Raw genomic sequence first — 230,686 nt, forward strand, 5'->3', positions numbered from 1 at the left:
CTCGACTCTGCGGAGGAGACGGGTCGCGATCTCCTCGAAGAGCTTGCGGCGCGCGAGGCGCCGAGCGGTCGGTTCACCGACCTCGGCGAGCCTGACTACTCCCAGACGATCTCCCAGTCCTGGGCGGTCCTCGCCCTGAGCCAGGCCGGCGAGGTACCGTCGACCGCTGTCGACTTCCTCGCGGACCAGCAGTGCTCGGGCGAGGGATACCCCGCCGCGCTCACGGACGAGCCCACCGGGACCTGCGACGCAGACCCCGATGCGACAGGCTTTGCCGTCTCCGCGCTCGTCTCGGCCGGTGTACCGGCCGACGACCCTCGGGTCGCGGGTGCGGTCGACTGGCTGACCGAGGCTGCCCAGACCGACGACGACGGACAGTTCTGGTTCTCTGCGGAACCAGCCGAGGCGAGCGTCAACAGCACGGCTGTCGCCGCTGTCGCGCTGCGCGACGCCGGTGAGGACGACACGCAGGCGCTCGCGTGGCTCGAGGCCCAGATGGTGGTCTCGGGCGACGATGCCGGATCGTTCACGGTCGCTGACGTCCCGGATGCCCGCGCGACCTCCCAGGCTCTCGTCGCTCTCGCCGGGACTGGCTTGGCCGGTCTGCTCGGATAGGTCGCCCTCGTGCTGGCAGCCGTCGTCGGGACCGTCCTCGTTGCGGGGACGGTCTCCGGTGCTCCGAAGCTCGGGACGCAGGTTCCCGAGGCGACCACGGCGACCGCGTGCCAGGGGGTCGTCGTCGTCGTCGACCCGGGGGCGCTGCCCGCCGATGGAGACAGCCTGCAGGACGGTCTCGTCGCGTGCGCGCTCCGCGACCCCTCAGCACCTGGCACCGACGGCCTCGACGTGCTGCGCGACGCGGGAGTCCAGGTCGAGGGCACCGCTCAGTGGGGCGCCGCGTTCGTCTGCCGGGTCGAGGGCCGCCCGGCATCGTCCGAGACGATCCTCGTGCCCGACGTCGGGGCGCTCCAAGAGACGTGCGACCGCACACCGTCGGCGCTCGCCTACTGGACGCTCTGGACCGCTGCGCCCGGCGGCGCGTGGACGTACGCGCAGACCGGTGCCGGAGACATGGATCTGGTCCCCGGGGCCGCGCTCGGCCTCGTCTTCGCGGTGGGGGAGGACGGCCCCGAGCCTCCGTCGTTGTCGGCCGGAGCCGCGCGGACGGGGACCGCGACCGACGGGTGGACGTGGCGGGCCTCGTCGGCCGACGACGCGACCAGCAGCGGGAGCGAGGACGCCGAGGGACGACGCTCGAGGACCTCGGCCGACACGGTGCTGCCTGTCGTCGGAGCGACGCTCGTCGTCGTGCTGGTGCTGGCGAGCCTCGCGCTCGCCAGGAGACGACGTTGATCAGGCGGCGGCGATGAGGCTGCGCACCGACAGACGACCGGTGCATCCCGGAGCCTGGTGGGTCTGGGCGCTCGCGACGGCGACGGCCGCCACCCTGACGACGAACATCCTCGTGCTCGCGCTCTTTCTCGCGGCGACCGGCCTCGTGGTCGCGTCCTGCGCGACCTCCGACGGGGTGCGCCGGTACGCGCTCTACGTGTGGGTCGCTGCCGCTGTCGTGGTGATCCGTGTCGTGTTCCGCTGCGTGTTCCCCGACAGAGGCGGCACACCGCTCCTCGTGCTGCCGACGGTGAGCATCGGCCCGATCGACCTCTTCGGCACCCTCACCACGCAGGCGCTGGTGAGCGCCGTGAGCGGCGGACTCCAGCTCGCGACCGTCATCCTCGCGGTCGGGGCCGCGCACACGCTCGCCGACGTGCTCCAGCTCCTCAAGCACGCGCCGCCCTCCCTCGCCGGTCTCTCGACGGCCCTCGTCATCGCCGTCTCGGTCTTTCCCGAGCTCGCGCGCAGCACGCAGGACGTCCGCAGGGCAGCCCGCCTGCGCGGCGGCCGGTCCGGGCTCCGTGGCGTCGTCGTGCCGGTCCTCGAAGCCACCATGGAACGGTCGGTCGCGCTCGCGGCAGCGATGGAGGCGCGCGGTCTCGGGGCGGCACGTCCCGCGCCCGGTCTCGTGCACGGGGCCAAGCGCCTGCGGGCAGCGGCCCAGCCGGTCTTCGTGCTCGGAGCGATCCTGTGCGTCGCGTTCGCCGCATACGGTCTGCTCGACGACGCGTGGCCCGGCTGGCTCGCTCCGGCGCTCGCGGGCTGTGCGGTCGCGTGCGCGCTCGGGGCGTCGCTCGTCGACCGGACGGCCCGACGGACGGTCTATCGACCGGACCGCTGGGGAGCCGGGTCGACGCTCACGGCTGTGAGCGGGCTCGTCGGGGCATTCGTCGTCATCGTGCTCACCACGCCGCAGGTCCGGCTCCCTGCGCTCGACGGCTGGCCGTCGTTGAGCGTCGCTGCGCTGCTGGGTCCGCTCGTCGTCGCCGTCCCTGGCGCCCTGACATCGAGGAGGTCCGCATGATCGAGCTGAGGTCGTTCGGGTTCTCCTACGACGGCTCGCCGCCGCTGTTCGCAGGTGTCGACCTCGTGGTCGGTGCCGGCGAGCTGGCGCTCGTCGTCGGCCCGACCGGCACGGGCAAGTCGACGCTCTTGCAGTCGATGAACGGTCTTGTCCCACGCTTTACCGGGGGGCGGGTCACCGGCGAGGTCTTCGTCGACGGTCGATCGACACGTGAGGTCGAGCCCCGAGATCTCGCGGGCGCCGTCGGGTACGTCGGCCAGAACCCGACCCTCGGCTTCGTCACTGCGCACGTGGAGTCCGAGCTCGCCTTCGGGATGGAGCAGCAGGGCGTCGACCCGCGGACCATGCGGCGGCGGGTCGAGGAGACTCTCGACCTCGTCGGGATCGCGGGGCTGCGGCACCGGAGGCTCGAGACGCTCTCCCTCGGCGAGCAGCAGCGCGTCGCCATCGGTGCGGTGCTCACCGGTGCACCCCGGGCGCTGCTCCTCGACGAGCCCACCTCGGCGCTCGACCCGGTCGGTGCCGAAGAGGTGCTCGCCACGATCGGTCGCCTCGTGCACGACCTCGGGCTGACGGTCGTCCTGGCCGAGCACCGCCTCGAACGGGTCGTCCAGCTGGCGGACACCGTCGTCCTGCTCATCGGTGACGGGGGAGTGCGGACCGGGCCGCCCCAGGAGATCCTCCCCGGCACGACGGTCGCCCCGCCGATCGTCCGCCTCGCTGTCGCCGCCGGGTGGGACCCGGTGCCGCTCACGGTCCGCGACGCCCGTCGTCGTGCCCGGGACGTCGTGCCGACGCTCGCGGCGCCGCCGCACGCCGCTCCCCGGACGGCGCGGTCGGGCGAGCACGTGCTCGTCGCACGCCAGGTGAGCGTGCGGTACGAGGCAGACCGCGCGGTCGACCGGGTCGACCTCACGCTGGACGCTGGCGAGATCACTGCGCTCATGGGGCGCAACGGCTCCGGGAAGTCGTCTCTCCTGTGGACCCTGCAGGGCACCGGCCGGCGCGACGGCGGCACCGTCGACGTCCAGGGGCTGGACCCGCACGGGCTGCCGCCGGCACGCGCCCGTGCGCTCGTCGGTCTCGTCCCGCAGGACGTCTCGGCGATGCTCTACCTCGAGACGGTCGCCGAGGAGTGCACGGCTTCGGACACGGACGCTCACCGGGCCCCGGGGACGACGCAGTCGATCCTCGACTCCATCGTCTCCGGCGGCGACCTCCCGCCAGCCGTCCACCCGGGGACCCACCCGCGAGACCTCTCCGAGGGACAGCGGCTCGCACTCGTGCTCGCGATCGTGCTGGCCACCGAACCGCCGGTCCTCCTCCTCGACGAACCGACCCGCGGGCTCGACCACGACGCCAAGAGCCGCCTGGTGACAGCACTGCGTGCGATCGCCGACCGGGGCGCGGCCGTCCTCGTCGCGACCCACGACGTCGAGCTCGCAGCCGACCTCGCCGACCGCGTCGTGCTCATCACGCAGGGCGAGATCGTCGCCGACGGCGATGCGCGACCGATGCTCACCGGATCGCCCAGCTTTGCCCCGCAGATCGCGAAGATCCTCTCCCCAGGCCCTTGGATGCGCATGGACGACGTCGTCTTCACGGATCGCTCGTGACGGCTCGGCCACAGGCGCCGGTCCTCGACGCAGGACGGACCCGAGGTCCGCGGGCAGCGTCGGCCCTGCTCCTCACGGTCGCGAGCGTCCTCGGCCTCGCGATGTTCTGCTGGCCCCTCGTCGCGAGCGTCCTGCCGCGCTCCAGCGGACAGAGCGCGCCCTGGCTCGTGCTCGTGCTCCTGCCGGTGCTCCTCGTGCTCGTGCTCGCGCAGCTCGGCTCGGACGGGCTTGATGCGCGCAGCCTTGCGATGCTCGGCGTGCTCTGCGCCGTCAACGCCGCGCTGCGGCTCGTGAGTGCTGGAGCTGGCGGGATCGAGCTCGTCTTCTTCCTGCTCGTCCTCGCCGGCTACGTGTTCGGTCCGACGTTCGGCTTCCTCCTCGGCGCCCTGTCGCTCTTCGCGTCCGCGCTGCTCACCGCCGGGGTCGGCCCATGGCTCCCGTTCCAGATGTTTGCCGCCGGGTGGATCGGCCTCGGTGCAGGCGCGCTCGGGAACCTTCTCGCAGGGCGGGTCCGGCCCCGTGGTCGCCGCGAACTCGCTGCGCTCGCCGTCTACGCGGTCGTCGTCGCCTATGTGTTCGGTGCGCTCATGAACCTGTGGTTCTGGCCGTTCGCGCTCGGCGGCGACACGAGGATCTCCTACGTGCCCGGGGGAGGGCTCGCCGAGAACCTCCGCCGGTTCGTCACGTTCACGCTCGTCACGTCGCTCCCGTGGGACACCGTGCGTGCCGTGACGAACGTCGTGGCGGTCGTGGTTCTCGGACGCCCGGTCCTGGGGACGCTGAGACGTGCCCGTCGCCGCGGGAGCTTCGGCTAGACCGAGAAGTACTTCGCCTCCGGGTGGTGGAACACGAAGGCGTCCGTGGACTGCTCAGGGTGGAGCTGGAGCTCGTCGGAGAGCTCCACTCCCACGCGCTCGGGCCGCAAGAGCTCGACGACCTTGCGCCGGTCCTCCATGTCGGGGCACGCCGGGTAGCCCAAGGAGTACCGGGCGCCGCGGTAGGCGACCTTGAACATCCCCTCGAGGTCTGCGGGATCCTCGGCGGCGTACCCGAGCTCCTCACGCATGCGGGAGTGCCAGAACTCCGCGAGCGACTCTGTCAGCTGCACAGACAACCCGTGGAGCTCCATGTACTCGCGGTACTTGTCGGCAGCGAAGAGCTTCGCGGTGTGCTCGTTCACGGTGGCACCCACCGTGACGAGCTGGAAGCCGACCACGTCGATCTCGCCCGAGTCCTTCGGACGGACGAAGTCCGCCAGGCACAGGTGCCGGTCGCGTCGCTGCCGGGGGAACGTGAAGCGCAGGCGCTCGGTCCCCGGTGTGCCGCCCGAACCGCCGTCGGGACCTTCGTGGTGGAGGATCACCACGTCGTTGCCCTCGGACACCGCGGGGAAGTACCCGTAGACGACTGCGGGGTCGAACATCTCGTCCGTCTTGATGCGGTCGAGCCACTCCCGCAGACGGGGACGGCCCTCTGTCTCGACGAGCTGCTCGTAGGACGCGCCGTCGTCTGCACGGGACGGCTTGAGACCCCACTGACCCATGAACGTCGCACGCTCGTCGAGGAACGCCGCGTAGTCGGCCAGGCGGACGCCCTTGACGATGCGCGTTCCCCAGAAGGGCGGGGTCGGTACCGGGTTGTCGGCGGCGACGTCCGAGCGGGCAGGAAGGTCCTCGTCCGGGGTCTGGGTCACCGTGACCAGTGCGTGCCGTCGCTTCTTGAGCGGGGGCAGACCGACCGCGTCCCGCGCCTCGCCGCGGGCGATCCGCACGAGGGGCTCCATGAGGCGCAGTCCTTCGAAGGCGTCCTTGGCGTACCGCACCTCGCCGTCGTAGAGGCTCACGAGGTCGTCCTCGACGTACGTCCGGGTGAGCGCTGCGCCGCCGAGCAGGACGGGATACTTCCCGGACAGTCCCCGGGAGGCGAGCTCGAGAAGGTTCTCCTTCATGACGACCGTCGACTTCACGAGCAGCCCGCTCATGCCGATGACGTCCGCGCTGTGCTCCTCGGCAGCGTCGATCATCGCGGCGATCGTCTGCTTGATGCCGATGTTCACGACCGTGAACCCGTTGTTCGTGAGGATGATGTCGACGAGGTTCTTGCCGATGTCGTGGACGTCACCGCGGACGGTGGCGAGGACGATGGTGCCCTTGCCGGCCTCGTCGGACTTCTCCATGGACGGTTCGAGGTGGGCGACGGCGGTCTTCATCGCCTCGGCGGACTGGAGCACGAACGGCAGCTGCATCTCGCCCTTGCCGAAGAGCTCGCCGACGATCTTCATGCCCTCGAGCAGGTGGTTGTTGATGATGTCGAGGGCCTTCATGCCTTCGGAGAGCGCGAGGTCGAGGTCGTCGTGCAGCCCTTTGAGCTCCCCGTCGACGATGCGTCGTTCGAGCCGTGCTCCGAGGGGGAGCGCGGCGAGCTCCGCGGCACGCACGTCCTTGAGCGCTGCGGTGTCGACGCCGGCGAAGAGGTCGAGCAGGTGCGCCAGGGGGTCGTATGTCATGGCCCCGTCGGCGTCGAACTCTCGCTTGTCCCACACGAGGTCCAGGGCTGCCTGGCGCTGCTCGTCGGGGATCTTCGCGAGCGGCACGATCTTGGCAGCGTGCACGATCGCCGAGTCGAGGCCTGCTTGCACGGCCTCGTGGAGGAAGACCGAGTTGAGCACGACGCGGGCCGCCGGGTTGAGGCCGAACGAGACGTTCGAGACGCCCAAGGTCGTGTGGACCCCGGGGTAGCGGGCCTTGAGGTCGCGGATCGCGGTGATCGTCTCGATGGCGTCTCGGCGGGTCTCTTCCTGGCCGGTCGCGATGGGGAACGTCAGCGTGTCGACGACGATGTCCTCGACGGACATGCCCCAGGTGCCGACGAGGTCGTCGATGAGCCGCGACGCGATCGCGACCTTGGCGTCGGCCGTGCGGGCCTGTCCGTCCTCGTCGATGGTCAGCGCGATGACGGCCGCGCCGTGCTCCTTGACGAGCGGCATGATCCGCCCGTAGCGCGACGTCGGACCGTCGCCGTCCTCGAAGTTCACCGAGTTCACCACGGCGCGGCCGCCGATGAGCTCGAGCCCCGCCTGGATGACGGGGGGCTCCGTCGAGTCGATGACGAGCGGCAGCGTCGACGCGCTCGCGAGCCGCGAGACGACAGACCGGATGTCCGCGACCCCGTCCCGACCGACGTAGTCGATGCACACGTCCAGCAGGTGTGCGCCGTCGCGCGTCTGGCCGCGGGCGATCTGGACGCACTCCTCCCAGCTCTCCGCGAGCATCGCGTCACGGAAAGCCTTCGAGCCGTTGGCGTTGGTGCGCTCTCCGATCGCGAGGAACGACGCGTCCTGGTCGAAGTCGACGTGCGTGTAGAGGCTCGCGACGCCGTGCTCGGGCTCGGGCGCTCGCGCGACGACCGGGCGCGCACCGACGCGCTCGACGACCTCGCGCAGGTGCTCGGGCGTCGTGCCGCAGCACCCGCCGACGAGCCCGAGACCGAACTCGCGGGCGAACTGCTCGTGAGCCAGCCCGAGCTCGACCGGTGTGAGCGGGTAGTGGGCACCGTTCGCGCCGAGCACCGGGAGCCCGGCGTTGGGCATGCACGTCACGGGCACGCTCGAGTGCTTGGACAGATGACGCAGGTGCTCGCTCATCTCTGCGGGACCGGTCGCGCAGTTGAGACCGATCGCATCGATGCCGAGGGCTGTCAGGGTCGTGAGCGCAGCCCCGATCTCCGAACCCATGAGCATGGTGCCGGTGGCCTCCACGGTCACCTGGACGAAGATCGGTACCTCGACACCCAGATCGGCCATCGCCTGCTTGGCGCCGTTGATCGCGGCCTTGGCCTGCAGCAGGTCTTGGCACGTCTCGATGAGGATCGCGTCGGCGCCGCCCGTGACGAGCCCGCTGGCCTGGAGAGCGAACGTGCCCTTGAGGTGGGCATAGGTCGTGTGGCCCAGGCTCGGGAGCTTGGTCCCGGGGCCCATGGACCCCAGGACCCAGCGTGGCCGGTCCGGCGTCGAGAACTTCTCGGCGCTGCGGCGTGCGATCCGGGCGCCAGCCTCGGCGAGCTCGACGATCCGGTCGTCGATCCCGTAGTCGCCGAGGTTCGACCAGTTCGCTCCGAAGGTGTTCGTCTCGACGCAGTCGACACCGACAGCGAAGTAGGCGTCGTGGACGGCCTCGACGGCGTCGGGGCGCGTGACGTTGAGGATCTCGTTGCACCCCTCGAGCCCGTCGAAGTCCGCGAGCGTGAGGTCGTGCGCCTGGAGCATCGTGCCCATCGCGCCGTCGGCGACGACGACCCGGCTGGCGATGGCAGACTTCAGCGCGGCGGCGCGAGGAGTGAGCATGGCGTCAGTCTAGAGAGACCTGTCCACGCCGACCGCTCGCGACCGCCAGGTGGGCGGCGCGGTCAGCCGATCGCGAAGACCGGCGCCGGCAGCGCCACCCCAGACGCGTCCCGACGCGGGTCGGGCTCGGGCAGCTCGACGGGCTGCCCCGCGGACCCGGTCGCGTGCGGCGGCGCCACACCGACCCACGCGAGCACGAGGGTGTCCTCGCCGCGCAGGAAGCGCTGGGTGCGCACACCACCGGTCGCACGCCCCTTGGCCGGATAGAGGTCGAAGGGCGTCGTCTTCACGCTGCCCGTCTCGGTGCCCGGCAACGCGTCCGAGGCTCCGGCGATCGTCACGACCGCGCTCGCCGGGCCGTCGGCAGCGATGCCACCGAAGTGCACCACCTTCTGACCCGGAGCGAGCCGGATCCCGGCCATCCCGGCAGCTGTCCTGCCCTGGGGGCGGACCGCGCTCGCGGAGAACCGCAGCAGGGACGAGTCCGAGCTGACGAAGACGAGCTCGTCGGCATCTGCGACAGGCGTTGCACCGACCACGGTGTCACCGTCCTTGAGCGCGATGACCTCCCAGGCGTCACGGTTGGGCGCGTCGCCTGGGGCGAGCCGCTTGACGACGCCGTTCGCGGTGCCGATCGCGAGCGTCGGCGTGTCGTCGGCGAGCGAGACCAGGCTCACGACCTCTTCGCCGGGCTCGAGGGTGCAGACCTCGGCGATCGGCACACCGCCCGAGAGGCTCGGGGCGCCTTGCGTCGGGGGCAGCGAGGGCAGGTCGAGGACGGACATCTTGACGATCCGGCCGCGCGTGGTGAGCACACCGAGCTCGGCGCGGGCCGAGGTCGGCACGGTCGCGACGAGCACGTCGTGCGCGTGACGCTGGTCGTCACGGACGGGTGCCTCGGCGCCGCTCGAGCGCGCGAGAAGGCCTGTCGCGGAGAGCATCGCCCAGCACGGGGAGTCCTCCACCTCGAGCGGCACGGCCGTGCCGCGCACGCTCACGGTGCCGACCGCACCGCTCACGCCGGCGCCGGCCGAGTCGAGCAGGATGGTGCGACGAGGCGTGCCGTACACCTTCGCGACGTCGGCCATCTCCTGGCTCGTGAGACGGCGCAGTCGTGACTCGTCAGCGAGGATCGCCTGCAGGTCGGCGATCTCCTCAGCGAGGGAGGTCTGCTCCTTCTCGAGCTCGATCCGCGAGAACTTGGTCAGGCGGCGTAGCTGGAGCTCGAGGATGTACTCGGCCTGGAGCTCGGAGAGCTCGAAGACCTCGCGCAGCCGTGCACGGGCCGTCGCTGTGTCGTCGGAGGCGCGGATGACCTGGATGACCTCGTCGATGTCGACGATCGCGAGGAGCATGCCCTCGACGAGGTGGAGGCGAGCAAGACGCTTGTCCAGACGGAACCTGGAGCGGCGGCGGACCACGTCGATCCGGTGAGCGACCCACACGGTGAGCATCTCGCGCAGGCCGAGCGTGCGCGGCTGGCCGTCGACGAGGGCCACGTTGTTCATGCCGAAGGAGTCCTCCATCGGGGTGAACCGGTAGAGCTGCTCGAGGACCGCCTCCGGGTTGAAGCCCGTCTTGATCTCGATGACGAGCCGCAGACCATGGGAGCGGTCGGTCAGGTCGGTGACCGCCGTGATCCCGGAGAGCTTCTTCGCCTGGACGCCCTCCTTGATCTTCTCGATGACCTTCTCGGGGCCGACGAGGTACGGCAGCTCGGTGACGACGATGCCCTTGCGCTTCGGCGTGACGTTCTCGATGCGGGTGGTCGCTCGCGTCTTGAAGGAGCCGCGGCCGGTGCGGTAGGCGTCGCGGATGCCGTCGAGGCCGATGATCTTCCCGCCCGTGGGCAGGTCGGGGCCGGGGACGAACCGCATGAGGTCCTCGAGCGTCGCGTCTGGTTTGGCGACGAGGTGACGCGCAGCAGCGATGACCTCGATGAGGTTGTGCGGCGCGAGGTTGGTCGCCATGCCGACCGCGATGCCCGACGCCCCGTTGACGAGCAGGTTGGGGATCGCAGACGGCAGGACCTCCGGCTGCATGAGCCTGTTGTCATAGTTCGGCACGAAGTCGACGACGTTCTCGTCGAGGCCCGTCGTCATGAGCATGGCCGAGGGCGCGAGCCGGGCCTCCGTGTACCGGGGCGCTGCCGGGCCGTCGTCCAGCGAACCGAAGTTTCCGTGCCCGTCGACCATCGGCAGCCGCAGCGAGAACGACTGCGCGAGGCGCACCAGCGCGTCGTAGATCGCCGTGTCCCCGTGGGGGTGCAGCTTCCCCATGACCTCGCCGACGACGCGGGACGACTTGACGTGCGCGCGGTCGGGTCGCAGGCCCATGTCCGCCATCTGATAGAGGATCCGTCGCTGGACAGGCTTGAGCCCGTCACGCGCGTCGGGAAGGGCACGGGCGTAGATGACGGAGTACGCGTACTCGAGGAACGAGCCCTCCATCTCTGTCGCCACGTCGATGTCGATGATGTTCTCGACGACGTCCGTCGGTGCGATCAGCTGATCGCCGGCCGGCTTGCGTGCCATGGGGTACGACTCCTGGGTATGTCGAGGGGAGCGGGCAAAGGTCCGTTGTGCGTCTATTCTCGCCCTCACCTCGGGCGGGACGTGACGTGCGCGCCACAGTGTGACACGAGGCGGCTGACACGAGGTCGCCCGGGCGTGCCGAACGACACGGGTCCGCACGACGTCCACGCCGCCCGAGGGCCCGAGGCATAGCCTGGGGGACGTGAGCACGGAAGAGGACGTCATCGGGGAGCCCGGTCCGAGCGGGGAGATCTCTGTCGCCGCGCCGTACCCGGTCGAGTGGGAGGCGGACGTCGTCCTGCGCGACGGCACCACCGCACACGTGCGCCCGATCCGGCCCGAGGACCGTGACGCGCTGCAGCGCTTCCACCGTGGACAGTCCGAACGCTCGACCTACCTGCGGTTCTTCGTCGCGATGGAGCAGCTCTCCGCACGCGACCTCACACGCTTCACGGTCCTCGACCACCGTGACCGTGTCGCGCTCGTCGGGGTGACGTCGACCCCTGACGGTGACGACGAGATCATCGGGGTCGCACGCTTCGACCGGATCGGTCCTGGCGAGGCCGAGGTCGCCTTCAACGTCAGCGACTCCTACCAGGGCCGGGGCGTCGGCTCGGTCCTGCTCGAGCACGTCGCCGCGGCAGCCCGCGAGGTCGGCATCCAGCGGTTCACCGCCGAGGTGCTCCCGCAGAACGGGAAGATGATCGCCGTGTTCCGCGAGGCGGGCTACGACATGAGCCAGCACGTCGACGACGGCATCGTCACGGTGAGCATGCACCTCGACCCCACGGACCGTTCACGCCAGGTCATGGCCGACCGGGAGCACCGCGCCGAGGCACGGAGCATGCACGGTCTGTTCTCGCCGCGGTCCGTCGTCCTCGTCGCGTCCGTCCGGGGGACCGCCGACGCGCACGAGGCCCGGCTCGCTGTCCGCGCGCTCGCGGGAGGCCTCGAGGTCACTGGCGGTGCCCAGCTCCAGGTCGTCGGCCTCACTGCCGTGGCCGTCCGTGACGCGCTCGACACCCACGGCACCCTCGACACCTTCGACCGCTACGACACGCTCGACGAGGTCCCTGGGCCCATCGACCTCGCCGTCGTCACGGTCCGCGCGCAGGACTCGGTCACGGCCGTCCGTGAGCTCGCGCGCCTCGGGGTGCGTGGCGTCGTGGTCCTCGGGTCCGGGTACGCCGAGACCGGCGACGAGGGCCTCGCCCTGCAGCGTGAGCTCGTGCGCACCGCTCACGCCGCCGGGATGCGGATCGTCGGGCCAGGCTCGTACGGCCTCTTCGCCGCGCGCTCCGACGGCTCGTTCAACGCGTCGCTCGCCGACCGCAGGCCTCTGGGCGGTGTCGTCGGGCTCTTCTGCCAGTCCGCGCCGATCGCGGTGACGATCCTCGCCACCGTCCGCAGACGAGGGCTCGGCCTCTCGTCGTTCCTCTCGGCAGGCAACCGGGCCGACGTCTCGGGCAACGACCTCATGCAGTTCTGGCACGACGACGACGCGACGTCGGTGGTCGGCCTCTATCTCGAGTCCATCGGCAACCCCCGCAAGTTCTCCCGCATCGCCCGGCGGCTCGGCCAGGTCAAGCCCGTCATCGTCGTGACGGCCGGACGCTCAGGGCACATCGTGCCGCCCGGGCACGCCGTGCGCACCACGCGAGCCCCTCGCCGGACCCTCGAAGAGGTGTTCCGCCAGTCCGGGGTGATCCATGCGGAGAACACCCACCAGATGATCGACATCATCCAGCTCCTCGCGCACCAGCCGCTGCCCTCTGGCCGGCGGGTGGGGATCGTCGCCAGCTCTGCGCCCCTCGCCGCGATCGTCGCCGAGGCGGCAGGCGCTGCGGGCATGGTCGTCACCGGGGCAGCCGGCATCGTCGCCGAGGACGCCGCCGACGAGGAGATCGTGCGCACGGTGGACGACGTCTACGCAGACGGTGCGTGCGACGTCGTCGTCGCGGTCCACGTGCCCGTCCTCGGGGACCACGACGAGCGGTTCTCGCGCGCCGTGGCGACCGCGGCCGCACGCACCAGCCGGCCGACGGTGGTGAGCATCCTCGGTCTCCACGGGTTCGTCCCCGAGCTGAGCACCGTCGCACCGGACGGCGCGGTCGTCAACGTGCCCGCCTACTCGACGGCGGAGGACGCGGTCTTGGCCCTCGGAGCCGTCGTCATGTACGCGGCGTGGCGCTCGCGGGACCACGGTCGTGGGCTGGTGTACCCCGACGTCGACGTGGCGGGAGCCCGCGCCCTCGTCGAGAAGCACGGGGACGGCGAGGTCGAGACGGACGTCGCACGCGACCTCTTGCGCTGCTACGGCATCGAGACCTGGCCTTCCGTGCCGGTCGCCGACGCCGACGCCGCTGTCGCCGCCGCGAACGAGCTCGGCTGGCCGGTCGTCCTCAAGAGCACCGCAGAGTCGTTGCGGCACCGCGCCGACCTCGGAGGCGTCCGGCTCGACCTCGCCGACGAGAAAGAGCTGCGGACGGCGTTCGACCAGATGCGCCTGTCGCTCGCTGAGCACCTGCCCGCAGCGCTGCGAACCTCGGCGACCCCGCTCGAGGTCCAACGGATGGCACCCGCCGGGGTGGCGTGCGTGGTGCGGTCGACAGAGGACGTCCTCTACGGTCCGGTGGTGTCGTTCGGCCTCTCTGGCGACGCCGTCGACCTGCTCGGCGACGTCAGCTACGGCGTCCCGCCGCTGACGACCACCGATGTCGCCCAGATGGTCCGCTCCGTGCGCGCTGCGCCGCGGCTCTTCGGCTACAAAGGGCTCCCGGCAGCCGATGCGGCAGCGATCGAGGACCTCATCGGCAGGGTCTCCCAGATGGCAGACGACCTCCCGGAGCTCCGTTCGCTCGAGCTCTACCCCGTGGTCGTCGCCGAGCACGGCGGGGCCGTGCTCTCTGCCCGGCTCACGCTCGGGGCGGCCAACCGCAAGGACGGGCTGCGCCGCACTCTTCCGGACTGAGGCCGACGTCTCGGTGCCGACGGCGAAACGCCTGGCACCGCCCGACTAGGATGGACGGGTGCCATCTCCTACCCTTGATCACCGCGCAGACCTCCGCCGCCAGCTCGACCGCGCCGGGTACTACCCCGAGCTCGTCGCTGACGTCATCGACGTCGCGCTCGCAGACGAGCCTGTCGAGGCGCACCTCGTCCACGTGGAGACCACCTTTGCCACGTCGGAGGTCCGGCGCCACGTGACGGTGCTCGTGCTCACGGCGTCACGCCTCGTGCTCGCGCACGTCGACGACCACGCCGGCGAAGACGACACCGACGACGACGACGTCGTCCACGCCCACGAGCACACCCACGCGGGCTCCAGCGCCGCCGCCACGACCGAGGCCGTGCCGCTCTCCCAGGTGAAGTCCGTGGTCCTGACGCACATGGTCAACGCACCCGAGAAGCACACCGCCGGTGATCCGCCCGCCGAGCTGACCCTCGCGATCGGCTGGGGCGCCGTCTCGCGCATCGACCTCGAGCCTGCGCAGTGCGGTGACCCCCAGTGCGAAGGCGACCACGGTCTGACCGGATCGATGGCCAACGACGACGTCCTCGTCCGGATCAGCGCTCAGGCCGAGGGACAGGACGCTGTCCGCGCCGCAGTGTCCTTCGCCCGGGCGCTGTCCGCGGCGACGGGATACGGCGCTCGCGGCGGATCTCGGTGAGCTCGTCCGGGACGGCAGCCGGCGTCGCCGACCAGATCGCCCGCCATGGCTTCGTCGCCCCGGACTACACCGGCCGGAGCCTCGCGGCCGTCCTGCCCGCCGCTGCGGGCGCTCTGCAGACGCCTGAACCGACCGGCGACTTCGAGCGCGCACGTCGCCTGCTCGGCCTGGACACCGCCGACCGGGTCTGCGTCGTCCTCGTCGACGGGCTCGGCTTCGAGAACCTGCGCGAGCGCAGCGGTCACGCGCCGTTCCTGCGCTCTCTCCTCGACGAGGACGCCCAGCTGACCTGCGGCTTCCCCTCGACCACCGCTGCCTCCATCGGGATCCTCGGAACCGGGTCGTGCCCAGGACGCACCGGGATGCTCGGTTACACCGTCCGTGAGCCGAGCACCGGGGGACTGGCCAACCTCGTCTCCTGGGAGGGGGCCACGGAGCCGACGACCATGCAGCGCGAGGAGACCGTCTTCGAGCGGATGAGCGCAGCAGGACGGTCGGTCACCTCGGTCGGCCCCTCCCGCTTCGCCCAGTCAGGCCTGACCCAGGCGGCGCTGAGGGGCGGGTTCCATCGCGGCGCCGAGTCGCTCGCGGACCGCGTGGACGTCACCGCCTACGAGCTCATGGCACCAGGTCTCGTCTACCTCTACTGGGGTGACGTGGACAAGATCGGCCACCACCACGGCTCCGAGTCGCGAGCATGGGGCGACGAGCTGGAACGGACCGACCGCGAGCTCGCACGGCTCGCCCGGGTGCTTCCTCGTGGGACGCAGATCATCGTCACGGCCGACCACGGCATGATCGACGTCGACCGCGCCCGCCGGTGGGACGTCGCCGCGACCCAGGGCCTCGCAGAAGGGGTCAAGCTCGTCGCGGGAGAGCCACGAGCCGTCCACGTGCACGCGCGCAAGCCCGAGGGCGTCGCAGGCATCGTCGACCGCTGGCGCGACGTGCTCGGGGATGGTGCGCTCGTCGCCCCGAAGGACGAGATCATCGAGGCGGGACTCCTCGGACCAGTGAGCGACCATGTGTACCCGTACATCGGCGACGTCGTCGTCGCTGTCACCGGGCGCGGCACGATCGTCGACTCACGGACCCAGACGGCACGGTCTCTCGACCTCGTGGGCGTGCACGGTTCGCTCACACCGCGTGAGATGCGGGTCCCGTTCCTCACGCTCACGGTCTGACCGGTCCTGTCTGACCGGTCCCTTCTGGTCGGCGGTGGCCCCCGCGCCGCGACCTGGTCTCTGCTACTCGGGCTTCGCTCCGAAGACGATCTCGTCCCAGCTCGGTACCTTCGACCGAGCGCGACGCGGCGTACGGTTCTTGACCGATACCCGGTCGACCGTCTCCACCTCAGGGGGCTGCGAGCCGGCAGCAGAGCTGCTAGCACCCGCCGTGTCCGAGGCTGCCGCATGCACGTCCGGCTGCTCGCCGTCAGGCGTCGGAGCAGCGGAGCGGTCCGGACCCACAGCGGTGCTCGGACCGTCGGCCGCTGACGTGGTCGAGGCAGGGGCCGGGAAGACCCGGGCAGAGCGCAGCGACCCGGTCTCCGGGGGATGCGCACCGGGTGCGTCGCCCACCGGGCGCGGACCTGGTCGACCGAGGTCGAAGACCGTCGGAGGACCGAAGCCTTCGAACTCCACGTCGTCGTCCTCGTCGTTGAGGTCGACCTGCTGGCGCACGCCTCGGCGTCCGCGCAGGTCGTCGAGCAAGGACGTCGTCTCGTCGAGAGCGCTCGCAGCAAGCTCGTCGGGCGTCAGCGCCTCGGACGCACCGTCGCTCGTGCGATGCCCGTCGACGGCGTCCAGGACCGGACGGATCGATCCGTTCGCCTCCACGTCGAAGACCGTGCTGCGCACTGAAGCGAGGTGGCGGCGGGGGATGGGTTCGTCGACGATCTCGGTCTCAGAGAGCCACCTGGCCTCGTCCTCGAGCGCGTGGAGCATGTGTGCGGAGTGGTCGAAGGTCCACCGCGCGAGGCGGGCCTGGCCTCCCACCTCGAAACCGACCGAGACGATCCAGCCGTGCCCGTCCGGGCGGGCCGCGTCCCACGTCAACGCCGTCGTGTCGACACCTCTGGCCGCAAGACGGTCCGTCACGAGGTCACCCAGGGGCGGCGAGCTGTTGTCCCGGCCCACGCGCGTCGCTGCCGCCTGCTGAGCGATGAACTCGCGCTCGGCGAGCACAGGTCCCTCGTACCGGCGCACCTGCTCGATCGTGATGCCGGCACTCGTCGCGATCTCCTGCGCCGTCATCCCTGCCCGGACCCTCGCCTGGATCTCCCGTGGCGGCAAGAACCCTGCAGACGTCGACTTCAGATGCTCTAGCTGCGGTCGGTCCCGACGCACCGCAGCACGCAGCGCATCCGTGATCGGCAATCTGTACTGCGCGCCTCCGGGGCCCGCGAGAAGGAGATGCTCCCCGTCGTCGTGCAGGTCGACGAGCCGTAGCTCTCCTGCGCTCACCTCAACCATTAGTCCTCCCATGGCACTGCCTCGACGCTCAGCCTGCCACCTTTGTCGCTCACAGTGGCGGACGTGCACCGGTGCGCCGTCTCATCGGCACGGTACCTCTCCAACCAGGACCGCCGAGACCGCGGGGATCGGGCAGGATGGGCGCATGAACTCTGAGCAGATCGTGCCGACCGACATCCCTGACGCTGCGCTCCTCGCCGAGCTCCGGTCTCTTGCTGAGCGGGTCGCGCGCGCCGCGGGAGACCTCGTCCGCGAGGGACGTCCTGACCGGGTCGAGGTCGCGGCCACCAAGTCGTCGCCCGTCGACGTGGTCACTCAGATGGATGCCGACTCCGAGGCGCTCTTGCGACGACTCATCCTCGCCGAACGGCCAGGCGACGCCATCCTCGGCGAAGAAGGAGGCCATGTCGCCGGAGCCAGCGGGCTCACCTGGGTGATCGACCCCATCGACGGGACGGTCAACTACCTCTACGGCATCCCCGCCTACGCGATCTCCGTGGCAGTGGTCGCGGGGACGCCGGACCCGGACCGCTGGGTCGCGCTCGCCGGGTGCGTCCTGCACGTCGTGGACGGCCGGACGTGGACGGCGGCGCTCGGAGCGGGAGCGACCCTCGACGGCCGTGCACTGCACGTCAACGACGCCAAACCGCTCTCTCAGAGCCTCGTCGGGACGGGCTTCGGGTACGAGAGCGAGCGACGTGCCGCGCAAGCGCTCGTCCTCACGCACGTGCTGCCGAAGGTGCGCGACATCCGTCGGATCGGGTCCGCAGCGATCGACCTGTGCATGGTTGCCGACGGGAGCCTCGACCTCGTCTACGAGCGCGGGCTCAACCCGTGGGACATGGCCGCAGGCGGCCTGATCGTCACCGAGGCCGGTGGCGCGCTGACGGGACTCCGTGGACGCCGCGCAGGGCCGGACATGACGGTGGCGGGCGCGTCCTCGTCAGCAGCAGAGCTCGCGAGCCTGCTGGCCGGGCTGGACGCTGACAACGGCGCCTGACCGGGCGTGTCGCGGGGATGTTTCGAGGATGTGACCACCGTGTTTATCACCCGGTGACAGATGTCACCCGCACCCGGGTGTGCGGGCCGCTGATAAATGGTGCACAATCCCATCGCGACCTGGGAACAATCCGCGTCGTTCGAGCATTGACTGCGTACGCGTCCCCAACGACGACGCCACCGGCTCTCAGCCGGTGGACCACTACACCTGTAAACGGAGTGTGAGCCCCCACATGGCAACCGACTACGACGCCCCGCGCAAGACTGAGGAGGACCTCAGCGAGGACTCTCTCGAAGAGCTCAAGGCGCGTCGGTCCGACAAGAGCTCCGGGGTCGTGGACGAAGACGAGACGGAAGCCGCAGAAGGATTCGAGCTGCCCGGCGCGGACCTGTCTGGCGAAGAGCTCTCGGTCCGCGTGCTCCCGCGTCAGGCTGACGAGTTCACCTGTGCGAGCTGCTTCCTCGTCCACCATCGCAGCCAGCTGGCGAGCGAGAAGAATGGCCGCCAGATCTGCTCGGAGTGCGCTGGCTGAGGTACGACGTCCACGCGCCCTCGCGGCTGCGTCCGTGTGCGATCAGCCGCGCACGGAGAGCGCAGCCGCCAGGTCGCCTGCCCGCCTGCTGGACACGATCCAGTATGGCGTCGGGTCTGCCGGGTCGAGGACCTCGACCCGGATCCCGCCTCCGGCCCACGTGCGCAGGCACGCAAAGGCTCGCGGGTCCCACGGCGGGCCCATCTGCTCCCGGACGCCGTCCCGGTCGAGAACGCGGACCTCTCCGAGAAGCCGCAGCGGGATGCAGGCCGCTCCGGCACGCAGGTCCGCCCCGACGACCTCGACCACCGGTGACGTGACCCAGGCGGCGACGAGCCCGGCCACGAGGACGCCCGCCCCGACGACGACCGCCACGGTGGTGCCGGCAACGCTCGCCGCGACCCCGACGACCCCCGCGAGGACCACCAGCCCGAACCAGCCACCCACGCTCGGTACGAGGCGCTCTCGGAACGTCGGTGTCGGCGCAGACCGGCTCTGGTCGGACGGACTAGCGGCAGGGCGGGGGGACGACGGGGCATCGGTCATGAACCCATGATGCCAGGGCGAATCGGGCTGCCAGGGCGAATCGGGCTGCCAGGGCTGCGAGGGCCGCTAGAGTCTCCTAGCGTGACCACGCGCTCTCCAGAAGTTCTCATCACCCGGCTCGACCCCGAGGTGCCGCTCCCCGCCTACGCGCACCCGGGCGACGCAGGTGCGGACCTCGTGACCACCGTGGGCGTCGTGCTCGCTCCGTTCGAGCGACGCACCGTTCCCACGGGCATCGCGATCGCGCTCCCTGACGGCTACGTAGCGTTCGTCCATCCACGCTCCGGCCTGGCTGCACGGCACGGTCTGACGATCCTCAACGCACCCGGGACCGTCGACGCGGGCTACCGCGGCGAGATCAGCGTGACGCTCTACAACTCCGACCCTCACGAGCCGATCGTCCTCGTCCGCGGCGACCGCATCGCCCAGCTCGTCGTCCAAGAGGTCGCGCACGCTCGCTTCGTCGAGGCAGAACGCCTTCCCGGGTCCGCGCGCGGCACGGGCGGCTTCGGTTCCAGCGGTGGGTGGGCCGGTTCGCCCGGAGCGCAAGAGTAGGGTCCCGCACTCAGATCGGCTTAGTGTTGTCACGAGACGATCACGAAGCGTCTACTGTGGTCCCGCTCGGCGGATCGCGCTTGGCGCACACTTGAAGGAGACAAACCCGTGGCTCTGTTTCGACGCAGTCCCAAGGCAGCGGCTGCAGACGGTCCCGACGCGAGCGACGCAGCCGTCGACACGGCTCCCGCCTCGCACCAGGGCCCGTGGGACGTCTCTGAGGTGCCCGAGCGCGGTGCGCGGATCGACCTCGGCTCGCTCTGGGTTCCTGGTGTCCAGGGCATGGAGGTGCGCATGGAGGTCGACGAGAAGACCCAGCGCGTGACAGGCGTCGGTATCGCGCTCAACGGGTCGGCTCTCCAGATCCAGGCCTTTGCCGCACCACGTCGTGAGGGCATCTGGGACGAGATCCGGGCCGAGATCGCGGAGTCTGTCGTCAAGCAGGGCGGCTCGGTCGACGACGTCCCTGGGACGTTCGGTCGTGAGCTTCTCGCCCGCCTTCCCGCGCGGACCCCGGACGGGCGCACAGGCCACCGACCAGCACGGTTCATCGGGTTCGACGGCCCTCGGTGGTTCTTGCGCGGTGTCGTCAGCGGCCGGGCAGCGATCGACGTGGAGGCGGCCCTCGAGCTCGAGGCCGTCTTCGGTGGGACGGTCGTCCTCCGCGGTGACGATGCCCGGCCCCCGCGTGACCTCCTCGCGCTCGCTCTTCCCGGTGGAGCCGCCCCTGCCGCCACGACCCCCAGCGAGCCGACGCTCGACCCGTTGACACGTGGTCCAGAGATCACCGAGATCCACTGATGAACATCAAGACCGCCATGCACTCCATGCTTGCGTCGCAAGAGGAGATCGCTGCGGACGAGGAGCGTTCGGACTCCTCGGCACAGGTGGGCTGCACCTCTGTCGCGACTGCTGGGAACCGCGAACGCGTGGTCGTCTCCGGAGTCGTTCGGTCCGTGATCCTGCGCCCGCGTCAGGGCGTCCCCGCGCTCGAGGCAGAGCTGTTCGACGGCTCGGCCAGCGTCGACCTCGTCTGGCTCGGTCGTCGTCGTATCGCGGGCATCGAGCCTGGTCGTCGGATCCGTGCTGAGGGTCTCGTGTGCTTGATGGGCGGTCGCCCGATGATCTACAACCCGCGGTACGAGCTGCGCGCTCGGCCGGGAGAGTGAGCCGTTCGATGGAGTCCCCAGAGTCCACCGAGGAGGTTCCCGCGACAGACGCAGCGCCGGCCACCGGGCTGCGCTCGCTCACGGAGGACGAGTTCTCTGTCCTGAGCTCCGTCGGGGGTGTCCGCGGCGTGGTCGAGTCCATGGCTCCAGGACTCGTCTTCGTGGTGGTGTTCGTCGTGACGAGGGAGCTCAGCCCTGCGCTCGTCGCGTCGATGTCTATCGCCGTCCTCGCCGTCATCGCGCGGCTCCTCCAGCGCACCCCGCTGACGCAGGCGTTCGGAGGGCTCCTGGGCGTCGCGATCGGTGTCTTCTGGGCGTGGAAGTCAGGTGAGGCGAGCGACTACTTCGTCGTGGGCCTGTGGACTAACGTCGTGTACCTCGTGGTCCTGCTCGTGACCACCGTGCTGCGGTGGCCCGTCGTCGGTCTGGTCATCGAGGGCTTGCGGGCAGGGTTCGGGAGCCCCACGACCCAGGAGCCCGCGACGAGCGAGCCGGAGGCGGAGACCGCCCCCGCTCCGGTGTGGTCGACCGCGTGGCGCCGCGACCTGCCCCTCATGCGCCGCTACATGCTCGCGACCTGGCTGTGGGTGGGCCTGTTCGCGGTCCGTCTCGTGGTCCAGGTCCCGCTCTACGTCATGCACCAGGTGGGCTGGCTGGGGACTGCGCGGCTGGTGATGGGGATCCCGTTGTGGGGTCTGGTGCTGTGGGGGACGTGGGTCCTGGTGCGCCGACCAGCATCGCCTGCAGCGCCAGCTCAGACGCTTCCGGCCCCGCGACGATGAGCAGCTCGTCGCCGACCTCGAGGGTGTCGTCGGCGCTGGGCGCGATCGGCAGGGTGCCGCGGACGATCGCCGCGAGCACGGTGTCCGTGGGCCAGACGATCTGACCGACCCGGTGCCCGGTGAGGGGGGAGTCCTCCGGGAGAGTGATCTCGAGGATCCCAGCACCGGACTGGTGGAACGTGAAGATCTTCACGAGGTCGCCGATCGAGACGGCCTCTTCGACCATCGCGGTCATGATCCGCGGCGTCGAGACAGCGACGTCGACGCCCCACGACTCGTCGAACATCCACTCGTTCTTGGGGTTGTTCACCCGGGCGACCGTCCGTGGGACGCCGTACTCCGTCTTGGCCAGCAGCGAGATGACGAGGTTCGCCTTGTCGTCACCGGTGGCGGCGACGATGACGTCGCACTCGTCGACCTTGGCCTCGGTGAGGGTCGGGAGCTCGCACGCGTCGGCGAGCAACCAGTCGGCGTCGGGGACCTGGGCGACGCGCATAGCGGTCGGCTGCCGGTCGATGAGCGTGACGTCGTGGTCGTTCGCGAGCAGCTCACGAGCGATGGACCGACCGACCGAGCCGGCTCCGGCGATGACGACGCGCATCAGTTCTCCAGCTTGGGTGCGTGGGTCAAGACACGTTCCATCGTCGGAGCGTCGTCCGTGTGGACGAGCACGTGGAGGATGTCGTTCTCTTGAAGGATCGTGTCTGGGCTCACGATGAGCCCGTCGCCGTAACGCGTGACGAACGCGCTCTTCGCGCCGGTAGCCTCGTCGATGGTGCGGATAGAGCGCCCGTACCATCCGGCGTGGATGTCGACCTGGCACAGCCGGATCTGTCCGGAGGGGTCACGGTACTCGTCGGTCGCCCCCATCGGCAGCATCCGGCGCAAGACCTGGTCTGCGGTCCAGCGCACGGTCGCGACGGTGGAGATGCCCAGCCGCTGGTAGATCTCGGCCCGGCGAGGGTCGTAGATCCGTGCGACGACGTTCTCGACGCCGAAGGTCTCGCGGACGACCCGGGCCGCGACGATGTTCGAGTTGTCACCGTCGGAGACCGCGGCGAACGCGTAGGCTTCCTCGATCCCGGCATGCCCGAGGGTGTCGCGGTCGAATCCGAGCCCCGTGACCTTCTTCCCACCAAAATCGGGTGAAAGTCGACGGAACGCCTCGGCGTTCTGGTCGATGATCGCTATCGAGTGGCCGTAGTTCTCGAGCGACTGGGCGAGCGTCGCTCCGACCCGCCCGCATCCCATGATGACGAAGTGCACAGTCGGGAACGCTATACCAGGTTCGTCTCCAGGTATATCCGACAGGTCCCTGGACAAGCCTCGCTGAGAACTTCACCGCCACGTGAGGCTCGGAAGCGCACAAGTAGGCCTAGCATTGCTCAACGTGCCGGAAATCGTCGATGCCACCAAGCGCCTGCTGCTCGGCCGTCCGGTCCGTAGCGACCGCCTGGGCCACACCCTCTTGCCGAAGAGGATCGCTCTGCCGATCTTCGCCTCGGACGCTCTGTCGTCGGTGGCGTACGCGCCCGACGAGATCCTCCTGACGCTCGCGGTCGCAGGCTTCACCGCGACAGCGATCTCCCCGTGGGTCGGCCTCGTCGTCGTCGTCGTCCTCCTCACGGTGGTTGCCTCTTACCGGCAGAACGTCCACGCGTACCCGTCGGGCGGTGGCGACTACGAGGTCGCGACGAAGAACCTCGGCCCGAGCGCGGGGGTCGGTGTCGCGAGCGCACTCATGGTCGACTACGTCCTCACCGTCGCTGTCTCGATCTCGTCCGGCGCCCAGTACGCGGCGAGCGCGATCCCGGCCCTGCGGGACCACGAGGCGCTGTTCGCGGTCGGTCTTGTCATGATGCTCACGCTCGCGAACCTGCGCGGGGTCAAGGAGTCAGGGCGCCTGTTCGCGATCCCTGTGTACCTGTTCATGTTCGCGATCGGAGTGACGGCGGTCGTCGGGTTCTTCCGCTACGCCGCCGGGAACTTGCCTCTGGCGGAGAGCTCGGGGTTCGAGCTCATCGCACAGCCGAGCTTCGATCAGGGGCTCACGGGTGCAGCCGGGGCCTTCCTCATCGCCCGGGCCTTCGCGTCTGGCTGTGCTGCGCTCACAGGTGTCGAGGCGATCAGCAACGGTGTGCCAGCGTTCCAGAAGCCGAAGTCGCGCAACGCGGCGACGACCCTCGCGCTCCTCGGACTCATCTCCGCCGCGATGATCCTCACCATCCTCTTCCTGGCTCGTGTCACGCAGGTGCACTATGCCGAGATCCCTCACGAGCAGCTGACCGACGGTGGGGTAGCGCTGCCGGTGGACTACGTCCAGCACCCGGTGATCGGGCAGCTCGCCGAGGCGATCTTCCGGGGCTTCCCCCCGGCGTTCTACGCCGTCTCCCTGGTGACGGGCATCATCCTCATCCTCGCCGCGAACACGGCGTTCAACGGCTTCCCTGTGCTCGGGTCGATCCTCGCGAAGGACGGATACCTGCCGCGCCAGCTCCACACCCGTGGCGACCGTCTCGCCTTCTCGAACGGGATCCTCACGCTCGCCGCAGGTGCGATCGTCCTCATCTGGGCGTTCGACGCGCAGGTCACGCGCCTCATCCAGCTCTACATCGTGGGCGTGTTCGTGTCGTTCACCCTGTCGCAGCTCGGGATGGTGCGGCACTGGACCGAGCGGCTGCGCACGGAGACCGACCCGTCGGCCCGCCGGCAGATGCTGCGCTCCCGCGTCGTCAACGGCTTCGGCCTCGCGATGACCGGTACCGTGCTCGTCATCGTCCTCGTGACGAAGTTCACCCACGGTGCGTGGATCGCCATCCTCGCGATGGCGGTCGTGTTCGTGCTGATGAAGTCGATCCGCAAGCACTACGACACCGTCTCCCGCGAGCTCGAGCTGAGCGACGAGCCAGGAGCCGACCGTGCGCTGCCGAGCAGGGTCCACGCGATCGTGCTCGTGTCCAAGCTGCACAAGCCGACTCTCCGTGCCGTCGCCTACGCTCGGGCGTCGCGGCCGAGCACCATCGAGGCAGTGACGGTCGGTGTCGATCCCGAGGACGTGGCGCGTCTGACCGCCCGCTGGGAGAAGCTCGACCTGCCGGTCCCGCTGCGGATCCTCGACTCGCCCTTCCGGGAGATCACGCGGCCGATCCTCGGCTACGTCCGGTCGATCCGTCGAGAGAGTCCTCGTGACCTGGTCGTCGTGTACATCCCGGAGTATGTCGTGGGTCACTGGTGGGAGCAGCTCCTGCACAACCAGAGTGCTCTGCGTCTCAAGGGTCGCCTGCTCTTCACCCCGGGCGTCGTCGTCGCGTCTGTCCCGTGGCAGCTGGCGTCGTCCGCCGGGCAGACCGGTCTGGAGGGCACGGCGTACGTGGCCAAGAAGCTGCCGCGAGGCTACTGAGGCGCGGCATCCGCGCAACATGCGCCCGGTCGCGCGGTCGTGGGCGACGGGTTGCGCCGTGGCGCAGGGGATACTGGGACCGTGCCTACCAACTCTGACGCTCTGACCGCCGACCCCGCCGACCCTCGCGAGCCCGCTGCGCCCGCCGAGCTCGTCGAGCTCGAGATCGGGTCGATCGCCCATGGTGGACACTGTGTCGCTCGCCACGAGGGGCGCGTGATCTTCGTCCGGCACACGCTCCCGGGGGAACGGGTCATGGCGCGCTTGACGGACTCTGGCGAGACGTCGAAGTTCTGGCGCGCTGACGCGATCGAGATCCTCGAGCCGTCCCCCGACCGCGTGCGCTCCGCATGGCCGCAGGCTGGTGCTGACGGTGTGGGCGGTGGCGAGCTTGCGCACGTCGCGCTCGAGGCGCAGCGTCGCTGGAAGGCCGGCGTCGTCGAGGAACAGCTCCGCAGGATCGCTCACCTCGATCGCGAGGTCGTCGTCGAGGCGGCTCCGGGGGACGGCGCGCTCGGTGGCCTGGGCTGGCGCACGCGCATCGATCTCGTCGCGGACGAGAACGGCCGCGCAGGGATGCGCAAGTTCCGCTCGCACGACATCGTGCCGCTCGCCACGATGCCGCTCGCGACGCCTGAGGTGCTTGCTGCCGCGGCGGCCGAGAAGGTCTTCGCGCGCCGCTGGCACGCGGGAGCGCGCATCGAGATCATCGCTCCGGCGAACGGTACGGACGCGATCGTTCTCGTCGACGACGCGGTCGTGCGCAGCGGGCACGTCGACAACCGTCCGAACGCGCGCCGCTCGGTCACGGAGACGGCGACGGTCGACGGCGTGGAGCACAGCTATCGCGTCGCGGCAGACGGGTTCTGGCAGGTGCACCGCGAGGCGCCCTCGCTCCTTGCCCAGGTCGTGCTCGACGCAGCCCGGGGCGGGTCGGGAGATCTCACAGACGCCACCGTCCTCGACCTCTACTCGGGTGCAGGCCTGTTCACCGTGCCTCTCGCTCACGCGGTAGGGGTGGTTGGACGCGTCATCGCCATCGAGGGCGACGAGCGGGCGGCGAAGGATGCCCGGCGCAACGCGCACGACCTCGAGCAGGTCGAGATCCATCACGGGGCCGTGGAGCGGGTGCTGCGCACTGCAGGGCACGGTGCGATCGGTGGGGCAGACGTCGTCGTGCTCGACCCGCCTCGCACCGGTGCCGGAAAGCGGACGATCGCCGAGATCGTGACGCTCTCTCCGGCGCGGATCGTGTATGTCGCCTGCGATCCTGCGGCGCTCGCACGAGACATCGCCTACCTCGCGGAGTCGGGGTACAGCCTCGAGAGCCTGCGCGCGTTCGACCTGTTCCCGACGACGCACCACGTCGAGTGCGTGGCGGTCCTCACGCGCTGACCGAGGTCGGTGCGGGGGACAAAGGTCTCCCAAAGTATCTTGACGTCAAGATATGTGCGCTATGATTATCCGAGAAGGCAAGGCCAGCGAGCGCACCGTACCGCTGGCCTCGCCGGCCGCCCGGCGTAGGCTGGGCGGCGGTCCGTGCACGAGAGTGCCGACCGGGGAGACGGGCACGTCAGCACGTCTCCGGTGGTCGTCACCAGACTCATCACCACAGAAGGAGCGTTCGTGAGCAGCGTCGACACGTTCGGGTCGAAGGGAACTCTCGAGGTAGCAGACGCCTCGTACGAGATCTACCGACTCTCAGCAGTACCAGGCGCCGAGCGCCTCCCGTTCAGCCTCAAGATCCTCGCCGAGAACCTCCTGCGCACGGAGGACGGTGCCAACATCACCGCGGACCACGTCCGCGCCGTCGCAGGTTGGGACCCCGCAGCGGAGCCCGACACCGAGATCCAGTTCACGCCAGGCCGCGTGATCATGCAGGACTTCACCGGTGTTCCGTGCATCGTCGACCTCGCCACCATGCGTGAGGCCGTCGCCGAGCTCGGTGGCGACCCCACGCGGATCAACCCGCTGGCTCCCGCCGAGATGGTCATCGACCACTCCGTGCAGATCGACGTCGCCGGCCGCGCGGACGCGTTCCAGCGCAACGTCGACCTCGAGTACATCCGCAACCGTGAGCGCTACCAGTTCCTGCGCTGGGGCCAGACGGCGTTCGACGACTTCAAGGTCGTCCCGCCGGGCACCGGCATCGTGCACCAGGTGAACATCGAGTACCTCGCGCGCGTCATCATGACGCGCGAGGTGGGCGGTAACCTGCGCGCCTACCCCGACACGTGCGTCGGCACCGACTCGCACACGACGATGGTCAACGGCCTCGGCGTGCTCGGCTGGGGCGTCGGTGGCATCGAGGCCGAGGCCGCCATGCTCGGACAGCCCGTCTCGATGCTCATCCCGCGCGTCGTCGGCTTCAAGCTCACGGGCGAGATCCCCTCGGGCGTCACCGCGACCGACGTGGTGCTCACCATCACGCAGCAGCTGCGCCAGCACGGCGTCGTCGGCAAGTTCGTCGAGTTCTACGGGGAAGGCGTCGCAGCGGTCCCGCTCGCGAACCGCGCCACGATCGGCAACATGAGCCCTGAGTTCGGATCCACGGCGGCGATCTTCCCGATCGACGGCGTGACGATGGACTACCTGCGCCTCACCGGCCGCAGCGAGGAGCAGCTGGCGCTCGTCGAGGCGTACACCAAGGAGCAGGGCCTCTGGCACGACCCGACGGTCGACGGCTACACGGAGCCGATCTTCTCGGAGTACCTCGAGCTCGACCTCTCGACGGTCGTCCCCTCGATCGCCGGCCCCAAGCGCCCGCAGGACCGCATCGAGCTCACGGACGCGAAGAAGTCCTTCGCGACGACGATCCTCGACTACGTCGACGCCGACGCGGCCGCCGAGTTCACCGGGCTCGACGAGTCCGTCGCGGAGACGTTCCCTGCCTCGGACCCGATCGCTGCAGGCGAGCACGCGGACGCGAGCGACGCCCCGGCCCACGTGCCGGACGGCGACAGCGCGAAGCGGCCGCACAAGCGGACCCCGGTCACGCTCGCGGACGGGACCGTCACCGAGATCGACCACGGTGCTGTCGTCATCGCCTCGATCACCTCGTGCACCAACACGTCCAACCCGTCGGTCATGCTCGCTGCTGGCCTGCTCGCGAAGAAGGCCGTCGACAAGGGCCTCGTCGCGAAGCCGTGGGTCAAGACGTCGATGGCGCCCGGGTCCAAGGTCGTCACCGACTACTACGAGAAGGCCGAGCTGTGGCCGTACCTCGAGAAGCTCGGCTTCCACCTCGTCGGCTACGGCTGCGCGACGTGCATCGGCAACTCGGGCCCGCTGCCAGAGGAGATCTCGGCGGTCGTCAACGAGCACGACCTCTCGGTCGTCTCCGTCCTCTCGGGGAACCGTAACTTCGAGGGGCGTATCAACCCCGACGTGAAGATGAACTACCTCGCGTCCCCGCCGCTCGTCATCGCGTACGCGCTGGCCGGGACGATGGACTTCGACTTCGAGAACGAGCCGCTCGGGCAGACGCCTGACGGCGCCGACGTGTTCCTCGCGGACATCTGGCCCTCGGCGGACGAGGTCCAGGACACGATCGACACGTCCATCAACCGGGGGATGTTCACCAAGGACTACGCCGACGTCTTCGCGGGCGACGAGCAGTGGCGTGCGCTGACGACGCCCGAGGGCAAGACGTTCGCCTGGGACTCCGAGTCCACGTACGTGCGCAAGCCCCCGTACTTCGACGGCATGAGCATGACGCCGGCGCCGGTCACGGACATCGTGGGCGCACGCGTCCTGGCCAAGCTCGGCGACTCGGTCACGACCGACCACATCAGCCCCGCTGGTGCCATCAAGCCGGGCACGCCCGCGGCCGACTACCTGGCCGAGAACGGTGTGGACCGCAAGGACTACAACTCTTACGGCTCACGTCGTGGGAACCACGAGGTGATGATCCGCGGGACCTTCGCGAACATCCGCCTGCGCAACCAGCTCCTCACGGACGTCGAGGGCGGCTACACGTTCAACTTCGTCAAGGGCGAGCAGTCGTTCATCTACGACGCGGCGCAGGACTACGCGGCGCAGGGCACCCCGCTCGTCATCCTCGGTGGCAAGGAGTACGGCTCCGGCTCGTCGCGTGACTGGGCGGCCAAGGGCACGGCGCTCCTCGGCGTCCGCGCGGTCATCACCGAGAGCTTCGAGCGGATCCACCGCTCGAACCTCATCGGCATGGGCGTCCTCCCGCTGCAGTTCCCCGTCGGGGAGTCGGCTGGTTCGCTCGGGCTCGACGGGACGGAGACGTTCGACATCGCTGGCGTCACGGCGCTCAACGACGGCTCGACGCCGTCGACGCTCGCAGTGACGGCGACCCGCGCCGACGGTACTGTCGTCGCCTTCGACGCCGTCGTGCGCATCGACACCCCGGGTGAGGCGGACTACTACCGCAACGGCGGCATCCTCCAGTACGTGCTGCGGTCGTTGGTCAACAGCTGACCAGGCTCACCGACGTCTGGGCTGACGCCTCGACATGAGTGCTGCTGCGGCGGGCGCCCTCTCCGGAGGGCGCCCGCTGTCGTTCACCCGGCGGGGCAGCGTGACGCGGCCGACGGTGCGAGGCAGGATGAAGCATGTCCATCACGCCGAAGACCGTCCCGACGACCGCAGACGTCGATGCCTTCATCGCCTCGGTCGAGAACGAGGTGCGACGCGACGACGCACGGACGCTCAAGCGCATGATGGAGCGCGTCACCGGCCAGCCGGCGAGGATGTGGGGTCCGTCGATCGTGGGTTTCGGGTCGTACCACTACGTCTACCCGACGGGGAACCAGGGGGACGCGGCCGCAGCCAGCTTCTCACCACGCAAGGCTGCGACGACGGTCTACGTCGCTGAGGGTTTCGCTGGCCACGCCGAGCGGCTCGCGCGACTGGGCCCGCACACGACGAGCGTCTCGTGCCTGTACATCAAGCGGCTCTCTGCGGTCGACGTCGGTGTCCTCGAGGAGATCGTCACAGCCTCCTACCGGAACGTGACAGAGCGGTGGCCGGCCGAGCGGTAGAAGGGTCCGAGCGATCAGCACCCACCGGGCGCTGCGTCGTCGAGCGCCTGGTCGAGCGCGGTGCGCCCGAGGGAGGCGAACAGCGCGTCGTCGTCGCTGTGCATGAGCAGCCCGGTCGTGATGGCCACGGCCCACGCGCGGGCACGGCGCCAGGTCGCGACGTCTGTCCCGCAGCGGTGCGTCACGGACCGGACGAAGTCGTCGCGACCCACCGGGCCGAACGTCAGCCAGGCCGTGGCGAGGTCGGTCGCGGGGTCGCCTGCTGTCACGTCGCCGAAGTCGATCACGGCGCCGAGCCCGAGCGCCTGGACAGGATGCGTCTCGTGCGTCTCGAGCAGGATGTTGAAGGGGTGCAGGTCGCCGTGGATCCAGACCGGCGGCCCGGTCCACGGCGGGGTCGCGCTGAGGTCCGTCCACAGAGCGAGCGCCTCGGCAGCCCGCTCGTGGTCGATGACGGCGAGACGATCGAGCACTGTCGCCGAGCGGCTCGAGAGGTCGCCTCCTCGGAACGGGTTGATCGGGGCATCGGCCGGCGCAGGGCGGTGGATCTGCTCGACGAAACGGGCCAGACCGGGCGCGGCGGCGTCGCGCCCCGCGAGGGGAACGACGCCCGCAGGCACACCGTCGAACCAGGGGACGACGCTCCAGTGCCAGGGGTAGTCGCCGCTGGGCGTGCCGCGGTGCACCGGGACCGGGACGCCGACGTCGACGTGCGCCGCAAGACGCGGGAGCCAGTCCTGCTCGTGCCTGACGAGCTCCGATGCCGCGGCTCGACGCGGAAGACGGACGGCAAGCTCTGGACCGAGCCGCCACGTCGCGTTGTCCCAGCCTTCGCCCGCGAGCCGCAGGGGAAGGTGGGACAGGTCAGGCCGCTGCTCGGAGAGGAGCCTCCTGATGAGATCCGTGTCGATGCGGACCTCGGCCGCAGGCTTGTCAGCCACGCCAGGACTCGACAGCCTCGGCGAACGCGGAGAAGCACACGAGCGCACGGGGGACCAGGCTGGGGAAACGAGCGGCAGCGTCTTCGGCCAGCCTCTCCGCCTCGCCCGCCTGGAGGTCTGCTGCCATGTCCGGCTGGTCCATCCACGTGCGGAGCATCGGGTGGTCGAGCTCCAGATGAAACTGCATCCCCACGGCACTCCCGGCGCGGAACGCCTGCACAGGGGTCTGGACGCTCGAGGCCAGCACGGTGGCGCCCGGTGGTGCATCGACGGCGTCTGAGTGCCAGTGCACCACCGAGGGGTCGGGCGTCGCGTCGACGCAGAGCGGGTAGAGGTACGGGTCGCGGATCCCGGCGCCCGTGAGCGCGACGGGCCCGAATCCGACCTCCCGACCAGCGCCGGAGTGCAGCGTGCCGCCGAGGGAGACAGCCAGCAGCTGCATGCCGAGACACACGCCGAGGACGGGGACGCCTGCCTCGGTCGACGCTGCGAGGAGCTGTCGTTCTGCAGCGAGACCAGGGTGCTGCGCGTCGTCGAGCGCTCCCATCGCGCCACCCATGGCCACAAGACCAGCGAGCGAGGCGATGTCAGGGACCTCCGGGGCGACCTTGTCGACCAGGGTGACGGACCGCCACGGGATGCCGCGCGCCTCGAGGGCTCGCCCGACGAGCCCGGGCCCCTCCCACGCAGCGTGCTGGACGACGAGGACCTCCTGGCCGCTCACAGCGTGGCGACCGAGATGCCCGGTCGGCGGTCGTCGCCGACGCGAAGGAGTGGGGACGCGTCAGACCCACCGGGGGCCGGCGCGCAGGAGCGGGAGGGGATGTAGTCCATCTGTCCAGGCTATGCGCTCGGTGCGTGCAGGTCAGACCGGGATGTCGAGGAGCCGGCGCTCCCAGGGGAGGGCCCACCCCAGCCCGTCGAGCACACGGTCGAGGACGATCCCGGTAAAGCCCCACACGACACGGTCCTCGACGACGAACGCCGGGCTGTCAAACGACGAACGGCCGCGCGTCACCCTCCCGAGCCGACGGTTCTCGGGATCGAGGAGCGTGCTCACCGGGACGCGGAAGACTGCTGCGCACTCGCCGTGGTCGACCACCCCGACCGGTGACGGGCGGGCCCACCACCCGAGCACCGGGGTGACGAGATGGTTGCTCACCGGGAGCGGCAGCCCTGCCAGGGTCCCCACGACCTCGACCCCGTCGGCGTCGAGACCGGTCTCTTCCGTCGCTTCCCGGAGAGCCGCGCCGACCGGGCCCGTGTCGTCGGGGTCGAGCCTGCCTCCGGGGAAGGCGATCTGCCCCGGATGGTGGCCGAGCGATGCCGCGCGCTCGACGAGGAGCACGTCGATGTCGCCGGGGTCGTGCCCGGCGCGTCCCTCGAGCGCACCGAAGAGGACGAGGACCGCTGCGGGACGCACCGCTTGTGCTGCTGCCGATCGCGGACCAGGGACCGCTCGCGAGTCGGGTGCGCTCCGGGGGACGCGCCCGCGCCCGGCCCCCCAGTCGATCCCGAGCCGGACGAGGGCGTCGAGACGCGCCCGGACGGCGTCCGGGGCGGCCGGCGACGTCTGCGTCACCAGCCGGTCGGCAGCGGTCGGCCCTCGTCGTACCCTGCTGCTGACTGGACGCCGACGACGGCAGTCTCGGTGAACTCCTCGAGGGTGCGCGCCCCCGCGTAGGTGCACGCGCTGCGCAGGCCGGACGTGATCTGGTCGATGAGGTCCTCGACGCCGGGGCGCTGCGGGTCCAGGTACATCCGCGACGAGGAGATGCCTTCCTCGTAGAGCGCCTTGCGGGCGCGCTCGAACGGGCTGCCGCCCGCGTTGCGAGCGGCGACCGCGCGGGCCGAGGCCATGCCGAAGCTCTCCTTGTAGAGGCGTCCGCTGCCGTCGTCGTGGAGGTCGCCCGGGCTCTCGTGCGTGCCGGCGAACCACGACCCGACCATCACCTGCGACGCGCCGGCCGCGAGGGCGAGGGCGACGTCGCGCGGGTGGCGCACGCCACCGTCGGCCCAGACGTGCGCGCCGAGCTCGCGGGCGCGGGCGGCGCACTCGAGCACGGCGGAGAACTGGGGCCGGCCGACGGCGGTCATCATGCGGGTGGTGCACATCGCGCCTGGACCGACGCCGACCTTGACGATGTCGGCGCCCGCTTCGACGAGGTCCTCGACCCCTCGTGCGGTGACGACGTTCCCGGCGACGATCGGGACACGGGGGGAGACCGACCGGACCGCAGCCAGCGCCGCGATCATCTTCGTCTGGTGTCCGTGGGCCGTGTCGACGACGATGACGTCGACACCTGCGTCGAGGAGCTCGGCGGTCTTCGCTGCGACGTCGCCGTTGATGCCGACGGCAGCGGCGACGCGCAGCCGTCCGGCCGTGTCGACCGCGGGGCGGTAGATGCTCGAGCGCAGGGCACCGGTCCGTGTGAGCACGCCGAGGAGCTCTCCGTCGCGCACGACGGGTGCGAGGCGTCGGCGCGTCGCGTAGAGCTGGTCGAACGCGCTGCGCAGACCGTCGGTCCCGTCTGAGGTGAGGACCGAGGCGTCGATGAGTGTCGGGTCTGGCGTCATGACCTGGCGGACCTGGGTGAACCGGTCGACGCCGAGGCAGTCGGCAGCGGAGACGATCCCGACCGGTCGTCGGGCGGCGTCGACGACGACCGCGGCTCCGTGGGCGCGCTTGCCGATGAGCGTGATCGCGGTGTGCACCGTGTCGGTCGGCATGACGGTCACGGGGCTCTCGACGACCGTGTCCTTCGCCTTGACGCTGGCGACGACGTCGGCGACGACGTCCGTCGGGATGTCTTGCGGGATGACGGCCATGCCGCCGCGGCGAGCCACCGTCTCCGCCATCCGCCGTCCGGAGACCGCGGTCATGTTCGCCACGACGATCGGGATCGTCGTGCCGGTCGCGTCCGCGCTCGCGAGATCGACGTCGAAGCGGGACGTGACGTCGGAGCGGGAGGGGACGAGGAAGACGTCCCCGTAGGTGAGGTCGTGTGGGGGGAGGTGCCCGTCGAGGAAGCGCATGCGGCCAGTCTACGAAGATGGACGACGCCGTCGGCTCACGTCGGTGTGCGGAGCCTCCGGGCAGGCACCGTGCCCGTGTGGATCCTGTGCGTGAGGGGGCTGGGTCCTGTACGGCTTGGCCCCTGTGACCCGGCCCGCGTCGCAGGGGTGGCCGTCCGACTTATAGAGTAGATCTCCGTGCTCGCCGCACGATCACGTGTGCGCGCTCCTGGTCGGCGACGATTGTGGGCGCTGCTGCAACAAGGAGGAATGCCATGGGACTCCTGGAGAACATCCAGTCGCCCGACGACCTGCGTCGGCTCACCCCGACAGAGTCTGTCGAGGTGGCGGCCGAGATCCGTGAGTTCCTCGTCCAGTCGGTCTCGCGGACCGGAGGGCACCTCGGTCCCAACCTCGGGGTCGTCGAGCTGACCATCGGCATGCACCGTGTCTTCTCGTCTCCGAAGGACACGTTCATCTTCGACACGGGCCACCAGTCCTACGTGCACAAGCTGCTCACGGGGCGACAGTCGTTCGGTGACCTGCGGACACGTGACGGGCTGTCCGGTTATCCCAGCAGGTCGGAGTCCGTCCACGACGTCGTCGAGAACTCGCACGCGTCGACGGCGCTCAGCTGGGCGGACGGGATCGCCAAGGCGAACGTCGTGCGCGGGCTGACGGACCGCCACGTGGTCGCTGTCATCGGTGACGGCGCCCTGACCGGCGGGATGGCCTGGGAAGCGCTGAACAACATCGCGGCCGGCCACGACCGGCGCCTCATCATGATCGTCAACGACAACGGCCGCTCGTACGCGCCGACCATCGGCGGCATGGCGCACCACCTCGACACGCTGCGCACCACCCGCGGCTACGAGACGTTCCTCGACTGGGGCAAGCGGACGCTGCGGCGCTCGGGCCTGCCGGGTCGCTTTGCCTACGACGCGCTCCACGGGCTGAAGAAGGGCATCAAGGACGTCGTAGCCCCGCAGGGGATGTTCGAGGATCTCGGCATCAAGTACGTGGGCCCCGTCGACGGTCACGACATCGAGGCTGTCGAGCGATCGCTCGTGCGGGCCCGCGCGTTCGGCGGGCCCGTGCTCGTCCATGTGATCACCGAGAAGGGGCGGGGCTACTCCCCGGCGGAGCAGGACGTCGCCGACCGGTTCCACGCCGTGGGGCGCATCCACCCGGAGACCGGGCTGCCTCTCGCGCCGTCGCGCTTCGGTTGGACGAAGGTGTTCGCCGACGAGATCGTCACGATCGGCCGCGCCCGCCCCGACGTCGTCGCCATCACGGCCGCGATGCTCGCTCCTGTGGGCCTCGCGCCGTTCGAGAAGGAGTTCCCGGGGCGGACGTTCGACGTCGGGATCGCGGAGCAGCACGCTGCCACGTCCGCGGCCGGGATGGCGTTCGCAGGCCTGCACCCTGTCGTCGCGCTCTACGCGACGTTCCTCAACCGCGCGTTCGACCAGGTGCTCATGGACGTCGCGCTCCACAAGGCCGGCGTGACCTTCGTCCTCGACCGGGCCGGCATCACCGGGGACGACGGTGCCAGCCACAACGGCATGTGGGACATGGCCATGCTGCGCATCGTGCCGGGCCTGCACCTCGCTGCGCCTCGGGACGAGGAGACGCTCCGCGCCGCACTGCGCTCGGCGATGGACATCGACGACGCCCCGAGCGTGGTCCGCTACCCCAAGGGACCGGTCGGCGACGCGATCCCTGCGGTCGACGTCCTCGACGGCGTCGACGTCGTCCGCCGGACGGACGTCGAGCAGAGCGGCTCGGATGCTCCGGTGGTTCTTCCCGCACCGGACGGGTCGAGCACCTCCCCGCGGCGGGTTCTCCTCGTCGGCATCGGGTCCATGGCGACCACCGCGCTCGAGGTCTGCGACATCCTTGCCGCGCACGGCGTGACGGCCACTGTCGTGTCGCCCACGTGGGTTCTGCCCATGCCGCCCGTGCTGACGAAGCTCGCCGGTGAGCACGAGCTCGTCGTGACCCTCGAGGACGGGCTGGCGGAAGGCGGCATCGGCGCGCTGCTCGGCGAGCGGGTGCTCGCAGCGGGCGTCGGGACCCCTGTGCTGACGGTCGGCCTCCCGACAGCGTTCCTCGACCATGCGTCGCGCGACCAGATCGTCACCGCCAACAGGCTCACTGCGCCGGACGTCGCACGGGACGCCATCGACTGGCTGGCGCGATCGCGTCAAGGATGAGGCAGGCTCCAGGCGAGGCTCTGCCCTCGGGTCGGGCCCAGGTGCTGTTCGTCGGTGGAGCGAGCGGCACAGGCAAGACGTCCGTCGCGTTCGAGGTGAGCGCGCTGCTCTCTCGCGCGCGGATCGCGCATGCGCTGGTCGACGGCGACAACCTCGACGCGAGCTATCCCGATCCGGGGGAGAGTGACCGGGACTGGTTCACCACGACGAACCTTGCCAAGGTGTGGGAGACCTACCGGGCTGCGGGCCAGCGGCGCCTCGTCTACGTCAACACCGTGAGCGTCCTCGAGACCGTCGAGCTGGCAACGGCCGTGGATTCCGACGCAGAGGTCGTGGCCGTGCTGCTCGGGGCCACGGAGAGCAGCGTGCGCGACCGGCTGCGCCAGCGTGAGCAGGGGAGCGAGCTCGACGTCCACCTAGAGCGCAGCGTCGCGCGCAGGGCGGAGCTGGAGCTGAGGGCACCTGAGTGGGTGACGCGCCTCGACACGACCGGGCGGACGGTGGAGCAGGTTGCTGCCGACGTCGTCGCCCTGACCGGGTGGAGCACGGCCCGCACGGCGGAGACCGACCCGACCGTCTGGGTGTGACCGGCCCCACCGAGCTCCGGACGGTCGGCGCGACAGCCTGACGGCGTCAACCGGCGACGGTCTCGGGCAGACCCGGGAGCCCGTCGATGCTCCGGGCATTCTTCTGCTCGCGGTAGGCGACGAGCCCGTCGGTCCCTTTCTTCACGCTCCATGGTTCGATCACGTCGCGCTCGCGGACGTGGTCCATGACGGGTACGCCCCAGCCGCAGGAGTCGCTCACCCGCGTCACGTCGACGACGACGATGGCTCGGGTGCCGGTGTGCGCCGGGTGGAGCACAGCGACCTCGTCGAACTCGGTCGTCCCGGGCTCGGCGACCCGGCCGCGACCGTGCAGGCGCACGATCCGCGGACGGGCGTCGAACGAGCAGAACATGATGCAGACGCGTCCGTTGTCTCGCAGGTGCGCGATCGTCTCGACGCCGCTGCCGGTGAGGTCGACCCAGCCGACGCGCGTGGGACCAAGGACCGAGAACGAGTCGAGGCCGCGCGGGCTGGCGTTCACGTGACCGTCGACGCTGGACGGTGCCGTGGCGACGAAGAACATGTGTTGCTGACCGATCCACAGGGAGAGGTCAGCATCGATGCTGTCTACGACTGTGCCCATCGGGAAAGCGTACGATGAAAGCGTCCGCAAGTGACTTACGTCTCACGGAGGAGAATTCTCCGGCCTCATGATTTAGAGAGCACGGCTGTGACGCACGACGCACCTGCGCGGACCTCTGAGGGCCTTAGGTCCCAAGTCGTCCCATCAATGCACTCGTAGTGTGAAGAACAAGATCACCTCTGATCAGGCAGGACCTAGGAGACGGCGATGACCACCACAGCAGACGGCACCTCGACCACCCCGACGAGTGCCGAGACTCCCCAGCCCTGGCGCGGGTTCACTGAAGGACCGTGGACCGATGCCGTCGATGTGCGCGACTTCATCCAGCGCAACTACCGCCCGTACGAGGGCGACGCGACCTTCCTCGAAGGAGCGACGGCGAAGACCCTCGCGGTCTGGGACACCCTCGAGAAGGACTTCCTCTCCGTCGAGCGCGCCAAGCGCGTCTATGACGTCGACACCCACACGCCAGCGGACATCGACGCTTTCCCCGCCGGCTACATCAGCGCTGACGACGACGTCGTCGTCGGGCTCCAGACGGACGTCCCGCTCAAGCGTGCGATGATGCCCAACGGTGGCTGGCGCATGGTGGAGACCGCGATCAAGGAGGCAGGCCTCGAGCCTGACCCTCAGGTCAAGGAGATCTTCACCAAGTACCGCAAGACGCACAACGAAGGCGTCTTCGACATCTACACCCCGCGCATCCGCGCAGCACGCTCCTCCCACATCATCACGGGCCTCCCGGACTCTTACGGGCGCGGCCGGATCATCGGTGACTACCGCCGCGTCGCTCTCTACGGCGTCGACTTCCTCATCGCCGAGAAGCTCAAAGACAAGGACGCCACCGCAGACCAGCCGTTCTCTGAGAACTGGGCGCGCTACCGCGAAGAGCACTCCGAGCAGATCAAGGCGCTGAAGAAGCTCAAGAACCTCGGTGAGCAGTACGGGTTCGACCTCGGTCGCCCCGCGGCGACCGCCAAGGAAGCCGTCCAGTGGACGTACTTCGGCTACCTCGCCGCCGTGAAGTCCCAGGACGGCGCCGCGATGAGCTTCGGCCGGCTCTCGGCCTTCTTCGACGTCTACGTCGAGCGCGACTTCGCCGAAGGCACCCTCACGGAGGTCGAAGCGCAGGAGTACATCGACGCTCTCGTTCTCAAGCTCCGCATCGTCCGGTTCCTGCGCACCATCGACTACGACCAGATCTTCTCTGGCGACCCGTACTGGGCCACGTGGTCGGATGCCGGCTTCGGAGACGACGGCCGCACGCTCGTCACCAAGACCTCGTTCCGCCTCCTGCAGACGCTGCGCAACCTCGGCCCGGCGCCTGAGCCCAACATCACGATCTTCTGGGACGACAAGCTGCCCCAGGGATACAAGGACCTCTGCGCCGCGATCAGCATCGAGACCTCGGCCGTCCAGTACGAGTCCGACTCCCAGATCCGTAACCACTGGGGCGACGACGCCGCGATCGCCTGCTGCGTCTCCCCGATGCGCGTGGGCAAGCAGATGCAGTTCTTCGGCGCACGCGTCAACGCGGCCAAGAGCCTGCTCTACGCCGTCAACGGTGGACGCGACGAGATGAGCGGCAAGCAGGTCGTCAAGGGCTTCGAGCCCATCACGAGCGACGCCCCGCTCGACTACGACGAGGTCTGGGCCAAGTACGACGCGATGCTCGACTGGGTCGTGGGCACGTACGTCGAGGCGCTGAACATCATCCACTACAGCCACGACAAGTACGCGTACGAGGCCGTCGAGATGGCGCTCCACGACGACGTGATCGTGCGGACCCTCGGGTGCGGCATCGCCGGCCTGTCGATCGTCGCTGACAGCCTCTCGGCGATCAAGTACGCGAAGGTCACCCCGGTGCGCGACGAGACCGGACTCGTCGTCGACTACGTGACCGAGGGCAAGTTCCCGGTCTACGGCAACGACGACGACCGCGCCGACGTCATCGCCGCCCTCGTCGTGAAGACCGTCATGGACAAGATCCGCGCGCTGCCGACGTACCGCGACGCGGTGCCGACGCAGTCGGTCCTGACGATCACGTCCAACGTCGTCTACGGCAAGGCCACCGGGTCGTTCCCGTCCGGTCACCGCAAGGGCGAGCCCTTCTCCCCGGGAGCCAACCCGGAGAACGGGATGGACACCCACGGGATGGTCGCCTCCATGCTCTCGGTCGGCAAGCTCGACTACAACGACGCGCTCGACGGCATCTCGCTGACGAACACGATCACCCCGAGCGGGCTCGGCCGGACCAAGGACGAGCAGGTCAAGAACCTCGTCGGCATCCTCGACGCAGGCATGGGCCAGGGGCTGTTCCACGCGAACATCAACGTCCTCAACCGTGACACCCTCGAGGACGCGATCGAGAACCCCGAGAAGTACCCGAACCTCACGGTTCGCGTCTCGGGCTATGCGGTGAACTTCGTCAAGCTGACGCGTGAGCAGCAGCAGGACATCCTCTCCCGCACGTTCCACCAGTCGGCGTGAGCCGCCGCCCTCGCTAGAGGGCGTCCGTCGGTGGCTGCTCGTCCTGCGAGCAGCCACCGGCTTCATCACCACCGCCCAGCTCCAGCACCAGCTCCAGCTCCGGAAGGTTCCCCATGAGCAGCAGAGTCGTCCCGATCGTCCCGATCGCCGGGAGCGCGTGCGCTCTCGACCTGGTGGGAGACGCTGTTGCCACGAGCCCGTCACCTGCCGAGAGCGCAGCGGCGACCACCGCCGCTATCCTCGGCGACAAGGACTTCGAGGCGCCCGAGCACCGGGCGACCGGTGTGGGAACCGAGGGTCTCGAGGTCACGGCGCTCGACCGCAGCGACAAGTTCGCGCAGATGCGCGCAGGAACGCTCGGCTCGATCCACTCGTGGGAGCTCGTCACCGCTGTCGACGGGCCCGGCACGCGCATGACCGTCTTCTTCTCAGGCTGCCCGCTGCGGTGCCTCTACTGCCACAACCCCGACACGATGCAGATGAAGAACGGGGAGACGATCACGTCGGAGGAGCTCCTGCGGCGCATCCTCCGGTACAAGCCGGTCTTCACCTCGACCGGTGGCGGGCTGACGATCTCCGGTGGTGAGGTTCTCATGCAGCCGACGTTCGCCGCGACCATCCTCGCGGGTGCGAAGGCCGCCGGGATCCACACGACGATCGACACGTCCGGATACCTCGGTGCGGCATGCACCGACGAGATGCTCGAGACGATCGACCTCGTCCTGCTCGACGTCAAGAGCGGCGACCCGGACACGTACAAGAAGGTCACGGGCCGCGACCTGCAGCCCACCCTCGACTTCGGGCGTCGGATCGCCGACAAGGGCATCGAGATCTGGGTCCGGTTCGTCCTCGTCCCTGGGCTCACCGACGACACGGCGAACATCGAGGCTGTCGCAGACTATGCAGCGACGCTCCCGACCGTCACTCGGCTCGAGGTGCTGCCGTTCCACCAGATGGGCCGCGACAAGTGGGCGAGCCTCGGGATGCGCTACGAGCTCGAGGACACGCCCCCGCCGACCAACGAGGAGACCGAACAGGTCCGTGACATCTTCCGGGCGCGCGGGCTCTCCGTCTTCTGAGCCGTCTCCCACCCGGTCAGCACGGCAGGACCGGTCGTCAGGGACCGCGCAGGAGACCGACGTGCCTGAGTGCTCCTGACCTGGCAGGGTGGGGGTCATGGCTATCACCGAGATCCAGCTCTTCTCTGTACCGGTCACCGATCAGGACCGCTCGCGAGACTTCTATCGCGACGTCCTCGGGTTCCAGGTGCTCGGCGACCAGCAGGTCACCCCTGAGATGCGATGGGTGCAGCTCGCTCCTCCGCGAGGCTCCACTGCGATCACGCTCGTGACATGGTTCCCGACGATGAAGCCGGGCGACCTCAAGGGGATCGTGCTCGAGACAGACGACCTCGACGGCGACGTCGAGCGTCTCTCGCGCGACGGCGTCGTCTTCGAGACGCCGATCGAGGAGCAGGCGTGGGGGCGCTTCGCGACCTTCAACGACCCCGACGGCAACGGCATCGTGCTGCAGCACACGACGAACCGTGTCCTCATCTGAGTCGGGACGCTCCGCGACGGTACAGTGCCTGCAGAGACGCCGTGCCTGCAGAGACGGTGACCGTGCGGGGCGACGAGCGTCGCCCGGTCGACAGCAACACGAGGGACGACGATGAGCGACGCGCAAGGACTCCAGCAGGCCGGCCCTCCAGACACCGGCGGGATCGTTCGCCGACCCGTGCCGGCCGACCTGGCGCGCTCCTGGCTCCTCGTCCCCGGGACCGACCTCGAGCGGATCGACCAGGGGGCACGCTCCTCGGCTGACGCTGTGATCCTCGACATCGAGGATGCTGTCGATCCGTCGCGCAAGCGCGAGGCGCGAGGTGTCGTCTCCGGTTGGCTCGCCTCAGGCGGCGAGGCCTGGGTGCGCGTCAACGACGCCACCACCGAGTTCTGGGAAGAGGACCTGCGCGACCTGCGCGGCGCCACCGGGCTCCTCGGGATCATGCTCGCCAAGACCGAGGACGCGGGCCAGGTCGCGCGCACCCATGCGATCCTCGGGTCGCACGTGCGCATCGTGGCGCTCGTCGAGTCTGCGCAGGGGATCGAGGACGCGACCTCGATCGCGAAGGCGCCAGGGACGTTCCGGCTCGCGTTCGGGAGCGGCGACTTCCGTCGGGACACCGGGATGAGCGCGGACAAAGAGGCGATGGCCTACCCGCGGGCCAGGCTCGTCGTCGCGAGCCGTGTCGGCGGGCTGCCCGGACCGATCGACGGGCCGACGGTGGGGGAGTCCCACCCGGTGCTGCGAGAGCAGTCCGGCGTGACGGTCATGATGGGCATGACGGGGAAGCTGTGCCTGACGGCCGACCAGGCCCCGGTCGTCAACGAGGTGATCAGCCCGATGCGCACCGACGTGACGTGGGCGTACGACTTCCTCGCAGACTTCCGTGCGCGAGGTGAGGTCATCAGGGACGGCAGCGACCTGCCCCGGCTGGGGCGAGCGCGCAAGATCGTCACCCTGGCCGAAGCGTTCGACGTCAGCCCTGTCTGACGGCGGCCGCCAGTGCTCCTCGCAGAGTTCAACGCTGCCGACCGTGACCACGGCGCCGTCGTGCTGCGCCCGTGCCTCGATATCGAGCGGTGGATCGACGAGATCCTGACCGGCAGACCCTACGCGTCGGCCGAGGATCTCCTCGGGCGCGCGCGATCAGCCGCCGAGCCGTTGACAGACGACGAGGTGGACCGCGCGCTGGCGCACCACCCGCGGATCGGCGAGCGCGCGCCCGGTTCCGGTGCGGAGGCGGCGATGTCGCAAGCGGAGCAGGGTGGAGTCGATCGCCTCGACGAGAGCGTGGCGCGCGCTCTGCGCGACGGCAACGAGGCGTACGAGCGGCGGTTCGACCGGGTCTTCCTCATCCGGGCAGCCGGCCGCGGCCCGGAGGAGATCGTGGCTGCGCTCCGCACGCGGTTGGACAACCCGGTCGAGGTCGAGGACCGGGTCGTCGCCGAACAGCTGCGAGAGATCGCCGTCCTGCGTCTGAGCCGGACGGTGACGGCATGACGGTCTCTCACGTGACAGCGCACGTGCTCGACACGACGACGGGCTCGCCGGCAGCCGGTGTCGAGATCGTGCTCGAGCGCGCGGAGGGCGACGGCAGGACCGCTGGGGGCTGGGCCTTCGTCGCTCGCAGCGTGACCGACGACGACGGACGGGTCCGCGGGCTCGGACCGGAGCTGCTGGCTCCGGGGACGTATCGGCTCACCTTCGAGACCGGTGCATACTTTGCTGCCAGCGGCGTCGAGACGTTCTTCCCGTACATCACGGTCGTCTTCACCGTCGACGCCACCGGCAGGCATTACCACGTGCCGCTCCTCGTCAGCCCGTTCGCGCTCTCCAGCTACCGCGGAAGCTGAGCTGCCGCCCGTGCCAGAGCTCCATATGTCTTAAGATGTCCCACCGCACCAGCGCGCCACCGACGAGGGAGCAGCAGTAGCCATGTTCACGCCCCAGAGCTCTATCCCATCGATCTCTATGCCTTCCGGCTCCGGGCCCCAGCACCTTCCGTCCGACGTCGCTGGCGCGCAGGACATCCTGGTACCGGAGGCGATGGAGTTCCTCGCCGAGCTCCATCGTCGCTTCGCTGACCGGCGCGACGAGCTCCTCGTCGTTCGCGGTGAGCGCCGTGCACAGGTTGCCGCGACCGGTCGTCTCGACTTCTTGCCGGAGACCGCCGACATCCGTTCGGGGGACTGGACGGTCGCTCCTGCGCCAGCCGCGCTCGTCGACCGACGCGTCGAGATCACCGGGCCCGCGTCCCCGGCGAAGATGGCGATCAACGCGCTGAACTCCGGGGCGAAGGTCTGGCTCGCGGACCTCGAGGACGCGAGCTCGCCCACGTGGTCGAACGTCGTCGACTCCCAGGTCAACCTCTTCGCCACGGCGCGCGGCAGCCTCGCCTTCACGTCGGCCGAGGGCAAGGCCTACGCCCTGCGAGAGGACGCACCCCTGGCTGTCGTCGTCGTCCGTCCGCGCGGATGGCACCTCGACGAGGCCAACATCACCTTCGACGGGCGCCCAGCGATCGGTGCGCTCGTCGACTTCGGTCTTCACTTCTTCCACAACGCGGCTCGCCTCGCGCAGGACGGCGCCGGCCCGTTCTACTACCTGCCCAAGCTCGAGAGCCACCTCGAGGCGCGCCTGTGGAACGACGTCTTCGTCTATGCACAGGACGCGCTCGGGATCCCGCAGGGCACGGTCCGCGCCACGATCCTCATCGAGACGATCCCTGCCGCGTTCGAGATGGAGGAGATCCTCTACGAGCTGCGCGAGCACGCGTCGGGGCTCAACGCGGGACGCTGGGACTACCTCTTCTCTGTCATCAAGTACTTCCGGGACGCGGGCGAAGGCTTCGTGCTCCCGGACCGCGGGAGCATCACGATGACGGCGCCGTTCATGAAGGCGTACACGGATCTTCTCGTGCGGACGTGCCACAAGCGTGGAGCGTTCGCCATGGGCGGCATGGCGGCGTTCATCCCCGACCGCTCGCTGCCGGAGGTCACCGCGCAGGCCGTCGCCAAGGTCCGTGCGGACAAGACCCGTGAGGCGACGGACGGTTTCGACGGGTCCTGGGTGGCTCACCCGGACCTCGTCGCCACCTGCCGCGAGGTCTTCGACGACGTGCTCGGTGACGAGACCAACCAGCTGCGCCTGCTCCGTGAGGACGTCGAGGTCACCGCCGACCAGCTGCTCGACGTCGCGTCGGCCGGCGGCGAGGTCACGGAAGAGGGTCTGCGCAGCAACCTCTACGTGGCCGTGGCGTACACGGCCGGGTGGTTGGCCGGGAACGGCGCCGTGGCGATCCATCACCTCATGGAGGATGCCGCCACCGCGGAGATCTCCCGGTCGCAGGTGTGGCAGCAGATCCACAATGCTGTGACGCTCGCGGACACCGGCCGGACCGTCGACGCGGCGCTGGTCCGGTCGATCCTCGGGGAGGAGTGCGACCGCCTGCGCTCCGAGGTGGGGGCAGCGGCCTTCGCGCGCGTGTACGCGCTGGCTGCCGCGCTCGTCGAGGACATCTGCCTCTCCGACGACTACACGGACTTCCTCACGGTGCCTGCCTACGAGCTCCTCGTCCGCCTGTGACCGGCCGGACCTCGCTCACCGCAGCCGACCTGGGCGAGGTCGACTCGATGCTGCGGAGCACCGACACGCTCCTCGAGACGGCGTATCCCGGTGAGCGGTCCTCGCGTCAGCCTGTCCACACGGTGTACGTGCCTGCGGACGCGTGCACGCCGACGCTCGCGCGGGAGTGGGGCGAGCGGGCTCTCGCCGCGACGTCCTACGTCGGTGGTCCTGCGGGGCTCGCCGCGGCCATCCTCGACGACGACGCGCTCGTCGCGGAGGTCGCCCCACGGGTGCAGGCCAAGCTCGAGGCCGAGCCGATCGAGGACCTGCGCCTCGACTTCGAGGACGGTTATGGCGACCGGGGTGACGCAGCAGAGGACGAGGACGCCCTCGCGGTGGTCCGTCACATCGCCACCACGGTCGCGGACGGCACCGCCCCGCCCTTCCTCGGTATCCGCTTCAAGTGCCTCGAAGCGCCCACGCGTGCTCGTGGCCTGCGCACCCTCGACCTCGTCGTCTCGGGACTCGTCGACGCAGGCGGGCTCCCAGACGGTCTCGTCCTCACGCTCGCGAAGGTCACGACGGTCGACCAGGTCGACGCGATGGTCCGGGTCTGCGAACAGCTGGAGGCCGCGCACGGCCTGCCTGCGGGCCGGTTGCGCTTCGAGATCCAGGTGGAGACGCCTCAGCTCGTCCTGGGTGCGGACGGCACCGTCCCGGTGGCGCGCGCTCTGCACCGGGCACCGGGCCGGGTGTCGTCGCTGCACTACGGGACGTACGACTACAGCGCCTCGCTCGGGATCGCAGCGCAGCACCAGGCGATGGACCACCCGGCAGCCGACCACGCGAAGCAGGCGATGCAGGTCGCGGTCGCAGGGACGGGCGTGCACCTGTCCGACGGCTCGACGAACATCGTCCCGGTCGGCTCTCCAGACGAGATCGAGGCCGCGTGGCGCCTGCACGCCCGTCTCGTCCAGCGCTCCCTGAGCGCGGGGTTCTACCAGGGGTGGGACCTGCACCCGGCCCAGCTCGTCACGCGGTTCATCGCGACCTACGCGTTCTTCCGCTCCGGCTTCGCACCCGCTGCCCGGCGCCTGGACAGCTACGTCAGCTCTCGGTCTGGCGGAGTCATGGACGAGCCCGCGACGGCCCGGGCGCTCGCCCGCTTCGTCACGAGGGGACTGTCCTGCGGCGCTCTCGACGCAGCCGAGGTCACTGCACGGTGCGGGCTCAGCCCTGACGCGCTCGACGCGCTGGCGTTCCCCGTGCGTCCGCGCGGCGCGTCGACCGGCACAGACGGTCCATCCACCCAGAGGAGCAGCACACCATGACGACACCGTCCTACTACGCACCCGCCGGCGGCCTGCCCACCCAGGCCGAGCTCCTCACGGACCGCGCGATCGTCACCGAGGCCTACACCGTCATCCCGCGCGGCGTCCTGCGAGACATCGTCACGAGCAACCTCCCTGGGTGGACCAAGACGCGTGCCTGGGTCCTCGCGCGTCCGATCGCCGGGTTCGCGACGACGTTCGCGCAGTACTCCGTCGAGGTAGCACCTGGAGGAGGCAGCGACCACCCTGAGGAGGAGGCAGCCGTCGAGTCGGTCGTGTTCGTCCTGTCTGGTGCGCTCGACCTCGTCCTCGAGGGCGAGAGCCATGTCATGGAGGCAGGCGGGTACGCGTACGTGCCTGCGGGCGCCACGTGGACGGTCGCGAACACGGGTACCGAGCCGGTGAGCTTTCAGTGGGTGCGCAAGGAGTACGAGCCGCTCGCCGGATACCGCGCGACGGCCTTCGTCACCCGGGACCAGGACGTGGCCCCACGAGAGATGCCGGACACCGACGGCGCGTGGGCCACGACGCGGTTCGTCGACCCCGACGACCTGGCCCACGACATGCACGTGAACATCGTGACCTTCCAGCCGGGCGGCACCATCCCGTTCGCCGAGACGCACGTCATGGAGCACGGGCTCTACGTCCTCGAGGGCAAGGCGGTCTACCGCCTCAACGACGACTGGGTCGAGGTCCAAGCAGGCGACTTCATGTGGCTGCGGGCGTTCTGCCCCCAGGCCTGCTACGCGGGAGGTCCGGGCCCGTTCCGCTACCTGCTCTACAAAGACGTCAACCGGCAGGTCCGGCTCACGACGCGCTGAGCGCACGGCGTCACCCGCGCCGCCGATCTCCTGAAACGTGCCAGCTGTACTATCGCGGCTCATGTGCAGCTGATGACGACGAGCGAGGACCGACCACATGCCTGAGACCGTTGACGAGCCCTGCCGCGACACCGCCTCGCTGTGCGACCTCGTCCTGCGCGGCGAGCGGGTCCTCACCCCGAGCGGCATCCGTCCGTGCGAGGTGGGCGTCCGCGACGGGATCATCGTGGCGGTCGAGCCGCTCGGTACAGGCCTGCGTGGGCGCGAGACCATCGATCTCGCCGCCGACGAGACCCTCCTGCCCGGGCTGGTCGACACCCATGTGCACGTCAACGAGCCGGGGCGAACCGAGTGGGAAGGGTTCGCGTCAGCGACCCGCGCGGCCGCTGCCGGCGGGGTGACGACCATCGTCGACATGCCGCTCAACTCCGTCCCGCCGACCGTCAGCGTCGAGGCGCTCGACGTGAAGCGTCGTGCTGCGGCGCACCAGTCGTTCGTCGACGTCGGCTTCTGGGGAGGAGCGGTGCCGGGGAACACCCCGGACCTGCGTCCGTTGCACGACGCCGGGGTGTTCGGGTTCAAGTGCTTCCTCGTCCACTCCGGGGTCGACGAGTTCCCCCACCTGGACGTCGACGAGATGGAGCGCGACCTCGTCGAGATCGCTGCGACGGACTCCCTGCTGCTCGTCCACGCCGAAGACCCGCACACGATCGACGACGCTCCCGCCCCCGACGGGCGACGCTACGCGGACTTCCTCGCGTCGCGCCCCCGTGGGGCCGAGAACGTGGCGATCGCCCACGTCATCGAGAGCGCGCGGCGCACCGGGGCCCGTGCGCACGTGCTCCACCTCTCGTCGTCTGACGCCCTGCCGATGATCGTCACCGCGAAGCGGGACGGCGTGGCGCTCACCGTGGAGACGTGCCCGCACTACCTGACGCTCGTCGCGGAGGAGGTCCCCGACGGTGGAACAGCGTTCAAGTGCTGCCCGCCCATCCGTGAGGCTGCGAACCGCGACCTCCTGTGGCAGGGGCTCGAGGACGGGACGATCGACTGCATCGTCTCTGACCACTCGCCGAGCACCCTCGATCTCAAGGACCTCGAGAACGGAGACTTCGCCGTCGCCTGGGGCGGGGTCTCGTCGTTGCAGCTGGGCCTGGCGCTCGTGTGGACGGAAGCGCGCGCTCGCGGTCTGCCGCTCGAGAGGGTCGTCCGGTGGATGTCGACGCGTCCGGCAGAGATCGCACGGCTCGAGGGCAAAGGGCACCTCGCCGTGGGGTACGACGCAGATCTCGCGGTGTTCGCTGCCGACGAGGTGCTGGTCGTGGACGTGGCGCGCCTGCACCACAAGAACCCGATCACGCCGTATGCGGGCCGGCACCTCACCGGGGTAGTGCGCACGACCTACCTTCACGGACGTCCCGTCGACTTCGTCGAGCCGACGGGACGTCTGGTGCGCCGAGGACCTCGGCGTGAGTGATGGCGGGAGCTACCCGAGGACGAGCTCGGTCGTGGTCACCCCGACCTCGGCGGTGACCTCCTGGCGGGCGTTGCCGCGCGGGGACAGGACGCGTACCTCCCACGTGCCGGGTGCGGCATAGAACCGGAATCGACCTGAGGTGCTGGCCACGACCTCTGCGGTGAACTCGCCGGTGGCGTCGTGCAGGCGGACGTAGGCCCCGCCCACAGGCTCGCCGGATATGCTGACGGTGCCCTCGATGAGGGTGGCGCCGGGCGCCGCGGCGGCGGGCAGGTTCTGGTCAGGTGCAGCGCAGCTCATCGCGTGACCATCACTTCGCGGTCTCGAGCTCGATCGGCACACCCACGAGGGAGCCGTACTCGACCCACGAGCCGTCGTAGTTCTTCACGTCCGGCTGCCCGAGCAGCTCGGACAGGACGAACCAGCTGTGGCTCGACCGCTCGCCGATACGGCAGTAGGCGATGGTGGGCTTGGTCGTGTCGAGGCCCGCAGCACCATAGATGGCTGCGAGCTCCTCGTCCGACTTGAACGTACCGTCGTCGTTCGCCGCCTTGCTCCATGGGATGTTGATCGCCGAGGGCACGTGACCGGCGCGCTGGGCGTGCTCCTGCGGAAGGTGCGCCGGGGCGAGGATCTTGCCGGAGAACTCGTCGGGTGAACGGACGTCGACGAGGTTCTTCTGACCGATCGAGGCCACGACCTCGTCACGGAAGGCCCGGATCGACAGGTCCTGGTCCTGCGCCACGTAGGTCGTGCTGGGGCGGGTGACGACGGTGTCGCTCAGGGGGCGAGACTCCAGCTCCCACTTCTTGCGACCGCCGTCGACGAGCTTGACGCTCTGGTGGCCGTAGAGCGTGAAGTACCAGAAGGCGTAGGCGGCGAACCAGTTGTTGTTGCCGCCGTAGAGCACGACCGTGTCGTCGTTGCTGATGCCCTTGGCGGACAGGAGCGCCTCGAACTGCTCTTTGTCGACGAAGTCGCGGCGGACCGGGTCCTGGAGATCGAGCTTCCAGTCCAGCTTGATCGCACCGTCGAGGTGACCTGTGTCGTAGGCGCTCGTGTCCTCGTCGACCTCGACGAAGACGAGGCCAGGAGTGTGGAGGTGTGCTTCGGCCCAGTCGGCCGAGACGAGGACGTCGTTGCGTGCCATGTGTGCGCTCCTCAGCGAGGTAGGTCCGGAGCGCTCGAGCGCGCTCGTCACGTGTGGTGTCTGCGACCGTAATGGACCTCGGTCGGAGGTCTGCGATGAATGTCACAGGATGAGACTGTCGCGGGTGGGATGTGCCTGTTTGACGGTTATCGCGCACGCTTTCCCGTCCGATGTCTCAGCATGCAAGACCAGGGTGGGCTCGTCCGGCGCACCCGAGGCTCGAGACGCCGCTGGCCCCGTGCACGGTGCGCACGGGGCCAGCGGCGGGACGACCAGGACGAGAACGTCAGGCGGGGACGTTCGCCACGCCGTCAGGAAGGAGCGTCCGCCCCAGGACCTTGTCGGAGTATCCGGTCCGGTCGAGGTACGGCGTGATGCCACCTGCGCTGAACGGCCAGCCCGCACCGAGGATCATGCAGAGGTCGATCTGCGTCGGTCCGGCGACCACGCCTTCGTCGAGCATGAGGCCCACCTCGCGAGCGAGAGACGTGAGGACCAGATCCAGCACGCCGGCCTCGTCGAGCGGAGCGGAGCGCTCCTGCGCGACCGAGTCGAAGACCTCCTGCAGAGCGGGGTCGACGTCCGCGGGGACGCCGCGCGCAGGCGCCGGCAAGACGACCGGGGTGCCGTCCGCGACGATCTTCTCCAGCCCGGGAGAAACCGGGAACCGGTCGCCGAGCTCGTCGCGCAACGACGTGAGGACGTGCAGCCCGACAGCTGGTCCCACGAGAGCGAACAGGGCGAACGGCCCCATCGGCAGCCCGAGCGGACGCAGGGCGCGGTCCGCGACCTCCACCGGCGTCCCGCGCTCGACTGCACCCACGATCTCGCCCATGAGCAGGACCAGGAGCCGGTTGACGACGAAGCCTGGGCGGTCGGCGACGAGGACAGCCGTCTTGCGGAGCGTCTTCGCGACAGCGAACGCCGTCGCCAGAGCCTCGGTCGACGTCTTCTCGGCCTGGACCACCTCGACGAGAGGCATCTGGGCGACCGGGTTGAAGAAGTGCAGGCCCACCACGCGCTCGGGGTGCGCGAGGTCGGCAGCCATCGTCGTCACCGAGAGGGCAGACGTGTTCGTCGCCAGGACGGTCTCGGCCGAGACGACCCCCTCGAGCTCAGCAAACACACGCTTCTTGAGGCTGAGCACCTCGGTCACGGCCTCGATGACGAAGTCACACGAGGCGAGGTCGCCGATCTCGGTCGTGCCGGTCACGGAGCCGAGGACCGTCGCAGCGGTGTCGCTCGACATCCGCTTCGTCGCGACGAGCTTGTCCACCGTGGCGCGCACGAAGTCGAGCCCCTTGCCCACACGCTCCTCGTCGAGGTCACGCATGATCACGGGGACGCCGAGCCGCTGCGCGAACAGCAGCGCGAGCTGAGCAGCCATGAGGCCCGCCCCGACGATGCCCACGCACGTCACCGGTCGGGCCGACCTCGGGTCGGGGGCACCCGTCGGGCGCTTGCCCTTGTTCACTGCTTCGAAGGCATAGATGCTCGCCCGGAGCTCGTCGGTGAGCAGGAGCGCCGTCAGCGCGTCCTCCTCTGCGGCGAACCCCGCGTCGAGGTCGTCGTCCCGGACAGCAGCCAGGACGTCGAGCGCCCGGTACGGCGCCGGACGAGCACCGTGGACCACCGCGTCCAGGCGCTCGCGCGCGACCGCCAGCGTGCCGTCCCACACCTGCTGCGACTCACGCTCCGGACGGGTCACGCTCACCTCGCCGCGCACCACCGCGGCAGCCCAGACGATCGACTGCTCGAGGAAGTCGGCCGCGTCGAAGAGCGCGTCGGCGATCCCGATCGAGAACGCCTCAGCAGCCTTGTACGGCTTGTTCGCCGCAGGACGAGCGACGATGACCTCGAGCGCCTTCTCCAGCCCCACGATCCGTGGGAGGTGGTAGCACCCGCCCCACCCAGGGACGAGACCGAGAGCCGTCTCCGGCAGCCCGACCGCGGGAACGTCGCTCGAGATCGTCCGGTACGCACAGCTCAGCGCGATCTCCAGCCCACCACCGAGCGCGACACCGTTGATGAACCCGAACGTCGGGACGCTCATCTCGGTGAGCAGGCGGTACGCATCGTGCCCCGACGATGCGAGGTGCTTCGCAGCATCGGCGCCGGCCAGCTCCTTCGCGCTCGTCAGATCGGCGCCGGCCACGAAGAAGTACGGCTTCCCGGTGACAGCGGCCGCGACGATCTCTCCTGCCGCGGCACGGCGCGACACCTCCGTGAGCGTGAGCGTGAGCTCAGCGAGCCCCTGCTGACCGAAGGTCGTCGGTTTGGTGTGGTCGAGCCCGTTGTCGAGCGTGACGAGCGCGAGCGTGCCCGTGCCTCCCGGGAGGGCGACGTCCCGGACGTACGAATGGGTCACGCGCTCCGCGCTCGCGGACGAGGTGGTCGGGTCCTGCTGTCCTGCCGTCGTGTCAGACATGTGCTTCCCCTCAGTTCTCGGTCGTCGTGGACGCGTGCGTGGTCGTGTGCCCGGAGTAGTCCGCGTGGTGCGGGTTCTCCCAGACGACGGTGCCGCCCATGCCGAGCCCGACGCACATGGTCGTGAGGCCGTAGCGCACGTCCGGGTTCTCCTCGAACTGGCGGGCGAGCTGCGTCATGAGGCGCACGCCGGACGAGGCGAGCGGGTGCCCGACAGCGATGGCCCCGCCGTACCTGTTGACGCGGGAGTCGTCGTCCGAGAGCCCGAAGTGGTCGAGGAACGTGAGGACCTGGACGGCGAAGGCCTCGTTGATCTCGAAGAGCCCGATGTCGTCGATCGTCAGACCTGCGTTCGCCAGCGCACGCTCGGTCGAGGGGATGGGGCCGTAGCCCATGATCTCCGGGTCGACGCCCGCGTAGGCGAACGAGACGAGGCGCATGCGGGCGGGGAGCCCGAGCTCGTCGACCACGTCACCTGCCGCGAGCAGGCACATCGACGCTCCGTCGGTGAGCGGAGAGGCGTTCCCCGCGGTGATGCGGCCGCCCGGTCGGAACGGCGTCTTGAGGTTGGCGATGTCGGCCATCGAGGTGCCTGGGCGGGCCAGCTCGTCCGCGGTCGCCAGACCCCATCCGGCGTCGGACCGGACCGCGATCGGGACGAGGTCGGGGGAGATCTGGCCTGCTGCGACCGCAGCGGCATACTTCGCCTGGCTCGCGACGCCGTAGGCGTCGGCGCGCTCCTTCGTCAGGTGCGGGAACCGGTCGTGGAGGTTCTCCGCGGTCGCGCCCATGACCAGCGCCGTGGAGTCGACGAGCTTCTCCGAGACGAACCGAGGGTTCGGATCGGCGTCGAAGCCCATCGGGTGGTGGCCCATGTGCTCGACGCCGCCGGCGAGGGTGACGTCCTGCTGGCCGAAGCCGATCGCGGAGGCGGTCGTCGTGACCGCGGTCATCGCACCGGCGCACATGCGGTCGATGGCGAACCCAGGGACGGACTTGGGGAGCCCCGCGAGCACGGCGACCGAGCGTCCGAGAGTGAGGCCCTGGTCGCCGGACTGCGTCGTCGCGGCGATGGCGACCTCGTCGATCCGTTCGGCGGGGAGCTCGGGGCGGCGCCGGAGAAGCTCTCGGACGGTCTTGACGGCGAGGTCGTCTGCGCGCGTCGCGGCGTAGAGGCCGTCGGGGCGGGCCTTGCCGAACGGGGTCCTCACCCCTTCGACGAAGACGACGTCGCGTACCACGGGACGGTGGGCGGGAGCGGGCATGAAGACTCCTGACTGAAGGACGACTGTGTCCGGGATGCGGGTGGGCCCGTCGGGCCGAGTTACAGGCTACCGGCAGTTTCAGTAAAAAGCACAGAGCGTTGTCTTCAGGTGTGCAAGGGCTCAGGTCCGGGGGTGGTCCGCCGTCGATGTGGTAGCGCGCTCGCTCAGGCGTGCTCGCCCAGGGCTTCGAAGAGGAGGCCTGCTGTGAGCTCGACCTGCCACGCGCGCGCGCCGCCCTCGCGCAACCGTTCTTCGACCGCCGCGAGAGTCGTCTCGGCGGGCGGGCGCCAGCAGACCCGTCGGAGCAGGTCTGGCTGGAGAAGGTTCTCCAGCGGAACTGAGTGTGCCTCCGACAGCCGGGCCATCCCTGCGCGCGCGTACGCGAGGCGCGCTGCCGCGTCGGGGTCGCGGTCGGCCCACACCTTGGGCGGCGGGGGTGCGTCTGTGCGCGGGCCCTTGGTGTCCGGGAGCTCGCTCTCCGGGAGGGCGAGCGCGATGTCGATCGCGCGTTGCCACAGTGCCGCACGTCGCCGGGTCGCTGGACCGCCGAACGCATGGACCCGTGTCAGCTCGCCGACAGACCGTGGCAGCGCGGTCGCCGCAGCGATGATCGCACGGTCCGGCAGGACGCGTCCGGGCGCGATGTCCCGCGACTGCCCGAGACGGTCGCGGGCGATCCACAGCTCACGGACGACAGCGAGCATCCGACGGTCGCGCAGACCGTGGACACCGTGCACCCTGCGCCACGGGTCGACCCGCGGTGCAGGCGGGGCCATGGTGCGAACGGCCTCGAACTCTTGCTCGGCCCACCCGAGCTTTCCTGCGGCCTCGAGCCGGGCAGCCATGATGTTGCGCAGCTCGATGAGGACCTCGACGTCGAGCGCCGCATAGCGCAACCACTCGTCGGGCAGCGGCCGGGTCGACCAGTCCACCGCGGAGTGCTCCTTGGCGAGACCGAGCCCGAGCAGTTCTGCGACGACCGCCGCGAGCCCCACCCGGTCGAGCCCGAGGAGCCGTGCGCCGAGCTCGGTGTCGAAGACCCGTGACGCGTGCAGGTTCTGCTCCGCGAGACCAGGTAGGTCTTGGGACGCTGCGTGGAAGATCCACTCGACGCCTTCGAGGGCGTCGGAGACTGTGGAGAGGTCGGGCAGAGGGACCGGATCGATGAGCACCGTGCCGGTTCCTTCGCGTCGCAGCTGGACGAGGTAGGTCCGCTGCCCGTAGCGATAGCCCGACGCGCGTTCGGCGTCGACGGCGACCGGGCCGGTCCCCGCGGAGAGCTGACGGACGGCGCGGGCCAGCTCGGCGTTCGTCGTGAGGACGTCCGGGACACCGTCGGCGGGCTCGGTGAGGAGCGTGATCTCGAGAGCAGGCGCCTCGGTCTGCTCGGTGGCGTCGTCGGGGTCCGGCGGTCCGGGCACCGTCTCCTCGGGAACGCTGGTGGACGTGGTGTCAGGTGTGGACGGCATCAGTTCAGGACACTCCCCGCGGAACGCGGTGCGACGGGAACGGCGTGACGCCGTCCGGATAGGTGGGCAGGCCCGTCGTCATGCACAGGAGACCTGACCAGGCCGCGAGGTGCGGTCCGAGGTCGAACGGTACGCCGCCGCGAGGCGATGGCTCCGGAGGGGTCCACGAGGCGCGGATCTCGATCTCGGTCTCTGGTTCGCGCATGCTCAGCGCCCCGAAACTCTCCGAGACCACCCGGGTCACCGTGCCCCCCTGTGCGTGCGCGCGCGCACCGGAGAGCATGAAGGACTCCTCGAGCCACGACCACGCGACCTCGGCGAGCAACGGGTCTGCTCCCATCTCGGGATCGAGCGTCGCACGGACGAGCGTCACCAAGCGGTACGTGCCCTCCCAGACGTCCTGACCTGCCGGGTCGTGGAGCACGATGAAGCGGCCTGAGGCGCTGTGGCCCGATCGTTCGAGCTCGGGGGAGACCATCTCACCGTTGAGCGCTGCCGAGAACGGAGCGATCTTGCGGGGTGCCGGCACCTCGGTCAGCTGGACCTCGGGTCGCACCCGTGCTGCACGCAGGGAACGCAGCGCGCTGAGGAAGCCCTCGGGGACGTCTGTCTGGTCGGCCGTGATCACCAGTGCAGACTACGGCCGCGGTCCGGCATCTGAGCGGACCGCCGCGCGGACCAGTACGTTTCGAGACACTCGCACTATTCTGGGTCCCGTACTGCGCTCGTCCACGCCACCGTCGGCGAGCCGCTCGGCGATCAAGGAGAACCTGCATATGTCTGCACCTGCACAGATCGGTGTGACCGGTCTGGCTGTCATGGGCCGCAACCTCGCCCGGAACTTTGCACGGCACGGCTACACGGTCGCTGTGCACAACCGGTCGTTCGCGAAGACGGAGTCTCTCGTCGCTGATCACGGTGACGACGGCACGTTCGTCGCGTCGGAGAGCATGGCGGACTTCGTGGCCTCGATCGAGCAGCCTCGCAAGGTTGTCATCATGGTCAAGGCAGGTGGCCCGACGGACGCGGTCATCGACGAGCTCATCCCTCTTCTCGACGAGGGCGACATCATCATCGACGCAGGTAACGCGCACTTCCCCGACACCCGTCGGCGTGAAGAGCGGCTCCGGGGACTCGGTCTCCACTTCGTCGGGACCGGCGTCTCCGGCGGTGAAGAAGGCGCACTCAACGGCCCGAGCATCATGCCCGGTGGCTCCGAGGAGTCCTACGTGACGCTCGGCCCGATCCTCGAGGACATCTCAGCGAAGGTCGACGGCGTCCCCTGCTGCACCTACGTGGGTCCCGACGGGGCCGGGCACTTCGTCAAGATGGTGCACAACGGCATCGAGTATGCCGACATGCAGCTCATCGCGGAGGCGTACGACCTCCTTAAGCAGGGCCTCGGCGCCACGGCAGCCGAGATCGGCCAGATCTTCGCCGAGTGGAACACCGGCGACCTCGAGTCGTTCCTCATCGAGATCACGGCAGACCTCCTCCAGCACGTCGACGCCGAGACCGGCTCCGCGTTCGTCGACATCATCCTCGACCAGGCAGAGCAGAAGGGCACCGGCCGGTGGACCGTGCAGAACGGTCTCGATCTCGGGGTCCCCATCACGGGCATCGCCGAGGCGACCTTCGCGCGAGCCCTGTCCGGGTCAACCCCCCAGCGCACCGCGGCTCGCGGAGTTCTTCGTGCCGAGGCCGGCACATGGGCCGTCGAAGACCGTGACGCATTCATCGAGGACGTGCGGCTCGCCCTGTACTCCTCGAAGGTGGTCGCCTACTCCCAGGGGTTCGACCAGATCGCTGCCGCCTCGGAGGAGTTCGGCTGGAACATCGACCGCGGCGCCATGGCGCGCATCTGGCGGGGTGGCTGCATCATCCGTGCGCGCTTCCTCAACCGCATCACCGAGGCCTACGAGCGTGACGAGAACCTCTCGCTGCTGCTCGCGGACCCGCACTTCACCGAGTCGGTCGGCAACGGCGTCTCGGCCTGGCGCCGCGTCGTCTCCTCCGCCGCCCTCAACGGTGTGCCCACGCCGGCCTTCTCGTCGTCGCTCGCGTACTACGACGGGGTGCGCGCCGAGCGTCTGCCGGCCGCGCTCATCCAGGCGCAGCGAGACTTCTTCGGTGCGCACACCTACCAGCGCGTGGACAAGCCCGGTGTGTTCCACACCGAGTGGTCCCTCGACCGCACGGAGACTGCCCAGTGACGCTGAGCGCTCACCAGCAGGGAGCGAGCCCGGAGGCCGTGAAGCACGAGGACATCCTCCCGGTCCTCCTCGGCGCCGACATCGGGGTCTACGCGCTCGCACGCGCGTTCCACGAGGAGTACGGGGTCCGGTCCATCGTCATCAGCGGCATCGCTGTCGGGGCCGTCGCTGACTCGTCCATCATCGAGAACTCGCTCGTCGACGACAGCCACGACCCTCGTCAGCTCGTCGACCGTGCGCTCGAGGTCGCCAGCAAGAACCCTGGCCGGCGTCTCGTCCTCTTGGCGAACTCCGACTGGCTCGTCCGCGTCATCGTCCAGAATCGCGTCGAGCTCGAGAAGCACTTCGTCGTGCCTTTCCTCTCCGAGGAGATCCTCGACCGCATCTCCGACAAGGCGACCTTCGCGGAGATCTGCGACACGCTCGGGATCAGCGTGCCCCGGACGATCGTCCAGGACTTCGCCGGTGCCGCCGAGTCTGGATGGGCACCCGTGCCCGTCGACGTCGGGTTCCCGCTCATCGCCAAGGCAGCGAGCAGCGCCGACTACCAGGACGTCGAGTTCGAGGGCAAGAAGAAGGTCTTCGAGATCGCGACCCAGGCGGAGCTCGACGACCTGTGGGTCTCGTTGCAGGCAGCCGGTTTCCGGGGCAGGTTCGTCGTCCAGGAGCTCATCCCGGGCGACGACACCCAGATGCGGTCCATCACCTCGTACGTGGACTCCCGTGGGGAGATCACCCTCCTGTGCTCGGCGCACGTGCTCCTCGAGGAGCACACGCCCACCGGGCTCGGCAACCCGGCGGCGATGGTCACCCGGCGGTTCGACGACATGCTCGAGCAGGCGCGGGAGTTCCTCGTCGCGACCGGCTACGTCGGGTTCGCGAACTTCGACGTCAAGGTGGACCCGCGTGACGGGTCGTTCCGGTTCTTTGAGGTGAACCCGCGCATCGGGCGGAACAACTACTACCTCACCGCAGCCGGTGCGAACCCCATGAGGTTTCTCGTCGAGGACAGGGTCTACGGACGGTCGGTGAAGCCTGTCGTCGTCGACAACGAGATCCTCTACTCGATCCTGCCGAACAGGTTGCTCCTGCGGTACGTCGTCGACCCTGCGCTGCGCGCGATGGTCGTTGGCCTCATGAAGTCCGGGAAGGTGGTCCACCCGCTGCGCTACAGCGAGGACGCCTCCGTCAAGCGGCGCACGTACGTGTCGCTCGCGCTCCTCAACCAGGTGCGCAAGTTCCGGACGCACTACCCGCGCCTGACGACCACGGGCTTCTGACGCACGAGACCGCACGAGCCCGGCAGCCGGATCATCGGCTGCCGGGCTCGCGTCGTCGAGGCACGATCAGGTGCGGCTCGGCTCAGCCGATCTCGCTCGTCCGGGTGTACATGTGGAGGACGGGGACGTGGAGCTCGTCGCGCGCACGCGAGGCCCAGTCGCGGCGGAAGGTGTCCTCCAGCGCGTGCGGGTACGTCACGACGATGATCTCGCGGACGCCCCCGACGGCGACGGCGTTGCGCAAGGCCGGCAGCGGGTCATCCTCGACGACGACACCCGAGGCCGCGCACCCGACCGTCTGGAACTCGGCGATGCTCAGCGCCAGCTGTTCGCTCGCCTCGGCACGGGCGTCCCGCTCGGTCGGCTCGCCCGCCGTCGCGTCGTCCCACGCCTGCTTGAACTGTCCGGACGCGAGGTGGTTGAACAGCGAGCCCAAGAGGCTGCGTTCAGTGTCGGCAGGTACGAGCACACGGTAGTCGAGCTCTTCGCCCGGGTGCAGTCCGACGATGTGCTGCACGTCGAAGTCGTCGAGAGTGTCTTCGGTCAGGACAAGGATGGTCTCGGTCACATCGTTCACACTACCGGCGCGGGCGTAGTTTGTCGGATGACCCACCGTGCGAGGAGGACGCCGTCTGCGTGGAGCAGGTGGCCGAGGCGGGCCTGGGGGCGACCGGTGAACCCGTCCGCGTTCACGACGGGCCGTGCTGCGTCGCCTCCGAGGACGTGCGGGCTCGTCGTCAGGCAGAGGTCGTCGACGAGGTCGGCCTCGAGCATGCTTCCGAGGAGCGTAGGACCGCCCTCGCAGAGCACTCGGGTGAAGCCTCGCTCGGCGAGGCCCTCGAGTGCTGCGCCGAGGTCGACCTGGTCGTCTCCGCACACGACGACCCGGTCCGCTGGGACGGTCGTAGGCAGCCTCGTGCGCCCGAGCTCGGACGTGACGACGTACGGGTGCTCGTCGGAGCCGGTGCCGGTCATCGACTCGGGCAGGTGCCCGCCGCGCGTGACGACGGCAGTCGGCAGGCGGGGCGACCGGCCGGCCGCGGCGCGTGCACCGGCCAGCCCGCGCGGCACAGTCAGCGGCGGGTATCCCTCGGCCCGTGCAGTACCTGCACCGACGAGGACGATGTCCGACAGGGCCCGCAGCACGCGAAAGACCCGGTAGTCGGCCTGGCTGTTGATCGACCCGGAGCGTTCGTCCGCACCCCAGGACGCACCGTCGATCGTCGAGATCATCGATGCTCGGACGAACGCGCTCCGTCCTGTCGGCGCGGGCGGGTGCGCGTACAGGGCGCACAGGGTTGGCTCGTCCGGTGCGTGTGGCAGCCGAGAGCCGGTCGGCGCACCGGCCAGGTCGCTGGACGAGAAGAGCACGTCGACATCTGGGAACGTGCCTGCTGTCATGGGGCAGGCACCGCAGCGACCGCGTCGCGGACCTGGCGCTGGACCCGTCCGAGCATCGACGACATCCCGGCCAGGCGCAGCGGGCTGATGAGACCGCCGAAGCCGAGCCGGACCGGGAGGTCGCTGGGCACAGCCAGTACAGCGCCAGCGTCAAGGTCGGCGAGACCTTCTGTGAGGATCCCGGCGAACCCTCGCGTCGTCGGCGCCTCGTCGGGGGCTGAGTAGTGGACCGTCACCGCGTGCGGGGCGACGGGCGCGACCTCAGCGGCGACGAACACGGGGGACTGGCACTCCTGGACGCGCTCCATGAGCGACGTGTCCGACGCATAGGGCTCGGGAACCTCGGCGACCGAGGCTCCCATCTCGACGAGCATCTCGAGCCGCTGAGCGGGCGCGAGCGCACGGAGCTCCTCGACGAGACCGGCCAGCGCGGCGGGCAGGTCGGCGGCGGGCTGAGACGAAGCAGACGTGGTGATCGACACAGCACCAGCCTAGAGGTTCGCCAGTAGGCTTGTCCGTCGTGACTGTCTCCCTGCCGCACCTGACCGACGTCCGCCCGAACGTCCCTGTCGAGCGGCTCCTGGCAGACCTCGTGCCGCCGCGCCACTTCGCGGCTGCCTCCTTCGGTTCCTATCGTGCCGATCCCGTCCACCCGAGCCAGCAGGCGACCGTCGACCGCCTCGTCGAGGTGGCTGCCGGGCTCTCGGCGTCGTCCACCGGGTGGCTCAAGCGGCTCGTCGGCGCGCGGTCGGGCTCTCAGGTCGCGATCTATCTCGACGGCGGCTTCGGCGTCGGCAAGACGCACCTGCTCGCCTCGCTCGCGCACGCGGTCGGTACCGAGGCGAGCGCCTACGGCACCTTCGTCGAGTACACCAACCTCGTCGGAGCGCTCGGGTTCGCCAAGACGGTCGAGGCGCTCTCGACGAAGCGGCTCGTGTGCATCGACGAGTTCGAGCTCGACGACCCGGGGGACACCGTCCTCATGTCTCGTCTCTTGCGCGAGCTCGCCGACCGCGGGATCTCGCTCGCCGCGACGTCCAACACGCTCCCGGACTCTCTTGGAGAGGGACGCTTCGCCGCCGATGACTTCCTCCGGGAGATCCAGGCGATGTCAGCACGCTTCGAGGTGCTGCGGGTCGACGGCGAGGACTACCGGCACCGCACTCTCGTCGCCGGAGCCTCGAGCGTCTCGGACTCGGCCGTGGCAGACGCGGTCCGTGGCCGTCCGGGTGCCCTGATCGACGACTTCGACGAGCTCCTGAGCCACCTCTCGCACGTCCACCCGAGCCGCTACGGTGCGTTGCTCGACACGGTGACGCTCCTCGGGCTCACCGGTGTGCACCCCGTGAGCGACCAGTCCGCGGCCCTGCGCCTCGTGGTCCTCGTCGACCGGCTCTACGACCGCGACGTGCCCGTGCTTCTCGGAGGCTCGGGCGAGGCAGACCTGTTCAGCGACGAGATGCGCGCAGGCGGCTACCGCAAGAAGTACTACCGGGCGCTGTCCCGGCTCGGGTCGCTCGCCGCAGACGGCCGGGAGCTGGTCGAGCAGGCCGTCTGAGCGCGGACGGCGCCTGGTGCGCTGGGACGGTCAGTCGACGACGACCCGGTGCCACACGTCAGCGTGGGCATCGATGTAGGCGATGTCGTGGAGGTAGAGGTCGGCGTGGCCGTCGGCGATGTGCCGGGCGAATCCTGCGTCCCCTGCGTCCGCGGCAGCCTGCATGAAGTCCACGAGGGACTGCAGCCGCGGCACGAGCATCGCGACCGTGGCGGCTCGCTGCTCCGCGGTGGCACCGTACGCGTCGAGCAGCTGCCGGGCGCGACTCGCCTGGTCGCTCGTGCTGCCGAACCCGTCCCCGTTCTCCGGTCGGGTCAAGGGCGCGAACCGGTAGAGCGCGTAGGCGAGGTCCCACGAACGAGGCCCGGGACGCACGGTGTCGAAGTCGATGATCGCGACCGCCTCGCCGTCGCGGAAGACGCAGTTGTAGGGCGCGAAGTCGCCGTGGCAGAGAACTTCTACGGGGTCGAGCGAGCCGAGCTGCCATCCCTCGAGGCCGCGAGGAAGGGCGCTCGTGGTGGCGTCGTGGAACCGGCGCAGGAGGCGCCCCGCCGAGACGAGCGCGGACTCGCTGCGGACCTGCGCAGACAACGGGTAGTTGCCCACCTCGCCGGGCACGTAGTCGAGGATCTCGCGTCCGTGCTCGTCGAGACCGAGCGCTCGCGGGGCTCCGTCGAAGCCGTCCTCGCGCAGGTGGTGCAGCAGCTCGTGCACGGCGGGCGTCCACGAGCGCACGGGCCGCCTGACGGTGTCACCGACGCGGCTGACACGCGTGACGCCGCCGCCCTCGAGGACCTCTTCGGTCGCGGGACAGGTCGAGGGCGGCGCGTTCGTCGGAGCTGCATCTGCGGTGGAGGGCACGGCGCAGTCTTTCACAGGGAGGGATCAGCTCTCGGCGAGCCGGAGGCGTTCGTGCTCGACGTCGAAGTCTGCCGCGGGCCAGCCGAGGTCGAGCCCCTCCAGGGCGTCGAGCAGCAGGCGGGAGACCGCCAGCCGTGCGTACCACTTGTGGTCGGCAGGGATGACGTGCCACGGGGCGACCTCGGTGCTCGTCTTGTCGAGGATCGCCTGGTAGGCCTCCTGGTACCGGGGCCACTCCAGGCGCTCGTCGATGTCGCCCGGGTTGAACTTCCAGTACTTGTCAGGGCGATCGAGGCGCTCGGTGAGGCGAGCCTTCTGCTCGTCGAGCGAGACGAACATGGCCACCTTGATGATGGTCGTGCCGGCGGCAGCGATCTCCGCCTCGAAGGCGTTGATCTCGTCGTACCTGCCCGACCACACGTCTTCGGGGACGAGATCGTGCACACGGACGATGAGCACGTCCTCGTAGTGCGAGCGGTCGAACACCCCGAGGTAGCCGGGCTCTGGCAGGGCGCGGCGGATCCGCCACAGGTAGTTCTGAGCGAGCTCTTCTTCGGTCGGCGCGCCGAAGGAGCGGTGCTGGACGCCTTGAGGGTCGACGAGCCCGACCACGTGGCGCACGATCCCGCCCTTGCCGGCGGTGTCCATGCCTTGCAGGACGAGGAGCACGGACCGTGAGCCGCCCGAGCGTCCTTCGGCGAACAGTCGTTCCTGGAGCTCGGAGAGCCGCTTTCCGTAGCTCGCGAGGGTGTCCTCGGCCTTCTTCTTGCCGTCCGACCATCCGGGCGTCGAGGCGCGGTCGAAGTCGTCGATGGAGAATCCTGGCCCGACCCGCAGCACCTCGGTCGGTGACGCGTCCCAGCCGTCGGGGCTCTTCACCTTCTTCGGGCTCGTCGTCTTCTTCGAGCTCGTGGACTTTTTCGTGTGCTTGGACTTCTTCGAGTGCTTGGACTTCGACATGCTGCCTCCGACGGTGATCGAGATGGATGCGGGTCGAGCGTGCGTACGGTGCGGTCTAGCTCGCGCCTCGGACGACTGCCACCGTGCGGGGCGGCAGGTGCAGGCGTGGCGGGGAATCGAGGTGCGCGTCGAGCCGTGCACCGTTCCACCCGGCGAGGAGCACCGAGCCGGTCGTCACGGGCACGACCGAGGTGTCGTGCCCGCGGTTGAGCAGCACGCGGACCCCACCACGGAGCACCTCGAGGACGGGGGAGTCGTCGTCTCCGTCGACCTGGGTCGCATCGAGCCGTCCCGATGCGATGTCGGGCTCGGATCGACGAAGGTCGATGAGTGTGCGGTACCAGGCGAGCAGGCGAGCGTGCTCGCCCCGGTCCAGCTCGTCCCAGTCCAGGACGCTCGCATCCCTGGTGGCTGGGTCCTGCGGGTCGGGGACGACGAAACCGTCCCCGTACATCTCGCTCCACCCGTGACCCGAGAACTCGCGGGCGCGTCCTTCGCTCACGGCTCGGGCGAGGTCCGCGTCGGTGAAGTCGGCGAAGAATCGCCAGTCGGTCGACGCACCCCACTCCTCACCCATGAAGATCATCGGGGTGAACGGCGACGTGAGGACGAGGGCTGCAGCCATCGCCAGCCCGCCGGCGTCGAGGGTGTCCGACGGGCGGTCGCCGCGCGCACGGTTGCCTACCTGGTCGTGGTCCGACGCGAACGCGACGAAGCGGTGCCCGTCGGTGTCGCGCGGCACAGGGTGCCCCCAGGCCTTCCCGCGGAACGTCGAGTGGTCGCCGTCGTGGACGAACGCTCCCACGAGGGCCTTGCGCAGGACGGCGACGGGTCCGAAGTCGACGTAGTAGCCGTGCCGCTCACCTGTGAGCAGCGCGTGCACCGCGTGGTGCACGTCGTCGGCCCACTGGGCGGTCATGCCGCGTCCGCCGGCAGCCGTCGGCGTGACGGTGCGCGGATCGTTCTCGTCCGACTCCGCGACGAGGCTCAGCGGACGCCCCAGCTCGTGGGAGAGGGCCTCGACCGCGTCGGAGAGCTCGGCGAGGATGTGCGGCGTCGAGTCGTCGACGAGAGCGTGCACGGCATCGAGGCGGAGCGCGTCGACGTGGAAGTCCCGCATCCACCGTAGGGCGTTGTCGATGATCCAGCGGCGGACCTCCGACGATCCCGCTCCGTCGAGGTTGATGCCCTGGCCCCACGGCGTGTGGTGGTCGTCGCTGAAGTACGGCCCGAACGTCGAGGTGTAGTTCCCCGTCGGTCCGAGGTGGTTGTAGACGACGTCGAGCACCACGCCGAGCCCGTGGCCGTGCGCCGCGTCGACGAAGCGCTGGAACGCGGCCGGGCCTCCGTACGGTTCGTGGACCGCGAAGAGGTCCACACCGTCATAGCCCCAGCCGTGGCGGCCGTCGAACGCGGCGACAGGCATGACCTCGACGAGGTCCACCCCGAGGTCGGCGAGGTACCCCAGCCGGGCGATCGCGGAGTCGAACGTCCCCTCGGCGGTGAACGTGCCCACGTGCAGCTCGTAGACGACCGAACCCAGGACGCTCACCCCAGGCCATGCGTCGTCGTCCCAGTCGTGCACCGTGGCGTCAAAACGCTGGCTCGGACCGTGGACACCGAACGGTTGGCGCGGGCTACGAGGATCTGGTCGTGCCGGTCCGCCGTCGATGCTGAAGGCGTACAGAGCATCGTCGGCGAGGGGCTCTGCGCGCGCGGTCGGCACCGACCACCAGCCGTCTCCGAGCGCGACGTCGCGGGCCATCTCGACCCGGTCCTCCACCGTGTCCGTGCGGGGTACGTCCTCGGCACCTCCAGCGGGTGGGAGCACGAGCTCGACGCGGTCCGCGCGAGGTGCCCAGACACCGAGGGCAGCCGTGACGGCCGCGCGCGTACCCGAGAGGTTCTCGGCAGCAGTCATGACTCGGTCTCCGGGATGAGGAGGGCGACAGGGTAGGTCTCGAGCAGCGGGGCGATCTGCTGGTGACCGCCGTCGAGCACACGGTCGGTGAGCACGTCCCGCCATCGTCCCTCAGGCAGCGTCACCGTGTGCTCCCGCCAGCCGCCGAGCCGCTGCAGGCTCCCGGCACCCCGCGTCGCGAGCGTGACGACCCGTGGGCCGTCCCCCTCGGTCCGCGCGAACGTCAGGACGCATCCGGACGAGGCTGCGAGCGGCCGGTACCCGGCGTCCGGACCGATGAACGCCCCGGGGTAGGAGCGGCGGACCCGCAAGGCCGCAGCGGTGACGAGCAGCTTCTCCTCGGAGAGGTCCCGAGGGTTGCTCCCGGCATCGAGACGCCCGAGCCGCTCGACGAGGTCGTCGGCGTCGATCGGCTGACGGTTGTCAGGATCGACCAGCGTCGGGCGGAACAGCTCCGTGCCCTGGTAGACGTCCGCCACCCCGGGCATCGTCAGCTGGACGAGCTTGATCCCGAGGCTCGCCGCCCGGACAGCGCTCGCGGTGCGCTCGGTCCACGCGTCGAAGAGCCCGACGACCACAGGGTCCTCGAGCGCACGACGCGCAAGGTTCATGACCGCGTCCTCGTACGCCTCGACGGGCTCGGTCCACGTCGTCCACGTCTTCGCCTCACGGACCGCCTTGAGCAGGTACGTCGTCAGGCGCTCGGCCGTGATTGGTCCGTCGAGGCCCCACGTGCCCGCGATCGTCTGCCACACGAGATACTCGGTCCGCCCGTCGAGCAACCTGCTCCGCGACGGAGCCGTGTGCGCCTGGAGGGCGTCGACGAGCGCCGCCCACTCCTCGGCGAACTCGGACAAGACGCCGAGCCGGGCCCGTGTGTCTTCGTTGCGCTTGGTGTCGTGGGTCGAGCCGGTCGTCTGTGCGAGTGGTGTCTGGGTCGCAAAGCGTTCTGCGAACGCGTGCCAGTCGTCGGTGCTCACCGCGAAGCGTGCAGGCTCGCCACCGACCTCGCAGAGGGACGTCAGGTGCATCCAGCGGTAGAACGCCGTGTCCTCGACGCCCTTGGCCATGACGGCACCGCACACCTGCTGGAAACGGATGACGAGCTCGTCGCGTCGTGTCTCGCGTCGACGACCGGCCGAACCGGTCTCCTTGCCCAGGAGCAGGTCGACGAGCATGTCGAGCGTCTCCTGGCGCACGGCGTCGACGTGGGCCCGAGCGACAGCCGCAGCCGCTTCCATGGCCTGCACGGACTCCCGGCGCGTGTCCGCACCAGGGACCACGTAGGCGCGGTACCGGTCGAACGCGACGAGGAGCTCGACGAAGCACTCGTTGAGCGCGCGCCAGGTGTGGTCGCGCAGACGAGGGTCGTCGCGGCAGATGGCGGCCGCCAGGTCGGTCAGACGGTGGACCTCGGCGTACAGAGGGCCGTGGACGATCTCTCGCTTCGAGGTCTCCACGACCTCGGGCAGGTCGTCGCCCTCGTCGCCGGTGATCCGGTGCATGAGGCTGGCCAGCCGAGACTCGCCCGTCGGTTCGACGAACGTGGACTGGAGCCGCCACAACCCTTCGTAGCCGGTGGTCCCGACGGTCTCCCAGTCGCGCGGGACCTCCTCCTCGCCCGCGAGGATCTTCTCGACGGACACCCACGCGCCGCCCGACTTCTCTGCGAGACGGCTGAGGTACCCCGACGGGTCGGCGAGCCCGTCCGGGTGATCGATGCGCAGCCCGTCGACGATGCCCTCGTCGAGCAGCTCGAGGATCAGTGCGTGCGTCTCGTCGAAGACCTCAGGGTCCTCGACCCGGATCGCTGCCAGGGTGCCCACGTCGAAGAACCGTCGGTAGTTGAGCTCCTCGTCACCGACCCGCCAGTGGGCGATCCGGTAGAACTGGCGGTCGACGAGCTCCGCGAGGGGGAGCGACTCCGTCCCCTTCCGCACGGGGAACACGTGGTCGAAGTACCGCAGGACGGTCTGCTCGCCGTCGCACCCAGGGATCTCCTCGACCTCGACCGTCAGGTCGCCGGACGCGAGCACGTCGCCGATGCGACCGCCGAGCACGGGCATGAGGAGCGCACCCTCGCCGCCCGACCAGTCGACGTCGAACCACCGCGCGAACCGTGACTCCGGCCCTTCGGAGAGTACCGACCACAGCGCGGCGTTGTGCCACGCGGGGGTCGGGACCGCCATGTGGTTGGGGACGATGTCCAGCACGAGGCCGAGGCCGGCCTCGTGCGCGACGGCGGCGAGCCGGTCGAGACCGGCCCGCCCACCGAGCACGTCGCTCACCCGCAGGTGGTCCACGACGTCGTAGCCGTGCGTAGACCCTGGCGCCGCCGCGAGGATCGGTGACAGGTACAGGTGCGTCACTCCTAGTGACGCGTAGTACCCCGTCCGCGCAGCGACGTCGTCGAACGTCAGGTCCGCACCCAGCTGCAGGCGATACGTCGAGACGGGCACCACCTTGCCCGGCGACGGAGCGCGACGGCTGGACACCCGCTCGCCCTGGGTCGTCGTCTCGGGCTGTCCAGGTGTCTGCGGGTCTGACATCGAAGCTCCTTCGGGTACGGGTGCCGCTACTCGCCGAGCGGCGGCCGCGTCAAGAAGACCACGCTCCGCCCCGTGACGCATATCGTGGCACCCGCCTCGACGGTCGTGGCGCTCGTCACCGGCAGATCCACAGGTGTGGTCGTCGAGATGAGCGGTGAAGCGTCCAACGGCGGGGTCGCTGTGTCGAACACTATCGTCCACTCAGCACCGAAGCTCGCGTCGGGGATCGTGAACTCCAGCTCGTCGTGGTGGGCGTTGAAGAGCATGAGGAAGCTGTCGTCGGTGATGGTCTCGCCACGTGGTCCAGGCTCGCCGATCGCCTCACCGTTGATGAACACCGCGACCGAGCGGGCGAAGCCCTCGTTCCACGCGCCGTCCTGCATGTGCTCGCCGTCGACGTTCAGCCACGCGATGTCACCCAGAGACGTGTCCGTCCAGTCGTGGTCGCCGTTGAAGAACCGACGACGGCGGAGCACGGGGTGGCGCAGCCGCAGGTGCACGAGCTGTTGGGTGAAGCGCAGCAGGTCCTGCTTCTCGCTGTCGAGGTCCCAGTCCATCCAGGCGAGCTCGTTGTCCTGGCAGTAGACGTTGTTGTTGCCCTTCTGGGTGCGTCCGATCTCGTCGCCGTGGGCGATCATCGGTACGCCCTGAGAGAGGAGGAGCGTCGCCAGGATGTTGCGCTGCTGGCGGCGGCGCAGGCTGCTGATCTCGGGGTCGTCTGTCGGCCCCTCGACGCCGCAGTTCCACGAGCTGTTGTGGCTCTCGCCGTCGTTGTTGCCCTCGCCGTTCGCATCGTTGTGCTTGTCGTTGTAGGACACGAGGTCGGTCAGGGTGAATCCGTCGTGGGCGATGACGAAGTTGATCGACGAGATGGGCTTGCGGCCCGTGTGCTCGTAGAGGTCGGAGGAACCGGAGAGCCTGCTCGCGAACTCGGCGAGCGTCGCCGACTCACCGCGCCAGAAGTCGCGCACGGTGTCGCGGTACTTGCCGTTCCACTCGCTCCACATCGACGGGAAGCCGCCGACCTGGTACCCGCCGTCGCCGAGGTCCCACGGCTCGGCGATGAGCTTGACCTGGCTCACCACAGGGTCCTGGTGGACGAGGTCGAAGAACGCGGAGAGGCGGTCCACCTCGTGGAACTGGCGCGCGAGCGTGGACGCGAGGTCGAAGCGGAACCCGTCGACGTGCATCTCGGTCACCCAGTAGCGCAACGAGTCCATGATGAGCTGGAGCACGTGCGGGTGACGCATGAGCAGCGAGTTGCCGGTACCTGTCGTGTCGAAGTAGTGCTCCTGCGCGTCGTCGACGAGACGGTAGTAGGCCGCGTTGTCGAGCCCGCGGAAGCTGATCGTCGGGCCCAGGTGGTTGCCCTCGGCCGTGTGGTTGTAGACGACGTCGAGGATGACCTCGATGTGGGCCTCGTGCAGAGCCTTGACCATCGCCTTGAACTCTTGGACCTGCTGCCCGGCAGACCCGGAGGAGGAGTAGCGGTTGTGCGGGGCGAAGAAGCCGATGGTGTTGTAGCCCCAGTAGTTCGAGAGGCCCTTCGCGACGAGGGTGGAGTCGTTGACGAACTGGTGCACGGGCATGAGCTCGACGGCCGTGATCCCGAGCTCGACCAGGTGGCTGATCACCGCCGGGTGGGCCATGCCTGCGTAGGTGCCGCGCAGCTCCTCAGGCACGTCCGGGTGCTGCTGGGTCATGCCGCGCACGTGCGCCTCGTAGATGACGCTCTCGTGGTACTCGTGGTTCGGCGGCCGGTCGTGGCCCCAGTCGAAGAAGGGGTTGACGACGACCGACTTCATCGTGTGGGCGGCGGAGTCGTCGTCGTTGCGCTTCTCAGGTTCGCCGAACGTGTACGAGAAGAGGCTCTGGTCGCCGTCGACCTGACCGTCGATCGCCTTGGCGTACGGGTCGAGGAGAAGCTTCGAGGGGTTGCACCGTTGACCGTTCTCGGGGCTGTACGGCCCGTGCACCCGGTAGCCGTACCGCTGGCCGTGCTGGATCGAGGGAAGGTAGGCGTGCCAGACGAAGGAGTCCACCTCCGTCAGCTCGATCCGGGTCTCCGTCCCGTCGATCTCGAAGAGGCAGAGCTCGATGCGCTCCGCCACCTCCGAGAAGATCGCGAAGTTGGTGCCGGTGCCGTCGAAGGTCGCACCGAGGGGGTAGGGATGTCCAGGCCAGATCTGCATGCGAAAAGACTGCACTACGAATCGACCTCCGTCATGCCAAAAGGCGTTCTAGGCGCACATCGGAGGTCAGATCGTGCCCACGAGCGCCGTTTCCGGCTCTATGACCTTCACCACTGGCGGAGACGTGCACCGTCTCAGCACACTCATCTGTGGCGCAAAGCGTCGGAGTTTGGTGGGATGAAGCATGGCCACGAAACGATCAGACCCGGGCAGCCCCGCACGCCGACCGAACGCGACGCCGGTCCCTGTCGAGCGTGACGCGCGGTACTACGACGAGGACAGGCCCGGTATGGGCGACGTGCTCACCGGTGGTGACGCCACCCGTGCTCCCAAGTCGTTGCGGGAGTCCGAGCGGCGCGCCAAGGACGGCGCGATCCTCGCCGGGGACGACTGGGACAACCCCGAAGAGATCTAGACCGGCGACCTGCCGACCTCCTGGGCCTCGGCGCTCAGGTCGCACACAGGGACGTCCTCGTTCATGCTGGCACGAGTCGCTCAGACAGACTCGTCCCCACGAACACTGGAGCCCCCGATGCCGCTCGAGGACTGGAACCAGACGCTCACAGCAGGCCCGCTGCTCGCGATCGCCGGCGGGGCCATACTCCTGCTGCTCGTCCTCATCATCAAGCTGCGGCTGCACGCGTTCCTCGCGCTCATCCTCGTCTCCCTGCTCACCGCTTTCGCCGCCGGGGTGCCCCCCGAATCGGTCGTCGAGGTCCTCACGAGCGGGTTCGGCACGACGCTCGGCTCGGTCGCTCTGCTCGTCGGCCTCGGAGCGATGCTCGGCCGGATGGTCGAGACCTCAGGCGGAGCCAAGGTCATGGCCGACACGCTCGTGGCGAGGTTCGGCGAAGAGCGCGCACCGCTCGCCCTCGGGATCGCGTCTCTGATCTTCGGTTTCCCGATCTTCTTCGACGCAGGCCTCGTCGTCATGCTCCCCATCGTCTTCGCGGTCGCCCGCAGGCTGGGCGGCTCCGTGCTCACGTACGGGTTGCCGACGGCTGGGGCGTTCTCCGTCATGCACATCTTCGTCCCGCCCCACCCTGGGCCGGTCGCTGCGTCCGAGCTCCTCGGAGCAGACACCGGCCTCGTGATCCTCCTCGGCCTCGTCGTGGCCGTCCCCACCTGGTACGTCTCGTCGTACCTCTACGGGACGTGGGCGGGGAAGAACTGGGTCCTGCCCGTGCCCGAGATCCTCGGCAAGCCAGACGACGAGGACTACCCGGACAACCCTCCAGGCATCGGCACCGTCGTGGCGATCCTCCTCCTGCCGCTCGTCCTCATCTTCGTCAACACGGGCCTCGACACCCTGCGCGGTGCCGGGGTGGTCGACGGCGAGGCGACCTGGTTCGCGCTAGCCCGGGCGATCGGCTCGACCCCGGTCGCGCTCCTCATCGCGACCCTCGTCGCGGCATGGGTCCTCGGTCACCGACGGGGCCGCGAGAAGACCGTGATCGAGAAGCTCCTCGACTCAGCACTCGGACCGGTCTGCTCCGTCATCCTCATCACCGGAGCCGGCGGGATGTTCGGCGCGGTGCTGCGTGCATCAGGCATCGGTGACGCGCTCGCAGACGTGCTGGGGGACCTGGGCCTGCCGGTCATCGTCGCGGGCTTCCTCATCGCCACGATCCTGCGCATCGCCCAAGGGTCCGCGACGGTCGCTCTCATCACCGCAGCAGGCCTCATCCAGCCCGCCGTCGCGGCAGGGAGCTACAACGGGCTCGAGACAGCTGCTGTCGTCGTCGCCGTGGCCGCGGGCTCGGTCATGGCCTCGCACGTCAACGACTCGGGGTTCTGGCTCGTCGGGCGGTTCTTCGGGATGGACGTCGCCACCACCCTCAAGACGTGGACGGTCATGGAGACCGTCATCGGGCTCATGGGCTTCGCCATCGCCTCGCTCGTCTTCGTCCTCGCCTGATCTCGTCGTCTGGTCTCGTCTTCACCCCGTCCGACCTGTCATGGACGACGCGTTCCTGCGGATAGGTCTGGTAAGACGGCACGCCCTTCGTGTCGTGCACCACGGTGAAGCGAGGACATCATGAGCACCCTGTCGACATGGAGCGCAGACCACGTCGTCCAGCCCGTCAACCCAGGGCTCCCGTACCTGCTGCTCTGGCTCGCGCTGCACCCGCACGCCGCGGCGCACGTCGTCCGCAGCCGGACCGTCCGACCTCACTAGTCAAGCCCCAGCAGGACCTCACCCAAGCCGGACGGCCACGACCGCGACCGACGGTCAGCCGTCGATCTCCTCAGAGCCGCCGGCCGGTGCGTCGCCGTGCGTCGCATCCTCAGGCCCGGTCCGCACGACGAGGACGGTCCGCTCCGCCTTGCGCAGCACCTCGCTGCTCACCGAGCCCATGAGGATGCCGCGGAAGGCACCGAGCCCACGCGATCCCACGACGATGAGCTGAGCATCACGCCCCGCCGCGATGAGCGCCCGGGCCGGGTCGTCGAGACGCACGTCCACAGTCACATCGAGACCAGGGTGATCCCCGGCGAGCGTCCGAGCGACCTCGGCCATGCCGTCGGTCGATGCGCGCTCGTCCGACGCCCCGCGGTCGCCGACCGACGCCTGCTCACCGTCCGCACGGCGGCCCGACTTCTTGGGACGCGCGTGCACGACGACGAGCGGCGCACCACGCAGCGACGCCTCGGCCGCAGCGAGCCGAGCAGCGAGCAAGGACGACGGCGACCCGTCGACACCGACCACCACAGGGGCAGGGGAGTCGGACGGTGCCCGGACGTCACGGACCACAGCGACAGGGGAGAGCGCATGCGCAGCGATGTGCGCGCCCGTCGATCCCAGACGACGCCGGCCGCTCCGGCCGCGCGCACCGATCACAAGGAGCGCCGCCCCACGACTGATGTCCCGCAGGACCGGGACCTCCGAGCCGTGGAGCAGCCTCGTGGACACCTCGACGTCCGGCCAGCGCTCGCGGACGCGCGGGAGAGTCTTCTCGAGGTAGGCGCGCGACTCGGCCTCGAACATCTCGTCCTCGAGGAGGGGATACCACCCGATCCGGTTGATGTCCCGCGTCCCAGGACACGCTCGGACGAGGATCGCGTCCGTGCCGCGCAGGACGGCCTCCGCCATGCCCCACTCGAGCGTCTGTGCGCTGTGCGGTGAACCGTCGAGTGCGATGACTACAGAACCGTGCTCTGTCATGAGGACCTCCGGAGCGGGTCGGACGCTGCCGTGCGTGCTGTCCTCTTCACCCTAGTCCCGATCGGGCATCCTTCGCAGAACGTCACAGACGGCCTGCGCGGGACTACACGGCCGCGAGGGCGGGCGCAGCAGAGTCGGTGCGGACAGCAGCGTCGGGACGCACCGCAGCGAGAGTGAGCCAGCCTCCCGACAGGTTCCGGGCATCGAGCCCGGCCGCGACGAGCACCCGGGTCGCGATGTGGGACCGGACCCCGCTCGCGCAGTGCACGCTGATGCCGCGCCCCGCCGCAGCGAGCCGGACCTCGTCCACACGCTCGCGCAGCTCGGTGTGCGGGATGTTCAGCGCACCCTCGAGGTGCCCCTGCTCGAACTCGTCCACCGAGCGCACGTCCAGCACGAGCGTCTCTTCCCCCACGGTGTCGAGCTCTGAGGCGTGCCACTGCGGCATCGTCCCGTCGAGCACGTTCTGTGCGACGAACCCGAGCATGTTCACCGGGTCCTTCGCCGAACCATACGGCGGCGCGTACGCCAGCTCGAGCTCAGCCAGGTCGTCTGCGGTCATCCCCGCGCGCAACGCCGTCGCCAGCACGTCGATCCGCTTGTCGACGCCCTCGCGCCCCACGCCCTGCGCCCCGAGAAGACGACCGTCCGGCGCGAACGACGCGACGAGGTGCACCTGCTCCGCCCCAGGGAAGTACCCGGCATGGTGCCCCGGGTGGATACGGACCACCTCGTGCTCGATCCCTGCCCGGGCGAGCGACGCCTGGCTCGCACCCGTCACCGCAGCAGTGAGCCCGAACACGCGCACGATCGCCGTGCCCAGGACCGGTGCCTGCGGGGTCGTGCGCCGACCCAGCATCGAGTCCGCTGCACGGCGACCTTGACGGTTCGCCGGGCCTGCCAGCGGCACAGGGCCCACCGCACCGGTGACAGCCACGAGGACCTCGACCGCGTCACCGACCGCCCAGACGTGCGGGTCGGACGTGCGCTGGTCGGAGTCGACCCGGATGGCGCCGCTGGGGCCGAGATCGAGACCTGCGTCGCGGGCCAGATCGCTCGCCGGACGCACACCGACGTTCACCACGACGACGTCGGCAGCCAGCACCGTGCCGTCGGCCAGCGTGACCGTTGCCGACCCGTCGTCGCCCGCGCCCGTGACGCTCGTCGCGGAGACCCCGAGGTGCAGCCCGACACCGTGCGCTCGCAGCTCGTCCGCGAGGAGCGGGGCCAGCTCGGCGTCGAGCGGCGGCAGGACGTGGTCGGCGAGCTCGACGAGGTCGACACGGAGGCCACGAGCGACGAGCGCCTCGACGGCTTCGAGCCCGATGAACCCGGCGCCGACGACGACGGCGCGTGGCTGCCTGTCGGAGGCTGCGCGTGCGAGGAGGTGGTCGACGCGGGCGTTGACGGCGTCGAGGTCAGGGATCGTGCGCAGCGAGTGGACGGCGGGGTGGTCCAGCCCGTCGATAGGGGGCTGGACCGCGACCGCGCCGGTGGACAGGAGCAGCGCGTCGTAGGAGAGGTCGTATGTGTCGCTGCCTGCTGAGACAGAGACGGTCTGTGCGGCGCGGTCGATCGAGGTCACGCGGCTCCCGGTGCGGACGTCGAGGGCGAGCGTGGCTGCCAGCGAACCGGTGGTGTGCAGCACGAGGGACTCCCGCTGCTCGATCTCTCCGGAGAGGTGGTAGGGCAGGCCGCAGTTGGCGAAGGAGACGTAGTCCGACTGCTCTAGCACCGTGATCTCGGCGGTCTCGTCCATGCGGCGGGCGCGGGCTGCTGCGCTCATGCCACCGGCGACACCTCCGACGATGACGATGCGAGGTGGGCGGCCTGTCTCGTGTGATGAAGTCATGGTCTGAGAATACCCCCCGGGGTATTGGGCCTATCGGGTCGGTCGCGTGGCGTTGGTCACACCAGGGCGTCGTCGACCGGCGAGGACCCCGGTCACGAGGGCACAGGTGCCTGCTCGAGCGACGGCGCGACGCGCACCCGCTGAGACCGTGACCCGGTCGCCCGCAGCGCCCAGAGGATGGAGAGCACGTCCACGCCCTCCTGGCACCAGGCACCCACCACCGCCGGCAGCACGCCGGACGCAGCGACGAGCATGAGCGCCACGCTCAGGCCGATGCCCACCCAGATGCTCTGGAGCGCGACGTTCACGGTCTCCCGACCGATCGTCAGCGTCGTGGCGACCAGGGAGACGTCGTCGCGCAGGATGACCACGTCCGCCGACTCGCTCGCCGCCGTGGACCCACGTGCCCCCATCGCGATCCCGACGTCAGCAGCAGCGAGCACGGGGGCGTCGTTGACGCCGTCGCCCACCATGACGACGGGCCGCTCGACGAGACCGACGACCGCCTCCACCTTCTGCGCCGGCAGGCAGTCGGCTCGGACGTCGTCGATGCCGAGCTCTGCGGCGACGTGCTCCGCGGTCGGGCGGGCGTCGCCCGTGAGCATGACGATGTGGCGGATGCCGTGGGACCGCAGGTCGTCGACGGTCGTGCGCGCGTCAGCCCGGACCTCGTCACGCAAGACGAGCGCGCCTGCGTACGTCCCCCCGGCAGCCACGTACACCGCGAGCTCGCCGGGCTCGAGAGCCGTGGGCGGCACGTCCTGGCCGGCCGCGGCAGCGACGAAAGCGCGCTTGCCGACGACGACCGTGCGCCCCTCGACCTGAGCGGTCACGCCGTTGGCTGTCGACTCTTCTGCCGATCCCGAGCCCGCCACGGTGAGACCGCGCGCGGTAGCACCGCCGAGGACCGCCTGCGCGAGGACGTGCGAGGAGAACTGCTCGGCGGACGCCGCGAGGCGCAGGACCTCGTCGCTCGAGAGACGACCCGCCGAGCGGACCTCCGTGAGCTCGGGCCGTCCGCTGGTGAGAGTCCCCGTCTTGTCGAACGCGACAGCCCGTGCACCGTGGAGCTTCTCCAGGGTCTCGCTGCTCTTGATGATCGCTCCTGCGTGCGCAGAGCGGCTCATGCCCGCCATGAAGGCGACCGGTGCGGCGATGATCAGCGGGCACGGTGTCGCCACGACCAGGACCTCGGCGAAGCGCACCGCGTCGCCCGAGACCCACCACGCAGCGCCCGCGACGAGAAAGGCGACCGCCGTGAACGGGACCGCGAACCGGTCCGCGAGACGCACCATCGGGGACCTGCTCGCGGCTGCGCCCTCGACGAGCGCGATGATCTGCTGGTACTGGCTGTCCCGTGCTGCACGGGTCACCTCGAGCGTGACTGCGGACGCTCCGTTGACGCCCCCGGAGAGCACCTCGTCGCCGGCGACGCGCTCTGCGGGGAGGCTCTCTCCGGTGAGCGAGGACTCGTCGAGCTCTGCGACGGCGGTGAGCAGCGTGCCGTCGACGGGGACGACCTCGCCGGCGCGCACGAGGACGCGGTCCAGCGGCCGGATCTCGTCGACCGGGACGTCCTCGGTCGTCCCGTCGGGGAGCAACCGGTGACCCACGCGAGGCGCGTTGCTCAGCAGCGCGGTGAGGTCGTGCTCGGCGCGGTGCGCCGCGTAGTCTTCGAGCGCCTCGCCGCCGGTGAGCATGAGCACGACGATCACCGCGGCCCACACCTCGCCGACCGCCACGGCGGCCACGATCGCTGTCACTGCGAGGACGTCGACACCGACGTTCCCGCGGAGAAGATCGCGCACCATCGACCACGCCGACCGGGCCGCGGCCACCGCAGCGAAGCCGCCGAGCAGCCACGGGGCGGACCACGACCACGCAGAGGCGGTCAGCACCCCTGCGAGGGCGGCGACGAGCACCGTCGTCAGGACCATCGGGTACCTGCGCGCGGTGCTCAGGAAGGCGTCCATGATCCTGGTCTACTCCCGGGACACGATGGTCCGCCAGCAAGGTGAGGCTGTCCGATCCGTGCGTCTCGGTGGTATCGATGCTCGGCACCGCCGCACAGCAGACTTCGAGAATTCTCTGAGAATCGCACGGCACCCTAGGTCCATGACACTCGTCACGGAACGCCACCAGGAACAGAGCCCGGTCCCCCGAGCCGTGCCGCCTGCCCCTCGAGCGGTGCGGTCGAAGCATCGACAGCGGTCTTACGGTCGCGCTGCGGTGCACGCGCTCATCATCGGTGGAGCTGTCGCTGTGCTCGTCTTCTGGTGGGCAGGTACTCCCAGCAGCATCGGCGCGACCCCTGGTGGGACGTTGACGAGCGTCGGTGAGCTCGCAGGCCTGCTGGCGTCGTACCTCGTGTGCTTGCAGCTGCTGCTCATCGGACGGGTGCCGTGGTTCGAGCGCGCCGTCGGGATGGACCGGCTCGTCGGGTGGCACCGTTCGCTCGGCACCACGGTCGTGCTCCTCGTGGTCACCCACGTGGTGCTCATGATCGTCGGGGGAGCGATGCTCGACCAGCTCGCGCTGTGGCCGGAGGTCCTCTCGATCCTCGCGACGCAGCCTGACATGGTCACGGCCCTGGTCGGGACGGCGATCTTCCTCGTCGTCGGCATGTCGAGCGCGCGGCTCGCGCGAGAGCACCTGTCGTACGAGATCTGGTTCGTGCTCCACCTCTCCGTGTACGTCGGGATCTTCCTCACCTTCGGGCACCAGATCGCGGCCGGGTCACACTTCGTCGGTTCGACGCTCGCCCGGGCGGTCTGGATCGCCCTCTACGTGGCGACGGCGTCGGCACTCGTCACGTGGCGGGTGGTCGTGCCGTTGCTCGCACACCGGCAGATGATGCTGCGGGTGGAGCACGTGGTCCCGGAAGGTGCGGGGATGGTGAGCGTATGGCTGCGCGGTGCCGGGCTCGAGCGCCTCTCGGCGCAGGGCGGCCAGTTCGTCCTCGTCCGGTTTCTCACGCCGGGGCACCTGTGGACTGCGCACCCCTACTCGCTCTCGACGGTTCCGACCTCGGACCTGCTGCGACTGACGGTCGCTGCGCTCGGCGACCACTCGTCCGCGACCGCACGCATCAAGCCGGGCACACGGGTTCTCGTCGAAGGGCCGTTCGGCAGGTTCACCGCCGAACGGTCGACGTCCTCCGGCGCGCTCCTTGTCGCTGGCGGAGCCGGGATCGGACCGATCCGGTCGCTGGCCGAGGACCTCCTGCGCCAGGGGCGCGACGTCGTCGTCGTGCACCGTGCCCACAGCTCTGACGGACTGGCCCTGGGCCGCGAGCTCGTCGGTGTCGCGGGCCTGCGCTACCTCCCGCTCCCCGGGCGGCGTGCCGATCTTGGGTACGACCCCCTCGCGCCCCGGAGCCTCGTGCGTCTCGTCCCCGACGTCGCTGAACGTGACGTCTTCGTCTGTGGCCCCGAGGGTCTCGTCGCGGCTGTCGTCAGCTCGGCGCGGACCCTGGGCGTCCCCCGCAGTGCCGTCCACCACGAGGAGCTGAGCCTGTCATGAGCACACCACGCTGGCGCGGGACACTCATCTACACCGGAACGATCGCGACGATCGGGACGGTCGCCGTGGCCCGGTTCGGCCCCCTGGCCACGACCGAGGTCGCTGCGCCGCCGGTCGTCTCCCAGGAGTCTTCCGTAGCGGCGACGACGCCCGCTCCGTCGACAGACGCGGCAGAACCTGCCGACCCGGCAGCCCCGTCCGCAGACCCGAGCCCGTCGGAGACCGCTGCGCCGTCCGCCGGGTCCACCACGTCGAGCACGGTCACCGTCGCGGGCTCGGTCGCCCAGACGCGGTACGGTCCTGTCCAGGTGTCCGTGACGTTCGACGGAGCCCAGATCGTCGACGTCCAGGAGCTCCAGTCGCCCAGCACGCACCGAGAGAGCGCGGAGATCTCCGCCCGCTCGATGCCCGTGCTGGCCCAAGAGGTGCTCGATGCGCAGTCGGCAGCGATCGACACCGTCTCGGGTGCGACCTACACGTCCGAGGCGTACCGCGAGTCCGTCCAGTCGGCGATCGACCAGGTGGGCTGAGGTGCGTCGGACGGAGGAGGTCATGGGGATCCCGATGTCGATCGACGTGCGGGGGGCCCCTGGACCGCGCGCTGCAGGCGCCGCGGTGGAGGCGGCTCTTGCTGTTCTGCGGTCGGCTGACGAGCGTTTCAGTCCGTTCCGCGCTGAGAGCGAGGTGCGGCGGTATGCGCGTCCGGGGGCGTCTGCGTCGGTCGATCTAGCGGAGATCCTGGCGATCGGGGAGCGAGCGAGGGCTGCGAGCGGGGGTGCGTTCAGCGTGTGGGCTCCGGATGGTTCGTTGGATACGAACGGGGTGGTCAAGGGCTGGGCGGCGCAGCGTGCGGCCGACGTGTTGAGCGCGCACGGGGTGACGAGCTTCTGCCTCAACGCTGGCGGTGACGTCGTCACCCGTGGCGAGCCAGAGCCGGGGCGGCCGTGGCGCACGGGTGTGCGAGACCCGTGGGATCCGCGGCGGATGCTCGCGGTCGTCGAGCAGCGTGACGGGGCGGTCGCGACGTCGGGCACTTACGAGCGGGGTGCGCACGTGTGGGACGGCCGGACGGGGGAGAGGTCGCTGGCTCTCGTGGCTGCGACGGTCGTCGCCGGCGATCTCACCACGGCGGACGTCCTGGCGACGTGCGTCCTCGTCCTCGGCCCGCAGTCCCTCGGGTGGGCGGTCGAGCAGGGGGCGCGTCAGGCGTTCGCCGTCCTGCCCGACGGACGGATCGTCACCGCTGCCGGGCCCGACCCGACACAGGCAGACGCAGCGTGACCGCAGCGCCCGCACGACCGTCCGGCCGGGGGCCCGCGGTGACCGAGCCACCGTGCTGCGCCGCGACCTCGGCGACGAGCGCCAGCCCCAGACCGTAGTGCCGTCGGTCGTCCTCGCCGACCCTCAGCGCCCTCCGGGACGCGAAGCGCTCGAAGAGGTCGCCACCGTCACCGAGGATCCCGGGCCCGTCGTCCTCGACCCGGACGACGACTGCCTCGCCGTCGCCGTCACGCGTGACCACGACGCGCACCTGGTGCACCGCATGATCGATCGCGTTGTCGACCAGCGCGGTCACGGCACGTCGCACCGACACGGACGAGACCGCAGCCACCACCGATGTCTCGCCGGCCCGGACAAGCTCCACCTCCCGCCCCTGAGCAGTCGCGCGCGCTGCGGCGACCGTAGAGTCCGCGATGACCACGACGTCCGACGGAGCGAGGTCGACCGACCGTGCGTCGGCCGCGAGCAGCATGTCTTCGAGGATGGACGTCAGTGCGCGGGTGTCCTCGAGCAGGGCATCGACGTCGTCGAGGATCCGCGACCCCTCGGCCACGGCGGGATCAGCGCGCGCATGGCGCCGAAGAAGCTGCGCCCGCGTCGAGAGCAGCGTCAAGGGGGTGCGCAGCTCGTGGCTCGCGTCCGCCACGAACCGCCGCTGGAGGGCCAGCGCCTCGACGGTCGGACGCACCGCTCGACCAGCGAGCCACGAACCACCGAGACCAGCCAGGACGACTCCTAGGCCGCCCGCGACCGCCAGCGCCGCCACGAGCCGTCCGATCTCCGCGTGGCTCTCGCGCGGGTCGAGGATCGCCTGGACCGTGCGGTTGCGTGACCGTGCGGTGAAGACCGTCAGCTCGTCGTCACCGAGCGTCGCCTGCGTCCATCGCGCCTTCCCGGTCTGGGCGACGTCGGTCATGACCGACACGTCGGGAAGCCCGTCAGGCATGTCTGGCGACGTCTCGAGCCCGTGCGGTCCGTCGATCGCGACCCACATCCCGGTCGGTGCGTCGTGGATGTCGTCGACCGACCGTGCCGCGCTCTCCAGCGCCCGCTCACCCACCTCTGCCTGCCCGTGAGCGACCACGAGCACCACCGTCACCCCGACAGCCACCAAGCACACGAGCACGAGAGCTGCAGCCTGCAGTCCCAGAAGCCGCGCGGTCCGCCGCAACCGGTAGTCCTCGGCCGACGTCAAGCGAGCCCGCCGTCTCACTCGTTCCCCAGCCGGTACCCGAGCCCACGAACCGTCGCCACGATGCCACGGCCGAGCTTGCGTCGCAGGTAGTACACGTACGTGTCGACCGCGCCTTCGTCGTCAGACCCGTCGAAGACCCGGTCGAGAATGTCACCGCGCGAGAACACCTGGCGCGGACGGCGAGCGAGCAGGCTCAAGAGAGAGCACTCCCGCTCTGAGAGATTCACCACCGATCCGTCCGCGGAGGTCACCCGCCGTCCGACGACGTCGAGCACACGGGAACCGACACGCACGACCTCGTCCTCAGGACCCGCCCCTGCGGCGCCACGGCGCCGCAGCGCACGCAACCGGGCGGCAAGCTCGTCGACGTCGAACGGTTTGGACATGTAGTCCTCAGCACCGGCATCCAGACCTGCGACCCGGTCTGCCGGGTTGCCCAGCGCAGACAAGATCAGCGCTGGCGTGAGCACACCACGACCGCGCAACCGTCCCAGCAGGTCGAGCCCCTCGATCACGGGCAGCCCACGGTCGAGAACGAGAACCTCGTACGCCCTCGTCAGCCCCAGGTGCAGACCGCGCTGACCGTCATTGGCGACGTCGACCGTGTACCCCTCGTCGGCGAGGACCTCCTCCAGCATCGTGCACAGCTGGCTGTCGTCCTCGACCAGGAGCACCCGCGCACCCTCTGAGCTCATCATCGCCTCCGCGCCCATCGTAGGACGTAGGCCGCGATCCCCACGTGCCGGTGAGACCCACGTCACTTCAGAGAAAGAGAAGGATAAGAAATCGTTATGAATCCGGGCTGGGTCCGCGCGAGCGGTAGTCTAAGGTCCCGAAAGATGAGAAAACTCTGATTTTCGCCATGCATCCTGGTGCCATGACCCTAGTCACGGAACATCACCAGGATCGTCAACAGGATCAGAGGTCGGCTCCCCGAGTCGTGCGGGCCACCCACCGAGCCACCCCCGTGCCGGCCGCCCGTCGGGCCGAGACCGTGCCGGACACCCGTCGTGCCGAGCCGACCGAGGCTCCGCGTCGGGTTGAGCCCACCAGGTCTACCCGTCGTGCCGAGCCCACGGAGGCTCCGCGTCGGGTTGAGCCCACCAGGTCTACCCGTCGTGCCGAGCCGACCGAGGCTCCGCGTCGGGTTGAGCCCACCAGGTCTACCCGTCGTGCCGAGCCGACCGAGGCTCCGCGTCGGGTTGAGCCCACCAGGTCTACCCGTCGTGCCGAGCCGACCGAGGCTCCGCGTCGGGTTGAGCCCACCAGGTCTACCCGTCGTGCCGAGCCCACGGAGGCTCCGCGTCGGGTTGAGCCTGCTCGGACTTCTCGTCTGGCTGAGCCGGTGGAGGCTCCGCGTCGGGTTGAGCCTGCTCGGACTTCTCGTCTGGCTGAGCCGGTGGAGGCTCCGCGTCGGGTTGAGCCTGCTCGGACTTCTCGTCTGGCTGAGCCGGTGGAGGCTCCGCGTCGGGTTGAGCCTGCTCGGACTTCTCGTCTGGCTGAGCCGGTGGAGGCTCCGCGTCAGGTCGAGCCCGCTCGGACTACTCGTCTGGCTGAGCCGGCGCCGACCACCCGTCGAGCGGAGCGGTCGACGCGTCGACAGCGTTCCCAGGGTCGTGCGGTGGTGCACACGCTCCTCTTCGGTGGGGCGGTCGCCGTGCTCGCCTTCTGGTGGGTCGGCACACCCATCAGCCTCGGGGCGACCCCCGGTGTGGTGCTGATGTGCTTCGGTGAGCTCGCAGGCCTGCTGGGGTCGTACTTCGTGTGCTTGCAGCTGCTGCTCATCGGACGGGTGCCGTGGTTCGAGCGTGCCGTCGGGATGGACCGCCTGGTCGGGTGGCACCGTTCGCTCGGGACCGCGGTCGTGCTCCTCGTCGTGACCCATGTGCTGCTCATGATCGTCGGGGGAGCGATGATCGACCGCCTCACGCTGTGGTCAGAGGTGCTCATGACCCTCGCGACGATCCCCGACATGGTCTCGGCCCTCGTCGGGACGGCGATCTTCCTCGTCGTCGGGACGTCGAGCGCGCGGCTGGCGCGAAAGCACCTGTCCTACGAGGTCTGGTTCATGCTCCACCTCTCCATCTACGTCGGGATCTTCCTCACCTTTGCGCACCAGATCACTGCTGGCACCCACTTCGTCGGCTCGCTTCTCGCCCAGGTCGTCTGGATCGCCCTCTACGTGGGCACGGCATCGTCGCTGCTCATGTGGCGGGTGGTGCTCCCTCTGGTCAGGCACCAGCAGACGACGTTCCGGGTGGAGCAGGTGGTCCCGGAAGGTGCGGGGATGGTGAGCGTGTGGATGCGGGGTGCCGGGCTCGAGCGTCTCTCGGCGCAGGGGGGCCAGTTCGTCCTCGTCCGGTTCCTCACCCGCGGCCACCGGTGGACCTCTCACCCCTACTCGCTCTCGACGGTCCCGACCTCCAACATGCTGCGGGTGACCATTGCTGCTCTCGGCGACCACTCGTCCGCGACCGCACACATCAAGCCGGGCACACGGGTTCTCGTCGAAGGTCCCTTCGGCAGGTTTACCGCCGAACGGTCGACGTCCTCCGGCGCGCTGCTCATCGCGGGCGGAGCCGGTATCGGACCGATCCGGTCGATCTCTGAGGACCTTTTGCGCCGGGGTCAAGACGTCGTCGTGCTGCACCGCTCGCAGACCGCAGACGGTCTGGCGCTGAGCAGCGAGCTCATGGACGTCGAGAACCTGCGCTACGAGCCTCTGCCTGGGCGGCGCGCCGAGCTCGGGTACGACCCGCTCGCGCCCCACAGCATCTTGAGCCTCGTCCCCGACGTCGCGGAACGTGATGTCTTCGTCTGTGCGTCGGAGAGCCTCATGGAGGCTGTGGTGATCTCGCTGCGGAGCCTCGGCGTCCCCCGCAACGCCATCCATTACGAAGAGCTGAGCATGTCATGAGCGGATCGAGCTGGCGGGGAACGCTCATCTTCACCGGGTCGATCGCGGCGCTCGGGGCTCTGGTCGTCGCCCGCTTCGGCCTCGTGGAAGAGTCTGAGGAGGCTGCGCCGACAAGCATGTCCGAGGACACGTCCTCGGCCGTGTCGGCGTCGACAGACTCGTCGACGGAGGCGAACCCGTCGGAGGTCAGCGCACCGGCCGACGGAGCGGCCACGTCGGGCGCGGTCACGGTCGCCGGATCGCTCGTCCAGACGCGGTACGGCCCTGTCCAGGTGTCCGTGACGTTCGACGGAGCCCAGATCGTCGATGTCCAAGAGCTCCAGTCGCCGTACGCGCGCGTGCCGAGCGCACAGACCTCTGAACGCGTCATGCCCATGCTGGCCCAAGAGGTGATCGATGCGCAGTCGGCGGAGATCGACGCGGTCTCGGGCGCGTCCTACACGTCCAAGGCGTACTGCGAGTCCGTCCAGGCGGCTATCGACCAGATGAGCTGAGGTGCGCCGGACGGAAGAAGTCATGGGTATCCCCATGTCGATCGACGTGCGTGCAGGGCGTGCTGGCTGCGAGGCAGAAGGAGAAGCAGCGGCAGCAGCTGCGGTGGAGGCGGCTTTTGCTGTTCTGCGGTCGGCCGACATTCGCTTCAGCCCGTTCCGCGTCGACAGCGAGCTGTGTCGGTTTGCGCGGTCTGAGACGGTTGCGTCGGCTGACCTGGTCGAGATTCTTGCGATCGGGGAGCGGGCGAGGGTTGCGAGCGGGGGCGCTTTCAGCGTCCGGGCTCCGGATGGTTCGCTCGACACGAACGGGGTCGTCAAGGGGTGGGCGGCGCAGCGTGCAGCTGAGACGTTGCGGGAGCACGGGGTGACGAGCTTCTGCCTCAATGCGGGTGGCGACGTCGTGACCGGGGGTGAGCCAGAGCCGGGGCGTGGGTGGCGCACGGGTGTGCGTGATCCGTGGGATCCGCGGCGGATGCTCGCGGTCGTCGAGCAGCGTGACGGGGCGGTCGCGACGTCGGGCACCTACGAGCGGGGTGCGCACGTGTGGGACGGCCGGACGGGGGAGAGGTCGTTGCCGCTCGTGGCTGCGACGGTCGTCGCCGGCGATCTCACCACGGCGGACGTCCTGGCGACGTGCGTCCTCGTCCTCGGTCCGCAGTCCCTCGGGTGGGCGGTCGAGCAGGGGGCGCGTCAGGCGTTCGCCGTCCTGCCCGACGGGCGGATCGTCACCGCGGCCGAGGGCCAGTAGGCACCGAGCCGCGAGTCGTCCTCGACCAGGTGGATGCACGCGCCTCGCTCCCGTCGTACCGTGGGCAGTCCCCACCTCTCATCGGAGACGCCATGCCCACCGAACACGTTCTCCCAGCGACCGGTCCGGCAAAGGTCCGTACCCGGCCGGTGCGCATCGGCGTCCAGATCGCCCCGCAGCACGCTTCTTACGAGACGATCCGCGAGACGGCAGCGGCTCTGGAAGATCTTGGCGTCGACGTCCTGTTCAACTGGGACCACTTCTTCCCTCTGAGCGGTGCACCCGACGGGCTCCACTTCGAGTCCTGGACCATGCTTGCCGCACTCGCGGAGCAGACCGCTCGCGTCGAGCTCGGTGCGCTGGTCAACTGCAACAGCTACCGCAACGCCAACCTCCAGGCAGACATGGCCCGCACCATCGACCACATCAGCGCCAAGGGCGGCACCGGTCGTTTCATCTTCGGGACCGGATCCGGGTGGTTCGAGCGCGACTACGACGAGTACGGGTACGAGTTCGGCACCGTGGGCAGCCGGCTCGACGCGCTTGCCGTGGACATGCCGGTCATCGAAGACCGGTGGACACACCTCAACCCGGCACCTACGCGCAAGATTCCGGTCCTCATCGGCGGAGGAGGGGAGAAGAAGACGCTCCGGATCGTCGCGCAGCATGCCGACATCTGGCACAGCTTCAGCGACGCGGCCACGCTCGAGCGCAAGCTCGGGATCCTCGCCGAGCACGCGCGCACGGTAGGCCGCGACGTCGCGGAGATCGAGGTCTCCACCGAGATCGGCAGCCGCAGCGTCGCCGAGGTCGAGGAGCACCACGCGCTGGGGGCGACGCTCTTCACCATCGGGATCACCGGTCCGGACTACGACGTCTCGCACGTCGCCGACTGGTTGGCCTGGCGCGACGAGCGGAACGCGCAGGGGCCCCTGGCGTGGTGACTCCTGCCGGCGGTCCGACGACGGTCCGTGACGTGACAGCCGAGCTGGCTGCGCTCGAGGACCCGAAGGTCCGGGCGGTCAACACTCGCCACGGAGACGACCACGGGGTCAACCTCGCCCAGCTGCGCGCGGTCGCCAAGCGACTCAGAGCGCAGCCCGAGCTCGCTGGCGAGCTGTGGGAGACAGGCGACACCGCAGCCCGGCTCGTCGCGCTGCTCGTCTGTCGCCCCACGACGTTCAGCGCGATCGAGCTCGACGGCATGTTCCGCGAGGCCCGCGTCCCCAAGGTCCACGCCTGGCTCCTCAGCTACGTCGTCAAGAAGAGCGCGCACGTCGAGGAGCTCCGCACCACATGGTTCGACGACCACGACCCCTTCGTCGCGGCGGCCGGGTGGGCGCTGACGAGCGACCGCGTGGTCCGAGCACCGGACGGGCTCGACCTGTCCGCTCTCCTCGATCTCGTCGAGGACCAGATGAACGATGCTCCCGAACGTCTGCAGTGGGCCATGAACGAGTGCCTCGCCACCATCGGCATCCACCACCCCGGGCACCGTGCGCGGGCGATGAGCATCGGCCAGCGTCTCGGCGTCCTGAAGGACTACCCCACCCCGCGCGGCTGCACGTCCCCGTACGCCCCGATCTGGATCACCGAGATGGTCCGCCGCCAGACGAGCCGGTAGGCGCGCTGTGCGGGAAGACGCGTCCTGCTCGACGCGCTCCGCCTATGTACCGACGCGGGTGTCGGTGACATAAGTGATCGTCCGCCGGTGCGTGAGACCGATGCTGACGGCCGCCACAGCGGCACCGAGCCCACCGACGACGATGGCCGCGGGAGCCCCCACGACCGCGGCGAGCAGACCGCCGCGCATGTTCCCGATCTCCGGACCTGCGACGCCGACAGCATGGTCGACTGCCGAGACCCGGCCACGCATCTCGTCGGGCGTCACGAGCTGGACCAACCCACCGCGAGCGACGACGCCTACGGTGTCCGCCGCCCCCGCGCAGACGAGGAGACCCAGTGCCACGACCAACGACGTGGACAGGCCACATCCCGCGAGGGCGCACCCCCAGACGACGGCGCACACGAGCTGCACCAGTCCCGGGCGACGCATCCGTGTCACCACGCCAGACACGAGGCCCGCAGCGATGCCACCCAGGGCGATCGCCGAGAGAAACAGACCGAGGGTGCGTGGGTCGCCGTCGAAGCGCACAGCGTTGAGCATCGGAAAGATCGCCACCGGCATCGAGAGCGTCGTCGTCGCCAGATCGGTGAGCAACGCGCCACGCAGGACCGGCTGGCGCCAGGGAAACGACCACCCGCCGCGGCGAAGCCCCGGGCCGGAGGTCCTCTCGGGTGGCAGACGCGGGAGACGAGACGCCGCGACGAACGCCACCGTCAGCATGATGACCTGAGTGGCGTACGCCGCAGGCAAGGACGCTGCGACTACCAGGCCGCCGACCGCGGGCCCGATGAGCATCGACGCCTGAAAGGCGATGTTCTGCAGCGCGAGACCAGCCAGCACCTCGTCGCGGGGGAGCAGCCGGACCGGGAGGGTGCGCCGAGCAGGTGCGCCGAGCGCCCCGGCGCCGGCGCTCGCCGAGAGCAGCGCGAGGACCGGCCACGGCGACGTGCTGCTCGACGCCGCCTGGGCTGCGAGCCCCAGGGCAGCGACGGCCTGCGCCAGAGTGCTCAGCTGCACGATCGTGCGGCGGTCGTACCGGTCCGCGAGGCTGCCGCCGACGAGAGCGAGGCCGAGGGTGGGCACGCCTTGAGCCAGACCGATGGCGCCGGTCCACACCGGGCTCTCGGTGAGGTCCCAGATCTGTGACAGCGCGGCGAGCGCCGCGATCTGCCCCGCCAGGCTCGTCACGAGCGACGTGGCCCAGATCTCGCGGAAGGCCTGCGAGGTCCGCAGGGGACGGACGTCGGTGAGGTGTCCGCGCAGGCTCACGGCTGGCGTCGTATCGCGTCGTCGAGCCTCTCGGCCATGGTGCGGTGATCGAACCTGCGGGTCAGGCCCTCGGTCAGATGTGTCACGGCGCCGTCGAGCTCGTCGTCGAGACGCGCCACGACGGCGTCGGTCGCTCGCCACTCGGCCTCGAGGAGCGGGACGAGGGCCGTGGCGCGTTCCGTGAGCGCCACCACCTGGGTCCGTGCGTCAGGCCCGGGCTCCGCTGCGACGAGGTCGGCCTTCTTCATGGCGGTCACAGTCTGGCTCGTTGCGGAGTGCGTCGCTGCGAGCGAGCGAGCGAGGTCGGAGATCGTCATCGGCCCGTCGTGCGCCAGCCGGACGAGGGGGCGCACGAAGCGGGGCCGGATGCCGTCGGCTCCGTGGCGTGCGTAGAGCGCCTCGATCTGGGAGTTCATCTCGGTGAGGTGGGCGAAGAGAGCGTCCCACCGTCCTGGGGTGCGTGTCGGGTCGTCTGTCACGGCACGACTGTAACAGTGCTGTTATATCGAGTCCGCTGTGGCGTGTCCGCTCCGCTCCGCACCGGAGCGGCTGCGGGTGAGGGGCCTACGGGGCGGGCGGCGTGGTCGTCGACTCGCGCACGATGAGGTGGGTCGTGAGCTCGAGCCGCTGTGTGGCGAGCGGGGTGCCTTCGGCGAGCTGCAGGAGGACCTGGAGCGCGGTCGAGCCGATCTCGGCGAACGGTTGCCTCACGGTGGTCAGTCTCGGCGATGCGGAGGCGGCCTGGAGCGAGTCGTCGAATCCGACGACCGACAGCTCGTGGGGGATGGGGATGCCCCGCTTTCGGGCTGCCTCGAACACGCCGAGCGCTTCGAGGTCGTTCGCCGCGAAGATCGCGGTGGGCGGCTGGGGCAGGTCGAAGAGTCGTTCTGCCGCCCGCTCGCCGTCCTGGAACCGGAAGGCTCCGTGCTCTTCGTACTCGTCGACGGGCGTGATGTCGGCCTCGCGGATGGCGGCGTGGTAGCCGGCCAGCCGGGCGTGCGAGCACTCGCTCGCCGTGCCCTGGATGATCGCGATCCGGGTGTGCCCGAGGTCGATCAGGTGCTTGGTGGCGAGGTACCCGCCCGTGAAGTTGTTGACACCGACGGACGGCAGCGCGTCCGCTGGGGAGTTGATCGGGTCGATGACGACGATCGGCACTCCTGCTCGGGAGAACTGCTCGCGCTGGTCCTCGGGGAGCTGTGAGGTGACCAGGATGATGCCTGAGTGCTGGGTGTCGGTGACGCGGGCCACCCACGTGGCTCCGTCGATCTCCCGTGGGGTGATCTTCACGATGACATCGACGTCCAACGGCTCGGCCGCCTTGAGCACCCCGCGCATCGTCGCGAGGTTGTTGGTCGACTCCATGGAGTCGAAGCACAGCTCGATGACGCGCGGGAGGTCGCGGGGAGCCGTTCCGCGAGGCGAGTAGCCGTGCTCGTCGAGCAGGGCGAGGATCCGGGCGCGAGTCTTGGGGGCGACGTCGGTGCGACCTTTGACCACCTTGGAGACGGTCGGCACGGACACTCCCGCTGCGCGTGCGACGTCGCTGAGCGTCGCTCGTCTCGTGCTCTGTGCTGCTGGCATCCGTGCTCCCCTGGACGTGATCGGTGCGGTACTTCTCGGTCGAGTTCTCGGTCGCCCGTCGTTGCTCGATGCCTGGTGGTCGAGCGGGAACGTGTCTCCCGATGTGGTGGCACTCCTTGACGAGGTGCTTTCAGCCATCGTACAGTAAGCGAAAACTTGCGCAATGTTGAACCGATTATCTCGCTATATTGCGAATGATCGGCGGCGATGGGCGGGTCCCACAAGGATGTGAGGAGAAGCGAGCATGGACAAGAACGTGATCCGGACGATGAGCGCCGGTGTGGCCGTCGGAGCGATGCTGCTGGTGGCGGGGTGCAGCTCGTCTGACAGCTCGGACGAGGCTGCCACGAGCCCCGACACGACGACCGTGTGGACGACAGCCGGGACGGACGACGTGCTCGAGGCGTCCGCGACACGGTGGAACGCCGACCACCCTGACGGTCAGATCGACGTCCAGATCTTCGAGAACGACCCGTACAAGACGAAGCTGCGCACCGCCATCAGTGCAGGCCAGGGCCCGACAGTCTTCTCCGGCTGGGGCGGTGGCGGTCTGAAGACCTACGTAGACGCCGGCGAGGTCACCTCGCTGCAGAGCGCGTTCGACGCCGCGCCCGACCTGCTGGACCGGATCTTCCCGTCGGTCCTCGCTGGCGGCACCGTCGACGGCGAGATCTACGGCACGCCCTACAACGGTGTGCAGCCTGTCGTCATCTACTACAACAAGGACGTGTTCGAGCAGGCAGGCGTGGAGGTCCCCGCCACGTGGGACGACCTGCTCACCGCGGTCGGCGAGCTCAACGACGCCGGTGTCGCCCCCTTCTCCGTCGGTGGCGCGAGCAAGTGGCCCTACCTGATGTGGATCGCCTACCTGACCGACCGGATCGGCGGACCAGAGGTCTTCCAGAGCATCGTCGACGGTGAGGAAGACGCCTGGCTCGACCCCGCCGTCATCGAGGCGAACACCATGATCCAAGAGCTCGTGACAGCGGGCGGCTTCGTCGACGGGTTCTCCTCCGTCGACGCCAACCAGGGCGCCGCCGAGGCGCTCGTCTACACCGGCAAGGCCGCGATGCAGCTGCAGGGCGCGTGGGCCTACTCCGGGACCTACCTCACCGCGGCACCAGACTTCGTGGAGAGCGGCAGCCTCGGCTGGACGACGTTCCCCACCGTCGAGGGCGGCGCCGGCGACCCGGCCAACGTGACCGGCAACCTGTCGAGCTACTTCTCGATCTCCGAAGGAGCCTCGGAGGCGGGCACGGCGAACGCCACGGACTGGCTGCTCAACGGAGTGTTCGACGACACGTACGTCGACGAGCTCATGGCGACAGGCGCAGTTCCCCCGATCTCCGGCTTCGACGACAAGATCGCCGCGTCGTCGGCTCCCGAGTGGAACGCGTTCGTCTACACGACAGCCCAGGCCGCCGGCAGCTTCCAGCTGTCGTGGGACCAGGCGCTCGACGCGAACCAGGCAGAAGCGCTCCTGACCAACCTGGAGAAGGTCTTCCTCTTCCAGAGCACCCCCCAGGAGTTCTCTGACGCCATGAACACGGTGGCGCAGGAGGGATGACCACGACCCGCACCCGAGGGGCCGGAGCGACCAGCTTCGGCCCCTCGGCCCTCCTGGGAATTCCCGCGATGGCGTTCTTCGCGGTCTTCGCGATCCTGCCGCTCGGCGTAGCCCTCTACCTGAGCTTCACGCAGTGGAGCGGGCTCGGCTCTCCTGAGTGGGTAGGCCTGGAGAACTGGCGCACCCTGCTCACCGACAGCTCCACGGCGCACTCGCTCATGCTCACGATCCAGCTCATGGTCCTGACGTGGCTCGTCCAGACACCGATCTCGCTCCTGCTCGGCGTCTTCCTGGCCGGACGCCAGCGGTACCGCGAGATCCTCGCAGTCGTCTACTTCGTGCCGCTGCTCTTGTCCTCAGCGTCCATCGCGATCGCCTACCGGAACCTGCTCGACCCGAACTTCGGCGTCTTCTCCGGCGGCGGCCTCGGGTGGCTGAACCAGAACTGGCTCGGCGACCCCTCCCTGACCTTCTACGTCGTCGCGTTCATCATCGCGTGGCAGTTCGTTCCCTTCCACACGCTGCTCTACCAGGGCGGCGCACGACAGATCCCGCAGACCCTGTACGAGGCCGCGGCGATCGACGGAGCAGGCCGTGCACGTCAGTTCCGCAGCATCACGCTGCCGCAGCTGCGCTACACGATCGTGACGTCCTCGACGCTCATCCTCGTCGGAGCGCTCACCTACTTCGACGTCATCTTCATCCTCACCCAAGGCGGACCCGGCGATGCCACACGAATACTGCCGCTCGACATGTACCTGACCGGATTCGTCGCCAACAAGATGGGTCTCGCCAGCGCCATCGCGGTCGTCCTCGTCGTCCTCGGCATGGTGCTCTCGCTCACCATCTCCAAGGCCTCGGGATTCTCCAAGATGGAAAGCCAGCTGGACGGGGAGGCGTGACATGACCGCACACACAGCTCACGGACACGGACCGGCGAAGATCATCCGGTCCCGGCCCACCACCGCAGCACGACCGAACGTCCTCGGCGGGGCCGCAGCCTTCGTCTGGCTGCTGATCGTCTCGGTGCCGCTCTACTGGATCCTCATCACGAGCCTGCGCACCCAGCAAGGCTTCTTCGGCGAGAGCCCGCTGGCCTTCCCGACAGACCCGACGCTCGACAACTACCGCACGGTCCTGGCGAACGACTTCGGACGCTACCTGTCCAACTCGTTCATCGTGACCATCTCCGCCGTCGTCCTCGTCGTCGCGTCCGGCTACCTGTGCGCGTACACCGTCGCGCGCTCGCCCAACAAGAAGACCCGGACGATGTTCAACGTCATGCTCCTCGGCCTGGCGATCCCGCTGCAGGCGACGATCATCCCCATCTACCTGATGATCGTCAAAGCCGGCCTCTACGACAACCTGCTCGCGATCATCCTGCCGTCGGTCGCGTTCGCTCTGCCGATCACCGTCCTCATCCTCGTGAACTTCCTGCGGGACATCCCCGTCCAGCTCTACGAGGCGATGCGCATCGACGGGGCCTCCGAGTGGGAGGTGATGGTCAAGCTCGCCATCCCGCTCTCCAGACCAGCGATCGTCACCGTCGCCATCTACAGCGGGCTCAACATCTGGAACGGCTTCCTCTTTCCCCTCGTCCTCACCCAGAGCCCAGAGACACGTGTCCTGCCGCTCGCCCTTACGTCCTACCAAGGGATGTTCACCATCAACGTCCCCGCGATCATCGCCGCGGTGGTCCTCTCGAGCCTGCCGGTCATCGCCCTCTACATCCTGGGCCGCCGCCAGCTGCTCGCAGGGATGACAGCAGGCTTCGGCAAATAGTCGCCCGCCGGCTCGTGCACCCTGGCGTGCCCCTCGACAACGCTCACCACTGCCTCTACCCCCGATTGGACCGTCATGACCACGGCATTCGACCACGCCGTCCTCGCCGTACGCGCTGGACGTGACGACCACGAGGCAGCCACCGAGCTCCTCGAGCAGCTCACCGCACACGAGAAGCTCGCACTCCTCGACGGAGACAAAGAGTTCTGGCGCGGGATGCTCGACTTCTACGTCGACGGCTACAACACCGAACCCCTCGTCGCCGGGCAGATCGACCGGCTCGGCATCCCCGGCATCCGCTTCGCCGACGGACCCCGCGGCTGCGTCGTCGGCCACGGCACCACCTTCCCCGTCGCCATGGCCCGAGGCGCGAGCTGGGACCCAGAGCTCGAGCTCCGCATCGGGCGCGCCATCGGCGCCGAAGCACGCTCACAAGGAGCCAACTTCTTCGCCGGCGTCTGCATCAACCTCCTGCGCCACCCCGCCTGGGGCCGCGCCCAAGAGACCTACGGCGAAGACTCCGTCCTGCTCGGCGCCATGGGCGAAGCCCTCGCACGAGGCGCCCAAGAGAACGTCATGGCATGCGTCAAGCACTTCGCCCTCAACTCCATGGAGAACGCACGCTTCACCGTCGACGTGAACGTCGCCGACGACGCCCTGCGCGAGATCTACCTCCCGCACTTCCGCCAGGTCGTCGAGTCCGGCGTCGCCGCGGTCATGAGCTCGTACAACGCGGTGAACGGCGTCATCGCCGGCGACAACCACGAGCTCCTCACCGGGATCCTCCGCCAGGAGTGGGGCTTCGAAGGCCTCGTCGTCTCCGACTTCGTCTACGGCCTGCGCGATCCCGTCGGCTCCGTCGCCGCAGGGCTCGACATCGAGATGCCGTTCCGCCAGCAGCGCGCCAGCACGCTCGAGGACGCGCTCGCGGACGGACGGCTCGCGCTCGCGGACGTGCACCGGGCCGGGACGCGGATCCTGCGGATGCAGCTCCGGTTCGCCGCCGCGGTCACGAGCCCGGTACCTGACGTGTCGGTCATGGCGAGCCCGGAGCATCGTGCCCTCGCCCGGTATGCCGCCGGGCGGTCCGCGGTCCTGGTGCACAACGCGACCGTCGACGGTCGCCCGTTCTTGCCGCGCTCTGTGGCGGAGCTCGGTGACGTCGCGGTGCTGGGTGCCCTGTCCACGATGGACAACACCGGCGACCGAGGATCGTCCAGCGTCCGGTCCCCGCACGTGGTGAGCGTCGCCGAAGGGATGGTGGCGGCGCTCGGGGCGGGTGCAGTGACGATCGACGACGGCAGCGACCTCGACCGTGCACGACGCACCGCCCGCGCGGCTCAGACGGTCGTCGTCGTGGTCGGGTACACGGCAGCCGACGAGGGCGAGTACATCGACGACGACAACCCCGACCTGGTCTCCACGGTGTTCCCTGACGGGGGAGACCCGGCCCTGGTCCGGGAGCTCGCGCTGGCGCAGGAAGGCAACGCAGGAGAGTTCGGCTCCGGCAGCGGCGGTGACCGCCGTTCCCTCCGGCTCGCGCCCGAGCAGGAGGAGCTCGTCCGCACGGCGTGCGCGGCGAACCCGCGCACCGTCGTGGTGATCGTGGCAGGCAGCGCCGTCGTCGTCGAACCGTGGCACGACCTGCCCGCGGCGATCGTGTACGGGTGGTACTCCGGCATGGAGGGCGGGCACGCGCTGGCCGACATCCTGCTCGGTGTGGTGGAGCCGGCCGGTCGGTTGCCGTTCGTCGTCCCGCAGAGCGAGTCCCAGCTGCCCGGGTTCGACCCGGACGCCGTGGCTGTGGAGTACGACCACTGGTACGGGTACCGCCTCATGGACCGCGACGGGACCACGCCGCGCTACCCGTTCGGCTACGGCCTCGGGTACGGGCAGTACTCGATCGTCGCCGCGACCGTCGAGTCCGTGACGCCGGACCTGCGGGTCGAGGTGACCGTCGAGAACGCGGGCGGCCGGGACGGTTCCCATGTCGTGCAGGTCTACGGCGGGCCCCGGGAGACGGACCCGACCAGACCTCGTCGTCAGCTCCTCGGGTTCGGGAGGGTCGACGTGCCGGCGCACGGCCGCGCGACCGTCTCGGTGCCCGTGAGCCTGAGCCCGACCATGCGCTGGGACATCGACGCGCGAGCCTGGATGTCCGTCGAGAGCGAGATCACGCTCGAGGTCGGGTCGCACCACGGCGACCCGCACGCGGTCCGGCTCACGGTGGGTGCCCCGGGAGCCGCGTCCACCGCCGCGGACCACGACGCCGCGGATACCGGCACCGTTCCAGGCCTCCGCCCCTGGCACGACGCTTCCCTGCCTGTCGACGAGCGCGTCGAGGCGCTCCTGGCGGCCATGACCGTGGAAGAGAAGGTCGCCCAGCTCGGCAGCCACTGGGTCTTCGACCACCAGTGGGGCGAGGAGAACAGCGCGGAGACGAGCGAGCACCACGTCGCCCCGGTGACGGCGATGACAGAGGCCGACGGCGGCCACAGCCTCGAGGCAGCGAGCCGCAACGGGCTGGGCCAGCTCACCCGCGTCTACGGCAGCTACCCGATCACACCGGCCGAGGGGGCAGCCGAGCTGGTGCGGCGCCAGCACGTCGTGGTCGACGGCTCACGGCTGGGCATCCCGGCGGTGGTGCACGAGGAGTGCCTCACCGGCTTCACCGCCTACGGCGCGACCGTCTACCCGACGTCTCTGGCGTGGGGGGCGACCTTCGACCCGGACCTGGTGCGCGAGATGGCGGCCGCCATCGGCGCGGACATGACCGCGCTCGGCGTCAACCAGGCCCTGGCACCCGTGCTGGACGTCGTGCGCGACTACCGGTGGGGGCGGGTCGAGGAGTGCATCAGCGAGGACCCCTACCTGGTCTCCATGGTCGGGACCGCCTACGTCCGGGGCTTGCAGTCGTCGGGGCTCGTGGCCACGCTCAAGCACTTCGCCGGGTACTCGGCCTCCCGAGGAGCCCGCAACCACGGACCGGTGTCGATGGGACGTCGCGAGCTCGTCGACGTGATCCTGCCGTCCTTCGAGGCAGCGATCGTGCTCGGCGGGGCCCGTTCGGTGATGAACAGCTACACCGACGTCGACGGGGTCCCGTGCGTAGCCAGCTCGTGGCTGCTCACGGACGTGCTGCGCGAGCAGTGGGGCTTCACCGGGACGGTGGTCGCGGACTACGGCGCGATCCCGATGCTCGAGACAGCGCACCAGACGGCGGCCACCCCCGCTGAGGCCGGCGCTCAGGCGCTCGCTGCGGGCCTGGACGTCGAGCTGCCCGACACGGCGTGCTTCGGTGACCTCCTGGTCGACCGTGTCACGCGCGGGCTGACGCCGGAGCACCTCGTCGACCGGGCGGTGCGCCGCGTCGTGCGCCAGAAGATCGAGCTCGGTCTGCTCGACGAGGGCTGGACGCCGGAAGCGGCCGTGGCTACCGCGGGGCAGGTCGACCTGGACTCGGCAGCCAACCGGGACGTCGCACGCCGGGTGGCCGAGGAGTCGGTCGTCCTGCTCGATGCAGGGACGGCCCTGCCGCTGCTCGGCGACGGCCGGACGCCTCCGCGTCGAGTCGCGGTGGTCGGACCGTGCGCGGACGAGGCGAGCACGCTGCTCGGCTGCTATGCCTTCCCCAACCATGTGCTGCCCCGCTATCCCGAGCTTGCGCTGGGCATCGACGTGCCCACACCTCTCGCGGCGCTGCGCGCCGAGCTCGACGGCGCCGAGGTCGTGCACGCACAGGGGTGCCAGGTCATGGGCGAGGACCGTAGCGCCATCGCCGACGCGGTGGCCGCAGCACAGGACGCGGACGTGTGCATCGCACTCGTGGGGGACCGGGCCGGCATGTTCGGCAAGGGATCCTCGGGCGAGGGGTGCGACGCGAGCGACCTGCGGCTGCCGGGCGTCCAGGCGGAGCTCGTCGAGGCACTGCTGCGCACGGGGACACCGGTGGTGGTCGTGGTCGTCTCGGGCCGCCCGTACGCGCTCGGTGACGTGCACGGGAGGGCTGCGGGCCTGGTGCAGGCCTTTATGCCAGGAGCCGAAGGGGCAGCGGCCGTCGCCGGGGTCATGACCGGTCGGATCAACCCGAGCGGGCATCTCCCGGTCCAGATTCCGCGCACCCCGGCACAGGTCGCGTCGTACCTCCAGCCGCCGCTGGGCGGCGGCGGCGAGGGGAGCTGGGTCTCGACGATCGACGCGAGCCCGCTGTTCCCGTTCGGCTACGGCTCGTCGTACACGAGGTTCGTGCTGGACGACCATCGCGTCAGCGCCACGCAGATGGCCACCGACGGCGAGGTGTCGGTGACCGTCCGTGTCACCAACACCGGTGGACGCTCCGGAGCCGAGGTCGTCCAGCTGTACCTGCGGGACCCGGTCGCACAGGTGGTGCGGCCGTTGCTCCAGCTCGTCGGGTTCGCGCGGGTCGTGCTCGAGCCTGGGGCCGCTGCGGACGTGACCTTCCGGCTGCACGCCGACCGGACGTCGTACCCGACAGTCGACCTCCAGCGCATCGTCGAGGCCGGTGACATCGAGCTGTCCGTCGGTACGTCGTCGGGCGACCTGCCCTGGCGGACCACGGTGCGTCTGACGGGACCGACCCGCGTCGTGGGACCCGACCGCCAGCTCGAGACACCAGTCGTGATCACCCCGGTCGACGACGCGACACGGCAGAGGCGGCCACGATGATGAGGTTCGGGATCCTGGGCGCAGCGGGCATCGCACCAGCGGCGCTCCTCAGGCCCGCCAGGCGGCGCTCCGACGTCGACGTCGTGGCCGTCGCGTCCCGGCGACCCCAGGCTGCTCACGAGCTCGCTGCTCGTCACGGGATCGCTGTCGTGCACGCCGACTATGACGCGCTGCTCGCCGACCCGCTCGTCGACGCCGTCTACATCGCGCTCCCGCCGTCGGAGCACGCACGCTGGTCGATCCGCGCGCTCGAGGCGGGAAAGCACGTGCTTTGCGAGAAGCCGGCGGCCACCAGCGCGACCGAGGCGACAGCGATGGTCGAGGCTGCCGTGCGCAGCGGCCGCCGGCTGATCGAAGCGTTCCACGACCGCTACCACCCCGCTACGACGCTCATGGTCGACATGGTCGCCTCGGGCAGGCTCGGGACGATCACACAGATCGACGGCGCCCTCGTCGCACCGATTCCCTTCGACGCGCACTCGATCCGCCACGACCCGACGCTCGGGGGAGGCGCTCTCATGGACCTGGGGTGCTACCCCGTGCACTGGCTGAGGTCGCTCACCGGCGCCGAGCCGACGGTCCTCACAGCCAGCGCCACCCTCAACCCGCTCGGCGCCGACGAGACCATCGACGCGACCCTGGCCTTCCCGAGCGGTGCGACCGGGCGGGTCTCCGCCAGCATGACGGTCGACACGTTCGCCGGGAGGCTGGTCGTCACGGGGGAGCGCGGCACCGCGACCCTGACGAACCCGCTGCACCCCCACCTCGGGCACAGCGTGCACATCACGTCCGTGACGGGTGCAGACCACGCGTTCACCGTCGCAGGGGACGAGACCTACGACTACCAGCTCGAGGCGTTCGTCACCGCGGTGCGCGACGACGCACCCAGCCTGACCGAGGGCGACGACATCGTCGCGAACATGCGAGCCATCGACGCGATCTATGCCACGGCAGGCATCGGCGACCGCGGCCCGCACACCCACACGAAGGGTCCAGACTCATGAACGAGATCCACGTCGCGACCAGCGGCTCCGACACCTCCCGAGGTTCACAGACCGACCCCTTCCGCACCATCGACCACGCAGCCCAGGTCGCCCGACCCGGCGACACCGTCACCGTCCACGCGGGCGTGTACCGGGAGTGGGTGGTGCCCCGACGTGGAGGCCTCTCCGACCAGCGCCGGATCACCTACCAGGCTGCCGCAGGAGAGCACGTCACCATCAAGGGATCAGAACGGATCACCGGATGGACCCGTGCAGGGGCGACGGTCTGGTCGGTGCGCCTGCCGAACACGATGTTCGGGGACTGGAACCCCTACGCCCTCGAGATCGACGGCGACTGGATGGTCCACCCCACCCCGGACGCCCTGAAGAAGCACCTGGGTGACGTCTACCTCGACGGGAAGAGCTTCTACGAGGTGAGCGAGCTCGACCAGCTCTCGAACCCGCCGGTGCGCACACGCGCGACCGACGACTGGACCGGCGCCCAGGACGTCGTGCGCGACCCCGAGCAGACCCGGTACGTCTGGCACGCACAGGTCGGCGAGGACGAGACCACGATCTGGGCCACCTTCCACGACGCGGACCCCAACGTCGAGCTCGTCGAGATCAACGTCCGCCGGTCCGTCTTCTACCCGACCGAGCACCACCTGGACTACATCACCGTCCGAGGGTTCGAGCTGGCCCACGCCGCGTGCCCCTGGGCGCCTCCGACAGCCGACCAGCCGGGCCTCGTCGGTCCAGGGTGGGCCAAGGGCTGGATCATCGAAGACAACGTCATCCACGACGCCAAGTGCTCGGCAGTCTCCCTGGGCAAGGAAGCCTCCACAGGCCACAACCTCGCCACCGAGCGCGGAGACAAGCCCGGCTACCAGTACCAGCTGGAGACAGTGTTCTCCGCCCGTCAGATCGGCTGGGACGCTGAGCACATCGGCTCCCACACGGTGCGCCGCAACACCATCTTCGACTGCGGCCAGAACGGGATCGTCGGGCACCTCGGCGCCGTCTTCTCGACCATCGAGGACAACCACATCTACAACATCGCGACCAAGCGCGAGTTCTACGGCTATGAGATCGCCGGCATCAAGCTGCACGCAGCCATCGACGTCACCATCCGGCACAACCGCATCCACGACTGCACCCTCGGCACGTGGCTCGACTGGCAGACCCAAGGCACCCGCATCGCACGCAACCTCTTCTACGCCAACAGCCGTGACCTGTTCATCGAGGTCAGCCACGGCCCCTACCTCGTCGACCACAACATCTTCGGATCTCGGGCGTCGCTCGAGATCTTCAGCCAGGGCGGCGCGTTCGTCAACAACCTCGTCTGCGGCACCGTGTCCCTCGAACCGGTGGTCGACCGCCCCACCCCGTACCACGTCCCCCACAGCACAGAGGTCGCCGGCTACGCAGCCGTCCTCGGCGGGGACGACCACCACATCGGCAACATCTTCCTCGCCGACGACGCCGACCAGGCCTACGGCCCGACCCGACGCCCCGGCCAGGTCGCCACCTACGGCACCGCAGGCTACGACGGTCACCCCGCCTCGATCGCCGAGTACGTCGCACGCACAGGCGACCCGACACTCGGCGACCACGAACGCTTCGCCACCGTGAGACAACCCGTCTACGTCCGTGCAAACACCTACGCCCCCGGCGCGACCCCCTACGACGGCGAAGACGACGCACTCGTCCTGACGTCGACCACCCACGTGACCCTCGTCGACGAAGGCGACCACGTCGTCCTCGACGCCCGGCTGCCCGAGAAGTTCGACTCGCTCCGCGTCCCCCTCGTCACCGGCCACGACCTCGAACGGGTGCGGTTCGTCGACGCAGACTTCGAGGAGCGCGACGGGACACCTGTACGCGCTGACACGGACCTCCTGGGCACGGTCAAGGTCCACGGCCAGGACTACGCCACAGGACCGATCGGAGCGCTCGCAGCGGGTGCCTCCCGGACGCGCGTCTGGTGAGCGGAGCGGGGGAGCGTCTCTCGTCCTGTGCAGGTCAGACGGTGTAGATCGCGACCACGCGGCTGAGGTCGTCGCTCAGGCCAGCCAGACCGTCCGACGCCGCACGGGTGTCCTTCGCGGACTGCGAGACACCGTGGGCCGACTGCGCGACGGAGGCGATCCGGTCGGCGATCTCGGTACTGCCCTTGGCTGCCTCGGAGACGGAGCGTGCCATCTCGTTCGTCACGGCCGTCTGCTCTTCGACGGCTGCGGCGATGACGCCCTGGTAGTCGTCGATGGACCGGACGATCTCGGCGATCTCAGCGATCGCGACCATGGCGTCGCTCGTGTCGGAACGGATCGATGCGACACGACCGGCGATGTCCTCCGTCGCGCGTGCTGTCTCTTGTGCCAGCTCCTTGACCTCTCCGGCGACGACGGCGAATCCCTTGCCGGCCTCGCCCGCGCGGGCTGCCTCGATGGTCGCGTTGAGCGCGAGGAGGTTCGTCTGCTCGGCGATCGAGGTGATCGCCTTGACGACGGCGCCGATCTCGTCGCTCGACACCCCGAGCCTGGCGACCTGGGTGCTGGTGGCCTCAGCGACCGAGACCGCCCGGCCAGCGATCCGTGCGGCCTCGGACGCGTTCTGGGCGATCTCGCGGATCGAGGCACCCATCTCCTCAGCCCCGGCCGCAGCCGACTGGATGCTCAAGGAGACCTGCTGGGCCGAGGCCGAGGCATTCTCTGCCTGCGTGGAGGAGTTCCCTGAGAACGTCTCGATCGACCGGGAGGACTCGGTGAGCCCGGTCGAGGCGGTAGCGAGCGCGGCGGAGCTCCGAGTGATCGTCTCCACAGCGCCGTGGGTCGACGCGATCAAGGCATTGAACGACTCAGCGAGGGAACCGACCTCGTCACGACGCACGACGGTCACGCGCTTGGTCAGGTCCCCACCGATCACCTCGATCTGCGACTTCAGCAGGCGGACAGGCGAGAGCACCGCCTTGTTGAAGGCGAGCATGATCGCGGCGATCACAGCGACCGACACGACGAGCGCGGCGACCGCGACGTTGCGCAGCAGGGTGTTGGTGCGGTCGAGGTCAGCCAGGACGGTGGCGCTGCGCTCGTCGACAGCAGCCTGCACGGCGTCGATCTGCGCGCCGATCGCATCAGACTCCTCGACGTTCTCGACCGTCTCCATGTGCGCGGCCCCCTCGAGGTCGCCTGCCTGCAGCAGGTCGTACCCCTGGTCGAAGAGGGTGTCGTACGCGTCGACCGCGACGAGAAGATCCGCGATGACCGGCTCCAGGTCCGTGCCCGCCACGAGGTCGGTGACCGCGACCGCTTCGCTCGTGAGCGCGTCGGACCACTCGACAGCCTGGGCGTACGTGATCTCCGAGAGCGCCTTGCCCTCGGCCCCGCCCGTGCTCGCCGTGAGGATATACATGTTGTTCGCGCCGTCGTACGCGTAGAAGTCCGCACGCATGTGCGACGCGGCGGTCTGCAGCACGGACGTATCGTCCCGGAAGTCCTGGAGCGCGGTGGACGCGTGGTTCGCGGCGACGACGACGTACGCGTCGGCACCACCGACGACCACGAGGAGTCCGGTGAAGACGATTCGGCTCAGGCGGGTGAGGCTCCAGGACACGGGGTCTGCTCCTTCTTGCATGCTCGATGGGTGCGTGGACGAACGTCCCCCGGCGTCCGGGCCTGACGAACAGAACCGGCAGGGCGCACGTGCAGATCCACGCCGGTACGTGTCAGACGTCCTACCAATCGGCAGCCTCGGCAGGAGGTGAAGGGGTCGCGCGGATGAATCCGGCACCGTCACCGGCCCGGTGTCGATCTCATGACATCTCACCTGCGCCGGGGCTGCCGTGGGACCATGGTGCACTCGCCTGGCCAGGGGGCTCGTCGTCGCCACGCGAGCGAACGCACCGGTGCACGGTGCACCACCGACCCGACGGAGAGACCATGACCGACTCGTTCAAGCCGCCCTACGACGACGAGCGCCGCGAGGCGCTCAAGCGCATCCGCGCGCGGCGCGCCCTCGCCACGCAGGCCGTCACCTACCTCGTCGTCAACGCGTTCCTCGTCCTCGTCTGGTGGATCACCGGCCCCGGCGGATACTTCTGGCCGATCTGGGTGATCGGCGGATGGGGCATCGGGCTCGTCCTCAGCGCCTGGAAGGTCCTCGGCAGCCGACCCATCACCGAGGAAGACATCGAGCGCGAGCTCCGGCGCGGACGCCCCACCAGCTGACCGCGTCCGGCCTTCCTCTCCGAACGCCCGCTCACCACCACCAGCGCCTCTACCCACACCACCCACCCGCCCCGTAACGTCACACCATGTGCCGCAACATCACCACCCTTCGCGGGCTCGAACCACCCGCAACGCCAGACGAGATCCACGCCGCCGCGACCCAGTACGTCCGCAAGGTCACCGGCGTCACCAAGACCACTGACACCACCCGCAACGCCTCCGACACCGCAGTCGCCGCCATCACCGCCGCGACCGCACAGGCGCTCGCAGACCTGCCCGACCGCCGGAACCCGCCGTCCACCGTGCCTCCGCTGCGCCGCGACGACGTCGCCGCCCGTGTTGCAGCGCGCCAGGCCGCTCGCGAGGAGCACGAGCGCCTCCACGAGCAGGGCGTGCCGCACGACCACTGACCTGTCTCCTCGACAGTCCTCTCACTCAGGACGCACGTCTGACTCATGCTCGCTTCACAGGAAGGTCAAAGGCAGCCGCGTTGTGATGGTCATGTCACCGCAGCACGGCACGGACGGTGCGTAGAGACCTAGAGGAGCCCGATCATGAAGAGCAAGAGAACCATCCCCGCGATCGTCAGCACGGTCTTCATCGGAGGGCTTCTCTTGTCCGGATGCTCCTCCACCGTCGAGACCACCAGCACGGCCAGCGCAGCGAGCGAGAGCAGCATCGTGAGCACCACGGCATCACCTGCCGAGCTCACGACCGGGGAGGTTGCCACCGAGGTGCTCGCCGCCAACGAGAACTCGACGACGGTCAACGACGACGAGTGGACGATGGACGGCGCGGTGACCGTCACGCTCGACGGCGCAGCGGCCTCGGCCGACGGTGACGGTGTGGTCGTCGACGGCACCACCGTCACGATCACGGCAGCCGGCACCTACGTCCTGACCGGCCAGTACGACGGTCAGGTGGTCGTCGACACAGTCGACGAAGGCGTCGTGGCCCTGGTGCTCGACGGCGTGGACGTCTCCAGCTCGACGAGCGCCGCGATCGCCGTGCTCAGCGCCGAGGACGTCGTCGTCTCGCTCACCGGCAGCAGCACCCTGGCGTCCACCGGCGACGACGACGAGGCCAACGCCGCATTCTTCAGCGACGCCGACCTCACCATCACCGGCGACGGATCGCTCACGGTCACCAGCACGATGAACGACGGCATCACCAGCCTCGACGACCTCATGGTGCTCTCCGGCGACCTCACCGTCACCGCGGGCGACGACGGCCTGCGCGGCAAAGACTCCTTGACGATCGAGGGCGGCACCGTCTCGGTCGACGCAGGAGGAGACGCCTTGAAGTCGGACAACGACGAGGACGAGACCCGCGGCTACGTCTCCATCTCTGGCGGCACGATCGACCTCGTCGCCGGGGACGACGGCGTCCAGGCACAGACGGACCTCGTCATCACGGGCGGCGAGACCACCCTCGCCGCTACCGACGACGGCCTGAAAGCCGAAGCCCACCTGGTCGTCGCAGGCGGCGCGACCACCGTCCAGAGCTCCTATGAAGGCGTCGAGGCGTACTACATCACCATCGAGGGCGGCACCCTCGCCGTCATCGCGAGCGACGACGGCCTCAACGCCACCAGCGGGACCAGCACCACCACGGACATCGGTGGCGTCGTCGAAGCCGACGACGGCGCACTCATCGCCATCACCGGCGGCGAGAGCACCATCAACGCAGAGGGCGACGGGATCGACTCGAACGGATCGATCCTCGTCACCGGTGGCACCACCACGGTGTTCGGCTCGCCCGAGGACCGCGAAGGCGCGCTCGACACCAACGGCTCGCTCGTCGTCAACAGCGGAACGCTCCTCGCCGTCGGAACCACCGGCATGGCGACGTCACCGGACGCGGAGTCCGAGCAGGGCTGGCTGAGCGCATCGCTCGACCAGACCTACGGCGCGGGGGAGAGCGTGCAGGTGCTCGACGAGAGCGACACGGTCGTCGCCGAGTTCACGTCGGTCAAGTCCTTCCAGTCGGTCGTCCTCTCGGCGGCTGAGATCGTCGACGGTTCCACCTACACGGTCACGGTCGGCGGCCAGTCTGCAGGCACCGCCACCGCGGGCGTCGCAGCAGCAGGAAGCCAGGAAGCCGGTGGAGGACCAGGGCGCCGGTGACACACCCACCACGACGAAGCCCCAGGACAGAGACCATCTGTCCTGGGGCTTCGTCGTGACTGCCGCCGGCTCGTTCCCGTTGCCACTACCGCCGTGCCGCTGCATCCTTGGGATCTCGATCAAGCGGAGGACTCCATGGGCAACCTGATCTATGCGGCCAACGTCTCGCTCGACGGCTTTCTCGAAGACGAGACCGGTGCGTTCGACTGGTCTGTGCCCGACGATGAGGTGCACGCGTTCTGGAACGAGCACGAGCGGCGCATCGGCACGTCGCTCTACGGGCGGCGCTTGTACGAGACGATGCGTGTCTGGGAGAGCGACGAGTGGTTGACCGACGAGCCTGCGGTCGTCCGCGAGTACGCCCAGATCTGGCGTGACGCCGACAAGGTCGTCTACTCCTCGTCCTTGGCCGACGTCTCGACCGCGCGTACGAGGATCGAACGGCACTTCGATCCTGCTGCGGTGCGGCGGCTCAAGGAGACATCCGGCTCAGACCTGAGCATCGGAGGCGCGGGGATCGCAGCCGAGGCTTTCCGGCACGGTCTGGTCGACGAGTGTGTGCTGCTGCTGTGCCCGGTCCTCGTGGGCGGTGGCAAGCCGGGGCTGCCCCGGGGCGTCCGGGTCGACCTCGAGCTCCTCGACCACCGACGGTTCGCCAACGGCGTCGTCTACCTCCGCCACGCGGTGCACGCACCCGACTGACGCCTGCGGATCCTCGAGCGCGTGAAGGACGGCTCAGTCGAGCTCGCTCGCGACGAGCGCATCGGTGAGCAGCCCGACCAGGGCGTCGAGCTGCACGGTCGTGGACGAGAGGACGTCCTCGTCGCCCGCCCCGTCGAGCGCGCGAGCGGCCAGCCCGGACTTGCTGTCGATGAGCTCGGCGATCCTCGAGTCGATCGTCTGCGCCGCGATGATCCGCCATGCGGTGACGGGATCAGCCTGGCCGATCCGGTGGATCCGGTCGATGGCCTGGGTCTGCTCGGCGTAGGTCCAGGACAGCTCGGCCAGCACGAGGTTCGAGGCCACCTGGAGGTTGAGACCGACGCCTGCGGCCGTCAGGGAGCACACGACGATCGACACGTCCGGGTCGTCGGTGAACGCCGCGACGTTCTTCTCACGCACCTTGGGTGTCTGGTCTCCGCGGATCGAGGCGTAGCGGATACCGCGGTCGGCGAAGAGCTGCTCGGCCTGGTCCATGACGTCGACGTGCTTCGCGAAGAACACCACCTTGCCGACGTTGCGGGCGAGCTGTGCGGCGTAGTCGGCTGCTAGCCCGGCTTTCGCCTGGCCGATCCGACGGACCATCGTGAAGACGTTCTCGCCTCCGGCCTTCGAGCTCGAGTCTTTGAGCTCTGCCGACGCGACCCGGTGGACGAGCTCGTGGTCGATCGCGTGAGGGTCGCCGCTGACGGTGCGCATCTCGAGGGCGGTCCGGTAGCGCTGGACCAGCCGGTCGACGAGGGCCGACTCGGCGGCGCGGACCGACCGGCCTGCCGCACCATCGAGCTCGACGACGAGGTCCGCGAGCCGACGGGCCGGGATGTCGGCGACCACGTCGACCTTGCGACGACGCACGATTCCCATGTCGATGACGCTGGCCCGCGCGGCGGCCGAGAAGCCCGGGTCGGCCGGGGTGAGCCCTGTGTCCTCGAGAGCAGCCTGCAGCGCGCCGAGCGGCACGGTGTCGTCGATCCAGCCGAGGAACTGCCAGATCGCTCGAAAGTCCTCGATGTCGTTGATGAGCGGGGTGCCGGTGAGCGCCATGAGCAGCGGCCCGGCGATGCGGGTGCGGATCTTCTCCGAGAGCGCCAGGACGTGCTGGGACCGCTGGGAGGTCCTGTTCTTGATGAAGTGCGCCTCGTCGACGATCATGCCGCGGAAGCCCAGCTCGCCGAGCCACCCGATGTGCCGGTCGAGGAGCTCGTAGTTGACGATGACGACGTCGGCGAAGCCGTCCATCCGGTCACCGTCACCGTGCACCACGGTGGACCGCCGCGACGGCGTCCAGAGGGCCACCTCGTGAGCCCAGTTCGTCTTGACCACGTTGGGTACGACGACCAGCAGCGGATAGGCGTCGGCCACCTGGGCGGCGAGCAGCGCCTGGGCGGTCTTGCCGAGGCCAGGTTCGTCGGCGAGCAGGAAGGTGCGATGGCCGCGCGCTGTCGCCGTGACGACGCGGGCCTGGTGGGGCATGAGCTCCCGGCCGCGGGGGATGGACACCGGGCGAGGGGCAGGCAGCGCCATGCAGGCGGGTGCGCCGGTGGCGGCCCGCTCGAAGGATCGGAAGAGCGGTTCGAGCAGCTCCCAGCCACCCAGCCGAGCCGCACGCGGCGCAGACCGTTGTGCCGCGGCCGCGAAGTCCGGAGCGAGGAAAGGGTTCGCCATCTGGCGCGAACGCACCGACTGTGGCACCACCGAGGTCGAGGTGCTGGGCGCTGTCGCGGTCGGAGCCACGGGCGCGGACGCCTCCGGCGGTTCCATCCCGGCAGCGCGCATCACCGACGCCTTGAAGGCGCGCGCCGCGTCCGAGACCCGGGCGTCGTCGGCGAGCAGCTCGAGGAGCGAGGTGTCCCGGGCAGCGGTCTTCGCGAGCATCGTCGCGACGCCGTCGAGACGCTTGAGCTCCTCGCTGCGGCGAGCCACCGTCAGGCTGTCGTCGGCCATCACCCGGGCACGTTCTTCGCGCACGAGCAGCGCGACGACCTGGAACTTCGTGCGTACGGCCCCGCTCGTCGGAGGCCGCTTGACGGCGACGTCGACCTCGCGGGCGACGTCGGCGAGCACCGCGATGATCCCTTGCGCGGTGCGTCGCGGGGCACGTCGGCGCTGGGCTCCCGCGGTGCTCTGCCCGCCTTGGGTGCGCGGTGTGCCACCGGACCGTCCTTGGCCTCGTCGAGCCACTTCTCCTCCTTCTCAGCACCCGCACGCCGGCTGCGATGCGGTGTGAACATGCCACGTTCGGCTCGGGACCGGTCGGTCGACGAACCCTAGCCCGCGTCCCCGGGGCCATGGGCGAGACGACCGGGCCCTGACGCGGCGTCCTCGGCGGTGCTGGATCCCCAGCGTGCGGCGATGGCGGGCCGGCGGCGTGAGAGGCGCTTTCGACCCGCGATGACTTGGTGTGCCGCGGACAGCGTCAGGGCAGGTCGAGGAACGCCTTCCAGATGACCGAGCCTAGCGGGTCATGGCCATGGTCGATGCGGTCGTGCCGGCGAAACCGCTCGCTCACGCCGAGCGTCGACCGTGGTGCCGTCACCTGCATGGCCGCCGGTGCCACCACCGTGCCCTGAGGTGAGCTCTGGAGAGGTGCCGGTACGCACGCCGCCTGGAAGGACCTGGTCCGCCAGGGGCCGCACTCCTCGAGAACGACGGGATCGTCACCGCCGCTTACGTCGAGGCGATCTTCGCGATCGACGAGGTGCGTCCTCACACCGAGCAGGACCCGCGTCTGGAGTGCTTGGCAGAGATCGACGAGGCGCGCGACAGCGGACGGGTCCATGGATACGATCAACAAGAGCGTGCCGATCGTGGAGAGAAGGGGACCTGATGATGTCGCGAACATGGTGGGCGAGCACCGGGCTCGTGGGCACAGGGTTCGTCTTGACGCTCTCGGGGTGCGCCGACGCCGGTGCCCTGAACATCGTGAACGACAGCGACAGCCAGGTGGTCGTCCAGACCGGGGACCAGGATGCGACGGTCCCTGCGTGGGGCGGCGTGTCGATCCTCGACTACGGCTGTACGCCCGGTGACGTCACGGTCGAGCTCGCCTCCGGCCAGCAGACCGTGCTGTCGGGGCCCGTGTGCCCCGACCAGCAGATCGTCGTCCGTGGCGACATCGCCACGCTGGAGCCCGCGGCGTCACCCGACGCCTAGCTGGTGACCGACTCCAGCACCTCGGTGAGTTCCGCCGGGCGGCTCACCATCGGCCAGTGCCACGTCGGCAGCTCGACGTAGGTCCAGTCGCCATCGAGCATGTGGGCGAAGGCCGGTGCGTGTGGTGCCATCTGGTGCAGCTGATCGAGGCTGAAGCTGCACAGCACACCGGTCCGGGGCAGGTGCTGCCAGGCGCCGGTGAGCGAGACCGGCTGCGTAGCGGTCCGCCAGGGCTGCGGTTGCGAGCCCTCGTCCAGCGCGGTGAGGGCGACGGCGTCGACCTCGGGAACCTCGGCGGCGAGCATGGCCCATGGGGGCGGGGGAAGCATCCAGCCCTCGCCCCGCGTCATGACGACGGCCTCGTTCGCTGCGCGAGCGTCCGGTCCCTCGAAGTCTGCCTGTGCCATGTCGTCCGGCAGGGGCCCTGTGTCGACGTAGACGAGGCGCGCCACGCGCTCAGGGACGCGGTCTGCCGCACCGGTCGTCACGAGGGCGCCGTAGCTGTGGCCGACGAGCACGACGTCGTGCAGGTCCTGCTGCTCGAGCAGGCGGACGACGTCGTCGATGTGGGTGGACAGGTCGGTCTCGGGTGAGGCGAGGTGGGCGCGCTCGCCCATGCCGGCGAGGTCGACGGCGTGGACGACATGGCCGTGCTGGCTGAGCAGCTCTTCGACGTGGTGCCAGACCCGGGAGCCGAGCCAGAAGCCGGGGACGAGGACGTAGGTGGTGGTGTTCATGGTGACAACGCTAGGTTTGATTGCGGACAGATACCGCCCGGTAGAGAGAGGTCCTTCATCATGAGTTCTGAGAAGTGTCGAGGACGCCTGTGACCCGCCCGACTGCTCGTGTGCTGGCCATGCTGGAGCTGCTGCAGGCTGGCGGGCAGCGGACGGTCGGCGATCTCGCTGCCCGGCTCGGCGTCGACGAGCGCACGGTCCGGCGCTACGCCGTCCACCTTGCAGACCTCGGCATCCCCGTCCAGGCACAGCGCGGCCGCTACGGCGGCTACAGGCTCGCCCGTGGCTACAAGCTGCCGCCGCTGATGATGACGGAGGACGAGGCAGTCGCTGTCGTCATGGGCCTCAGTGCGGCGGAACGCGTAGGGCTTGCGACGACTGACAACACGGCGTCCGTGAGCGCGCTGGCGAAGGTATCGCGTGTGCTGCCGCGGGCCCTGGCCGAGCGGCTCGACAGCCTGCTGTCGAGTGCGGAGCTCACGACCCCGGTGAGTGCAGCCGCCCCGGTCGGCGCCAGCACGCTGCTCGGTCTCGCATCGGCTGCGCAAGCACGGCGCACCGTCGTGATCACGTACACCGCCTGGGACGGGCGGGAGTCTCAGCGCACGCTCGATGTCTACGGTCTGGTCTTCCACTCCGGCCGGTGGTACGCCACCGGGAACGACCACGGTCGCGATGACGTGCGGACCTTCCGCATGGACCGCATCGCGTCGGTCACGCAGGGCGACGGCTCGTTCGTCGTGCCTGCCGACTTCGACGCAGGGACGCAGGTCGTGTCGGGGATCGCCGCTGTGCGATGGTCGCACAGGGTCTCTGTCGTGCTGCGGACCACCGTTGCTGACGCGAGCGAGCGGCTGCCCCGGAGCGCGGGACGCCTGAGCGAGCACGCCGACGGGGTCCTCTTCGAAGCCCGCGCCGAGCGCCTCGACGGCATGGCCCGCATGCTGGCTGGTCTTGGCTGGGACTTCGAGGTGATCACCCCGGGCGCCCTGCGCGACGAGGTCCTTGCCTTGTCCGACCGTCTCCGGGCGAGCGCGGTGCGCGAGACTACGACGGGTAGAGGCCAGTCGGATGGCGCTGAGCCGACTTAGGAAACGTCAGACCTGAGCGTCGTCGTCGGGCTGGTGGATCTGCGCCTTGGCCGGTACATCGAGCGGCGCGCTCGTCAGGGAGACGAGGGCACCGCTCGATACGTCACCTGGCAGCTTCTTCGGGCCCGTAGAGGGAGACCTGGAGGCTTCCGCCGACGTTCAGATAGACACGCGTGCAGGCTGCGTCCTGGTCGACGACGTTCGTGGTCGGCCAGTGGTGCAGAGCTCCGATCTCCTCGTCGACGACCGCGCGGGCCGCGTCGATGCCTAGGCACTGGTCGGTGATCCGCGCACGGAGCGCGTCCCGGATCTCGAACACGACCTCGTCGATATCCGTTCCCCGGGAGTCCTCACGGTCCCGGCGAGCCTCGGGAACCACCACGAGAGCTGGCGTCGCCACCTCGTCGCCGATGCGGTGCTCCGCCGGGACCTGCACCTCCGCACACTTCTCGGCCGACCTGTCCGCTGCGCGCGGCACCACGTCGACCTGCCAGTCCGTCAGACCCAGCCGGTCGAGCTCGGCCCGGGCAGCGAGGACAGTCTCGTCTGTGCCGAGACACCGGGCGCCCAGACCGTCGACGAGGTCGAAGATGCTGAGCGTCAGCTCGAACACAGGGCCGGCCTCGGGGTCTGGCACGAGCAGGGTCGCGTCTGCCGGCACCTGCGCGCGCGGAGCGACGTACACGCTCGGGCTGTGCCACCGAAAGGCGACAGGGTCGTCGACGGGCGGTCGTTCGCTCAGCTCCTGGTACTGCTGGCAGTCGGCGACCGGGTCGCTGGTCAGCGCCGGTCCGCCGGTGGCGATGCCTTCCTCGTCCCAGGACACCTCGTTCGGGTTCGCCCACTCGCTCAGGCACGTGATGCCGTCCGCGCCGCCGCTCTGCGCATACCAGCCGTTGTGTACGGCCGCGTAGGCGATGCCACAACCGAGGAGCGTGACGGTGAGCCCTGCGGTGATCCCTGTCCGTCGGCCGAGGCGACGACGACCAGTTTGGGCGGGCGACTTGGTGGTCAAGACGATCCCCTCTCGGAGCGCCGCGCCTGAGGCGGTGTCCAGGCGCGCGAGATCTGCTGTCGTCACCGGGTTGAGTGCTGCGAGCTGCCGTATCAGGTCCTGGTCGCGCATCAGATCTCCTCCGCTTCGGTCAGGCCGGCGGCCCGTCTGTTCGTCACATGTCCGGGACTTGCTGACCGTTTCAGCGCTTCTTGTGCGGGTGCACGGTTCGTGTCGTCGACCTCCGCCATGAGGTGCACGAGGCGACGTCGTGCCCGATGCAGGCGGACGCGAACGGTGGCGCGGGGCACGCGCAGCACCAGTGCGATCTCGTCGCGTGCGAGCCCCTCCCATGCGAGGAGTCGCAGCAGCTCCCGGTCGTCCTCGCTCAGCAGGGCCATGGCTGCTCCGAGCGTCGACGGTTCCACGATCGCTCGCGGAGGGTCGGTCGTCAGGGTCTCGCGCAGGCGGACAGCCAGCGTCGAGCGACGTCGTTCGCTCCGGTAATAGTTGGCGAGCACGTTGCGAGCGACGCCGAAGAGCCACGGGCGGGCATCGGCCCCGCCCGGAACGTCGTCCAAGCGCCGCCACGCCACGAGGAACGCTTCAGCGACGACGTCAGCTGCGTCCTCGGGATGGCTCACGCGCCTGACGGCGTATCCGAGCAGCGCCGGGTAGTTTGCGTCGAAGAGCGTGGCGAAGCGCTCCTCCGGGGTCGGTCCGCTCACGCTGGAGCTCCGATGTCTGAGGTGTTCATACCCCAACATGTCCGTCAACGCTCTGAGCGTTACAGGACGCGCACCGACTGCCGGAGGGGTCAAGGCCTCACCTTCTTGCGTCACGACATAGCGCTCAGGTCAGCTCCCCATGAAAGCCCGAGGCTAGGGTGTTCGGGCGTCGACGGGCCGAAGCAGCGTCACCACACCCAGGGCACCGTCCGGGATGTCGCGGGCGGCCGCCGCGATGGCCTCGGTGACGTAGGTGACCGCGAGGTACCCGTCGTACTCGGCGTCGTACGCAAACCCTCCACCTGCCATGAAGACGACCTCCTGGTGATCGCCGATGTTCATCAGCTTCTCGATGTGGTGAAAGACCTCGGGTGGCCATGGGCTGGCGGTCAGGAGGAGCGAGTCTCCGTACACCGGCCGCAGGGCTCTTTCCGCGCGGTCCAGGTCGTGAGTGACCACGTGGGCGAAGTCGTACTCGTCGACGGCCCGGCTCACGACCATGCCGGCGTCCCACAGTGGAGCCCACGCCCGCTCGATCAGGTCATGGTCGAGGGTGGCGGTTCGAGGACGACGGGGTCGGTCGACGCGAGGCCCCCTCCAGGAGGGAGCGGCCCTCGCGACCGGGGGCATCGGTCCGAACGTGTCGACGTCCAGGGCTGAGCCCGACCATCGACCCGACACCGCACAGTGCTGGCCGAGGAGCTCGCCGTCGACGTGGAGAAGGCGGGCGACGTCCCGGACCGCCAGATAGACCTCTGGCGGGGGAGGCCCGCCGGTGGCGCGGTCCTCGTACTTCAGTCCAAGTCCGTCGACAAGGCGGACGACCGAACCGAATCCCTCGGCACGGTCGCCCGCCCTGAGCGGTGTCAACTTCATAGACTGGTACTCCTTGATCCGTGGATGATCGCCCTAGCCTCGGGCTTTCATGGCGGGGTGGGTCTCAGTAGGTGTCATGACGCAAGAAAGTGCTCCTGACCTGGAAGAATACGGTTTGTTGAGGACCGATTCTGACTAGTTCGAGGAGCACCTTCAAGGTGAAGACTACCGTCGCGTATCCCCGTCTGAACATCGTCACGTCGGCGACGTCCGCGGTTGGTCAGGCTGGTGGGGTGCTGTTGACCGAGACGGTCCGGGCGACGGGTCTGGATCGGGCGTTGTCGACGGGCTTGGCGCGGTGGCGTAAGCCGACGGCGTTCCACGACCCGGGCAAGGTGATCGTGGACCTGGCGGTCGCCCTGGCGTTGGGTGGGGACGCGTTGGCGGACGTCGCGGTGCTGCGCGCCGAGCCCGGTGTCTATGGCGCGGTCGCCTCGGATCCGACGGTTTCGCGCACGATCGCGGCGTTGGCCGCTGATGCCCCGGCAGCGTTGGCGGCGATCAACACCGCCCGAGCTGCGGCCCGTTCGGCGGCCTGGCGCCTGGCTGGTGAGCGCGCCCCCGACGCGGGCGCCAGCGCGGTGGACCCTCTGGTCATCGACCTCGACGCGACGCTGGTCACGGCGCATTCGGAGAAGGAGAACGCGGCGCCGACGTTCAAGCGCGGGTTCGGGTTCCATCCCCTGTGCGCGTTCGTCGACCACGGCGGCGCCGGGACCGGGGAACCGCTGGCGATCATGCTGCGGCCGGGCAATGCCGGGTCGAACACCGCCGCCGATCACATCGCGGTTCTCCGAGATGCTCTGGCTCAGCTCCCTGGTCATGGCGGGCGGACGCGGGGCAGTAAGAAGATCCTGGTCCGCACCGACGGCGCAGGCGGAACCAAAACCCTCATCGAATGGCTCACGACCCACCGCCTGGGCTACTCGGTCGGGTTCACGCTGCCTGGCAACACCCCCGACCTGCTGGCCCGCATCCCCGAGACCGTCTGGGCCCCGGCCCTGGACGCTCACGACGAGGTCCGTGACGGCGCCTGGATCGCTGAGCTCACCGACCTGATGGACCTGACCGCCTGGCCGGCAGGCATGCGCGTCATCGTTCGCAAGGAACGACCCCACCCCGGGGCCCAGCTGCGCTTCGAGGACGTTGACGGGATGCGCATCACCGCGTTCGTGACGAACACGCCCGCCGGTCAGCTCGCTGACCTCGAGCTGCGCCACCGCCGCCGCGCCAGATGTGAAGACCGCATCCGCATCGCCAAGGACACCGGTCTGCGCAACCTCCCCCTCAAGGCCTTCGCCCAGAATCAGATCTGGTGCGCGATCGTCGCCCTCGCCAATGACCTCCTGGCCTGGATGGGCATGCTCGCCCTCACCGACCACCAGGCCCGCCGCTGGGAACCCAAACGCCTGCGCCTACGCCTGTTCACCATCCCCGCCGTCATCGCCCGCACCGGCCGGCGCACCTGGCTCCGCCTCTCCAACCGAGCGCCCTGGGCAGCGCTGGCCGCTCAAGCAGTCCAAGCCCTGCGAGCCCGACCCGCACCCGGCTGAGCGCCAGCACACCCTTGACTCAACGACCCCCGCGCGACCACCCGGACCTGGAACCGGCGCCCAACCCGACGACACGGGACCATCTGTCATACCCACAAGGCAGAATCACACCCGAGCAGGCGCCCTGACGCCCAAACGACCCACCTCATGAGCCCGATGAAAGATCGAGGCTAGCCTCGGGCTTTCATGGCGGGGTGGGTCTCAGCAGGTGTCGTGAGACAAGAAAGTGCTCCTGAACTGGGAGAATGTGGATTGTCTAGATACACATTGAGCCAGTTCAAAGGAGCACCTTCAAGGTGAAGAGTACCGGTTACCCCCGCTTGCGTGTGAGTTCGTCCGCGACGGCTGCGGTCGGTCAGGCTGGTGGGGTGCTGCTCACCGAGACGGTCCGGGCCACGGGCCTGGACCGGACGCTCTCGACGGGCTTGGCGCGGTGGCGTAAGGCGACGGCGGTTCATGACCCGGGCAAGGTCGTTGCTGACTTGGCGATCGCTCTCGCGTTGGGCGGTGATGCCCTCGCGGACGTCGCGGTCCTGCGCGGCGAGTCGGGTCTCTACGGCTCGGTCGCATCCGACCCGACGGTCTCGCGCACGATCGCAGCGCTGGCCGCTGACGCTCCGGCGGCGTTACGCGCGATCGACACCGCTCGAGCGGCAGCGCGGGCGAGGGCGTGGCATCTGGCCGGTGGGCACGCCCCCGACCACGACGCCAGCGTGGGGAACCCCCTGGTGATCGACCTGGACGCGACACTGGTCACGGCGCACTCGGAGAAGGAGAACGCGGCGCCGACGTTCAAGCGCGGGTTCGGGTTCCATCCCCTTGCCGCGTTCGTTGATCACGGGGCAGCCGGGACCGGGGAACCGTTGGCGATCATGCTGCGCAAAGGCAACGCCGGGTCGAACACCGCCGCCGACCACATCACGGTCGTCAGGGACGCTCTCGCCCAGCTCCCTGGCCATCACGGTCGGACCCGGGGCAGCAAGAAGATCCTCATCCGCACCGACGGGGCTGGGGGAACCAAGGCCCTGCTCGAGTGGCTCACGCCCCAGCGACTGGCCTACTCGGTCGGGTTCACGCTGCCCGAGAACACCCCCGACCTGCTCGCCCGCATCCCCGAGCGTGTCTGGGCTCCGGCCCTGGACGCTCATGACCAGGTCCGTGACGGCGCTTGGGTCGCTGAGCTCACCGACCTGATGGACCTGACCGCCTGGCCGGCAGGCATGCGCGTCATCGTTCGCAAGGAACGACCCCACCCCGGCGCTCAGCTGCGTTTCGAGGACGTTGACGGGATGCGCATCACCGCGTTCGTGACGAACACGCCCGCCGGTCAGCTCGCTGACCTCGAGCTGCGTCACCGTCGCCGCGCCAGGTGTGAAGACCGCATCCGCATCGCCAAGGACACCGGTCTGCGCAACCTCCCCCTCAAGGCGTTCGCTCAGAATCAGATCTGGTGCGCCATCGTCGCCCTCGCCGGTGACCTGCTGGCCTGGATGGGCATGCTCGCCCTCACCGACCACCAGGCCCGGCGCTGGGAACCCAAACGACTGCGACTGCGCCTGTTCACCATCCCCGCGGTCATCGCCCGCACCGGGCGGCGCACCTGGCTGCGCCTGAACCAACGCGCACCCTGGGCCAGCCTCACAGCGCAAGCGATCACGACACTGAGAGCCCGCGCCGCACCCACCTGAGCACCAGAACACCCCTACCCCAACGAGCCCCTGAACGACCACCCGGCCCCTGGAACCGGCGCCACCCCCACGACACGGGGAACTTTGTCGCACCCGCAGAGCACAATCACACCCGAGCAGGCGCACCGACGCCCAAGCGACCCACCTCAAGAGCCCGATGAAAGATCGAGGCTAGCCTCGCGCTTCCCGGTTCGACAGGGGAGCGGTCGTGCGGAGTACATATGATAAGTCGGGAATCCAAGCCGACGAGGGAGAAAAACACATGGGTTACGACGTAGGCGAAGCATTCCAGGGGCTGCACCATGTGCAGCTGGCGATTCCGGAGGGTGCCGAGGACAAGTGCCGGGAATTCTGGGACCGTATCCTCGGCTTCGACGAAATCGAGAAGCCTCTGGTACTCGCGGCGCGCGGCGGGTGCTGGTTCCGAGGCGGTGGGCTCGAGATACACCTTGGTGTGGAAAAGGACTTCCGTCCAGCCGAGAAGGCACACCCGGGCATCCTCATCAGTGGGCTCAATACGGTCGCTGATCGGCTGACCAGCCGCGGTATCGAGGTCACCTGGGACGATAGCTTTCCGGGGATGCGCCGTTTCTACGCCCTCGACCTGCTCGGGAACCGGCTCGAGTTTCTGGAGCCCGAGGCGTGACGTCTGCGGTCTCCAGATGGGGCGCGGTCTGGCACGGCGACCCGAGGCCCTGAGCGGCTCTGGGCGATCGCGGCGGACGCGGGCCGCCTGAGTCTGGGAACGAGGATGGGCTCCTGCCGAAGGAGCAGAGTGCGGGGAAGTCGATCACGAGGCGGTACTCCGATCAGGAGAAGGCAACGGCGGTCTGCATGGTCCGCTCGCTGCGGGTGGAGCTGGGGACCGAGCACGGCACGGTCCATAGGGTCGCGACCCAGCTGGGCTACGAGGTCGAGCCAGTGCAGCTGTGGGTCAAGCAGGACGACATCGACGAGGGCGTCGTGACGAGCGGCGGGGCCTCGACGTGGCGTGTGGATCCGGGTTCGATTCTGGCGGCTGGTGGACAGGTCGATCACCTCCCTGAAGCCACCCTCGTTGTTGCGTTGTTGGGGTGTCCTGACTCGGCCGGTGACCGTGCCACCGTGCTTTCAGGTCTGGCCGCGGTCAGCGCGCCACGGTCCGTGTCTGGTGCGACGTCAGTGCCGGCATCGGTCACAGCCCAGGTCGGTGCGAACGGCAGGAACACCCCCCTCTTCGCGACCGGTCACAGCGATCGGCCACCAGTGACGGGGGAGCGGCCACCGATGACGGGGGAGCAGTCATCAGTGGCGCGCAGTCGTTGGTTCCGACGATTGAGCTGGCCGTTGAGCTTGTGCGTGCTAACCCGTCGGTGTCTGGTGCGTGGTTGGCTGAAGAGCTCACGCGCCGTGGCCGGCCAGTCAGCCAACGCTCCGGCCAGCGCTGGCGAGCTCGCGCCACTGACGTCCTGGCTGGGACTGGCACCGGCCAGGTGGCGCCCGGGGCCGGACACGTTCGTCACCGTGAGCCTCGGCTGGTCTGAACACCACACGTAGAACGACGACCTACGCGACGTCGCGCCTACCGCCTGCCGTATCAATCGCAGCGACTCGACTCCGTCTCCTAGCTGCTCATCGCCCCCAGGCGCACGGAGACAGGGCGCACAACCCGCACGACCACCAACGGCGGTGAGCCCGGCATCAGCGGGCTCACCGCCGCTGCGCGCCGGTCGAGCAAACAGCCGACCGCTGGGGCGGCCGTCTGCCACACGCAGGGGGTCGTTCCTGACGCTCTCATCGTTGTCGACCGGGAGCTACGTGCAAGCGGCTGCGCCGCCAGCGCAGGAGAGGTTTTCACCACGCGGTCGCTGCGCTCCCTTGTTTCGCGGCGAAAACCTCTCTTCCGCTGCCCTTCGGGTGTGCGCTCCACCCCCGGTCGACAGGTGCTCCGCTATCAGGATCGATCCCGTAGAGCGATCGACCGAGAGCCGCCGATATCGGCACCGGAGGAGCATCATGAAGACCGCGACGACCACGAGCCTGTTCGAGGAGCCCGATCTGTTCGACCTGCTCGTAGCCGACGACGAGCCCGACGCGATCCACTGCATCTTGCCGAACATGGCCATCGCGTGCGGCCGCGACCTACTCGAGTTGACCCGCTCCCAACGCATCACCCGCCGCCGCCTGACCACCCTCACCACGACCGAGACCACCTGCCCCCAATGCCTCGCCCTCGGCGACCTGCGCGCCATGCAGAACCGCCAGGCACCCGAAGTGAACTGACCCATCGCAGTGTGGAAGTGGCGGAAATCCGTCACTTCCACACTATCTGGGGTACATAAATAGACAAATTTGGGGTACACTAATGCTCTGAGGGTGACGTGGGCGGACAGCACGGGGTGGACCGCGAGGACGCTTTGCACGCGATGCTCAACTACGACGCCCGGTTCCCGGGGTTCGACGTCCCGCGCGCGGGTTGCACCACGCGGCCCGACCTGTGGATCGGACCCCAGCGCCGACGCGGTGCACCGTTGCTGGAAGTGATGACCGAGACCACCGGATCGGGAATCATCGTCTTCCACGTCATGATTGCTCGGCCGAAGTTCTTGGCCCTGCTCGAAGAAGGAGAGTGACCCTCATGAGCACCAACCCCGAAACCGACTACGACGCCCTCGCGGCGTGGGCGCAGTCCGACGAGCCCACGATCCAGCCCGGCACGAAGATGATCCGCGGCACCGCCGCCGACCACGACGCCTTGCGCGCGATGCTCGAAGCCGGAGCGGAGACCGAGGAGGAGAAGGCGCTGCTGGCCCGTGCCCGGCGCGGTCGCCCCTCGCTGGACCCCACCGCCACCCCTGGCACCACCTCGCCCATGTGGCGGGTGCGCGCGCCCGGCCCGCTCGACGCACGCGCACGAGCGCGCGCCGAGGCCGAAGAGCGTGACCTCTCGGCCCTCGTGCGTCAGGCCGTGGAGGAGTACCTCACCAACCACGCAGCGAGCTGATGGGAGGGGAGATCCCCTCGCGTGCCCCCATCGGCGCCCTCGCCGGCGGGGAGCGGGTGCCGCCACACACCTCACCGTCCAGGTCCTGCGCCACGCGCTCGCCCCGACGAGCGCGCGCTCGAGTGCTTATGACGTCGACCAGGTTGACGTCGAGGTGACCCAGCAGGAGCTCGAGGACGTCGAGCACGAGCTCGCGCTCGCTCCGCCCGCAGCGCACGCAACGCCGACCAGGTCGCAGCCGGTGACTGTGCAGATCACCACGGCGTCCAGCGCGCGCACGCGCACGCGCACCGAGGTCGATCACCGTGCACTCGCGCGCTGGATCCTCGAGAGCGAACACCAAGGACTCACCACCACCGGCGGCGTTATCGAACGCCAGCACGGATGCTCCAAAGCCACCGACTGACGCTGGAAGGCCGGCGCAGCGACGTACCTCGACGACGAATGCGCCCTGCCCTATGCGTTCAGACGGTCCCGGTTGTCCAACGCAGCTGTCTCGTACCGCGTTCGGTGGAGGGTCTGTTCGGCTCCATCCGTGAACGGTCGTGGCGGACAGTGGACGCTGTGTCGCTAACGTCACGACACAGAACACCTAGCTGCTCAAGTCGCCGCCGCGGGACCCAGTAGGTTGCGGGTGTGAGCAACCACGGCGTCTTCCGGTCGACTTCGAGTTCCAGTGGCGAGCCCGCGCGATCTGTTCTCGAGCTCTTCCGAAGCCTGCTGATCGCCTTGGGCTGCCTTGTCGTTCTCGTGGTCTACTCCACCTGGTGGACCTATTCGCGGATACTTGGCGACCTTGACACGCGTGGTGTTTCAAGCCGCGGCGCTTATGTCAGAATCAGCGAGACCGTCAATACCGTCACCGTCGTTGCGATGGTCCTGGTGGTCCTGCTACCTCTCATCGCGTGGTTCTTGCGCCGGTCATCGTGGTGGATCCCGGTGGCCATCACCGCGCTGGCGATGGTGACCACCGGGATCCTCAACCGCGACGAAGTGGCTCTCATCCACTCCCTCGTCCCCGTCGGAGGCTAGGTGTTCTGTGTCATGACGTTGGTGACACGTGCTGGCATGCGTGAGGCTGGGGGTCGGTCACCGATTGCAGTATGGGGTCGATGGTAGTTGTAGTGGATGTTCCAGACGGTGATCGCGTTGGCCCGCTGTGTCTCTGAGGTCCATTCGGTGGCGTAGAGGAGCTCTTCGGCGAGCGTGCGGTTGTAACGTTCGACCTTGCCGTTGTGCTTGGGCGTGTGGGGGCGGATGCGCTGGTGGCGGGCGGCGGTGCCCGCGATGGTGCGGTGGAAGTGGCGGGCGCGGTAGTTCGACCCGTTGTCGGTCACGACGCGGGTGAACCGGGTGATTCCGTGGGCGGTGAAGAACGCCCTCGCGCGGGCCCAGAAGGCGATCGTGGTTGCGGCGGTCTCGTTGGGCAGGGCTTCGGTGTAGGCGAGGCGGGAGTAGCCGTCGATGGCTGAGTGCAGGTAGATGGAGCCGGCCCGGGAGCCCTTGGTCTTGGCCCGTTCGACTGCTTTGGCTTGGTCGGAGCCGCGCCCGTGGGTGCGCCAGCCGCCGCCGTCAGGGATGCGCCCGACCTTCTTCACGTCCAGGTGGACCATATGCCCGGGATACCGGGCCACGATCTTCCTGACGACTCGGTTCGTCGCACCGGACGGGTCGATGTCGCGGCGGCGGGAGATCCCCAACCGGCGCAGCCACCGCGAGACCGTGACCGGGGAGATCTGGTGACCCTCGCGGACCAGTTCGAGGTGGATCTGACGGGCGGTCCACTTGTGGGTCCGGCGCAGGTCCTCGATCCGCTCCACCACCTCTTGCGCGGTGCGGGTCGGCTGAGACCGCGGTGCGCTGAAGACGTCGACCAAGGCCAGCTCGCCGTGCTCGGCGTAGCGGCGCACCCACTTCGTCACCGTCGCACGAGCAACCCCAGCCTCGGCCGCGACGTGAGCAATCGGACGAGATTGGCAGCGCTGGACAACGCGCAGTCTTCCGGCTGGGGTCAACGGGGCGTTAGCGTGTGTCATGAGGGGTAGGTCCTTCTCGCAGGCGGATGTAGAGGTACTTCCATCCTGCACTCGGGGACCTACCCCTTCCTCACGCCCACACTCCCCGGCGTGTCAACAACGTCATGACCTACAACGCCTAGACCAGAGCAGGCTCCGTCGGGGACGAGACCGCAACATCGATCATCTCGGGCTTCTCACCAGGTAGGAGCACCGCCACCGAGCACGCCCAAACCGGCACCCCCTGACCGTCACGCTTCTGACCGCCACCCACGAACTGGCCGGAGCCAGGCGGCTGCTCGACCTTCGTGCCCTTGGGCATGACGCGAAGACCGACGGTCAGGCCGAAGACCTCCGGGTTGGTGTTCACCGGGATACGCACGTCAGGCCTCCTTCGTCTCAGTGGGGGCCGTAGCCGCGAACGCCTCGATGCGCGCGAGGTTCACCCGCAGCCACGTCCGACGCACCTTGCCCTCGGGCGGGCGCATCTCCGTGTCGATGAACTTCTTGTCCTCAAGGGCGTTGAGCGCATCCGCGATGGTCGACGCGTTCACGCCGCACTGACGTGCCAGTTGCGCACCGCTGACCACCTCAAGCACGTCGCGGTGCTCGGCCGTGTAGGCGGCCCGTTCGATCGTCAGCAGGATCAGCAGAATCTTCTGCGCCGGAGTCAGATCGCTGCGCGGCAGGACACCCTCCGTCAGGCCGCGCATGTACCGGACCAGCCGAGCGTCCACCGCCTCCGGGCTGCTGTCCTGATCGTAGATATTGCTCATGTTCGCTCCTTCGTCCGCCTCGTGCGGCCCATCCGCACATGACGAGCATACCGTAGCTCCGTATTTTCCACATGGGCAAGCCGCCGTTTCATCCGTACGGAGGATGCGGCGAGCCGCTGGGCTGTCCGTCACGTCCAGCGGTACTCCCGCCAGACCGTGCCCGCGTCGTCCTCGCTGATCCCGCTGACGATCAGCCGACGTAGCGCGAACGCCGAGGCGATCCAGTTGCGCCGGTCAGCCTCCGCGAGGTCGTTCCATGCCTCATCGGCACCGGCCTGCGTCATGTAGGGCTGGCCCGTCGCGCCGATGCACCAGGCGACCAACGTGTCAGCCGGCAGGGCGTAGGCCCGGACGTCGTTGCACGGCAGGTCGTCCGTCCAGATGACCTGCGAGCGGCCCAGGTAGAACGTCTCCAACACGTCCTTGACCGATGCCGTCGCCGTCACGATGCCGTCCTCATCCGTCACTGGAGCCGGGAGCCCGCCGTCAGCGCCGAGCGTGCCGGGCGCATCCGCCCGCACCGCACTCAGCACAAACCCACCGCCGACACCGAGTGTCACCACCAGGAGCACCGCGACCATGACGGCGTACACACGCACCGCGGTACCGGCCATCGCCCACTCCCACCGAGCCCGAGCCCGAGCCCGAGCCCGGGCCTCGAACCCAGGGCTCCGGAAAGGTCGGTGTGTAGGGCTGTGGCCTGGAGTTTTGTGGTGGTATGACCGGCGTGGGGTGTGGGGCGGATGGGGCCCGTGGGCTGAGATGGAAGTTCTGACGCTCACCCTCTCGCGCAAGGACCCCATCCGCTCGTGTCATCTTCCCAGATCACCCCTGCCTCCGGTCGTCATCTCGACCATGACCTGCTCGCCGTGTTGGGCCAGGTCCCTGATCCTCGTGACCGGCGCGGGATGCGTTACCCGTTGGCTGGCCTCTTGGCGGTCGCGGTCTGCGCGGTCCTGGCTGGTGCCCGGTCGTTCACTGCGATCGGGGAATGGGCCCTGGACCTGAACGTGGAGCAGCTGGACCGCCTCGGGCTGGAGCGTGCTCCGGTGGAGTCCACGATGCGCAAGCTGTTCGCCCGCCTGGACGCTGACGTACTGGACCGTCACCTCGCGGTGCTCACCTGGTGCAGGACCGCTCAGGTCGGGGGCCGTCGGGTGATCGCGATCGACGGCAAGACGGTGCGCGGGGCGAGGACCGCCGGCGCCACAGCACCGCATCTGATTGCCGCCCTGGATCACACCACCGGCGTCGTTCTGGGGCAGAACGCCGTGCCTGTGAAGTCGAACGAGATCCCCGCCGTCCGGGACCTCCTGGCCGGTTTCGATCCCTCTGACCTGCACGGATGCGTCATCACTGTTGATGCGATGCATACGCTGGACGAGACCGCGAAGACGATCGTGGCGGCGGGCGCGGACTACGTCTTCACCGTCAAAGGGGCTCTTCAGAGTTGCGGTGGGAGGAGCGTGACGCGCCGGTGCGCCGCGGGTCCGTGGTGAGATAGGTCGAGGCCCTCAGGATCAGTAGTGACTAAGCCACTGCTCCACGAGGACCTCGATTATGACCAGGCCTACTGCGCTCTGCTGTGCCACGCCTGATTCGTACTGTTCGCGCATCGACACCCTCGTGGACCTGGATGGCGTCCATGTGATCGCCGTGGCCCGTTCGGGCGGCCAGGTGACGTTGACGATCGAGACACCTCGTGAGCGGCAAGGGTGTCGGCGGTGCGGGGTGGTGGCGCTCAGTCACGGGCGTCGAACCCGCTTGCTGCGGGACGTCCCGTGCTCGGGGTCGGCGGTGGTGCTGGCCTGGCGGCAGCGGACCTGGGCGTGCCCGGACGATGCCTGTCCGGCGGGGACGTTCACCGAGGAGCTCCCGTCGTTGGCGAGCCGGCGGGCAGTGCTCACGACGCGGGCGGTGTGGTGGGCGATCGGCCAGCTGCGCCGTGAGCACGCGACCATCGAGGGCCTGTCCCGTCAGCTCGGCGTCACCTGGAACACGCTGTGGCGGGTGGTTGAACCCCGAGTGGCCGAGCTGGCGCGTGATGAGTCCCGCTTCGACGGCGTCGCCACCCTCGGGGTCGATGAGCATGTGTGGCACCACACCCCGCACCGCGCTGCGTTGAAGGGCCCCACGATGCTGACGGGCATGGTGGATCTGACTCGTGACCAGGGCGGACGCACCCGAGCCCGACTCCTGGACCTCGTCCCCGGGCGCACCGGGAAGGTGTTCGGAGACTGGCTCACCGGCCGCGGTGAGGTGTTCTGCACCGGGGTGAAGATCGCCACCCTGGACCCGTTCCGCGGCTACGCCAACGCCATCGACACCCACCTCGCCGAAGCCGTCCCGGCCCTTGATGCGTTCCACGTCGTCAAGCTCGCAGGGCAGGCGTTGGACGACGTCCGCCGCCGAGTTCAGCAAGCCACGCTGGGCCGCCGTGGTCATGCCAAGGACCCGCTCTACCGGATCCGCGGGTATCCTGCACCGCGGGCTCGAGCACCTCACCCCGCGCCAAGGCGAACGCCTCGACCAGTGCCTCGCCGACGGCGACCCCGACAACGAAGTACAGGTCGCCTGGCAGTGCTATCAGCAACTGCGGGCGGCCTACCAAGCCAAGGACACTGCCGAGGGCAAGGCGTCGGCGGAGAAGATCTTGGATGCGTTCTCCACCTGCCCGATCCCCGAGATCGCCCGCCTTGGAAGGACGCTGCGACGCTGGAAGAAGGAGTTCCTGGGCTACTTCACGACCAACCGTGCCAACAACGGCGGCACGGAGGCGATCAACGGAATCATCGAGCTGCACCGGCGCATCGCCCGCGGCTACCGCAACCGCGACCACTACCGACTACGCATGCTCCTGGTCGCTGGCGGACTGCTCCTCCCACCACAACTCTGAAGAGCCGTGTTGATCGTGGCGATCAGACTGTCGTGGATGCGCCCTCTGGTGGTGAAGTGGTTGCCGCGTGGCGTGCGACACCTACATCTCCTGCCAGCCGGCGAATGCCCTCATCATGTTCTGACTGATCTGTTGTGATGACCCGTTCTTCACCAGCCGGGCCTCGACGGCGGAAACTAGAGCGACATTCTCGGGCTTGCCAGGCTTGGGGCTTAGCGTGCGCGCGTCGGCGTCTTTCTGAGCTGCGTGCGGACGAAAGGGGCCCACACCTCTTCCGCAGTTACGTCGCAGCTCACGCGAGATCGTGCTCGGCGCGCGAACGAGCTCGCGCGCGATCTGCCTCACGCCTGCGCCGACCAGACGCAGATCTGCGATCGTCAGGCGATCATCCTGACTGAGATACCGCCCGGAAGTCAGCGCCTTGACGGCGGGCACCTGACCGCTGGCTGCTCTGATCCATCGGTAACCCTGACGCCTGCGCTGACACTGGATGGCACGCGCCGACTCTACTCGGTGACCCTTCGACCGGATCTGCTCGACGGACCCATGTTTTCGTATTGCGGCCTCAGCCAGAAACCGCTGGTGATGGCGCCCTCAAAAGGTGTAACGAGTAGCTATAACTCCGGGTCGCGTGCATCCCAGCCCGGGACGTTGACCTGGATTGCGTCGGCGCCAACGAAACGGGCCAACGTGTCCTCGAGCCCAGCGACAGCGTCAGTGCCGGCCTGCTCTTCCCATTGCTCGCGGAGTTTGTCAAAGATGGCCTCACCCTCGCGAAGCATAGCCATTCCGCGCTCTGTGACGCTCAACCGAATGCGACGCTTGTCCGTTGGATCGGGGTTCCGAACAATATAGCCCCGATCCTCCAACAGACTGATCGTATTGGCGGCGGCCTGCTTCGTGACTGACATCGCTCGCCCCAGCTCGGAGGCGCTATCTGCGCCGGACAAGATGGAATGCAGCGCAAAGTCATGCACCGGCCGGACGTCGTCGTATCCGAGCTTCGAGAGTTCGACTGAGCCCTGGTCCGCCATCTTTCGGAAGCCAGCGAGGAGCAACAGCGCGAGGTCGGCACCTGAGCGAGACATGGAACCAGTTTAGGCGCTCATCCGATCTGGGTGTGTAGCAGTGGTCTGAAGCCTCCGGCCTCTAGGAGCGGGCGGGCGATGTTGTTGGTGTGGTTGCGGAAGCCGAGGGTAGAGCTGCGTAGGTGTTCGAGGCGTCCGTTGACGGCCTCCGTCGGGTCGGTGCTCGTGCCGGGCAGGTCGCAGTGGGCCAGAACGTCCTCGGCCCGCTTCTGCAACGTCCGCCCGAGGGTGACGAGCCCGCTGAGCGCGGTCATGTGTGTTCGTCCTTAGGTTCGGTCCCGGTGGCGGTAGGCAAGGGATCGTGCGCTGGTCGATGCCCCAGGTCGCCTCGACCTCGACGTGCTCGTCGCCGCCGAGTACCCGCGCGCCGTCGAACCGGGCGTCGCCGTCGATCAGCAGCCGGCCGACTTCGGTCAGGACGGCGTCGTTCGCGGTGTCCCTCGCGACCGCCAATGCTTCGGCGACCCGCGCGATCTCAGATGCTCCCCCACGAGCCCGACCAGCGCCCAGCGCACCGCCGCCCGCGAGAGCTTCGCCCGGTCAGGCTCGAGGCGTTGACCGACAACGACGAGGCCGAGCTCGTCCAGGCGGCAGAACGTGGTCGGATCAGGACTGTGGAAGCTGGCGTCGGTCACGTCGAGGCTTTCTGGATGGGAGTCGCAGGCCCCCTCATCAGGGGACCTCGGCCCACGTCCCGACCAGATCAGACCACCAGCGCTACCCCTCAGATCGGAGGACCTGTCGGCCACCAGACTTGACGTAGACAGGTTCCTTGTCTACCTTCGAACGACAAGCTACTTGTCTATTGGAGTTCAGACTTATGACCATCACCAGTCCCGCCGGCGCAACCATCCCCGAGGTCACCCACCACGTCGTCGATCTGAACGGCGCCCCCATTCACTACGTCTCAGCAGGTGGCACAGGTTCCCCGATCGTGCTGGTGCACGGATGGCCAGAGACCTGGTGGGCTTTCCACAAGCTCATTCCGCTCCTCGCCCAGACGCACCGCGTTTACGCTCTCGATCTGCGGGGATTTGGAGACTCTGGAAACGACGACGTTGGGTGGGAAGAGCAAGTCGCTGCCGACGACCTGCACTATCTCGTCGAGCATCTGGACGTTGGCCCCGTTCACGTCCTTGTCCAGGACATAAGCGGAGGGGTCGGATTTCGCTTCGCCGCGACCTACACTGAAGATCTATTGAGCTTCACTGCGATCGAATCAACCCTGGCGGGATTCGGCCTGGAAATGCTCGCGGACGTCAACAGTTTCGGATCCTGGCACGTCGGCTTCCTCGGGGCTCCGGGCATCCCCTCGCTTCTGCTCGCCGGGCGCGAACGCACGCTGATCGCCGAATGGGCCTATCCGATGATGAACGGCACGGAGGGTGCCGTCAGTGAGGCCGACCTCGAAGAGTTCATCCGCTCATACTCCCGCGCGGGTGCATGGCGAGGCACCGAGAGTCTGTACCGGGCGATCTTCTCCGACAACGGTGCCACCAAGGCATTGGCAGAAGCGCATTCGATCGAGGTGCCGGTGCTCACGGTCGACGGCGTGAACAATCCCTTCACCGCGAACTCATTTCAGCAGGTGAGCTCAGGTGAGTTCACGTCGGTACACATCCAGGGAGTCGGGCATCTAGTTGCTCAGGAAGCTCCCGAGCAACTCGCCGCCGCTGTCCTCGAGTTCGTGTCGGGCATCGACCGGGACTAACTGTTGTGGGTCATGACGTTGGCAACTTCACGATCGTTGTCTGTGAACGACAGTTATCGGGGCAGGTCAGCTCCGACGTGATGCGGTGATCATGGTGGGCTACTTCGCGGCCATGCCGATGAGCGAGCGTGGCGGTTCGGCGACGCCTGGTCGCTAGACTCGTCAGTCATGAGCAATAGTGACGATCTGCAGTTTGCGTTCGACGTGTCGGACCAAGCTGCTGAGCTCGCGTTGGAGTACTTCGAGGCCGGTGTCGCGGTGATGTTGAAGGATGACGGCTCTCAGGTCACCGAGGCTGACCGGGCGGTTGAGCGACTGCTTCGCGAGAGGCTGTCGAAGCACCGGCCGAGCGATGCACTCCTCGGCGAGGAACTGGGGCGGCTGGGGGAGTCCGATCGGATCTGGATCATCGACCCCATCGACGGCACGGCCTTCTTCAGTCGGCATGACCCGAACTGGCGGGTCCACCTCGCACTTGAGGTTGGCGGGCGAACCGAGCTCGCGGTCGTGACCGCTCCCGCGCTGCAGCGCTGCTGGTGGGCCACCCGCGGCGGGGGTGCGTTCGAGTCTCCCTGGCCACGGCACCAGGCTCGGGCAACGCGCCTGGACGTCAGTGGGACGTCGACGTTGGAGGGGGCTCGCCTTGAGGCTCTAGACGATGCGTCTCGAGCGCGGCTCCCTCCGGGTGCGGTCCGCTCGCCGGCGAGCCCGCTGCCGCTCGTCGAGCTCGTTCGTGGCGAGATCGACGCCTTCCTGGTGGAGCGTTATCACCTCTGGGATCACGCTCCGTGGATCCTGCTCGTCGAGGAAGCGGGTGGTCAGTTCACCGACCGGACCGGAGGGCGTGCAGGCGATCAAGGGGGTGGGCTGTATTCCAACGCAAACCTGCACAGTCAGCTGCTCGCAGCGCTGCGGTATCCGAAACGCAACGGACCCTCCCCAGGGCTCACCTGACAAGACCCTGAGACCAACCACTACCGTCACGACCCCGCCTCGACTCCTATCGAAGCGTCAGTTCCGAGCCTCCACCAAACCGACTGCACGCTGGATTGGGATGAGCCCAGAAAATCTTCCGTCGCCCGAGCGCTGGCCAAAGACGACTTGCCTCCACGTCAGACGCGACTGAAGGGCCCCACAACACCTAGTGATGCGGCCTCGCACTTGATACCGTCGCAATGTAAAGCCGGCTTGCTGCAATGATGCGGGTCATGCCGGAATCGCGAAGAGGGTAGACGTTGGAGTTTGTAAGAATGAGCGATGGTGCAGTGCGGGTGTGGGTGCACTCGTCGCAGTGTTGATGGCGTTCGGCCTTGGGCTGATCGCGCCGACGTCGACGATTGCGACTGCTGGAGCCGGAGGGGAATCGGCGTCTGGTGGCGAGGCCGCGACGTCCATCGAAACGGTCATGGCGAAGGTGGCAGACAGCACCCTCGACGTACGAGCGTCACTGTCTCCTCTTGATGAGTCACATGCAACCGTTCTTGACATCAGTTCCGACACGGGAGCCTTTATTTCCGGGACTGGGCCTGTCATGCAGGTATGATATCGAACTGACCTAGGACATGCAGAAGGCTGTGAAGGAGTCGAATCGTATGGCGGTTCAGATATGACAAACGATGAGCGTCCGCAGTACCTGCCATTCTTGACGGTCTTTGCGGGGATGGTGTTGTCGGCGTGTGCACTGATGCTCATGGTCCCCGTGCTGTTCCGCTCGCACGACCCGTGGCTCGAGTGGCTCGCTGCAGCCATCGGGTTTCTCTTTGTCGTTCTTGGGTGGGCGACGCGTCGAATGCGCCCTGATGTGCCAGAAACAGTCGATCCGAAGAGCGGGTTGTAGAACGTTCGAAGGCTTGACCCCGGCTCGTGGATACGCGGGTAGTTTCACGTGGCGAGCCGTAGGTGCGTGAGGTCACCCGTGCGTGCCAGCGAGGGTTCGCGTTCGAGGGAGGTGTTGAACGACTCGGCCAGCGCGTGGTCCGGGCTGGTACGCACCTTGCCCATCGAATGCTGCACGCCCAGGCTCTTGCACAAGCCTGCTGCGTCGTAGCCGAAGCCGTAGGTGTCGTGTCACCGTCGGTAGTCAGGGCCGTGATGCGGCCGTTGACGTCCCGCTCGTGCTGGTCGTGACCGTTGGCGCTCGGCCGCCGATCTGTTGGGTGTACCCCGAGAGCAAGCCGTCGAGGTTAGAGAAGGTGCGCACCGCACCGGCTGAGGAGCCCTCGCGGGTGATCTGTCCGTCCGTGTCGAGGGAGCAGGCGAGGTGGCTGCCCGTCCACACCGGTCCGCGAGACCATGTTGGGGTACGCATAGGGTGACGGGCGCTCCGAGCAACGAGAGAGGCCGCCTCGGATTTCTCCGAAACGGCCTCTGACCTGCTGTGATGCTGGTGGGCGATACTGGGATCGAACCAGTGACCTCTTCCGTGTCAGGGAAGCGCGCTACCGCTGCGCCAATCGCCCATGCGTGCTGCACGAGATGAAGCTTTCGTACTACGAGGTGGAGACGGGATTCGAACCCGTGTGGACGGCTTTGCAGGCCGCTGCCTCGCCTCTCGGCCACTCCACCGCTGAGATGAATCACCGGGGGAGACCCCCGAGGATCTGTCTCCGAGCGGACGACGGGATTCGAACCCGCGACCCTCACCTTGGCAAGGTGATGCTCTACCACTGAGCCACGTCCGCATGCCCCGAACACTTCGTGAATTTCTCCCCGGCGTTTTCGGCGCGTCCCAGACTCTAATGGACTTTCGCGCCCTGAGTCCAACTGAGTGCCGTCGTCTGCGTGTCAGCCGCAGGATCTCGCGGAAAACTTCCTGAGATGACGTCCGCCAGCAGATGGTCGGTAGCGTGTGGGCGTGGACGGATACGCGCGCTTCGGGCGCAGGACGGGGCGCGGTGCGGTCGAGATGGTCGACCTCACGCGCGAACCAGATGCGCTGGGCGTCGGGGGTGTGTGGTTCGTCGTCGCAGACTTCGAGGGCCCCGTGAGGGCATGGCGTTTCGCTCACGTAGAGACCGGTCCGGAGGCCACGTCGAGCCTCGAGGGTTCTCGGCTTCCCGCCGAGCCGTGGAACGGGCCCGCATCCGCGGACTGGCGGTCGTCGCTCGACGAGGACGCCTACCGCGCGGCCGTCGTGACCGTGCGGGAGCACGTCAGGCAGGGGAGCGTCTACCAGGCGAACATCTGCCGCATCCTGTCTGCCCCGCTCTCGCCCGCGCGCGGCGAGCCGTCGGCGGTGGCTCTGGCTCAGCGCCTGGCCGCAGGCAACCCGGCACCCTACGAAGGTGTCATCCATGTCCCGGCGCTCTCCGGGCTCGAGCCCGTCTGGGTCGTGACAGCGTCCCCGGAGCTCTTCTTGCGCGCAGACCGCGTCGTGGGTCCCGACGGGCGGGTGACCACCACGGTGACGTCCGCGCCGATCAAGGGAACCGCGTCCACCCCTGAGGGGCTGCTCGACAAAGACCGTGCCGAGAACGTCATGATCACCGACCTCGTCCGCAACGATCTCCACCGGGTCTGCGAGCCGGGGAGCGTCGAGGTCACGAGCCTTCTCGCTGTCGAGAAGCATCCCGGGCTCGCTCACCTCGTCTCGACGGTGGTCGGCACGCTCTTGCCCGACGTCACCGAGCCGCCAGGCCCCTGGGGCGCGATCCTCGGTGCGACGTTCCCGCCCGCGTCTGTCTCCGGCGCGCCCAAGTCCGCCGCGCTGCGCATCATCGGGGAGCTCGAGCCCGTCCCACGAGGTCCCTACTGCGGTGCGGTCGGATGGATCGACGTCGATGCCGGGACAGCCGAGCTCGCTGTCGGTATCCGGACGTTCTGGTGGACCGCGGACAGCCCCCACACGGCCGGTGGCGGCCCCCGTCTGCACTTCGGCACAGGTGCAGGGATCACGTGGGGGAGCGACCCCGAGGCCGAGTGGCGCGAGACCGAGCTCAAGGCCCACCGTCTGATCGGGCTCGCGTCTGCGGCAGACTGATCCCATGGACCTAGTCATCTGGACGGACGGGCGGTTCGTCACCGCCGACGAACCGGCGCTCAGCGGTGTCGACCACGGCTTCACCGTCGGCGACGGGGTGTTCGAGACCTGCTCGGTGGTTGACGGGCAGGCCTTCGCGCTCACCCGGCACCTGCACCGCCTCGCCCGCTCCGCCCGCGGCATGGGCCTCGCTGCGCCCGACGAGGACGTCGTCCGCGACGCCGTGCAGCGGGTCCTCGACCGCGCAGGTGCGACTGTCGGCCGACTGCGCATCACCGTCACCGCGGGCGTCGGCCCGCTTGGCTCGGCGCGTGGCGACGGCCCCGTCACTCTCCTCGTGGCGGCCGGCCCGAGCGCCCCGTCGTCCCTGTCTCGAGCCGTCCGCCTGCCGTGGGTCCGTAACGAGCGCTCAGCAGTCGCCGGGCTCAAGACGACGTCCTACGCCGAGAACGTCGTCGGCCTCGCCTATGCCACGGCTCGCGGCGCCGACGAGGGCCTCCTGGCGAACACCGTCGGTGCACTCTGCGAAGGGACCGCGTCGAACGTGCTCGTCGAGCGTGACGGAGAGCTCCTCACCCCCGTCCTCGAGACCGGTTGCCTCGCAGGCATCACCCGCGAGCTCTTGCTCGAGTGGGCGGCGCACGAGGGGCTGCCCGTCCGTGAAGCCACACCAGACGAGCTGCCGTTCATGGTCCTCGACGACGTGCTCGCCGGACGTGGCGCGCTCGCGCTCGCGGGGAGCATTCGCAACGTCACACCGGTCGTCTCTCTCGACGGCGTCGACCTCGCTCCGGGGCACCTGACCTACGCCGCTCAGGACCTCTTCGCCCGCCGCGTACGCGACGGCATCGACCCCTGACGCCAGGCGGGATGCGCCGTGCGACGTCTGGGCCGCGGCCCAGTTCGCCTCCATGGCCCTAGAGCGGTTACGATCTTCCACGGACACCGACGCTGATCGCCAGCGTTCGGCATCGGTGGACCAGATCAGCGGGCGATTGGCGCAGTGGTAGCGCGCTTCGTTCACACCGAAGAGGTCACTGGTTCGAACCCAGTATCGCCCACATGTTCACAACAGCCTCTGGACTGCGGAAACGCGGCCCAGAGGCTGTTGTCATCTCCGACAACGAGCCTCACGACGCCGGCAGAGGAGCGACATGGCCGCGGTGAACGGCAAGGCCGTCGAACTCACGATGGAGGAGCTACGAGCCGTGGCTCGCTTCGCTGCCGACTGCGCGGAGAGCGTGCTTCCCGATTTCGAGGCTGAGGCCCCGGAGAACTCGCGACCGCGCGAAGCGCTCCATGCCGCTCGCGTCTTCGCCGAGGGAGGCGCCCGGACGAACCTCCAACGAACAGCCGCCTTCGCAGCACACCGAGCAGCACAGAGCGTGTCCGCGGAGACTGCGCAGCTCGCAGCACTGGCCTGCGGCGACGCCGCAGCCTCCGCCTACCTCCACCCGATCGCCGAGGCGACGCAGGTCGGCCACATCCTCCGCGCGGCGGCCTGTGCCGCACGAGTAGCCGAGCTGAGAGCCGACGACGAGGGAACGACGAGCAGCGACAGCGTAGGCGTCCTGGTAGAACGAGCAGCCCCGCCCGTACCCGACGTGCTTCGTCGATATCCGGCCGCACCCCACGGAGCTTCTCGCCTCTCACGGCTGATGAGCGCACTCGACACCGCAATCAGGCAACGGACCTCAGAAGCGAAACCGATCGACGACGAGAGGTCGAACGAAGGCCGCACCGACTCACGGTGAGGAATCGCCGTTCCGGCGCACGGGAGAGCTGCTGTTCCCGTCCACGCCTCACCCGTTCCGCTCACGTCCTCGTGTAGAACTGAACGAGTGAGCAGTGAGGAACTCGAGGCGTACCGGAGGCCGTTGACGGGCTATTGCTACCGGCTGCTCGGATCAGCGGCGGATGCCGACGACGCGGTCCAGGAGACCCTGATCCGGGCGTCTCGCAAGCTCGCCGACTTCGACCCCCAGCGCGCCCGGCTGACCACCTGGCTGCACACGATCGCGACCAACATCTGTATCGACATGCTCCGAAGTGCCAGCAGGCGGGCCCTCGCGGTCGACTTGGGGCCAGCCTCGCAGAGCACAGAGATGGGAGCGCCGCTCTCGCCTGGGCGGTTCGTCGAACCGATGCCCGACGCTCGCCTGTTCGGCATCGACGACCCCGCCGATCGGATCGTTCTGCGCGAGACCGTGCGCCTCGCGTTCATCGCGGCCTTGCAACGCCTGTCGCCCAGGCAGCGCGCGACACTCGTTCTGCGCGACGTGCTGGTCTTCTCGGCGCAGGAGAGTGCCGAGATCTTGGGCACCTCGGTCGCGGCGGTGAACAGCGTGTTGCAGCGGGCGCGTGCAGCGCTCGCAGATCATCCGGTCGCCGTCACTGACGTTCTGGACCCTGAGGACGCCGTGCAGCGGGATCTGCTCGCACGCTATGTCGCCGCCTTCGAGGCGCACGACGTGCCCCGGTTGACAGCGTTGCTGCGAGAGGACGCGACCTCGTCGATGCCGCCGTTCGCGTGGTGGCTCTCCGGTCGAGACCGGATCGGGGCAGTGATGGCGGCCAGCGATGCCTGTGCTGGTGACCGGTTGCTGCCCACCGCGATCAACGGGTCGCCCGGGTTCGGACAGTACCGGCCCGGTCTGGACGGCCGGCTCGAACCGTTCGCTCTCCTCGTGGTCGAGGTCGTCTCCGGCCGCGTCGCTCACCTCGTGACCTTTCTCGGCAGCCAGGCGCGGTTCGCCGAGTTCGGGCTGCCCCCGGTGGTGAAGGAGACCGGGCTGGCGCGATGAGTGTGAGCGAGTCGGGTCGTACAAGCAGTGAGAGCACCCCGCACGACGAGGAGGAACCACATGTCTGCACACCCCGACGAGATCATCGCTGCGACCCACGCCGAGCGCACCCGGCTGGTGGGCCTGGTGCAGGACCTCGGACCGGACCGATGGAGCGTCCCGTCCCTGTGCGCCGGCTGGCAGGTCCGCGAGGTGCTGGCCCACCTCACGATGCCGTTCCGCAGCACGCTGCCGGACGTCGTCCTCGGCATGGCCAGGTCGCGCTTCTCGTTCGACCGCTACGCCGACCGCGACGCTCGTGCTGTCGCTCGATCGATGACCGACGCCGAGCTGGTGGACCTGCTGCGCGACAACATCACCCACCCCTGGCGTCCACCGGGTGGAGGCCGAGTCGGAGCATTGAGCCACGACGTGATCCACGGTCTGGACATCACCGAGCCCTTGGGCCTGCCTCGACCGCCCGTTGACCGGGTGGCGCTCGTGCTGCAGAACGCGACTCCCCGAGCCGTGCGGTACTTCCGGGTGGACCTGGACGGTACGAGACTGGTGGCGAGCGACGCAGACGTGACCATCGGGAACGGTGCCGAGGTGCGCCTGCCCGTCACGGATCTCCTTCTGGTGGTCTCGGGACGCCGCACGCTCGCAGAGACGATCAAGGAGGCGTGAGGAATGACGTCGGTGACCTAGCGACCGAGCCTCGGCGAACGACCATTCATCGAACATGTGTACGAGACCTGTGCGGTGGCCGGCGGTGGTCGGAAACGGTGCCGGCGCGGTTCGCCGGAGACCGGCGCGCCGACCCTGACCGCACACGGCGTCGCAAAGAGCCCGTTATCTTGTGGTAGCAACTACTATGGGCATGTTTAGCACGCGTAGACAGTGCACCTTTCGACGATCAAGAGGTCCCCGGTGGTTCGCATCTCTCTCGGCGCGAGCGGTCTCGTCGTGCCCCCGCTGTGCATCGGGACGATGTACTTCGGTACGCAGGTTCCCGTCCAGGAGTCGCACCGCATCTTGGACCGTGCGCTCGAGCGTGGGTATGCATTCTTCGACACCGCGAACAACTACGCGTTCTGGGCTGAGGGGGCGGTCGGTGACGAGTCAGAGCAGACGATCGGTTCGTGGCTGCGGTCCAGAGCCCGCGGCTCCGTGCTGGTCGCGACCAAGGTCGGAGCGCGACCTCAGCCGGGGAGCGCGTCCCTGGACTCGGTCCTCGGACTCTCTCGCCCAGCGATCCGCGAGCAGGTCGAAGGGAGCCTGCGTCGCCTCCAGACGGACTACGTGGACGTTCTCTACGCACACATCGACGACAGCCTGACCCCGCTGGAAGAGACGGTGAGCGCGCTCCTCGACGAGGTCGCGCGCGGCACCGCCCGGCGGATCGCCTGCAGCAACCTGTCCGCCGAACGCCTCAGCGACGCGGTCGACGCCGTCCAAGGTGGTCCCGGATACTGTGCGATCCAGCAGCGTTTCACCTACCTCACCCCGGCCGAGGGCGCAGACCTGACCCCGCACGTCCTGCTCTCCGAGGACGTGATGGAGGTGGCAGAGAGAGCCTCCATGTCCAGGCTCGGATACTCGCCTCTCCTCGGCGGCGCCTACTCCGCACCTGGCCGAGGCGTCCCCGACACGTACATATCCGAGAACACCGAGCGGCAGCTGAGCGCACTTCGAGACGTCGCGTCGACGTACGAGGTCGACAGCGGACAGGTGGTGCTCGCCTGGATGGCCCAGCGGTCGCGTCCGGTCGTCCCCGTCGTCGGGGTGTCGAGCGTGCAGCAGCTGGAGTCGGCTCTCGTCGGCGCACAGACACAGCTGGACACCGCGGCGCTCCAGCACCTGGAACAGCAGCGGGGGACGCAGCACGCCTGACGAGGCCGACCCGCGACGCCCCACCACGCGTGAAGCTCAGGACTCGGAATCCCTGAGGGCGCGATAGAAGGCGATCCGCGCCAGGTCAGGTCTGACCCCGTAAGCCTCGTAGAACACACCGTCCCAGCCCGTGCCGTAGTTCCACTCGAGGCTCATCGCGCAGACCGCAAGATCAGCCCAGCGGTCACCCACAGCAAGGTCGCCGACGTCGACGATCGCGGCAAAGCGCCCCTCGGCGTCAACCAGCGTGTTCGGAACGCACGCGTCACCGTGCACCAGCACCGGGGCATCGACCGGTGGCCGCGCACCGAGCTCCTGCGGCGTCCGCGACACCCACGACTCCCAGTGCAGCGGCACCCCGGCGACCGGCACCGCATGCAGACGTCGAAGCCCCTCGGCGACAGCCCGCACAGCCTGCTCCGGGCGGGCCCGCCAGACCGCGCTCGCGGCCGAGCCTGCGTCGAGCGCTGCTGTGATCATCCACTGCCCGGCCCCGTCGTCACCCGAACCCAGCAGGTGCGGAGCAGGAAACCGCCCCTCCAGCCACCGCAGGCGCTCCGCCTCCCGCCCGAGGTCGATGCCAGCGGCACGGGGGCTCCACTTGAGGTACCGATCCCCGAGCCGCCATGTCTGGCCACCGAGCGCGTTCCTCCACGCCAGCTCAGGCACGACCGGTGCCGAAGCTGTGTCCGTCCCACAGAGCTCCTCGACTATCAGAGGCGGAGACTCTCCCGGTCCGAGCATGAGGTAGCGAAGCGTCCACTCGTCGTCCGGCCCGTCAGCGCCGCGAAGATCTGACGCGTTCACCAGCGACCCCGCCTCATCGTGCCCAGCCTGCCGTGACGAGCGCCGTCATGAACCGATCCATGCCACCACACTATGTCGATCGAGGCACGGGCCGGCGGACACCTGCTCACCCGACGCGCCGGCGCACCCAGGCTCAGACGGAGCACTTTCCCCGACCTGAGGCGCTACCCACCGCGCTGCAAGCCCGTGCTCGGTACCGTGGGAGGAAGAGGTCACCGCTCCGGAGACCTCCAGCAGCACGCCACCACCAGCTCAAGGAGCCCCACATGGCAGAGAACAAGTCTGGATTCGGCATGGACGACCTCGGTGCGCTCGCAGGAAAGGCCAAGGAGCACCTCACCGACGAGAACATCGACGCCATCGCGGAGAAGGTCACCGCTGTCGCTCCCGACTCCGTCGACAAGGCTGTCGCGGCACTGGCCGAGAAGGCGAAGGACGCGAACAACTGACGCGGTCGGCACCGGTGGCCCACGAGCGCGGCCGGTATCGGTAACATCGAGGGGCACATGTCATCAGGCGTGTGTCCCTCGATCGTCATTGGAGTAGACCACCGTGTCTGAGTCGTCGTTGCTGGGCCAGTCCGTCACCATCACAGTCGATGGGCAGCAGACGACGGTCACCACCGGCACGACCGGCACCCAGCTCTTCGCTGACCGTCGTGAGGTCGTCGTGCTGCGTGTCGACGGCGAGCTGCGGGACCTCGCCTCGGAGCTCCTCGAGGGCACGGTCGTCGAGAGCGTCACGATCGACTCGCCCGACGGTCTCGACGTGCTGCGCCACTCCGCCGCCCACGTCCTCGCGCAGGCGGTGCAGCAGGTCAACCCCTCCGCCCGGCTCGGGATCGGCCCGCCCATCAAGGACGGGTTCTACTACGACTTCGACGTCGCAGAGCCTTTCACGCCCGAGGACCTCAAGGCGCTCGAGAAGGCGATGATGCGCATCGTCAAGGAGGGCCAGACCTTCCGTCGGCGTCCCGTCGCCGACACCGACGCGCTCGTCGAGCTTGCCGACGAGCCCTACAAGGTCGAGCTCGTCGGGCTCAAGGGCACGAGCGACACCGCCGCCGAGGGCGCGTCGGTCGAGGTCGGTGCAGGTGAGCTGACGATCTACGACAACGTCCGACGCAACGGTGACGTCGCCTGGTCGGACCTCTGCCGTGGCCCGCACCTGCCGAGCACCAAGCTCATCGGCAACGGGTACCAGCTCATGCGCAGCGCCGCCGCCTACTGGCGCGGCAGCGAGAAGAACCCCCAGCTGCAGCGCATCTACGGCACCGCGTGGGCGACCAAGGACGCGCTCAAGGAGCACCTCGAACGGCTCGCCGAGGCGGAGCGTCGTGACCACCGCCGCCTCGGAACCGAGCTCGACCTGTTCTCCTTCCCTGACGAGATCGGCTCTGGTCTCGCGGTGTTCCACCCCAAGGGCGGGATCATCCGTGCGGAGATGGAGCAGTACTCCCGCAAGCGGCACGTCGAGGAGGGCTACTCCTTCGTCAACACCCCGCACATCACCAAGGAGCAGCTCTTCCAGACCTCGGGGCACCTCGACTGGTACTCGGAGGGCATGTACCCCCCGATGCAGCTCGACGAGGAGCACGACGCCGACGGCGTGGTGCGCAAGGCCGGGCAGAACTACTACCTCAAGCCCATGAACTGCCCGATGCACAACCTCATCTTCGCGTCGCGGGGGCGGTCCTACCGCGAGCTGCCGCTGCGCCTCTTCGAGTTCGGGACCGTCTACCGCTACGAGAAGTCGGGTGTGGTCCACGGGCTCACGCGTGCCCGCGGGTTCACTCAGGACGACGCCCACATCTACTGCTCGCGCGACCAGATGAAGTCCGAGCTCACGAACGCGCTCACGTTCGTCCTCGGCCTGCTCAAGGACTACGGCCTCGACGACTTCTACCTCGAGCTCTCCACCCGCGACCCCGAGAAGTCGGTCGGGTCGGACGAGGTCTGGGAGGAAGCGACCCGCACCCTCGCCGAGGTCGCGGCCGAGTCCGGGCTCGAGCTCGTCGCCGACCCCGAGGGGGCAGCGTTCTACGGACCCAAGATCTCCGTCCAGGCGCGGGACGCCATCGGACGCACGTGGCAGATGTCGACCATCCAGCTCGACTTCAACCTCCCGGAGAAGTTCGACCTCGAGTACGCGGCTGCTGACGGCACCCGTCAGCGTCCGGTGATGATCCACCGTGCGCTCTTCGGTTCCATCGAGCGGTTCTTCGCGGTCCTCACGGAGCACTACGCGGGTGCGTTCCCGGCCTGGCTCGCGCCGGTCCAGGTTCTCGCGGTCCCCGTCGCCGAGCCGTTCAACGACTACCTCGCCGACGTGGTCGCACAGCTGCGTGCGAGCGGGATCCGCGCCGACCTCGACGACAGCAGCGACCGCTTCGCGAAGAAGATCCGCACCGCGTCCACGCAGAAGATCCCGTTCGTGCTCATCGCCGGGGGAGAGGACGCCGAGGCCGGCGCCGTGTCCTTCCGGTACCGCGACGGGCGCCAGGACAACGGCGTACCCATCGCGGACGCGATCGAGCGTGTCCGCGCCGCGGTGCGGGACCGGGTCCAGGTGTGAGCGAGACCTCCGGGGAGCACCCCGGCGTCCCGGACGCGCTCGAACGGCTGTGGACGCCGCACCGGATGATCTACATCGGCGGGCAGGACAAACCTGTCGACGCGACCTCTGCGTCCTGCCCGTTCTGCTCGATCCCCGCGCGCGACGACGAGGACGCCCTCATCGTCGCGCGCGGGACGCACGCCTACGTGGTGCTCAACCTGTACCCGTACAACTCTGGGCACCTCCTCGTGTGCCCGTACCGGCACGTCGCCGACTACACCGAGCTCACCGAGCCCGAGGTCGCCGAGGTCGCCGCACTCACCCGGACAGCGATGTCCGTGGTGCGTGAGGTGTCCTCGCCGCACGGGTTCAACCTCGGGATGAACCAGGGCGCTGTCGCTGGCGCCGGCATCGCCGCTCACCTCCACCAGCACGTCGTGCCCCGGTGGGAGGGCGACTCCAACTTCTTGCCCGTCGTCGCGCGCACCAAGGCGCTCCCGCAGCTGTTGTCCCAGACACGGCAGCTGCTCGCCGACCGGTGGCCCACGGCCGCAGCACCTGACCACGACACGAGTGCGTCCACCCCGACGCACGAGGAGGGATAGCACGTGCTGAGCCGACTGAGGGGCGTCATGACGATGCTCTTCACCCCCCTCGCCCGCGTGCTCCTCCGGGCAGGAGTCTCACCCGACGCCGTGACGGCGCTCGGTGCCGTCGGCGTGCTCGTCACGGCCCTGTGGGCGTTCCCGACGGACCACCTCGCGGTCGGCTCCGTCGTCATCGCCCTCTTCGCGTTCCTCGATGCGCTCGACGGCACGATGGCACGTCTCTCCGGCCGGTCCAGCCTCTGGGGAGCGTTCCTCGACTCGACGCTCGACCGGCTCGCGGACGCCGCCATCTTCTGCGGGCTCGCCGCCTACTTCCTCGTCCAGCACGACGGTGGTCTGCGCACGTACGGCACGATCGCGGCCCTGGCCTGCCTCGTCTTCGGTTCCCTCGTCTCCTATGCACGAGCTCGTGCCGAAGGCCTCGGCATGACGGCGAACGTCGGGATCGCGGAACGCGCTGACCGCCTCCTCGTCTCCCTCGCTGCCACCGTGCTCGTCGGCCTCGGAGCCCCCGCACAGGTGCTCGTCGGCGCACTCGTGCTCCTTGCCCTGGCCAGCCTCGTCACTGTCGTCCAGCGGATGCTGACCGTCCGCCACCAGGCGTTCGCCGTACCGAGCCCCTCATGATCGACTCAGCACGAGCCTTCCACCTCGCGTGGCGCCACGTCGGCACGCTCCCGCCCGTGATCGTGCGTGGACTGTTCTCGGTCGTCGCCGACGTCGCGTCGTTGAGCCGTCGCGGTGGCGTCGACCAGCTCCGTCGCAACCTTCGTCGTGCGCGCCCTGAGGCCTCCGCGCGGGAGATCCGCACGCTCGCTCGCCGCGGTATGCGGTCCTACATGCGGTACTACCGCGAGGTGTTCGTGCTCCAACGCACGAGCGAGGCACAGATCGCTGCGCGTGTGCGCGTCGACGGCCTCGAGAACTGCACCCGTTTCACCGACGCCGGTGTCTCACCTGTCGTCGCGCTCACCCACCAGGGGAACTGGGACCTCGCCGGGGTCTACGCCTCGCGGCACATCGCCCCAGTCCTCACCGTGGCCGAGCGCCTCGAGCCACCAGCCCTCTACGAGGAGTTCAAGGCGTTCCGCGAGGGGCTCGGCATGGAGATCCTCACGGCCGGGGACGGCGACGTCTTCCGCAGGCTCATGCGCGAGGCGAGGAGCCCAGCACCAGCGCGCCTCATCTGCCTGCTCGCCGACCGTGACCTCAGCCACAACGGCATCGAGGCCCGGCTCTTCGACGCCCAGGTCCGCGTCGCGACAGGCCCTGCCGCCCTCGCTGTGGCGTGCGGTGCGCCCCTCGTCGGAGCGAACATCGTCTACGAGCGGCTCACCGGCGCACGTCGTCGCGCCGCGGGCAGCCCGTGGGGCATCGTCATCACGTTCCACCCGGCCGTCGACGTCCCGACAGCGGGCACCAAGGGCGAGCGCATGCAGGCCGCGACCCAAGGCTGGGTCGACGCGGTGAGCCCCGGTCTCGCCGAGCACCCCGAAGACTGGCACATGCTCCAGAAGGTGTTCGTCGACGACCTCGACCCGGTGCGCCTGGCGCACACCAACCAGCGGACGGACACGCCATGGCACAGCGAAGCCTGAGAGTCGGGATCGTCTGCCCGTACTCGTTCGACGTCCCCGGCGGGGTCCAGTTCCACGTCCGCGACCTCGCCGAGGCGCTCATGGCGCAGGGGCACACCGTCTCCGTGCTCGCCCCCGCCGACGAGGACACACCCATCCCCGACTACATCACGTCCGCCGGGAAGGCGATCCCCGTGAAGTACAACGGATCGGTCGCCCGGATGACCTTCGGCCCCCGCACCGCAGCCAAGGTGCGCCGATGGCTCAAGGAGGGCGAGTTCGACATCCTCCACCTCCACGAGCCCGTCACACCGAGCCTCGGCATGCTCGCCCTGTGGATCGCACAAGGACCCATCGTCGGCACCTTCCACACAGCGCTCATCCGGTCACGAGCGCTGCAGATGGCGTACCCGCTCGTCCGCCAGAGCCTCGAGAAGATCTCCGCTCGCATCGCCGTCTCCGAAGACGCACGCCGCACGCTGGTCGAGCACATGGGCGGGGACGCGGTCGTCATCCCCAACGGGGTGTACGTCGAGAAGTTCGCCTCGGCGTCTGCGCTCCCGGACTGGACCGGTACGCCCGGTGCGCCGACCATCGCCTTCCTCGGTCGCCTCGACGAACCTCGCAAGGGCCTGCCGGTCCTGACCGGGGCGATCCCAGCGATCCTCGCTGAGGTCCCGGGCGCACGGTTCCTCGTCGCAGGACGCGGTGACGACGGCCAGGCTGCGGCGCTCGAGGCGCTCGGCGAACAAGCGCGGTCCGTCGAGTTCCTCGGCTCCATCAGCGACGACGAGAAAGCACAGCTGCTCTCCTCTGTCGATCTCTATGTCGCGCCGCAGACCGGCGGGGAGAGCTTCGGCATCGTGCTCGTCGAGGCCATGAGCGCCGGGGCGTGCGTCGTCGCGAGCGACCTCGGTGCCTTCGAGCGCGTCCTCGACGACGGCCAGGCAGGCTTCATCTTCCGCGTCGGAGACAGCGCCGACCTCGCCCGAGCAGTCCTCGACGCGCTCGCCGACCCGGCCGGCCGAGCCGAGAAGATCTCCTACGCGAGCCGCAGCGTGCTCCAGTTCGACTGGTCGACCGTGACCGGTCAGGTGCTCACCGTCTACGAGATGGTCCTCGAGGCGAGCCGCGCGCTCGGCGGCGTCCGCGAAGACCCGTCGTCGATCCGGCCCGGCCGCGGCCGATGGACCGAGGTCACGTCATGACCTGGTCCGAGACCACGATCCTCGTCCTGATCATGCTCGCGCTGGTGGCCTGGCTCCTGTGGGTCTCGGCATCGAGGCTCGACCGACTCCACCGCAAGGTCGTCGCATCACGCCTCGCCCTGGACTCCCAGCTCGTCCGTCGCTCCGCGGCTGCCGTCGACCTCGCAGCCTCTGGCGCGCTCGACCCGGTGAGCTCCGTCCTCGTCGCGGAGGCAGCCCACGAGTCCTCCGTCGCCGAAGACTCCGGAGGTCACCAGCTCGTCGCAGCAGTCCCCGACCTTGCCGACCTCGTCGCGCTCACACGCCAAGACGCCGCCGACCACCGGGCGCCGACGCGCAAGGGAGTGTCGCGAGCGCTCGGCACCGGCTTCAGCGACGACCGGGCCCAGGCAGAGAGCATCCTCTCGGCCACCCTGCGCACCGTCCTGGAGGACCCCACCGAGGTAGAGGAGCTCTACCGATCACCGGACGGCGACGCTCTCCTCGAAGCGCTCGCGGCGGCCTGGTACCGGGTCCAGCTTGCCCGACGCTTCCACAACGAGGCCGTCGCCCAGGCTCAGCGCGTGCGCAGCAAGGCTGTCGTCCGGGCGGTGCGGCTCGCCGGGCACGCGGTCATGCCAGAGACGGTCGAGCTCGACGACGCCTGGCCCACGGCACTGCGGCGACCCGGTGCGACGGGTGGACGAGGAGCCTCGACGGGCACCCTCTCGGCGTAGCATTGAGCCTTACGGCGTGGTCAACGGGCTACGTGATCCGACGCAAGACTGAGTGAGGTTTGCTGTGCCAAGCGAGAACACGTCACGTGAGGGAACTGCGACTGCCGCAGAGGCGAACGACATCGTCGGCAGCGCCAGGGTCAAGCGGGGCATGGCGGAGATGCTCAAGGGTGGCGTCATCATGGACGTGGTCACGCCCGAGCAGGCGAAGATCGCCGAGGATGCCGGAGCCGTCGCGGTCATGGCGCTCGAGCGTGTGCCCGCCGACATCCGTGCACAGGGTGGCGTCTCGCGGATGAGCGACCCGGACATGATCGACGGCATCATCGAGATGGTCTCGATCCCCGTCATGGCGAAGGCCCGCATCGGGCACTTCGTCGAGGCGCAGGTGCTCCAGTCGCTCGGTGTCGACTACATCGACGAGTCCGAGGTCCTGACCCCGGCGGACTACGCCAACCACATCGACAAGTGGTCCTTCACTGCACCGTTCGTGTGTGGCGCGACCAACCTCGGCGAGGCCCTGCGCCGCATCAACGAGGGCGCAGCGATGATCCGGTCGAAGGGCGAGGCCGGCACCGGCGACGTCTCGAACGCGACGATGCACATGCGCACCATCCGGGCGGAGATCCGACGCCTGAGCTCGATGGCTGAGGACGAGCTCTTCGTCGCGGCAAAAGAGCTCCAGGCCCCCTACGACCTCGTGGTCGAGGTAGCGCGCACCGGCAAGCTCCCCGTCGTGATGTTCACGGCAGGCGGCATCGCGACGCCGTCCGACGCCGCGATGATGATGCAGCTGGGGGCTGAGGGCGTGTTCGTCGGTTCCGGCATCTTCAAGTCGGGCAACCCGGCAGAGCGCGCCGCCGCGATCGTCAAGGCGACGACCTTCTACGACGACCCCGACGTCATCGCGAAGGTCTCCCGTGGTCTGGGCGAAGCGATGGTCGGCATCAACGTCGACGAGATCCCTGAGCCCCACCGTCTCGCAGAGCGCGGCTGGTGAGCAGAGCTTGACCGACCTCTCGTCCGGAACCCCTGACGCCCACGCGGTGTCGGGGGTTCCGTCGTCGGGTCTCTCGAGCGGCGGAACGCTCGCTGGCCAGCCCGAGACCCACCCCGAGACCCAGCATCTCGACCCGGGCTGGACGCTCGGCCCGGACGGGATGCTCACGCGCCACGCAGCGCGGGTCATCATCGTCGACGCGACGGACCGTGTCCTTCTCTTGCGCGGGCACGACGCGGACGACCCGACGCGGCACTGGTGGTTCACGGTCGGAGGTGGCATCGACCCGGGGGAGGACGAACGGGACGCTGCCGTCCGAGAGGTCTTCGAAGAGACGGGCCTGCGCGTCGCACGAGACGACCTCGACGGGCCGGTGCTCACCCGGTCCGCGATCTTCGACTTCGCGCGGGCGCACCGCCTCCAGCACGAGACGTTCTACGTGGTCCGCCTCGACAGCGCGGCGGGCTTGAGCCGGTCAGGGTGGACCCTGCTCGAGTCGAGCTTCCTCGACGAGTGCGCCTGGCTGACGCTCGACGAGCTGCGCGCCGTCGAGATCGAGGTGTTTCCCGCCTCGCTGGCGACGATCGTCGCCGATCTGCTCCCCGGATGGGACGGGACCACGCAGCACCTGGGCACCGAGGACGAGAACACTGCTGTCGGTTGACGGCGTCCGGGACAGTCACCGCCGCCCGCGTACGATGGTCGATCGTGAATCCTTTGATCGGTGTCCTGGCGCTTCAGGGCGACGTCCGTGAGCACCGCGCGGCTCTCGAGTCCTCAGGCGCGCGCACCGTCGGTGTCCGCCGGGTCGCGGAGCTCGAGGCTGTGGACGGTCTCGTCCTGCCTGGCGGGGAGTCGACCACGATCGACAAGCTCCTGCGCATCTTCGATCTCTACGAACCGCTGCAGAAGGCGATCGCCGACGGGCTGCCCGTCTACGGGTCCTGCGCCGGGATGATCCTTCTCGCCGACACGGTCGTCGGCGGCACGAGCGACCAGCAGACCCTCGGGGGGCTCGACGTCGTCGTGCGGCGCAACGCGTTCGGACGCCAGGTCGACTCCTTCGAGACCGACCTCGACGTCGAGGGGGTCGAGGGCCCGCCGGTGCACGCTGCGTTCATCCGTGCCCCGTGGGTCGAGTCGACCGGGCCCAGGGCGAGCGCCATCGCGACGATCCGGACGGGTCCTGCCGCCGGTAGGATTGTCGCAGTCCGTCAGGGTGGCCTCTTGGCGACGTCGTTCCATCCCGAGATCACGGGCGACGCTCGCATCCACCAACTGTTCGTATCGATCGTTCGCAAGGGGTACTAACGCATGTCAGGTCACTCCAAATGGGCCACGACCAAGCACAAGAAGGCCGTCGTCGACGCGAAGCGCGGAAAGCTCTTCGCTAAGCTCGTCAAGAACATCGAGGTAGCTGCCCGCACAGGCGGCGGTGACCTCGCCGGCAACCCGACACTCTTCGACGCCATCCAGAAGGCGAAGAAGACCTCGGTCCCGAACGAGAACATCGACCGGGCGGTCAAGCGTGGGTCCGGCCAGGAGTCCGGCGGCGCCGAGTACCTGACGATCCTCTACGAGGGCTACGCCTCGGGCGGCATCGCGCTCCTCGTCGAGTGCCTCACCGACAACCGCAACCGCGCAGCGGCCGAGGTGCGCACCGCGTTCTCTCGCAACGGCGGGCAGATGGCCGACCCAGGCTCCGTGTCCTACCTCTTCGCCCGCAAGGGCGTCGTCATGGTTCCCAAGGACGGGACCGACGAGGACTCCGTCATGGAGGCGGTCCTCGAGGCCGGGGGAGAAGAGGTCACCGACTTCGGCGACGCCTTCGAGGTGCTGTGCGAGGCCACCGATCTCGTCGCCGTCCGCACGTCCCTGCAGGACGCAGGGATCGAGTACGACTCTGCCGACGTCGTGTTCCACCCGTCCATGCAGGTCGAGGTCGATGCGGAGGGCGCTCGCAAGGTCCTGCGTCTCATCGATGCTCTCGAGGACTCGGACGACGTCCAGAACGTCTACTCGAACTTCGACGCGTCCGACGAGGTCATGGCCGAGCTCGAGGACGACTGACCAGGACGCGGACGGCAGAGCTCCCGGGAACGGTCGAGACGTGCGAGTGCTCGGTGTAGACCCGGGGCTGACCCGCTGCGGCATCGGGGTCGTCGACTCTCAGTCGGGGCGCCGGGCTCAGCTGGTGGCTGTCGGTGTGGCGATGTCGCCTCCCGACATCTCGGTCGACCAGCGCCTGCTTCTCATCGCCGACGAGCTCGACCGATGGATGGACCTTCATGTCCCGGACATCGTCGCGGTCGAGCGGGTCTTCGCCCAGCACAACGTCTCGACGGTCATGGGCACCGCGCAGGTCGCGGGTCTCGCGATGGTCGCTGCTGCGCGTCGTGGGGTGCCGGTCGCCATGCACACACCGAGCGAGGTGAAGGCCGCCGTCACCGGGAGCGGACGCGCAGGGAAGGAACAGGTCCAGCGGATGGTCGCGAACATCCTCGGCCTCGCTGAGGTTCCCAAGCCAGCGGACGCCGCTGACGCCCTCGCGATCGCCATCTGTCAGCTCTGGCGGCCGGCGGCCTTGCTCGACAAGGCTGAGCGTTTTGCCCTCACCCCTGCTCAGAAGGCGTGGGCGGCGGCCGAGCAGGCGGCGCGTCGGGCCCGAGGCACCCGGTGACCCTTGATACGGTGGTGTGTTCGTACACGTGTTCGCACGACGCCCGCCCTCGTGCCTCTCGGCCGACGGCTGCGTCCGCCTCGAAAGTGAGCTGTCCGTGATCGCATCGTTGAGCGGGACCGTCCAGATGCTGCGGCTCGACTCTGCAGTGGTGGAGGTCGGCGGCGTCGGCTACCTCCTGCACGCCACGCCGGCGACCTTGGCGACGCTCCGCGTCGGCGCGCAGGCGAGCCTCTCGACCTCTCTCGTGGTGCGGGAGGACTCGATGACGCTCTTCGCGTTCGCCGACGACGACGAACGGTCGGTCTTCGAGGCGGCGCAGACCGTGAGCGGGGTCGGGCCACGGCTCGCGCTCGCCATGCTCGCAGTCCTCACGCCGAATGCGCTGCGGCGGGCTCTCGCCTCCGGTGACCTCAAAGCGCTCACCCGGGTTCCCGGGATCGGTCAGAAGGGAGCCCAGCGGCTCGTCCTCGAGCTGGGGGACAAGCTCGGCCACCCGGTGGACGACGAAGCGGCGGGCGTGTCGGGATCGGCAGCACGCGAGCTCGCAGGGGACCAACGCGAGCGTGTGAGCGAGGCCCTCGTGGGTCTCGGCTGGTCCACGAAGGTCGCCGACGACGCGATCACGACCGTTCTCGGTGATCTCGGTGTCGACCACGTGGCAGCCGCAGACGTGCCGAGCATCCTGCGCAGCTCGCTCAAGGTCCTCGGCGGACATCGTGGGTGAACCGGACGTCGATGCTCTCGGTATCGACCTCGCGCCGGGACGAGCGACCGGCGCCGGCGCCGACGAGCTGGAGCGTGCCGCCGAGGCCGCGCTCCGACCACGCAGCCTCGACGAGTTCGTGGGCCAGCGCGTCGTCCGTGACCAGCTCTCGCTCGTGCTCGACGCAGCGGTCGGGCGCGGCGCGCCCCCGGACCACGTGCTCCTCTCCGGGCCGCCCGGGCTCGGCAAGACGACGCTGGCGATGATCATCGCAGCCGAGCTCGCCACGTCCCTGCGTGTGACGTCGGGTCCGGCCATCCAGCACGCCGGAGACCTCGCGGCGGTCCTGTCCTCGCTCGACGAGGGAGAGGTCCTCTTCATCGACGAGATCCACCGCCTGGCACGCCCGGCGGAGGAGCTGCTCTACGTCGCGATGGAGGACTTCCGTGTCGACATCATCGTCGGCAAGGGAGCAGGAGCCAGCGCGATCCCGTTGAGCCTGCCTCGTTTCACGGTGGTGGGAGCGACGACCCGAGCCGGACTGCTGCCTGCTCCGCTGCGCGACCGGTTCGGCTTCACCGGACACCTCGACTTCTACTCTGCCGAAGAGCTCGAGCGCGTCCTCGTGCGATCAGCGAGGCTGCTCGGCGCGGACCTCGCGCCCGACGCCGCGGTCGAGATCGCGGGGCGGTCGCGAGGAACGCCTCGCATCGCCAACAGGCTGCTGCGCAGAGTTCGCGACTGGGCCCAGGTGCGTGGCGACGGCTCCCTCGACCTGCAGGCCGCGCACGCAGCGCTCGATGTGTACCAGGTGGACGCGCTGGGCCTCGACCGGCTCGACCGTGCCGTGCTCACCGCTCTGTGCACGCGGTTCGGAGGCGGGCCGGTCGGTCTCACGACGCTCGCCGTCACGGTCGGCGAGGAGCCCGAGACCGTCGAGACCGTCGCCGAGCCCTACCTCGTGCGGGAGGGGCTCGTCGGACGCACGCCGCGCGGGCGGGTTGCGACGCCAGCGGCGTGGCAGCACCTCGGGCTCACGCCCCCGGCCGAGGCCTCGACGCTGTTCAGCTAGCGGCCCCAGCCCGTGGTCTCGCGCTCGTCCTGCAGGAATACCGACGGAAGGCACCAATCGGGCGGCCCGGTCGTTAGTCACTTCGGCGCACCTGCGCCTAGACTCCGGTAGTTCCCTCTGCAGAACAGGAGACGTGATCCCACGTCATGGAAATTCTTCTCTTCGCCGCGCTAGCCATCGGCGCCATGTTCCTCATGTCGCGTAGCTCGCGCAAGAAGCAGCAAGCGTCGGTCGCGTTCCGCGACGACCTTCAGCCAGGCCAAGAGGTCATGACCGGGTCCGGATACTTCGGTACGGTCGTCTCGGTCGCGGATGACGTCGTCACGCTCGAGAGCACGCCTGGAAACCGTTCACGCTGGCTCCGGGCCGCGATCGCCAAGCAGGTCGACCCCGTCTCCTCTGAGGGGGAGGCCGTCGCAGCAGAGGCTGCTCAGACAGATGCCGGACAGAAGGTCGACATCGAGAAGAAGCAGGCCTTCACGATCCCGGACGACATCTCGGGCCTGATCGAGAAGCCGAAGCCGGACGACACGACCAAGTAGGCAGGCAGCACCACCCAGACAGCACGGCCCGGCACGGCACGCGGGTCACAGACTCGCACCGGTGACCGTTCTACGGCCTCGGTGCGCGCACGGGAAGAGACTCCGTTGGCCACCACCAACCGCAAGAAGCCCGGCAAGAGCCGGGCGCTCGTCGGACTTCTCATCATCGTCCTCGGAATCTTCGGATCCCTCCTCGCCGGGACCATCTGGTCCAGCGCCGAGTGGACACCGAAGCGGGCGCTCGACCTCGAGGGCGGTACGCAGATCATCCTGCAGCCCGTCACCGACAACGACGAGCAGGTCACCGCCGAGGATCTTGAGCAGGCCATCGCGATCATCCGCCAGCGTGTCGACTCCTCCGGCGTCGCAGAAGCCGAGATCACGAGCCAGGCCGGCAGCAACATCGTCGTGGCGCTGCCCGGCACCCCGAGCCAGGAGACCCTGGACCTCGTGCGCGAGTCGGCACAGATGCAGTTCCGACCGGTCCTGTTCTTCGGCAACCCCGCGGTGATCGAGCCTTCTGAGGAGACGGCCGAGACCGAACCGGCCACCGAGCCCGTGGTCCCGACCGACCCGAGCGACTTCGCTCAGGTGACTCCAGAGCTCTTGGCCGAGTTCGACGCCCTCGACTGCACCCTGCCAGCGAACCTCGCCGGCGGCGGCGGCGCCCAGGACGCGAACGCACCGATCGTCGCGTGCGGATCCGACGGGACGATGAAGTACATCCTCGGCCCGATGGAGATCGCTGGGCTCGACATCGACAGTGCGACCTCGGGGCTCCGGACGAACTCCCAGGGCACCACGCTCAACGACTGGGCCGTGAGCATCCAGTTCAACTCCGAGGGCGCAGACAAGTTCACCGAGGTCACCACCCGGCTGTCCAAGCTCCCGACGTACTCGTCGTGGATCCTGCTCAACCCGCCGACGCAGTCGCCCGGCATGTTCGCGATGGTGTTGGACAACCTCGTGATCTCGGCGCCGACGGTCGAGGTGATCATCGCCGACGGCCAGGCGGAGATCACCGGGAGCTTCACGCGGGAGACGGCGACGACCCTCGCCAACCAGCTGAACTTCGGCGCGCTGCCCCTGACGTTCGAGGTGCAGAGCGAGTCGCAGATCTCGGCGACGCTCGGCAGCGAACAGCTCCAGAAGGGCCTGATCGCCGGCCTCATCGGTCTCGCGCTCGTCGTCCTCTACTCGCTCGTCCAGTACCGTGCGCTCGGCCTGGTCACCGTCGCGTCGCTCGTCATCGCTGGTCTTATCACCTACGGGCTGATCACGCTCCTCTCATGGACGCAGGGGTATCGACTGTCCCTGCCGGGTGTGGCAGGTCTCATCGTCGCGATCGGGATCACCGCCGACTCGTTCATCGTCTACTTCGAGCGGATCCGTGACGAGCTGCGCGACGGACGCTCGCTCACCTCCGCGGTCGAGACAGGGTGGCAACGAGCGCGCCGGACGATCCTCGCGTCCGACGCGGTCAACTTCCTCGCCGCGATCGTCCTGTACTTCCTCGCGGTCGGTGGCGTGCGCGGGTTCGCGTTCACCCTCGGTCTGACGACCGTCGTCGACATCCTCGTCGTGTTCCTCTTCACCCACCCGCTCATGCGGGTGCTCGCGACGACGAAGTTCTTCGGCAAGGGGCACCGTGCGTCGGGTCTCGACCCGCGTCAGCTCGGCGTCGAGTCGGTCCGGTACGCGGGCCGTGGACGTGTGGCCAGCAGGTCGTCGGGGCTCGGTACGGCAGCTCCCGACGGATCGGCTCCGGGATCGAGCACGAAGGTCCTCGTGGGAGCAGGCAGGTCTGGCGCCGACGACGGGAGGAAGATGACGATCGCTGAGCGTCGAGCCGCGCAGTCCAGCAGTTCGACGACCGACCACGACGTGGTCGCCGACGATGCTCCGGACAGCACCGTGCTGGCCGACGATCCGGATTCCGACGGCCCAGAGGCCGCGGACGAGACGAAGTCCGACGATCACGAGATCGACGAGCACAAGGGCGGGAACCTCTGATGGCCGCGGGATTCTCACAGTGGGGCAACGACCTTCACACCGGTCGACGCTCGTACAACGTCGTCGGCGCACGCCGCCGCTTCTACCTCGCGTCGGCGATCATGGTGCTGCTCGCGCTCGTCGTGCTCCTGACTCGTGGTTTCAACCTCGGTATCGAGTTCCGAGGTGGCTCTGAGTTCACCGTCGACGGTGTCGTGACCCAGAACCAAGAGATCGCCGCCGACGCGGTGGCATCCATCGCTCCGAACGAGGTGCCGCGCATCTCGACGCTCGGGGACAGCGCCATCCGCGTGCAGACCGCCGAGCTGACCGAGGCTCAGGTCGGTGACGTCCGCGTCGCGCTGGCCGACGCCTACGAGGTCGCCAGCACCCAGGTGACGAGCTCGTTCATCGGCCCGTCCTGGGGCAAGGACGTCTCCCAGAAGGCGATCACGGGGCTCATCGTCTTCCTCGTCCTGGTCGCGATCGTCATGACGCTCTACTTCCGTGCGTGGCGCATGGCGCTGGCCGCGATCCTCGCGCTCTTCCACGACCTCATCATCACGGCTGGCGTCTACGCAGCGATCGGCTGGGAAGTGACGCCTGCGACGGTGATCGGGTTCCTCACGATCCTCGGCTACTCCATCTACGACACGGTGGTCGTCTTCGACAAGGTGCGTGAGAACACCGACGACGTGCTCGACCAGTCGCGGACCACCTACGCGGAGCAGGCCAACCTCGCCGTCAACCAGACGCTCGTGCGCTCGATCAACACCTCGATCGTCGCGCTGCTGCCCGTCGCATCGATCCTCTTCATCGGTGCGTTCATCCTTGGAGCAGGCACCCTGCGCGACATCTCGCTCGCCCTCTTCGTCGGGATGGGCGTCGGGACATACTCGTCGATCTTCTTGGCGACGCCGCTCGAGGTGACTCTTCGCCAGCGTGAGGCGAAGACCGCAGCCCACACGGCAAAGATTCTTGAGGCGCGGTCCGCGGTCGTCGTCACCGACGAGACGGGAGCGAGCACCACCACGGCACTCGCATTCACCGGTCACCTGCAGCCGGGCGCGCACCAGGGGCACCAGGCCCAGCCGCGCAAGCGCAAGAGCGGCCGATGAGCCTCGTCGCTGCGTCAGCAGGTCCGCACGCTGACCTCATCTCGAGCCACATCCGCGACGTCCCGGACTTTCCCGAGCCCGGGATCCTGTTCAAGGACATCACGGGCCTGCTCGTGGACCCTGAGGGGTTTCGCGCCGTCATCGACGCTCTCGCCCATGCGGTTCCTGCAGATGTTGACCTCGTCGCCGGGATGGAAGCGCGAGGATTCATCCTCGGTGCGGCTCTCGCCGCTCATCTCGGAAAGGGTTTCGTCCCCATCCGCAAGGCCGGAAAGCTCCCGCCTCCGACGCACGCGGTGACCTACGACCTCGAGTACGGGCAGGCGTGCCTCGAGCTGCGTGAGGGCACGGTCCGCCCTGGCGTCGGGGTGCTGCTCGTCGACGACGTGCTCGCGACCGGTGGGACGGCTGCGGCCGCAGCACAGCTCGTCGAGGCGGTCGGTGCACGGGTCGTCGGGCTCGCGTTCCTCCTCGAGCTCACCGCGCTCGACGGACGGAGCCGCCTCGCCGGGCGAGAGGTGTCCTCCATCTTGGCGACGGCACCGTAGAATCTCCTCCTCGGGGCTTTCTCCCGAGCTCGGATCCCGGGAGGCGCGCATGAGCGAAGGAACGCGCACCACTCCGGTGCCTGCGAACGACGAGTCGCACAGCGAGACCTCGACGGCTGCCACGCCCGTCACGGACACGACCGTGGCGCCCGTCGCGCCGACGCTCGGTTCTGCGAGCCGTGTGCGCTCCCGCCTGGTTCGCTTCGGATCACGGCACGCGGTCGGTACGCCCGCGCTCGAACCGCTGTTGCGAGCGGTCCGGGCCAACCACCCCAAGGGTGACGTCTCGATCATCGAGCGTGCGTACGTGACGGCCGAGAAGGCCCACCGCGGTCAGATGCGCAAGAGCGGCGATCCGTACATCACGCACCCGGTCGCTGTCGCGTCGATCCTCGCCGAGCTCGGGATGACGCCGTCGACGCTCGCCGCCGCGCTGCTCCACGACACGGTCGAAGACACCGACTACTCCCTCGATCAGCTACGAACCGAGTACGGCGACGAGATCGCGATGCTCGTCGACGGCGTGACCAAGCTCGACAAGGTCACCTACGGAGACGCGGCGCAGGCCGAGACGGTCCGCAAGATGGTCGTCGCGATGGCCCGTGACATCCGCGTCCTCGTCATCAAGCTCGCTGACCGGTTGCACAACGCTCGGACCTGGAAGTTCGTGCCGTCTACGTCCGCTCAGCGCAAGGCACGCGAGACGATCGAGATCTACGCGCCGCTCGCGCACCGGCTCGGCATGAACACGATCAAGTGGGAGCTCGAGGACCTGTCCTTCCAGACTCTCTATCCCAAGGTCTACGACGAGATCGTGCATCTCGTCGCTGAGCGTGCGCCAGCGCGCGAGGAGTACCTCGCACTCGTACGGGAGCAGGTCATCGCAGACCTGCGCTCGGCCAAGATCAAGGCCGCGGTGACCGGGCGCCCCAAGCACTACTACTCGATCTATCAGAAGATGATCGTGCGCGGGCACGACTTCGCGGAGATCTACGACCTCGTCGGGACACGGGTGCTCGTCGACTCGGTCCGCGACTGCTATGCGGCTCTCGGAGCGCTGCACGCGCGATGGAACCCGGTCCCTGGCCGGTTCAAGGACTACATCGCGATGCCCAAGTTCAACATGTACCAGTCGTTGCACACGACGGTGATCGGTCCTGGCGGCAAGCCTGTCGAGATCCAGATCCGCACCCACGACATGCACCGGCGGGCGGAATACGGCGTCGCCGCCCACTGGAAGTACAAGGAAGCGGACAAGGCAGCGAAGCCTGGGGGCGAAGCCGGGAGCGGCGACATGCAGTGGCTGCGCCAGCTCGTCGACTGGCAGCGCGAGACAGCCGATCCTTCAGAGTTCCTCGACTCCTTGCGCTTCGAGATCAGCGGCGGCGAGGTGTACGTCTTTACCCCCAAGGGAGACGTCATCGCTCTGCCGGCGGGCTCGACGCCCGTCGACTTCGCGTACGCGGTCCACACCGAGGTAGGGCACCGGACGATGGGTGCCCGGGTCAACGGTCGGCTCGTCCCGCTCGACTCCACGCTGGACAACGGTGACGTCGTCGGGGTCCTCACCTCGAAGTCGGAGACCGCAGGCCCGAGCCGCGACTGGCTGGCCTACGTCAAGAGCCCACGCGCGAAGAACAAGATCCGGCAGTGGTTCTCCAAGGAACGTCGCGAAGAGGCGATCGAGCAGGGCAAGGACGCCATCGCGAAGGCGATGCGCAAGCAGAACCTGCCGATCCAGCGCATCCTCTCCCACGAGTCGATGGTGACGACTGCACACGAGATGCGGTTCGCGGACGTGTCGGCGCTCTACGCCGCCATCGGCGAAGGGCAGGTTTCCGCGGCGAACGTGGTCCACCGGCTCGTGAAGTCGATGGGGGGCGAGGACGGCAATGCTGAAGACCTTGCCGAGACTGCCCGTCCCGGCCATGCGTCGCGCCGTCCACGGACGGGCGCCCCGGGCGTCGCGGTGAAGGGTGTCGACGACATCTGGGTGAAGCTTGCCAAGTGCTGCACCCCGGTCCCCGGGGACGAGATCGTCGGTTTCGTGACGCGCGGGCAGGGCGTGAGCGTCCACCGGGCGGACTGCGGGAACGTCGAGGGTCTGCGGGCCCAGCCCGAGCGCATCGTCGAGGTGGAGTGGACCACGGGTGGCAACACGCTCTTCCTCGTCCAGATCCAGGTCGAGGCGCTCGACCGCTCACGTCTCTTGTCCGACGTCACGAAGGTGCTCTCCGACAACCACGTGAACATCCTCTCTGCGACCGTCTCCACGTCGACCGACCGCGTAGCGGTCTCGCGGTTCGTCTTCGAGATGGCGGAGCCGGCCCATCTCGCGACCGTCCTTGCGGCGGTGCGCAAGACCGAGGGCGTGTTCGACGTCTACCGGATCACCGGCTCGAAGGCTGCGGAGACGCGGATCCTGACCTGACCGAGCGGGCGGCGTGGAGGAGGAGGTCCCGTGCGCGGCCTGCTCCGCGCCAGTTCGCGACCCGATCCAGGCGCTGCAGGCAGTCCGAGACCTCGACGCCGTGGCGCAGCAGACAGACGAGGATCGCTGTCGCTTCGTCAGGGTCGGCCCAGGTGGCGACGTCGAGCGCCGTCCGCGCCGGGTCGGTGACCCGGAGGCCGCCGATCATGACGACCTCCCACGGACGGACCGAGGCTTGTGACAGCTCGAGCCCTGTGGTGTTGCGCGGACGGTATCCGCGCGGCTCGTACAGGACGCTCAGGTGCACCGGCCGCGGCGTGCCGGTGTGCACCCATGCTGCGGTTCGTCGACCGACGATGACGTCCCGCGGGACCTGGTGGACGAGAGACCGTGCTCGGAGCTCCGGGGTCGCTGCCAGCCCCGCAGGCAGTCCGTGCCCGTCCCACAGCTCGACGATGTCCCCGTCACGCACCATGGCGGCCCACGCCTGAGAGCCGAGAGACTCACGGGAGTACGGCGGCTGCACGACAGGTGGTGGGGCGAGCAGCTCGTCGAGCGTCAGCGGGTCGGACGAGCCGCGGGGGAGCGCAGTCGGGATGAGCGCAACGGGGATGAGCGCGGTGGGAATGAGCACGGTGCCACTGTGCCCCGGCACTGCGTCGCGACGCCAGAAGAGGCCCGCCATCTGTGGATGACGAGCCTCTTCTCGACGCTGGGCGCGAGCCGTGCACCGACTGCGGTCAGCGCGCGACGACGAGTCAGCCGCGTGAGTCCGCAGCGGCCTTGACGACCTGCTCGAGCCATGAGCGCCGTGCGGCAAGTGCAGCCTCGATCTCCTTCGTCTTGCGAGCGTCGTCGCGTGCGCGAGCCGCTTCGAGGTCCGCCTCGAGCACCGAGATCGCAGCCTCGAGCTGCGCAGCCGCCCCCTCGGCGCGGGCGTGCGTCTCTGGGTTCGAGCGCGTCCACTTCGCTTGTTCGGCGTCACGGATCGCTGTCTCGACGGCACGCATGCGTCCCTCGACGCGCTGGACGTCGCCGCGCGGTACCTTGCCTGCGGTCTCCCAACGCTCCTGCAGCGCGCGGAGCGAGATCTTCGCCTGGGCGAGGTCGGTCACCGGCAGCAACGCCTCGGCTTCGACGAGCAGCGCCTCCTTGACGACGAGGTTCTCGCCGTACTCGGCGTCCGTCGCGGCGTTGGCGGCGTCGCGTGCTGCAAAGAACGCATCTTGGGCGCGGCGGAACCGTGACCAGAGCATGTCGTCGTCCTTGCGGTTCGCGCGGCCTGCGGCCTTCCACTGCTCCATGAGATCCCGATATGCACCAGCGGTGGCACCCCACTCGGTGCTCGTGGAGAGACGCTCTGCTTCGGCGACGAGGGCGGTCTTGGACGCCTTGGCTCCGGAGTTCTGCTTCTCGAGCTCGGCGAAGAAGTGACGCCTCTCGCGGTCGAAGGTGGTCCGGGCGTGGGAGAAACGCTTCCACAGGGCTTCTTCAGAGGCCCTGTCGAGACGCGGACCAGAGCGCTGAGCGGTCTTCCAGGTCTCGAGGAGCACCCGGAGCTCCTCTCCAGCGGGCTTCCACTGGATCTTGGCCGGCTCGGTGCCGGCGAGACGCTCGGCAGCCTCGACGATGGCCGTCCGTGCAGCCAGAGCGACCTCCTTCGCAGCAATCCGGTCGGCATCGAGCTCAGCCCTGCGGGCAGCGGCGATCTCGCGGATGGCGTCGACCCGGGTCCGCAGTCCGTCGAGGTCGCCGACAGCTGCTGGCTCGGCGATCTCGTCGGAGATCTTCGCGAGCGTCGCATCGATCTCCTTGGGTGCGAGCTCTGCGGTACCGAGGCGTGCCTCGAAGAGCGCGATCTTGGCCTGGAGATCGAGGAAGCGGCGGACGTACAGGCTCATCGCCTCGTCCGGGGTGACGCCAGGGAACTGGCCGACGACGCGTTCGCCGGCGCTGTCGGTGACATAGACCGTCCCGTCGTCGTCCACCCGTCCGAACGCACGCGCTGCCTTGGTCTGAGCGATCTCGTCCGGGATGACGGCGACCGCGGGCGCGGCACGGTCGGCAGGTGCCGAGGCATTCTGCTGCGGCGCTGCAGCCGGACGCGGGACGGGGCGCGGGGTGGGACGGGGGACCGGCGCGGGGCGCGGGGTCGCCGGTGCGGGCGCTGCCGGAGCGGCTTCCTCAGGTGCAGGTGCAGGTGCAGACTCAGCCTCGGCCTCGGCCGACGAGCCCTCTGGCGACGGCGCGGCCTCCGGTGACGGGGGGACCTGAGCAGCGGGGGTCGGCGTCGCCTGAGCGTCAACCGAGACCTCCACGATGTCCGTGGTCGCATCCGGTGTGGTTTCGGTGCTCTCGCTCACTGGGGGCTCAACTCCTTGGATGATGATGACGACTGAGCGGGCTGGCCCGTCTGCGCGTCAGCGACTGCTTGGGTAGGCCCCAAGCCGGTGATCTTCTCTCGTGAGAATTCTCACGGCGACCGGTTGGCGACCGCCATGACGAGAAACTTCTCCATAGTCTAGGGAAGTCTGGCCGAGTATGCTGACGCCGCGCTGACGTGTGCGCTCACGGACCGTGGACCGGGTATCGCTGTGCATCTGACAAGATCTGTAGCTATGGCACGCCCAACACCTCTCTCAGGCTTCCCCGAATGGCTTCCGTCCGACCGCATCGTGGAGCAGCACATCCTCGATACCGTCCGGAAGACGTTCGAGCTGCACGGTTTCGCTGGCATCGAGACGCGCGCGGTCGAGCCGCTCGACCAGCTGCTGCGCAAGGGAGAGACCTCCAAGGAGGTCTATGTCTTGCGCCGGCTCCAGGGCGAGGACGACGCGGAGGCGTCGGTGAGCGCGGCCGACAAGCAGGGGCTCGGTCTGCACTTCGACCTGACCGTGCCGTTCGCGCGCTACGTCTTGGAGAACGCAGGGCACCTCGCGTTTCCTTTCAAGCGCTACCAGATCCAGAAGGTGTGGCGTGGCGAGCGTCCTCAGGACGGCCGCTTCCGTGAGTTCGTGCAGGCGGACATCGACGTCGTGGGCGCGGGGGACCTCCCGTACCACTTCGAGGTCGAGGTGCCGCTCGTCATGGCCGAGGCGCTGGCCGCGCTCCGAGGGATCGGTGTGCCAGAGGTCCGCATCCTCGTGAACAACCGCAAGGTCGCCGAGGGCTTCTACCGGGGCCTCGGGATCGAGGACGTCGACGGTGTCCTGCGGATCATCGACAAGCTCGACAAGATCGGTGGGACGAAGGTCGTGGCTGCTCTCGTCGACGAGATCGGCGCGACGCCGGCGCAGGCGCAGGCATGCCTCGAGCTCGCCCAGGTGTCGGGCGACGACAGCACGGTCATCGATCGGGTCCGTGAGCTCGTGGACGCTCACGCGATCACGTCGGACCTGCTCGAGCAGGGGCTCGTCGAGCTCGGTGCGCTCATGACGGCTGCTGCGGTGCGCGCACCCGGCGTCGTGCGCGCGGACCTCAAGATCGCCCGTGGGCTCGACTACTACACCGGGTCGGTCTACGAGACAGTTCTCGTCGGGCACGAAGACCTGGGGTCGATCTGCTCCGGCGGACGCTACGACACCCTCGCCTCGGACGGCGCTGCGACGTACCCGGGCGTCGGTCTCTCGATCGGCATCTCGCGGCTCGTCTCGCGGCTCCTCTCTGCGCGGCTCGTCCGGGCGACACGCTCGGTGCCGAGCGCGGTCGTCGTGGCGGTCATGTCCGAGGAGGTGCGCACTGCGTCGGACGCCGTCGCTGGTGCGTTGCGCGCGCGCGGCATCCCGGCCGAGGTGTCGCCCTCTGCAGCCAAGCTCGGCAAGCAGATCAAGTACGCCGACCGCCGTGGCATCCCCTTCGTCTGGTTCCCGGAGTCGACGGCAGCAGACGGGACACCGGTGGCGCACCAGGTGAAGGACATCCGTTCCGGCGAGCAGGTCGAAGCCGACCCGTCGGTGTGGATGCCGCCGAACAGCGACCTGTGGCCGGGTGTCGTCGCTACCTCGTGATCCGCTCCGGGGCAGGTGATCGTGGCGTGCGCCCTCGAGGTGCGCGCCGGCGCACGCTCACGGCCTAGACTTGGGTCGGTTCAAACCGTCCGGTCTGCCGGACGCTCCCACATCCCTGAGAGGCTCTTCCGTGCTACGCACTCACACCGCCGGATCGTTGCGGGCCGACCACATCGGCCAGACCGTCACCCTCACGGGGTGGGTCGATCGCCGTCGCGACCACGGCGGGGTCGCCTTCATCGATCTTCGCGACGCGAGCGGCATCGCGCAGGTCGTCATCCGTGACGAGGCTGTCGCGCACCCGCTGCGCAACGAGTACGTCCTCCAGGTCACCGGTGAGGTGTCGGCGCGTCCGGGCGGCAACGAGAACACGAACCTCGCGACCGGTGCGATCGAGGTCGTGGCCAGCGAGGTCGTCGTCCTCAACGAGTCGGCACCGCTCCCGTTCCAGGTCTCGACGGCCCTCGACGGGACGGAGACCATCGGCGAGGAAGCCCGGCTCAAGCACCGCTACCTCGACCTGCGCCGCCCGAAGCCTGCTGCTGCGCTGCGGCTGCGCGCCAAGGCGAACGCGGCTGCGCGACGCGTCCTGGACGCACAGGAGTTCGTCGAGATCGAGACCCCGACGCTCACACGCTCGACGCCCGAGGGGGCGCGCGACTTTCTCGTACCTGCTCGTCTGGCACCCGGATCCTGGTACGCGCTGCCGCAGTCGCCCCAGCTCTTCAAGCAGCTCCTCATGGTCGCAGGCATGGAGCGGTACTACCAGATCGCTCGCTGCTACCGGGACGAGGACTTCCGCGCCGACCGGCAGCCCGAGTTCACCCAGCTCGACGTTGAGATGAGCTTCGTCGAGCAGGACGACGTCATCGCGCTCGGTGAGGAGCTTCTCGTCGCGCTGTGGGACCTCATCGGATACACGGTGCCCACCCCGATCCCTCGCATGACGTTCAAGGACGCGATGGAGCGGTTCGGCTCGGACAAGCCGGACCTCCGCTTCGACCTCGAGCTGACGGACCTCACGGAGTACTTCGCCGACACGGCGTTCCGCGTTTTCCAGGCCCCGTACGTCGGAGCCGTCGTCATGCCCGGAGGCGCATCGACCCCGCGTCGTGGGTTCGACGCCTGGCAGGAGTGGGCGAAGCAGCGCGGTGCCAAGGGCCTCGCGTACGTGACGGTCGCCGACGACGGGACGCTCGGCGGTCCGGTCGCCAAGAACCTCAGTGACGCAGAGCGAGACGGCCTCGCGGCCGCGACCGGCGCAGGTCCTGGCGATGCCGTGTTCTTCGCCGCAGGCAGGGCGACGGACGCTCGCTCGCTGCTGGGTGCTGCGCGCCTGGAGATCGGGCAGAAGGCCGGCCTCATCGACGAGAGCCAGTGGGCCTTCGTCTGGGTCGTCGACGCGCCCTTGTTCAAGCCGACGGGTGAAGACGACGACGTCGCCGTCGGAGACGGCGCCTGGACAGCGGTGCACCACGCGTTCACGTCGCCGACCCCCGAGTGGATCGACACGTTCGAGGAGAACCCGGGCGAGGCCCTGGCCTTTGCCTACGACATCGTCTGCAACGGCAACGAGATCGGCGGCGGATCGATCCGAATCCACCGTCAGGACGTGCAGAAGCGGGTGTTCGACGTCATGGGGATCGGGGAGGAGGAAGCACAGGAGAAGTTCGGCTTCCTGCTCGACGCGTTCGCCTTCGGCGCGCCGCCCCACGGCGGGATCGCCCTCGGATGGGACCGGATCCTCACGCTGCTCACAGGGTCGGAGTCCATCCGCGACGTCATCGCCTTCCCGAAGTCTGGTGGCGGCTTCGACCCGCTCACCCAGGCACCGGCACCGATCACCGCGCAGCAGCGCAAGGAAGCCGGCGTCGACGCGGCACCGAAGGTGCCGTCCACCGACTGACGTGCGACGACCTGCACGACGACACAGGGCTCCCACCTCGCGCGAGGTGGGAGCCCTGTGTCGTCGGTGGTTGGCTGTCGGTGGTTGGCCCGACGAGTCAGTGCGCGATCCCGATCCTGTCGTGGAGAGCACGCAGCGGCCCTGGAGCCCACCAGTTCCAGCGCCCGAGGAGCGTCATCGTGGCGGGCACGAGGAGCATGCGGACGATCGTCGCGTCGATGAAGATCGCGACCGCGAGGGCGAAACCGACCTGCTTGATGATGAGCAGGTCACCGAAGACGAAGCCGGCGAAGACGACGATGATGACGGTCGCCGCGGAGGTGATGATCCGTCCAGACCTCTGCAGCCCAGCGCTCACGGCTGTGTCCGGGTCTTCGCCGGCGTCGTGGAGCTCTTTGATCCGTGACAGGAGGAAGACCTCGTAGTCCATCGCGAGGCCGAACGCGAAGGCGACGACGAGGGCGACGACGAACGTCTCGATGCCGCCGGTGGACGCGAACCCGAGGATCCCGGAGAGGTGCCCGTCCTGGAAGACCCACACGAGCACGCCCATCGACGCGGCGATCGACAGCGCGTTCGTGAGCAGCGCCTTGACCGGGATGATGAGCGACCCGGTCATGAGGAACAGCAGCACGAGGGTCGCGACGACGACGATCGCCACAGCCCACAAGACGCGGTCCAGGAGCGCGTCGGTGAAGTCGACCTGGCTGGCGGCCTGTCCGGTGACCCAGTGCTCGACGTTCGTGTCGAGAGCGCGGATCTCGGTGACCACCTCGACTGCCTGAGACCCTCCCGGGTCTCCGGAGATGAGCTCGACACCGAACGTGAGGTGGCCCTCCAGGTCCGTCGGTGTCGTGGCCGACTCGACGCCGTCGATCGCGAGGATGTCGGTGATCCATGCCTGCGTGTCGGCGACCGTCCCGGTCGTGACCACGGTGACTTCCGGCGTCGCGGTGCTCGGGTACTGCGCGGCGAGCTGCGAGACGAAGACGCGCTGCGGTGAGGTCGGGGGCAGCAGCTCGATGCCCGAGTTGCGCATCTGGAGCCCGAGCGCAGGGAACGCCAGGACGAGCAGGACGACCACGCAGCCGGCCGCGACCAGCCCCGGGCGCCTCTGGACCCGGCGTGCGAGACGCGAGAAGACTCCCTCTTCCTGGCCGACGTCGGCCGTGCGACGCACGATCGTCCGGAGCACGGGGATGGTCGAGAGGATCCCGGTCCTCTCGAGCCGGTTCCCAGAGAGGCGAAGGATCGCTGGGACGAGGGTGAGTGCTGTGGCGGCTGCGATGAGGATGACAGCCAGGCCGGCGGCGCCGATCGAGCGAAGGATCTCGGGGGTGAAGACCATGAGGCCTGCGAGGGAGATCGCCACGGTCAGCGCGGAGAACGCCACGGTCCGCCCGGCGGTCGTCATCGTCCGCACCAGAGCAGACTCGATCTGGGCCTCGGAGCGGCCCCTGCGCCGCGACCGTCCGGGTGCGCGCTGGTGCGTGCCGTCTGGCGTACGGAGCTCTTCGCGGAACCGCGAGACGATGAGCAGCCCGTAGTCGATGGAGAGCCCGAGGCCCAGGAGCGTGACGACGTTGACGACCGAGGCGTCGACGTCCACGAGGGACGAGAGACCGAGAAGGAACCCGAGACCGACACCGATGGACGCGAGGGCGCCTGCCATCGGCATCGCGGCGGCGAGGAAGCCTCCGAACACGAACACCATGACGATCAGCGCGATGGGAAGGGCGATGGCTTCGCCTGTCGTGAGGTCTCTCTCGACCTGGTCGGTCACAGCGTCGATGATGAGCGGTGTGCCCCCGACGAGGCCGGTGACACCGTCGTGCTGGACCGCGAGGGCATCGGGGACCGCGCGGAGCGTCGCTACGACGCGGGAGATCGCTTCGTCTTCGTCCTCGGGGGCCAGTCCCGGTTCGAGGGACACCGCGATGAGGAAGCCGTTGCCATCGGCCGCCGTGAACAAGCGACCGAGGTCGCTGTCCGGACCTTCGGGGACGATGACCGGGTCGAGCACCGAGAGCACACCGTCGATGGTGAGCAGGTCCTTCTGGACAGGGTCGAGGACCTCGGCGACACCGTCGGCTGCCGGGGCGACACCCTCGACGATGAGGGAGATGTTCTCCCCTCCGGTGCTGATCTCGTCGAGGATCTGCGTGCCCTCGTAGCTCTCAGAACCGGCGATGCCCTGCTCGCCGCTCGTCAGCCGCGAGAAGAGGTTCTCGCCGTGGACGCCGAAGACGGCGAGGGCTACGCACAGGAGCGTCAGGACGCTCCAGACCGCGACGACCGTCCGTGGGTGGGCCGAGACGCGACGGCCGAGAGATTCGAACACGCAGGTCAGCATCCCATCATGGGGGCCTCTGAGGCTACGTGGACGCGTCGGTGCAGGGTGCGGGGCGTGTCTGGCGCCCGACGACCTACGCTTGCGGCATGGATCTGTTCGGCTCGACGACGCAGGAGACGACCGGCGTGCCCGCGACCGGCCCCGGCGCGCCGCTCGCGGTGCGGATGCGTCCCGCCTCTCTCCTCGAGGTGGCGGGTCAGGCGCACCTGCTGGTCCAGGGGTCGCCGCTGCGCCGGCTCGTCGAGCCTGCGGAGGACTCGCCGCGCCGCGCCGCGCCGGGCTCCGTCATCCTCTGGGGACCGCCCGGGACGGGCAAGACGACGCTCGCGTACCTCATCGCGACCAGCTCGGGCCGGCGCTTCGTCGAGCTCTCGGCGGTGACGGCGGGGGTCAAGGACGTGCGTGCCGTCATCGAGGACGCGCGTCGACGGCTCGCGACCGGCGGGGCCGAGACTGTGCTCTTCATCGACGAGGTCCACCGGTTCTCCAAGTCCCAGCAGGATGCTCTCCTGCCGAGCGTCGAGAACCGCTGGGTCACGCTGGTCGCAGCCACGACGGAGAATCCGAGCTTCTCGGTCAACTCCCCGCTCTTGTCACGGTCGCTGCTCCTCACTCTCCAGCCGCTGGGTGTCGATGACGTCCGCACTCTCGTCGACCGGGCGGTCACGGACGAGCGAGGCCTGGGAGGCACGGTCCGGCTGACCGAGGACGCGCACGAGCACCTGCTCAGGCTTGCCGGGGGAGACGCACGCAAGGCGCTGACGATCCTCGAGGCGGCGGCGGGCGCAGCGCTCTCCGACCTCGCTGAGCCGGCGACGCGCGAGGAACCGGTCGACATCGATCTCGGCACCATGGAACGAGCCATCGACGTCGCAGCGGTGCGCTACGACCGTGACGGAGACCAGCACTATGACGTCATCAGCGCGTTCATCAAGTCGATGCGGGGCTCTGACGTCGACGCCTCGCTGCACTATCTGGCCCGGATGATCGTCGCAGGGGAGGACCCGCGGTTCATCGCGCGCAGGATCGTCATCGCGGCTGCGGAAGAGGTAGGCATGGCGGACCCGAGCGCGTTGCAGACGGCGACGGCTGCGGCGACGGCGGTCGCGATGATCGGGATGCCGGAGGCGAGCCTCGTCCTTGCGGAAGCGGTCGTGCACGTGGCGACTGCGCCGAAGTCCAACGCCGCCTACTCAGCGATCGGCGCGGCCCTCGCGGACGTGCGGGCAGGGAAGGTCGGCCTCGTTCCTGCGCACCTGCGGGACGCGCACTACTCCGGCGCGAAGGGGATCGGGCATGGCGCGGGCTACGTCTACGCGCACGATGCTGCGCACGCCGTGGCTGCGCAGCAGTATCTGCCTGACCCGCTCGTCGGTACCCAGTACTACACCCCGAGCGACCGCGGCTACGAGCGCACCGTCGCCGAGCGGCTGGATAAGGTGCGGGGGATCCTGCGCGGCGAGTGAATGCTAAACTTCTCAGGTTGCCCTCTGGGTAACCACCTGGGACCTCGGCCCCGTGGGATCTGCAGGCGCTGCTCGTGGTCGTTTCCGATCATGGTGATGCGCAGTAGATGCTCTCCCCTCCGGCTGGTCCCGCGCCCCGTGCACTCCGCACGTGGGTGTGACGTCACCACGACAGGAACGGACTGACTCTCTATGTCTTCTGTGACCCGTTCGCGCCGCCAGGTTCGCCTGAGCCGCGCGCTGGGCATCGCGCTCACCCCGAAGGCCGTCAAGCACTTCGAGAAGCGCCCCTACCCACCCGGCGAGCACGGCCGTGCCCGCCGCCGCACCGAGTCCGACTACGCCGTGCGTCTTCGTGAGAAGCAGCGCCTGCGCGCCCAGTACGGTCTCCGTGAGAAGCAGATGGCCCGTGCGTTCGAGGAAGCCCGCAAGGCTCCCGGACTGACCGGTGAGTCGCTCGTCGAGCTCCTCGAGACCCGTCTCGACGCGCTCGTGCTGCGTTCCGGTTTCGCCCGCACGACGCTGCAGGCGCGCCAGGCCGTGGTTCACCGCCACATCCTCGTCGACGGCAAGATCGTCGACCGCCCCTCGTTCAAGGTCAAGCCGGGACAGACCGTCCAGGTCAAGCCGAAGAGCCAGGCCATGACGCCGTTCCAGGTCGCCGCTGCTGGCGCCCACCGGGACGTCCTGCCCAAGGTTCCGCCGTACCTCGAAGTTCAGCTCGAGAAGCTGTCCTTCCAGCTCGTGCGTCACCCGAAGCGCGTCGAGGTCCCCGTGACCGCCGAGGTCCAGCTCGTCGTCGAGCACTACTCGCGCTGATCTGACCTGCGGCCTGTCGCCGCTGCTCTACACGGACGCCCCGCTCACAGCCCTGCTGCGAGCGGGGCGTCCGTGTGTGCAGGTACTGTCGTTGTTCAGACGCCCGGGAGGTCCGGAGAGCGTCCTGTTCTTCAGAGGAGTGTGGAGTGATCGGTCAGATTGCGGGACTCATCGCAGCCGTCGCGTTCGTGGCGCTGGTCGGCCTCCTGGCCGTGCCCCTCGTCAAGCTCGGTCGGGTGCTCGACACCACGACGCAGAGCATCAGAGAGATCACCGAGCACTCGGTCCCGATCCTCGACGAGTCGGCGGTCGCCGTCGCGAGCGCGAACAGCCAGCTCGTCAAGGTCGACACCATCACGACGGCGGCATCCGAGGTCAGCCAGAACGTCTCAGCGCTGACTGGGCTCTATGCGGCGACGTTCGGTGCGCCTCTCGTCAAGGTCGCAGCCTTCTCCTACGGCGTCCGTCAGGCGTTCGCCACGGCAGCGGGTCGCTTCGGTGGCACGGGGAAGAAGGACTGATGGCCCGCTTGTTCTGGGTCGCGACGGGCTCGGTCGCGACGATCGCGGTCATCGTCAAGGGGAGAGCAGCCGTCCGCCGGTACGCCCCGGCGACACTGGTCGACCGGGCTGCAGCGACGGCCCAGTCGACGGGGGAGACCCTGCAGGACGTAGCCGGGAGCTTCCTCACGGACTTCCGCACCGCTCGCGACGAGCGAGCGAAGCAGCTTGCCGACGCGCTTCTCGCGCCGACGCAAGGAACGGTCGATGATCTCCGGGAACGCCGAGAGCACGCAGCCGACCGTGCAACCGCGCAGCGATACGCGGCGGACGTCGAGGACCAGGACGACGAGGAGCTCGGCTACTCGTTCTGACCGCTGCTGCACCGTCAGCGATCCCTGCCCGGGCAGCGGACGACGGCGACCTGGCCGGGGATGGCCTCCCCGCGTGCACGAGCCGACTACGATTGACGGGCTCCCTGCGACGGGCGCCCACCCACATCGACCTGCCTCGCAGGCTCTGACTTCCGATAGAGGACATCATGCGTACCGCAGACATCCGCCAGCGCTGGCTCGACTACTTCGCCGAGCGCGATCACACGGTCGTGCCGTCTGCGTCGCTCGTGTCGCCGGACCCGTCCACGTTGTTCACCATCGCGGGCATGGTTCCGTTCATCCCGTACATGACCGGCCAGCAGACGGCGCCGTGGAAGCGCGCCACGAGCGTGCAGAAGTGTGTCCGGACGCTCGACATCGAAGAGGTCGGCAAGACGACCCGTCACGGGACGTTCTTCCAGATGAACGGAAACTTCTCGTTCGGGGACTACTTCAAGGAAGAAGCGATCTCCTACGCCTGGGGGCTCGTCACCGGTGCCGTGGCGGACGGCGGGTACGGGTTCGACCCCGAGTCCATCTGGGTCACGGTCTTCCACGACGACGACGAAGCACGCCAGCTCTGGAAGTCCGTCGCAGGCCTGCCTGACGAGCGGATCCAGTCTCGTGGCATGCGCGACAACTTCTGGTCGACCGGTGCACGTGGCCCAGCGGGCCCCTGCTCGGAGATCTACGTCGACCGCGGTGCCGAGTACGGTGCCGAGGGCGGGCCCGTCGTGGACGAGGACCGCTACATCGAGATCTGGAACCTCGTCTTCATGCAGTACGAGCGTGCCGACGGTGGGACGAAGGACAGCTTTGAGCTCCTCGGCGAGCTCAAGCAGAAGAACATCGACACCGGCATGGGCCTCGAGCGCGTCGCCTACCTCCTCCAGGGTGTCGACAACATGTACGAGATCGACGAGGTGTTCCCCGTCATCACCGCAGCCCAGGAGATCTCGGGCAAGCAGTACGGCTCATCGACGGGGGACGATGTCCGGATGCGGGTCGTCGCCGACCACGTCCGCTCCTCGCTCATGCTCATCGGCGACGGTATCCGTCCCTCGAACGAGGGACGTGGTTACGTCCTGCGGCGTCTGCTCCGCCGCAGCGTGCGCGCGATGCGCCTGCTCGGCGTCGACGAGCCGTCCTTGCCGCACCTGTTCCCGGCGAGCCGGGACGCGATGCAGGCGTCCTACCCTGATCTCGGGCTCGACTTCGACCGCCTCTCGGCCGTGGCCTATGCCGAGGAAGAGGCGTTCCGACGCACGCTCGTCTCGGGCACCACCATCCTCGATACAGCGGTGCGCAACGCTAAGACCGTGGCTGGCGACACCGGTACACCGCGCCTGGGCGGCGAGGAGGCGTTCGCGCTCCACGACACCTACGGGTTCCCTATCGACCTCACGCTCGAGATGGCGTCCGAACAAGGTGTGACCGTCGACGAGACAGCGTTCCGCAGCCTCATGCAGGCACAGCGTGACCGTGCGCGTGCCGACGCGATCGGCAAGCGCACGGGCGGTGCGGACAAGGCCGCCTACGAGGCGCTCCACAGCACCCTCACGTCAGCCGTCGAGTTCGTCGGCTACACCGACTCGACCGCTCGCGTGAACGTGGTGGGGCTCGTCGTCGACGGTGTTCCCGCTCCGGCGGCGACGGCGCCCGCGACGGTAGAGGTAGTCCTCGACCGCACACCGTTCTATGCCGAGGCCGGTGGTCAGCTCGCCGACCACGGGACGATCGTGCTCGACGGCGGCGCGACGATCGAGGTCGACGACGTCCAGGCGCCCATCAAGGGACTCTCCGTGCACAGAGGTCGACTCGTCGACGGGACGGCGACGCTCGGCGAGCTCGGTACCGCGACGATCGACCGGGCGCGGCGCAAGGCCATCAGCCGTGCGCACTCCGCCACCCACATGATCCACAAGGCGCTCCAGGAAGCGCTCGGCAAGGACGCGACCCAGGCCGGGTCGGAGAACGCGCCGAGCCGTATCCGGTTCGACTTCCGGGCGAGCCAGGCGATCCCGCAGGGTGTCCTCGGAGAGATCGAGGAGCGGGTCAACACGCAGCTCGCGGAAGACCTTGAGGTCACCGAGCAGATCATGAACATCGACGAAGCCCGGGCGCTCGGCGCCATGGCGCTGTTCGGCGAGAAGTATGGCGACCGGGTCCGTGTCGTCTCGATCGGGGGCGACTGGTCCCGTGAGCTCTGTGCTGGGACCCACGTCAAGCGGTCGGGCCAGCTCGGCCTCGTCACGCTTCTCGGCGAGGCGTCCATCGGGTCCGGCGTCCGGCGCGTCGACGCACTCGTCGGGGACGGCGCCTACGGCTTCCAGGCCAAGGAGCACGCTCTCGTCGGGCAGCTCACGGGCATGCTCAACGTCCGTACCGAGGAGCTGCCGGACCGCATCGGGGGACTGCTCGCTCGTCTGAAGGAGTCGGAGAAGGAGCTCGCTGGTCTGCGCCAGGGGCAGCTGCTCGCGGCTGCCGGGACGCTCGCGGCATCGGCCGAGGTGCTGAACGGCGCACGCGTCGTGGTGCACGACGCAGGAGACGTCGCCTCGGCGGACGACCTGCGCGCACTCGCGCTCGACGTCCGTGGTCGGCTGAGCGATGCTGCTGCGTCTGTCGTCGCGGTCGGGGGAGTGAGCAAGGGACGTCCGTTGGTCGTCATCGTGACCAACGCGCCTGCTCGAGAGCGCGGGCTCAAGGCTGGCGCTCTCGCGAAGGCTGCGTCTGCCACGCTGGGCGGCGGCGGAGGCGGCAAGGACGACATGGCTCAGGGCGGCGGGCAGGATGCTGCGGCGCTCCCGGTCGCACTCTCCGGCGTGCGTGACGGCGTCGCGGCTGTGGTCCAGGGCTGACACGTGAGCCTCGAGCGCGGTGCGCGTCTCTGCATCGATGTCGGCAGCGTCCGCGTGGGTGTGGCGGTGAGCGATCCTGACGGTCTCATCGCCACCCCTGTCGACACCGTCGCCCGCGTGATGAGCGTCGACGACGACGGAAAGGTCCCGCCTGACGTCGTGCGGATCGCGCACGAAGTCGACGAACGTGGTGTGAAAGTTGTGTACGTAGGCCTCCCGAGGCATCTTTCTGGCGTCGAAGGGGCTTCTTCCGTGGCTGCGCGCACTTACGCTGGGGCGATCGCTCGCGCGGTGGACCCTGTACCGGTTCGTCTCGTCGACGAGCGGATGAGTACTGTTAGCGCGCATCAAGCACTTCACGCGTCTGGAAGAGCAGGTCGCAAGCACCGTGCTGTCGTCGATCAGGCGGCAGCGGTGGTGATCTTGCAGTCTGCGCTAGACGGTGAGCGGCACGCCGCAGCTCGTGTCGGAGAGCTTGTGGAGTAGGTCGTCTATGTCATTGAGTACTGAACTGCAGTAGGTTGTCGGTTTGTCCATCGTGTGCGCGGGGACGAAGCTCTGACGAGTGTGGAGGCATTGACCGGTGAACGACCTGTTCGAGGGACCGTCAGTCTCTGACGCGCGCCAGGCCGAGGGCGGTCTGTCGCGGGCGGAGAAGCGTGCCCTGCGCGAGGAGCGCAAGCGCGCTGCGAAGCGTCGACGTCGTGCGCTGATCGCCGTCCTGGTCGCGATCGTGATCATCGGCCTGGGTGGCTACTTCGTCTGGACCCGCGGTGTCGAGTTCTTCAGCGGTCTCGACGAGATCGGCGGCACAGAAGAAGAGATCCTCGACTTCACAGGCCCCGGGACGGGACAGGTCCAGGTCACCGTCGAGGCGGGCGCGACCGGTACGCAGATGGGGACGGCTCTCACCGAAGCGGGTGTCGTCGCGTCACGAGCAGGGTTCGTCGCGGCCTACACGGCCAACGAGTCGTCCGCGAGCATCCAGCCGGGAACGTACAACCTCTTCAAGGAGATGAAGTCCTCCGACGCGGTCGTGGCGCTCCTCGACCCGGCCAACCGAGCGGACTACATCTTCGACGTCCTGCCGGGATCGACGGCCGATGTCATCACCGCGAAGATCGCAAAGGTGACGGGCGTCACCGAAGCCGACGTCGATGCAGCCATCGCAGACACCGCTGCGCTGGGCCTGCCGGCCGAGGCGAACGGCGCGCTCGAAGGCTGGCTGTGGGGAGACCGCTACGAGTTCGGTCTCGACGTGACCCCCGCGGAGATGGTCACCGAGATGATCCGCCGGACGGTCGCGCAGCTAGACGAGCTGGCAGTGCCTGCCGAGAACCGGGAGACCGTGCTCACCAAGGCGTCGATCGTCGAGCGCGAGGCCGGGGCTGACGACAAGCCGAACGTCGCGAGCGTCATCGAGAACAGGCTCGCGCTGCCGATGAAGCTGCAGATGGACTCGACCGTCCACTACCTCGTCGGAGGCACAGACGACGCGACGACGACCGCCGCTGACAGGGAGACCGACAGCCCGTACAACACGTACCTGTACGCAGGGCTCCCGCCCACACCGATCTCGTCGCCCGGGATCGACTCGATCAACGCGGTCCTCAACCCCCCGGTCACGGACTACATCTACTTCGTCACGGTGAACCCGCTCACCCACGAGACCCGCTTCGCGGCCACGTGGACCGAGCACCGGAAGAACGTCGAGCTCTACCAGGACTGGCTCGCGGAGAACGGGAGCTAGTGGCACGCGCAGCGGTCCTCGGGCACCCGATCGCCCACTCGCTGTCGCCGGTGCTCCACCGAGCGGCCTACGCGGCGCTCGGCCTGGACGACTGGCAGTACGAGGCCAGGGACGTGCCACTGGACGCGTTGGACGCCTTCCTCGAGGAGATCGACTCCTCGTGGGCGGGCCTGAGCCTGACGATGCCCCTCAAGCAGACGATCATCACGTACCTCGACCACGTCGACCCGCTCGCTGTGGTCACGGGGGCCGTGAACACCGTGCTCGTCCAAGACGTCGGAGGGACCCGGACGCTCGTCGGCGCGAACACCGACGTCCACGGGATCGTCGCGGCGCTGGGGGAAGGGATGTCCGGTGTTGACTGTCCCGACGAGGGCGCCACGACAGACAAGTCGCAGCCCGGTGTGCGGAGCGCCGTGGTCCTCGGCGCCGGCGCCACCGCCGCGTCGGCCCTCGCCGCGCTCGCTCAGCTGGGCTGCACCTCGGTGGACGTCTTCGTCCGTTCGCTCGGACGCACCGGTGACCTTCAGCGCGCGGCACACCGTATGGGTGTGACCCCGCGCTTCCACGTCATGGACGACGCCGCGTCGACGATGGTCGCGGCGGACGTCACCGTGTCGACCCTGCCGGCGCACGGCGCCGACGCTCTGGCCGGCGCGCTCGTCGAGCGCGGAGCACGCCCCCGCGGCGTGCTTCTCGACGTCGCCTACGAGCCCCGGCCCACGGAGCTCTCACGTGCGTGGACCACGCTCGGTGGCACCAGCGTCTCGGGGGAGCGGATGCTCCTGCACCAGGCCGCGGAACAGGTCCGCCTCATGACCGGGCACCCCGCGCCGCTCGAGGCCATGAGCGACGCGCTCGCTCTCGCGCTGCAGGGCTGATTCGACCTCGGGGCTGACGAGCCCCAGGGCTGAGGCGACCGTCACCCATCCGTACTCGCTCAAAACCTTACGAACCTGCGCCATCGTGCCGATGAACTCGTTAACGGTAGGTGGATGCTGCCGGTGGTCCCTGCGCGGGACCGTCGGCGCAGGTCGAGAGGACAGTCATGAAGCAGCTCGGAGAACACCTTCTCGAAGAGGGTCTGGTCAGCGAAGAGCAGCTCATGTCCGCGCTCGACGAGCAGGTCACCCGTGGCACGAGCCTCAGCCGTGTTCTCGTCGAGCTCGGCATCCTCACCGAGAGCCAGCTCGTCTCGGCGCTGGCGGGCCAGGTCGGGATGCAGTTCGTCGACCTCGATACGTACCCGGTGGACCGGACGGCAGTGAGCCGTCTGGCCGGCGGAGTGTGCCGACGGTACACGGTCCTCCCGATCGCCTTCGAGAACGGCGCGATCGTTCTCGCGATGGCCGACCCTGGCAACGTTCTCGCGATGGACGACGTGCGATCCATGACCGGGATGCAGGTCGTTCCTGTCGTCGCGACGCATGAGGACCTCTCCCGCGCGATCGACCGCTTCGTCCGCGCAGACGGTGAGATGGACGACCTCACCAACGCGTTCGAAGAAGAGCAAGACACCCTCGACGCCTTCGACATGTCGAAGGTCGGCGACTCCGTCGACGACGACGCGCCGATCGTCCGGTACGTCAACCTCATCGTGTCGCAGGCGATCACCGACCGGGCCTCGGACATCCACATCGAGCCGGGGGAGCACGACCTGCGCGTGCGGTACCGCATCGACGGCGTGCTCCACGAGATGCAACGGTCGCCGAAGAACATCACGGGTGGGGTCATCTCTCGTGTGAAGATCCTCTCAGACATCGACATCGCTGAGCGCCGCAAGCCTCAGGACGGTCGCATGTCGATCAACCACAACGGCCGCAAGATCGACCTCCGCGTCGCGACGCTGCCGACCGTGTGGGGCGAGAAGATTGTCATGCGAATCCTCGACAACTCCACCGCGAGCCTTGATCTTCGCGACCTGTCGTTCGGTGACGAGAACTACGAGGTGTACGCGGAGGCCTTCAACAAGCCGTACGGGATGATCCTCGTGACCGGTCCGACAGGATCGGGAAAGTCGACGACCTTGTACGCGACGCTCAATGCGGTGTCGAAGCCTGAGATCAACGTCATCACGGTCGAGGACCCGGTCGAGTACCGGCTTCCTGGGATCAACCAGGTGCAGGTCAACCCGAAGGCCGGCCTGACGTTCGCCGGCGCGCTCCGATCCATCCTGCGGTCTGACCCTGACGTCGTTCTTCTCGGTGAGATCCGTGACCACGAGACGGCGCAGATCGCGATCGAGGCCGCGCTCACGGGTCACCTCGTCTTGTCGACCCTGCACACCAACGACGCGCCGTCTGCCGTGACACGTCTCGTCGAGATGGGGATCGAGCCGTTCCTCGTCGGTTCGGCGATCGACTGCATCGTCGCGCAACGGCTTGCTCGACGGCTGTGCGGCAAGTGCAAGGAGCGCTACGAGCCGTCTGACGACGAGCTCGTCGCGTCCCGGTTCCCGTGGCTGCCGGGGGAGGAGAAGCCTGTGCTGCACCGCCCCGTCGGGTGCGTGACGTGCTCGAAGACCGGCTACAAGGGCCGTCTCGCGCTCCATGAGGTCATGCGCGTGACCGAGGAGATCGAGCGTCACGCGGTGACGGGATCGTCCTCGGCAGAGATCCTCAAGACGGCGGTCTCGCAGGGCATGATCACGCTCCGCGACGACGGCTGGATGAAGGTCATCCAAGGGCAGACCTCGATCGAGGAGATCGCCCGCGTCGTTGCTTAAGATCAGCAGCCTTGCCGCCGATAAGCAGTCGTCACGTGGTGCGCGTGGCTGTCGAATCGAGAGGCTGATCCGTGAATGAGCTCACTGCGCCGACGGGGGACCCGACGGTGCCCGGGTCGATGAACGGACCGAACGACCCTCCGCGGTATGCGAGTCCCGACGGTGTCCCGACACGACGGTCTCTCGCGGCGAACGCCCCGCAGGTCTACCGGCCCTACACGCAGGAAGCGCCGCACGACGTAGCGCCGCCGCCCCCGCCCCAACCTCTCGCGGCTCCGCAGCCCCCGCAGAGCCAGCCCACGAGCAGGTCGGTCCAGCAGGGCTCAGCGCCGACGCAGGCGCACGGCGCGCCCGCGGGGCAGCGCCAGCAGGGCCCCGCTGCGGCTGCGCCTCCGGGCCCGCCTCAGGCTGGAGCGCCCCAGCGTGCATCCCGGCCCCCCGCCGCGTCCTCGCCGCGCATCGGCATGAGCCGGCAGGTGCAGGACGACGACGTGAACCTGGAAAAGGTGCTGCGCGCGATGGTCGAGGCCGGAGGGTCTGACCTCCACCTCACGGTGGGCGCGCCGCCGATGATTCGTCGCAACGGGTCCCTCGTCCCGCTCGACGACGAGCCGATGGTCCTTCAGGAGGGCCTCCAGCGCACGCTCTTCAGCATCATGACGCAGAAGCAGCGGGAGAAGTTCGAGCTCGATCTCGAGCTCGACTTCGCGCACGCGGTGCGCGGCCTCTCACGGTTCCGCGTCAACATGTACCAGCAGCGCGAGTCGATGGGCGCGGTCTTCCGTGTGATCCCGTACGACATCAAGCCGCTCGAAGACCTCGGTGTCCCGGCTGTCGTCTCGAACTTCGCAGGTCTGCCGCGCGGGCTCGTCCTCGTGACCGGTCCGACCGGTTCTGGCAAGTCCACGACCCTCGCCTCGATCGTCGACCTCGCGAACCGGACGAGGTCTGACCACATCATGACGGTCGAGGACCCCATCGAGTTCTTGCACCGGCACAAGAAGTGCATCGTCAACCAGCGTGAGGTCGGGACGGACACCCACTCGTTTGCCGCCGCGCTCAAGCACGTCCTGCGCCAGGACCCCGACATCATCCTCGTCGGCGAGCTGCGCGACCTCGAGACGATGTCCGTCGCGCTCACGGCGGCCGAGACCGGTCACCTCGTCTTCGCGACGCTCCACACCCAGGACGCGGCGCAGACGATCGACCGCATCATCGACGTCTTCCCCCCGGAGCAGCAGGGGCAGGTGCGCACGCAGCTGGCGAGCGCGCTCCAGGGCGTGGTGTGCCAGACGCTGTGCAAGCGCACTGGACGGCCGGGACGTGTCGTGGCGACGGAGGTCATGATCGCGACCCCAGCGATCCGCAACCTCGTCCGCGAGGGCAAGACCCACCAGATTTACTCGGCGATGCAGGCGGGCCAGCAGCTCGGGATGCACACGCTCGACCAGCACCTGGCCGACCTCGTGCGTACCAACCAGATCTCGTACGAGACCGGCCTCGAGAAGTGCCACCACGTCGAGGACTACAACAAGCTCACCGGCCGCCAGGCACGGATGAACCAAGGCGGCGCGACGCTCCAGCAGGCCGCCACGAACATCGGAGGCTTCTGACCATGGCAGGACAGCGCACCTACGAGTACACGCTGCGCGACGCCAAGGGCAAGCTTGTCAAGGGCCGGATCGAAGCGAACAACGAGGGGGCGGTCGCGGCTCGCCTCAAGACGATGGGCGTCGCGCCGATGTCTATCAGCGAGGTGCAGAACACCGGCCTCCAGCGCGAGATCAAAATCCCGGGCCTGGGCGCCAGGGGCATCTCGATGAAGGACCTCGCGATCATGGCGCGCCAGCTGGCGACGATGATCGGCGCGGGCCTGAGCCTTCTCCGCTCCCTGACGATCCTCTCCGAGCAGACGGAGAACGCCGAGCTCGCGAAGATCCTCAGTCTCGTGCGCGGTGACATCGAGACCGGCCTGTCCTTCTCGGACGCGCTCGGCCGGCACAAGGCGACGTTCCCGCCCATCATGCTCAACATGGTGCGCGCCGGGGAGGTCGGGGGGTTCCTCGACCAGGTGCTCGTCTCGGTCGCCGAGAACTTCGAGGGCGAGGTGCGGTTGCGCGGGAAGATCAAGTCGGCGATGACCTACCCCGTGGTCGTGTTCTGCATCGCGATCGTCGCCGTCATCGGCATGCTGCTGTTTATCGTTCCGGTGTTCGAGAAGATGTTCAGCGACCTCGGTGGCGCGCTGCCTGCGCCGACGCAGTTCCTCGTGTTTCTTTCTGGTTCGATGAAGTTTGTCCTGCCACCCACGATTGTCGGGCTCATCGTCTTTGCGGCCTGGTGGGGAAAGCACAAGAACGACGACAACGTCCGTGCCAAGGTCGACCCGGTCAAGCTCAAGGTCCCGGTCTTCGGGGGGCTCTTCCGCAAGGTCGCGGTCGCGCGGTTCACGCGCAACTTCGGGACCATGCTCCACGCGGGCGTCCCGATCCTCCAGGCACTCGACATCGTGGGGGAGACGAGCGGGAACGTCGTCATCGCCGACGCGATCAAGGACGTTCAGGTGTCGGTCCGCAAAGGGCTGGCTCTCACGGAACCGTTGGCGAGGCACGCAGTCTTCCCACCGATGGTGGTGCAGATGATGGCGGTCGGCGAGGACACGGGCGCGCTCGACACGATGCTCGAGAAGATCGCCGAGTTCTACGACCAAGAGGTCGAAGCGACGACCGAGCAGCTGACGAGCCTCATCGAGCCACTGATGATCCTTGTGCTCGGCATTCTTATCGGCGGGATGATCGTCGCTCTCTACATGCCGATCTTCTCGATCTTCGAGCTCATCGGCTGATCGCACGCTCCGAGCGGGTGAAGCTGCACCTGCTCGTGATAATCCCTCAAGGATCGAGCGCCCCTCGCCGATAGACAGTATGTACGCCGGTGAGAATGAACGTTCCGGCGCTTATCCCCTTTACCTCGACACACAGAACAGGAGCATTTCATGCTCGCACGCGTCAGCAAGGCCATGAACGACAAAGACCGCGACAAGGGCTTCACGCTCATCGAGCTCCTCGTCGTCATCATCATCATCGGCATCCTCGCCGCGATCGCCATCCCGGCGTTCCTCAGCCAGCGCGAGAAGGCTTGGGCATCGGCTGTCACGTCCGACCTCAAGAACGCGACCATCGCGGCTGAGTCGTTCGCGACGGAGAACAACGGAAGCTATGCAGGTCTTGGAACCGGCACAAACATGGCGGACAACGGATTCCGTGCGACCGAAGACGTCACAGTGACTGTCGCGACCGCCACTGCCGCTGGTTACACCCTCACCGGCTCGCACATCAACATTCCGGGTGACGAGTGGACCTATGACTCGAACACCGGCATCATCGATGAACCGTGATCGTTGACTGACTGACTGTGTGGGGCGTCGCGAAGGCGGCGTCCCACACGTCTGTATTACCAGGTCATCGCCTGTGCCGATGTATTCCAGCTGGACGGTGCGCGTCCAGCAAGACCAGCGCACGAACCACGTGAGGAGAGGGAAAGTGAAGGCGATCCGCCGACGACTGATGGTTGCCCAGCAGGGCGACTCAGGCATGTCGATCGTCGAGGTCCTCGTGGCGATGATGATCTTTGCTGTCATGTCCACGGGCATCATCTACGCCATGCTCGCGACCCTGAGCGTCACGCGCGACGCGCGTGCCCGCCAGGTCGCCCTCAACCTCGCCTCGCAGGAGATCGACCTCGCGCGTGACGCCGAGGACCTCTTCGCCCTCTATGACGAGACCCGTAGCGTGACGCTCAACGGCGACGAATACACCGTGGAGCGAGCGACCCAGTGGGTCTCCGACCCTGGGCTCGACCTCCAGTGCGGTTCGAGCGCCGGCGGCTCCGGCGGTGGAACCCTGCGCTACAAGCGCGTCAACGTCACCGTGACGTGGGCGAACATGCGCTCGAGCACCGAACCGGTCCGGTCAGACACGGTCATCAGCCCAGCCGACCACATCAACGACCCGACCCTCGGGACGATCCTCGTCTCGGTCCTCAGCGGCGACGGCACCGGACGCTCCGGCGTCACGGTCTCAGCGTCTCCTGGGAGCCCGTCCAACGGCGCCTCGGTCCTGGGCGTGACACCTGCGAGCACCGACGCCCAAGGGTGCACCTACATCCTCAGCGTCGTCCCGGGGAACTACAACGTCACAGTGACCCGCAGCGGCTACGTCGACGAGAACCAGAACTCGTCCTCCACCAAGGTCATCGGTGTCGCTGCCGGGACAGCCGCGTCCGCCGGCTTCCAGTACGACGAGGCGGCGACCTTCGTCGCCAAGTACGCCGCGAACTACGTTCCCGCGGCGGGCGAGACCGTTCGTCTGCCGAGCATGCAGACGAGCTTCGTCAGCTCGTACGGCACGTACGTCCCGTCGACGACCTCTTCGGCGTCGAGCAAGAGCTTCTCCCTCTTCCCCTTCCAGTCCGGGTACACCGCGCTGGCAGGCAAGTACGTCGCCCCGAGCGAGCTGAACGCCGGATGTGTCTCGGTCGACCCAGCCGCATGGCCGGACGGCGTCGACGCCGATGGCATCACGGCGATCACCGGCAGCACGAACACGTCCGTCGCCGCGTCGGGTGGCTCCTCCGTCGACGCCCCCGTGACGATGGGCGTCGTCCGGGTTGCGGGAGGCGGCAGCGGTGGCTACCTCAAGGCAGTGTCCGCAGCAGCCGTGGGCGACGACCCCGGCTGTGCGGTCCCGATGACCTATACGTTCGGGAACGTGCTCGGCAGCGGTGCGACCATCGCGCTGCCACCCGGCTCGTGGACTCTCTACCAGGGCACGAGCTCGTCCACGCAGAACACGATCATCCCGAGCTCTAGGCTCACCCCTCTGACCCGAGGGATCGCGACGGCACCCGCCGTCGTCACGCTCGACCCGAGGGTGGTCGCACCATGATCAGCGCGATCAGCAGGGCACTGCGACCCCGGCGACGCGACGACGCAGGTCTCGGACTTCCCGAGCTCCTCGTGACGATGGCGCTCATGTCGATCGTCAGCCTCATCGTCGTCACGCTGTTCGTCTCCGTCTCCCGGGCGTTCAACAACGACACGACGGCGAACGACAACACCAACAGCGCTGCGATCGGCATGAACGAGATCTCCCGGGTCCTGCGCGCAGGCACCGAGATCCGCCGGTCCGGCGAAGCCACCAACACCCCGGTCTTTCTCGTCGCGACACACTCGTCGGTCACCGTGCACGCGTACCTCGACACCGAGTCCGACGATCCTCAGCCGGTGAAGATCAACTTCACGCTCAACGCCTCGAACGAGCTCGTCGAGACGCGCTACGCGGCAGTCGCGTCGAGCGATCCCTACTGGACGTTCTCCACGACCGCACAGAGCACCAGGGTCATCGCTCGCAACGTGTCGACGTCCGTGGCGACGGCGACAGCGACAGCGACACCGCTGTTCACGTACATCGACGTCAACGGCGACCCCATGACGCCGACCGGTAGCGCATTCACGGCGACCGAGCGGAGCTCGATCGCCGCGGTGGGCGTGAGCATCGAGGTTCAGGCGAACCCCGACGGCCTGGCCAAGGCCGTGCGGATCGAGAACACCGTCGGCATCCCGAACCTCTCCTTCTCACGATTGGGCCTCTGACGATGCTAGAAAAGCTCAAGGGACGCCGGGGTGACGACGAGTCGGGCATGGCTCTCATCATGGTCATCGGCATCTGCTCGGTCCTGACGATCTTGGTCGTCGCCGCCATCTCGGTGGCGATCACGTCGATGAACAAGGCACGCACCGACCAGGACTGGAGCTCAGCGATGGCAGCGGCCTATGCCGGCATCGAGGAGTACCAGAGCCGTCTCGCGAACGACACGACCTATTTCCAGTACGGGAACAGCTCGGCAACGTTCTCTAGCGCGAGCAGCGTCACCCTCCCGACCGGAGCCTCGGCCAACCCTGCGTTCGGCCTGGGCACGTCCGGAACCTGGGCGACGGTCGCAGGGAGCTCAGGAGCGGCAGAGTTCCGCTACGAGGTCGACAACTCCAAGTACTCCTCCGGCGGCACCCTGCGGCTGCGTTCGACCGGCCGAGCCGGCGGCGAGACGCGGACGATCGTCGCGGACCTCAAGCAGCAGGGCTTCATTGACTTCCTCTATTTCTCTGACTACGAGATCCAGGACCCGGTCAACAGCGGCAAGAGCGTCTCGACGTGCGTGAAGTACGCCTGGGCGGGACGCCCAGACACGGGAACCAGTAACGCGTGCAGCGAGATCGCGTTCGGCTCCTACGACCTCATCTCAGGCCCAGCGCACTCCAACGACACGCTGCGCATCTGTGAGGCCACGTTCGACGGTGCAGTCACCACGGCCAACCCGTCGACGGGCTTGCGCTATGCGAAGGTCAACTCGCTCGGTCAGAGCTGCAGCAACCCGACGTTCACTGTCCCCGGCAGCCCGGCGTACAGCCCCGTGATCGGCATGCCGGCGACGAACTCGCAGCTCGTCAAAGAGGTGCGATCAGATATCCCCGCAGAGGTTCCACGTCCTGGGTGCCTCTACACCGGGCCCACCGAGATCACGTTCCTGAGCAACGGCAAGATGACTGTCAAGTCACCGTGGACCAAGGCGACCAACGTCGCCGGGGACCCGGCCACGTCTGGGACGACACCCTCGGCCTGCGGAGTTGTCGGTACAGGGAGCGGCCAGCTCGGCAGCAGCGGCGGAGCGACCATCACCGTCCCGGAGTACAACGTCATCTACGTGCAGAACGTCCCGAGCACGACCGGAAACCCCAACAGCTGGCCCACCTCGGGCAGCGGCTCTTCACCGAGCTCGTCGAGCTGCAAGGGCGCGGACGGCTCGACCACCGGCAACGGCATCGGATACCCGATCAAGAATGAGGAAGCACCCTCGACGTCGTCCTACAGCTGCCGCAACGGTGACGTCTTCGTCAGCGGAACTCTCAAAGGACAGGTCACCGTCGCGTCTGAGAACTACGTCTACATCACGGGCGACGTCAAGTACTCGAACTCCGAGAGCGACCTTCTCGGCCTCGTCGGCAACAACGCCGTGTGGGTCTGGAACCCGGTCAAGTCGTCCGGAAGCTCTCTCGCGACCGGTGGCAGCAACCGTCGAATCGACGCAGCCATCCTCTCTGTTGGTCACACCTTCCAGGTGCAGAACTACGCCTCAGGCGGGAACCGTGGCACGCTCACGGTCAACGGCGCGATCGCTCAGAAGTACCGAGGTATCGTCCGGAGCGGAACCAACGGCTACGCCAAGAACTACCAGTACGACGAGCGCTTCAGATACACCGCGCCGCCCAAGTTCCTCTCACCGGTGACGACCACGTACGGGGTGAGCGTCTGGATCGAGGTCTCACCCGCGTTCGACAGCGCCGGGAACTACCAGTAGCAGGAGCCATCACCGTGACGACACTGCTCGCGACCTTCGCCGCTCTGCTCGGCCTGGCCGTCGGATCCTTCCTCAACGTCGTGATCTGGCGGGTCCCGCGGGGCGAGTCGATTGTCCGACCCCCGAGCGCCTGTCCAGGGTGCGCGCGCGAGATCCGCTCGAGAGACAACATCCCCGTGCTCTCGTGGCTGATCCTGCGCGCCCGGTGCCGTGACTGCCACGAACCTATCTCGGCGCAGTACCCGCTCGTCGAGGCGCTCACCGGCGTGCTCTTCGTCCTCGTCTTCGTGCGCTTCGGTCTCACGTGGGAGCTGCCCGCATACCTCTACGCGGCGTCTATCGCCGTGGCGCTCTCGGTCATCGACATCAAGGTGCACAGGCTCCCCAACGCGATCGTCCTCCCGTCCTACGGCGTCGTCAGCATCCTGCTCCTGGTCGCCGCGGTCGGGACAGGTGACTGGGACGCGCTCCTGCGCGCAGGCATCGCAGGGGCGGGGCTCTACGTCCTGTACTTCATCATGTGCGTGGCCTACCCCGCCGGCATGGGGTTCGGCGACGTCAAGCTCGCCGCGCTCGTCGGGGCATACCTCGGCTGGGTCGGCTGGGGCGCGCTTGCCGTCGGTGCCTTTTCTGCCTTCCTCCTCGGGGGCGTGTTCTCCGTCCTGCTCATGGCTCTGGGGCGTGCAGGACGGAAGTCGGGCATCCCCTTCGGCCCCTGGATGATCCTTGGCGCAGTGTGCGGGATCTGGGTCGGAGAGCCGATCTGGTCTGCGTATCTGGGCACCTTCATGTGACCTCAGGGCTGCGCAGCCTCGGCTGATAATTCTCGCCCGGTCGAATCCTTAAGTGCTGACGGATTGCGGACGATGTTTCCTGTGGACCAGGCCACGGCCCCAGGACGGAGAAATCGGTGACGAAGTCACGAATCATCGGGCTCGATATCGGCAGCACGCACGTGCGTGCAGCCGAGATCAAGTTCGACCACAAGAACCAGAACAGCCAGCCCGAGCTCGTGCGCTTCGGCCAGGTTCTGCTGCCCGAGGGGGCGCTGCGTGACGGCGAGGTCGTCGAGATGAACGTCGTCGCGACCGCGCTCCGCCAGCTGTGGCGCGATCACAAGTTCGGTACCAAGGACGTCGTGATCGGCGTCGGCAACCAGCGTGTGCTCATCCGCGACCTCGACCTTCCGGCGATGCCGCTCGACCAGATCCGCGCGTCGCTGCAGTACCAGGTGCAGGACCTCCTTCCGGTCGCGGTCGAGGACGCCGTCCTCGACTACCTGCCGACCGGGCTCTACGACGGTCAGCACGGCCCCGTCGTCGGCGGTCTGCTCGTCGCGGCGACGAAGGACACGGTTCAGGCGAACACCGCAGCAGTCGAGGCCGCAGGGCTTCGTCCGGTCATGGTCGACGTGAACGCCTTCGCGCTCACACGGGCGCTCGCTCGTGGACAGTGGGCGGAGCGGACGATCGCGGTCGTCGATCTCGGCGCCCGGATCACCGACGTCGTCGTCATCGACGGTGGCGCTCCTCGTTTTGTGCGCACGCTCCCCACAGGGGGTGCGGACATGACCGAGGCGATCGCCCGGAGCATGAACATCTCCGAACCCGAGGCCGAACAGCTCAAGCGACAGGTAGGCATCGGGCAGCCGGTCCCACCGGAGTACAGCCAGGCCGCCGAGGCGATCGCCGAGGTCGGGCACGTGCTCATCGAAGCCGTGCGGAACACGTTGTCCTTCTACGCGATGAACAACCCGGGTGGAGGCATCGAGATGGTCCTCCTCACCGGGGGAGGCGCGAGCCTCCCAGGCCTCGGCCAGTACCTGTCGACCGCCGCCCGCGTCGGAGTCTCGCTGGCGTCTCCGCTGTCGACGATGAAAGTCGGCGCGCTCCCCGGTAACAAGAACAACGACTCGTGGCAGCAGACCATCAGCCTCGCGCTCGGCCTCGCGATGGGAGCAGCAGCATGAGCACACCGAAGTCAGTGGACGAGGCAGCCGTCTTCGGCGGCTATCAGCCTGTCGTCGCGGGAGCTCCTCCTCTTCCCCAGGTCAACCTCCTTCCTCCGTCGGTCCGAGCGCGTCGTCAGCTCCAGCGACTCAAGCTGGTGCTGCTCGCGGTGCTCGTCGCTGTCGCTCTCCTCGGCATCGCCATCTGGCTCTGGACAGCAGCCCTGGCGAGCACTGCGCAGTCCGATCTCGAGACAGAGCAGACGCTCACCACCCAGCTTCTCCGAGAGCAGGCGAAGTACGCGGAGGTCCCGAGGGTCAAGGGACAGATCGAAGACTCGAAGGCCGCCCGGTCGCTCGTCACGGAGCCGGAGATCTTCTGGAAGTCCTTGACCGACGAGATCCTGGCCGGTCTGCCCGCCGGAGTGACGGTGACGGACATCGACGTCTCGACGAAGACACCGCTCTCCGGGACGCCTGTCGCGCCCGATGCCATCACGGACCAAGGCGTCGCGACGGTCACCGTCAATCTCGAGTCGCCGACCGTCCTCCTGACGTCTGACGTCCTCGAGATGCTCGACGGCATCCCGGGCTTCATGGAGTCGACACTGACCGCGGAGACGCTGGGCGAGGACGACGAGCTCCAGCCCCTCTACGAGGTCGAGGCGACCCTCCAGGTCGACACGACCGCTTATGCCAACCGTTTCAAGGAAGCAGGTGAGGGCTGATGAGCCAGATCAAGTCGTCGACGTTCATCCTCGGTACCGTCCTCATCTCTCTCGCGATCCTCGCCATGGTGTGGTTCCTCGGGGCGTCGCCCGCTCTCAGCGACGCATCGCTGGCGAACGATGAGACCGAGACCATCGCACTGCGCAACGCTGAGCTGCGGGCGGAGACGGCTGTGCTCGCAGACGAGTTCGAACGGATCGACGAGCTCGAGGCCGAGCTGGCAGGGCTCCGTACCCAGATCCCCGGTGACGACGAGATGACTGCGTTCAACCGCTATGTCGACGAGGTCGCGACTCTCCGGGGCGTCACCGTTCTCGCGGTCACAGCAGACCCTGCGGTCCAGGTCATGCCGTTGGCTGAGACGGCCGCTGCAGCCGACGGGACCACCGACGCGCCTGCCGTGGAGACCACCGAGGTGGCGAACCTCTATGCCGTGGCGGTCAACATCACGGTACTGGGCACGTACGACAACGCGATCCAGTTCCTTGACGACCTCCAGCGGCTGAGCTCGCGGTTCTACGGCGTCCAGACGTTGAACCTCGCGGGTCAGGAGGCTGCGGAAGCCTCCGGCGGAAAGCCGGCGATCGTCGCTGGCGACGTCGAGCAGACCATCAGCGGATACCTGTTCGTCATGCCTGTCGACGAGCTCGAGACGACGACCGACGAGCCCGACGCGACCGTCGACGCGGCTCCTGAGGGAACCGAGGCAGGCTGAGCCTGCACGACAGCTCGTCGCGAGACCAGCACGCCGGGCGTCCGTCCTACGGGCGCCCGGCGTCGTCGTTCCCGGACCGTGGGAAGATCTCTACATGCTTCGTTGGTTGACGTCTGGTGAGTCGCACGGCCCTGCTCTCGTGGGCATCGTCGAGGGTGTTCCTGCGGGGGTCGAGGTGGTGACCTCGGACATCCAGGACGCGTTGGCGCGTCGTCGGCTGGGGTATGGCCGTGGTGCGCGGATGAAGTTCGAGAAGGACGAGGTGCGGATCCTTGCTGGTCTGCGTCACGGCGTGAGCCAGGGTGGCCCGCTGGCCATCGAGATCGGGAACACCGAGTGGCCGAAGTGGGTCGACGTCATGGCGTCGGACCCGGTGGACCCTGCGCTGCTCGACCGGGCGCGCAACGCCCCGCTGACGCGCCCGCGGCCAGGGCACGCCGACCTCGTCGGCATGCGCAAGTACGCGTTCGACGACGCCCGGCCGGTGCTCGAGCGGGCGTCAGCGCGCGAGACGGCCACGAGGGTGGCTCTCGGTACCGTCGCTGCGAAGTTCCTCGAGCAGGCGCTCGGTGTCCGGCTCGTCTCGCACGTGACGAGCATCGGGCCCGTCTTCGCACCTGAGGACGCCGCGGTGCCGGCACCGGACGACACGGCCTACCTCGACGCCGACCCGGTCCGGTGCTTCGACAAGGACACCTCTGACCGGATGGTCGAGGAGATCGACCAGTGCCACAAGGACGCCGACACGCTCGGGGGAGTCGTCGAGGTCCTCGTCTACGGCCTCCCGTCGGGTCTCGGCAGCTACGTCCACGGCGACCGGCGGCTCGATGCCAAGCTGGCGGCGGCCCTCATGGGCATCCAGGCGATCAAGGGCGTGGAGGTCGGCGACGGTTTCCGGACCGCGGCCCGCCGCGGATCGCAGGCGCACGACGAGATCGAGCGCGACGAGCACGGGAAGATCCGCCGGCTGAGCAACCGTGCTGGCGGCATCGAGGGCGGCATGACGAACGGTGAGATCGTCCGGGTCCGTGCCGCGATGAAGCCGATCTCCACCGTTCCCAGGGCCCTGGCGACGGTCGACGTCGCCACCGGCGAGGTCGCGAAGGCGCAGCACCAACGGTCTGACGTGTGCGCTGTCCCGCCGGCGGCCGTCGTCGCGGAGGCGATGGTCGCACTGACCATCATGGACGTCGTCCTCGAGAAGTTCGGCGGTGACTCGGTCGGGGAGGTGCGGCGCAATGCACAGGCCTACGTCGAGTCGATCCCCGAGCTGCTTCAGTGAACGAGCGTCCATCGACGGTGCGCCGCCCTCGCGCGGTGCTCGTCGGTCCGCCAGGATCGGGCAAGACGACCACCGGGCGGTCGCTGGCCGACCGGCTCGAGGTCGGCTGGCGGGACACCGACGCGGACGTCGAGACGACGGCAGGGAAGTCGATCTCCGACATCTTCGTCGACGACGGAGAACCACACTTCCGTGCGCTCGAGCGCACGGCCGTGGCGACGGCGCTGACCCAGCACGACGGCGTGCTCGCTCTCGGCGGCGGTGCGGTGCTCGACCCGCTGACCGAGGCCGCGCTGGCTGAGTACACCGCCGGCGGAGGCGCTGTCGTCTTCCTCGACGTCACGCTGGCGCACGTCGCGCCGCGCGTCGGGTTCAACCAGTCGCGGCCGTTGCTCCTGGGGAACCCCCGGGCGAGGTGGCAGAGCCTCATGCAGGCGCGGCGCCCCGTCTACGAGCGGGTCTCGAGCATCCAGGTCCAGACAGACAGCAAGACCCCGGCGCAGGTCGCTCTCGAGATCCTTGCGCTTCTCGACACGGCAGTCTCGAGCCCCGACAACCCGAAGGACGACGCATGACCGACACACCCTCCGTCGTGCAGATCACTGCTGAGCGCACCTACGACGTCGTCATCGGCCGTCAGCTCCTCGGCGAGCTTCCAGGCCTGCTCGGCGCCGGCGTCCGCAAGGTCCTCATCGTCCACACGGAGGCGCTGGAGGCGTCCGCTGCCGCAGTGCGCGAGGACCTCCTCGCCCAGGGATATGAGGCGCTCCTCGCGGTGATCCCTGACGCCGAGGGCGCGAAGTCGGTCGATGTCCTCGCGTTCTGCTGGCAGATCCTCGGCCAGTCCGACTTCACGCGCAGCGACGCGATCGTCTCCATCGGTGGGGGAGCGACCACAGACCTCGCCGGTTTTGTCGCGGCGACGTGGTTGCGCGGCATCATGGTGGTCCACATCCCGACGACGCTGCTGGGGATGGTCGATGCAGCGGTCGGTGGCAAGACCGGCATCAACACGGCCGAGGGCAAGAACCTCGTCGGAGCCTTCTACAGCCCGGCCGGGGTCTTGTGCGACCTCGTCGCCCTCGAGACCCTGCCCCGCTGGGACTTCGTCGCCGGCTTGGCAGAGATCATCAAGACGGGGTTCATCGCCGACCCGGTGATCCTCGATCTGGTCGAGGCGAACGCCGAGGCGCTCACAGCCTGGCCGACGGCCGACGAGCACCTCTGGGGCGTCGTGCGGGAGCTGGTCGAGCGCAGCGTCGTAGTCAAGGGGCGCGTCGTCAGCGAAGACCTCAAAGAGGCGTCGCTGCGGGAGATCCTCAACTACGGGCACACTCTCGCCCACGCGATCGAGCAGGTGGAGCGCTTCGCCTGGCGTCACGGGGCAGCGGTGTCGGTCGGCATGGTCTTCGCGGCGGAGCTCGCCCGGCTCGCCGGACGGCTCGACGACGAGGTCGTCGACCGTCACCGGTCGATCTTGGGGTCGGTCGGTCTTCCGTTGACATATCGCGGTGACCGGTGGGAGCAGCTGCTCGCTGTCATGCGCCGCGACAAGAAGTCCCGTGGGGACCTGCTGCGCTTCGTCGTGCTCGAGGGGGTGGGCAAGCCGTCACGTCTCGAAGGTCCTGACCCTGTGCTCCTTGCTGCGGCATTTGCGGAGATCAGCGCCGACGCGCCGACGAGTCGCGCGGTCCTTCTCTGAGGGATCACGCCCGGCTGGGAGCCGGGCACGGACAGTGGTGCGGAGGACGAGCCGCTAGGCTCGGCGCATGACTCGCGTGCTCGTTCTCAACGGACCCAACCTCGGCCGGCTCGGCGTACGTGAGCCGGATGTCTACGGAGCCTTGTCCTATGCGGATCTCGTCGAGGCAGGGGCGCGGTGGGGGAGCGAGCTGGGGCTCGACGTCGAGGTCCGGCAGACCGACGACGAGGCACAGATGGTCGGGTGGATCCACGAGGCGGTGGACACCCGCAGCGACGTGGTCATCAACCCGGCTGCGTTCACCCACTACTCGTACGCGCTGCGCGACGCGGCGGCACAAGTGACGAAGAGCGGGCTGCGTCTCGTCGAGGTGCACATCTCCAACCCGTACGCACGGGAGGAGTTCCGCCACACGTCGGTGGTCGGGGGAGTCGCTACGGGGACGGTCGCAGGGTTCGGGTTCGAGTCGTATCACCTAGCGCTGCGCGCTCTCGCGGTCTGACGACGGCCTGAGACTCACCCGACGCGCGCCTGCATCTCGCCAGTCTCACACCAGTTTCGGTCTTTCGTCTGGGATCTCTCTGTCCTTTTAGTCGAAAAAAATAGTGTGCCAAGCGCTGCAGTCACGCTCAACAGCACAAAACCAGCCCGGACACAGGAACCTGCAAGCCTGCAGGCTTGATCTCCTTAAAACAAGGCCGTAGTCTTGATCTATGTTCGTCCTGACGATCGACCAGCAGAAGAGCACCACCCGAGGGGACCTCGTCCCGCAGCTGTTGGAACGCCTGGCGTTGCGCACCGCACAGCTGCCTGGCGTGGTGCTGCCGTTCGAGCGGACGGTGGGAGACGAGGTGCAGGGCGTCCTCGATGACCCGATGTCGGTCCTCGACCTCGTGCTCGACGTCGTCCGCCTCGGCGGGTGGCGCACCGGGCTCGGTCTCGGGGGAGTGCACGTCCCGTTACCTGACCACAGCCGAGAGGCCTCTGGTCCGGCGTTCGTCAACGCTCGCGCTGCTGTCGAGCGAGCGAAGAGCCGGACCACAGCCGTCCCCGTCGCGGTCGACGGACCCGATGCGGATCGCGCCGCAGATGTCGAGGCGCTCTTGCGGCTCGTGGGCGCGATCGTCGAGCGGCGTACAGATCTCGGCTGGCAGGTCGTCGACCGCCTGCGCCTGGACCCCGAGGTCACCCAGAAGGAGATTGCCCGTACCCTCGGCATCAGCGAACAAGCAGTGAGCCAACGGGTGCGTTCTGCACTCTGGGCTGAAGAACAGGCAGCGTGGCCTCTCGCGGCGCGCCTGCTAGGAGAGGCGGACGCATGAACCCAGGCTTGGTCATCCTCATCTCGACGGTGACGCTGGCTCTCAGCGTGGTGGGAGGCTGGTACGCGACACGCAGCGTTCTCGCTCTCGCTGCACGGAGCGTGGCAGCAGAGGCGGCTGACCCCGAGGCTGCGCCTGGCGCACCGCCCGAGCCTCCGCGCGGACCGAACAGCGTCCGAGCCGTCGCCGCTCTGCGCGGCGGAACCTGGATCGGCTTTCTCGAACGCTTCGCGGTCACCGGCCTCGTGCTGGCAGGTGACGCGACGGGGGTCGCCATCGTCGTCGCGATCAAGGGCCTGGGCCGCTACCCGGAGCTCCGGGAGAACCCCGAGGCCTCCGAGCGGTTCGTCATCGGCACGCTCGCCTCGCTCGTCTGGTCCGCCGGCCTCGGGATCCTCGGCCGCGCAGCGCTGGGCTGGTGGGCCTGACCGGTCGGTCAGACCGAGGAGCGCGCCTCTCGGGTTAGACTGGTCTCCGCTCTCGTACGGCCCCGCAGGTGTCCGCTTCGCGCCCACTGGCGTCGCGACCGGTCGGCGAGGTGCGTGTGAACCTTGCAAACTCGACAGGAAGATCGAACGTGGCTACCACCAACGACATCAAGAACGGCACTGTGCTCCGGATCGATGGTCAGCTCTGGACCGTCACCGAGTTCCAGCACGTCAAGCCCGGCAAGGGTGGCGCGTTCGTCCGCACCAAGATGAAGAACGTCACCTCCGGCAAGATCGTGGACCGTACCTTCAACGCAGGCTTGAAGATCGAGACCGCGACCGTCGACAAGAGCGACATGCAGTACCTGTACAAGGACGGCACTGACTACGTCTTCATGGACACGTCCACGTACGACCAGATCAACATCCCTGAGGCGACCGTCGGGGACTCTGCGAACTTCCTGCTCGAGAACCAGAACGTCGTCGTCGCGACGAACGACGGCACGGTCCTCTACATCGAGCTCCCCGCCTCTGTCATCCTTGAGATCACGTACACGGAGCCTGGGCTCCAGGGGGACCGCTCCACCGGTGGCACCAAGCCGGCGACGCTCGAGACGGGCCACGAGATCCAGGTCCCGCTGTTCCTCGAGCAGGGCACGAAGGTCAAGGTCGACACCCGCGACTCGAGCTACCTCGGCCGAGTGAACGACTGACGTGGGAGCCCGTACCAAGGCGCGCAAGCGCGCCCTCGACGTCCTCTTCGAGGCGGAGCAGCGTCACATCGACGCGGAGACGCTCCTCGCGGACCGGATCGTCGAGCCAGGCACCGAGTCCTCGTTGCCGCAGTATTCCGTCGAGATCGTCGAAGGCGTCCTCGACAACGTCCACCGGATCGACGAGCTGCTCGAGACGTACTCCCACGGGTGGACGCTCGAGCGGATGCCCGCTGTCGATCGCGCTCTGCTGCGGATCGGCACGTGGGAGATCCTCTTCAACGACGAGGTCCCTGATGCTGTCGCGATCGACGAGGCCGTGGAGCTCTCACGGTCGTTGTCGACCGACGACTCGCCGTCGTTCGTCAACGGGATGCTCGGTCGGATCGTCGAGCTGAAGCCGACCATCCTCGCCTGAGCACCACGTGCACGGTCTCGACCGCGCGACCGGTACGACGAAGGGCCAGACCATCTCGGTCTGGCCCTTCGTCGTACCTCCACCGGCTGCAGGGCAGGTGGTCAGCGCATCGGCAGGTGGGCGGCCGGGCGGCCGAGCATGTTGCCCTGCGCCTGCGTCACGCCGAGCTCGACGAGCGCACGCAGCTCGTCGACGCGCTCCACGCCCTCCGCGACGATCTCGAGACCGTGCGCGGTCGCGAGCGTGACGATCGCCTGGAGGACGGCGCGTCCGGCGACGCTCCCGATGTCGCGGACGAACGACTGATCGATCTTGAGGATGTCGATCGGCAGCGACGCGAGGCGGGCGAGGGAGTTGTACCCGGTGCCGAAGTCGTCGAGCGCGATCCGGGCGCCCCGTTCGCGCAGCTGAGCGAGGATGCTCGCGGTCTGCAAGGAGTCGTGCAGGAGCGCGCTCTCGGTGATCTCGATGGTCAGGCGTTCCCAGGGACGGTCGCCCCAGGCGTCCGTGAGGTCGACGAGGAACGACGGCTCTGCCAGTTGCCGGGCGCTGATGTTCACGGCGACCGGGAGCTCGAAGCGCTCAGTCGCGTCGAAGGCCTGGCGGAACGTCATGTTGCCGATGTTGACGATGAGGCCGGAGTCCTCGGCGTAGTCGATCCAGTCGGCCGGCGCCCGCAGCTTGCCGTCGTGCTCCCAGCGGGCGAGGGCTTCGAGGCCCAGGACGTGGAGCGTCGTCGTGTCGACGATGGGCTGGAAGTGGACGCAGAAGTCTCCCTGGTCGACAGCGATGTCGATCTCGCGGCGCAGGCGCGCCTCCGCGGCGACACGTGACTCGAGCTTGTGGTCGAAGAACACCACCCCGGACTTCTTGCGCTTCGCTTCGAGCATGGCTGTGTCGGCGCACCGCAGCAGGGCGTCAGGCTCGATGGGCGTACCGGGGTCCCAGCTCGTCACGCCGACGCTGATCCGCGGGATGGACCGGGTCGTGGTCGCGGCCTGGAACTCGTCCCGGATGCGCTGAGCGAGCGCCACGAGGGTCTCGTCGGAGATGGCGCGCTCGACGACGACGACGAACTCGTCACCACCGATGCGTGCGACGAAGACGTCGCTCCCGACGGTCTTGCGCAGGTGCGACGCCGCGAGCACGAGCAGGTGGTCGCCCCAGGCGTGGCCGTACTGGTCGTTCGCACGCTTGAAGCCGTCGAGGTCCGCGTAGAAGAGGCCGACGCGGGTGCGCTCGACGTTGGCGCGCTCGAGAGCGTTGATGAGGTGGTCTTCGAGCGCGTTGCGGTTGGGCAGACCGGTGAGGCCGTCGGTGAACGCCGCGCGGCTGAGCCGGTCTGCGAGGGCGTGACGTTCAGCAGCCGAGGAGACGATGTTCGCGAGGGCGAGGAGGAACTTGCGCTCGGTCGGGTCAGCGATGCTCCGAGACGGTGCGAGCTCGGTGACGAACCGGCCGCGGGAGAGGGTGCGGATGCTGCCTCGGACAGACGCGTCGTCGAGGATGGTGCGGGCCTCGTCCTCGGCGCGGCGCAGGAGCGCGTGGGGGTCTTTGACGTACCACGCGAGGTTGCTGACGCGGGCTTGGGCGTCGCGCATCCTGCTCTGCAGCTCGACGTCGAGCTGTCCGTGACGGATGCGGCGCAGCGCCAGCGTCTCGAGGGCGATGATGATCGGGATGAGCCATGCACTGGTGAGTGCGGAGCGCAGGGACGGTCCGGGCAGCACGAACGAGAGCACGAGGAGGACGACTGCGAGCGCGCCTGTGGCGAGGAGTGCGTTGCGGGTTCTCTTGCGCGGGCTGCTGAGGATCGTGAGGACGAGATAGATGCCGACGATAGCGGCGGGGACGAGCATGGTCGCTGTGTTGAGCGCGACCTGGTAGGCGTCGGCCCGTGGTTCGCTGCGTGGTGTGACGACCCGTGCGGCGAGGAGGACGACGTACCCGAGGAAGAACGCGCTGGCGGTGACGAGGTACCAGCGGTAGGAGCGTCCTGGGGCGAAGGACTGTGCGACGGGGAGGGCGAGCAGGAGTGCGGCTGCTAGCGCGGTGGCGGCGATGACGGTGAGGATGTGGTGGATCGTGCCGGCGGGGGTCGCTGCTGCGAGGGCGTCGGTGAGGAAGACGATGGTGAGTGCGATGGACCACAGGACGGTCCACCGAGATCGTGATCGGGGTTCTTCGGTGCGCCAAGCGGTATGGAGGATGCTGAGGCCGGCTACGAGACCTGCCGCGACGCATTGCGCCATGACTGTCCAGATCGCTGTGGAGGCGTACATGAGTCCTTTATCGACAGGCTGTGGATGTTCTTGAGCGATGGGGCGGTCGGTGATCGTACGGGTAGTAACTTACGGGTCCGTAGGTTAGTGTTCGTGAGTGATCTCGACGGATGAGCAGCGACCGTGGTTGGCCTCCTATGCGCCGGATGTTGCGGCTGATGTGGTGGTGCCTGAGGAGTCTTTGACTGCTGCGCTGGAGCGTGGTGCGGCGGAGTATCCGGATCGTGTGGCGTTGGACTTCATGGGTCGGACGACGACGTATGCGGAGCTGTGGGACGAGGTGCGGCGGGCTGCGTCGGCGTTGATCGGTCTGGGCGTGGTTCCTGGGGACAGGGTTGCGGTTGCGCTACCTAATTGTGCAGCGCACGTGGTGGCTTTCTATGCGACGCTCCGGATCGGCGCTGTGGTTGTCGAGCACAACCCGTTGTACACCGACTCTGAGCTGGCGCACCAGCTGGCGGACTCGGGTGCTGTGGTGGCGGTGTGCTGGGAGCAGACCGCGGTTGCGGTGGCTCGGGTGCAGGGGCGCACGAGCGTGCGGACCGTGGTGGCGGTGGACCTTTCGCGAGATCTTCCTCGTGTGAAGCGGTGGGCGCTGGCTCTTCCGGTGCCTGCTGCGCGGGCTCTGCGGACGTCGATGCGTGCGGTTGTCCCTGATGGTGTCTTGCGTTGGGACCGGCTCGTGCGTGGTGCGTCGGTGCTGGCGGCGGAGCATCCGTCGCCGGTAGGTGACGATCTTGCCTTGTTGCAGTACACGGGTGGTACGACGGGTACTCCCAAGGGGGCGATGCTCTTGCACCGTCATCTTGTGGCGAACGCGGTGCAGGGTGCGGAGTGGACCGGGGCGGCTCGCGCTGCGGCGGCAGGTGAGCCCCCTGCTGTGGTTTTCGGCGTGCTCCCGTTCTTTCATGCGTTCGGTCTGACGTTGTGCTTGTCGTACACGATCCGGATCGGCGCGACGTTGGTGCTGTTCCCGAAGTTTGACGTGGGGACGGTGCTGGCAGCGCAGAAGCGTCGTCCGGGGACGTTCTTGCCGGCGGTCCCTCCGATGCTCGATCGTCTGGCGACTGCGGCTCGTGCGTCGGGAGCCGACCTGACGTCGTTCCGGTATGCGATCTGTGGTGCGATGCCGTTGTCTGCGGCGACTGCACAGGCGTGGGAGAGCGTCACGGGTGGGCTCGCCATCGAGGGGTACGGGATGACGGAGACCTCGCCTGTCGCGCTGGGCAACCCGGTCTCGAGCGCGCGGCGGCCAGGCCTGCTCGGGGTGCCGTTCCCGTCGACGTGGGCGCGTGTCGCTGTGCAGGACGACCCGTCGCGTGCTGTTGCTCCGGGGGAGCGTGGTGAGCTGCAGGTGAGCGGGCCTCAGGTGTTTGAGGGGTACTGGCAGCAGCCAGAGGAGAGCGCTCAGTGCTTCGTGGAGGCGGACGGTCGGACGTGGTTGCGGACAGGTGATGTCGTGGTCATGGACGAGGACGGTTTTGTCACGGTGGTGGACCGGATCAAGGAGATGATCATCACCGGGGGCTTCAAGGTCTTTCCGTCGCAGGTGGAAGATCTGTTGCGGCAGATGCCTGGTGTGGAGGATGTCGCTGTGGTGGGGATCCCGGGTGGTGACCTGGGGGAGAAGGTCGTTGCAGCGGTCGTGCTCGAGCCGGGTGTCGATGGGTTCGATCTGGAGACCGTCCGTGCGTGGTGCGCGCAGCACCTGGCGCGGTACGCGCTGCCACGTCAGCTCGTGGTCGTGAAGGATCTCCCGCGGTCGCAGATCGGGAAGGTCATGCGGCGCGTGGTGCGGGACCAGATCCTCGCCGCCTCCTGAGAGCCTGCCACGGTGCCGTTCGGCGGCGGCGTCCACGACGCGGGCAGGCCGCGTGGGGTTTCACGCTGAAGCGGTACGATCGACCCATCCTGCAAGACATCCTTTAAGAGCCGTCCTGAGAGACGGAGAAGGAGGTCGCCAGATGAGCTCTGGCCCCGGCACGCCTTCGTACGAGCACAGCCTTTCTTCCACGTCTGACGTGGCCCGCGCCGCCGAGCTGACCGAGGTCCTCGGGGCGACGGAGATCTCCCGGGCGTTGACGCGTATCGCGCACGAGATCCTCGAACGGAACAAGGGCGGCACCAGCGTCGTCCTCCTCGGCATCCCGACGCGGGGGGTTCCGCTCGCTGAGCGTCTCGCTCGCCGGCTCGCGGACGTCGAGCCGGGTCTCGACGCACGCGCCCTCGTCGGGACTCTCGACGTGACGATGCACCGTGACGACCTTCACCGCCAGCCTCCTCGCGCGATCGGGAGCACCCAGCTGCCCGACGGCGGTATCGACAACAAGGTCGTCATCCTCGTCGATGACGTCCTGTTCTCCGGGCGCACCATCCGTGCCGCCCTCGATGCGTTGAGCGATATCGGACGCCCGCGCGCGGTCCAGCTCGCTGCGCTCGTGGACCGAGGCCACCGTGAGCTGCCCATCCGGCCCGACTACGTCGGAAAGAACCTCCCGACCTCGCTCAACGAACGGGTGAGCGTCCGGCTCTCCGAGATCGACGGCGAGGACGCGGTCCTCATCGGTCAGCGACAGACCAGCGCAGCCCGCGAGCGCGGGGAGGGAGACCTGTGAAGCATCTTCTGACGACGCGTGGTCTGTCGCGTGCTGATGCGATTCGGATTCTTGATACGGCGGGGCAGATGGCGGCGACGCAGTCGCGTGAGATCAAGAAGCTGCCGACGTTGCGGGGTCGGACGGTGGTGAACTTGTTCTTTGAGGATTCGACGCGGACGCGGATCTCGTTCGAGACGGCGGCGAAGCGGTTGTCGGCGGACGTGATCAATTTTTCGGCGAAGGGGTCGAGCGTGTCGAAGGGGGAGTCCCTGAAGGACACGGCGTTGACGTTGCAGGCGATGGGTGCGGATGCGGTGGTGATTCGTCATCAGGCGTCGGGTGCGCCGCATACGTTGGCGCATGCGGGGTGGGTGGAGGCTGCGGTGATCAATGCGGGTGATGGGATGCATCAGCATCCGACGCAGGCATTGTTGGATGCGTACACGATGCGTCGTCATCTGATGCCGCGGGTGGGGCGTGGGGTTGGTGTGCCGGGTGTGGGTGCTGGTGCTGGGTTGGATCTTGCGGGTGTGCGTGTGGCGATCGTGGGGGATGTTCTGCACTCGCGTGTGGCGCGGTCGAATGTTCAGCTGTTGCACACGTTGGGGGCGCAGGTGACGCTCGTTGCTCCGCCGACGTTGGTGCCGGTGGGTGTGGAGGCGTGGCCGTGCGAGGTGTCGTATCACCTTGATGAGGTGCTGGTTGATCTGCAGCCGGATGCGGTGATGATGCTGCGTGTTCAGCGTGAGCGGATGAGCAGTGCTGGTGGGGGTTTTTTTCCGAGTCCGTTGGAGTACACGCGGAACTATGGTCTGGATGCTGTGCGTCTGGGTCTTCTTCCGGAGCATGCGATCGTCATGCATCCGGGACCGATGAATCGTGGGCTCGAGATTTCTGCGGAGGCTGCTGACTCGCCTCGTGCTGTGATCGTCGAGCAGGTGGCCAACGGGGTCGCTGTTCGTATGGCTGTGCTCTACCTCCTGCTTGCGGGAGACGTTTCCCAGGTCGGTTCCCATGAGAGGGCTTCACTATGACGAGTTCCCAGATCGAGATTGATGGATCGTCGGGGTTGGCGACGTACCTGATCCGCGATGTTGCGCCTCTGGGGGGTGAGCGGGTGGATCTTGTGCTTGCGGGTGGGGTGATCGAGCGGATCGAGCCGTCGGGGTCGGTCGTGGCTGGTGAGGGTGTCGTGGTTGTCGAGGGTGGGCATCTTGTTGCTCTGCCGGGGTTGGTCGATCTTCATACGCATCTGCGGGAGCCGGGTCGTGAGGATGCGGAGACGATCCGTTCGGGGACGCGGGCTGCTGCGGTCGGTGGTTTTACTGCTGTGCATGCGATGGCGAACACGACCCCGGTGCAGGACACTGCGGGGGTCGTCGAGCAGGTGTGGCGGTTGGGGACCGAGGCGGGGTGGGCGGATGTTCATCCTGTGGGTGCTGTGAGCGTGGGTCTGGAGGGGACTCATCTTGCGGAGCTGGGTGCGATGGCGCACTCGGCTGCGCAGGTGAGGGTGTTCTCTGATGATGGCAAGTGTGTGGCTGATCCGATCTTGATGCGTCGGGCGTTGGAGTATGTGAAGGCGTTCGACGGTGTGATCGCTCAGCACTCTCAGGAGCCTCGTCTGACGGAGGGGTCTCAGATGAACGAGGGGGTCGTCTCTGCGGAGATCGGTCTGGCGGGGTGGCCTGCGGTTGCTGAGGAGGCGATCATCGCTCGGGACGTTCTCTTGGCTGAGCATGTGGGGTCTCGTCTGCACGTGTGTCACTTGTCGACGGCTGGGTCGGTGGATCTGATCCGGTGGGCGAAGTCGCGTGGGATCCGTGTGACGGCGGAGGTGACGGGGCACCACCTTGGGCTGACGGAGGAGCGGGCGCGTGACTATGACCCGATGTTCAAGGTGAATCCTCCGTTGCGGACTGCGGCGGATGTCGAGGCGGTCCGTGAGGGGCTTGCGGACGGGACGATCGATATCGTTGCGACGGACCATGCTCCGCACACTCGTGAGGACAAGGACTGTGAGTGGGCGGCGGCTGCGTTCGGGATGACGGGTCTTGAGACGGTGCTGAGCGTCGTTCAGCAGACGATGGTGGACACCGGTCGGATGACGTGGGCTGATGTTGCTCGGGTGCTGTCGAGCGCGCCGGCGCAGATCGGGCGCATCACGGATGGTCCGCGTCCTCAGGGGCGTCCGCTCGCTGTGGGTGAGCCGGCGAACGTCGTCCTGGTCGATCCTGCGGTGCGCCGGGTCGTGCGGCCTGCTGAGCAGGCGACGGCGAGCGCGAACTCGCCGTTCGGTGGGGTGGAGCTTCCGGGTCAGGTCATGGCGACGTTCTTGCGTGGACGTGCGACGGTGCTCGACGGGGTTCCTGTGGAGCAGGACGGGGTGTCTCGCGTGGGTGCGTCTCGATGAGCATGCCGATGCCCGTGGCTGTTGGTCTGTGGGTTGCGCTGGGTGTGGGGATCCTGCTGGTGATGTGGCGCGGGTGGCGTGGTTCGATGGCCCGGGGCGCGGGTGCCGTGGGTACGTTGCCGGTGGTGCCTGACGGTGCGGGGCTCGGTGCGGCGCGGACGGACGCGATCGTCGGGACGTACGTGTCGAGCACCATGGCGGGGGACTGGCTCGGTCGTGTCGTGGCGCACGATCTTGGTGTGCGATCGAGCGCGACCGTACAGGTGTTCGATGCGGGTGTGGTGATCGAGCGCCGTGGTGCGGCGGACGTGTTCGTCCCGGCCGGGGTGCTGCGCGGTGTGCGCCGGGTTGCTGGCATGGCAGGGAAGTATGTCGGTGGTGAGGGCATCGTCGTCATCGAGTGGTCCGCGTCCTCACCTGATGGTGCACCGGTGCCCTTGGACACCGGTATCCGTACCCAGCGTGCGAGCGACAGGTCGATCCTCGTCGACGCTGTCGGTGCGTTGACTGCGAGCGCGGTCGTTGGTCCTTATGTTTCCCCTGATTCGCAGTTCGACTCGAAGGAGCCTCAGTGAGTACTCAGCTGCATGCGACCAGACCGTCCGGAGAGGTTGTCTCTGATGCGGCTCTCCTCGTTCTTGAGGATGGGCGAACTTTTCCTGGGCGTGCTTTTGGTGCGGTCGGGACCACGATCGGGGAGATCGTGTTCAACACGGGTATGACGGGGTATCAGGAGACGTTGACGGATCCGTCGTATCACCGGCAGATCGTGGTGATGACTGCGCCGCACATCGGGAACACGGGTGTGAACGTTGATGATCCTGAGTCGTCGAGGATCTGGGTGACGGGTTTCGTGGTGCGTGATCCTGCGCGTCGTGCGTCGAGCTGGCGTTCGGAGGGGTCGTTGCAGGACGAGCTGGTGCGTCAGGGGGTCGTGGGTATCTCTGATATCGATACTCGTGCGTTGACGCGGCACCTGCGGGACCGGGGTGTGATGCGTGGGTCGATCGTCTCGGGTGAGGATCTGCTCGTGGGTGGGTATCCGCGGCCGATCGAGGATCTTGTGGGGCAGGTGTGCTCGGCTGCGTCGATGGTGGGTGCGGATCTTGCGGGTGAGGTGAGCACGGAGCGTGCGTACGTGGTCGAGCCTCAGGGTGCTTTCGCGGGGCAGGCTCCGGTGAAGACGGTCGTGGCTGTCGACCTGGGGATCAAGTCGATGACGCCGCAGCGGTTGGCTGAGCGGGGTGTGCGTGTGCACGTGGTTCCGTCGTCGTCGACGATCGAGGATCTGTTGGCGTTGTCGCCGGACGGTGTGTTCTTCTCGAACGGTCCGGGGGACCCGGGGGCTGCGGTGCATGCGGTGGAGCTGTTGCGTGCTGTCCTCGATGCGGGTGTGCCGTATTTCGGTATCTGTTTCGGGAATCAGATCTTGGGGCGTGCGTTGGGTTTTGGGACGTACAAGCTTGGGTACGGTCACCGGGGGATCAATCAGCCGGTGATGGATGTCTCGACGCGCAAGGTGGAGATCACGTCGCACAACCATGGGTTCGCGGTGGACGCGCCGATCGGTGCTCAGACTCTCGCGCCTCACGATCCGGAGCGGTACGGGCGTGTGGTGGTGTCCCATGTGGGGCTCAACGATGACGTGGTGGAGGGGTTGGAGTGTCTTGACATCCCGGCGTTCTCTGTCCAGTACCACCCGGAGGCTGCTGCTGGTCCTCATGATGCGGCGTACCTCTTTGATCGTTTTCTCGACCTCATGAACTCGGGTGCACGCACGGCTTCGGGCCTCTCGGCCGCGACCGGTGCGGCGTCCGCGAAGGAGAACTGACTGTGCCTCGCAGACAAGACATCACTTCCGTCCTGGTCATCGGGTCTGGCCCGATCGTCATCGGTCAGGCGTGCGAGTTCGACTACTCGGGGACGCAGGCGTGCCGTGTTCTCAAGGAGGAGGGCCTGCGGGTCATCCTGGTGAACTCGAACCCGGCGACGATCATGACGGACCCGGAGTTCGCGGACGCGACGTATATCGAGCCGATCACGACCGAGGTGCTCACGACGATCATCGCGAAGGAGCGCCCGGATGCGGTCTTGGCGACGCTCGGTGGGCAGACGGCGCTCAACGCGGCGATCGCCCTGGACGAGGCGGGTGTGTTCGAGAAGTACGGTGTCGAGCTCATCGGTGCGAACATCGCCTCGATCCAGAAGGGTGAGGACCGTCAGCTGTTCAAGGAGGTGGTGGAGAAGTGCGGGGGCGAGTCTGCTCGTTCCGTGATCATCCACCGCGTCGAGGAGGCTGTTGCTGCGGCAGCGGAACTGGGGTACCCGATGGTGGTGCGGCCGTCGTTCACGATGGGGGGTCTCGGGTCGGGGATCGCGTACGACGAGACGGACCTGCGGCGCATCGTGGGTCAGGGGTTGCACTATTCTCCGACGACCGAGGTGCTGCTCGAGGAGTCGATCCTCGGGTGGAAGGAGTACGAGCTCGAGCTCATGCGTGACAAGGCGGACAACGTCGTTGTCGTGTGCTCGATCGAGAACGTGGACCCGGTCGGTGTGCACACGGGGGACTCGGTGACTGTCGCGCCTGCGCTGACGTTGACGGACCGGGAGTACCAGAACCTGCGGGACATCGGTATCGCGGTCATCCGTGAGGTGGGTGTGGACACGGGTGGGTGCAACATCCAGTACGCCGTGGACCCTGCGACGGGGCGGGTCATCGTCATCGAGATGAATCCGCGGGTGTCGCGATCGTCGGCGTTGGCGTCCAAGGCGACGGGGTTCCCGATCGCGAAGATCGCGGCGAAGCTTGCTGTGGGGTACACGCTCGACGAGATCACCAACGACATCACGGGGTCGACCCCTGCGTCGTTCGAGCCGTCGCTCGACTATGTCGTGGTCAAGGTCCCACGGTTCGCGTTCGAGAAGTTCCCCGCTGCTGACGACACGTTGACCACCACGATGAAGTCGGTGGGGGAGGCGATGGCGATGGGGCGCAACTTCACGGAAGCGCTCGGCAAGGCCTTGCGGTCCTTGGACAAGACCGGTGCGGAGTTCCACTGGGACGGTGAGCCGGTCAGCGGGGAGGCGCTCGATGCGCTGCTCGTCGAGATCGCGCGTCCGACCGAGCGTCGTCTCGTCCAGACGCAGCAGGCGCTGCGCGCCGGCGCCACTCTCGAACAGGTGTTCGACGCGACGAAGATCGACCCGTGGTACCTCGACCAGATCCAGCTCGTCAACGAGGTCGCCGCCGAGGTCGCCGGTGCGCACGCGCTCACGCGCGCGGTGCTCCAGCGGGCGAAGCGTCATGGTCTCTCCGACGTCCAGATCGCCAAGCTTCGCGGCATCACCGGTGCGCACGGCGCAGCGGAAGCCACGGTGCGCGAGGTGCGCAGGGCGCTCGGCGTGCGACCGGTCTTCAAGACCGTCGACACGTGCGCCGCCGAGTTCGCGGCCCTGACCCCGTACCACTACTCGACGTACGACTCCGAGACCGAGGTGCGTCCCCGCGAGCGCGAGGCGGTCCTCATCTTGGGGTCGGGGCCTAACCGGATCGGGCAGGGGATCGAGTTCGACTATTCGTGCGTGCACGCTGCGTTGGCGCTCAAGGGTGACTACGAGACGGTCATGGTCAACTGCAACCCGGAGACGGTCTCGACCGACTATGACACCGCGGACCGGCTGTATTTTGAGCCGTTGACGTTCGAGGATGTCGTGGAGGTGTATGAGGCGGAGCTTGCTGCGGGTCCGATCAAGGGCATCATCGTCCAGCTGGGTGGGCAGACGCCGTTGAGTCTGGCGCAGCGGTTGGCGGATGCTGGTCTGCCGATCCTGGGGACGTCGCCCGAGGCGATCGATGCGGCTGAGGACCGTGCGGTGTTCGGTCGTGTGCTGGCTGAGGCGAATCTGCCGGCTCCGGCGTTCGGGACTGCGACGACGTTGGTCGCTGCTGTGGAGATCGCGGCGGGTATCGGGTATCCGGTTCTCGTGCGGCCCTCGTACGTGCTGGGTGGGCGTGGCATGGAGATCGTCTATAGCGAGGCTCAGCTGACCGGGTATGTGGAGCGGGCTCTGGGTGAAGTTGCTCTTGCGGGTGGTCATCTGGCACCGATCCTCATCGACCGTTTCCTCGATGACGCGATGGAGATCGACGTCGATGCGCTCTATGACGGGACCGAGATGTTCCTCGGTGGTGTCATGGAGCACATCGAGGAAGCTGGTATCCACTCGGGTGACTCGGCGTGCGTGTTGCCGCCTGTCTCGCTCAGCGAGGGCGAGATCGAGCGTATCCGGCGCTCGACCGAGGCGATCGCGAAGGGTGTGGGGGTGCGGGGGCTGCTCAACGTGCAGTTTGCGCTCGTCTCAGACGTCCTCTATGTGCTCGAGGCGAACCCGCGTGCGTCGCGGACGGTGCCGTTCGTGTCCAAAGCGACCGGGGTCCCGCTGGCCAAGGCGGCGGCGCTGATCATGGTGGGGCACACGATCGCGGACCTGCGGGCGTCGGGAGTGCTGCCTGCCGACGGCGACGGGGGATCGATCGATCTCGATGCGCCGATCGCGGTCAAGGAGGCGGTGCTGCCGTTCAAGCGGTTCCGCACCGCTGACGGGGTGGCGGTCGATACCGTGCTCGGTCCGGAGATGCGGTCGACCGGAGAGGTCATGGGCTTCGACGTCGACTTCCCGACGGCGTTCGCCAAGTCGCAGGCTGCGGCGTTCGGAGGGCTGCCGACCTCGGGGGCGGTGTTCGTGTCTGTCGCTGACCGGGACAAGCGCTCGATCGTCTTCCCGGTCAAGCGGCTTGCCGAGATCGGCTTCGAGATCTTGGCCACGGCGGGCACCGCGAACGTGCTGCGACGCAACGGGATCGCGTCGACGGTCGTGCGCAAGTACTCCTCGGGTCGGGGGCAGGACGGAGAGCCGACCATCGTCGACCTCATCACGGACGGCAAGGTCGACATGGTGGTCAACACGCCCTCGGGCCAGGGTGCCCGCGCGGACGGGTACGAGATCCGGGCAGCCACGACAGCTGCAGACAAGCCGATCGTCACGACCGTCGCTCAGCTCGCGGCAGCCGTCCAAGGGATCGAGGCCGTCTTGTCTGGTCCGTTCGACGTGCGCAGCCTGCAGGACTATGTGCGCGCGAGCGAGGGGCAGTGATGCCTCAGGTTCCGAGCGATCCCGCACCGGCCGTGCCCGCGCCCTTCGGGGCGCGGGTCGCGCGGGCGATGGCCGCGCACGGTCCCCTGTGCGTGGGCATCGACCCGCATCCTGGCCTGCTCGCTGCGTGGGGCCTGTCTGATGACGCTGCAGGCTTGCGGGACTTCTCCCTCACCGTCATCGATGCGCTCGGCGGGCAGGTCGCTGCGCTCAAGCCCCAGTCGGCGCTCTTCGAGCGGCACGGATCGGCAGGTATCGCTGTTCTCGAGGAGGTCGTTGCCGTCGCCCGATCCGCCCGCACATTGACCATCGTCGATGCTAAGCGGGGGGATATCGGCTCGACGATGGCCGCCTACGCCGACGCCTACCTGCGGGACGGGTCCCCGCTCGCCGGCGACGCCCTCACCGTCTCGCCGTACCTCGGTTTCGGTTCCTTGGCACCCGCGCTCGACATGGCGCACGCCACCGGTCGAGGCCTGTTCGTGCTGTGCCTGACGTCCAACGCCGAAGGCGTCGCGCTCCAGCACGCCCGCGACGGTGACACCTCGGTCGCCGGGCGCATCGCGCTCGGCGCGGCGAGCGCGAACCGCACCGCACGCGACCACGGCACGCTGGGATCGATCGGCCTCGTCGTGGGCGCCACCATCGGCGACGGCGCCCACGAGGCGGGCATCGACCTCGCGGCGGTCAACGGCCCGCTGCTCGCCCCGGGCGTCGGGGCACAAGGCGCCGGGGGGCGTGAGCTTGCTGCCGTCTTCGGGGCGGCACGCTCGAACGTCTTGGCGTCCTCGTCTCGGGGCGTGCTCGGGGCAGGACCCGACACGCGAGGGCTCCTCGCCGCCGCTCGACGGTCCGCAGACGACGCCGCAACCGCACTTCGGGCCTAGCCGGTCGCCCCGCAAGGCACCACAAACCAGTCCGGACCTCGCCCTGCGAGCCGTTCACGTTGCCGACCCGGCCGATCGTGGCTAGTTTCGCAAGTACGTTTCCGCTCGTCTCGTCCGAAGAAGGTGACCGGAGTGGCCTTACCTGAACTGACCCCCGAGCAGCGCTCAGCCGCGCTGGAAAAAGCGGCGATCGCACGCCGAGCGCGTGCGGAAGTCAAGAACCGTCTGAAGTACTCTTCAGGTGCACTCTCCGACGTCGTCAAGCAAGGACAGACAGACGACATCATCGGCAAGCTCAAGGTCGTCTCCCTGCTCGAGTCTCTTCCCGGCGTCGGGAAGGTCAAGGCTCGAGCGATCATGGGAGAGATCGGCATCGCCGAGAGTCGTCGAGTGCGCGGACTGGGCCCGCACCAGGCGGCAGCCCTCATCGAAAGGTTTGGCTGATCATCGCTGCCCCGTCGCACCCTGACCGTCCCGTCGCACCGGGCCAGCCCTCGCAGGCTGCCCGGCTCACGGTCCTCGCCGGCCCCACCGCCGTCGGTAAAGGGACCGTCTCGGCCGACATCCGCGCCCGCTACCCGCAGGTGTGGCTGTCGGTCTCAGCCACGACGCGAGCCCCTCGACCAGGGGAGATCGACGGGGTGCACTACCACTTCGTCGGACCCGACAGGTTCCACGAGATGGTCGAGAACGACGAGCTCCTCGAGTCGGCTGTCGTCCACGGGCAGAACAGCTACGGGACACCGCGGGCCGCCGTCGACGAACAGCTCGCAGCCGGGATCCCCGCCCTGCTGGAGATCGACCTGCAAGGTGCACGCCAGGTCCGGGCAACGATGCCCGGCGCCCGGTTCGTCTTCCTTGCCCCCCCGAGCTGGGAAGAGCTCGAGCGTCGGCTCGTCGGGCGCGGGACCGAGGGCCCCGAAGAACGCGAGCGCCGGCTCGCGACCGCACGCATCGAGCTCGCTGCCGAACCAGAGTTCGACGTCGTGGTCGTCAACGACGACGTCCACCGGGCGACCGACGAGATCATGTCCGTCATGGGCCTGACCACCGAGCGCACCGCCACACGCGTCTGAGACCCGACCGCTTGCTCTGACGCAGTAGACTGGTTGACTGATCCCGCAAACCCCCTGCACGTTCGGAGTTCATCTGTGTCTGGAACCGTTGCCGCACCCGTCGGAATCACCGACCCGCCCATCGACGACCTGCTCACCCGCGCCGACTCGAAGTACGCCCTCGTGGTGTTCTCCGCAAAGCGCGCCCGACAGATCAACGCGTACTACTCCCAGCTTCACGAGGGCCTGCTCGAGTTCGTCGGACCGCTCGTCGAGACTCGCCCGCAGGAGAAGCCGCTCTCCATCGCGATGCGCGAGATCAACTCCGGTCTCCTGAACATCGAGCCGACCGACGGTCCCTCGCGCGACATCAACGCAGCCTGACAGGACCGCACCACCGCGTGCGCCGGTCCATCGACCGGCGGCGCACCACGAGAAGGCACCCCATGCGCATCATCCTCGGCGTGAGCGGAGGCATCGCGGCCTACAAGTCCGTGCTGCTGCTCCGGCAGCTCACCGAAGCAGGCCACCGCGTGCGCGTGGTACCCACCGAGGCAGCCTTGCGCTTCGTCGGCGCCCCCACGTGGGAGGCGCTCTCCGGCGAGCCGGTCACCTCCCACGTGTTCGACGACGTCGCGCACGTCCCCCACGTCGCCCTCGGTCAAGGCGCCGACCTCGTCGTCGTCGCACCAGCCACCGCCGACCTCCTCGCCCGGATGGCCGGAGGCATGTCGGACGACCTCCTGACCGCGACCCTGCTCACCGCCCGGTGCCCGGTCCTCGTGGCGCCCGCCATGCACACCGAGATGTGGACCCACCCGGCCACCCGATCCAACGTCCGCCTCCTGCGCGAGCGTGGCGTCCACGTGCTGGAACCTGCGTCGGGTCGCTTGACCGGCGACGACTCCGGGCAAGGCAGGCTCCCTGAACCGTCGGAGATCGCCGCCGCAGCGCTTGCCCTCGTCGACGAGACGACTGCGAGCGCCTCAGAGCCTGCGGTCCTGGACCGTCCGCTCGATCTTCTCGGTCGGACGGTGGTCGTGTCCGCGGGCGGGACGCGTGAGCCGATCGACCCGGTGCGGTTCCTGGGCAATCGCAGCACGGGGCTGCAGGGGTATGCGTTGGCTGAGGTCGCGTGCGCGCGGGGCGCGTCGGTGGTGCTCGTGGCGGCGAACACGTCGTTGCCCGACCCGCACGGGGTGGAGGTCGTGCACGTGGAGACGACCGAGGAGCTGCGTGCTGCTGTGCGTCGTGCTGCTGGTGATGCTGACGTGGTCATCATGGCAGCGGCTGTGGCGGACTTCCGTCCGGTCGGAGCGGTCGGTCACAAGATCAAGAAGCGGTCTGACGGGGTCGTCGCGCCCATCGAGCTCGTTGCGAACCCGGACGTCCTCGCGGAGCTTGCTGCACACCGGCTCGTCCCTGGTCAGGTCGTCGTGGGGTTTGCGGCCGAGACGGGGGACGAGGACGGGGACGTGCTCGAGCACGGTCGTGCGAAGGCTCGGCGCAAGGGGGCTGATCTTCTGGTGGTGAACCGTGTCGGGGAGGGGCGAGGGTTTGCCGTTCCTGACAACGACGTCACTGTGCTCGATGGTGATGGTTCAACCGTGACCGCTGTGGCGGGGTCGAAAGCTGTGGTGGCGGGGGTCGTCCTGGACTGCGTGCATGGTCTTCTTGCTGGTCGCTGAGGCGTGGGGTGTGATCTGACCACCGGTTGATCGGCGGACGGGTGAGGCGGACGTGTCGTCGTATCCTTGCCACATGACTGATTCCTTGCGCCTCTTCACGTCTGAGTCTGTGACCGAGGGCCACCCTGACAAGGTGTGCGACCAGATCTCCGACTCGATCCTCGACGCGCTGCTGGAGCAGGACCCGGCGTCACGTGTGGCTGTGGAGACGCTCGTGACGACGGGCCTCGTGCACGTTGCCGGTGAGGTGTCGACGGAGGCGTACGTGGAGATCCCGGCGATCGTGCGTCAGGTGGTCAAGCAGATCGGGTACACGTCGTCGTCGATCGGGTTCGATGGTGACTCGTGCGGTGTGTCGGTGTCGATCGGTCAGCAGTCGCCGGACATCGCGCAGGGTGTCGACAAGGCGCTCGAGCAGCGGATCGACTCTGGTGCGCTCGATCCTCTCGACATGCAGGGTGCTGGCGACCAGGGCTTGATGTTCGGGTATGCGACGGATGAGACGGCGACGTTGCTGCCGTTGCCGATCTTTGTGGCGCACCGGTTGGCTGAGCTGCTCGCGCAGGTGCGCAAGGACGGTTCGCTGCCGGGGTTGCGTCCGGACGGCAAGACGCAGGTGACGATCGCGTACGACGGTGAGCGTGCTGTGGGGGTGGATACGATCGTCGTCTCGACGCAGCACGATCCGGACGTGCGTCAGGACGATCTGGCTGTGGCTGTCGCTGAGCTCGTCGTCGCGCCGGTTCTCGGTCTCCTCGATCTGCCGAGCGCGGACCACCGTCTCATCGTCAACCCGACGGGGACGTTCGTCGTGGGTGGTCCGAAGGGGGACGCGGGCCTGACGGGGCGCAAGATCATCGTCGACACGTATGGCGGCATGGCGCGTCACGGTGGTGGGGCGTTCTCCGGGAAGGACCCGTCCAAGGTCGACCGGTCGGCGGCGTACGCGACCCGGTGGGTCGCGAAGAACGTCGTGGCGGCGGGCCTTGCCCGACGGTGTGAGGTTCAGGTCGCGTATGCGATCGGCAAGGCTCACCCCGTGGGTCTCTATGTCGAGACGTTCGGGACGGAGACCGTGCCGCTGGACCGGATCACGTCGGCGATCCGGGCGGTGTTCGACCTGCGTCCGGGGGCGATCGTCCGCGATCTTGATCTCTTGCGTCCGATCTACGCCCAGACTGCCGCCTACGGGCACTTCGGTCGTGAGCTGCCCGACTTCACGTGGGAGCGCACCGATCGCGTCGCGGACCTGCTCTCTGCCGTCTGATGGACCCGTCGGCGCGCCCTGAGCAGCTCACGCTGCCTGGGCTGGCAGCGCCGACGGGGGCAGGGCGGGCGCGCCGTTCGGAGACGGGCGTCCCTCTTGCACAGGTGCTCCCGATCGCTCGGGTGTGTGTCGACGTGTCACCCCCGCACCTGGACAGGCTCTTCGACTACACGGTGCCTGCGGCGATGTCCGAGAGCGTCCGTCCGGGCGTCCGGGTCAAGGTGCGGTTCGCGGGGCAGGACGTGGACGGGTACGTCATCGAGCGGGTGGATCGCACCGAGCATGCGGGGGCGCTCCTGGCTCTGCGCAGGGTCGTCTCTGCTGAGGCGGTGCTCTCGCCCGAGGTGGCTTCTCTTGCTCGGTCGGTCGCCGACTACTACGCGGGATCGATGACGGACGTGCTGCGGCTGGCGATCCCACCGCGCCTCGCGCGGGTGGAGACCGAGGACGGACCGGCGCGCGTGAGTGGTCGCCAGGCTCCGGATCCGCAGGTCGACGAGGTCCGCTCGCACTGGAGCGACATCCGGGGCGGGGACGCGTTGTTGACCCGGCTGACGGCGGGGGAGTCACCTCGGGCCGTGTGGACTGCGCTGCCAGGTACCGGTGCGCTCGGCGGGTGGCCGCTCGCGCTGGCTGAGGCGGTCCGTGCGACCGCGCGCAGCGGCCGAGGTGTGGTCGTCGCCCTGCCAGACGCTCGTGATGTCGAGCGCCTGGCGCGGGCGCTGGTCGTTCTCGGGATCGAGGAACGGACTGCTGCGCTGGGACCGGTGCCGGGACCGTCGGGCCCTGAGGAGTTTGTCCGCCTGACAGCCGACATGGGGCCGACTCCTCGCTACCGCAGCTTTCTTGCAGCGCTGCGTGGTCACGTGCGCATCGTCATCGGCACGCGGGCGGCGGCGTTCGCGCCGGTGGCGAACCTGGGACTGGTCGTGTGCTGGGACGACATCGACTCGATGCACCAGGAGCGGCGGGCACCGTACCCGCACGTGCGGGAGGTCCTGGCGCTGCGCTCGGAGCAGACCGGCTGTGGCTTCCTCATCGGCTCGGTGAGCCGGTCGATCCATGCCCAGGCGCTCGTCGCGAGCGGATGGGCCCGGGAGCTGGTCGCGGACAGGGCGACCGTCAGAGCACGTGCCCCTCGCGTGCAGGCACTGACGTCTGTCGAGCTGGCGCGCGAAGGCGCAGGGGGCGCCGCACGGTTGCCGAACGCGGCGTGGCAGGCGATCACCACAGGGCTCAAGACCGGTCCGGTCCTCGTCCAGGTGCCGCGCGCCGGCTACCTGCCGGTCGTAGCGTGCGTGCGCTGCCGCACGCCTGCACGGTGTGCTGTGTGCGTCGGTCCGCTTGCGCTCTCCGGTGCACATGCGGTGCCGCAGTGCTCGTGGTGCGGTGCGCTGGCGGGTGGGTGGCGGTGCCCTGAGTGCTCGGCGACGGGGCTGCGCTCGGTCCGGGTCGGGAGCGACCGCACAGCCGAGGAGCTGGGCAAGGCGTTCCCCGGCGTGACCGTCAGGGTCAGCGGGGCGCGCTCTGCAGCAGGCGTGATCGCCCAGGTACCCGACTCTCCGGCCCTCGTGGTGTGCACTCCGGGCGCAGAGCCGGTCGCGCCCTCGGGCTACACGGTCGCGGCTCTTCTCGACGCGGCTGTCTCGACGAGCCACGTCGGGCTCTACACAGACCAGGAAGCCCTGCACCGGTGGTTGACCGCCGCGGCCCTCGTGCGACCGTCCGATGCAGGCGGACGGGTGCTCCTCGTGGGCGACGCCGCACCGACCCCCACGAACGCGTTCGTGCGATGGGACCCAGCGGGCCTCGCCCAGCGTGAGCTCGACGAACGCGTCGAGCTCGCGCTGCCTCCGGCGATGCGGATCGCGTCCGTGACAGGTGACCGGCACGCGGTGGCGATGTTCGTCGCACGCGTCGCACTTCCCGAGGGTGGGTCCGTTCTCGGACCGGTAGAGGTCGCGCCACCTGAGCACGGTGCCCACACCCCGGCACGCGCGCCAGGCCGACGGGGTGCAGCCCGCACGGCCAGCACGCTCGAGGCCCCGGTCCGAGCGATCGTCCGCGTACCAGCAGGCCGCGGACGCGAGCTCGCCCGCGCACTGTCCGCTGCGCTGGCGACCGCGAGCGCGAAGCGGGAGACGGGACTGATCTCGATCGTGCTCGACCCGAAGGAGATGGTGTGAGTCTGTGCAGGACGATCGATGCGGTGCTCTTCGATCTAGGGAACGTGCTCGTCGGCTGGGATCCTTGTGCGGCGTTCGACGGGGTGCTGACGCGCGCCGAGGTGGAGGCGTTCTTTACGGACATCGACTTCGTCGAGCGCAACCGGTCGGCTGATGCTGGGACTCCGTGGGAAGAGGTCCGGGCGTCCGTCGCTGCTGCGCACCCGCAGCACGCGGGGTTGTTGGACCGGTATGTCGAGCGTTTCTCGTCGACGCTCACCGGTCCGGTTCCGGGTACGAGCGAGATCGTCGACGAGCTGGTGGGCCTGGAGGTGCCGGTCTTCGGGCTGACGAACTGGTCGGCTGAGCTGTTCCACCTGGCGCAGCCGGCGGCGCCCGTGATCGGGCTGTTGCGGGGTGTTGTCGTGTCGGGGGAGGAGTGGATGGCGAAGCCGGACCCTGCGATCTTTGAGCTCACGGTGCGGCGGTTCGGTCTGGACCCGGCTCGGACGGTGTTCGTGGACGACGCCGAGGCGAACGTCCGGGCGGCTGACAGCCTCGGTTTCCAGACCGTGCATTTCACGGACGCGTCGGCGTTGCGCGTGCGGCTCGTCGACCTGGGGGTCGTGCCCGCGCTCGATGACGGGGGCGGATCGTCAGCCTCCTAGAATGGGGTTCATGCGTCTGCTCTTTGCCGGTACTCCGGCCGTAGCTGTTCCTGCCCTGGAGGCACTGCTCGACTCGCGCCACGAGGTGGTCGCGGTGCTCACTCGTGCGGACGCGCGGTCGGGGCGTGGGCGTCGGCTCGCGCCGTCGCCTGTCCGCGAGCGTGCTGAGGAGGCCGGGATCCCGGTGATCACTGATCGGCCGCGCAGCGAGGGTTTCGTCGAGCGGCTGGCTGCCCTGGAGGTCGACTGTGCTCCGGTGGTGGCGTACGGCGAGATCCTTCCGCCGGACGTGCTCGGGGTTCCGGTGCACGGTTGGGTGAACCTGCACTTCTCGTTGCTGCCGGCGTGGCGGGGTGCGGCGCCTGTGCAGCGCGCTGTCATGGCGGGGGACGAGGTCACGGGGGCGAGCACGTTCCGGATCGAGGAGGGACCTGTGGACACCGGTCCGGTCTTTGGTGTGGCGACGGAGACGATCCGCCGGCGGGATACTGCTGGTGTGCTCTTGGACAGGCTCGCGCGCTCGGGTGCGGGGCTGCTCGTGGCGTCGCTCGACGCGATCGAGGACGGTCATGCGGCTCCTGTGGTGCAGGACGTGGACGGGGTGAGCCTTGCTCCGAAGCTCACGGTCGAGGATGCGCGTGTGGTGTGGTCGTATCCGGCGCACGTGGTTGATCGCCGGGTGCGTGGGTGTACGCCTGCGCCGGGTGCGTGGACGGACCTGCCGGACGGGTCGCGGCTCGGTCTCGGCCCGGTGACGGTTCTTGCGGAGGACGATGCTGTGGATGTGGCGCTCGAGCCTGGGCGGGTGCTCGTGACGAAGCAGCGGGTGCTCGTGGGGACGGGGTCGCGTCCGGTTGCTCTGGGTGAGGTGACACCGGCGGGCAAGCGGCCGATGGCGGCCAGCGACTGGGCGCGCGGTGCCCGGTTGGACGAGTCAGTGCGTCTCGGTGCGGAGGGGACGTCATGAGCACGGACCGGCGGGATGCGCAGGGACGGGAGCGTGGTGGTGCGCGGTCGCGCGGAGACGGGCACCGTGGTGCGTTGAACCCGAGCGACCGGCGCAGCGGGACGGACCCGGCGCGGACCGTCGCGTTCGACGTGCTGCGGGAGGTTGCGGACTCGGATGCGTATGCGAACCTCGTTCTTCCGCCGATGCTGAGGTCCCGAGGGGTGTCGGGTCGTGACGCGGCGTTCGCGACGGAGCTGACCTATGGCACGTTGCGTCTGCGTGGGCGTTATGACGCGGTGCTGGCGTTGTGCGTGGACCGTCCGTTGGACCGGATCGATGGTCCGGTGCTCGATGTTCTGCGGCTGGGTGTTCATCAGGTCCTGGGGATGCGTGTGCCGGTGCACGCTGCGGTGAGCGAGACTGTCGGGCTGGCGCGTGCGCGGGTCGGTGCGGGCAGTGCTCAGCTGGTCAATGCGGTGCTGCGCAAGGTCGCGCGGACGGAGCTCGAGGAGTGGTTGGAGCTCATCGAGGCGCAGGAGCCCGACGAGGTCGCGCGGATGTCTGTGGTGGAGAGCCACCCGCAGTGGATCACCCGGGCGCTGCGGGATGCCCTGATGGGGGCGGGGCGTCCGGTCGACGAGCTCGGGTCGCTGCTGGAGGCGGACAATGCTGCTCCGAGGGTGACGCTGGTGGCTCGTCCCGGTCTCATCTCGCAGGAGGCCCTTGTCGAGCAGTCCGAGTCACGGCCCGGGCAGTACGCGCCGACGGCTGTGATCTTGCAGGGGAGCGACCCGGGTGGCATCTCGGCAGTTCGAGACGGTCTGGCCGGGGTTCAGGACGAGGGCAGTCAGCTCGTGACCCTCGCGTTCGCTGCGGCGCCGATGGATGGCTCGGACGAGCGGTGGCTGGACATGTGCGCGGGTCCGGGCGGGAAGGCTGCGCTGCTCGCTGCTCTCGCGAGCAGTCGTGGTGCACGCATCGTCGCGAACGAGATCCAGCCGCACCGTGCGGACCTCGTCGAGCGGTCGTTGGCGGCCGTGCCGGACAGCAGCGTGGAGCACGTCCAGGTGTGGGACGGGCGTGACATCGGTACGCAGGAGCCGTCGTCCTACGACCGTGTCCTCGTCGATGCGCCCTGCACTGGCCTGGGGGCGTTGCGCCGTCGGCCCGAGTCGCGGTGGCGGCGGTCGCCGGCGGACGTGCCGGTGCTCGCGACGCTGCAGCGTGAGCTCTTGACGTCGGCGCTCGAGGCCGTGCGTCCCGGCGGGATCGTCGGGTACGTGACGTGCTCGCCGCACCTCGCCGAGACGCGCGCGGTCGTCACCGACGTGCTGCGAGCGCTCCCGGAGGGGAGCGTAGAAGTTGTGGATGCGCGTGCGGTCGTCACGGAGATCGCGGGGACAGACATGCCGTTGGCCGACCGGACGGACGTGCAGCTGTGGCCGCACCTGCACGGGACGGATGCGATGCACCTGACGCTCTTGCGTCGTGCCGTGCAGAACTAGGCTGTGCTCATGAGTGCACTGATCTCTCCGAGCATCCTGTCTGCAGACTTCGCCAACCTCGAGCGTGACCTCCATCGGATCGCTGGTGCCGACTGGGCGCACGTCGACGTCATGGACAACCACTTCGTGCCGAACCTGACGATCGGCCTTCCTGTCGTCGAGCGGATCGTCCAGGTGTCGCCGATCCCGGTCGACGTGCACCTCATGATCGCAGACCCTGACCGGTGGGCGCCTGGGTTCGCTGAGGCGGGGGCGCAGTCGGTGACGTTCCATGCTGAGGCTGCTGCGGCGCCGGTCCGTCTTGCTCGTGCGCTGCGTTCTCACGGTGCGCGTGCTGGGCTGGCGCTCAAGCCGGCGACGGGCCTCGACGGTTTTGTCGACCTGCTCGGTGAGATCGACATGCTGCTCGTCATGACTGTCGAGCCGGGGTTCGGTGGGCAGTCGTTCATCGAGGGGACGCTCGCGAAGATCCGTCGGGCGAGGCGTGCGATCAGTGACGCGGACCTCGATGTGTGGGTCCAGGTCGACGGTGGGGTCTCGCGCGAGACGATCGAGCGGGCTGCTGACGCGGGGGCGAACGTGTTCGTCGCCGGGTCGGCCGTGTTCGGTGCGCAGGACATCCCTGCGGAGATCTCGGCGCTGCGTGACCTCGCGTCGAGGCACGTGCACCCTGTGCAGGGGCGCTGAACGTCAGGGAGGTGTTCGCCCGGCGGGAACACGGCGCGATCGGGACCCGACGCGTGGCATAGTTGGGGTGAACACAGTTCACGTGCTCTGGGGTCGGTGTAATTCCGAGCCGGCGGTATAGTCCGCGACCCGCACCTCGGTGCGGTTGACCTGGTGAGACTCCAGGACCGACGGTTAAAGTCCGGATGGGAAGAGACTCGTGACGGTTCGCGCGATCATCGCGCGCGCCGAGGTGTGCGACGCCCTCATGGGCGGACGCCGCCGTACCCCGGAGCGCTGGGCGCTACGGGACGGAGCGGGATGGACGCGAACAGGCTGACGGTCGAGTCGGCGATGCGTCGCGCGCTGGACCTTGCTGCTCGCGGTCCGGTGCACGGACCGAACCCGCAGGTGGGCTGTGTCCTCCTGGCGCCGAGCGTCCGCGAGGACGACGTGCGCGCTGTGCTGGCCGAGGGGTGGCACCGTGGCGCGGGTACCGCTCACGCTGAGGTGGACGCGCTCGCACAGGCTGCGAAGCGAGGAGTCGACGTCCGTGGAGCGACCGCGGTCGTCTCCCTTGAACCGTGCAACCACGTCGGCCGCACAGGCCCGTGCTCGGTCGCCCTCGTCGCGGCCAGCGTCGTGCAGGTCGTCTACGCGGTCGCTGACCCCAACCCCAGTGCTGCCGGGGGAGCCGAGCACCTGCGAGCCCACGGCGTCGCAGTCCGCGGCGGACTGCTCGCCGACGAGGGGGAGGAGCTCCTGCGGATCTGGCTGACGTCGGCCCGTCGCGGGACGCCGTACGTGACTCTCAAGACCGCGACGAGCCTCGACGGGTGCGTCGCCGCGGCTGACGGGTCGAGCCGCTGGATCACCGGCAGTGCAGCGCGAGAGCACGCGCACGAGGTACGCGCAGGCATCGACGCGATCGCCGTCGGCACCGGCACTCTCTTGGCCGACGACCCGTCCCTCACCGCTCGCACCCCGCACGGTGCACTGGCTGTGCACCAACCGCTCCGCGTGGTCGTCGGCGAGCGCGAGATCCCCACCGGCGCCCGCATCCACGGCCCGGGGGGAGAGGTCGTGCACGTGCGCAGCCGCGACATCCACGACGTGCTCGCCGTTCTCGGCGCCCGTGACGTCCGCCACCTCCTCGTCGAGGGCGGTCCCGCGCTGGCCACCGCGTTCTTGCGGGCTGGCGCCGTCGACGAGCTGCACTCCTACGTCGCCCCGATGCTCGTCGGGTCCGGGCGACGTGCAGTCACCGACCTCGGTGGACGCTCGCTCGACGATGCGTTGCGCTTCCGGACGGTCCACACCCGACAGCTGGGGGACGACGTCCTCGTCGTCTCTCGGGCACATCCCGCTGGAGCGGTCGTCGACCGCGCGAAGGAGTCTTGATGTTCACAGGAATCGTCGAAGAGATCGGCACCGTGACCGGCATCTCGTTCCCGGGCGGCGACTCCCACGACGCCGTCGTCACCATCGCCGGGCCGATCGTCACCTCGGACGCCGCACCGGGGGACTCCATCAGCGTCAACGGCGTGTGCCTGACCGTGTCGTCACTCCCGCTCGACGGGACGTTCACCGCGGACGTCATGCCCGAGTCGCTGCGCCGGACCGCGCTCGGCAGGCTCGTCCCCGGAGCTCGAGTGAACCTCGAACGCGCGGTGCGCGCCGACACGCGCCTCGGTGGACACATCGTCCAGGGGCACGTCGACGCAGTGGGCACGCTCGCCTCGCGAGCGCCGGGCCCTCGGTGGGACGACCTCGAGCTCGACGCACCACGTGACATCACGCGCTACATCGTCGAGAAGGGATCGATCACCGTGAGCGGCGTCTCCCTCACCGTCACGGGTGTCCGCGACGACGGATTCAGCGTCTCCCTCATCCCCACCACCCTCGAGACGACGATCCTCGGCGACCTGCGCCCAGGCGACACGGTCAACCTCGAGGTCGACATCATCGCGAAGTACGTCGAACGACTGCTAGGAGCACGCGCATGAGCGCAGGAACGAACGACATCTCGACCACCCGTACCGTCTCTGACGCCACCCGTCGCACGGCGGCGGTCGCGACGATCGAGCAGGCGCTCGACGAGCTGCGCGCCGGACGCCCCGTCCTCGTGGCAGACTCCCCGGACCGCGAGAACGAGGCCGACGTCATCTTCGCCGCCTCGAACGTCTCGACCAGCTGGGTCGCATGGACCATCCGTCACTCCTCGGGCTACCTGTGCGCGCCCATGCCTGCAGCGCGGGCCGACGCCCTCGACCTGCCGCTCATGGTTCCCCAGAGCCAGGACCCCCGACGCACGGCCTACACGGTGACCGTAGACGCAGCGACCGGCGTGACGACCGGCATCTCGGCATCCGACCGTGCCCGCACGCTCTCCGTGCTCGCGGATCCTGCCTCGGGCGCCGTCGATCTCATCCGGCCCGGGCACGTCCTGCCGCTGCGCGCGGTCGCCGGTGGCGTGCTGCACCGCGCAGGCCACACGGAGGCAGCCGTCGACCTCGTGCGGCTCGCCGGGCTCGGTTCCGTCGCAGGGATCGCCGAGCTCGTGAACGACGACGGAACCATGATGCGCATGGACGACTCGACGGCCCTCGCCACACGCGAGGGCCTGCTCCTCATCACCATCGCCGACCTCATCGCCTGGCGGCTCCTCCACGACCCGGTCGTCGCCAGCGACGACGCTGAACCTGAGGCTGCTCGCGTGCAGGCCACCACCGTCGCGAACCTGCCCACGGCACACGGCATGTTCCGCATCCACGGGTACCGGGACGTCAAGACCGGCGCCGAGCACGTCGCCCTCGTCCCCGAGTCCGCGAGCGCGCCGGCAGACGTGCCGATCGTGCGGGTGCACTCCGAGTGCCTCACCGGGGACGCGTTCGGCTCGTTGCGCTGCGACTGTGGTCCCCAGCTCCAGGCGTCCCTCGCCACGGTCGCTGTCGAGGGTGGTGCCGTCGTCTATCTCCGCGGTCATGAAGGACGCGGGATCGGTCTCCTGGCGAAGATCAGCGCCTACGCTCTCCAGGACGCGGGCCTCGACACCGTCGAGGCGAACCTCGAGCTCGGCTGGCCGGTGGACCGGCGTGAGTACGGGGCTGCTGCTGCGATCCTCGCAGACCTCGGGCTCCGCCGGATCCGGCTGCTCACCAACAACCCGACGAAGGTCACCGGCCTGACCGCCAGCGGCATCGACGTGGACCAGATGGTGCGGATCGAAGTGGGTCACACACCGGAGAACCACCAGTACCTTGTGACCAAGAAGGTGTCCATGGGTCATCTCTTGGACACGATCGCCGTGGACGTCCCGGCGGCGCCGGCAGTCCAGACGGTCGAGCACACCACCCCAACCGAGGAGGACCCGCGATGAGCGGAGCAGGAGCACCGACCGTGACGGTCGACGGGACCGGTCTGCGCGTGACGCTGATCGCAGCCCTGTGGCACACCGAGATCATGGACGGGCTCGTCGACGGTGCGCGACGAGCCCTCGCAGCGGCGAACGTCGCGCACGTCAAGGAGATCCGCGTGCCGGGGTCTTTCGAGCTGCCCGTCGTCGCACAACGAGCAGCCGAGGCAGGGGCCGACGCTGTCGTTGCGCTCGGGGTGATCGTCCGTGGCGGTACCCCGCACTTCGAGTATGTCTGCCAGGCTGCGACGATGGGGCTCACCGAGGTCGCGATCCGTACGGGCGTCCCTGTCGGCTTCGGTCTCTTGACGGTGGACGACGAGAAGCAGGCGCTCGACCGGGCAGGTCTTCCCGGGTCGCGAGAGGACAAGGGCGCTGAAGCCGTCGAGGCGGCGATAGCCACCGTCCTCGCACTGCGTGCACTGTGACACGGGTCTGTGCTGGTCGTTCGGCGGACACCCGTCGGGTGAACGCGCCGTTGGCGTCTAGGCTTGCCTCGTGAAGACGTTCGAGGAGCTGTTCGCAGAGCTCACCACCAAGTCCATCGACCGACCTGCCGGCTCCGGCACCGTCTCCGAGCTCGATGCGGGGGTGCATGCGATCGGCAAGAAGATCGTCGAAGAGGCCGCCGAGGTCTGGATGGCGGCTGAGTTCCAGAGCGACGACGAGACGTCCGCAGAGATCTCTCAGCTCCTCTACCACCTTCAGGTCCTCATGGTCGCGAAGGGTCTCACCCTCGAAGACGTCTACAAGCACCTCTGAGCGTCACGAACACGCTCAGGCTCTCACTCCTCACTGATCGCGAGAAAACCGTGCTCCGCATCGCCGTCCCCAACAAGGGGTCACTGTCCGAACCCGCGTCCGAGATGCTCCGGGAGGCCGGCTACCGGCAACGGCGCGACACCCGCGAGCTCGTGCTCTCGGACCCGGGCAACGACGTCGAGTTCTTCTTCCTGCGTCCGCGTGACGTCGCGGTCTACGTCGGGGCTGGCACCGTCGACGCAGGCATCACCGGACGCGACCTCATGCTCGACTCGGGGGCAGCGGCCGAGGAGCACCTCGCGCTCGGCTTCGCTCGTTCGACGTTCCGGTTCGCTGCTCCGACAGACACCATCACCGACATCTCGCAGGTCGAGGGACGACGTGTCGCGACCTCGTACTCGGTCCTCGTCGCCGCGCACCTTGCCGCGCACGGCATCACGCCGGCGGCGATCGTCCACCTCGACGGTGCTGTCGAGAGCTCGGTCAAGCTCGGTGTCGCCGAGGTCATCGCCGACGTCGTCGAGACGGGTACCACGCTCCGTGCTGCTGGCCTCGAGATCTTCGGAGAACCCATCCTGCGGTCCGAGGCCGTCCTCATCCGTCGCAAGGATGCCGAGATCAAGCCAGGACTGGACACACTGACACGCCGGTTGCAGGGAGTCCTCACTGCGCACGAGTACGTGCTCATGGACTACGACGTCCCGGTCGAGCTCGTCGACGCGGCCGTCGCGATCACGCCCGGTCTGGAGTCCCCGACCGTCTCTCCGTTGCACGACCGCGACTGGGCGGCTGTGCGAGCGATGGTCCGGCGTGACGAGACGAACAAGCTCATGGACGCTCTGTACGACGTCGGTGCACGTGCGATCCTGGTGACATCGATCCACGCCTGCCGGATCTAGCCCGGACAAGACCTGGGAGGTCGCAGTCGTGGCGACACCCGACGACCAGCTCTACGCACCGTTCCGCCCGCGCTTCGTCCGCTACGTCTCCAGCGCGTCGATCGCGGCGGCAACGATCGGCCTGATGATTCTCCTCACCGTGGCACCCGGCACCGGCGGTCAGGGGTACGCGCGCTCGAGCGCGGCAGGGATGAGCGTCGTCGTCCTCGCGGGCATCGCGTTCTTGTGGCGCCAAGGTTCCGTCCGCGCGGACGTCGATGCGACGTCTATCACCGTGCGCAACCTTGTCGTCGTGCGCACCTTCGCGTGGGAACAGGTTCTTGCGGTCTCGTTCGGAACCGGTGACCCCTGGGTGATGCTCGAGCTCGCGGACGGGAACCAGCATCCCGTCATGGGCATCCAACGTGCCGACGGTGCCCATGCAGCGAGCGACGCACGACGTCTCGCGACGCTCGTTGCGCTGCACGGCGAAGCGGCGGACCACACCCCGTAGACGAGGAGAGGGCCCCGCAGCATCGCTGCGGGGCCCTCTCCTCGTTCAGCTCAGATCAGAGTCCGGCGTGGTGACGCGGCTTGCGGTCGCGGTCGAACCGCTCCTCACGCCGACCTGCCGGAGCACTGTTGCGCGGGCCGCTGGCGGAAGCACCGCTGCGCGGGCCGTGCGAGGCGGGTCCGTCGTCGACCGTGATGCGCAGGGCCTTGCCGGCGACGCGAGCGCGGCCGATACGGTCCATCGTTGCCGAGTCGAGCGGGGTCGCGATGTCGACGAGCGAGAAGCTCGGGAAGATGTCGATCTTTCCGAGGTCCTTGCCGGAGAGCCCGCCCTCGTTCGTCAGCGCACCGACGATGCCGCTCGGCTGTGCGCCGTGCGTGTGACCGACCGAGAGACGGTAGCGCGTACCGATCGCGTCGCGTCGCGGCGCACGGCGGGTGCTGTCGCCGGAGTCACGGCGAGGGCCACGGTCCGAGCGATCGCTCGAGCCGGCGCGCTCGTCACGACGGCGCACGTCGCGAGCCTCGGCGCGCTGGGCCTCGAAGAGCTCTTCTTCGGCACGAGCCTGCGGTCCGCTGTCACCGACGGAGAGCGCAGCGAGAACCGCTGCGAGCTCGATCGGGTCGATGCCGTGGGTCTCGACGTACTCACGGACGAGGTCCTGGTACATCGACAGACGGCCAGCGACCTGACGCTCGGCGACGAGGCCCAGTGCGCGACGAACCTTGTAGCTCGACACGTCGGCGGGGGAGGGGATCTCGATCTCGACGAGCTGCTGGCGGATCGTGCGCTCGATCGTCTTGAGACGACCGCGCTCGTTCGGGGTGACGAAGGAGAGCGCCGTTCCCGTCCGGCCGGCGCGGCCGGTGCGGCCGATGCGGTGCACGTACGCCTCCGGCTCGCCGGGGATGTCGAAGTTCACGACGAGGCCGATGCGGTCGACGTCGAGGCCACGAGCAGCGACGTCGGTCGCGACGAGCACGTCGAGCGATCCGCCGCGCAGGCGCTCCACGATCTTCTCGCGGTCCTTCTGGGCGACATCACCTGAGATGGTCGCAGCGGAGATGCCCTTCTCGATGAGCGCGCTGCCGACCTCTTCTGCTGCACCACGGGTCCGGCAGAAGACGATCGCCGCATCGGCGTCGGACGTGGCGAGCACGCGGACGAGCGAGCCGATCTTGTGACGGAAAGGCACCACGGCGAACTGCTGCGTCACGCTGGTGACGGTGGACGACTGCCGTGAGACGGCGATCTCCACAGGTTGGCGCAGGTGGTGCTGGGCGACGCGGCGGATCTGCGGCGGCATCGTCGCTGAGAAGAGTGCGACCTGACGCTCGACCGGCGCTGCGCCGAAGACCTTCTCGACGTCTTCGGCGAAGCCCATCCGCAGCATCTCGTCTGCTTCGTCGAGCACGAGGAAGCGGATGCCCTCGAGCTTGAGCGTGCCGCGCTCGAGGTGGTCGATGACACGGCCAGGCGTTCCGACGACGACCTGCGCACCGCGGGAGAGCGAGCGCACCTGCTGCTGGTACGGAGCGCCGCCGTAGACGGGGATGACCTCGATGCCGGGGATGTGCTGCGCGAAGGTCTCGATCGCCTCGGCCACCTGCATCGCGAGCTCACGGGTCGGAGCGAGCACGAGGGCCTGCGTCTGACGGAGGTTCGGGTCGATCGCGGCGAGCATCGGGAGGCCGAAGGCCGCAGTCTTTCCCGTACCCGTCTGTGCGACACCGGTGATGTCGTTGCCGGCGAGGAGCGCAGGGATCGCGCGCTCTTGGATGAGGGAGGGGACCGTGAAGCCGAGGTCGAGCACAGCCTTGAGCAGCGGGGCCGGGAGTCCGAGATCGGCAAAGGTCAGAGCAGGGGGCGCGTCGACGGTGGAGTCGTTCTGGGCGCGCTCGGGCACAGCGGTGTCAAGGGACGTCATGAAAGAAGGCAACCATTCAGTGGTCTGGGGGAGCGGTCGGTCGAGCCATGGAAGATCGGCCTGTGTCGCAATCCCGAAAACACACACTGGGCCGGTTGGCCACTAACACACGCACACGCGGGACCCGCGACGAACTCCGAGGATTCCCCAGAGTCTACGCGGGTGTGTCCATAGATCGCGAGCGGGTAGCGGGTGACCTCAGACACACGCCTAGGATGGTCCTGGAAACAGGTACCGCGAAAGGATGTGGGGTGGGCAGCGTCGTCAGGGACCCGCACGTGAGCAGACGTGTCGTCACCGTTCCGAACGCGATCAGCCTGCTCCGCCTGGCGCTCGTGCCCGTGTTCGCCGTCCTCATCGTCCAGGGATCTGACGGGTGGGCGCTCCTCGTGCTCGCACTGTCGGGCTTCACCGACTGGCTGGACGGAGTGGTCGCGCGTCGGCTCGACCAGGTCTCCGAGCTCGGTCAGGTGCTGGACCCCGCAGCCGACCGGCTCTTCATCGTCGTCACCCTGGTGGCACTCGCCTGGCGTGACATCGTCCCGCTCTGGCTCCTCGCGCTCATCGTCGGCCGAGACGTGCTCCTGCTCCTCCTCCTGCCGGGGCTCTCGCGGCACGGGTACGGGCCGCTCCCGGTGAACTTCGTCGGGAAGGCGGCAACCTTCGCGCTCCTCTACGCCTTCCCGCTCCTCCTGCTCGCCGAGGCGCCCGGTGCGCTCGGAACCTGGGCATCGGTGCTCGGATGGGCGTTCGCATGGTGGGGTGTAGGCATGTACTGGTACTCGGGCGGCATGTACCTCCGCCAGACCTCTCAGCTCGTCGGACGCGGACGGGCGACGGCATGACCGGCCGCAGGCTCTCGGACGAGACCTTGACCGGACGCCCGCCTGTGGACGCGTCCATGACCTTGCTCAACGAGGTGATGCGGCAGCCGCTCGATCCCTCGTATGCTGCCGCGGCGAGACGACGTGCGACAGACGAGCCTCGTACGTCACGACCGCTGGGGGTCGCAGCCCTCCTCGTGCTGGCGATCTGCCTCGGGCTCGTCACGGCGAGCGCTGCGGTCCAGCTCCGGGCCCCTCAGCCTGCGGTCTTGGCTGCTCGGGCACTCCTCGAAGAGGAGATCGTCAGCCGGCGCGACCAGGTCGAGGACAAGGCGGCGCAGAACGCAGCGCTCCAGACGTCGATCGAACGGCTCCGCGACTCTGCGCTCGAGACGACGGATCCCGAGCTGCTCTCGGTGCTGCGGCGCGACAGCGTCGTCTCAGGAACCACGGCAGTCCGTGGGCCTGGGCTGATCATCACCATCGAGGACGGGGCGAGCGCGGCCGAGGACCAGAGGGCTCTCGTCCAGGACACCGACCTGCAGGTTGTCGTCAATGCGCTGTGGGAAGCCGGTGCTGAGGCGATCGCGATCAACGATCAGCGACTGACTGCGACGACAGCGATCCGGAGCGCGGGCAGCGCTATCCTCGTGGATCTCGTGGGAGTGAGCGGCCCGTACACGGTCGTCGCGATCGGTGACCGCAACGGCCTCGAGACCGGCTTCGCACGGTCATCGGCGATGCGCCAGCTCGAAGGGTTCGCGTCGAGCTACGGGATCAAGACGACGTTGAGCGGTCAGGACGACGTCGCTCTGCGGGCAGGGAAGCTGCCTGTTCTGTACTCTGCGAGCGCGATCGACGACGATAATGGCAGCCAGTGACGACACCATCGGGGAGAACAACGTGATTCCGGCCTTCGGACTCTTGATCGGCGTAGCAGCCGGGCTGTGGCTCGAGCCGACGGTTCCTGTGTACCTGCAGCCTTACCTCCCGATCGCGGTCGTCGCTGCGCTTGACGCGCTCTTCGGTGGCTTGCGCGCGCTGCTCGACGGGATGTTCGACGACAAGGTCTTTCTCGTCTCGTTCCTCTCGAACGTCGTCGTCGCTGCGCTCATCGTCTTTCTCGGCGACCAGCTCGGTGTCGGAACCCAGCTGTCGACCGGTGTCGTGGTGGTCCTGGGTATCCGGATCTTCTCCAACGCTGCAGCGATCCGCCGTCACCTCTTCCGCGCATGACGAGTCCTCAGACCCCGGAAGGGCGTATCGACCCGTCCAGCACCGACATCCAGCTGCCCTCCGACGACGAGGCCGTCGACGAAGGGCAGGTCGGGTCTCTGCAGACCGAGCCTGTCGAGGCACAGCCTCTCGAGACCGAGACCGAGACCGACGGTGTTGATGTCGACGACGAATCGCGTCGTGATCTGCTGAGCGCGCCGGAGCTCATCGACGCAGAGCCTGAGTCAGAGCCAGAACTGGATGGCGTCTCTGACGCTCCGGAGGCTCCGCCTGCGGTGAAGTCCGCGGCTCCTGCGGAGTCCCTGAAGACTCCGGAACGCCCGATCACGCCGTGGCGTCGGCTCACGACGGCATGGAGACCGCGGATGAGCCGTGCGCAGGTTCTTGCGGCGGTTCTCTGCGCCGTGCTGGGTTTTGCGCTCGTCGTCCAGCTTCGCCAGACGAAGCAGGACGAGTTTGCCAACCTGCGCCAGTCAGACCTTGTCCGCATCCTCGATGACGTCACGCGCAGGTCAGAGGACCTCGACCGCGAGCTGTCCTCGTTGCTCAAGACCGAGTTCGACCTTCGTTCGGGCACGGACTCGCAGCGTGCGGCGCTCGATCTTGCCGCGCAGGATGCCGCGACGCAGGGAATTCTCTCCGGTCGTCTGCCCGCCCAGGGCCCGGGTGTCGAGATCACGATCGCCGAGGGGGCCACGAAGATCTCGGCGGCGCGGATGTTCAACGTTCTGGAAGAGCTGCGCAACGCCGGGGCCGAGGTCATCGAGGTGAACGGGATCCGGATGATCACGAGCAGCTATTTCGGTGACGCTGCTAGCGGGATCGTCGTCGACGGGATCGCGGTGTCGGCCCCGTACCGCTGGTCGGTGATCGGTGATCCGCTCACGCTCCAGCCGGCGATGGAGATTCCCGGTGGGGCACTGCCGACGATCCGTTCCTACGGAGGCAGGACGACGATCGAGCAGCGTGAGCTCATCGAGATCAAGTCCGTCCGGGAGCCGGAAGAACCGGAGTTCGCCACGCCGAGCACAGACGCTGGATAAGAGGCATATTGAGCAGTAGCCGGTGTACGGTCTGTCTCGCTGGACGGTTCCAGAAAAATCGACGCACGATCTAAGGTTGTGCAGATCAGCAGCCGATAGCACGTCCGGCGACCGATACCCGTGACGGTGTCGGCGAGCATCTCAAGGAGGCGACATGAGGGACAGCAGCGAACTCGCTGGCGAGCAGTCGGGTACGGCTGGCTCCGTCGCGCCACGCGACCTCGGGGATACGACGATCACCTTCGGGGGTGCTTTCGGGGCAGAGGAGACGTCGGGGAGCATCGGTCTGACGTCAGAGCAGCAGGCAGCTGTGGCCGCCCTGCCTCGGACGTCGGCGTTGCTCATCATGCAGCGAGGGCAGAGCGGCGGGTCACGTTTTCTTCTTGACGCGGACCGCACCGTCGCGGGCCGCTCCGAGCACTCGGACATCTTTCTCGACGACGTGACGGTCTCGCGCAAGCACGCAGAGTTCGTCCGTGAGCTCGACGACTTTGTCGTCCGGGACATCGGCTCGCTCAACGGAACGTATGTGAACCGCAAGCGGATCGAGTCGGCTCTGCTCCGGGCCGGCGACGAGGTACAGATCGGCAAGTACCGGATGCTCTTCTACCCGAGCCCGCGCCTGAACTCTTCCGCGGGGTCAGGTCAGGCTGACGAGTGAGCGCTGCTCACGCCTCCCGTCGGGAGGACCTGGTCTCGGTGATCGGTCAGGCTGGTGGCGACTGCGACGAGCCTGCGGTGCGCCTCGTCGCAGAAGAGACGTGGCCTCGGGGGATCTCGCACGAAGCGTCGATGAGGATCTCGGACGTGCTGGGGAGCCTCCGTCTCGAGTTTCCAGCGGTGAGCCACTCGAAGCTGCGGTTCCTCGAGGAGCAGGGGCTCGTCGAGCCTGTTCGTACGCCGGCCGGGTATCGGCAGTACAGCCCTGCGGACGTCGAGCGGTTGCGGTTCGTGCTCATCGAGCAGCGGGACAGGTATCTGCCGCTCAAGGTCATCAAGGAGAAGCTGGCAGCCCTCGATGCAGGCGAGGGAGACGGCGACCCGGTGCCTGCGCCGCGCCTGGCGACGAGCGACGGTGAGACGGCCGGTCCGCCGTCTGCGCACAGCTCGGTGGCCTCGTTGGCCGACGATGCCGGTGTCGACGTCGAGCTCGTCCAGGCGCTCGTGGACTCTGGTGCGCTGCGCCCCGACGCGCTCGGACGGTTCGGCGGGTGGTCTCGGGAGATCGCGATCCTCGCCGCGGGCCTGGGGGAGTACGGCATCGAGCCTCGGCACCTGCGTTCCATGCGGTCGGCGGCTGACCGGCAGGTCTCGCTCGTGGAACAGGTGGTGGCGCCGTTGAGAGGCATCCAGGCGTCGTCCGCCCGGGCCCGAGCGAGCACCACCGCCGCTGAGGTGGGTGAAATGTGTGCGAATCTGCATACGGCCTGGGTACGTCAAGGCCTTTCTGATCTGACGACCTGACGCGTTCCGCCTTTGGTCGTACGGTGGGAGCATGCCTGATGACGTCCCGATGGTTCCGGTCGACGTCCTCGGTGTGCGCCGACGTTCCGCGAACGAGGAGATCGTCGTCTTGCTCCTCGACGCAGACTCGGAGCTCGTCGTCCCGATCGTCGTGGGTTCCCGTGAGGCGGGTGCGATCGCGATGGGGCAGGCCGGGCGGTCTGCGCCGCGCCCGATGCCGCACGACGTCGTCTGCTCGATCCTCGCCGCGGTGGACGTCACGCTCGACCATGTCGAGATCGTCACGCTGAAGGACGGGATCTTTCATGCCGACCTCGTGCTGAGTACCGGAGCACGGATCGACTCACGGGCGTCTGACGCGATCGCGCTGGCTGTGCGTACCGACGCCCCTGTCTTGTGCTCGGCGGAGGTGGTCGCCCTCGTGGGGGTCGAGGTCGTCTCGGTGCCGCAGGAACAGGACATCGAGCGGTTCCGGACCTTTCTCGATGCCGTGGAACCTGACGACTTCCATCGCTGAATCGGCCTGAGCAGGGCCGGCAACGCTCAACCTTCAGTTGAGACACGCCATGGCGACACGCCATAGGAACGGCGTCTTCTGCTCGCCTGGTCGTGATCGGTGGGACCTTGATGACGGAAACATGCCGAGTTGGTGCCCGCACGGGTGCCGGGCTGGGTGCATTCGCCTCTGACCGCCAGTCGGTCGACAGAAATCGAATCACTTCGTGTCACTATGGAGATCAACAGCGCGCCGATATCACCCCATCGGCAGACGCGCTGAGACGGAGGCGACAGTGAGCGGCAGCAGCGACGTGGGCACCCGTGCGGGTGCCTCAGTTCCGCAGCGCACGCAAGGGCTGCTCTTCGGCGAGGACCGTCCCGCTCTCGACGAGTCGGTCGGGTACCGCGGTCCGACCGCGTGCAAGGCGGCGGGTATCACCTACCGGCAGCTCGACTACTGGGCCCGGACCGGTCTGGTCGAGCCCACCGTGCGGCCTGCGACAGGTTCTGGCACCCATCGTCTGTACAGCTTCCGAGACATCTTGGTGCTCAAGGTCGTCAAACGCCTTCTCGACACCGGGGTCTCGCTCCAGCAGATCCGGACCGCAGTGGTTCACCTGCGCGAGCGCGGGGTCGATGACCTCGCCCAGATCACCCTCATGAGCGATGGTGCCTCCGTCTACGAGTGCACGTCGGCGGACGAGGTCATCGATCTCGTCCAGGGCGGTCAAGGCGTCTTCGGGATCGCGGTCGGGCGCGTGTGGCGCGAGGTCGAAGGGACCCTGGCGATGCTGCCGACCGAGCGGATCGACGCAGGGGACCGCTCCGGCGAGGGCCACGACGAGCTGTCTCTGCGTCGTCAGGCGCGCACCGCAGGCTGACCGTATCGCGCTGACGCCTCGCCTCGCGGCCGGCTAGCTGGTGTGCGTAGGGTTCTGCAGGGAGCGCAGCGCTCGTTCGAGCAGCGTGTCGAAGATCTCCGCGAGCTCGAGGGCCGCGGCGCCGGGCCAGTCGTGGATCGATCGGCCTGAGCCTTGTGCCTGCTGGAGCGCCGCGCGCTCGGGCACGACGGGCGAGAGGACGAGCGGTCCGAACAGGGTCCGGAGCTCGTCCTGTCGGAAGATCTGCTCGCTCGACCGGGCCCGTACACGGTTGACGAGCACGCCGAGCGGGCGAAGCTCTGGTGCGTGCTCGCGTCGGATGTCGTCGATGGCTTGGAGCGCGCGTCCGGCCGCGGTCACCGAGAAGAGCCCTGGCTCGGTGACGACGAGCGCACGCTCGCAGGCCGTGAGCCCCTGGCGGGTCAGCCCGCCGAGAGACGGGGGGCAGTCGACGAGCACGATGTCGTACTCGTCGGCGACCGTCTCGAGGGCTGCGGCGAGGCGCTGGAGACGGTGGGCCTGGGTCGGTCCGTCGTGACGCGCGGAGTCGGCCGACCCCATGAGGACGTCGATGAGCTCTGGGTCCCACGCCGATGCCGCGAGCGCCGACTCGACGACGTAGGGGGCCGGGTTGTCGAGGACCGCCGCGACGTCTTGGGCGGCTGCGCCGGTCGCGCCGAGGGCGAGGGTGCTGTCCGCCTGCGGATCGAGGTCGACGACGAGGGTGCGGTAGCCGGCCGCGAGCGCAGCGGATGCCAGTCCCAAGGTGATGGAGGTCTTTCCGACGCCCCCCTTCAGGCTGCACACTCCGAGTATCGCCACGGACGCACTTTATCGCTGTGCAGGGCTGTGGCGGGAACCTGCTCGGGTGATTGTGTGCGACCGGCCGTCGGATACCGCGGGGCTGCGGCGGGTGAGACGTGGGAAGATCGCGGTGGGCCCGCTGGCGACAGCGACGACGAGCGATGGGGTGTTGGGTGTTCTCCAAGGTTTTGGTAGCCAACCGCGCAGAGATTGCTGTGCGGGCTTTTCGTGCCGCATACGAGATGGGCGCGCGCACGGTCGCGGTCTTTCCTCATGAGGACCGCAGCTCGGAGCACCGTCTCAAGGCTGATGAGGCGTACCTCATCGGGGAGAAGGGGCATCCGGTCCGGGCCTATCTGGATGTCGAGGAGATCATCCGGGTGGCGCAGGACGCTGGTGCGGACGCGATCTACCCGGGGTACGGCTTCTTGTCGGAGAATCCGGACCTGGCGCGAGCCTGTGTCAGGGCTGGTCTGACGTTCGTCGGGCCGCCGGCTGAGGTGCTGGAGCTGGCTGGCAACAAGGTGATGGCGCTCAAGGTCGCGCGTGAGGCTGGTCTTCCGGTGCTCGCGTCGAGCGAGCCGTCCTCGGACATCGAGGAGCTTGTCGCTGCGGCGGACGTGGTCGGGTTCCCGATCTTTGCGAAGGCCGTCGCTGGCGGTGGCGGTCGGGGCATGCGGCGTGTCGAGCGGCGCGAGGACCTGCGTGAGGCGTTGGGCGCTGCGATGCGCGAGGCGGACGGCGCGTTCGGCGATCCGACGATGTTCCTGGAGCGGGCTGTCTTGCGTCCGCGGCACATCGAGGTGCAGATCCTTGCGGACGGCGAGGGGAACGTCGTACACCTGTTCGAGCGCGACTGCTCGGTGCAGCGTCGTCATCAGAAGGTCATCGAGGTCGCTCCTGCACCGAACCTCGACCCTGCCGTGCGGGACGCGTTGTGCGCGGACGCCGTAAAGTTCGCGCGGGCGATCGGGTACCAGAACGCAGGAACGGTCGAGTTCTTGGTCGACACGGTGGGGGAGCGTGCCGGGCAGCACGTGTTCATCGAGATGAACCCGCGCATCCAGGTCGAGCACACGGTGACCGAGGAGGTCACGGACATCGACCTCGTCGCGTCCCAGATGCGCATCGCTGCAGGGGAGACCCTCGAAGACCTCGGCATCCGCCAGGAGGACGTGCGTGTCAACGGTGCAGCGATCCAGACGCGGATCACGACCGAGGACCCGTCGAACGGCTTCCGTCCCGACACCGGCCGGATCATCGCCTACCGGTCGCCGGGTGGCGCGGGCGTCCGCCTCGACGGTGCGACGGCCACAGCAGGCTCAGAGATCAGCGGCCACTTCGACTCGATGCTCGTCAAGCTCACGTGCCGTGGGCGTGACTACCCGACGGCGGTGCGTCGGGCGCGTCGTGCGCTGGCGGAGTTCCGGATCCGCGGGATCCGGACGAACATCCCCTTCCTCCAGGCAGTCCTCGCAGACGACGAGTTCGTCGCAGGGAACCTGTCGACGTCGTTCATCGACGAGCGACCAGAGCTGCTGGCAGCC

Annotated in this window: 207 protein-coding genes, 4 tRNA genes, 4 pseudogenes and 1 riboswitch (2 of these 216 only partly in view); of the genes and pseudogenes, 158 read left to right on the forward strand and 57 right to left on the reverse strand. The window is 68.6% G+C overall.

Annotated elements, in window-relative coordinates:
* The 5 genes in view from ATL42_RS03875 to ATL42_RS03895 are tightly spaced (at most 13 nt apart) and all read left to right on the forward strand, a layout consistent with a single transcriptional unit that may run on beyond the window.
* On the forward strand, positions 1 to 615 hold the 3' portion of the coding sequence (locus tag ATL42_RS03875) for a prenyltransferase/squalene oxidase repeat-containing protein (protein WP_098454232.1). 381 nt of this gene lie to the left of the window's left edge; only the last 615 of its 996 coding nucleotides appear in the window; its start codon lies off the left edge, out of view; it ends in the stop codon at positions 613 to 615.
* 9 nt (positions 616 to 624) lie between these two features.
* Positions 625 to 1,353 carry a hypothetical protein gene (locus ATL42_RS03880; protein WP_098454233.1) on the forward strand — a complete coding sequence of 243 codons (729 nt, stop codon included), beginning with the start codon at positions 625 to 627 and terminating at the stop codon, positions 1,351 to 1,353.
* A gap of 13 nt (positions 1,354 to 1,366) precedes the next feature.
* Positions 1,367 to 2,419: a cobalt ABC transporter permease gene (locus ATL42_RS03885; protein WP_098454234.1), complete on the forward strand. Its 1,053-nt coding sequence runs from the start codon at positions 1,367 to 1,369 to the stop codon at positions 2,417 to 2,419.
* Entirely contained in the window at positions 2,416 to 4,035 is a 1,620-nt protein-coding gene (locus ATL42_RS03890; RefSeq protein ID WP_098454235.1) for an ABC transporter ATP-binding protein, read from the forward strand. Before ATL42_RS03885 ends, ATL42_RS03890 begins: the two co-directional genes overlap by 4 nt.
* Complete coding sequence (locus ATL42_RS03895) at positions 4,032 to 4,850, forward strand: ECF transporter S component (RefSeq protein ID WP_245862084.1); 819 nt, start codon at positions 4,032 to 4,034, stop codon at positions 4,848 to 4,850. The genes ATL42_RS03890 and ATL42_RS03895 overlap by 4 nt, the downstream gene beginning before the upstream one ends.
* Here ATL42_RS03895 and metH read toward each other — a convergent pair.
* Positions 4,847 to 8,377 (reverse strand): methionine synthase, encoded by a 3,531-nt coding sequence (gene metH, locus ATL42_RS03900; RefSeq protein ID WP_098454236.1) that lies wholly within the window; start codon positions 8,375 to 8,377, stop codon positions 4,847 to 4,849. The genes ATL42_RS03895 and metH overlap by 4 nt on opposite strands.
* Before the next feature lie 62 nt (positions 8,378 to 8,439).
* Positions 8,440 to 10,911: a DNA gyrase/topoisomerase IV subunit A gene (locus tag ATL42_RS03905; RefSeq protein WP_098454237.1), complete on the reverse strand. Its 2,472-nt coding sequence runs from the start codon at positions 10,909 to 10,911 to the stop codon at positions 8,440 to 8,442.
* Positions 10,912 to 11,113: 202 nt separating this feature from the next.
* Here ATL42_RS03905 and ATL42_RS03910 point away from each other — a divergent pair, with 202 nt between their 5' ends.
* The 3 genes from ATL42_RS03910 to ATL42_RS03920 are packed head-to-tail and all read left to right on the forward strand — an operon-like array spanning position 11,114 to position 15,766.
* A complete protein-coding gene (locus ATL42_RS03910; protein ID WP_245862086.1) occupies positions 11,114 to 13,882 on the forward strand; it encodes a GNAT family N-acetyltransferase in 2,769 nt (922 codons plus the stop codon).
* Positions 13,883 to 13,940: 58 nt separating this feature from the next.
* The gene (locus ATL42_RS03915) at positions 13,941 to 14,582 is read left to right on the forward strand and encodes a DUF5998 family protein (RefSeq protein ID WP_098454238.1); all 642 of its coding nucleotides are present in this window, start codon (positions 13,941 to 13,943) and stop codon (positions 14,580 to 14,582) included.
* Positions 14,579 to 15,766, forward strand: a complete 1,188-nt coding sequence (locus ATL42_RS03920; protein ID WP_342748096.1) for an alkaline phosphatase family protein — start codon at positions 14,579 to 14,581, stop codon at positions 15,764 to 15,766. Before ATL42_RS03915 ends, ATL42_RS03920 begins: the two co-directional genes overlap by 4 nt.
* Before the next feature lie 63 nt (positions 15,767 to 15,829).
* Here ATL42_RS03920 and sepH read toward each other — a convergent pair whose 3' ends face one another.
* Positions 15,830 to 17,056, reverse strand: coding sequence for a septation protein SepH (gene sepH / locus ATL42_RS03925; RefSeq protein WP_098454239.1), 1,227 nt, complete (start codon positions 17,054 to 17,056; stop codon positions 15,830 to 15,832).
* A 145-nt stretch (positions 17,057 to 17,201) separates the two neighbouring features.
* On the opposite strand from sepH, the gene ATL42_RS03930 reads away from it, so the two are divergent.
* Together ATL42_RS03930 and ATL42_RS03935 are read left to right on the forward strand one after the other, a co-directional pair.
* Positions 17,202 to 18,056, forward strand: a complete 855-nt coding sequence (locus ATL42_RS03930) for an inositol monophosphatase family protein (RefSeq protein ID WP_098454240.1) — start codon at positions 17,202 to 17,204, stop codon at positions 18,054 to 18,056.
* A gap of 232 nt (positions 18,057 to 18,288) precedes the next feature.
* Positions 18,289 to 18,588 carry a DUF4193 domain-containing protein gene (locus ATL42_RS03935; protein WP_098454241.1) on the forward strand — a complete coding sequence of 100 codons (300 nt, stop codon included), beginning with the start codon at positions 18,289 to 18,291 and terminating at the stop codon, positions 18,586 to 18,588.
* Between the two features lie 42 nt (positions 18,589 to 18,630).
* Here ATL42_RS03935 and ATL42_RS03940 read toward each other — a convergent pair whose 3' ends face one another.
* Positions 18,631 to 19,134 carry a DUF3093 domain-containing protein gene (locus ATL42_RS03940; RefSeq protein WP_098454242.1) on the reverse strand — a complete coding sequence of 168 codons (504 nt, stop codon included), beginning with the start codon at positions 19,132 to 19,134 and terminating at the stop codon, positions 18,631 to 18,633.
* A gap of 81 nt (positions 19,135 to 19,215) precedes the next feature.
* On the opposite strand from ATL42_RS03940, the gene dut reads away from it, so the two are divergent.
* The 4 genes and pseudogenes from dut to ATL42_RS03960 all read left to right on the forward strand — a co-directional run.
* A complete protein-coding gene (gene dut, locus ATL42_RS03945; protein WP_245862088.1) occupies positions 19,216 to 19,689 on the forward strand; it encodes a dUTP diphosphatase in 474 nt (157 codons plus the stop codon).
* Between the two features lie 108 nt (positions 19,690 to 19,797).
* Positions 19,798 to 20,490 (forward strand): DUF3710 domain-containing protein, encoded by a 693-nt coding sequence (locus ATL42_RS03950; protein ID WP_098454243.1) that lies wholly within the window; start codon positions 19,798 to 19,800, stop codon positions 20,488 to 20,490.
* Complete coding sequence (locus ATL42_RS03955) at positions 20,490 to 20,858, forward strand: OB-fold nucleic acid binding domain-containing protein (protein WP_098454244.1); 369 nt, start codon at positions 20,490 to 20,492, stop codon at positions 20,856 to 20,858. The genes ATL42_RS03950 and ATL42_RS03955 overlap by 1 nt, the downstream gene beginning before the upstream one ends.
* Positions 20,859 to 20,998: 140 nt before the next feature.
* A pseudogene (locus ATL42_RS03960) lies at positions 20,999 to 21,538 on the forward strand (DUF3159 domain-containing protein); the annotation flags it as partial.
* Here ATL42_RS03960 and ATL42_RS03965 read toward each other — a convergent pair.
* Both ATL42_RS03965 and ATL42_RS03970 read right to left on the reverse strand, forming a co-directional pair.
* The gene (locus ATL42_RS03965; RefSeq protein ID WP_098454245.1) at positions 21,492 to 22,241 is read right to left on the reverse strand and encodes a potassium channel family protein; all 750 of its coding nucleotides are present in this window, start codon (positions 22,239 to 22,241) and stop codon (positions 21,492 to 21,494) included. The pseudogene ATL42_RS03960 and the gene ATL42_RS03965 sit on opposite strands and share 47 nt — an antisense overlap.
* Positions 22,241 to 22,891 carry a potassium channel family protein gene (locus ATL42_RS03970; RefSeq protein ID WP_098456307.1) on the reverse strand — a complete coding sequence of 217 codons (651 nt, stop codon included), beginning with the start codon at positions 22,889 to 22,891 and terminating at the stop codon, positions 22,241 to 22,243. The genes ATL42_RS03965 and ATL42_RS03970 overlap by 1 nt, the downstream gene beginning before the upstream one ends.
* A gap of 139 nt (positions 22,892 to 23,030) precedes the next feature.
* On the opposite strand from ATL42_RS03970, the gene ATL42_RS03975 reads away from it, so the two are divergent.
* The 4 genes from ATL42_RS03975 to ATL42_RS03990 all read left to right on the forward strand — a co-directional run bounded on the left by ATL42_RS03975 (position 23,031) and on the right by ATL42_RS03990 (position 30,052).
* Positions 23,031 to 25,040 carry an APC family permease gene (locus ATL42_RS03975; protein ID WP_098456308.1) on the forward strand — a complete coding sequence of 670 codons (2,010 nt, stop codon included), beginning with the start codon at positions 23,031 to 23,033 and terminating at the stop codon, positions 25,038 to 25,040.
* A gap of 81 nt (positions 25,041 to 25,121) precedes the next feature.
* On the forward strand, positions 25,122 to 26,435 hold the full coding sequence (locus tag ATL42_RS03980; RefSeq protein WP_098454246.1) for a class I SAM-dependent RNA methyltransferase: 1,314 nt from the start codon (positions 25,122 to 25,124) through the stop codon (positions 26,433 to 26,435).
* Positions 26,436 to 26,666: 231 nt separating this feature from the next.
* On the forward strand, positions 26,667 to 29,489 hold the full coding sequence (locus tag ATL42_RS03985) for an aconitate hydratase (RefSeq protein WP_098456309.1): 2,823 nt from the start codon (positions 26,667 to 26,669) through the stop codon (positions 29,487 to 29,489).
* Positions 29,490 to 29,623: 134 nt separating this feature from the next.
* Positions 29,624 to 30,052, forward strand: a complete 429-nt coding sequence (locus ATL42_RS03990) for a DUF1801 domain-containing protein (RefSeq protein ID WP_098454247.1) — start codon at positions 29,624 to 29,626, stop codon at positions 30,050 to 30,052.
* 14 nt (positions 30,053 to 30,066) lie between these two features.
* On the opposite strand, the gene ATL42_RS03995 is transcribed toward ATL42_RS03990, so the two are convergent.
* From ATL42_RS03995 to ATL42_RS04010, 4 genes are all read right to left on the reverse strand, one after another.
* A complete protein-coding gene (locus tag ATL42_RS03995) occupies positions 30,067 to 30,993 on the reverse strand; it encodes an aminoglycoside phosphotransferase family protein (protein ID WP_098454248.1) in 927 nt (308 codons plus the stop codon).
* The gene (locus ATL42_RS04000; protein WP_098454249.1) at positions 30,986 to 31,717 is read right to left on the reverse strand and encodes a type 1 glutamine amidotransferase; all 732 of its coding nucleotides are present in this window, start codon (positions 31,715 to 31,717) and stop codon (positions 30,986 to 30,988) included. The genes ATL42_RS03995 and ATL42_RS04000 overlap by 8 nt, the downstream gene beginning before the upstream one ends.
* Before the next feature lie 141 nt (positions 31,718 to 31,858).
* Positions 31,859 to 32,575 (reverse strand): NUDIX hydrolase, encoded by a 717-nt coding sequence (locus ATL42_RS04005; protein ID WP_098454250.1) that lies wholly within the window; start codon positions 32,573 to 32,575, stop codon positions 31,859 to 31,861.
* Positions 32,572 to 34,029: a GuaB1 family IMP dehydrogenase-related protein gene (locus ATL42_RS04010; RefSeq protein WP_098454251.1), complete on the reverse strand. Its 1,458-nt coding sequence runs from the start codon at positions 34,027 to 34,029 to the stop codon at positions 32,572 to 32,574. Before ATL42_RS04010 ends, ATL42_RS04005 begins: the two co-directional genes overlap by 4 nt.
* Positions 34,030 to 34,283: 254 nt before the next feature.
* Here ATL42_RS04010 and dxs point away from each other — a divergent pair, with 254 nt between their 5' ends.
* Both dxs and ATL42_RS04020 read left to right on the forward strand, forming a co-directional pair.
* Positions 34,284 to 36,224: a 1-deoxy-D-xylulose-5-phosphate synthase gene (dxs, locus tag ATL42_RS04015; protein WP_098454252.1), complete on the forward strand. Its 1,941-nt coding sequence runs from the start codon at positions 34,284 to 34,286 to the stop codon at positions 36,222 to 36,224.
* Complete coding sequence (locus ATL42_RS04020) at positions 36,221 to 36,811, forward strand: adenylyl-sulfate kinase (RefSeq protein ID WP_211281775.1); 591 nt, start codon at positions 36,221 to 36,223, stop codon at positions 36,809 to 36,811. The genes dxs and ATL42_RS04020 overlap by 4 nt, the downstream gene beginning before the upstream one ends.
* A gap of 46 nt (positions 36,812 to 36,857) precedes the next feature.
* On the opposite strand, the gene ATL42_RS04025 is transcribed toward ATL42_RS04020, so the two are convergent.
* On the reverse strand, positions 36,858 to 37,415 hold the full coding sequence (locus ATL42_RS04025; RefSeq protein WP_098454253.1) for a pyridoxamine 5'-phosphate oxidase family protein: 558 nt from the start codon (positions 37,413 to 37,415) through the stop codon (positions 36,858 to 36,860).
* Positions 37,416 to 37,622: 207 nt separating this feature from the next.
* On the opposite strand from ATL42_RS04025, the gene pflB reads away from it, so the two are divergent.
* From pflB to allB, 10 genes are all read left to right on the forward strand, one after another.
* Entirely contained in the window at positions 37,623 to 39,905 is a 2,283-nt protein-coding gene (pflB, locus tag ATL42_RS04030; RefSeq protein ID WP_098454254.1) for a formate C-acetyltransferase, read from the forward strand.
* Positions 39,906 to 40,018: 113 nt separating this feature from the next.
* The gene (gene pflA, locus ATL42_RS04035; protein WP_098454255.1) at positions 40,019 to 40,984 is read left to right on the forward strand and encodes a pyruvate formate-lyase-activating protein; all 966 of its coding nucleotides are present in this window, start codon (positions 40,019 to 40,021) and stop codon (positions 40,982 to 40,984) included.
* Positions 40,985 to 41,081: 97 nt separating this feature from the next.
* Positions 41,082 to 41,465 (forward strand): VOC family protein, encoded by a 384-nt coding sequence (locus ATL42_RS04040; protein ID WP_098456311.1) that lies wholly within the window; start codon positions 41,082 to 41,084, stop codon positions 41,463 to 41,465.
* A 111-nt stretch (positions 41,466 to 41,576) separates the two neighbouring features.
* Complete coding sequence (locus tag ATL42_RS04045) at positions 41,577 to 42,458, forward strand: HpcH/HpaI aldolase/citrate lyase family protein (protein ID WP_098454256.1); 882 nt, start codon at positions 41,577 to 41,579, stop codon at positions 42,456 to 42,458.
* 12 nt (positions 42,459 to 42,470) lie between these two features.
* Entirely contained in the window at positions 42,471 to 42,968 is a 498-nt protein-coding gene (gene uraD / locus ATL42_RS04050; RefSeq protein ID WP_098454257.1) for a 2-oxo-4-hydroxy-4-carboxy-5-ureidoimidazoline decarboxylase, read from the forward strand.
* Positions 42,965 to 43,321, forward strand: a complete 357-nt coding sequence (gene uraH / locus ATL42_RS04055) for a hydroxyisourate hydrolase (protein WP_098454258.1) — start codon at positions 42,965 to 42,967, stop codon at positions 43,319 to 43,321. The genes uraD and uraH overlap by 4 nt, the downstream gene beginning before the upstream one ends.
* Positions 43,322 to 43,439: 118 nt before the next feature.
* Positions 43,440 to 45,053: a malate synthase A gene (gene aceB, locus ATL42_RS04060; protein WP_098454259.1), complete on the forward strand. Its 1,614-nt coding sequence runs from the start codon at positions 43,440 to 43,442 to the stop codon at positions 45,051 to 45,053.
* Positions 45,054 to 45,100: 47 nt separating this feature from the next.
* Positions 45,101 to 46,366 carry a DUF6986 family protein gene (locus ATL42_RS04065; RefSeq protein ID WP_098456312.1) on the forward strand — a complete coding sequence of 422 codons (1,266 nt, stop codon included), beginning with the start codon at positions 45,101 to 45,103 and terminating at the stop codon, positions 46,364 to 46,366.
* Positions 46,363 to 47,187 carry a bifunctional allantoicase/(S)-ureidoglycine aminohydrolase gene (locus tag ATL42_RS04070; RefSeq protein ID WP_098454260.1) on the forward strand — a complete coding sequence of 275 codons (825 nt, stop codon included), beginning with the start codon at positions 46,363 to 46,365 and terminating at the stop codon, positions 47,185 to 47,187. Before ATL42_RS04065 ends, ATL42_RS04070 begins: the two co-directional genes overlap by 4 nt.
* Before the next feature lie 97 nt (positions 47,188 to 47,284).
* Positions 47,285 to 48,664, forward strand: coding sequence for an allantoinase AllB (allB, locus tag ATL42_RS04075; protein WP_098454261.1), 1,380 nt, complete (start codon positions 47,285 to 47,287; stop codon positions 48,662 to 48,664).
* Positions 48,665 to 48,673: 9 nt separating this feature from the next.
* Here allB and ATL42_RS04080 read toward each other — a convergent pair whose 3' ends face one another.
* The 6 genes from ATL42_RS04080 to ATL42_RS04105 all read right to left on the reverse strand — a co-directional run bounded on the left by ATL42_RS04080 (position 48,674) and on the right by ATL42_RS04105 (position 55,603).
* Positions 48,674 to 48,964 (reverse strand): DUF1416 domain-containing protein, encoded by a 291-nt coding sequence (locus ATL42_RS04080; protein ID WP_098454262.1) that lies wholly within the window; start codon positions 48,962 to 48,964, stop codon positions 48,674 to 48,676.
* 10 nt (positions 48,965 to 48,974) lie between these two features.
* Positions 48,975 to 49,814, reverse strand: a complete 840-nt coding sequence (locus ATL42_RS04085; RefSeq protein ID WP_098454263.1) for a sulfurtransferase — start codon at positions 49,812 to 49,814, stop codon at positions 48,975 to 48,977.
* Positions 49,815 to 50,100: 286 nt separating this feature from the next.
* The gene (locus ATL42_RS04090; RefSeq protein ID WP_098454264.1) at positions 50,101 to 52,242 is read right to left on the reverse strand and encodes a 3-hydroxyacyl-CoA dehydrogenase NAD-binding domain-containing protein; all 2,142 of its coding nucleotides are present in this window, start codon (positions 52,240 to 52,242) and stop codon (positions 50,101 to 50,103) included.
* A gap of 10 nt (positions 52,243 to 52,252) precedes the next feature.
* A complete protein-coding gene (locus tag ATL42_RS04095) occupies positions 52,253 to 53,506 on the reverse strand; it encodes a thiolase family protein (protein ID WP_098454265.1) in 1,254 nt (417 codons plus the stop codon).
* Between the two features lie 164 nt (positions 53,507 to 53,670).
* The gene (locus tag ATL42_RS04100; RefSeq protein ID WP_098454266.1) at positions 53,671 to 54,975 is read right to left on the reverse strand and encodes a ribonuclease D; all 1,305 of its coding nucleotides are present in this window, start codon (positions 54,973 to 54,975) and stop codon (positions 53,671 to 53,673) included.
* A gap of 4 nt (positions 54,976 to 54,979) precedes the next feature.
* A complete protein-coding gene (locus ATL42_RS04105) occupies positions 54,980 to 55,603 on the reverse strand; it encodes a DUF3000 domain-containing protein (protein ID WP_342748098.1) in 624 nt (207 codons plus the stop codon).
* Between the two features lie 148 nt (positions 55,604 to 55,751).
* On the opposite strand from ATL42_RS04105, the gene gndA reads away from it, so the two are divergent.
* Together gndA and ATL42_RS04115 are read left to right on the forward strand one after the other, a co-directional pair.
* Positions 55,752 to 57,188 (forward strand): NADP-dependent phosphogluconate dehydrogenase, encoded by a 1,437-nt coding sequence (gene gndA, locus ATL42_RS04110; protein ID WP_098454267.1) that lies wholly within the window; start codon positions 55,752 to 55,754, stop codon positions 57,186 to 57,188.
* Entirely contained in the window at positions 57,185 to 58,468 is a 1,284-nt protein-coding gene (locus tag ATL42_RS04115; protein WP_342748099.1) for a carboxylate--amine ligase, read from the forward strand. Before gndA ends, ATL42_RS04115 begins: the two co-directional genes overlap by 4 nt.
* Positions 58,469 to 58,550: 82 nt before the next feature.
* Here the strand turns inward: ATL42_RS04115 and ATL42_RS04120 are convergent, their stop codons facing one another.
* From ATL42_RS04120 to ATL42_RS04130, 3 genes are read right to left on the reverse strand one after another with little or no spacing between them, the layout of a single operon-like run.
* Positions 58,551 to 59,036 carry a hypothetical protein gene (locus tag ATL42_RS04120; protein WP_098456315.1) on the reverse strand — a complete coding sequence of 162 codons (486 nt, stop codon included), beginning with the start codon at positions 59,034 to 59,036 and terminating at the stop codon, positions 58,551 to 58,553.
* A 5-nt stretch (positions 59,037 to 59,041) separates the two neighbouring features.
* On the reverse strand, positions 59,042 to 59,869 hold the full coding sequence (locus ATL42_RS04125) for a dihydrofolate reductase family protein (RefSeq protein ID WP_098454268.1): 828 nt from the start codon (positions 59,867 to 59,869) through the stop codon (positions 59,042 to 59,044).
* The gene (locus ATL42_RS04130) at positions 59,866 to 60,351 is read right to left on the reverse strand and encodes a SufE family protein (RefSeq protein WP_245862090.1); all 486 of its coding nucleotides are present in this window, start codon (positions 60,349 to 60,351) and stop codon (positions 59,866 to 59,868) included. Before ATL42_RS04130 ends, ATL42_RS04125 begins: the two co-directional genes overlap by 4 nt.
* Before the next feature lie 38 nt (positions 60,352 to 60,389).
* Here ATL42_RS04130 and zapE point away from each other — a divergent pair, with 38 nt between their 5' ends.
* A complete protein-coding gene (gene zapE / locus ATL42_RS04135; RefSeq protein WP_245862092.1) occupies positions 60,390 to 61,427 on the forward strand; it encodes a cell division protein ZapE in 1,038 nt (345 codons plus the stop codon).
* A gap of 30 nt (positions 61,428 to 61,457) precedes the next feature.
* Here the strand turns inward: zapE and ATL42_RS04140 are convergent, their stop codons facing one another.
* Genes ATL42_RS04140 through glgX form a run of 5 tightly spaced genes read right to left on the reverse strand, consistent with a single transcriptional unit; the run spans position 61,458 to position 69,910 of the window.
* Positions 61,458 to 62,288 (reverse strand): phosphotransferase enzyme family protein, encoded by an 831-nt coding sequence (locus ATL42_RS04140; protein ID WP_098456317.1) that lies wholly within the window; start codon positions 62,286 to 62,288, stop codon positions 61,458 to 61,460.
* A gap of 24 nt (positions 62,289 to 62,312) precedes the next feature.
* Positions 62,313 to 63,248 (reverse strand): polyphosphate kinase 2 family protein, encoded by a 936-nt coding sequence (locus tag ATL42_RS04145; protein ID WP_098454270.1) that lies wholly within the window; start codon positions 63,246 to 63,248, stop codon positions 62,313 to 62,315.
* A gap of 55 nt (positions 63,249 to 63,303) precedes the next feature.
* The gene (gene treZ, locus ATL42_RS04150; protein ID WP_098454271.1) at positions 63,304 to 65,169 is read right to left on the reverse strand and encodes a malto-oligosyltrehalose trehalohydrolase; all 1,866 of its coding nucleotides are present in this window, start codon (positions 65,167 to 65,169) and stop codon (positions 63,304 to 63,306) included.
* Positions 65,166 to 67,718: a malto-oligosyltrehalose synthase gene (gene treY / locus ATL42_RS04155; protein WP_098454272.1), complete on the reverse strand. Its 2,553-nt coding sequence runs from the start codon at positions 67,716 to 67,718 to the stop codon at positions 65,166 to 65,168. Before treY ends, treZ begins: the two co-directional genes overlap by 4 nt.
* 26 nt (positions 67,719 to 67,744) lie before the next feature.
* Entirely contained in the window at positions 67,745 to 69,910 is a 2,166-nt protein-coding gene (gene glgX, locus ATL42_RS04160; protein ID WP_098454273.1) for a glycogen debranching protein GlgX, read from the reverse strand.
* Between the two features lie 184 nt (positions 69,911 to 70,094).
* On the opposite strand from glgX, the gene ATL42_RS16140 reads away from it, so the two are divergent.
* The 3 genes from ATL42_RS16140 (at position 70,095) to ATL42_RS16355 (ending at position 72,089) form a co-directional block, all read left to right on the forward strand.
* On the forward strand, positions 70,095 to 70,325 hold the full coding sequence (locus tag ATL42_RS16140) for a hypothetical protein (RefSeq protein WP_143556688.1): 231 nt from the start codon (positions 70,095 to 70,097) through the stop codon (positions 70,323 to 70,325).
* 117 nt (positions 70,326 to 70,442) lie between these two features.
* Positions 70,443 to 71,828, forward strand: a complete 1,386-nt coding sequence (locus ATL42_RS04165) for a GntP family permease (protein WP_098454274.1) — start codon at positions 70,443 to 70,445, stop codon at positions 71,826 to 71,828.
* A 120-nt stretch (positions 71,829 to 71,948) separates the two neighbouring features.
* Complete coding sequence (locus ATL42_RS16355; protein ID WP_169925331.1) at positions 71,949 to 72,089, forward strand: hypothetical protein; 141 nt, start codon at positions 71,949 to 71,951, stop codon at positions 72,087 to 72,089.
* A 54-nt stretch (positions 72,090 to 72,143) separates the two neighbouring features.
* Here ATL42_RS16355 and ATL42_RS04170 read toward each other — a convergent pair whose 3' ends face one another.
* From ATL42_RS04170 to ATL42_RS04180, 3 genes are all read right to left on the reverse strand, one after another.
* On the reverse strand, positions 72,144 to 73,076 hold the full coding sequence (locus tag ATL42_RS04170; protein WP_098454275.1) for a universal stress protein: 933 nt from the start codon (positions 73,074 to 73,076) through the stop codon (positions 72,144 to 72,146).
* A gap of 103 nt (positions 73,077 to 73,179) precedes the next feature.
* Positions 73,180 to 74,928 carry an FAD-dependent oxidoreductase gene (locus ATL42_RS04175; RefSeq protein ID WP_098454276.1) on the reverse strand — a complete coding sequence of 583 codons (1,749 nt, stop codon included), beginning with the start codon at positions 74,926 to 74,928 and terminating at the stop codon, positions 73,180 to 73,182.
* Between the two features lie 92 nt (positions 74,929 to 75,020).
* On the reverse strand, positions 75,021 to 76,901 hold the full coding sequence (locus tag ATL42_RS04180; RefSeq protein WP_098454277.1) for a heavy metal translocating P-type ATPase: 1,881 nt from the start codon (positions 76,899 to 76,901) through the stop codon (positions 75,021 to 75,023).
* 256 nt (positions 76,902 to 77,157) lie between these two features.
* Here ATL42_RS04180 and ATL42_RS04185 point away from each other — a divergent pair, with 256 nt between their 5' ends.
* The 3 genes from ATL42_RS04185 to ATL42_RS04195 all read left to right on the forward strand — a co-directional run bounded on the left by ATL42_RS04185 (position 77,158) and on the right by ATL42_RS04195 (position 79,731).
* Entirely contained in the window at positions 77,158 to 78,450 is a 1,293-nt protein-coding gene (locus tag ATL42_RS04185; RefSeq protein ID WP_245862094.1) for a ferredoxin reductase family protein, read from the forward strand.
* Positions 78,447 to 78,980: an FMN-binding protein gene (locus ATL42_RS04190; RefSeq protein WP_098454279.1), complete on the forward strand. Its 534-nt coding sequence runs from the start codon at positions 78,447 to 78,449 to the stop codon at positions 78,978 to 78,980. Before ATL42_RS04185 ends, ATL42_RS04190 begins: the two co-directional genes overlap by 4 nt.
* Before the next feature lie 277 nt (positions 78,981 to 79,257).
* The gene (locus ATL42_RS04195; RefSeq protein ID WP_245862096.1) at positions 79,258 to 79,731 is read left to right on the forward strand and encodes an FAD:protein FMN transferase; all 474 of its coding nucleotides are present in this window, start codon (positions 79,258 to 79,260) and stop codon (positions 79,729 to 79,731) included.
* Here the strand turns inward: ATL42_RS04195 and ATL42_RS04200 are convergent.
* Both ATL42_RS04200 and ATL42_RS04205 read right to left on the reverse strand, forming a co-directional pair.
* Positions 79,688 to 80,926: a sensor histidine kinase gene (locus ATL42_RS04200; RefSeq protein ID WP_098454280.1), complete on the reverse strand. Its 1,239-nt coding sequence runs from the start codon at positions 80,924 to 80,926 to the stop codon at positions 79,688 to 79,690. The two genes, ATL42_RS04195 and ATL42_RS04200, sit on opposite strands and share 44 nt — an antisense overlap.
* Before the next feature lie 14 nt (positions 80,927 to 80,940).
* Entirely contained in the window at positions 80,941 to 81,621 is a 681-nt protein-coding gene (locus tag ATL42_RS04205; protein WP_211281776.1) for a response regulator transcription factor, read from the reverse strand.
* Between the two features lie 926 nt (positions 81,622 to 82,547).
* On the opposite strand from ATL42_RS04205, the gene ATL42_RS04210 reads away from it, so the two are divergent.
* The 5 genes from ATL42_RS04210 (at position 82,548) to ATL42_RS04230 (ending at position 86,709) form a co-directional block, all read left to right on the forward strand.
* Positions 82,548 to 83,843, forward strand: coding sequence for a ferredoxin reductase family protein (locus ATL42_RS04210; RefSeq protein ID WP_245862098.1), 1,296 nt, complete (start codon positions 82,548 to 82,550; stop codon positions 83,841 to 83,843).
* Positions 83,840 to 84,337, forward strand: a complete 498-nt coding sequence (locus tag ATL42_RS04215) for an FMN-binding protein (protein WP_098454282.1) — start codon at positions 83,840 to 83,842, stop codon at positions 84,335 to 84,337. The genes ATL42_RS04210 and ATL42_RS04215 overlap by 4 nt, the downstream gene beginning before the upstream one ends.
* A gap of 22 nt (positions 84,338 to 84,359) precedes the next feature.
* On the forward strand, positions 84,360 to 85,085 hold the full coding sequence (locus ATL42_RS04220) for an FAD:protein FMN transferase (RefSeq protein WP_098454283.1): 726 nt from the start codon (positions 84,360 to 84,362) through the stop codon (positions 85,083 to 85,085).
* Between the two features lie 92 nt (positions 85,086 to 85,177).
* On the forward strand, positions 85,178 to 86,029 hold the full coding sequence (locus ATL42_RS04225) for an LLM class F420-dependent oxidoreductase (protein WP_098456320.1): 852 nt from the start codon (positions 85,178 to 85,180) through the stop codon (positions 86,027 to 86,029).
* Positions 86,023 to 86,709 (forward strand): DNA alkylation repair protein, encoded by a 687-nt coding sequence (locus tag ATL42_RS04230; protein WP_245862099.1) that lies wholly within the window; start codon positions 86,023 to 86,025, stop codon positions 86,707 to 86,709. The genes ATL42_RS04225 and ATL42_RS04230 overlap by 7 nt, the downstream gene beginning before the upstream one ends.
* 42 nt (positions 86,710 to 86,751) lie before the next feature.
* On the opposite strand, the gene ATL42_RS04235 is transcribed toward ATL42_RS04230, so the two are convergent.
* The 3 genes from ATL42_RS04235 to ATL42_RS04245 all read right to left on the reverse strand — a co-directional run bounded on the left by ATL42_RS04235 (position 86,752) and on the right by ATL42_RS04245 (position 89,565).
* Positions 86,752 to 87,981, reverse strand: a complete 1,230-nt coding sequence (locus ATL42_RS04235) for an MFS transporter (RefSeq protein ID WP_211281777.1) — start codon at positions 87,979 to 87,981, stop codon at positions 86,752 to 86,754.
* Complete coding sequence (locus tag ATL42_RS04240) at positions 87,978 to 88,460, reverse strand: MarR family winged helix-turn-helix transcriptional regulator (protein ID WP_211281778.1); 483 nt, start codon at positions 88,458 to 88,460, stop codon at positions 87,978 to 87,980. The genes ATL42_RS04235 and ATL42_RS04240 overlap by 4 nt, the downstream gene beginning before the upstream one ends.
* 85 nt (positions 88,461 to 88,545) lie before the next feature.
* Positions 88,546 to 89,565, reverse strand: coding sequence for a LacI family DNA-binding transcriptional regulator (locus tag ATL42_RS04245; RefSeq protein WP_098454284.1), 1,020 nt, complete (start codon positions 89,563 to 89,565; stop codon positions 88,546 to 88,548).
* Positions 89,566 to 89,809: 244 nt separating this feature from the next.
* On the opposite strand from ATL42_RS04245, the gene ATL42_RS04250 reads away from it, so the two are divergent.
* From ATL42_RS04250 to ATL42_RS04275, 6 genes are all read left to right on the forward strand, one after another.
* Positions 89,810 to 91,132 (forward strand): ABC transporter substrate-binding protein, encoded by a 1,323-nt coding sequence (locus tag ATL42_RS04250; protein ID WP_098454285.1) that lies wholly within the window; start codon positions 89,810 to 89,812, stop codon positions 91,130 to 91,132.
* The gene (locus ATL42_RS04255; protein WP_098454286.1) at positions 91,129 to 92,034 is read left to right on the forward strand and encodes a carbohydrate ABC transporter permease; all 906 of its coding nucleotides are present in this window, start codon (positions 91,129 to 91,131) and stop codon (positions 92,032 to 92,034) included. Before ATL42_RS04250 ends, ATL42_RS04255 begins: the two co-directional genes overlap by 4 nt.
* 1 nt (position 92,035) lies before the next feature.
* Entirely contained in the window at positions 92,036 to 92,914 is an 879-nt protein-coding gene (locus ATL42_RS04260) for a carbohydrate ABC transporter permease (RefSeq protein WP_098454287.1), read from the forward strand.
* Positions 92,915 to 92,989: 75 nt separating this feature from the next.
* The gene (locus ATL42_RS16655; protein ID WP_098454288.1) at positions 92,990 to 97,600 is read left to right on the forward strand and encodes a glycoside hydrolase family 3 N-terminal domain-containing protein; all 4,611 of its coding nucleotides are present in this window, start codon (positions 92,990 to 92,992) and stop codon (positions 97,598 to 97,600) included.
* A complete protein-coding gene (locus tag ATL42_RS04270; RefSeq protein ID WP_098454289.1) occupies positions 97,597 to 98,604 on the forward strand; it encodes a Gfo/Idh/MocA family protein in 1,008 nt (335 codons plus the stop codon). Before ATL42_RS16655 ends, ATL42_RS04270 begins: the two co-directional genes overlap by 4 nt.
* Complete coding sequence (locus ATL42_RS04275; protein WP_098454290.1) at positions 98,601 to 100,571, forward strand: right-handed parallel beta-helix repeat-containing protein; 1,971 nt, start codon at positions 98,601 to 98,603, stop codon at positions 100,569 to 100,571. Before ATL42_RS04270 ends, ATL42_RS04275 begins: the two co-directional genes overlap by 4 nt.
* A 34-nt stretch (positions 100,572 to 100,605) precedes the next feature.
* Here the strand turns inward: ATL42_RS04275 and ATL42_RS16365 are convergent, their stop codons facing one another.
* Positions 100,606 to 102,195 (reverse strand): methyl-accepting chemotaxis protein, encoded by a 1,590-nt coding sequence (locus ATL42_RS16365; RefSeq protein WP_169925333.1) that lies wholly within the window; start codon positions 102,193 to 102,195, stop codon positions 100,606 to 100,608.
* Positions 102,196 to 102,521: 326 nt separating this feature from the next.
* Here ATL42_RS16365 and ATL42_RS04285 point away from each other — a divergent pair, with 326 nt between their 5' ends.
* The 4 genes from ATL42_RS04285 to ATL42_RS04300 all read left to right on the forward strand — a co-directional run bounded on the left by ATL42_RS04285 (position 102,522) and on the right by ATL42_RS04300 (position 105,637).
* Positions 102,522 to 102,809 (forward strand): 2TM domain-containing protein, encoded by a 288-nt coding sequence (locus ATL42_RS04285; protein WP_098456325.1) that lies wholly within the window; start codon positions 102,522 to 102,524, stop codon positions 102,807 to 102,809.
* An 86-nt stretch (positions 102,810 to 102,895) separates the two neighbouring features.
* The gene (locus ATL42_RS04290; RefSeq protein ID WP_098454291.1) at positions 102,896 to 103,219 is read left to right on the forward strand and encodes a DUF2277 family protein; all 324 of its coding nucleotides are present in this window, start codon (positions 102,896 to 102,898) and stop codon (positions 103,217 to 103,219) included.
* A gap of 144 nt (positions 103,220 to 103,363) precedes the next feature.
* On the forward strand, positions 103,364 to 104,935 hold the full coding sequence (locus ATL42_RS04295) for a carbohydrate-binding domain-containing protein (protein ID WP_098454292.1): 1,572 nt from the start codon (positions 103,364 to 103,366) through the stop codon (positions 104,933 to 104,935).
* Between the two features lie 135 nt (positions 104,936 to 105,070).
* Positions 105,071 to 105,637 (forward strand): dihydrofolate reductase family protein, encoded by a 567-nt coding sequence (locus tag ATL42_RS04300; RefSeq protein ID WP_098454293.1) that lies wholly within the window; start codon positions 105,071 to 105,073, stop codon positions 105,635 to 105,637.
* A 33-nt stretch (positions 105,638 to 105,670) separates the two neighbouring features.
* Here the strand turns inward: ATL42_RS04300 and ATL42_RS04305 are convergent, their stop codons facing one another.
* Together ATL42_RS04305 and ATL42_RS04310 are read right to left on the reverse strand one after the other, a co-directional pair.
* On the reverse strand, positions 105,671 to 107,836 hold the full coding sequence (locus tag ATL42_RS04305; RefSeq protein WP_098454294.1) for a DEAD/DEAH box helicase: 2,166 nt from the start codon (positions 107,834 to 107,836) through the stop codon (positions 105,671 to 105,673).
* Between the two features lie 235 nt (positions 107,837 to 108,071).
* The gene (locus ATL42_RS04310; protein ID WP_098454295.1) at positions 108,072 to 108,434 is read right to left on the reverse strand and encodes a hypothetical protein; all 363 of its coding nucleotides are present in this window, start codon (positions 108,432 to 108,434) and stop codon (positions 108,072 to 108,074) included.
* Between the two features lie 47 nt (positions 108,435 to 108,481).
* On the opposite strand from ATL42_RS04310, the gene ATL42_RS04315 reads away from it, so the two are divergent.
* The gene (locus ATL42_RS04315) at positions 108,482 to 108,808 is read left to right on the forward strand and encodes a hypothetical protein (RefSeq protein WP_098454296.1); all 327 of its coding nucleotides are present in this window, start codon (positions 108,482 to 108,484) and stop codon (positions 108,806 to 108,808) included.
* Here the strand turns inward: ATL42_RS04315 and ATL42_RS04320 are convergent.
* Entirely contained in the window at positions 108,805 to 109,545 is a 741-nt protein-coding gene (locus ATL42_RS04320) for an alpha/beta fold hydrolase (RefSeq protein ID WP_098454297.1), read from the reverse strand. The genes ATL42_RS04315 and ATL42_RS04320 overlap by 4 nt on opposite strands.
* 89 nt (positions 109,546 to 109,634) lie before the next feature.
* Between ATL42_RS04320 and ATL42_RS04325 the strand changes: the two genes are divergently transcribed.
* Positions 109,635 to 110,636 carry a helix-turn-helix transcriptional regulator gene (locus ATL42_RS04325; protein ID WP_098454298.1) on the forward strand — a complete coding sequence of 334 codons (1,002 nt, stop codon included), beginning with the start codon at positions 109,635 to 109,637 and terminating at the stop codon, positions 110,634 to 110,636.
* A gap of 103 nt (positions 110,637 to 110,739) precedes the next feature.
* On the opposite strand, the gene ATL42_RS04330 is transcribed toward ATL42_RS04325, so the two are convergent.
* The 3 genes from ATL42_RS04330 to ATL42_RS04340 form a co-directional block, all read right to left on the reverse strand.
* Positions 110,740 to 111,762 carry a hypothetical protein gene (locus tag ATL42_RS04330; protein WP_098454299.1) on the reverse strand — a complete coding sequence of 341 codons (1,023 nt, stop codon included), beginning with the start codon at positions 111,760 to 111,762 and terminating at the stop codon, positions 110,740 to 110,742.
* Complete coding sequence (locus ATL42_RS04335; protein WP_245862102.1) at positions 111,762 to 112,358, reverse strand: RNA polymerase sigma factor; 597 nt, start codon at positions 112,356 to 112,358, stop codon at positions 111,762 to 111,764. Before ATL42_RS04335 ends, ATL42_RS04330 begins: the two co-directional genes overlap by 1 nt.
* Before the next feature lie 153 nt (positions 112,359 to 112,511).
* Positions 112,512 to 113,234, reverse strand: coding sequence for a hypothetical protein (locus ATL42_RS04340; RefSeq protein WP_098454301.1), 723 nt, complete (start codon positions 113,232 to 113,234; stop codon positions 112,512 to 112,514).
* 158 nt (positions 113,235 to 113,392) lie between these two features.
* On the opposite strand from ATL42_RS04340, the gene ATL42_RS04345 reads away from it, so the two are divergent.
* From ATL42_RS04345 to ATL42_RS04385, 9 genes and pseudogenes are all read left to right on the forward strand, one after another.
* A complete protein-coding gene (locus ATL42_RS04345; protein WP_098453764.1) occupies positions 113,393 to 114,787 on the forward strand; it encodes an IS1380 family transposase in 1,395 nt (464 codons plus the stop codon).
* Between the two features lie 296 nt (positions 114,788 to 115,083).
* Positions 115,084 to 116,475 carry an IS1380 family transposase gene (locus ATL42_RS04350; protein ID WP_098454302.1) on the forward strand — a complete coding sequence of 464 codons (1,392 nt, stop codon included), beginning with the start codon at positions 115,084 to 115,086 and terminating at the stop codon, positions 116,473 to 116,475.
* Between the two features lie 262 nt (positions 116,476 to 116,737).
* Entirely contained in the window at positions 116,738 to 117,121 is a 384-nt protein-coding gene (locus tag ATL42_RS04355) for a VOC family protein (RefSeq protein WP_098454303.1), read from the forward strand.
* 113 nt (positions 117,122 to 117,234) lie between these two features.
* A pseudogene (locus tag ATL42_RS16660) lies at positions 117,235 to 117,441 on the forward strand (IS3 family transposase); the annotation flags it as partial.
* 1,029 nt (positions 117,442 to 118,470) lie between these two features.
* Positions 118,471 to 118,737 (forward strand): hypothetical protein, encoded by a 267-nt coding sequence (locus ATL42_RS04365; RefSeq protein ID WP_098454305.1) that lies wholly within the window; start codon positions 118,471 to 118,473, stop codon positions 118,735 to 118,737.
* 98 nt (positions 118,738 to 118,835) lie between these two features.
* A complete protein-coding gene (locus ATL42_RS04370) occupies positions 118,836 to 119,087 on the forward strand; it encodes a hypothetical protein (RefSeq protein WP_143556689.1) in 252 nt (83 codons plus the stop codon).
* A 5-nt stretch (positions 119,088 to 119,092) separates the two neighbouring features.
* On the forward strand, positions 119,093 to 119,458 hold the full coding sequence (locus tag ATL42_RS04375; RefSeq protein WP_169925334.1) for a hypothetical protein: 366 nt from the start codon (positions 119,093 to 119,095) through the stop codon (positions 119,456 to 119,458).
* Positions 119,459 to 119,612: 154 nt separating this feature from the next.
* Positions 119,613 to 119,864 (forward strand): hypothetical protein, encoded by a 252-nt coding sequence (locus ATL42_RS04380; RefSeq protein ID WP_098454308.1) that lies wholly within the window; start codon positions 119,613 to 119,615, stop codon positions 119,862 to 119,864.
* A gap of 230 nt (positions 119,865 to 120,094) precedes the next feature.
* Entirely contained in the window at positions 120,095 to 120,490 is a 396-nt protein-coding gene (locus ATL42_RS04385; protein WP_098454309.1) for a hypothetical protein, read from the forward strand.
* On the opposite strand, the gene ATL42_RS04390 is transcribed toward ATL42_RS04385, so the two are convergent.
* From ATL42_RS04390 to ATL42_RS04405, 4 genes are all read right to left on the reverse strand, one after another.
* Positions 120,487 to 121,494 carry an IS481 family transposase gene (locus tag ATL42_RS04390; RefSeq protein WP_098454310.1) on the reverse strand — a complete coding sequence of 336 codons (1,008 nt, stop codon included), beginning with the start codon at positions 121,492 to 121,494 and terminating at the stop codon, positions 120,487 to 120,489. The genes ATL42_RS04385 and ATL42_RS04390 overlap by 4 nt on opposite strands.
* A 118-nt stretch (positions 121,495 to 121,612) precedes the next feature.
* Positions 121,613 to 121,855 carry a hypothetical protein gene (locus ATL42_RS04395; RefSeq protein ID WP_098454311.1) on the reverse strand — a complete coding sequence of 81 codons (243 nt, stop codon included), beginning with the start codon at positions 121,853 to 121,855 and terminating at the stop codon, positions 121,613 to 121,615.
* A 1-nt stretch (position 121,856) separates the two neighbouring features.
* Complete coding sequence (locus tag ATL42_RS04400) at positions 121,857 to 122,249, reverse strand: MarR family transcriptional regulator (protein ID WP_098454312.1); 393 nt, start codon at positions 122,247 to 122,249, stop codon at positions 121,857 to 121,859.
* A 128-nt stretch (positions 122,250 to 122,377) separates the two neighbouring features.
* Positions 122,378 to 122,842, reverse strand: a complete 465-nt coding sequence (locus tag ATL42_RS04405) for a hypothetical protein (protein ID WP_169925335.1) — start codon at positions 122,840 to 122,842, stop codon at positions 122,378 to 122,380.
* 276 nt (positions 122,843 to 123,118) lie between these two features.
* Here ATL42_RS04405 and ATL42_RS04410 point away from each other — a divergent pair, with 276 nt between their 5' ends.
* Positions 123,119 to 123,748: an ISAs1 family transposase gene (locus ATL42_RS04410; protein ID WP_281254314.1), complete on the forward strand. Its 630-nt coding sequence runs from the start codon at positions 123,119 to 123,121 to the stop codon at positions 123,746 to 123,748.
* Positions 123,749 to 123,809: 61 nt separating this feature from the next.
* Positions 123,810 to 125,145: pseudogene (locus ATL42_RS16945) on the forward strand (ISL3 family transposase).
* Between the two features lie 81 nt (positions 125,146 to 125,226).
* On the opposite strand, the gene ATL42_RS16950 reads toward ATL42_RS16945, so the two are convergent.
* The 3 genes and pseudogenes from ATL42_RS16950 to ATL42_RS16955 form a co-directional block, all read right to left on the reverse strand.
* Positions 125,227 to 125,580, reverse strand: a complete 354-nt coding sequence (locus ATL42_RS16950; RefSeq protein ID WP_425443181.1) for a helix-turn-helix domain-containing protein — start codon at positions 125,578 to 125,580, stop codon at positions 125,227 to 125,229.
* Positions 125,581 to 125,759: 179 nt separating this feature from the next.
* Complete coding sequence (locus ATL42_RS04425) at positions 125,760 to 126,233, reverse strand: MarR family winged helix-turn-helix transcriptional regulator (protein WP_098454316.1); 474 nt, start codon at positions 126,231 to 126,233, stop codon at positions 125,760 to 125,762.
* Between the two features lie 17 nt (positions 126,234 to 126,250).
* Positions 126,251 to 126,460 (reverse strand): annotated as a pseudogene (locus ATL42_RS16955) (transposase); the annotation flags it as partial.
* A gap of 593 nt (positions 126,461 to 127,053) precedes the next feature.
* Between ATL42_RS16955 and ATL42_RS04435 the strand changes: the two are divergent.
* Positions 127,054 to 127,944 carry an alpha/beta fold hydrolase gene (locus ATL42_RS04435; RefSeq protein ID WP_098454317.1) on the forward strand — a complete coding sequence of 297 codons (891 nt, stop codon included), beginning with the start codon at positions 127,054 to 127,056 and terminating at the stop codon, positions 127,942 to 127,944.
* Positions 127,945 to 128,112: 168 nt separating this feature from the next.
* Positions 128,113 to 128,898 carry an inositol monophosphatase family protein gene (locus ATL42_RS04440; protein WP_098454318.1) on the forward strand — a complete coding sequence of 262 codons (786 nt, stop codon included), beginning with the start codon at positions 128,113 to 128,115 and terminating at the stop codon, positions 128,896 to 128,898.
* Positions 128,899 to 130,328: 1,430 nt separating this feature from the next.
* Here the strand turns inward: ATL42_RS04440 and ATL42_RS04450 are convergent.
* The 3 genes from ATL42_RS04450 to ATL42_RS04460 form a co-directional block, all read right to left on the reverse strand.
* Positions 130,329 to 130,403, reverse strand: a tRNA-Val gene (locus tag ATL42_RS04450).
* 35 nt (positions 130,404 to 130,438) lie between these two features.
* Positions 130,439 to 130,509, reverse strand: a tRNA-Cys gene (locus ATL42_RS04455).
* Between the two features lie 44 nt (positions 130,510 to 130,553).
* A tRNA-Gly gene (locus ATL42_RS04460) sits at positions 130,554 to 130,625 on the reverse strand.
* A 224-nt stretch (positions 130,626 to 130,849) separates the two neighbouring features.
* Here ATL42_RS04460 and ATL42_RS04465 point away from each other — a divergent pair.
* The 7 genes from ATL42_RS04465 to ATL42_RS04495 all read left to right on the forward strand — a co-directional run bounded on the left by ATL42_RS04465 (position 130,850) and on the right by ATL42_RS04495 (position 136,599).
* Entirely contained in the window at positions 130,850 to 131,923 is a 1,074-nt protein-coding gene (locus ATL42_RS04465; protein ID WP_098456326.1) for a chorismate-binding protein, read from the forward strand.
* Between the two features lie 4 nt (positions 131,924 to 131,927).
* Positions 131,928 to 132,782, forward strand: a complete 855-nt coding sequence (locus ATL42_RS04470; protein WP_098454320.1) for an aminotransferase class IV — start codon at positions 131,928 to 131,930, stop codon at positions 132,780 to 132,782.
* A 130-nt stretch (positions 132,783 to 132,912) separates the two neighbouring features.
* A tRNA-Val gene (locus tag ATL42_RS04475) sits at positions 132,913 to 132,984 on the forward strand.
* Positions 132,985 to 133,077: 93 nt separating this feature from the next.
* A complete protein-coding gene (locus ATL42_RS04480) occupies positions 133,078 to 133,677 on the forward strand; it encodes a putative immunity protein (RefSeq protein WP_098454321.1) in 600 nt (199 codons plus the stop codon).
* 87 nt (positions 133,678 to 133,764) lie between these two features.
* Positions 133,765 to 134,727 (forward strand): RNA polymerase subunit sigma-70, encoded by a 963-nt coding sequence (locus tag ATL42_RS04485; RefSeq protein ID WP_098454322.1) that lies wholly within the window; start codon positions 133,765 to 133,767, stop codon positions 134,725 to 134,727.
* A gap of 60 nt (positions 134,728 to 134,787) precedes the next feature.
* On the forward strand, positions 134,788 to 135,393 hold the full coding sequence (locus tag ATL42_RS04490; RefSeq protein ID WP_098454323.1) for a maleylpyruvate isomerase family mycothiol-dependent enzyme: 606 nt from the start codon (positions 134,788 to 134,790) through the stop codon (positions 135,391 to 135,393).
* A gap of 243 nt (positions 135,394 to 135,636) precedes the next feature.
* Positions 135,637 to 136,599 carry an aldo/keto reductase gene (locus ATL42_RS04495; RefSeq protein ID WP_098454324.1) on the forward strand — a complete coding sequence of 321 codons (963 nt, stop codon included), beginning with the start codon at positions 135,637 to 135,639 and terminating at the stop codon, positions 136,597 to 136,599.
* A gap of 36 nt (positions 136,600 to 136,635) precedes the next feature.
* Here ATL42_RS04495 and ATL42_RS04500 read toward each other — a convergent pair whose 3' ends face one another.
* The gene (locus ATL42_RS04500; RefSeq protein WP_245862106.1) at positions 136,636 to 137,268 is read right to left on the reverse strand and encodes an aminoglycoside 3'-phosphotransferase; all 633 of its coding nucleotides are present in this window, start codon (positions 137,266 to 137,268) and stop codon (positions 136,636 to 136,638) included.
* A 404-nt stretch (positions 137,269 to 137,672) separates the two neighbouring features.
* Here ATL42_RS04500 and ATL42_RS04505 point away from each other — a divergent pair, with 404 nt between their 5' ends.
* From ATL42_RS04505 to ATL42_RS04595, 19 genes are all read left to right on the forward strand, one after another.
* Positions 137,673 to 137,855, forward strand: a complete 183-nt coding sequence (locus ATL42_RS04505; protein ID WP_098454325.1) for a hypothetical protein — start codon at positions 137,673 to 137,675, stop codon at positions 137,853 to 137,855.
* Between the two features lie 103 nt (positions 137,856 to 137,958).
* Entirely contained in the window at positions 137,959 to 139,980 is a 2,022-nt protein-coding gene (thrS, locus tag ATL42_RS04510; RefSeq protein WP_425443182.1) for a threonine--tRNA ligase, read from the forward strand.
* On the forward strand, positions 139,977 to 140,567 hold the full coding sequence (locus tag ATL42_RS04515) for an HIT family protein (protein WP_245862108.1): 591 nt from the start codon (positions 139,977 to 139,979) through the stop codon (positions 140,565 to 140,567). The genes thrS and ATL42_RS04515 overlap by 4 nt, the downstream gene beginning before the upstream one ends.
* 3 nt (positions 140,568 to 140,570) lie before the next feature.
* Entirely contained in the window at positions 140,571 to 141,197 is a 627-nt protein-coding gene (pgsA, locus tag ATL42_RS04520) for a phosphatidylinositol phosphate synthase (RefSeq protein WP_098454326.1), read from the forward strand.
* The gene (locus tag ATL42_RS04525) at positions 141,194 to 142,168 is read left to right on the forward strand and encodes a phosphatidylinositol mannoside acyltransferase (protein WP_098454327.1); all 975 of its coding nucleotides are present in this window, start codon (positions 141,194 to 141,196) and stop codon (positions 142,166 to 142,168) included. Before pgsA ends, ATL42_RS04525 begins: the two co-directional genes overlap by 4 nt.
* A complete protein-coding gene (locus ATL42_RS04530) occupies positions 142,165 to 143,355 on the forward strand; it encodes a glycosyltransferase family 4 protein (protein ID WP_169925470.1) in 1,191 nt (396 codons plus the stop codon). Before ATL42_RS04525 ends, ATL42_RS04530 begins: the two co-directional genes overlap by 4 nt.
* Positions 143,352 to 144,071: a hypothetical protein gene (locus tag ATL42_RS04535; RefSeq protein ID WP_098456330.1), complete on the forward strand. Its 720-nt coding sequence runs from the start codon at positions 143,352 to 143,354 to the stop codon at positions 144,069 to 144,071. Before ATL42_RS04530 ends, ATL42_RS04535 begins: the two co-directional genes overlap by 4 nt.
* A gap of 121 nt (positions 144,072 to 144,192) precedes the next feature.
* Positions 144,193 to 145,071: a pyridoxal 5'-phosphate synthase lyase subunit PdxS gene (gene pdxS / locus ATL42_RS04540; protein WP_098456331.1), complete on the forward strand. Its 879-nt coding sequence runs from the start codon at positions 144,193 to 144,195 to the stop codon at positions 145,069 to 145,071.
* Positions 145,072 to 145,078: 7 nt separating this feature from the next.
* Positions 145,079 to 145,735, forward strand: a complete 657-nt coding sequence (locus ATL42_RS04545; protein WP_245862111.1) for an NUDIX hydrolase — start codon at positions 145,079 to 145,081, stop codon at positions 145,733 to 145,735.
* Between the two features lie 44 nt (positions 145,736 to 145,779).
* Complete coding sequence (pdxT, locus tag ATL42_RS04550) at positions 145,780 to 146,382, forward strand: pyridoxal 5'-phosphate synthase glutaminase subunit PdxT (RefSeq protein WP_245862114.1); 603 nt, start codon at positions 145,780 to 145,782, stop codon at positions 146,380 to 146,382.
* A 3-nt stretch (positions 146,383 to 146,385) separates the two neighbouring features.
* The gene (locus tag ATL42_RS04555) at positions 146,386 to 147,141 is read left to right on the forward strand and encodes a YebC/PmpR family DNA-binding transcriptional regulator (protein ID WP_098454330.1); all 756 of its coding nucleotides are present in this window, start codon (positions 146,386 to 146,388) and stop codon (positions 147,139 to 147,141) included.
* A gap of 40 nt (positions 147,142 to 147,181) precedes the next feature.
* Positions 147,182 to 147,751 carry a crossover junction endodeoxyribonuclease RuvC gene (gene ruvC / locus ATL42_RS04560; protein ID WP_211281779.1) on the forward strand — a complete coding sequence of 190 codons (570 nt, stop codon included), beginning with the start codon at positions 147,182 to 147,184 and terminating at the stop codon, positions 147,749 to 147,751.
* A 97-nt stretch (positions 147,752 to 147,848) separates the two neighbouring features.
* On the forward strand, positions 147,849 to 148,478 hold the full coding sequence (gene ruvA / locus ATL42_RS04565; protein ID WP_098456333.1) for a Holliday junction branch migration protein RuvA: 630 nt from the start codon (positions 147,849 to 147,851) through the stop codon (positions 148,476 to 148,478).
* Between the two features lie 22 nt (positions 148,479 to 148,500).
* Positions 148,501 to 149,529, forward strand: a complete 1,029-nt coding sequence (gene ruvB / locus ATL42_RS04570) for a Holliday junction branch migration DNA helicase RuvB (protein ID WP_245862708.1) — start codon at positions 148,501 to 148,503, stop codon at positions 149,527 to 149,529.
* A gap of 146 nt (positions 149,530 to 149,675) precedes the next feature.
* Positions 149,676 to 150,071, forward strand: coding sequence for a preprotein translocase subunit YajC (yajC, locus tag ATL42_RS04575; protein WP_098454333.1), 396 nt, complete (start codon positions 149,676 to 149,678; stop codon positions 150,069 to 150,071).
* A gap of 105 nt (positions 150,072 to 150,176) precedes the next feature.
* The gene (gene secD, locus ATL42_RS04580) at positions 150,177 to 152,084 is read left to right on the forward strand and encodes a protein translocase subunit SecD (protein ID WP_098454334.1); all 1,908 of its coding nucleotides are present in this window, start codon (positions 150,177 to 150,179) and stop codon (positions 152,082 to 152,084) included.
* The gene (secF, locus tag ATL42_RS04585; RefSeq protein ID WP_098454335.1) at positions 152,084 to 153,181 is read left to right on the forward strand and encodes a protein translocase subunit SecF; all 1,098 of its coding nucleotides are present in this window, start codon (positions 152,084 to 152,086) and stop codon (positions 153,179 to 153,181) included. The genes secD and secF overlap by 1 nt, the downstream gene beginning before the upstream one ends.
* A complete protein-coding gene (locus ATL42_RS04590; protein WP_098454336.1) occupies positions 153,178 to 153,729 on the forward strand; it encodes an adenine phosphoribosyltransferase in 552 nt (183 codons plus the stop codon). Before secF ends, ATL42_RS04590 begins: the two co-directional genes overlap by 4 nt.
* A 49-nt stretch (positions 153,730 to 153,778) precedes the next feature.
* The gene (locus tag ATL42_RS04595) at positions 153,779 to 156,160 is read left to right on the forward strand and encodes a RelA/SpoT family protein (protein ID WP_245862118.1); all 2,382 of its coding nucleotides are present in this window, start codon (positions 153,779 to 153,781) and stop codon (positions 156,158 to 156,160) included.
* On the opposite strand, the gene ATL42_RS04600 is transcribed toward ATL42_RS04595, so the two are convergent.
* Complete coding sequence (locus ATL42_RS04600) at positions 156,120 to 156,794, reverse strand: hypothetical protein (RefSeq protein WP_143556693.1); 675 nt, start codon at positions 156,792 to 156,794, stop codon at positions 156,120 to 156,122. The two genes, ATL42_RS04595 and ATL42_RS04600, sit on opposite strands and share 41 nt — an antisense overlap.
* A gap of 124 nt (positions 156,795 to 156,918) precedes the next feature.
* Complete coding sequence (locus ATL42_RS04605; protein WP_098454338.1) at positions 156,919 to 158,523, reverse strand: DUF349 domain-containing protein; 1,605 nt, start codon at positions 158,521 to 158,523, stop codon at positions 156,919 to 156,921.
* Positions 158,524 to 158,778: 255 nt separating this feature from the next.
* Here ATL42_RS04605 and hisS point away from each other — a divergent pair, with 255 nt between their 5' ends.
* A complete protein-coding gene (hisS, locus tag ATL42_RS04610; protein ID WP_098454339.1) occupies positions 158,779 to 160,167 on the forward strand; it encodes a histidine--tRNA ligase in 1,389 nt (462 codons plus the stop codon).
* 130 nt (positions 160,168 to 160,297) lie between these two features.
* A complete protein-coding gene (gene aspS / locus ATL42_RS04615) occupies positions 160,298 to 162,073 on the forward strand; it encodes an aspartate--tRNA ligase (RefSeq protein WP_098454340.1) in 1,776 nt (591 codons plus the stop codon).
* Positions 162,074 to 162,170: 97 nt separating this feature from the next.
* Here aspS and ATL42_RS04620 read toward each other — a convergent pair whose 3' ends face one another.
* Positions 162,171 to 164,414, reverse strand: a complete 2,244-nt coding sequence (locus tag ATL42_RS04620) for an MMPL family transporter (protein ID WP_342748104.1) — start codon at positions 164,412 to 164,414, stop codon at positions 162,171 to 162,173.
* Positions 164,415 to 164,512: 98 nt separating this feature from the next.
* On the opposite strand from ATL42_RS04620, the gene ATL42_RS04625 reads away from it, so the two are divergent.
* The 27 genes from ATL42_RS04625 (at position 164,513) to nusB (ending at position 191,594) form a co-directional block, all read left to right on the forward strand.
* Positions 164,513 to 165,892, forward strand: a complete 1,380-nt coding sequence (locus tag ATL42_RS04625; protein ID WP_098454342.1) for a replication-associated recombination protein A — start codon at positions 164,513 to 164,515, stop codon at positions 165,890 to 165,892.
* A 192-nt stretch (positions 165,893 to 166,084) separates the two neighbouring features.
* On the forward strand, positions 166,085 to 166,711 hold the full coding sequence (rpsD, locus tag ATL42_RS04630) for a 30S ribosomal protein S4 (protein WP_098454343.1): 627 nt from the start codon (positions 166,085 to 166,087) through the stop codon (positions 166,709 to 166,711).
* Between the two features lie 146 nt (positions 166,712 to 166,857).
* Positions 166,858 to 167,232, forward strand: a complete 375-nt coding sequence (locus tag ATL42_RS04635) for a DUF948 domain-containing protein (protein ID WP_098454344.1) — start codon at positions 166,858 to 166,860, stop codon at positions 167,230 to 167,232.
* Positions 167,232 to 167,585, forward strand: coding sequence for a hypothetical protein (locus ATL42_RS04640; protein ID WP_098454345.1), 354 nt, complete (start codon positions 167,232 to 167,234; stop codon positions 167,583 to 167,585). The genes ATL42_RS04635 and ATL42_RS04640 overlap by 1 nt, the downstream gene beginning before the upstream one ends.
* A 167-nt stretch (positions 167,586 to 167,752) precedes the next feature.
* On the forward strand, positions 167,753 to 170,446 hold the full coding sequence (gene alaS, locus ATL42_RS04645; RefSeq protein WP_098454346.1) for an alanine--tRNA ligase: 2,694 nt from the start codon (positions 167,753 to 167,755) through the stop codon (positions 170,444 to 170,446).
* Positions 170,447 to 170,449: 3 nt separating this feature from the next.
* A complete protein-coding gene (gene ruvX, locus ATL42_RS04650; protein WP_098454347.1) occupies positions 170,450 to 170,932 on the forward strand; it encodes a Holliday junction resolvase RuvX in 483 nt (160 codons plus the stop codon).
* Positions 170,933 to 171,029: 97 nt separating this feature from the next.
* Positions 171,030 to 172,196 (forward strand): endolytic transglycosylase MltG, encoded by a 1,167-nt coding sequence (gene mltG / locus ATL42_RS04655; protein WP_098454348.1) that lies wholly within the window; start codon positions 171,030 to 171,032, stop codon positions 172,194 to 172,196.
* On the forward strand, positions 172,196 to 173,077 hold the full coding sequence (locus ATL42_RS04660; RefSeq protein WP_245862121.1) for a shikimate dehydrogenase: 882 nt from the start codon (positions 172,196 to 172,198) through the stop codon (positions 173,075 to 173,077). Before mltG ends, ATL42_RS04660 begins: the two co-directional genes overlap by 1 nt.
* A 167-nt stretch (positions 173,078 to 173,244) precedes the next feature.
* A complete protein-coding gene (locus tag ATL42_RS04665; RefSeq protein ID WP_098454349.1) occupies positions 173,245 to 174,921 on the forward strand; it encodes a GspE/PulE family protein in 1,677 nt (558 codons plus the stop codon).
* A 71-nt stretch (positions 174,922 to 174,992) separates the two neighbouring features.
* Positions 174,993 to 176,534 carry a type IV pilus twitching motility protein PilT gene (locus ATL42_RS04670; RefSeq protein ID WP_245862124.1) on the forward strand — a complete coding sequence of 514 codons (1,542 nt, stop codon included), beginning with the start codon at positions 174,993 to 174,995 and terminating at the stop codon, positions 176,532 to 176,534.
* Between the two features lie 2 nt (positions 176,535 to 176,536).
* Entirely contained in the window at positions 176,537 to 177,766 is a 1,230-nt protein-coding gene (locus ATL42_RS04675) for a type II secretion system F family protein (protein WP_098454350.1), read from the forward strand.
* Between the two features lie 150 nt (positions 177,767 to 177,916).
* Positions 177,917 to 178,318, forward strand: a complete 402-nt coding sequence (locus ATL42_RS16910; protein ID WP_098454351.1) for a prepilin-type N-terminal cleavage/methylation domain-containing protein — start codon at positions 177,917 to 177,919, stop codon at positions 178,316 to 178,318.
* 145 nt (positions 178,319 to 178,463) lie between these two features.
* Entirely contained in the window at positions 178,464 to 179,867 is a 1,404-nt protein-coding gene (locus ATL42_RS04685; protein ID WP_211281780.1) for a type IV pilus modification PilV family protein, read from the forward strand.
* Entirely contained in the window at positions 179,864 to 180,574 is a 711-nt protein-coding gene (locus ATL42_RS04690; protein ID WP_098454353.1) for a PilW family protein, read from the forward strand. Before ATL42_RS04685 ends, ATL42_RS04690 begins: the two co-directional genes overlap by 4 nt.
* A 2-nt stretch (positions 180,575 to 180,576) precedes the next feature.
* Positions 180,577 to 182,337: a pilus assembly PilX family protein gene (locus ATL42_RS04695; protein ID WP_098454354.1), complete on the forward strand. Its 1,761-nt coding sequence runs from the start codon at positions 180,577 to 180,579 to the stop codon at positions 182,335 to 182,337.
* A gap of 14 nt (positions 182,338 to 182,351) precedes the next feature.
* Positions 182,352 to 183,131 carry a prepilin peptidase gene (locus ATL42_RS04700; RefSeq protein ID WP_342748105.1) on the forward strand — a complete coding sequence of 260 codons (780 nt, stop codon included), beginning with the start codon at positions 182,352 to 182,354 and terminating at the stop codon, positions 183,129 to 183,131.
* A gap of 116 nt (positions 183,132 to 183,247) precedes the next feature.
* On the forward strand, positions 183,248 to 184,306 hold the full coding sequence (gene pilM / locus ATL42_RS04705; RefSeq protein WP_169925337.1) for a type IV pilus assembly protein PilM: 1,059 nt from the start codon (positions 183,248 to 183,250) through the stop codon (positions 184,304 to 184,306).
* Entirely contained in the window at positions 184,303 to 185,013 is a 711-nt protein-coding gene (locus ATL42_RS04710) for a hypothetical protein (protein WP_143556694.1), read from the forward strand. The genes pilM and ATL42_RS04710 overlap by 4 nt, the downstream gene beginning before the upstream one ends.
* Positions 185,013 to 185,729: a hypothetical protein gene (locus tag ATL42_RS04715; protein WP_098454357.1), complete on the forward strand. Its 717-nt coding sequence runs from the start codon at positions 185,013 to 185,015 to the stop codon at positions 185,727 to 185,729. Before ATL42_RS04710 ends, ATL42_RS04715 begins: the two co-directional genes overlap by 1 nt.
* Positions 185,730 to 185,823: 94 nt before the next feature.
* Positions 185,824 to 187,011 carry a chorismate synthase gene (gene aroC, locus ATL42_RS04720; protein ID WP_098454358.1) on the forward strand — a complete coding sequence of 396 codons (1,188 nt, stop codon included), beginning with the start codon at positions 185,824 to 185,826 and terminating at the stop codon, positions 187,009 to 187,011.
* Complete coding sequence (locus ATL42_RS04725) at positions 187,008 to 187,586, forward strand: shikimate kinase (RefSeq protein WP_245862128.1); 579 nt, start codon at positions 187,008 to 187,010, stop codon at positions 187,584 to 187,586. The genes aroC and ATL42_RS04725 overlap by 4 nt, the downstream gene beginning before the upstream one ends.
* The gene (gene aroB / locus ATL42_RS04730) at positions 187,583 to 188,713 is read left to right on the forward strand and encodes a 3-dehydroquinate synthase (RefSeq protein WP_098454359.1); all 1,131 of its coding nucleotides are present in this window, start codon (positions 187,583 to 187,585) and stop codon (positions 188,711 to 188,713) included. The genes ATL42_RS04725 and aroB overlap by 4 nt, the downstream gene beginning before the upstream one ends.
* 67 nt (positions 188,714 to 188,780) lie before the next feature.
* Complete coding sequence (locus ATL42_RS04735) at positions 188,781 to 189,215, forward strand: type II 3-dehydroquinate dehydratase (protein ID WP_098454360.1); 435 nt, start codon at positions 188,781 to 188,783, stop codon at positions 189,213 to 189,215.
* 211 nt (positions 189,216 to 189,426) lie between these two features.
* Positions 189,427 to 190,035: a SatD family protein gene (locus ATL42_RS04740; protein ID WP_098454361.1), complete on the forward strand. Its 609-nt coding sequence runs from the start codon at positions 189,427 to 189,429 to the stop codon at positions 190,033 to 190,035.
* A complete protein-coding gene (locus tag ATL42_RS04745) occupies positions 190,032 to 190,463 on the forward strand; it encodes a hypothetical protein (RefSeq protein WP_098454362.1) in 432 nt (143 codons plus the stop codon). The genes ATL42_RS04740 and ATL42_RS04745 overlap by 4 nt, the downstream gene beginning before the upstream one ends.
* A 149-nt stretch (positions 190,464 to 190,612) precedes the next feature.
* Complete coding sequence (gene efp / locus ATL42_RS04750; RefSeq protein WP_098454363.1) at positions 190,613 to 191,176, forward strand: elongation factor P; 564 nt, start codon at positions 190,613 to 190,615, stop codon at positions 191,174 to 191,176.
* A 1-nt stretch (position 191,177) separates the two neighbouring features.
* Positions 191,178 to 191,594, forward strand: a complete 417-nt coding sequence (gene nusB, locus ATL42_RS04755) for a transcription antitermination factor NusB (RefSeq protein ID WP_098454364.1) — start codon at positions 191,178 to 191,180, stop codon at positions 191,592 to 191,594.
* Positions 191,595 to 191,695: 101 nt separating this feature from the next.
* Here nusB and ATL42_RS04760 read toward each other — a convergent pair whose 3' ends face one another.
* Positions 191,696 to 193,876, reverse strand: a complete 2,181-nt coding sequence (locus ATL42_RS04760; protein ID WP_098454365.1) for a putative bifunctional diguanylate cyclase/phosphodiesterase — start codon at positions 193,874 to 193,876, stop codon at positions 191,696 to 191,698.
* A 100-nt stretch (positions 193,877 to 193,976) separates the two neighbouring features.
* On the opposite strand from ATL42_RS04760, the gene ATL42_RS04765 reads away from it, so the two are divergent.
* The 25 genes from ATL42_RS04765 (at position 193,977) to ATL42_RS04885 (ending at position 220,462) form a co-directional block, all read left to right on the forward strand.
* Positions 193,977 to 195,698, forward strand: coding sequence for an AMP-binding protein (locus ATL42_RS04765; RefSeq protein WP_211281853.1), 1,722 nt, complete (start codon positions 193,977 to 193,979; stop codon positions 195,696 to 195,698).
* A gap of 142 nt (positions 195,699 to 195,840) precedes the next feature.
* Complete coding sequence (gene pyrR, locus ATL42_RS04770; protein WP_098454367.1) at positions 195,841 to 196,491, forward strand: bifunctional pyr operon transcriptional regulator/uracil phosphoribosyltransferase PyrR; 651 nt, start codon at positions 195,841 to 195,843, stop codon at positions 196,489 to 196,491.
* The gene (locus tag ATL42_RS04775; RefSeq protein WP_098454368.1) at positions 196,488 to 197,507 is read left to right on the forward strand and encodes an aspartate carbamoyltransferase catalytic subunit; all 1,020 of its coding nucleotides are present in this window, start codon (positions 196,488 to 196,490) and stop codon (positions 197,505 to 197,507) included. The genes pyrR and ATL42_RS04775 overlap by 4 nt, the downstream gene beginning before the upstream one ends.
* A complete protein-coding gene (locus ATL42_RS04780) occupies positions 197,504 to 198,886 on the forward strand; it encodes a dihydroorotase (RefSeq protein ID WP_098454369.1) in 1,383 nt (460 codons plus the stop codon). Before ATL42_RS04775 ends, ATL42_RS04780 begins: the two co-directional genes overlap by 4 nt.
* 62 nt (positions 198,887 to 198,948) lie before the next feature.
* Positions 198,949 to 199,461 (forward strand): PH-like domain-containing protein, encoded by a 513-nt coding sequence (locus ATL42_RS04785; protein WP_483880248.1) that lies wholly within the window; start codon positions 198,949 to 198,951, stop codon positions 199,459 to 199,461.
* Positions 199,458 to 200,717 (forward strand): glutamine-hydrolyzing carbamoyl-phosphate synthase small subunit, encoded by a 1,260-nt coding sequence (gene carA, locus ATL42_RS04790; RefSeq protein WP_098454371.1) that lies wholly within the window; start codon positions 199,458 to 199,460, stop codon positions 200,715 to 200,717. Before ATL42_RS04785 ends, carA begins: the two co-directional genes overlap by 4 nt.
* A gap of 2 nt (positions 200,718 to 200,719) precedes the next feature.
* Entirely contained in the window at positions 200,720 to 204,043 is a 3,324-nt protein-coding gene (carB, locus tag ATL42_RS04795) for a carbamoyl-phosphate synthase large subunit (protein WP_098454372.1), read from the forward strand.
* On the forward strand, positions 204,043 to 204,930 hold the full coding sequence (pyrF, locus tag ATL42_RS04800) for an orotidine-5'-phosphate decarboxylase (protein ID WP_098454373.1): 888 nt from the start codon (positions 204,043 to 204,045) through the stop codon (positions 204,928 to 204,930). Before carB ends, pyrF begins: the two co-directional genes overlap by 1 nt.
* Positions 204,931 to 205,062: 132 nt before the next feature.
* Positions 205,063 to 205,374: an integration host factor, actinobacterial type gene (gene mihF, locus ATL42_RS04805; RefSeq protein WP_098454374.1), complete on the forward strand. Its 312-nt coding sequence runs from the start codon at positions 205,063 to 205,065 to the stop codon at positions 205,372 to 205,374.
* A 2-nt stretch (positions 205,375 to 205,376) separates the two neighbouring features.
* Complete coding sequence (gmk, locus tag ATL42_RS04810) at positions 205,377 to 206,006, forward strand: guanylate kinase (protein ID WP_211281854.1); 630 nt, start codon at positions 205,377 to 205,379, stop codon at positions 206,004 to 206,006.
* Positions 206,007 to 206,081: 75 nt separating this feature from the next.
* Positions 206,082 to 206,369, forward strand: coding sequence for a DNA-directed RNA polymerase subunit omega (rpoZ, locus tag ATL42_RS04815; protein ID WP_098454376.1), 288 nt, complete (start codon positions 206,082 to 206,084; stop codon positions 206,367 to 206,369).
* 62 nt (positions 206,370 to 206,431) lie between these two features.
* Entirely contained in the window at positions 206,432 to 207,673 is a 1,242-nt protein-coding gene (gene coaBC / locus ATL42_RS04820) for a bifunctional phosphopantothenoylcysteine decarboxylase/phosphopantothenate--cysteine ligase CoaBC (RefSeq protein ID WP_098454377.1), read from the forward strand.
* Positions 207,674 to 207,746: 73 nt separating this feature from the next.
* A complete protein-coding gene (gene metK / locus ATL42_RS04825) occupies positions 207,747 to 208,940 on the forward strand; it encodes a methionine adenosyltransferase (protein WP_098454378.1) in 1,194 nt (397 codons plus the stop codon).
* On the forward strand, positions 208,940 to 211,126 hold the full coding sequence (locus ATL42_RS04830; protein WP_098454379.1) for a primosomal protein N': 2,187 nt from the start codon (positions 208,940 to 208,942) through the stop codon (positions 211,124 to 211,126). The genes metK and ATL42_RS04830 overlap by 1 nt, the downstream gene beginning before the upstream one ends.
* A complete protein-coding gene (locus tag ATL42_RS04835) occupies positions 211,123 to 211,773 on the forward strand; it encodes an HAD family hydrolase (RefSeq protein ID WP_098454380.1) in 651 nt (216 codons plus the stop codon). Before ATL42_RS04830 ends, ATL42_RS04835 begins: the two co-directional genes overlap by 4 nt.
* 10 nt (positions 211,774 to 211,783) lie before the next feature.
* Positions 211,784 to 212,740 carry a methionyl-tRNA formyltransferase gene (locus tag ATL42_RS04840; RefSeq protein WP_098456339.1) on the forward strand — a complete coding sequence of 319 codons (957 nt, stop codon included), beginning with the start codon at positions 211,784 to 211,786 and terminating at the stop codon, positions 212,738 to 212,740.
* Positions 212,737 to 214,227, forward strand: coding sequence for an RsmB/NOP family class I SAM-dependent RNA methyltransferase (locus tag ATL42_RS04845; RefSeq protein ID WP_098454381.1), 1,491 nt, complete (start codon positions 212,737 to 212,739; stop codon positions 214,225 to 214,227). Before ATL42_RS04840 ends, ATL42_RS04845 begins: the two co-directional genes overlap by 4 nt.
* Before the next feature lie 9 nt (positions 214,228 to 214,236).
* Positions 214,237 to 214,914: a ribulose-phosphate 3-epimerase gene (gene rpe, locus ATL42_RS04850; protein ID WP_098456340.1), complete on the forward strand. Its 678-nt coding sequence runs from the start codon at positions 214,237 to 214,239 to the stop codon at positions 214,912 to 214,914.
* Positions 214,915 to 214,994: 80 nt separating this feature from the next.
* Positions 214,995 to 215,115: riboswitch (FMN riboswitch) on the forward strand.
* A 99-nt stretch (positions 215,116 to 215,214) separates the two neighbouring features.
* A complete protein-coding gene (gene ribD, locus ATL42_RS04855) occupies positions 215,215 to 216,294 on the forward strand; it encodes a bifunctional diaminohydroxyphosphoribosylaminopyrimidine deaminase/5-amino-6-(5-phosphoribosylamino)uracil reductase RibD (RefSeq protein ID WP_245862134.1) in 1,080 nt (359 codons plus the stop codon).
* A complete protein-coding gene (locus tag ATL42_RS04860) occupies positions 216,294 to 216,899 on the forward strand; it encodes a riboflavin synthase (RefSeq protein ID WP_098454382.1) in 606 nt (201 codons plus the stop codon). Before ribD ends, ATL42_RS04860 begins: the two co-directional genes overlap by 1 nt.
* A complete protein-coding gene (gene ribA / locus ATL42_RS04865) occupies positions 216,896 to 218,272 on the forward strand; it encodes a GTP cyclohydrolase II (protein ID WP_098454383.1) in 1,377 nt (458 codons plus the stop codon). The genes ATL42_RS04860 and ribA overlap by 4 nt, the downstream gene beginning before the upstream one ends.
* The gene (ribH, locus tag ATL42_RS04870; protein ID WP_098454384.1) at positions 218,269 to 218,736 is read left to right on the forward strand and encodes a 6,7-dimethyl-8-ribityllumazine synthase; all 468 of its coding nucleotides are present in this window, start codon (positions 218,269 to 218,271) and stop codon (positions 218,734 to 218,736) included. Before ribA ends, ribH begins: the two co-directional genes overlap by 4 nt.
* 70 nt (positions 218,737 to 218,806) lie before the next feature.
* A complete protein-coding gene (locus tag ATL42_RS04875; protein ID WP_098454385.1) occupies positions 218,807 to 219,070 on the forward strand; it encodes a phosphoribosyl-ATP diphosphatase in 264 nt (87 codons plus the stop codon).
* 50 nt (positions 219,071 to 219,120) lie between these two features.
* The gene (gene hisG, locus ATL42_RS04880; protein ID WP_098454386.1) at positions 219,121 to 219,969 is read left to right on the forward strand and encodes an ATP phosphoribosyltransferase; all 849 of its coding nucleotides are present in this window, start codon (positions 219,121 to 219,123) and stop codon (positions 219,967 to 219,969) included.
* Positions 219,970 to 219,997: 28 nt separating this feature from the next.
* Positions 219,998 to 220,462: a PH domain-containing protein gene (locus tag ATL42_RS04885; protein WP_245862137.1), complete on the forward strand. Its 465-nt coding sequence runs from the start codon at positions 219,998 to 220,000 to the stop codon at positions 220,460 to 220,462.
* 55 nt (positions 220,463 to 220,517) lie between these two features.
* Here the strand turns inward: ATL42_RS04885 and ATL42_RS04890 are convergent, their stop codons facing one another.
* A complete protein-coding gene (locus tag ATL42_RS04890; protein WP_098454387.1) occupies positions 220,518 to 222,389 on the reverse strand; it encodes a DEAD/DEAH box helicase in 1,872 nt (623 codons plus the stop codon).
* Between the two features lie 278 nt (positions 222,390 to 222,667).
* Between ATL42_RS04890 and clsA the strand changes: the two genes are divergently transcribed.
* The 8 genes from clsA (at position 222,668) to ATL42_RS04930 (ending at position 228,335) form a co-directional block, all read left to right on the forward strand.
* Positions 222,668 to 223,234, forward strand: coding sequence for a cardiolipin synthase ClsA (clsA, locus tag ATL42_RS04895; protein WP_245862139.1), 567 nt, complete (start codon positions 222,668 to 222,670; stop codon positions 223,232 to 223,234).
* Entirely contained in the window at positions 223,231 to 224,094 is an 864-nt protein-coding gene (locus ATL42_RS04900; RefSeq protein WP_169925338.1) for a DUF881 domain-containing protein, read from the forward strand. Before clsA ends, ATL42_RS04900 begins: the two co-directional genes overlap by 4 nt.
* Positions 224,095 to 224,116: 22 nt before the next feature.
* Positions 224,117 to 224,449 (forward strand): small basic family protein, encoded by a 333-nt coding sequence (locus ATL42_RS04905; protein WP_098456343.1) that lies wholly within the window; start codon positions 224,117 to 224,119, stop codon positions 224,447 to 224,449.
* Positions 224,446 to 225,492: a DUF881 domain-containing protein gene (locus tag ATL42_RS04910; protein WP_098454390.1), complete on the forward strand. Its 1,047-nt coding sequence runs from the start codon at positions 224,446 to 224,448 to the stop codon at positions 225,490 to 225,492. The genes ATL42_RS04905 and ATL42_RS04910 overlap by 4 nt, the downstream gene beginning before the upstream one ends.
* 154 nt (positions 225,493 to 225,646) lie before the next feature.
* Entirely contained in the window at positions 225,647 to 226,153 is a 507-nt protein-coding gene (locus ATL42_RS04915; protein WP_098454391.1) for an FHA domain-containing protein, read from the forward strand.
* A gap of 38 nt (positions 226,154 to 226,191) precedes the next feature.
* On the forward strand, positions 226,192 to 226,956 hold the full coding sequence (gene ftsR / locus ATL42_RS04920) for a transcriptional regulator FtsR (protein ID WP_342748107.1): 765 nt from the start codon (positions 226,192 to 226,194) through the stop codon (positions 226,954 to 226,956).
* A 31-nt stretch (positions 226,957 to 226,987) separates the two neighbouring features.
* A complete protein-coding gene (locus ATL42_RS04925) occupies positions 226,988 to 227,473 on the forward strand; it encodes a bifunctional nuclease family protein (RefSeq protein ID WP_098454392.1) in 486 nt (161 codons plus the stop codon).
* Positions 227,474 to 227,747: 274 nt separating this feature from the next.
* The gene (locus ATL42_RS04930; RefSeq protein WP_098454393.1) at positions 227,748 to 228,335 is read left to right on the forward strand and encodes a MerR family transcriptional regulator; all 588 of its coding nucleotides are present in this window, start codon (positions 227,748 to 227,750) and stop codon (positions 228,333 to 228,335) included.
* Positions 228,336 to 228,368: 33 nt separating this feature from the next.
* Here the strand turns inward: ATL42_RS04930 and ATL42_RS04935 are convergent, their stop codons facing one another.
* On the reverse strand, positions 228,369 to 229,157 hold the full coding sequence (locus ATL42_RS04935; RefSeq protein ID WP_169925339.1) for a ParA family protein: 789 nt from the start codon (positions 229,155 to 229,157) through the stop codon (positions 228,369 to 228,371).
* Between the two features lie 155 nt (positions 229,158 to 229,312).
* Here ATL42_RS04935 and ATL42_RS04940 point away from each other — a divergent pair, with 155 nt between their 5' ends.
* Positions 229,313 to 230,686 carry the 5' portion of a pyruvate carboxylase gene (locus ATL42_RS04940; protein ID WP_098454394.1) on the forward strand. The gene runs 2,025 nt beyond the window's last position, so only the first 1,374 of its 3,399 coding nucleotides appear in the window; the start codon lies at positions 229,313 to 229,315; its stop codon lies beyond the right edge, outside the window.

Origin of the sequence: Sanguibacter antarcticus (assembly GCF_002564005.1) — a bacterium.
Lineage (GTDB): Bacteria > Actinomycetota > Actinomycetes > Actinomycetales > Cellulomonadaceae > Sanguibacter > Sanguibacter antarcticus.

What these genes read in the sequence shown, in the direction of transcription:
- ATL42_RS04740 (WP_098454361.1), top strand. Translation starts at nt 189,427, where the DNA reads ATGTTCGTCCTGACGATCGACCAGCAGAAGAGCACCACCCGAGGGGAC.
- ATL42_RS04640 (WP_098454345.1), top strand. Translation starts at nt 167,232, where the DNA reads ATGGCCCGCTTGTTCTGGGTCGCGACGGGCTCGGTCGCGACGATCGCG.
- ATL42_RS04175 (WP_098454276.1), bottom strand. Translation starts at nt 74,928, where the DNA reads ATGACTTCATCACACGAGACAGGCCGCCCACCTCGCATCGTCATCGTC.
- pyrF (WP_098454373.1), top strand. Translation starts at nt 204,043, where the DNA reads ATGCCTCAGGTTCCGAGCGATCCCGCACCGGCCGTGCCCGCGCCCTTC.
- ATL42_RS04625 (WP_098454342.1), top strand. Translation starts at nt 164,513, where the DNA reads ATGGATCTGTTCGGCTCGACGACGCAGGAGACGACCGGCGTGCCCGCG.
- ATL42_RS04355 (WP_098454303.1), top strand. Translation starts at nt 116,738, where the DNA reads ATGGGTTACGACGTAGGCGAAGCATTCCAGGGGCTGCACCATGTGCAG.
- ribA (WP_098454383.1), top strand. Translation starts at nt 216,896, where the DNA reads ATGAGCGCAGGAACGAACGACATCTCGACCACCCGTACCGTCTCTGAC.
- ATL42_RS04260 (WP_098454287.1), top strand. Translation starts at nt 92,036, where the DNA reads ATGACCGCACACACAGCTCACGGACACGGACCGGCGAAGATCATCCGG.
- ATL42_RS04525 (WP_098454327.1), top strand. Translation starts at nt 141,194, where the DNA reads ATGATCGACTCAGCACGAGCCTTCCACCTCGCGTGGCGCCACGTCGGC.
- ATL42_RS04180 (WP_098454277.1), bottom strand. Translation starts at nt 76,901, where the DNA reads ATGGACGCCTTCCTGAGCACCGCGCGCAGGTACCCGATGGTCCTGACG.
- treY (WP_098454272.1), bottom strand. Translation starts at nt 67,718, where the DNA reads ATGTCAGACCCGCAGACACCTGGACAGCCCGAGACGACGACCCAGGGC.
- ATL42_RS04435 (WP_098454317.1), top strand. Translation starts at nt 127,054, where the DNA reads ATGACCATCACCAGTCCCGCCGGCGCAACCATCCCCGAGGTCACCCAC.
- ATL42_RS04085 (WP_098454263.1), bottom strand. Translation starts at nt 49,814, where the DNA reads ATGGCACGCAACGACGTCCTCGTCTCGGCCGACTGGGCCGAAGCACAC.
- aroC (WP_098454358.1), top strand. Translation starts at nt 185,824, where the DNA reads ATGCTTCGTTGGTTGACGTCTGGTGAGTCGCACGGCCCTGCTCTCGTG.
- ATL42_RS04145 (WP_098454270.1), bottom strand. Translation starts at nt 63,248, where the DNA reads ATGTCGAAGTCCAAGCACTCGAAGAAGTCCAAGCACACGAAAAAGTCC.
- aroB (WP_098454359.1), top strand. Translation starts at nt 187,583, where the DNA reads ATGACCGACACACCCTCCGTCGTGCAGATCACTGCTGAGCGCACCTAC.
- ATL42_RS04490 (WP_098454323.1), top strand. Translation starts at nt 134,788, where the DNA reads ATGTCTGCACACCCCGACGAGATCATCGCTGCGACCCACGCCGAGCGC.
- ATL42_RS04590 (WP_098454336.1), top strand. Translation starts at nt 153,178, where the DNA reads ATGAGCCTCGTCGCTGCGTCAGCAGGTCCGCACGCTGACCTCATCTCG.
- ATL42_RS04010 (WP_098454251.1), bottom strand. Translation starts at nt 34,029, where the DNA reads ATGCGCTTCCTCGACGGGCACCTCCCCCCACACGACCTCACCTACGGG.
- ATL42_RS04290 (WP_098454291.1), top strand. Translation starts at nt 102,896, where the DNA reads ATGTGCCGCAACATCACCACCCTTCGCGGGCTCGAACCACCCGCAACG.
- ATL42_RS04170 (WP_098454275.1), bottom strand. Translation starts at nt 73,076, where the DNA reads ATGACAGAGCACGGTTCTGTAGTCATCGCACTCGACGGTTCACCGCAC.
- ATL42_RS04365 (WP_098454305.1), top strand. Translation starts at nt 118,471, where the DNA reads ATGAAGACCGCGACGACCACGAGCCTGTTCGAGGAGCCCGATCTGTTC.
- ATL42_RS04165 (WP_098454274.1), top strand. Translation starts at nt 70,443, where the DNA reads ATGCCGCTCGAGGACTGGAACCAGACGCTCACAGCAGGCCCGCTGCTC.
- secF (WP_098454335.1), top strand. Translation starts at nt 152,084, where the DNA reads ATGGCCGCGGGATTCTCACAGTGGGGCAACGACCTTCACACCGGTCGA.
- ATL42_RS03885 (WP_098454234.1), top strand. Translation starts at nt 1,367, where the DNA reads ATGAGGCTGCGCACCGACAGACGACCGGTGCATCCCGGAGCCTGGTGG.
- ATL42_RS04190 (WP_098454279.1), top strand. Translation starts at nt 78,447, where the DNA reads ATGAGCACACCACGCTGGCGCGGGACACTCATCTACACCGGAACGATC.
- uraH (WP_098454258.1), top strand. Translation starts at nt 42,965, where the DNA reads ATGACGGTCTCTCACGTGACAGCGCACGTGCTCGACACGACGACGGGC.
- ATL42_RS04020 (WP_211281775.1), top strand. Translation starts at nt 36,221, where the DNA reads ATGAGGCAGGCTCCAGGCGAGGCTCTGCCCTCGGGTCGGGCCCAGGTG.
- ATL42_RS04220 (WP_098454283.1), top strand. Translation starts at nt 84,360, where the DNA reads ATGGGTATCCCCATGTCGATCGACGTGCGTGCAGGGCGTGCTGGCTGC.
- ATL42_RS04925 (WP_098454392.1), top strand. Translation starts at nt 226,988, where the DNA reads ATGCCTGATGACGTCCCGATGGTTCCGGTCGACGTCCTCGGTGTGCGC.
- ATL42_RS16355 (WP_169925331.1), top strand. Translation starts at nt 71,949, where the DNA reads ATGAGCACCCTGTCGACATGGAGCGCAGACCACGTCGTCCAGCCCGTC.
- ATL42_RS04025 (WP_098454253.1), bottom strand. Translation starts at nt 37,415, where the DNA reads ATGGGCACAGTCGTAGACAGCATCGATGCTGACCTCTCCCTGTGGATC.
- pflB (WP_098454254.1), top strand. Translation starts at nt 37,623, where the DNA reads ATGACCACCACAGCAGACGGCACCTCGACCACCCCGACGAGTGCCGAG.
- ATL42_RS04535 (WP_098456330.1), top strand. Translation starts at nt 143,352, where the DNA reads ATGACCTGGTCCGAGACCACGATCCTCGTCCTGATCATGCTCGCGCTG.
- ATL42_RS04070 (WP_098454260.1), top strand. Translation starts at nt 46,363, where the DNA reads ATGACGACACCGTCCTACTACGCACCCGCCGGCGGCCTGCCCACCCAG.
- metK (WP_098454378.1), top strand. Translation starts at nt 207,747, where the DNA reads ATGACTGATTCCTTGCGCCTCTTCACGTCTGAGTCTGTGACCGAGGGC.
- ATL42_RS03905 (WP_098454237.1), bottom strand. Translation starts at nt 10,911, where the DNA reads ATGGCACGCAAGCCGGCCGGCGATCAGCTGATCGCACCGACGGACGTC.
- ATL42_RS04830 (WP_098454379.1), top strand. Translation starts at nt 208,940, where the DNA reads ATGGACCCGTCGGCGCGCCCTGAGCAGCTCACGCTGCCTGGGCTGGCA.
- coaBC (WP_098454377.1), top strand. Translation starts at nt 206,432, where the DNA reads ATGCGCATCATCCTCGGCGTGAGCGGAGGCATCGCGGCCTACAAGTCC.
- gndA (WP_098454267.1), top strand. Translation starts at nt 55,752, where the DNA reads ATGTCTGCACCTGCACAGATCGGTGTGACCGGTCTGGCTGTCATGGGC.
- ribH (WP_098454384.1), top strand. Translation starts at nt 218,269, where the DNA reads ATGAGCGGAGCAGGAGCACCGACCGTGACGGTCGACGGGACCGGTCTG.
- treZ (WP_098454271.1), bottom strand. Translation starts at nt 65,169, where the DNA reads ATGACTGCTGCCGAGAACCTCTCGGGTACGCGCGCGGCCGTCACGGCT.
- ATL42_RS04890 (WP_098454387.1), bottom strand. Translation starts at nt 222,389, where the DNA reads ATGACGTCCCTTGACACCGCTGTGCCCGAGCGCGCCCAGAACGACTCC.
- ATL42_RS03990 (WP_098454247.1), top strand. Translation starts at nt 29,624, where the DNA reads ATGTCCATCACGCCGAAGACCGTCCCGACGACCGCAGACGTCGATGCC.
- ATL42_RS04910 (WP_098454390.1), top strand. Translation starts at nt 224,446, where the DNA reads ATGACGAGTCCTCAGACCCCGGAAGGGCGTATCGACCCGTCCAGCACC.
- ATL42_RS04690 (WP_098454353.1), top strand. Translation starts at nt 179,864, where the DNA reads ATGATCAGCGCGATCAGCAGGGCACTGCGACCCCGGCGACGCGACGAC.
- yajC (WP_098454333.1), top strand. Translation starts at nt 149,676, where the DNA reads ATGGAAATTCTTCTCTTCGCCGCGCTAGCCATCGGCGCCATGTTCCTC.
- ATL42_RS03890 (WP_098454235.1), top strand. Translation starts at nt 2,416, where the DNA reads ATGATCGAGCTGAGGTCGTTCGGGTTCTCCTACGACGGCTCGCCGCCG.
- ATL42_RS04785 (WP_483880248.1), top strand. Translation starts at nt 198,949, where the DNA reads ATGTGGCGCGGGTGGCGTGGTTCGATGGCCCGGGGCGCGGGTGCCGTG.
- ATL42_RS04400 (WP_098454312.1), bottom strand. Translation starts at nt 122,249, where the DNA reads ATGAGCAATATCTACGATCAGGACAGCAGCCCGGAGGCGGTGGACGCT.
- ATL42_RS04390 (WP_098454310.1), bottom strand. Translation starts at nt 121,494, where the DNA reads ATGACACACGCTAACGCCCCGTTGACCCCAGCCGGAAGACTGCGCGTT.
- ATL42_RS04295 (WP_098454292.1), top strand. Translation starts at nt 103,364, where the DNA reads ATGAAGAGCAAGAGAACCATCCCCGCGATCGTCAGCACGGTCTTCATC.
- ATL42_RS04860 (WP_098454382.1), top strand. Translation starts at nt 216,294, where the DNA reads ATGTTCACAGGAATCGTCGAAGAGATCGGCACCGTGACCGGCATCTCG.
- rpe (WP_098456340.1), top strand. Translation starts at nt 214,237, where the DNA reads ATGAGTGCACTGATCTCTCCGAGCATCCTGTCTGCAGACTTCGCCAAC.
- ATL42_RS04225 (WP_098456320.1), top strand. Translation starts at nt 85,178, where the DNA reads ATGCCCACCGAACACGTTCTCCCAGCGACCGGTCCGGCAAAGGTCCGT.
- ATL42_RS04845 (WP_098454381.1), top strand. Translation starts at nt 212,737, where the DNA reads ATGAGCACGGACCGGCGGGATGCGCAGGGACGGGAGCGTGGTGGTGCG.
- ATL42_RS03930 (WP_098454240.1), top strand. Translation starts at nt 17,202, where the DNA reads ATGAACTCTGAGCAGATCGTGCCGACCGACATCCCTGACGCTGCGCTC.
- ATL42_RS16140 (WP_143556688.1), top strand. Translation starts at nt 70,095, where the DNA reads ATGGCCACGAAACGATCAGACCCGGGCAGCCCCGCACGCCGACCGAAC.
- ATL42_RS04125 (WP_098454268.1), bottom strand. Translation starts at nt 59,869, where the DNA reads ATGACAGCAGGCACGTTCCCAGATGTCGACGTGCTCTTCTCGTCCAGC.
- ATL42_RS04300 (WP_098454293.1), top strand. Translation starts at nt 105,071, where the DNA reads ATGGGCAACCTGATCTATGCGGCCAACGTCTCGCTCGACGGCTTTCTC.
- ATL42_RS04090 (WP_098454264.1), bottom strand. Translation starts at nt 52,242, where the DNA reads ATGTCTGACACGACGGCAGGACAGCAGGACCCGACCACCTCGTCCGCG.
- alaS (WP_098454346.1), top strand. Translation starts at nt 167,753, where the DNA reads ATGCGTACCGCAGACATCCGCCAGCGCTGGCTCGACTACTTCGCCGAG.
- ATL42_RS04505 (WP_098454325.1), top strand. Translation starts at nt 137,673, where the DNA reads ATGGCAGAGAACAAGTCTGGATTCGGCATGGACGACCTCGGTGCGCTC.
- ATL42_RS03955 (WP_098454244.1), top strand. Translation starts at nt 20,490, where the DNA reads ATGAACATCAAGACCGCCATGCACTCCATGCTTGCGTCGCAAGAGGAG.
- ribD (WP_245862134.1), top strand. Translation starts at nt 215,215, where the DNA reads ATGGACGCGAACAGGCTGACGGTCGAGTCGGCGATGCGTCGCGCGCTG.
- metH (WP_098454236.1), bottom strand. Translation starts at nt 8,377, where the DNA reads ATGCTCACTCCTCGCGCCGCCGCGCTGAAGTCTGCCATCGCCAGCCGG.
- ATL42_RS04915 (WP_098454391.1), top strand. Translation starts at nt 225,647, where the DNA reads ATGAGGGACAGCAGCGAACTCGCTGGCGAGCAGTCGGGTACGGCTGGC.
- ATL42_RS04080 (WP_098454262.1), bottom strand. Translation starts at nt 48,964, where the DNA reads ATGAGCTGCGCTGCACCTGACCAGAACCTGCCCGCCGCCGCGGCGCCC.
- pyrR (WP_098454367.1), top strand. Translation starts at nt 195,841, where the DNA reads ATGAGCTCTGGCCCCGGCACGCCTTCGTACGAGCACAGCCTTTCTTCC.
- ATL42_RS04045 (WP_098454256.1), top strand. Translation starts at nt 41,577, where the DNA reads ATGAGCGACGCGCAAGGACTCCAGCAGGCCGGCCCTCCAGACACCGGC.
- ATL42_RS03965 (WP_098454245.1), bottom strand. Translation starts at nt 22,241, where the DNA reads ATGCGCGTCGTCATCGCCGGAGCCGGCTCGGTCGGTCGGTCCATCGCT.
- glgX (WP_098454273.1), bottom strand. Translation starts at nt 69,910, where the DNA reads ATGCAGATCTGGCCTGGACATCCCTACCCCCTCGGTGCGACCTTCGAC.
- ATL42_RS04330 (WP_098454299.1), bottom strand. Translation starts at nt 111,762, where the DNA reads ATGCGCGACCAGGACCTGATACGGCAGCTCGCAGCACTCAACCCGGTG.
- ATL42_RS04780 (WP_098454369.1), top strand. Translation starts at nt 197,504, where the DNA reads ATGACGAGTTCCCAGATCGAGATTGATGGATCGTCGGGGTTGGCGACG.
- ATL42_RS03935 (WP_098454241.1), top strand. Translation starts at nt 18,289, where the DNA reads ATGGCAACCGACTACGACGCCCCGCGCAAGACTGAGGAGGACCTCAGC.
- ATL42_RS04480 (WP_098454321.1), top strand. Translation starts at nt 133,078, where the DNA reads ATGGCCGCGGTGAACGGCAAGGCCGTCGAACTCACGATGGAGGAGCTA.
- ATL42_RS04245 (WP_098454284.1), bottom strand. Translation starts at nt 89,565, where the DNA reads ATGCCAGCAGCACAGAGCACGAGACGAGCGACGCTCAGCGACGTCGCA.
- ATL42_RS04465 (WP_098456326.1), top strand. Translation starts at nt 130,850, where the DNA reads ATGGTCGACCTCACGCGCGAACCAGATGCGCTGGGCGTCGGGGGTGTG.
- ATL42_RS04840 (WP_098456339.1), top strand. Translation starts at nt 211,784, where the DNA reads ATGCGTCTGCTCTTTGCCGGTACTCCGGCCGTAGCTGTTCCTGCCCTG.
- ATL42_RS04270 (WP_098454289.1), top strand. Translation starts at nt 97,597, where the DNA reads ATGATGAGGTTCGGGATCCTGGGCGCAGCGGGCATCGCACCAGCGGCG.
- ATL42_RS04375 (WP_169925334.1), top strand. Translation starts at nt 119,093, where the DNA reads ATGAGCACCAACCCCGAAACCGACTACGACGCCCTCGCGGCGTGGGCG.
- ATL42_RS04100 (WP_098454266.1), bottom strand. Translation starts at nt 54,975, where the DNA reads ATGCCGTCCACACCTGACACCACGTCCACCAGCGTTCCCGAGGAGACG.
- ATL42_RS04315 (WP_098454296.1), top strand. Translation starts at nt 108,482, where the DNA reads ATGATGTCGCGAACATGGTGGGCGAGCACCGGGCTCGTGGGCACAGGG.
- ATL42_RS04665 (WP_098454349.1), top strand. Translation starts at nt 173,245, where the DNA reads ATGAAGCAGCTCGGAGAACACCTTCTCGAAGAGGGTCTGGTCAGCGAA.
- ATL42_RS03970 (WP_098456307.1), bottom strand. Translation starts at nt 22,891, where the DNA reads ATGGGATGCGGGCGGGTCGGAGCGACGCTCGCCCAGTCGCTCGAGAAC.
- allB (WP_098454261.1), top strand. Translation starts at nt 47,285, where the DNA reads ATGCCTGAGACCGTTGACGAGCCCTGCCGCGACACCGCCTCGCTGTGC.
- ATL42_RS04215 (WP_098454282.1), top strand. Translation starts at nt 83,840, where the DNA reads ATGAGCGGATCGAGCTGGCGGGGAACGCTCATCTTCACCGGGTCGATC.
- ATL42_RS04095 (WP_098454265.1), bottom strand. Translation starts at nt 53,506, where the DNA reads ATGCCCGCTCCCGCCCACCGTCCCGTGGTACGCGACGTCGTCTTCGTC.
- pflA (WP_098454255.1), top strand. Translation starts at nt 40,019, where the DNA reads ATGAGCAGCAGAGTCGTCCCGATCGTCCCGATCGCCGGGAGCGCGTGC.
- ATL42_RS04275 (WP_098454290.1), top strand. Translation starts at nt 98,601, where the DNA reads ATGAACGAGATCCACGTCGCGACCAGCGGCTCCGACACCTCCCGAGGT.
- ATL42_RS04065 (WP_098456312.1), top strand. Translation starts at nt 45,101, where the DNA reads ATGCTGCGGAGCACCGACACGCTCCTCGAGACGGCGTATCCCGGTGAG.
- hisS (WP_098454339.1), top strand. Translation starts at nt 158,779, where the DNA reads ATGGCACGCCCAACACCTCTCTCAGGCTTCCCCGAATGGCTTCCGTCC.
- ATL42_RS04205 (WP_211281776.1), bottom strand. Translation starts at nt 81,621, where the DNA reads ATGAGCTCAGAGGGTGCGCGGGTGCTCCTGGTCGAGGACGACAGCCAG.
- ATL42_RS04555 (WP_098454330.1), top strand. Translation starts at nt 146,386, where the DNA reads ATGTCAGGTCACTCCAAATGGGCCACGACCAAGCACAAGAAGGCCGTC.
- ATL42_RS04340 (WP_098454301.1), bottom strand. Translation starts at nt 113,234, where the DNA reads ATGAAGTTGACACCGCTCAGGGCGGGCGACCGTGCCGAGGGATTCGGT.
- dxs (WP_098454252.1), top strand. Translation starts at nt 34,284, where the DNA reads ATGGGACTCCTGGAGAACATCCAGTCGCCCGACGACCTGCGTCGGCTC.
- ATL42_RS04675 (WP_098454350.1), top strand. Translation starts at nt 176,537, where the DNA reads ATGGCAGGACAGCGCACCTACGAGTACACGCTGCGCGACGCCAAGGGC.
- ATL42_RS04470 (WP_098454320.1), top strand. Translation starts at nt 131,928, where the DNA reads ATGGACCTAGTCATCTGGACGGACGGGCGGTTCGTCACCGCCGACGAA.
- ATL42_RS04715 (WP_098454357.1), top strand. Translation starts at nt 185,013, where the DNA reads ATGAGCCAGATCAAGTCGTCGACGTTCATCCTCGGTACCGTCCTCATC.
- rpsD (WP_098454343.1), top strand. Translation starts at nt 166,085, where the DNA reads ATGTCTTCTGTGACCCGTTCGCGCCGCCAGGTTCGCCTGAGCCGCGCG.
- ATL42_RS04735 (WP_098454360.1), top strand. Translation starts at nt 188,781, where the DNA reads ATGACTCGCGTGCTCGTTCTCAACGGACCCAACCTCGGCCGGCTCGGC.
- ATL42_RS04040 (WP_098456311.1), top strand. Translation starts at nt 41,082, where the DNA reads ATGGCTATCACCGAGATCCAGCTCTTCTCTGTACCGGTCACCGATCAG.
- ATL42_RS04745 (WP_098454362.1), top strand. Translation starts at nt 190,032, where the DNA reads ATGAACCCAGGCTTGGTCATCCTCATCTCGACGGTGACGCTGGCTCTC.
- ATL42_RS04695 (WP_098454354.1), top strand. Translation starts at nt 180,577, where the DNA reads ATGCTAGAAAAGCTCAAGGGACGCCGGGGTGACGACGAGTCGGGCATG.
- ATL42_RS04310 (WP_098454295.1), bottom strand. Translation starts at nt 108,434, where the DNA reads ATGGACCCGTCCGCTGTCGCGCGCCTCGTCGATCTCTGCCAAGCACTC.
- ATL42_RS04440 (WP_098454318.1), top strand. Translation starts at nt 128,113, where the DNA reads ATGAGCAATAGTGACGATCTGCAGTTTGCGTTCGACGTGTCGGACCAA.
- ATL42_RS04255 (WP_098454286.1), top strand. Translation starts at nt 91,129, where the DNA reads ATGACCACGACCCGCACCCGAGGGGCCGGAGCGACCAGCTTCGGCCCC.
- ATL42_RS16655 (WP_098454288.1), top strand. Translation starts at nt 92,990, where the DNA reads ATGACCACGGCATTCGACCACGCCGTCCTCGCCGTACGCGCTGGACGT.
- aceB (WP_098454259.1), top strand. Translation starts at nt 43,440, where the DNA reads ATGCCTTCCGGCTCCGGGCCCCAGCACCTTCCGTCCGACGTCGCTGGC.
- ATL42_RS16910 (WP_098454351.1), top strand. Translation starts at nt 177,917, where the DNA reads ATGCTCGCACGCGTCAGCAAGGCCATGAACGACAAAGACCGCGACAAG.
- ATL42_RS04595 (WP_245862118.1), top strand. Translation starts at nt 153,779, where the DNA reads ATGAGCGAAGGAACGCGCACCACTCCGGTGCCTGCGAACGACGAGTCG.
- sepH (WP_098454239.1), bottom strand. Translation starts at nt 17,056, where the DNA reads ATGGTTGAGGTGAGCGCAGGAGAGCTACGGCTCGTCGACCTGCACGAC.
- ATL42_RS04320 (WP_098454297.1), bottom strand. Translation starts at nt 109,545, where the DNA reads ATGAACACCACCACCTACGTCCTCGTCCCCGGCTTCTGGCTCGGCTCC.
- ATL42_RS04285 (WP_098456325.1), top strand. Translation starts at nt 102,522, where the DNA reads ATGACCGACTCGTTCAAGCCGCCCTACGACGACGAGCGCCGCGAGGCG.
- ATL42_RS04710 (WP_143556694.1), top strand. Translation starts at nt 184,303, where the DNA reads ATGAGCACACCGAAGTCAGTGGACGAGGCAGCCGTCTTCGGCGGCTAT.
- ATL42_RS04425 (WP_098454316.1), bottom strand. Translation starts at nt 126,233, where the DNA reads ATGTCTCGCTCAGGTGCCGACCTCGCGCTGTTGCTCCTCGCTGGCTTC.
- ATL42_RS03940 (WP_098454242.1), bottom strand. Translation starts at nt 19,134, where the DNA reads ATGACCGATGCCCCGTCGTCCCCCCGCCCTGCCGCTAGTCCGTCCGAC.
- ATL42_RS04760 (WP_098454365.1), bottom strand. Translation starts at nt 193,876, where the DNA reads ATGTACGCCTCCACAGCGATCTGGACAGTCATGGCGCAATGCGTCGCG.
- ATL42_RS04900 (WP_169925338.1), top strand. Translation starts at nt 223,231, where the DNA reads ATGACCGGCCGCAGGCTCTCGGACGAGACCTTGACCGGACGCCCGCCT.
- ATL42_RS04250 (WP_098454285.1), top strand. Translation starts at nt 89,810, where the DNA reads ATGGACAAGAACGTGATCCGGACGATGAGCGCCGGTGTGGCCGTCGGA.